Source organism: Pseudomonas mosselii (genome assembly GCF_003205295.1).
Classification (GTDB): domain Bacteria; phylum Pseudomonadota; class Gammaproteobacteria; order Pseudomonadales; family Pseudomonadaceae; genus Aquipseudomonas; species Aquipseudomonas mosselii_B.
Genome location: NZ_QJRP01000006.1, coordinates 1 through 226,371, shown reverse-complemented (window position 1 = coordinate 226,371; position 226,371 = coordinate 1). Strand labels below are relative to the sequence as shown.

At 63.7% G+C, this 226,371-nt stretch carries 213 protein-coding genes and 1 pseudogene (1 of these 214 only partly in view); 95 read left to right on the top strand and 119 right to left on the bottom strand.

The features are described 5' to 3' along the window. From exbD to DMX06_RS08710, 5 genes are all read left to right on the top strand, one after another. Window positions 1–118, top strand: the 3' end of a protein-coding gene (gene exbD, locus DMX06_RS08730) for a TonB system transport protein ExbD (RefSeq protein WP_023632733.1). 311 nt of this gene lie to the left of the window's left edge; 118 of the gene's 429 nt are visible here — the last part of the coding sequence; the start codon falls outside the window, past its left edge; it ends in the stop codon at window positions 116–118. Then, window positions 115–849, top strand: coding sequence for an energy transducer TonB (locus tag DMX06_RS08725; RefSeq protein ID WP_046857596.1), 735 nt, complete (start codon window positions 115–117; stop codon window positions 847–849). Before exbD ends, DMX06_RS08725 begins: the two co-directional genes overlap by 4 nt. Window positions 850–944: 95 nt before the next feature. Next, window positions 945–1,871, top strand: a complete 927-nt coding sequence (locus DMX06_RS08720; RefSeq protein ID WP_050707539.1) for a hydrogen peroxide-inducible genes activator — start codon at window positions 945–947, stop codon at window positions 1,869–1,871. Between the two features lie 4 nt (window positions 1,872–1,875). Then, complete coding sequence (gene recG / locus DMX06_RS08715; RefSeq protein ID WP_110736236.1) at window positions 1,876–3,954, top strand: ATP-dependent DNA helicase RecG; 2,079 nt, start codon at window positions 1,876–1,878, stop codon at window positions 3,952–3,954. 77 nt (window positions 3,955–4,031) lie between these two features. Further along, window positions 4,032–5,441, top strand: coding sequence for an aminoacyl-tRNA deacylase and HDOD domain-containing protein (locus DMX06_RS08710; protein ID WP_110736235.1), 1,410 nt, complete (start codon window positions 4,032–4,034; stop codon window positions 5,439–5,441). Between the two features lie 162 nt (window positions 5,442–5,603). Here DMX06_RS08710 and DMX06_RS08705 read toward each other — a convergent pair whose 3' ends face one another. The 4 genes from DMX06_RS08705 to DMX06_RS08690 form a co-directional block, all read right to left on the bottom strand. Further along, window positions 5,604–5,978: a hypothetical protein gene (locus DMX06_RS08705; protein ID WP_050707542.1), complete on the bottom strand. Its 375-nt coding sequence runs from the start codon at window positions 5,976–5,978 to the stop codon at window positions 5,604–5,606. 134 nt (window positions 5,979–6,112) lie between these two features. Next, window positions 6,113–6,409 carry an HU family DNA-binding protein gene (locus DMX06_RS08700; protein WP_110736233.1) on the bottom strand — a complete coding sequence of 99 codons (297 nt, stop codon included), beginning with the start codon at window positions 6,407–6,409 and terminating at the stop codon, window positions 6,113–6,115. Window positions 6,410–6,597: 188 nt separating this feature from the next. After that, window positions 6,598–7,746 carry an NAD(P)/FAD-dependent oxidoreductase gene (locus DMX06_RS08695; protein ID WP_110736232.1) on the bottom strand — a complete coding sequence of 383 codons (1,149 nt, stop codon included), beginning with the start codon at window positions 7,744–7,746 and terminating at the stop codon, window positions 6,598–6,600. Window positions 7,747–7,779: 33 nt separating this feature from the next. Beyond that, complete coding sequence (locus DMX06_RS08690; protein WP_012312109.1) at window positions 7,780–7,947, bottom strand: rubredoxin; 168 nt, start codon at window positions 7,945–7,947, stop codon at window positions 7,780–7,782. 195 nt (window positions 7,948–8,142) lie between these two features. On the opposite strand from DMX06_RS08690, the gene DMX06_RS08685 reads away from it, so the two are divergent. Both DMX06_RS08685 and ubiA read left to right on the top strand, forming a co-directional pair. Continuing rightward, window positions 8,143–8,700, top strand: a complete 558-nt coding sequence (locus DMX06_RS08685; protein ID WP_110736316.1) for a chorismate--pyruvate lyase family protein — start codon at window positions 8,143–8,145, stop codon at window positions 8,698–8,700. Further along, a complete protein-coding gene (gene ubiA, locus DMX06_RS08680) occupies window positions 8,700–9,590 on the top strand; it encodes a 4-hydroxybenzoate octaprenyltransferase (protein ID WP_110736230.1) in 891 nt (296 codons plus the stop codon). Before DMX06_RS08685 ends, ubiA begins: the two co-directional genes overlap by 1 nt. Window positions 9,591–9,693: 103 nt before the next feature. Here ubiA and DMX06_RS08675 read toward each other — a convergent pair whose 3' ends face one another. Beyond that, complete coding sequence (locus DMX06_RS08675) at window positions 9,694–10,065, bottom strand: COG4315 family predicted lipoprotein (protein ID WP_110736228.1); 372 nt, start codon at window positions 10,063–10,065, stop codon at window positions 9,694–9,696. Window positions 10,066–10,239: 174 nt separating this feature from the next. Here DMX06_RS08675 and phoB point away from each other — a divergent pair, with 174 nt between their 5' ends. From phoB to DMX06_RS08660, 3 genes are all read left to right on the top strand, one after another. Next, window positions 10,240–10,929 (top strand): phosphate regulon transcriptional regulator PhoB, encoded by a 690-nt coding sequence (phoB, locus tag DMX06_RS08670; RefSeq protein WP_003253341.1) that lies wholly within the window; start codon window positions 10,240–10,242, stop codon window positions 10,927–10,929. Window positions 10,930–11,001: 72 nt separating this feature from the next. Continuing rightward, the gene (gene phoR, locus DMX06_RS08665) at window positions 11,002–12,273 is read left to right on the top strand and encodes a phosphate regulon sensor histidine kinase PhoR (protein ID WP_258378816.1); all 1,272 of its coding nucleotides are present in this window, start codon (window positions 11,002–11,004) and stop codon (window positions 12,271–12,273) included. A gap of 184 nt (window positions 12,274–12,457) precedes the next feature. After that, complete coding sequence (locus DMX06_RS08660) at window positions 12,458–13,798, top strand: hemolysin family protein (RefSeq protein ID WP_110736224.1); 1,341 nt, start codon at window positions 12,458–12,460, stop codon at window positions 13,796–13,798. 110 nt (window positions 13,799–13,908) lie between these two features. Here the strand turns inward: DMX06_RS08660 and DMX06_RS08655 are convergent, their stop codons facing one another. The 8 genes from DMX06_RS08655 to DMX06_RS08620 all read right to left on the bottom strand — a co-directional run bounded on the left by DMX06_RS08655 (window position 13,909) and on the right by DMX06_RS08620 (window position 24,545). Then, window positions 13,909–14,808, bottom strand: coding sequence for a peptidoglycan DD-metalloendopeptidase family protein (locus DMX06_RS08655; protein ID WP_110736222.1), 900 nt, complete (start codon window positions 14,806–14,808; stop codon window positions 13,909–13,911). Window positions 14,809–15,022: 214 nt separating this feature from the next. Then, complete coding sequence (locus tag DMX06_RS08650) at window positions 15,023–15,934, bottom strand: response regulator (protein ID WP_038707068.1); 912 nt, start codon at window positions 15,932–15,934, stop codon at window positions 15,023–15,025. A 163-nt stretch (window positions 15,935–16,097) separates the two neighbouring features. After that, entirely contained in the window at window positions 16,098–16,868 is a 771-nt protein-coding gene (gene phoU / locus DMX06_RS08645; protein ID WP_110736220.1) for a phosphate signaling complex protein PhoU, read from the bottom strand. A 194-nt stretch (window positions 16,869–17,062) separates the two neighbouring features. Continuing rightward, window positions 17,063–17,896, bottom strand: coding sequence for a phosphate ABC transporter ATP-binding protein PstB (gene pstB, locus DMX06_RS08640; RefSeq protein WP_110736314.1), 834 nt, complete (start codon window positions 17,894–17,896; stop codon window positions 17,063–17,065). Between the two features lie 72 nt (window positions 17,897–17,968). Continuing rightward, window positions 17,969–19,639: a phosphate ABC transporter permease PstA gene (gene pstA / locus DMX06_RS08635; RefSeq protein WP_110736218.1), complete on the bottom strand. Its 1,671-nt coding sequence runs from the start codon at window positions 19,637–19,639 to the stop codon at window positions 17,969–17,971. Window positions 19,640–19,656: 17 nt separating this feature from the next. Beyond that, window positions 19,657–21,945 (bottom strand): ABC transporter permease subunit, encoded by a 2,289-nt coding sequence (locus tag DMX06_RS08630; protein WP_110736217.1) that lies wholly within the window; start codon window positions 21,943–21,945, stop codon window positions 19,657–19,659. 143 nt (window positions 21,946–22,088) lie between these two features. Then, window positions 22,089–23,087: a phosphate ABC transporter substrate-binding protein PstS gene (locus DMX06_RS08625; RefSeq protein WP_062575623.1), complete on the bottom strand. Its 999-nt coding sequence runs from the start codon at window positions 23,085–23,087 to the stop codon at window positions 22,089–22,091. 168 nt (window positions 23,088–23,255) lie between these two features. Then, entirely contained in the window at window positions 23,256–24,545 is a 1,290-nt protein-coding gene (locus tag DMX06_RS08620; protein ID WP_110736215.1) for an MFS transporter, read from the bottom strand. 362 nt (window positions 24,546–24,907) lie between these two features. Between DMX06_RS08620 and DMX06_RS08615 the strand changes: the two genes are divergently transcribed. Beyond that, window positions 24,908–25,306 carry an acyl-CoA thioesterase gene (locus tag DMX06_RS08615; RefSeq protein ID WP_003253317.1) on the top strand — a complete coding sequence of 133 codons (399 nt, stop codon included), beginning with the start codon at window positions 24,908–24,910 and terminating at the stop codon, window positions 25,304–25,306. Window positions 25,307–25,379: 73 nt separating this feature from the next. Beyond that, window positions 25,380–26,276, top strand: a complete 897-nt coding sequence (locus tag DMX06_RS08610) for a D-hexose-6-phosphate mutarotase (RefSeq protein WP_110736214.1) — start codon at window positions 25,380–25,382, stop codon at window positions 26,274–26,276. Window positions 26,277–26,394: 118 nt separating this feature from the next. Here the strand turns inward: DMX06_RS08610 and DMX06_RS08605 are convergent, their stop codons facing one another. From DMX06_RS08605 to DMX06_RS08585, 5 genes are all read right to left on the bottom strand, one after another. Next, window positions 26,395–26,928, bottom strand: a complete 534-nt coding sequence (locus DMX06_RS08605) for a DUF3299 domain-containing protein (protein ID WP_181427800.1) — start codon at window positions 26,926–26,928, stop codon at window positions 26,395–26,397. A 50-nt stretch (window positions 26,929–26,978) separates the two neighbouring features. After that, window positions 26,979–27,224, bottom strand: a complete 246-nt coding sequence (locus DMX06_RS08600) for a GlsB/YeaQ/YmgE family stress response membrane protein (RefSeq protein ID WP_050707557.1) — start codon at window positions 27,222–27,224, stop codon at window positions 26,979–26,981. A 96-nt stretch (window positions 27,225–27,320) separates the two neighbouring features. Next, window positions 27,321–28,403, bottom strand: a complete 1,083-nt coding sequence (locus tag DMX06_RS08595) for a 5-(carboxyamino)imidazole ribonucleotide synthase (RefSeq protein WP_110736210.1) — start codon at window positions 28,401–28,403, stop codon at window positions 27,321–27,323. A 10-nt stretch (window positions 28,404–28,413) separates the two neighbouring features. Beyond that, entirely contained in the window at window positions 28,414–28,905 is a 492-nt protein-coding gene (purE, locus tag DMX06_RS08590; protein ID WP_050707559.1) for a 5-(carboxyamino)imidazole ribonucleotide mutase, read from the bottom strand. A gap of 171 nt (window positions 28,906–29,076) precedes the next feature. Then, a complete protein-coding gene (locus DMX06_RS08585) occupies window positions 29,077–30,006 on the bottom strand; it encodes a LysR substrate-binding domain-containing protein (RefSeq protein WP_050707560.1) in 930 nt (309 codons plus the stop codon). Between the two features lie 181 nt (window positions 30,007–30,187). On the opposite strand from DMX06_RS08585, the gene aspA reads away from it, so the two are divergent. The 4 genes from aspA to DMX06_RS08565 all read left to right on the top strand — a co-directional run bounded on the left by aspA (window position 30,188) and on the right by DMX06_RS08565 (window position 35,046). Continuing rightward, window positions 30,188–31,612 (top strand): aspartate ammonia-lyase, encoded by a 1,425-nt coding sequence (gene aspA, locus DMX06_RS08580; protein ID WP_110736208.1) that lies wholly within the window; start codon window positions 30,188–30,190, stop codon window positions 31,610–31,612. 167 nt (window positions 31,613–31,779) lie between these two features. After that, window positions 31,780–32,772, top strand: a complete 993-nt coding sequence (locus tag DMX06_RS08575) for an AraC family transcriptional regulator (RefSeq protein WP_110736207.1) — start codon at window positions 31,780–31,782, stop codon at window positions 32,770–32,772. Between the two features lie 127 nt (window positions 32,773–32,899). Then, the gene (locus tag DMX06_RS08570) at window positions 32,900–33,940 is read left to right on the top strand and encodes a histone deacetylase family protein (protein ID WP_110736205.1); all 1,041 of its coding nucleotides are present in this window, start codon (window positions 32,900–32,902) and stop codon (window positions 33,938–33,940) included. A 2-nt stretch (window positions 33,941–33,942) separates the two neighbouring features. Beyond that, complete coding sequence (locus tag DMX06_RS08565; protein WP_110736203.1) at window positions 33,943–35,046, top strand: extracellular solute-binding protein; 1,104 nt, start codon at window positions 33,943–33,945, stop codon at window positions 35,044–35,046. Between the two features lie 89 nt (window positions 35,047–35,135). Here the strand turns inward: DMX06_RS08565 and pdxR are convergent, their stop codons facing one another. Next, on the bottom strand, window positions 35,136–36,662 hold the full coding sequence (pdxR, locus tag DMX06_RS08560; protein WP_110736201.1) for a MocR-like pyridoxine biosynthesis transcription factor PdxR: 1,527 nt from the start codon (window positions 36,660–36,662) through the stop codon (window positions 35,136–35,138). Window positions 36,663–36,752: 90 nt separating this feature from the next. On the opposite strand from pdxR, the gene DMX06_RS08555 reads away from it, so the two are divergent. The 3 genes from DMX06_RS08555 to DMX06_RS08545 are packed head-to-tail and all read left to right on the top strand — an operon-like array spanning window position 36,753 to window position 38,519. Continuing rightward, window positions 36,753–37,382, top strand: coding sequence for an FMN-binding negative transcriptional regulator (locus DMX06_RS08555; RefSeq protein WP_110736200.1), 630 nt, complete (start codon window positions 36,753–36,755; stop codon window positions 37,380–37,382). Between the two features lie 11 nt (window positions 37,383–37,393). Beyond that, the gene (locus DMX06_RS08550; protein WP_110736198.1) at window positions 37,394–37,840 is read left to right on the top strand and encodes a GNAT family N-acetyltransferase; all 447 of its coding nucleotides are present in this window, start codon (window positions 37,394–37,396) and stop codon (window positions 37,838–37,840) included. 7 nt (window positions 37,841–37,847) lie between these two features. Then, window positions 37,848–38,519 carry a GNAT family N-acetyltransferase gene (locus tag DMX06_RS08545; protein WP_110736197.1) on the top strand — a complete coding sequence of 224 codons (672 nt, stop codon included), beginning with the start codon at window positions 37,848–37,850 and terminating at the stop codon, window positions 38,517–38,519. A gap of 166 nt (window positions 38,520–38,685) precedes the next feature. On the opposite strand, the gene oadA is transcribed toward DMX06_RS08545, so the two are convergent. Beyond that, window positions 38,686–40,494 carry a sodium-extruding oxaloacetate decarboxylase subunit alpha gene (oadA, locus tag DMX06_RS08540; protein WP_050707569.1) on the bottom strand — a complete coding sequence of 603 codons (1,809 nt, stop codon included), beginning with the start codon at window positions 40,492–40,494 and terminating at the stop codon, window positions 38,686–38,688. Between the two features lie 11 nt (window positions 40,495–40,505). Then, window positions 40,506–41,921, bottom strand: a complete 1,416-nt coding sequence (locus DMX06_RS08535; protein ID WP_050707570.1) for an acetyl-CoA carboxylase biotin carboxylase subunit — start codon at window positions 41,919–41,921, stop codon at window positions 40,506–40,508. A 204-nt stretch (window positions 41,922–42,125) separates the two neighbouring features. Between DMX06_RS08535 and DMX06_RS08530 the strand changes: the two genes are divergently transcribed. Further along, window positions 42,126–43,073 (top strand): LysR family transcriptional regulator, encoded by a 948-nt coding sequence (locus DMX06_RS08530; RefSeq protein WP_181427799.1) that lies wholly within the window; start codon window positions 42,126–42,128, stop codon window positions 43,071–43,073. On the opposite strand, the gene DMX06_RS08525 is transcribed toward DMX06_RS08530, so the two are convergent. Together DMX06_RS08525 and hexR are read right to left on the bottom strand one after the other, a co-directional pair. Beyond that, complete coding sequence (locus DMX06_RS08525) at window positions 43,015–43,233, bottom strand: PA3496 family putative envelope integrity protein (protein ID WP_110736194.1); 219 nt, start codon at window positions 43,231–43,233, stop codon at window positions 43,015–43,017. The genes DMX06_RS08530 and DMX06_RS08525 overlap by 59 nt on opposite strands. 143 nt (window positions 43,234–43,376) lie before the next feature. Next, on the bottom strand, window positions 43,377–44,243 hold the full coding sequence (gene hexR / locus DMX06_RS08520; protein ID WP_023630201.1) for a transcriptional regulator HexR: 867 nt from the start codon (window positions 44,241–44,243) through the stop codon (window positions 43,377–43,379). A gap of 103 nt (window positions 44,244–44,346) precedes the next feature. Here hexR and zwf point away from each other — a divergent pair, with 103 nt between their 5' ends. Beyond that, the gene (zwf, locus tag DMX06_RS08515; protein WP_110736192.1) at window positions 44,347–45,789 is read left to right on the top strand and encodes a glucose-6-phosphate dehydrogenase; all 1,443 of its coding nucleotides are present in this window, start codon (window positions 44,347–44,349) and stop codon (window positions 45,787–45,789) included. A gap of 89 nt (window positions 45,790–45,878) precedes the next feature. Here zwf and DMX06_RS08510 read toward each other — a convergent pair whose 3' ends face one another. Then, a complete protein-coding gene (locus DMX06_RS08510; RefSeq protein WP_110736191.1) occupies window positions 45,879–48,755 on the bottom strand; it encodes an EAL domain-containing protein in 2,877 nt (958 codons plus the stop codon). Between the two features lie 239 nt (window positions 48,756–48,994). Between DMX06_RS08510 and uvrD the strand changes: the two genes are divergently transcribed. The 3 genes from uvrD to DMX06_RS08490 all read left to right on the top strand — a co-directional run bounded on the left by uvrD (window position 48,995) and on the right by DMX06_RS08490 (window position 52,859). Continuing rightward, entirely contained in the window at window positions 48,995–51,178 is a 2,184-nt protein-coding gene (gene uvrD / locus DMX06_RS08505) for a DNA helicase II (RefSeq protein WP_110736189.1), read from the top strand. A gap of 311 nt (window positions 51,179–51,489) precedes the next feature. Then, window positions 51,490–52,338, top strand: coding sequence for a Tim44 domain-containing protein (locus DMX06_RS08495; RefSeq protein ID WP_110736185.1), 849 nt, complete (start codon window positions 51,490–51,492; stop codon window positions 52,336–52,338). 113 nt (window positions 52,339–52,451) lie between these two features. Then, the gene (locus DMX06_RS08490) at window positions 52,452–52,859 is read left to right on the top strand and encodes an SMI1/KNR4 family protein (protein WP_028689999.1); all 408 of its coding nucleotides are present in this window, start codon (window positions 52,452–52,454) and stop codon (window positions 52,857–52,859) included. Window positions 52,860–53,002: 143 nt separating this feature from the next. Here the strand turns inward: DMX06_RS08490 and DMX06_RS08485 are convergent, their stop codons facing one another. Next, the gene (locus DMX06_RS08485; protein ID WP_110736183.1) at window positions 53,003–54,763 is read right to left on the bottom strand and encodes a cation:proton antiporter; all 1,761 of its coding nucleotides are present in this window, start codon (window positions 54,761–54,763) and stop codon (window positions 53,003–53,005) included. A gap of 326 nt (window positions 54,764–55,089) precedes the next feature. On the opposite strand from DMX06_RS08485, the gene DMX06_RS08480 reads away from it, so the two are divergent. Next, window positions 55,090–55,575: an acyl-CoA thioesterase gene (locus DMX06_RS08480; RefSeq protein ID WP_023629682.1), complete on the top strand. Its 486-nt coding sequence runs from the start codon at window positions 55,090–55,092 to the stop codon at window positions 55,573–55,575. Here DMX06_RS08480 and pdxY read toward each other — a convergent pair. Next, window positions 55,572–56,444, bottom strand: a complete 873-nt coding sequence (gene pdxY / locus DMX06_RS08475; RefSeq protein WP_050707578.1) for a pyridoxal kinase PdxY — start codon at window positions 56,442–56,444, stop codon at window positions 55,572–55,574. The two genes, DMX06_RS08480 and pdxY, sit on opposite strands and share 4 nt — an antisense overlap. A 120-nt stretch (window positions 56,445–56,564) precedes the next feature. Here pdxY and DMX06_RS08470 point away from each other — a divergent pair, with 120 nt between their 5' ends. Next, window positions 56,565–56,957 (top strand): DUF3301 domain-containing protein, encoded by a 393-nt coding sequence (locus tag DMX06_RS08470; RefSeq protein ID WP_023629680.1) that lies wholly within the window; start codon window positions 56,565–56,567, stop codon window positions 56,955–56,957. On the opposite strand, the gene DMX06_RS08465 is transcribed toward DMX06_RS08470, so the two are convergent. The 3 genes from DMX06_RS08465 to zigA are packed head-to-tail and all read right to left on the bottom strand — an operon-like array spanning window position 56,958 to window position 59,804. Beyond that, window positions 56,958–57,932 (bottom strand): CobW family GTP-binding protein, encoded by a 975-nt coding sequence (locus DMX06_RS08465; protein ID WP_110736181.1) that lies wholly within the window; start codon window positions 57,930–57,932, stop codon window positions 56,958–56,960. It lies immediately after the preceding gene. 52 nt (window positions 57,933–57,984) lie between these two features. Beyond that, a complete protein-coding gene (locus DMX06_RS08460; protein ID WP_110736179.1) occupies window positions 57,985–58,599 on the bottom strand; it encodes a DUF1826 domain-containing protein in 615 nt (204 codons plus the stop codon). Next, entirely contained in the window at window positions 58,596–59,804 is a 1,209-nt protein-coding gene (zigA, locus tag DMX06_RS08455; protein WP_110736177.1) for a zinc metallochaperone GTPase ZigA, read from the bottom strand. The genes DMX06_RS08460 and zigA overlap by 4 nt, the downstream gene beginning before the upstream one ends. Before the next feature lie 110 nt (window positions 59,805–59,914). On the opposite strand from zigA, the gene DMX06_RS08450 reads away from it, so the two are divergent. After that, entirely contained in the window at window positions 59,915–60,292 is a 378-nt protein-coding gene (locus DMX06_RS08450) for a glutamine synthetase (protein WP_110736175.1), read from the top strand. A 24-nt stretch (window positions 60,293–60,316) separates the two neighbouring features. Then, entirely contained in the window at window positions 60,317–61,198 is an 882-nt protein-coding gene (gene folE2, locus DMX06_RS08445; protein WP_110736173.1) for a GTP cyclohydrolase FolE2, read from the top strand. A 4-nt stretch (window positions 61,199–61,202) separates the two neighbouring features. On the opposite strand, the gene DMX06_RS08440 is transcribed toward folE2, so the two are convergent. Next, a complete protein-coding gene (locus DMX06_RS08440; RefSeq protein ID WP_050707585.1) occupies window positions 61,203–61,730 on the bottom strand; it encodes a DUF3617 domain-containing protein in 528 nt (175 codons plus the stop codon). Between the two features lie 129 nt (window positions 61,731–61,859). On the opposite strand from DMX06_RS08440, the gene cls reads away from it, so the two are divergent. Next, complete coding sequence (cls, locus tag DMX06_RS08435) at window positions 61,860–63,299, top strand: cardiolipin synthase (RefSeq protein WP_110736171.1); 1,440 nt, start codon at window positions 61,860–61,862, stop codon at window positions 63,297–63,299. A gap of 35 nt (window positions 63,300–63,334) precedes the next feature. On the opposite strand, the gene cfaB is transcribed toward cls, so the two are convergent. Continuing rightward, window positions 63,335–64,519 carry a C17 cyclopropane fatty acid synthase CfaB gene (cfaB, locus tag DMX06_RS08430; RefSeq protein WP_110736169.1) on the bottom strand — a complete coding sequence of 395 codons (1,185 nt, stop codon included), beginning with the start codon at window positions 64,517–64,519 and terminating at the stop codon, window positions 63,335–63,337. Window positions 64,520–64,734: 215 nt separating this feature from the next. On the opposite strand from cfaB, the gene lpdA reads away from it, so the two are divergent. Further along, window positions 64,735–66,135 carry a dihydrolipoyl dehydrogenase gene (lpdA, locus tag DMX06_RS08425; RefSeq protein ID WP_110736167.1) on the top strand — a complete coding sequence of 467 codons (1,401 nt, stop codon included), beginning with the start codon at window positions 64,735–64,737 and terminating at the stop codon, window positions 66,133–66,135. Between the two features lie 244 nt (window positions 66,136–66,379). Here lpdA and hcnC read toward each other — a convergent pair whose 3' ends face one another. From hcnC to mnmG, 25 genes are all read right to left on the bottom strand, one after another. Then, window positions 66,380–67,630: a cyanide-forming glycine dehydrogenase subunit HcnC gene (gene hcnC, locus DMX06_RS08415; protein ID WP_110736164.1), complete on the bottom strand. Its 1,251-nt coding sequence runs from the start codon at window positions 67,628–67,630 to the stop codon at window positions 66,380–66,382. Window positions 67,631–67,632: 2 nt separating this feature from the next. Further along, on the bottom strand, window positions 67,633–69,027 hold the full coding sequence (gene hcnB / locus DMX06_RS08410; protein WP_110736162.1) for a cyanide-forming glycine dehydrogenase subunit HcnB: 1,395 nt from the start codon (window positions 69,025–69,027) through the stop codon (window positions 67,633–67,635). Beyond that, window positions 69,024–69,338, bottom strand: a complete 315-nt coding sequence (gene hcnA, locus DMX06_RS08405; RefSeq protein WP_110736160.1) for a cyanide-forming glycine dehydrogenase subunit HcnA — start codon at window positions 69,336–69,338, stop codon at window positions 69,024–69,026. The genes hcnB and hcnA overlap by 4 nt, the downstream gene beginning before the upstream one ends. Window positions 69,339–69,506: 168 nt before the next feature. After that, window positions 69,507–70,493 carry a guanitoxin biosynthesis L-arginine gamma (S) hydroxylase gene (gntB, locus tag DMX06_RS08400; RefSeq protein WP_110736158.1) on the bottom strand — a complete coding sequence of 329 codons (987 nt, stop codon included), beginning with the start codon at window positions 70,491–70,493 and terminating at the stop codon, window positions 69,507–69,509. Window positions 70,494–70,581: 88 nt separating this feature from the next. Beyond that, on the bottom strand, window positions 70,582–71,697 hold the full coding sequence (locus DMX06_RS08395; RefSeq protein WP_181427798.1) for an aminotransferase class V-fold PLP-dependent enzyme: 1,116 nt from the start codon (window positions 71,695–71,697) through the stop codon (window positions 70,582–70,584). After that, complete coding sequence (locus DMX06_RS08390) at window positions 71,684–72,841, bottom strand: MFS transporter (protein ID WP_258378815.1); 1,158 nt, start codon at window positions 72,839–72,841, stop codon at window positions 71,684–71,686. Before DMX06_RS08390 ends, DMX06_RS08395 begins: the two co-directional genes overlap by 14 nt. Window positions 72,842–72,903: 62 nt before the next feature. Then, the gene (locus DMX06_RS08385; protein ID WP_110736152.1) at window positions 72,904–74,208 is read right to left on the bottom strand and encodes an ATP-grasp domain-containing protein; all 1,305 of its coding nucleotides are present in this window, start codon (window positions 74,206–74,208) and stop codon (window positions 72,904–72,906) included. Next, a complete protein-coding gene (locus DMX06_RS08380) occupies window positions 74,205–75,266 on the bottom strand; it encodes a threonine aldolase family protein (protein WP_110736151.1) in 1,062 nt (353 codons plus the stop codon). The genes DMX06_RS08385 and DMX06_RS08380 overlap by 4 nt, the downstream gene beginning before the upstream one ends. Before the next feature lie 198 nt (window positions 75,267–75,464). Beyond that, window positions 75,465–76,427, bottom strand: coding sequence for a proline dehydrogenase family protein (locus tag DMX06_RS08375; RefSeq protein WP_110736149.1), 963 nt, complete (start codon window positions 76,425–76,427; stop codon window positions 75,465–75,467). A gap of 670 nt (window positions 76,428–77,097) precedes the next feature. After that, window positions 77,098–78,933, bottom strand: a complete 1,836-nt coding sequence (gene glmS / locus DMX06_RS08370) for a glutamine--fructose-6-phosphate transaminase (isomerizing) (RefSeq protein WP_110736147.1) — start codon at window positions 78,931–78,933, stop codon at window positions 77,098–77,100. 12 nt (window positions 78,934–78,945) lie between these two features. Further along, the gene (locus DMX06_RS08365) at window positions 78,946–79,713 is read right to left on the bottom strand and encodes a DeoR/GlpR family DNA-binding transcription regulator (RefSeq protein WP_110736146.1); all 768 of its coding nucleotides are present in this window, start codon (window positions 79,711–79,713) and stop codon (window positions 78,946–78,948) included. A gap of 286 nt (window positions 79,714–79,999) precedes the next feature. Then, a complete protein-coding gene (gene glmU / locus DMX06_RS08360) occupies window positions 80,000–81,367 on the bottom strand; it encodes a bifunctional UDP-N-acetylglucosamine diphosphorylase/glucosamine-1-phosphate N-acetyltransferase GlmU (protein ID WP_110736144.1) in 1,368 nt (455 codons plus the stop codon). 121 nt (window positions 81,368–81,488) lie between these two features. Beyond that, window positions 81,489–81,908 carry a F0F1 ATP synthase subunit epsilon gene (locus DMX06_RS08355; protein ID WP_011536500.1) on the bottom strand — a complete coding sequence of 140 codons (420 nt, stop codon included), beginning with the start codon at window positions 81,906–81,908 and terminating at the stop codon, window positions 81,489–81,491. Window positions 81,909–81,952: 44 nt separating this feature from the next. After that, a complete protein-coding gene (gene atpD / locus DMX06_RS08350) occupies window positions 81,953–83,329 on the bottom strand; it encodes a F0F1 ATP synthase subunit beta (protein ID WP_028690019.1) in 1,377 nt (458 codons plus the stop codon). Window positions 83,330–83,356: 27 nt separating this feature from the next. Then, window positions 83,357–84,217: a F0F1 ATP synthase subunit gamma gene (gene atpG, locus DMX06_RS08345; protein WP_028690020.1), complete on the bottom strand. Its 861-nt coding sequence runs from the start codon at window positions 84,215–84,217 to the stop codon at window positions 83,357–83,359. A 48-nt stretch (window positions 84,218–84,265) separates the two neighbouring features. Further along, window positions 84,266–85,810 carry a F0F1 ATP synthase subunit alpha gene (gene atpA, locus DMX06_RS08340; protein ID WP_038707082.1) on the bottom strand — a complete coding sequence of 515 codons (1,545 nt, stop codon included), beginning with the start codon at window positions 85,808–85,810 and terminating at the stop codon, window positions 84,266–84,268. A 21-nt stretch (window positions 85,811–85,831) separates the two neighbouring features. Further along, a complete protein-coding gene (locus DMX06_RS08335) occupies window positions 85,832–86,368 on the bottom strand; it encodes a F0F1 ATP synthase subunit delta (protein WP_023628561.1) in 537 nt (178 codons plus the stop codon). A gap of 12 nt (window positions 86,369–86,380) precedes the next feature. Then, window positions 86,381–86,851 (bottom strand): F0F1 ATP synthase subunit B, encoded by a 471-nt coding sequence (locus tag DMX06_RS08330; protein WP_023383136.1) that lies wholly within the window; start codon window positions 86,849–86,851, stop codon window positions 86,381–86,383. A 57-nt stretch (window positions 86,852–86,908) separates the two neighbouring features. Further along, on the bottom strand, window positions 86,909–87,166 hold the full coding sequence (gene atpE, locus DMX06_RS08325) for a F0F1 ATP synthase subunit C (RefSeq protein ID WP_003097235.1): 258 nt from the start codon (window positions 87,164–87,166) through the stop codon (window positions 86,909–86,911). 144 nt (window positions 87,167–87,310) lie between these two features. Then, window positions 87,311–88,180 carry a F0F1 ATP synthase subunit A gene (gene atpB / locus DMX06_RS08320; protein ID WP_110736142.1) on the bottom strand — a complete coding sequence of 290 codons (870 nt, stop codon included), beginning with the start codon at window positions 88,178–88,180 and terminating at the stop codon, window positions 87,311–87,313. 16 nt (window positions 88,181–88,196) lie between these two features. After that, entirely contained in the window at window positions 88,197–88,604 is a 408-nt protein-coding gene (locus DMX06_RS08315; RefSeq protein WP_011536507.1) for a F0F1 ATP synthase subunit I, read from the bottom strand. Between the two features lie 149 nt (window positions 88,605–88,753). Beyond that, the gene (locus DMX06_RS08310; protein ID WP_110736140.1) at window positions 88,754–89,626 is read right to left on the bottom strand and encodes a ParB/RepB/Spo0J family partition protein; all 873 of its coding nucleotides are present in this window, start codon (window positions 89,624–89,626) and stop codon (window positions 88,754–88,756) included. Between the two features lie 9 nt (window positions 89,627–89,635). Beyond that, entirely contained in the window at window positions 89,636–90,427 is a 792-nt protein-coding gene (locus tag DMX06_RS08305; protein WP_011536509.1) for a ParA family protein, read from the bottom strand. A gap of 18 nt (window positions 90,428–90,445) precedes the next feature. Further along, entirely contained in the window at window positions 90,446–91,096 is a 651-nt protein-coding gene (gene rsmG, locus DMX06_RS08300) for a 16S rRNA (guanine(527)-N(7))-methyltransferase RsmG (protein WP_110736139.1), read from the bottom strand. After that, a complete protein-coding gene (gene mnmG, locus DMX06_RS08295; RefSeq protein WP_110736137.1) occupies window positions 91,093–92,985 on the bottom strand; it encodes a tRNA uridine-5-carboxymethylaminomethyl(34) synthesis enzyme MnmG in 1,893 nt (630 codons plus the stop codon). The genes rsmG and mnmG overlap by 4 nt, the downstream gene beginning before the upstream one ends. Window positions 92,986–93,087: 102 nt before the next feature. Here mnmG and DMX06_RS26100 point away from each other — a divergent pair, with 102 nt between their 5' ends. Continuing rightward, a complete protein-coding gene (locus DMX06_RS26100) occupies window positions 93,088–93,270 on the top strand; it encodes a hypothetical protein (protein ID WP_146232189.1) in 183 nt (60 codons plus the stop codon). Window positions 93,271–93,551: 281 nt separating this feature from the next. On the opposite strand, the gene mnmE is transcribed toward DMX06_RS26100, so the two are convergent. The 5 genes from mnmE to rpmH all read right to left on the bottom strand — a co-directional run bounded on the left by mnmE (window position 93,552) and on the right by rpmH (window position 97,482). Then, window positions 93,552–94,922 carry a tRNA uridine-5-carboxymethylaminomethyl(34) synthesis GTPase MnmE gene (gene mnmE / locus DMX06_RS08290; protein WP_110736135.1) on the bottom strand — a complete coding sequence of 457 codons (1,371 nt, stop codon included), beginning with the start codon at window positions 94,920–94,922 and terminating at the stop codon, window positions 93,552–93,554. A gap of 87 nt (window positions 94,923–95,009) precedes the next feature. Then, window positions 95,010–96,692 carry a membrane protein insertase YidC gene (gene yidC, locus DMX06_RS08285; protein WP_110736133.1) on the bottom strand — a complete coding sequence of 561 codons (1,683 nt, stop codon included), beginning with the start codon at window positions 96,690–96,692 and terminating at the stop codon, window positions 95,010–95,012. A 2-nt stretch (window positions 96,693–96,694) separates the two neighbouring features. Further along, window positions 96,695–96,940, bottom strand: coding sequence for a membrane protein insertion efficiency factor YidD (yidD, locus tag DMX06_RS08280; RefSeq protein ID WP_011536514.1), 246 nt, complete (start codon window positions 96,938–96,940; stop codon window positions 96,695–96,697). Continuing rightward, entirely contained in the window at window positions 96,933–97,334 is a 402-nt protein-coding gene (gene rnpA, locus DMX06_RS08275) for a ribonuclease P protein component (RefSeq protein WP_110736132.1), read from the bottom strand. The genes yidD and rnpA overlap by 8 nt, the downstream gene beginning before the upstream one ends. A gap of 13 nt (window positions 97,335–97,347) precedes the next feature. Beyond that, complete coding sequence (gene rpmH / locus DMX06_RS08270) at window positions 97,348–97,482, bottom strand: 50S ribosomal protein L34 (protein ID WP_003253163.1); 135 nt, start codon at window positions 97,480–97,482, stop codon at window positions 97,348–97,350. A 576-nt stretch (window positions 97,483–98,058) separates the two neighbouring features. Here rpmH and dnaA point away from each other — a divergent pair. The 4 genes from dnaA to gyrB are packed head-to-tail and all read left to right on the top strand — an operon-like array spanning window position 98,059 to window position 104,273. Next, window positions 98,059–99,585: a chromosomal replication initiator protein DnaA gene (gene dnaA, locus DMX06_RS08265; protein WP_110736130.1), complete on the top strand. Its 1,527-nt coding sequence runs from the start codon at window positions 98,059–98,061 to the stop codon at window positions 99,583–99,585. Between the two features lie 40 nt (window positions 99,586–99,625). After that, on the top strand, window positions 99,626–100,729 hold the full coding sequence (gene dnaN / locus DMX06_RS08260) for a DNA polymerase III subunit beta (RefSeq protein WP_050707605.1): 1,104 nt from the start codon (window positions 99,626–99,628) through the stop codon (window positions 100,727–100,729). A 15-nt stretch (window positions 100,730–100,744) separates the two neighbouring features. After that, a complete protein-coding gene (gene recF, locus DMX06_RS08255; RefSeq protein WP_110736128.1) occupies window positions 100,745–101,848 on the top strand; it encodes a DNA replication/repair protein RecF in 1,104 nt (367 codons plus the stop codon). A gap of 4 nt (window positions 101,849–101,852) precedes the next feature. Continuing rightward, window positions 101,853–104,273 carry a DNA topoisomerase (ATP-hydrolyzing) subunit B gene (gene gyrB / locus DMX06_RS08250; protein WP_110736126.1) on the top strand — a complete coding sequence of 807 codons (2,421 nt, stop codon included), beginning with the start codon at window positions 101,853–101,855 and terminating at the stop codon, window positions 104,271–104,273. A 914-nt stretch (window positions 104,274–105,187) separates the two neighbouring features. Here the strand turns inward: gyrB and DMX06_RS08240 are convergent. Then, complete coding sequence (locus DMX06_RS08240; protein WP_110736123.1) at window positions 105,188–106,483, bottom strand: sigma-54 interaction domain-containing protein; 1,296 nt, start codon at window positions 106,481–106,483, stop codon at window positions 105,188–105,190. 247 nt (window positions 106,484–106,730) lie between these two features. Here DMX06_RS08240 and DMX06_RS08235 point away from each other — a divergent pair, with 247 nt between their 5' ends. Genes DMX06_RS08235 through DMX06_RS08225 form a run of 3 tightly spaced genes read left to right on the top strand, consistent with a single transcriptional unit; the run spans window position 106,731 to window position 109,752 of the window. Then, a complete protein-coding gene (locus DMX06_RS08235) occupies window positions 106,731–107,615 on the top strand; it encodes an MBL fold metallo-hydrolase (RefSeq protein WP_110736122.1) in 885 nt (294 codons plus the stop codon). A gap of 41 nt (window positions 107,616–107,656) precedes the next feature. Further along, window positions 107,657–108,937: an NAD(P)/FAD-dependent oxidoreductase gene (locus DMX06_RS08230; protein ID WP_110736120.1), complete on the top strand. Its 1,281-nt coding sequence runs from the start codon at window positions 107,657–107,659 to the stop codon at window positions 108,935–108,937. Next, window positions 108,934–109,752, top strand: coding sequence for a sulfite exporter TauE/SafE family protein (locus DMX06_RS08225; protein WP_110736118.1), 819 nt, complete (start codon window positions 108,934–108,936; stop codon window positions 109,750–109,752). Before DMX06_RS08230 ends, DMX06_RS08225 begins: the two co-directional genes overlap by 4 nt. Here DMX06_RS08225 and DMX06_RS08220 read toward each other — a convergent pair. Then, window positions 109,741–110,628 (bottom strand): LysR family transcriptional regulator, encoded by an 888-nt coding sequence (locus DMX06_RS08220; RefSeq protein WP_110736116.1) that lies wholly within the window; start codon window positions 110,626–110,628, stop codon window positions 109,741–109,743. The two genes, DMX06_RS08225 and DMX06_RS08220, sit on opposite strands and share 12 nt — an antisense overlap. Window positions 110,629–110,802: 174 nt before the next feature. Between DMX06_RS08220 and DMX06_RS08215 the strand changes: the two genes are divergently transcribed. Both DMX06_RS08215 and DMX06_RS08210 read left to right on the top strand, forming a co-directional pair. Then, window positions 110,803–112,452 carry a GMC family oxidoreductase gene (locus tag DMX06_RS08215; RefSeq protein ID WP_110736114.1) on the top strand — a complete coding sequence of 550 codons (1,650 nt, stop codon included), beginning with the start codon at window positions 110,803–110,805 and terminating at the stop codon, window positions 112,450–112,452. A 97-nt stretch (window positions 112,453–112,549) separates the two neighbouring features. After that, window positions 112,550–114,169, top strand: coding sequence for an MFS transporter (locus tag DMX06_RS08210; RefSeq protein ID WP_110736113.1), 1,620 nt, complete (start codon window positions 112,550–112,552; stop codon window positions 114,167–114,169). A 264-nt stretch (window positions 114,170–114,433) separates the two neighbouring features. Here the strand turns inward: DMX06_RS08210 and DMX06_RS08205 are convergent, their stop codons facing one another. The 4 genes from DMX06_RS08205 to glyQ form a co-directional block, all read right to left on the bottom strand. Further along, window positions 114,434–115,204, bottom strand: coding sequence for a lysophospholipid acyltransferase family protein (locus DMX06_RS08205; protein ID WP_110736111.1), 771 nt, complete (start codon window positions 115,202–115,204; stop codon window positions 114,434–114,436). A gap of 65 nt (window positions 115,205–115,269) precedes the next feature. Further along, window positions 115,270–115,797 (bottom strand): D-glycero-beta-D-manno-heptose 1,7-bisphosphate 7-phosphatase, encoded by a 528-nt coding sequence (gene gmhB / locus DMX06_RS08200; RefSeq protein ID WP_062572332.1) that lies wholly within the window; start codon window positions 115,795–115,797, stop codon window positions 115,270–115,272. 4 nt (window positions 115,798–115,801) lie between these two features. Continuing rightward, window positions 115,802–117,856 carry a glycine--tRNA ligase subunit beta gene (gene glyS / locus DMX06_RS08195; protein ID WP_110736110.1) on the bottom strand — a complete coding sequence of 685 codons (2,055 nt, stop codon included), beginning with the start codon at window positions 117,854–117,856 and terminating at the stop codon, window positions 115,802–115,804. Then, complete coding sequence (glyQ, locus tag DMX06_RS08190) at window positions 117,853–118,800, bottom strand: glycine--tRNA ligase subunit alpha (RefSeq protein WP_011531473.1); 948 nt, start codon at window positions 118,798–118,800, stop codon at window positions 117,853–117,855. Before glyQ ends, glyS begins: the two co-directional genes overlap by 4 nt. Window positions 118,801–118,883: 83 nt before the next feature. Between glyQ and DMX06_RS08185 the strand changes: the two genes are divergently transcribed. Next, entirely contained in the window at window positions 118,884–119,435 is a 552-nt protein-coding gene (locus DMX06_RS08185; protein ID WP_110736108.1) for a DNA-3-methyladenine glycosylase I, read from the top strand. Between the two features lie 41 nt (window positions 119,436–119,476). Continuing rightward, window positions 119,477–120,364, top strand: a complete 888-nt coding sequence (locus DMX06_RS08180) for a lysophospholipid acyltransferase (protein WP_110736106.1) — start codon at window positions 119,477–119,479, stop codon at window positions 120,362–120,364. A gap of 117 nt (window positions 120,365–120,481) precedes the next feature. Here DMX06_RS08180 and DMX06_RS08175 read toward each other — a convergent pair whose 3' ends face one another. The 5 genes from DMX06_RS08175 to def form a co-directional block, all read right to left on the bottom strand. Further along, on the bottom strand, window positions 120,482–120,790 hold the full coding sequence (locus tag DMX06_RS08175; RefSeq protein WP_110736104.1) for a tetratricopeptide repeat protein: 309 nt from the start codon (window positions 120,788–120,790) through the stop codon (window positions 120,482–120,484). Between the two features lie 11 nt (window positions 120,791–120,801). Further along, window positions 120,802–122,175 carry a Trk system potassium transporter TrkA gene (gene trkA / locus DMX06_RS08170; protein ID WP_050707620.1) on the bottom strand — a complete coding sequence of 458 codons (1,374 nt, stop codon included), beginning with the start codon at window positions 122,173–122,175 and terminating at the stop codon, window positions 120,802–120,804. Between the two features lie 27 nt (window positions 122,176–122,202). Next, entirely contained in the window at window positions 122,203–123,513 is a 1,311-nt protein-coding gene (rsmB, locus tag DMX06_RS08165; protein WP_110736103.1) for a 16S rRNA (cytosine(967)-C(5))-methyltransferase RsmB, read from the bottom strand. Continuing rightward, window positions 123,510–124,442, bottom strand: a complete 933-nt coding sequence (fmt, locus tag DMX06_RS08160; RefSeq protein WP_110736101.1) for a methionyl-tRNA formyltransferase — start codon at window positions 124,440–124,442, stop codon at window positions 123,510–123,512. Before fmt ends, rsmB begins: the two co-directional genes overlap by 4 nt. Before the next feature lie 62 nt (window positions 124,443–124,504). Beyond that, window positions 124,505–125,011, bottom strand: a complete 507-nt coding sequence (gene def, locus DMX06_RS08155; RefSeq protein ID WP_110736100.1) for a peptide deformylase — start codon at window positions 125,009–125,011, stop codon at window positions 124,505–124,507. Window positions 125,012–125,219: 208 nt separating this feature from the next. On the opposite strand from def, the gene dprA reads away from it, so the two are divergent. From dprA to DMX06_RS08140, 3 genes are all read left to right on the top strand, one after another. After that, on the top strand, window positions 125,220–126,317 hold the full coding sequence (dprA, locus tag DMX06_RS08150; protein ID WP_110736098.1) for a DNA-processing protein DprA: 1,098 nt from the start codon (window positions 125,220–125,222) through the stop codon (window positions 126,315–126,317). Window positions 126,318–126,356: 39 nt separating this feature from the next. Continuing rightward, the gene (locus tag DMX06_RS08145) at window positions 126,357–126,914 is read left to right on the top strand and encodes an L-threonylcarbamoyladenylate synthase (RefSeq protein ID WP_028690052.1); all 558 of its coding nucleotides are present in this window, start codon (window positions 126,357–126,359) and stop codon (window positions 126,912–126,914) included. Between the two features lie 401 nt (window positions 126,915–127,315). Continuing rightward, entirely contained in the window at window positions 127,316–127,591 is a 276-nt protein-coding gene (locus DMX06_RS08140; protein WP_258378814.1) for a DUF3077 domain-containing protein, read from the top strand. A gap of 115 nt (window positions 127,592–127,706) precedes the next feature. On the opposite strand, the gene DMX06_RS08135 is transcribed toward DMX06_RS08140, so the two are convergent. Beyond that, window positions 127,707–128,684 (bottom strand): NADPH:quinone reductase, encoded by a 978-nt coding sequence (locus DMX06_RS08135; RefSeq protein WP_110736097.1) that lies wholly within the window; start codon window positions 128,682–128,684, stop codon window positions 127,707–127,709. 132 nt (window positions 128,685–128,816) lie between these two features. On the opposite strand from DMX06_RS08135, the gene hemF reads away from it, so the two are divergent. Continuing rightward, complete coding sequence (hemF, locus tag DMX06_RS08130) at window positions 128,817–129,728, top strand: oxygen-dependent coproporphyrinogen oxidase (RefSeq protein WP_110736095.1); 912 nt, start codon at window positions 128,817–128,819, stop codon at window positions 129,726–129,728. Window positions 129,729–129,753: 25 nt separating this feature from the next. Further along, window positions 129,754–130,578, top strand: a complete 825-nt coding sequence (aroE, locus tag DMX06_RS08125; RefSeq protein WP_110736093.1) for a shikimate dehydrogenase — start codon at window positions 129,754–129,756, stop codon at window positions 130,576–130,578. A gap of 124 nt (window positions 130,579–130,702) precedes the next feature. On the opposite strand, the gene DMX06_RS08120 is transcribed toward aroE, so the two are convergent. The 3 genes from DMX06_RS08120 to betC all read right to left on the bottom strand — a co-directional run bounded on the left by DMX06_RS08120 (window position 130,703) and on the right by betC (window position 134,859). Further along, the gene (locus DMX06_RS08120; protein WP_110736091.1) at window positions 130,703–132,268 is read right to left on the bottom strand and encodes a SulP family inorganic anion transporter; all 1,566 of its coding nucleotides are present in this window, start codon (window positions 132,266–132,268) and stop codon (window positions 130,703–130,705) included. 135 nt (window positions 132,269–132,403) lie between these two features. Next, the gene (choX, locus tag DMX06_RS08115; RefSeq protein ID WP_110736089.1) at window positions 132,404–133,327 is read right to left on the bottom strand and encodes a choline ABC transporter substrate-binding protein; all 924 of its coding nucleotides are present in this window, start codon (window positions 133,325–133,327) and stop codon (window positions 132,404–132,406) included. Between the two features lie 14 nt (window positions 133,328–133,341). Beyond that, window positions 133,342–134,859, bottom strand: a complete 1,518-nt coding sequence (betC, locus tag DMX06_RS08110) for a choline-sulfatase (protein ID WP_110736088.1) — start codon at window positions 134,857–134,859, stop codon at window positions 133,342–133,344. Window positions 134,860–134,968: 109 nt separating this feature from the next. Here betC and DMX06_RS08105 point away from each other — a divergent pair, with 109 nt between their 5' ends. After that, on the top strand, window positions 134,969–135,868 hold the full coding sequence (locus DMX06_RS08105; RefSeq protein ID WP_110736086.1) for a choline sulfate utilization transcriptional regulator: 900 nt from the start codon (window positions 134,969–134,971) through the stop codon (window positions 135,866–135,868). A 190-nt stretch (window positions 135,869–136,058) separates the two neighbouring features. Beyond that, window positions 136,059–136,391: a DOPA 4,5-dioxygenase family protein gene (locus tag DMX06_RS08100; protein ID WP_110736085.1), complete on the top strand. Its 333-nt coding sequence runs from the start codon at window positions 136,059–136,061 to the stop codon at window positions 136,389–136,391. 119 nt (window positions 136,392–136,510) lie between these two features. On the opposite strand, the gene trpA is transcribed toward DMX06_RS08100, so the two are convergent. Next, window positions 136,511–137,320 (bottom strand): tryptophan synthase subunit alpha, encoded by an 810-nt coding sequence (gene trpA, locus DMX06_RS08095; RefSeq protein WP_110736083.1) that lies wholly within the window; start codon window positions 137,318–137,320, stop codon window positions 136,511–136,513. Then, window positions 137,317–138,534, bottom strand: a complete 1,218-nt coding sequence (trpB, locus tag DMX06_RS08090) for a tryptophan synthase subunit beta (protein ID WP_110736082.1) — start codon at window positions 138,532–138,534, stop codon at window positions 137,317–137,319. Before trpB ends, trpA begins: the two co-directional genes overlap by 4 nt. Before the next feature lie 110 nt (window positions 138,535–138,644). Between trpB and DMX06_RS08085 the strand changes: the two genes are divergently transcribed. Continuing rightward, window positions 138,645–139,541: a LysR family transcriptional regulator gene (locus DMX06_RS08085; RefSeq protein WP_110736080.1), complete on the top strand. Its 897-nt coding sequence runs from the start codon at window positions 138,645–138,647 to the stop codon at window positions 139,539–139,541. Here the strand turns inward: DMX06_RS08085 and DMX06_RS08080 are convergent. Beyond that, window positions 139,538–139,861 carry a DUF883 family protein gene (locus tag DMX06_RS08080; RefSeq protein WP_110736078.1) on the bottom strand — a complete coding sequence of 108 codons (324 nt, stop codon included), beginning with the start codon at window positions 139,859–139,861 and terminating at the stop codon, window positions 139,538–139,540. The two genes, DMX06_RS08085 and DMX06_RS08080, sit on opposite strands and share 4 nt — an antisense overlap. 151 nt (window positions 139,862–140,012) lie before the next feature. On the opposite strand from DMX06_RS08080, the gene DMX06_RS08075 reads away from it, so the two are divergent. Both DMX06_RS08075 and DMX06_RS08070 read left to right on the top strand, forming a co-directional pair. Then, entirely contained in the window at window positions 140,013–140,228 is a 216-nt protein-coding gene (locus DMX06_RS08075; protein ID WP_011531496.1) for a dodecin, read from the top strand. Window positions 140,229–140,331: 103 nt separating this feature from the next. Next, window positions 140,332–140,553, top strand: coding sequence for a DUF1161 domain-containing protein (locus tag DMX06_RS08070; RefSeq protein WP_110736077.1), 222 nt, complete (start codon window positions 140,332–140,334; stop codon window positions 140,551–140,553). 99 nt (window positions 140,554–140,652) lie between these two features. Here the strand turns inward: DMX06_RS08070 and DMX06_RS08065 are convergent, their stop codons facing one another. Continuing rightward, entirely contained in the window at window positions 140,653–141,657 is a 1,005-nt protein-coding gene (locus tag DMX06_RS08065) for an LLM class flavin-dependent oxidoreductase (protein ID WP_110736075.1), read from the bottom strand. Between the two features lie 152 nt (window positions 141,658–141,809). Here DMX06_RS08065 and DMX06_RS08060 point away from each other — a divergent pair, with 152 nt between their 5' ends. Together DMX06_RS08060 and DMX06_RS08055 are read left to right on the top strand one after the other, a co-directional pair. Further along, window positions 141,810–142,235: an OsmC family protein gene (locus DMX06_RS08060; protein ID WP_110736073.1), complete on the top strand. Its 426-nt coding sequence runs from the start codon at window positions 141,810–141,812 to the stop codon at window positions 142,233–142,235. Between the two features lie 75 nt (window positions 142,236–142,310). Further along, window positions 142,311–142,544: a DUF1161 domain-containing protein gene (locus tag DMX06_RS08055; RefSeq protein ID WP_110736071.1), complete on the top strand. Its 234-nt coding sequence runs from the start codon at window positions 142,311–142,313 to the stop codon at window positions 142,542–142,544. Window positions 142,545–142,584: 40 nt separating this feature from the next. Here DMX06_RS08055 and DMX06_RS08050 read toward each other — a convergent pair whose 3' ends face one another. Beyond that, on the bottom strand, window positions 142,585–142,998 hold the full coding sequence (locus DMX06_RS08050; RefSeq protein WP_028688711.1) for a PA0061/PA0062 family lipoprotein: 414 nt from the start codon (window positions 142,996–142,998) through the stop codon (window positions 142,585–142,587). 55 nt (window positions 142,999–143,053) lie between these two features. Further along, window positions 143,054–143,473 carry a PA0061/PA0062 family lipoprotein gene (locus DMX06_RS08045; protein WP_110736069.1) on the bottom strand — a complete coding sequence of 140 codons (420 nt, stop codon included), beginning with the start codon at window positions 143,471–143,473 and terminating at the stop codon, window positions 143,054–143,056. Window positions 143,474–143,561: 88 nt separating this feature from the next. Here DMX06_RS08045 and DMX06_RS08040 point away from each other — a divergent pair, with 88 nt between their 5' ends. Further along, on the top strand, window positions 143,562–144,632 hold the full coding sequence (locus DMX06_RS08040) for an aminopeptidase (protein ID WP_110736067.1): 1,071 nt from the start codon (window positions 143,562–143,564) through the stop codon (window positions 144,630–144,632). A 33-nt stretch (window positions 144,633–144,665) separates the two neighbouring features. Here the strand turns inward: DMX06_RS08040 and DMX06_RS08035 are convergent, their stop codons facing one another. Further along, a complete protein-coding gene (locus DMX06_RS08035) occupies window positions 144,666–145,316 on the bottom strand; it encodes an HAD family hydrolase (RefSeq protein WP_110736311.1) in 651 nt (216 codons plus the stop codon). Between the two features lie 82 nt (window positions 145,317–145,398). Next, on the bottom strand, window positions 145,399–145,947 hold the full coding sequence (locus DMX06_RS08030; RefSeq protein ID WP_110736065.1) for a gamma carbonic anhydrase family protein: 549 nt from the start codon (window positions 145,945–145,947) through the stop codon (window positions 145,399–145,401). Between the two features lie 102 nt (window positions 145,948–146,049). Between DMX06_RS08030 and prlC the strand changes: the two genes are divergently transcribed. The 3 genes from prlC to DMX06_RS08015 all read left to right on the top strand — a co-directional run bounded on the left by prlC (window position 146,050) and on the right by DMX06_RS08015 (window position 149,594). Continuing rightward, window positions 146,050–148,101, top strand: coding sequence for an oligopeptidase A (gene prlC, locus DMX06_RS08025; protein WP_258378813.1), 2,052 nt, complete (start codon window positions 146,050–146,052; stop codon window positions 148,099–148,101). After that, window positions 148,098–148,376 (top strand): YheV family putative zinc ribbon protein, encoded by a 279-nt coding sequence (locus DMX06_RS08020; RefSeq protein WP_110736062.1) that lies wholly within the window; start codon window positions 148,098–148,100, stop codon window positions 148,374–148,376. Before prlC ends, DMX06_RS08020 begins: the two co-directional genes overlap by 4 nt. Window positions 148,377–148,535: 159 nt before the next feature. Then, window positions 148,536–149,594, top strand: a complete 1,059-nt coding sequence (locus DMX06_RS08015; RefSeq protein ID WP_110736310.1) for a PA0069 family radical SAM protein — start codon at window positions 148,536–148,538, stop codon at window positions 149,592–149,594. Between the two features lie 79 nt (window positions 149,595–149,673). On the opposite strand, the gene DMX06_RS08010 is transcribed toward DMX06_RS08015, so the two are convergent. Beyond that, window positions 149,674–150,249, bottom strand: a complete 576-nt coding sequence (locus DMX06_RS08010) for a hypothetical protein (protein ID WP_110736060.1) — start codon at window positions 150,247–150,249, stop codon at window positions 149,674–149,676. A 622-nt stretch (window positions 150,250–150,871) separates the two neighbouring features. On the opposite strand from DMX06_RS08010, the gene DMX06_RS08000 reads away from it, so the two are divergent. Then, complete coding sequence (locus tag DMX06_RS08000; protein WP_110736058.1) at window positions 150,872–151,591, top strand: carbonic anhydrase; 720 nt, start codon at window positions 150,872–150,874, stop codon at window positions 151,589–151,591. 188 nt (window positions 151,592–151,779) lie between these two features. Beyond that, entirely contained in the window at window positions 151,780–153,315 is a 1,536-nt protein-coding gene (locus DMX06_RS07995; RefSeq protein WP_375538088.1) for a SulP family inorganic anion transporter, read from the top strand. Window positions 153,316–153,451: 136 nt separating this feature from the next. Here the strand turns inward: DMX06_RS07995 and DMX06_RS07990 are convergent, their stop codons facing one another. Continuing rightward, window positions 153,452–154,093 carry a hypothetical protein gene (locus tag DMX06_RS07990; RefSeq protein ID WP_110736057.1) on the bottom strand — a complete coding sequence of 214 codons (642 nt, stop codon included), beginning with the start codon at window positions 154,091–154,093 and terminating at the stop codon, window positions 153,452–153,454. Between the two features lie 381 nt (window positions 154,094–154,474). On the opposite strand from DMX06_RS07990, the gene coxB reads away from it, so the two are divergent. Genes coxB through DMX06_RS07970 form a run of 4 tightly spaced genes read left to right on the top strand, consistent with a single transcriptional unit; the run spans window position 154,475 to window position 158,707 of the window. After that, window positions 154,475–155,602, top strand: coding sequence for a cytochrome c oxidase subunit II (coxB, locus tag DMX06_RS07985; RefSeq protein ID WP_110736055.1), 1,128 nt, complete (start codon window positions 154,475–154,477; stop codon window positions 155,600–155,602). Window positions 155,603–155,645: 43 nt separating this feature from the next. Next, a complete protein-coding gene (gene ctaD / locus DMX06_RS07980) occupies window positions 155,646–157,235 on the top strand; it encodes a cytochrome c oxidase subunit I (protein WP_110736054.1) in 1,590 nt (529 codons plus the stop codon). A 10-nt stretch (window positions 157,236–157,245) separates the two neighbouring features. Further along, a complete protein-coding gene (locus DMX06_RS07975; protein WP_110736052.1) occupies window positions 157,246–157,803 on the top strand; it encodes a cytochrome c oxidase assembly protein in 558 nt (185 codons plus the stop codon). Between the two features lie 16 nt (window positions 157,804–157,819). Beyond that, window positions 157,820–158,707 (top strand): cytochrome c oxidase subunit 3, encoded by an 888-nt coding sequence (locus DMX06_RS07970; protein ID WP_110736051.1) that lies wholly within the window; start codon window positions 157,820–157,822, stop codon window positions 158,705–158,707. 146 nt (window positions 158,708–158,853) lie between these two features. Here the strand turns inward: DMX06_RS07970 and DMX06_RS07965 are convergent, their stop codons facing one another. Then, on the bottom strand, window positions 158,854–159,057 hold the full coding sequence (locus DMX06_RS07965; RefSeq protein ID WP_110736050.1) for a twin transmembrane helix small protein: 204 nt from the start codon (window positions 159,055–159,057) through the stop codon (window positions 158,854–158,856). Window positions 159,058–159,120: 63 nt separating this feature from the next. On the opposite strand from DMX06_RS07965, the gene DMX06_RS07960 reads away from it, so the two are divergent. The 5 genes from DMX06_RS07960 to DMX06_RS07940 are packed head-to-tail and all read left to right on the top strand — an operon-like array spanning window position 159,121 to window position 163,004. Continuing rightward, a complete protein-coding gene (locus DMX06_RS07960) occupies window positions 159,121–159,864 on the top strand; it encodes an SURF1 family protein (protein WP_110736048.1) in 744 nt (247 codons plus the stop codon). After that, entirely contained in the window at window positions 159,830–160,408 is a 579-nt protein-coding gene (locus tag DMX06_RS07955; protein ID WP_110736047.1) for a hypothetical protein, read from the top strand. The genes DMX06_RS07960 and DMX06_RS07955 overlap by 35 nt, the downstream gene beginning before the upstream one ends. A 9-nt stretch (window positions 160,409–160,417) precedes the next feature. Next, window positions 160,418–161,491, top strand: coding sequence for a COX15/CtaA family protein (locus tag DMX06_RS07950; RefSeq protein ID WP_110736045.1), 1,074 nt, complete (start codon window positions 160,418–160,420; stop codon window positions 161,489–161,491). Then, window positions 161,476–162,375: a heme o synthase gene (gene cyoE, locus DMX06_RS07945; protein ID WP_110736043.1), complete on the top strand. Its 900-nt coding sequence runs from the start codon at window positions 161,476–161,478 to the stop codon at window positions 162,373–162,375. Before DMX06_RS07950 ends, cyoE begins: the two co-directional genes overlap by 16 nt. Next, window positions 162,372–163,004 carry an SCO family protein gene (locus DMX06_RS07940; RefSeq protein ID WP_028688687.1) on the top strand — a complete coding sequence of 211 codons (633 nt, stop codon included), beginning with the start codon at window positions 162,372–162,374 and terminating at the stop codon, window positions 163,002–163,004. Before cyoE ends, DMX06_RS07940 begins: the two co-directional genes overlap by 4 nt. A gap of 179 nt (window positions 163,005–163,183) precedes the next feature. On the opposite strand, the gene DMX06_RS07935 is transcribed toward DMX06_RS07940, so the two are convergent. The 3 genes from DMX06_RS07935 to DMX06_RS07925 form a co-directional block, all read right to left on the bottom strand. After that, window positions 163,184–163,954 carry a MetQ/NlpA family ABC transporter substrate-binding protein gene (locus tag DMX06_RS07935; RefSeq protein WP_050703189.1) on the bottom strand — a complete coding sequence of 257 codons (771 nt, stop codon included), beginning with the start codon at window positions 163,952–163,954 and terminating at the stop codon, window positions 163,184–163,186. A gap of 64 nt (window positions 163,955–164,018) precedes the next feature. Further along, complete coding sequence (locus tag DMX06_RS07930; protein WP_050703190.1) at window positions 164,019–164,690, bottom strand: methionine ABC transporter permease; 672 nt, start codon at window positions 164,688–164,690, stop codon at window positions 164,019–164,021. Then, window positions 164,690–165,697: a methionine ABC transporter ATP-binding protein gene (locus DMX06_RS07925; RefSeq protein WP_110736042.1), complete on the bottom strand. Its 1,008-nt coding sequence runs from the start codon at window positions 165,695–165,697 to the stop codon at window positions 164,690–164,692. Before DMX06_RS07925 ends, DMX06_RS07930 begins: the two co-directional genes overlap by 1 nt. Window positions 165,698–165,908: 211 nt before the next feature. Here DMX06_RS07925 and katE point away from each other — a divergent pair, with 211 nt between their 5' ends. After that, window positions 165,909–168,053 (top strand): catalase HPII, encoded by a 2,145-nt coding sequence (gene katE / locus DMX06_RS07920; RefSeq protein ID WP_110736040.1) that lies wholly within the window; start codon window positions 165,909–165,911, stop codon window positions 168,051–168,053. 191 nt (window positions 168,054–168,244) lie between these two features. On the opposite strand, the gene DMX06_RS07910 is transcribed toward katE, so the two are convergent. The 4 genes from DMX06_RS07910 to zur form a co-directional block, all read right to left on the bottom strand. Beyond that, on the bottom strand, window positions 168,245–168,952 hold the full coding sequence (locus DMX06_RS07910) for a PA5502 family lipoprotein (RefSeq protein ID WP_110736036.1): 708 nt from the start codon (window positions 168,950–168,952) through the stop codon (window positions 168,245–168,247). 129 nt (window positions 168,953–169,081) lie between these two features. Continuing rightward, window positions 169,082–169,864, bottom strand: coding sequence for a zinc ABC transporter permease subunit ZnuB (gene znuB, locus DMX06_RS07905; protein ID WP_050703194.1), 783 nt, complete (start codon window positions 169,862–169,864; stop codon window positions 169,082–169,084). Further along, window positions 169,857–170,630: a zinc ABC transporter ATP-binding protein ZnuC gene (gene znuC, locus DMX06_RS07900; protein WP_110736035.1), complete on the bottom strand. Its 774-nt coding sequence runs from the start codon at window positions 170,628–170,630 to the stop codon at window positions 169,857–169,859. The genes znuB and znuC overlap by 8 nt, the downstream gene beginning before the upstream one ends. Beyond that, window positions 170,627–171,112 carry a zinc uptake transcriptional repressor Zur gene (zur, locus tag DMX06_RS07895; RefSeq protein WP_110736034.1) on the bottom strand — a complete coding sequence of 162 codons (486 nt, stop codon included), beginning with the start codon at window positions 171,110–171,112 and terminating at the stop codon, window positions 170,627–170,629. The genes znuC and zur overlap by 4 nt, the downstream gene beginning before the upstream one ends. An 18-nt stretch (window positions 171,113–171,130) precedes the next feature. Here zur and DMX06_RS07890 point away from each other — a divergent pair, with 18 nt between their 5' ends. Continuing rightward, window positions 171,131–172,087, top strand: a complete 957-nt coding sequence (locus DMX06_RS07890) for a zinc ABC transporter substrate-binding protein (protein ID WP_110736032.1) — start codon at window positions 171,131–171,133, stop codon at window positions 172,085–172,087. Between the two features lie 111 nt (window positions 172,088–172,198). Here the strand turns inward: DMX06_RS07890 and DMX06_RS07880 are convergent, their stop codons facing one another. Together DMX06_RS07880 and DMX06_RS07875 are read right to left on the bottom strand one after the other, a co-directional pair. Next, window positions 172,199–173,149, bottom strand: a complete 951-nt coding sequence (locus tag DMX06_RS07880; protein ID WP_110736029.1) for a homoserine kinase — start codon at window positions 173,147–173,149, stop codon at window positions 172,199–172,201. Window positions 173,150–173,220: 71 nt separating this feature from the next. Then, a complete protein-coding gene (locus DMX06_RS07875) occupies window positions 173,221–173,508 on the bottom strand; it encodes a DUF2782 domain-containing protein (protein WP_110736028.1) in 288 nt (95 codons plus the stop codon). A 74-nt stretch (window positions 173,509–173,582) separates the two neighbouring features. On the opposite strand from DMX06_RS07875, the gene polA reads away from it, so the two are divergent. Then, complete coding sequence (gene polA / locus DMX06_RS07870; RefSeq protein ID WP_110736026.1) at window positions 173,583–176,333, top strand: DNA polymerase I; 2,751 nt, start codon at window positions 173,583–173,585, stop codon at window positions 176,331–176,333. Window positions 176,334–176,734: 401 nt separating this feature from the next. Here polA and yihA read toward each other — a convergent pair whose 3' ends face one another. Then, window positions 176,735–177,367 carry a ribosome biogenesis GTP-binding protein YihA/YsxC gene (gene yihA, locus DMX06_RS07865; protein WP_110736025.1) on the bottom strand — a complete coding sequence of 211 codons (633 nt, stop codon included), beginning with the start codon at window positions 177,365–177,367 and terminating at the stop codon, window positions 176,735–176,737. 208 nt (window positions 177,368–177,575) lie between these two features. On the opposite strand from yihA, the gene DMX06_RS07860 reads away from it, so the two are divergent. From DMX06_RS07860 to DMX06_RS07825, 8 genes are all read left to right on the top strand, one after another. Further along, a complete protein-coding gene (locus DMX06_RS07860) occupies window positions 177,576–177,878 on the top strand; it encodes a c-type cytochrome (protein WP_110736023.1) in 303 nt (100 codons plus the stop codon). Between the two features lie 31 nt (window positions 177,879–177,909). After that, window positions 177,910–178,527 carry a c-type cytochrome gene (locus DMX06_RS07855; RefSeq protein ID WP_110736021.1) on the top strand — a complete coding sequence of 206 codons (618 nt, stop codon included), beginning with the start codon at window positions 177,910–177,912 and terminating at the stop codon, window positions 178,525–178,527. Window positions 178,528–178,692: 165 nt separating this feature from the next. Further along, entirely contained in the window at window positions 178,693–179,325 is a 633-nt protein-coding gene (dsbA, locus tag DMX06_RS07850; protein WP_110736020.1) for a thiol:disulfide interchange protein DsbA, read from the top strand. Between the two features lie 12 nt (window positions 179,326–179,337). Next, a complete protein-coding gene (locus DMX06_RS07845) occupies window positions 179,338–180,189 on the top strand; it encodes an endonuclease/exonuclease/phosphatase family protein (protein WP_110736018.1) in 852 nt (283 codons plus the stop codon). Between the two features lie 96 nt (window positions 180,190–180,285). Next, window positions 180,286–182,250, top strand: coding sequence for a GGDEF domain-containing protein (locus tag DMX06_RS07840; RefSeq protein ID WP_110736016.1), 1,965 nt, complete (start codon window positions 180,286–180,288; stop codon window positions 182,248–182,250). A gap of 97 nt (window positions 182,251–182,347) precedes the next feature. Then, on the top strand, window positions 182,348–182,743 hold the full coding sequence (locus tag DMX06_RS07835) for a hypothetical protein (protein WP_110736015.1): 396 nt from the start codon (window positions 182,348–182,350) through the stop codon (window positions 182,741–182,743). A gap of 84 nt (window positions 182,744–182,827) precedes the next feature. After that, entirely contained in the window at window positions 182,828–183,604 is a 777-nt protein-coding gene (locus DMX06_RS07830; protein WP_110736013.1) for an N-acetylmuramoyl-L-alanine amidase, read from the top strand. 285 nt (window positions 183,605–183,889) lie between these two features. Next, window positions 183,890–185,509 (top strand): EAL domain-containing protein, encoded by a 1,620-nt coding sequence (locus tag DMX06_RS07825; protein ID WP_110736011.1) that lies wholly within the window; start codon window positions 183,890–183,892, stop codon window positions 185,507–185,509. A 146-nt stretch (window positions 185,510–185,655) separates the two neighbouring features. Here DMX06_RS07825 and DMX06_RS07820 read toward each other — a convergent pair whose 3' ends face one another. Beyond that, window positions 185,656–187,434 (bottom strand): KinB sensor domain-containing domain, encoded by a 1,779-nt coding sequence (locus DMX06_RS07820; protein WP_110736010.1) that lies wholly within the window; start codon window positions 187,432–187,434, stop codon window positions 185,656–185,658. Then, the gene (gene algB / locus DMX06_RS07815; protein ID WP_110736008.1) at window positions 187,431–188,777 is read right to left on the bottom strand and encodes a sigma-54-dependent response regulator transcription factor AlgB; all 1,347 of its coding nucleotides are present in this window, start codon (window positions 188,775–188,777) and stop codon (window positions 187,431–187,433) included. The genes DMX06_RS07820 and algB overlap by 4 nt, the downstream gene beginning before the upstream one ends. A gap of 210 nt (window positions 188,778–188,987) precedes the next feature. Between algB and DMX06_RS07810 the strand changes: the two genes are divergently transcribed. From DMX06_RS07810 to DMX06_RS07785, 6 genes are all read left to right on the top strand, one after another. Continuing rightward, the gene (locus DMX06_RS07810) at window positions 188,988–189,809 is read left to right on the top strand and encodes a BON domain-containing protein (RefSeq protein WP_110736006.1); all 822 of its coding nucleotides are present in this window, start codon (window positions 188,988–188,990) and stop codon (window positions 189,807–189,809) included. A gap of 175 nt (window positions 189,810–189,984) precedes the next feature. Further along, complete coding sequence (locus DMX06_RS07805) at window positions 189,985–190,269, top strand: hypothetical protein (RefSeq protein WP_110736003.1); 285 nt, start codon at window positions 189,985–189,987, stop codon at window positions 190,267–190,269. A gap of 39 nt (window positions 190,270–190,308) precedes the next feature. Next, entirely contained in the window at window positions 190,309–190,470 is a 162-nt protein-coding gene (locus DMX06_RS07800) for a DUF1328 domain-containing protein (protein ID WP_008092060.1), read from the top strand. A gap of 5 nt (window positions 190,471–190,475) precedes the next feature. After that, window positions 190,476–190,943, top strand: coding sequence for an inhibitor of vertebrate lysozyme family protein (locus tag DMX06_RS07795; protein ID WP_110736307.1), 468 nt, complete (start codon window positions 190,476–190,478; stop codon window positions 190,941–190,943). A 729-nt stretch (window positions 190,944–191,672) separates the two neighbouring features. Next, the gene (gene gltP / locus DMX06_RS07790; RefSeq protein WP_050703212.1) at window positions 191,673–193,007 is read left to right on the top strand and encodes a glutamate/aspartate:proton symporter GltP; all 1,335 of its coding nucleotides are present in this window, start codon (window positions 191,673–191,675) and stop codon (window positions 193,005–193,007) included. 251 nt (window positions 193,008–193,258) lie between these two features. Next, entirely contained in the window at window positions 193,259–194,488 is a 1,230-nt protein-coding gene (locus DMX06_RS07785; protein WP_110736000.1) for a nucleoside recognition domain-containing protein, read from the top strand. Here the strand turns inward: DMX06_RS07785 and DMX06_RS07780 are convergent. The 9 genes from DMX06_RS07780 to DMX06_RS07735 all read right to left on the bottom strand — a co-directional run bounded on the left by DMX06_RS07780 (window position 194,470) and on the right by DMX06_RS07735 (window position 204,689). After that, entirely contained in the window at window positions 194,470–195,084 is a 615-nt protein-coding gene (locus DMX06_RS07780) for an ABC-type transport auxiliary lipoprotein family protein (RefSeq protein WP_110735998.1), read from the bottom strand. The genes DMX06_RS07785 and DMX06_RS07780 overlap by 19 nt on opposite strands. Next, a complete protein-coding gene (locus DMX06_RS07775) occupies window positions 195,081–196,019 on the bottom strand; it encodes an MlaD family protein (protein WP_110735996.1) in 939 nt (312 codons plus the stop codon). Before DMX06_RS07775 ends, DMX06_RS07780 begins: the two co-directional genes overlap by 4 nt. A 3-nt stretch (window positions 196,020–196,022) precedes the next feature. Next, the gene (locus DMX06_RS07770; protein WP_110735994.1) at window positions 196,023–196,808 is read right to left on the bottom strand and encodes an ABC transporter ATP-binding protein; all 786 of its coding nucleotides are present in this window, start codon (window positions 196,806–196,808) and stop codon (window positions 196,023–196,025) included. Continuing rightward, a complete protein-coding gene (locus DMX06_RS07765) occupies window positions 196,805–197,938 on the bottom strand; it encodes an ABC transporter permease (RefSeq protein ID WP_110735991.1) in 1,134 nt (377 codons plus the stop codon). The genes DMX06_RS07770 and DMX06_RS07765 overlap by 4 nt, the downstream gene beginning before the upstream one ends. Before the next feature lie 88 nt (window positions 197,939–198,026). Next, window positions 198,027–199,046, bottom strand: coding sequence for a DUF5924 family protein (locus DMX06_RS07760; RefSeq protein ID WP_110735988.1), 1,020 nt, complete (start codon window positions 199,044–199,046; stop codon window positions 198,027–198,029). A gap of 97 nt (window positions 199,047–199,143) precedes the next feature. Continuing rightward, a complete protein-coding gene (locus DMX06_RS07755; protein ID WP_110735986.1) occupies window positions 199,144–200,550 on the bottom strand; it encodes a M16 family metallopeptidase in 1,407 nt (468 codons plus the stop codon). A 31-nt stretch (window positions 200,551–200,581) separates the two neighbouring features. Beyond that, window positions 200,582–202,240, bottom strand: a complete 1,659-nt coding sequence (locus DMX06_RS07750) for a Na/Pi cotransporter family protein (RefSeq protein ID WP_110735984.1) — start codon at window positions 202,238–202,240, stop codon at window positions 200,582–200,584. Between the two features lie 298 nt (window positions 202,241–202,538). Next, window positions 202,539–203,309, bottom strand: a complete 771-nt coding sequence (locus DMX06_RS07740) for a TerC family protein (protein WP_062572391.1) — start codon at window positions 203,307–203,309, stop codon at window positions 202,539–202,541. 72 nt (window positions 203,310–203,381) lie between these two features. Then, window positions 203,382–204,689 (bottom strand): CitMHS family transporter, encoded by a 1,308-nt coding sequence (locus tag DMX06_RS07735; RefSeq protein ID WP_110735981.1) that lies wholly within the window; start codon window positions 204,687–204,689, stop codon window positions 203,382–203,384. 267 nt (window positions 204,690–204,956) lie between these two features. Between DMX06_RS07735 and DMX06_RS07730 the strand changes: the two genes are divergently transcribed. Then, window positions 204,957–205,358 carry a GFA family protein gene (locus tag DMX06_RS07730; RefSeq protein ID WP_028688651.1) on the top strand — a complete coding sequence of 134 codons (402 nt, stop codon included), beginning with the start codon at window positions 204,957–204,959 and terminating at the stop codon, window positions 205,356–205,358. 173 nt (window positions 205,359–205,531) lie between these two features. Here DMX06_RS07730 and DMX06_RS07725 read toward each other — a convergent pair whose 3' ends face one another. The 6 genes from DMX06_RS07725 to DMX06_RS07700 all read right to left on the bottom strand — a co-directional run bounded on the left by DMX06_RS07725 (window position 205,532) and on the right by DMX06_RS07700 (window position 211,050). After that, the gene (locus tag DMX06_RS07725; protein ID WP_110735980.1) at window positions 205,532–207,490 is read right to left on the bottom strand and encodes a DUF7844 domain-containing protein; all 1,959 of its coding nucleotides are present in this window, start codon (window positions 207,488–207,490) and stop codon (window positions 205,532–205,534) included. Continuing rightward, window positions 207,487–207,807 (bottom strand): DUF2388 domain-containing protein, encoded by a 321-nt coding sequence (locus DMX06_RS07720; protein WP_011531558.1) that lies wholly within the window; start codon window positions 207,805–207,807, stop codon window positions 207,487–207,489. Before DMX06_RS07720 ends, DMX06_RS07725 begins: the two co-directional genes overlap by 4 nt. A 36-nt stretch (window positions 207,808–207,843) precedes the next feature. Then, complete coding sequence (locus tag DMX06_RS07715) at window positions 207,844–208,137, bottom strand: DUF2388 domain-containing protein (RefSeq protein ID WP_110735978.1); 294 nt, start codon at window positions 208,135–208,137, stop codon at window positions 207,844–207,846. A gap of 81 nt (window positions 208,138–208,218) precedes the next feature. Continuing rightward, window positions 208,219–208,536, bottom strand: a complete 318-nt coding sequence (locus DMX06_RS07710) for a DUF2388 domain-containing protein (protein WP_050703225.1) — start codon at window positions 208,534–208,536, stop codon at window positions 208,219–208,221. 296 nt (window positions 208,537–208,832) lie between these two features. Then, a complete protein-coding gene (locus DMX06_RS07705; RefSeq protein ID WP_110735977.1) occupies window positions 208,833–209,045 on the bottom strand; it encodes a DUF1127 domain-containing protein in 213 nt (70 codons plus the stop codon). A gap of 616 nt (window positions 209,046–209,661) precedes the next feature. After that, on the bottom strand, window positions 209,662–211,050 hold the full coding sequence (locus DMX06_RS07700) for a NorM family multidrug efflux MATE transporter (RefSeq protein WP_110735975.1): 1,389 nt from the start codon (window positions 211,048–211,050) through the stop codon (window positions 209,662–209,664). 157 nt (window positions 211,051–211,207) lie between these two features. On the opposite strand from DMX06_RS07700, the gene DMX06_RS07695 reads away from it, so the two are divergent. The 3 genes and pseudogenes from DMX06_RS07695 to DMX06_RS26770 all read left to right on the top strand — a co-directional run bounded on the left by DMX06_RS07695 (window position 211,208) and on the right by DMX06_RS26770 (window position 214,227). Further along, entirely contained in the window at window positions 211,208–212,137 is a 930-nt protein-coding gene (locus DMX06_RS07695) for a LysR substrate-binding domain-containing protein (protein WP_110735973.1), read from the top strand. Window positions 212,138–212,319: 182 nt separating this feature from the next. Then, window positions 212,320–213,360: pseudogene (locus DMX06_RS26775) on the top strand (Cache 3/Cache 2 fusion domain-containing protein); the annotation flags it as partial. Further along, window positions 213,358–214,227: a methyl-accepting chemotaxis protein gene (locus DMX06_RS26770; RefSeq protein ID WP_375538089.1), complete on the top strand. Its 870-nt coding sequence runs from the start codon at window positions 213,358–213,360 to the stop codon at window positions 214,225–214,227. The pseudogene DMX06_RS26775 and the gene DMX06_RS26770, both read left to right, overlap by 3 nt. A gap of 124 nt (window positions 214,228–214,351) precedes the next feature. Here DMX06_RS26770 and hglS read toward each other — a convergent pair whose 3' ends face one another. Both hglS and DMX06_RS07675 read right to left on the bottom strand, forming a co-directional pair. After that, complete coding sequence (gene hglS, locus DMX06_RS07680; protein ID WP_110735967.1) at window positions 214,352–215,737, bottom strand: 2-oxoadipate dioxygenase/decarboxylase HglS; 1,386 nt, start codon at window positions 215,735–215,737, stop codon at window positions 214,352–214,354. Window positions 215,738–215,877: 140 nt separating this feature from the next. Then, window positions 215,878–216,768 (bottom strand): LysR family transcriptional regulator, encoded by an 891-nt coding sequence (locus DMX06_RS07675; protein ID WP_110735965.1) that lies wholly within the window; start codon window positions 216,766–216,768, stop codon window positions 215,878–215,880. A gap of 136 nt (window positions 216,769–216,904) precedes the next feature. Between DMX06_RS07675 and amaB the strand changes: the two genes are divergently transcribed. Both amaB and amaA read left to right on the top strand, forming a co-directional pair. Continuing rightward, window positions 216,905–218,395, top strand: a complete 1,491-nt coding sequence (gene amaB / locus DMX06_RS07670; protein WP_110735963.1) for an L-piperidine-6-carboxylate dehydrogenase — start codon at window positions 216,905–216,907, stop codon at window positions 218,393–218,395. 149 nt (window positions 218,396–218,544) lie between these two features. Beyond that, window positions 218,545–219,831 (top strand): L-pipecolate oxidase, encoded by a 1,287-nt coding sequence (gene amaA, locus DMX06_RS07665; RefSeq protein WP_110735961.1) that lies wholly within the window; start codon window positions 218,545–218,547, stop codon window positions 219,829–219,831. 99 nt (window positions 219,832–219,930) lie between these two features. On the opposite strand, the gene DMX06_RS07660 is transcribed toward amaA, so the two are convergent. Further along, a complete protein-coding gene (locus tag DMX06_RS07660; protein ID WP_110735960.1) occupies window positions 219,931–221,358 on the bottom strand; it encodes a mechanosensitive ion channel family protein in 1,428 nt (475 codons plus the stop codon). Between the two features lie 315 nt (window positions 221,359–221,673). Between DMX06_RS07660 and ycaC the strand changes: the two genes are divergently transcribed. The 3 genes from ycaC (at window position 221,674) to DMX06_RS07645 (ending at window position 225,025) form a co-directional block, all read left to right on the top strand. After that, window positions 221,674–222,303 carry an isochorismate family cysteine hydrolase YcaC gene (gene ycaC / locus DMX06_RS07655; RefSeq protein WP_110735958.1) on the top strand — a complete coding sequence of 210 codons (630 nt, stop codon included), beginning with the start codon at window positions 221,674–221,676 and terminating at the stop codon, window positions 222,301–222,303. Between the two features lie 118 nt (window positions 222,304–222,421). Further along, a complete protein-coding gene (locus DMX06_RS07650; protein WP_110735957.1) occupies window positions 222,422–222,988 on the top strand; it encodes an antibiotic biosynthesis monooxygenase in 567 nt (188 codons plus the stop codon). A gap of 66 nt (window positions 222,989–223,054) precedes the next feature. Then, window positions 223,055–225,025 carry an amidohydrolase gene (locus tag DMX06_RS07645; RefSeq protein WP_110735956.1) on the top strand — a complete coding sequence of 657 codons (1,971 nt, stop codon included), beginning with the start codon at window positions 223,055–223,057 and terminating at the stop codon, window positions 225,023–225,025. 93 nt (window positions 225,026–225,118) lie between these two features. Here the strand turns inward: DMX06_RS07645 and DMX06_RS07640 are convergent, their stop codons facing one another. After that, entirely contained in the window at window positions 225,119–226,030 is a 912-nt protein-coding gene (locus DMX06_RS07640; protein WP_110735954.1) for a LysR substrate-binding domain-containing protein, read from the bottom strand. Between the two features lie 90 nt (window positions 226,031–226,120). Then, window positions 226,121–226,371: DUF6124 family protein (locus DMX06_RS07635; RefSeq protein WP_110735953.1), on the bottom strand; the 251-nt coding region annotated here is incomplete at its 5' end.

Below are 226,371 nucleotides of genomic sequence, written 5' to 3'. Positions count from 1 at the left end.
CTTCCAGGCTGACAAGGGCGTCGATTACGGCGACCTGATGGAAGTGATGAACACCATGCGTGCCGCCGGCTACCTCAAGGTCGGCCTGGTCGGACTCGAGACGGCAGCCAAGAAATGACGAAAACGCGCTCAAACATGGCGCGCTACGGTGGCAGCCTGGCGATCGTGCTGGGTGTGCACGCGGTCGCCGTGCTGCTGACGCTCAACTGGTCGGTGCCCCAGGCCCTCGAGTTGCCGCCGGCAGCGATGATGGTCGAGCTGGCACCGCTGCCCGAGCCCGCGCCGCCGCCACCGCCCAAGGCCGCCCCGAAACCGCCGACGCCGATCGAGGAGCCGCCGCTGCCCAAGCTGGCAGAGGCGCCTAAGCCGAAGATCGCCATTCCCAAGCCGCCCAAGCCCAAGGCCAAGCCACAGCCGCCCAAGCCCGAGAAGAAGCTTGAGCCGCCGAAGGACGAACCACCGGCCAAGGACGACGTCGCGGACACGCCGCCGAGCAACACGCCACCGCAGAAGTCGGCGGCGCCGCAGCCGAGCATCGCGTCCAACAGCAACGCCCTGCCGAGCTGGCAGAGCGACCTGCTGCGCCACCTGGCCAAGTACAAGAAGTACCCCGAGGACGCTCGCCGTCGTGGGCTGCAGGGCATCAACCGCCTGCGCTTCGTGGTCGATGCCGAAGGCAAGGTGGTCTCGTACACGCTGGCCGGCGGTTCAGGCAGCGCTGCGCTGGACCGGGCCACGCTGGAGATGATCCGCCGTGCCGGCACGGTGCCCAAGCCTCCGGCGGAGTTGCTGAACAATGGCACGATCGAAGTCGTCGCGCCGTTCGTCTACTCGCTGGACCGACGCTGACGTTTTTTGTTTCTGTCACAAAACGGCAAGTCTGATAACGTGCGTCTATCGATTGCAGCCGCTATGCTGGGGCCGCAACTTCATGGACGCACGTTATGACCCTCACCGAACTTCGCTACATCGTCACCCTCGCGCAAGAGCAGCACTTCGGCCACGCAGCCGAGCGTTGCCACGTCAGCCAGCCGACCCTGTCGGTGGGCGTGAAGAAGCTCGAGGACGAACTCGGCGTGCTGATCTTCGAGCGCAGTAAGAGCGCGGTGCGTCTCACGCCGGTCGGCGAGAGCATCGTCGCCCAGGCGCAGAAGGTACTGGAGCAGGCCCAGGGCATCCGCGAGCTGGCACAGGCCGGCAAGAACCAGCTGACCGCGCCACTCAAGGTAGGCGCCATCTACACCGTCGGCCCCTACCTGTTCCCGCATCTGATCCCGCAACTGCACCGCGTGGCGCCGCAGATGCCGCTGTACATCGAAGAGAACTTCACCCATGTGCTGCGCGAGAAGCTGCGCAACGGCGAACTGGACGCGGTGATCATCGCCCTGCCGTTCAACGAGGCCGACGTGTTGACCCTGCCGCTGTACGATGAGCCGTTCTGCGCCTTGATGCCGGCCGACCACCCATGGACCGCCAAGGACACCATCGACACCGCCATGCTCAACGACAAGAGCCTGCTGCTGCTTGGCGAGGGCCACTGCTTCCGCGACCAGGTGCTCGAGGCCTGCCCGACACTGAACAAGGGTGGCGAAGGCGCCAAGCACACCACGGTCGAGTCCAGCTCGCTGGAAACCATCCGCCACATGGTCGCCTCGGGCCTGGGCGTCTCGATCCTGCCGCTGTCGGCGGTGCACAGCCACCATTACGCGCCGGGCGTCATCGAAGTCCGTCCGCTGACCGCGCCCGCACCGTTCCGCACCGTGGCCATCGCCTGGCGCGCCAGCTTCCCGCGGCCGAAGGCCATCGAGATCCTCGCCGACTCGATCCGCCTCTGCTCGGTGGCCAAGCCGCCGGTGGAACAACCGGCCTGACCCCATGACCGAGCTGTCGAACGTCCCGGTAACCACGCTCAAGGGTGTTGGTGAAGCCATGGCAGAGAAACTCGCCAAGGTCGGCCTGGAGAACCTGCAGGACCTGCTGTTCCACCTGCCGTTGCGCTACCAGGACCGCACCCGCGTGGTGCCCATCGGCCAGCTGCGTCCAGGCCAGGACGCGGTGATCGAGGGCGTGGTCAGCGGGGCCGACGTGACCATGGGCAAGCGCCGCAGCCTGGTGGTGCGCCTGGGCGACGGCAGTGGCACGCTGAGCCTGCGTTTCTACCATTTCAGCAATGCGCAGAAGGAGGGCCTCAAGCGTGGCACCCACCTGCGTTGCTATGGCGAAGCCCGTCCCGGCGCCTCGGGGCTGGAGATCTACCACCCGGAGTACCGGGCGCTGAACGGCGACGAAGCACCGCCGCCGGTCGAACAGACGCTGACGCCGATCTACCCGACCACCGAAGGCCTGACCCAGCAGCGCCTGCGCCTGCTGTGCCAGCAGAGCCTGGGTCTGCTCGGCCCGCGCAGCCTGCCCGACTGGCTGCCCGACCAGCTGGCCCGCGACTATCAATTGGCGCCGCTCAGCGACGCCATCCGCTACCTGCACAATCCGCCGGCCGACGCCGACCTCGAGGAGCTCGCCGAAGGGCATCACTGGGCCCAGCACCGCCTGGCCTTCGAGGAGCTGCTTACCCACCAGCTCTCGCAGCAACGCCTGCGCGAGAGCCTACGCAGCCTGCGGGCGCCTGTGCTGCCCAAGGCCAGCCGCCTGCCAGCCCAGTATCTGGCCAACCTCGGTTTCAACCCGACTGGCGCCCAGCAGCGCGTCGGCAACGAGATCGCCTACGACCTCAGCCAGGCGGAGCCGATGATGCGCCTGGTGCAGGGCGACGTCGGCGCCGGCAAGACCGTGGTCGCCGCCCTGGCGGCGCTGCAGGCCCTGGAGGCCGGCTACCAGGTAGCGCTGATGGCGCCCACCGAGATCCTCGCCGAACAGCATTTCATCACCTTCAAGCGCTGGCTCGAGCCGCTGGGCATCGAGGTCGCCTGGCTGGCCGGCAAGCTCAAGGGCAAGGCCCGCGCCAGCGCCCTGGAGCAGATCGCCAATGGCGCGCCCATGGTGGTCGGCACCCACGCCCTGTTCCAGGATGAGGTGCAGTTCAAGCACTTGGCCTTGGCGATCATCGACGAACAGCACCGTTTTGGCGTGCAGCAGCGCCTTGCCCTGCGCAAGAAGGGCGTAATGGGCCAGCTGTGCCCGCACCAGCTGATCATGACCGCCACGCCAATCCCGCGTACCCTGGCCATGAGCGCCTATGCCGACCTGGACACCTCGATCCTCGACGAGCTGCCGCCCGGGCGCACCCCGGTGAACACCGTGCTGGTCGCCGACAGCCGTCGCTTCGAGGTGGTCGAGCGGGTCCGCGCCGCCTGCGCCGAAGGCCGCCAGGCCTATTGGGTGTGCACCCTGATCGAAGAGTCCGAGGAACTCACCTGCCAGGCCGCCGAGAGCACCTTCGAGGAGCTGGGCAGCGCCCTGGGCGAGCTGCGCGTGGGCCTGATCCACGGGCGCATGAAGCCCGCGGAAAAGGCCGCGGTGATGGCCGAGTTCAAGGCCGGCGACCTGCAACTGCTGGTGGCCACCACGGTGATCGAGGTCGGCGTCGACGTGCCCAATGCCAGCCTGATGATCATCGAGAACCCCGAGCGCCTGGGCCTGGCCCAGCTGCACCAGTTGCGCGGGCGGGTCGGGCGGGGCAGCGCGGTGAGCCATTGCGTGCTGCTCTACCACCCGCCGCTGTCGCAGATCGGCCGCGAGCGCCTGGGCATCATGCGGGAAACCAACGACGGATTCGTCATAGCAGAGAAGGACCTGGAGTTGCGTGGCCCCGGCGAGATGCTCGGGACCCGCCAGACCGGCCTGCTACAGTTCAAGGTCGCCGACCTGATGCGCGATGCCGACCTGTTGCCGGCCGTGCGTGATGCCGCCCAGGCCCTGCTGGCACGCTGGCCCGACCACGTTAGCCCGCTACTCGACCGCTGGTTGCGCCACGGCCAACAATATGGCCAGGTGTGACGCCCGTCCCATAATGGATCCAGCTTGGCGGCCAGGCTGGTTATACTTCGCGTTTACAGAATGATTGGATACAGGCCATGACTGAAGTTGCCCTGGATACCGCAACCCTACACGCACCGTCTGTCATCCGGCTGTTGCTCGACAAGCTCGGCGTCAGCTTCCGCGAGGTGCCCGAGCACCCGGGGCTGCCGGCCGCCTCGCGGGTGCAGGCCGTGCTGCTCGATGACGAGATCGGTGCCTTGATGGTGCTGTTCCCGCAAAGCCAGTTGCTGGACCTCAAGCGCCTCGAGGAACTGACCGGTCGCAAGCTCAAGGCCGTGCCGCTGGAGCGCCTGAAGCAGATGCTCGACAAGCATCACCTCAAGGCCCTGCCGGCGATTCCCGCCCTGACCAGCTCGCCGTGCCAGTACGAAAAGAGCCTGCTCGACAACGAGACGCTGCTGATCCAGTCCGGCGAAGCCGGCCTGCTCCTGGAAATCGGCAGGACGGCCTTCAAGAAGATGCTGTTCAAGGCCAGCGCCAGCACCTTCGGCCAGCAGATCAGCGATATTCGCCTGAGTTTCGATCAGTTGGATGGCCCTCCCAAGGAAGTCATCCGCGCCGTCCAGGCCTTCACCGCCCGTCGCATCCAGCAACGCCTGGAACAGACCATCGAGATTCCGCCGCTGGCCGACACCGCGCAGAAGATCATCAAGCTGCGCGTCGACCCCAATGCCAGCATCGACGACATCACCGGCGTGGTGGAGACCGACCCAGCCCTGGCCGCGCAGGTGGTCAGCTGGGCTGCCTCCCCGTACTACGCCTCGCCCGGCAAGATTCGCTCGGTGGAGGACGCCATCGTCCGCGTGCTGGGCTTCGACCTGGTGATAAACCTGGCCCTGGGCCTGGCGCTGGGCAAGACCCTGAGCCTGCCCAAGGACCACCCACAACAGGCCACGCCATACTGGCAGCAGTCGATCTACACCGCCGCGGTGATCGAGGGCCTGACCCGGGCCATGCCACGCGCCGAGCGCCCGGAAGCGGGCCTGACCTACCTGGCCGGCCTGCTGCACAACTTCGGCTATCTGCTGCTGGCCCACGTCTTCCCGCCGCACTTCTCGCTGATCTGCCGTCACCTGGAGGTCAACCCGCACCTGTGCCACAGCTATGTGGAACAACACCTGCTGGGGATCAGCCGTGAACAGATCGGTGCCTGGCTGATGAAGCTGTGGGACATGCCCGATGAGCTGTCCACAGCCCTGCGTTTCCAGCACGATCCGGCGTACGACGGCGATTATGCGGCGTTCCCAAACCTGGTGTGCCTGGCGACGCGCCTGCTGCGCGCCCGGGGAATCGGCTCGGGGCCAAGGGACGAGATCCCGGATGCCCTGCTCGAGCGCCTGGGGCTGACCCGGGAGAAGGCCGAAGAGGTGGTGAACAAGGTCCTGGAGGCTGAGGCCCTGCTGCGCGAGCTGGCGTCGCAGTTCCACGCGCCGCATTCGCATTAAGATCACCCTGTAGGAGCGGCCTTGCGTCGCGAAAGGGGCGCGCAGCGGCCCCAGATTCCGAGCCACCATCGAAATTGCTGGGGCTGCTGCGCAGCCCTTTCGCGACGCAAGGCCGCTCCCACAAGGGCACAGCTCCCTGCGGGTATCGCCTGCGCCTGGGGCTCAGGCCTTCTTCTTCGGCTTCAGGTACTTCATCAAGCCCTGGAACCAGATCACCAGCGCCGGATTGCCCTTGATCTGGATATTCTTCTCCTGGATCCCCTGCATGAACGCCAGCTGCTTGTTGCCGGCCTGCAGCGTGGCAAAGCCGTAGGCGGCGTCCTTGAAGGCGATGGCGAATGCCGGCTGCGGGTGCAGGCCGCCCTTGCTGCTGATGCGCAGGTCCTTGACGATGAAGTGCCGGGCGACCTTGCCGTCGAGCGTCTGCATCTGGAAGACCAGGTCCTTGTCCTGCAGCTGCTGCTGGAACGCCGGGTTGTTGCGGCTGGCCTTGGCCATCAGCAAACCCATGGCCCAGAGAAGAAAGCGAAACTTCATCAACACGCCTCGAATGAAAAGTGACTGAGTCGCGCAGTTTATCCGTTTCTCGCCCCGTTGATGCAAGTTCGCCGCATTTGCTTACCAGAAACGCAACGGGCGCCTCCAGGCGCCCGTCTGGTGAGCCTGTTCGGTCACTTTTTCTTGGCAGGTTTGGCCGGGACGTTGACGCTGTCGCGCAGGTTCTTGCCTGGTCTGAAAGCGACGGTGTTGCTGGCCTTGATCTTCACCGGCTCGCCCGTCTGCGGGTTCTTGCCGGTGCGGGCGCCACGGTGGCGTTTTTCGAAGGTGCCGAAACCGACCAGGGTCACGGTGTCCTCGTCGAGCGCACCGGTGATGCTATCGAGAATCGCGTTCAGGACAATATTGGCCTTTTCCTTGGTCAGATCGGCCTTTTCGGCGATGACGGCGGCGAGTTCTGGTTTACGCATAGTGAAGCCTCTTTGACGGGATTTCTTGTTGTTATGCCGTGCTGCCGAAGGGAGCAGCGCTCAAGGCACCGCAGGCTCTAGTCTGCGGCAGACGCCAGTGAGGATGGCACGCCGACCGGGGCCGCGCCAGTATCTGGGCGGCCATTGTCGCGGCAAGAACAGGATAATTCCGACAGAACGCCCGCTATTTACGCCATCAAAGGCGGCAGCTGGCGATTCAGCGCCAGTTTCTCCATGACCGCGCCGCCGGTCAGTGCGTAGCCCAGCAGCTGGCCATCGGCGCCATGGCAGAGCACTTTAAGGTCGGCGCCGCTGCCTTCCACCACCCAGGTGCCTTCGTGACCGGGCGGCACCGGGGACACCACCAACGGGCAGGCCGGGGTCTTCACGGTGACCGGCATCGGGCCGTAGGCCACTGCGGTCGGGTTGCCGGCCAGGGTCTGGGCCAAGGCGCGGGCGCAGGTCATCAGCGGCATGACGTACAGCAGGTTGATGCCATCGACCTCGGCGCAATCGCCCAGGGCGTGGATGTTGGCGTGGGAGGTGCGCAGTTGGCGGTCCACCACCACCCCACGGTTGACCTGCAACCCAGCCGCCGCCGCCAAGTCGGTACGCGGACGCAGGCCGATGGCCGACACCACCAGGTCGCAGGGAATCACGCTGCCATCGGACAAGTGCGCCTCGAGCGCCTCACCTGCCCGTAGCAGGCGGGTCAGCACCGGGCCGAGGTGAAAGCGCACCCCCAGCCCTTCCAGACCTGCCTGCACGGCTGCGGCGGCGGCCGGATGCAGCAAGGTCGGCATCACCTGCTCGCACGGGGCGACGACCTCGCACTGCAGGCCGCCCAGGCTGAGGTCGTTGGCGAATTCGCAGCCGATCAGGCCGGCACCGAGGATCAGCACACGCTGCTTGCCCGCGGCGGCGACGCGAAACCGCGCGTAGTCCTCAAGGTCGTTGATCGGGAAGATCAGCTCGCCCGCATCGCCTTCGACCGGCACCTGCACGGTCTGCGCGCCCCAAGCCAGCACCAGGTCGCGGTACTCCACCGCTTCCTCGCCGATCCACAGGCGCTTGTGGCCCGGGTCGATGCCGCTGATGCGGGTATGGGTGCGAATCTCGGCCTTGAGCTGCTCGGCCATGGCACCCGGTTCGGCCATGCACAGGCCGTCGGCATCCTTCTGCTTGGCGAAGCCGGTTGACAGCATGGGCTTGGAGTAGGAGCGACCGTCGTCGGCGGTGATCAGCAACAGCGGCGTGTCGCCGTCGAGCTTGCGAAACTCTCGCGCCAGGTTGTAGCCGGCAAGGCCGGTTCCGATGATCACTACGGGGGACGTCATGTCGTGCATTCCTTCTTCAAGCCAGGGTTGTGATCAGCCGATGGCGATCATTTCGAAATCACTCTTGCCCACGCCGCAGTCGGGGCACAGCCAGTCTTGCGGTACGTCCTCCCAGCGGGTGCCGGGGGCGATGCCGTCGTCCGGCCAGCCTTGGGCCTCGTCGTAGATCAGGCCGCAGACAATACATTGCCACTTCTTCATTTACTGCTGTTCCTCGGTCAGGCTTTAAGGGTGCGTTGCAGCTGACGGCCTCGGCGCGGAGCAAGCCTGCCCCCGCAAGGAGACCACCGTGCAATCTCTGGTCGGCTTTTGTACTGGCCCTGCTGGCAGTATGCAAGCCACGATGGCAATCATGCTAAGCTCGCCGCCTCTCTGGCCTGTATCAAGCATACCGACGTGCCGTACGAAACCCCGCAAGCAGCCGCTGTCGCGTGGCTGGCGTATCCGCAGCTGGCGAGCACCCTCGACCAGCCGACCCTGGGCTGGCTGTTCGACGAAGGCTCCCTGACCCGTCGCCTGACCCGTCTCTCCCGCGATCACTTCAGTGTCACGCCCCTGTTCGAGGGCTGGCAGCCCCTGCGCGACGACGAATGCGCCGCATTGGGCCTGGCGCCTGGCGCGCAGGGCTGGGTGCGCGAGGTCTACCTGCGCGGCCACGGCCATCCGTGGGTATTCGCCCGCAGCGTGGCCAGCCGCACGGCGCTGGAGCGCGGCGGGCTGGACCTGGAGACCCTGGGCAGCCGCTCGCTGGGCGAACTGCTGTTCTGTGACCAGGCATTCGTCCGCCACCCTATCGAAGTGTGCAGTTATCCACAGGGCTGGCTGCCCGCCGAGGCCGCCAGCGCCGGGTTGTGGGGGCGGCGCTCGCGCTTCGAGCGCGACGGCCTCGACCTGCTGGTGGCCGAAGTATTCCTGCCTGCCCTGTGGCACGTGGCCAAGGAGGAGAACCGCTGATGTACCTGCAACTGCTCAAGTCACTCAACCGCCTGCATCCACGGACCTGGGACTTCATCCAGCTGAGCCGCATGGACCGCCCGATCGGCATCTACCTGCTGCTGTGGCCGACGCTGTCGGCGGTGTGGATCGCCGGCAACGGCTCGCCGACCCTGGCCAACGTGCTGATCTTCGGCCTCGGCGTGGTGCTGATGCGCGCCGCCGGCTGCTGCATCAACGACTTCGCCGACCGCAAGGTGGACGGCCACGTCAAGCGCACCGCCGACCGGCCACTGGCCAGCGGCCGGGTGAAACCCCGCGAAGCGCTGGCGCTGTTCGCCCTGCTGGTGGGAGTGAGCTTCCTGCTGGTGCTGTGCACCAACGCCACCACGGTGTGGCTGTCGTTCGGCGCGGTTGCCCTGGCGTTCTGCTACCCGTTCATGAAGCGCTACACCTACTACCCGCAGGTGGTGCTGGGCGCGGCGTACTCCTGGGGTATCCCCATGGCTTTCACCGCCGCGGGCGGCGAGCTGCCGGCCAGCGCCTGGCTGCTGTACATCGCCAACCTGCTGTGGACGGTGGGCTACGACACCTACTACGCCATGGTGGACCGCGACGACGACCTGAAGATCGGCGTGAAATCCACCGCCATCCTGTTCGGCGAGGCCGACCGGGTAATCATCCTGACCTTGCAGTTGCTGTCGCTGGGCTGCCTGCTGCTGGCGGGCAACCGCTTCGAGCTGGGCGGCTGGTTCCACCTCGGGCTGCTGGCGGCGGCGGTGTGCTTCGCCTGGGAGTTCTGGTCGACGCGCAAGCTGGATCGGGAGTCTTGCTTCAAGGCGTTTCTGCACAACCATTGGGCGGGGTTGCTGATCTTTGGCGGGGTGGTGCTGGATTACGCGTTGCGCTGAACTTCATCGCACCCTGTGGGAGCGGGTTTACCCGCGAATGCGATGGTGCAGCGAAAATCGCATTCGCGGGTAAACCCGCTCCCACAGGGTCAGGTAACAACCTTCAGGGCTTGGCGATATGCCAGACGTCCTTCATGCCATCACCGGTGGTCTCCCCGGCCTGCTTGTCCTTGACGAAGGTGTACAGCGGCTTGCCGTCATAGGCCCACTGCATCGAGCCATCGTCGCGGGTGACGTGGGTCCACTTGTCCTTCGGCGCCTCGTCGTCCTTCTTCACCATCAACGGCGGCCAGTTCTTGGCGCACTCACCGTTGCACATGGACTTGCCGCCGGCATCCTTGTCGAAGGTGTACAGCGTCATGCCGTCATGATCGACCCACATGCCGTCCTTTTCCATGGCGTGATGAGCCGACGCCACCCCCGGCACTGCCAGCGCAGCGCAAAGGGCCATCCAGCTCAGCGTATGTCGTGTCATTGGGATCACCATTGTTTCGGGGGTGGATTGAATGTCCGCACCGCCTTCGCGGCCCCTTGAAGCCTAGTCCAGTCACGCAATGTCGCCAGAATGGCCAACACCCTGTCACACAGCTGCAATAATTCCGTTATCTAATGCGGGCCAAGACACCGTTCCTGGGAGAGGTAATTGAGCATGGTTGGCAGAAACATTCTGATCGTCGACGACGAAGCGCCTATCCGCGAGATGATCGCCGTTGCATTGGAAATGGCCGGCTATGACTGCCTCGAGGCCGAGAACTCGCAACAGGCCCACGCCATCATCGTCGACCGCAAGCCGGACCTGATCCTGCTCGACTGGATGCTGCCGGGCACCTCGGGCATCGAGCTGGCCCGCCGCCTCAAGCGCGACGAACTGACCGGCGACATCCCGATCATCATGCTCACCGCCAAGGGTGAAGAGGACAACAAGATCCAGGGCCTGGAAGTCGGCGCCGACGACTACATCACCAAGCCGTTCTCGCCCCGCGAGCTGGTGGCGCGCCTGAAGGCCGTGCTGCGCCGTACCGGCCCGAGCGACAGCGAGGCGCCGATCGAAGTCGGCGGCCTGCTGCTCGACCCGATCAGCCACCGCGTGACCATCGACGGCAAGCCGGCCGAGATGGGCCCCACCGAATACCGCCTGCTGCAGTTCTTCATGACCCACCAGGAGCGCGCCTACACCCGTGGCCAGCTGCTCGACCAGGTCTGGGGCGGCAACGTCTACGTCGAGGAGCGCACCGTCGACGTGCATATCCGTCGCCTGCGCAAGGCGCTGGGTGAAGCCTATGAAAATCTGGTACAAACCGTCCGCGGCACCGGCTATCGCTTCTCGACCAAGAGCTGATCGAAGCCCAAGCGCCCGCTGTACAAGGACTGTCAATTGAACCAGAACTGGCACGCGACCCTGATTCGCCACATGCTCCTGCTGATCACCGTCTGCCTGATCGGCGGGTTGGTCAGCGGCTACTACGGCTGGAGCCTGGCCATCGGCCTGGCCCTGTACCTGGGCTGGACGTTGAAGCAGCTGCTGCGCCTGCACGACTGGCTGCGCAACCACCAGCCCGACGAAGCGCCCCCCGATGGCTACGGCCTGTGGGGAGAGGTGTTCGACAGCATTTACCACCTGCAACGCCGCGACCAGCGCGTGCGCGGCCGCCTGCAGGCGGTGATCGACCGGGTCCAGGAGTCCACCGCCGCCCTGCGCGACGCGGTGATCATGCTCGACAGCGAAGGCAACCTGGAGTGGTGGAACCGCGCCGCCGAGACCCTGCTGGGCTTCAAGACCCCGCAGGACGGCGGCCAGCCGGTGACCAACCTGGTGCGCCACCCGCGCTTCAAGGAGTACTTCGAGTCGGACAACTATGCCGAGCCGCTGGAGATCCCCTCGCCGATCAACGACCGCCTGCGCGTGCAACTGCACCTGACCCGCTACGGCAACAACGAACACCTGATGCTGGTACGCGATGTGACCCGCATCCACCAGTTGGAACAGATGCGCAAGGACTTCGTCGCCAACGTTTCCCACGAGCTGCGCACGCCGCTGACAGTGATCACCGGCTACCTGGAGACGCTGCTGGACAACGTCGAGGACGTGAACCCACGCTGGAGCCGCGCCCTGCAGCAGATGAGCGCGCAAGGCTCGCGCATGCAGACCCTGCTCAACGACCTGCTGCTGCTGGCCAAGCTGGAGGCCACCGACTACCCCTCCGACAACCAGCCAGTGCTGGTCGACACCCTGCTCGGCGCCATCAAGAACGACGCCCAGGCCCTGTCCGGACCGCGCAACCAGCGCATCAGCCTGGAGGCGGCTCCTGGCATTCGTCTCAAGGGCAGTGAATCGGAGCTGCGCAGCGCGTTCTCCAACCTGGTGTTCAACGCGGTCAAGTACACCCAGGACGAAGGCAATATCCGCATCCGCTGGTGGGCCGACGAACAGGGCGCGCACCTGAGCGTGCAGGATTCGGGAGTGGGGATCGAAGCCAAGCACCTGCCACGCCTGACCGAACGCTTCTACCGGGTCGACTCCAGCCGCGCATCCAATACCGGCGGCACGGGGCTGGGGCTTGCCATCGTCAAGCATGTACTGATGCGCCATCGCGCACGCCTGGAAATCAGCAGCGTGCCGGGGCATGGCAGCACCTTTACCTGCCACTTCGCACCGGCGCAATTGGTGTCAAGCAAAGCCTGAATCATCGCGGGGCAAGCCCGCTCCCACGCGTTACCTCAGCGATCGTGGGAGCGGGCTTACCCCGCGATGGGACGCCTCCCCTTTGCTTTTGCGGCTCCAGCCGCTACATTGGATCCCCCGTGCCAGCCATCGCTGGCACTTTTTTTCTCTTCAATTCAAAGACGGACCCCGTAAAAACTCCATCATGGACCCTTCCCCTGGTATCAGCCTCACCTCGTTATTCGCCGATTTCGGCATGATTCTCTTCGCCCTGTTCCTGGTGCTGCTCAACGGCTTCTTCGTTGCCGCCGAGTTCGCCATGGTCAAGCTGCGTTCCACCCGGGTCGAATCCATCGCCGAGCTGCACGGCTGGCGTGGCAGCATCCTGCGCAAGGTGCACAACCAGCTCGACGCCTACCTGTCGGCCTGCCAACTGGGCATCACCCTCGCCTCCCTGGGCCTGGGCTGGGTCGGCGAGCCGGCGTTCGCCCACCTGCTCGAGCCGCTGCTGGCCGCCGTGGGCGTGGACAGCCCCGAGCTGATCAAGGCGATCTCGTTCTTCGTCGCCTTCTTCGTGATCTCCTACCTGCACATCGTGGTCGGCGAGCTGGCACCGAAGTCGTGGGCGATCCGCAAGCCCGAGCTGCTGTCGCTGTGGACTGCCGTGCCGCTTTACCTGTTCTACTGGGCAATGTACCCGGCCATCTACCTGCTCAACGCCAGCGCCAACACCATCCTGCGCTTCGCAGGCCAAGGTGAGCCCGGGCCGCACCACGAGCACCACTACAGCCGCGAGGAGCTCAAGCTGATCCTGCACTCCAGCCGCGGCCAGGATCCGAGCGACCAGGGCATGCGCGTGCTGGCCTCGGCCGTGGAGATGGGCGAGCTGGAGGTGGTCGACTGGGCCAACTCCCGCGAGGACATGGTCAGCATCGACGCCCATGCGCCCCTGAAGGAAATCCTCGCCCTGCTACGCCGCCACAAGTTCAGCCGCTATCCGCTGTATGACGCCGAGCGCGAGGAGTTCACCGGTCTGCTGCACATCAAGGACCTGCTGCTGGAGCTGGCCGAGCGGGACCACCTGCCCGAGACCATCGACCTTGAAGACCTCGCCCGCCCGCTGGAGCGCGTGTCGCGGCACATGCCGCTGTCCCAGTTGCTGGAGCAGTTCCGCAAGGGCGGCGCGCACTTCGTGCTGGTGGAGGAAGCCGATGGCAAGGTGATCGGCTACCTGACCATGGAAGACGTGCTGGAAGTGCTGGTCGGCGATATCCAGGACGAACACCGCAAGACCGAGCGCGGCATCCTCGCCTACCAGCCGGGCAAGCTGCTGGTACGTGGTGATACGCCGCTGTTCAAGGTCGAGCGCCTGCTGGGCGTCGACCTCGATCACATCGAGGCGGAAACCCTGGCCGGCCTGGTCTACGAGACCCTCAAGCGCGTGCCCGAGGAAGAGGAAGTGCTGGAGGTCGACGGCCTGCGCATCATCATCAAGAAGATGAAAGGGCCGAAGATCGTGCTGGCCAAGGTGCTCAAGCTCGATTGATATCCCTGGGGCTGCTTTGCAGCCCTTTCCGGCCGGTCCGACGCCTCGGCAAGGCCGCTCCTACAGTAGATCGCATTCCCCTGTAGGAGCGGCCTTGTGCCGCGAAAGCCTCAAGGGTTGCCGGCAGTAAAATCCGGCAACCCGCCAATCGGCCGGTCGAACTGATACGGTATCGACTCCAGCGCCAACCCCACATTGCGCTGCACCACGAAATGCAGGTGCGGCCCGCTGCTGTTGCCGGTGTTGCCCGACTTGGCCAGCGCCTGCCCCTGGGCCACCCGCTGCCCCTCGCCCACCACCACCGAACCACGCATCAGGTGCAGGTACACGCCCATGGTGCCGTCCGGGTGCAGGATCCTGACGAAGTTGCCCGCCGGGTTGTTGCCCCGTCCGGTCTGGTTGTTCTCGATCTTCACCACCACCCCACCCCGCGCCGCGATAATCGGTGTGCCTTCGGGCATGGCGATGTCCATGGCGTAGCGCCCCTTGGGCCCGAAGTGGCTGAAACGGCCATTGGGCCCCTGGCTCAGGCGGAACGGCCCGCCCCTCCAGGGGAAGGGGTAGCGATAGCCCTGCGGGCGCTGGCCCGGATCGCCCATGGCATAGCGAAACTTGGTGTCGTACCTGAGGCTGCTCCCCTGGCGGGCCTGGACCACGCTGAGCAGTTGGGTCGAGCGCGGCGGAACCAGGCGTCGGACGATGCGCGGGGCGTTGCCACCCTGGGCGTTGGCCAGGCGCTCCACGCGCAGTTCCACCTCCATCGGCACGAACAGTTCGTTGCGGGCGACAAAGCGCACACCGCCGGCAAAGGGCTCGGTCTTCAGGCGAACCTGGCCATCCAGGCGCTCGACCATGGGCTCACGGAACACGAAGGCCTTGGCCCCCGGGCTCGGGCGGTCGGAATAGGAGACCACGCCGAAGGTGTCGGTGGTCTTGTAGACGGTCATGCCCAGGCTCGACGCCGAGGCCGTGAGCAAGGCACAGAACAGCAGCAGGCGGGCGGGCGGCATGATGGTGGCTTTTTGACAGTTGTGTTCTGTCGAAGCCTAGCAGCCGGAATAAAGACAAGTTGTGACAGCTGGTCGGAAGTTTCAGAGGATCAAGCAGAGAGCATTGATCTCTGTGGGAGCGGGTTCACCCGCGAATGCGTCGGCGACAGCACCATCGTATTCGCGGGTAAACCCGCTCCCACAGGGTTCACGTCCACCTATCCAACCCAGGCCATCAGGCCCCGGGCGTGAAGTGCTTCTGCGCCGTGCCGCGGGCGATCAGCCGCGACAGGTAGTCGAGCTTCTGCGCATCCTGGTCGACGAACTTGAAGGTCAGCTGCAGCCAGTCGCTCTCGGGCTTAGGCTCCAGCGCCGCAATGGCGTGCAGGTAGCCGTTCAGCCGCGCCGTTTCGGCATTCTCGCCTTGCTCCAGGTCCAGCACCGCGCCTTCAAGCACCTGTGGCAGGTTGGTGCCGCGGCGCACCACCAGCAGGGCTTCCTTGAGGCTCAGGGCCTTGATCATGCATGGCTGGGTTCCGCTGGACAGGCGCAGTTGGCCTTGGCCACGGCCTGTCTGGGCCGCCGCAGCGGCAGTCTTGGGCGTGGGGGCGTTGATCAGCGGCTTGGCCGCTGCTGCCACGGGCGCGGCGGCAGGCGCAGTCACCTTGGCAGCGTCCGGACGACCGCCGGTCAGGGCGCTGAGCGAGTCGTTGGCGAACGCCGAGTTGACCCGCGCCGGCGCGCTGGACATCAGGCTGTCGAGCTTGCCGATCTTGGTCAGCGACTTCTTCACCTTGGTCAGCAGCTGTTCGTTGGTGAACGGCTTGCCGACGAAATCGGAAACACCGGCCTGGATGGCCTGGATCACGTTTTCCTTGTCACCACGGCTGGTCACCATGATGAACTGCATGGTCTTCATCTCTTCCTGCTGGCGGCACCAGGTCAGCAGTTCGAGGCCGGACATCTCCGGCATCTCCCAGTCGCACAGGACCAGGTCGAAACGCTCCTTGCTCAGCATGGCCATGGCCTTGCGGCCATTGACCGCGTCCTCGATCACCATGCCGGGGAAGGCATTGCGCAGGCACTTCCTTACCAGGTCGCGGATGAACGGGGCATCGTCCACGACCAGTACATTCACTTTACTCATCGATATTCCTCTTGAATCCCGGCTAGCATACCGCCGACTGATGGCCATTTGCCAAACCACTGGTCACGCCGGGACTTCTCACACGGTTCGCGGGTGCCTGCTGGTGCTCGACCGCAAACGAAAACGCCCGGCGATTGCCGGGCGTTCATGCTCGGGAGCAATCCTATTTATCGTCCGGTTCAGCCGGAACATTAGCGATTTCGCCCTCATCGAAGGCTTCGCCCTGCACCTCGGCCTTCATGCGCTTGAGGCCCATATGGCGCACGTCGGTACCGCGCACCAGATAGATCACCAGTTCAGAGATGTTGCGCGCGTGGTCGCCGATGCGCTCCAGCGAACGCAGGGCCCAGATCACGCTGAGCACACGGGAGATCGAGCGCGGGTCTTCCATCATGTAGGTGACCAGCTCGCGCAGCGCGGTCTTGTACTCACGGTCGATGGTCTTGTCGTACTGGGCCACCGACAACGCCAGCTCGGCGTCGAAACGGGCGAAGGCGTCCAGCGCGTCGCGGACCATGTTGCGCACCTGGTCGCCGATGTGGCGCACCTCGACGTAGCCGCGTGGCGACTCGCCTTCCTCGCACAGCTGGATGGCGCGGCGGGCGATCTTGGTGGACTCGTCGCCGATGCGCTCCAGGTCGATTACCGACTTGGAGATGCTGATGATCAGGCGCAGGTCGGAGGCCGCCGGCTGGCGACGGGCGAGGATGCGCACGCACTCCTCGTCGATGTTGCGCTCCATCTGGTTGATCTGTTCATCGACCTCACGCACCTGCTGGGCCAGGCCCGAGTCGGCCTCGATCAGCGCGGTGACGGCGTCGTTCACCTGCTTCTCGACCAGGCCGCCCATGGCCAGCAGGTGGCTGCGCACCTCCTCGAGCTCGGCGTTGAACTGCTGGGAGATGTGGTGGGTAAGGCTTTCTTTGTTGATCATCGTTTCGCTCCGCGAAGCAGCTGCACGCTTCAAGTGGTTCGTGTCGTTCCTTGGCCTGTGGGAGCGGCCTTGTGTCGCGAATGGGCCGCGAAGCGGCCCCAGGGTTTCAGCCGTGATGCATGAATCGCCGGGGCTGCTCTGCAGCCCTATCGCGACACAAGGCCGCTCCCACACAAGCACCCTGTGGCCGATAGTTAGCCGTAACGACCGGTGATGTAGTCTTCGGTCTGCTTCTTCGCCGGGTTGGTGAACAGGGTGTCGGTGTCACCGAATTCGACCAGTTTGCCCATGTACATGAACGCGGTGTAGTCCGAAACCCGAGCCGCCTGCTGCATGTTGTGGGTGACGATGACGATGGTGTACTTGGATTTCAGTTCGTAGATCAGCTCTTCGACCTTCAGGGTCGAGATCGGGTCCAGTGCCGAGCACGGTTCGTCGAGCAGCAGCACTTCCGGCTCCACGGCGATGGTACGGGCAATCACCAGACGCTGCTGCTGACCGCCGGACAGGCCCAGGGCCGAGTCGTGCAGGCGGTCCTTGACCTCATCCCACAGCGCCGCGCCCTTCAGAGCCCACTCGACGGCTTCGTCGAGCACGCGCTTCTTGTTGATGCCCTGGATGCGCAGGCCGTAGACCACGTTCTCGTAGATGGTCTTGGGGAACGGGTTGGGCTTCTGGAATACCATGCCCACACGGCGGCGCAGTTCGGCCACATCCTCGCCCTTGCGGTAGATGTTGTTGCCGTACAGGTTGATGGCGCCTTCCACGCGGCAGCCGTCGACCAGGTCGTTCATGCGGTTGAAGGTCCGCAGCAGGGTGGACTTGCCGCAGCCGGACGGGCCGATGAAGGCGGTCACGCGCTGCTTGGGGATGTTCAGGCTGACGTCGAACAACGCTTGCTTGTCGCCGTAGAACAGGGACAGCCCGGGTACTTCGATGGCCACGGTCTCTTCGGCCAGGCGCAGGCTCTGCTTGTCGCGGCCCAGGGCCGACATGTCGATGCCGTGGGCGTGGGATTCATGCTGCATGGTCAACTCCATACGCTATCAATTCGTTTCAAAGGGCCGCCCGGCGATCGGGCGGCACGCTTGCAATCAGGATCAGTGATCGAGGGCCTTGTACTTCTCGCGCAGGTGGTTACGGATCCACACCGCCGAGAGGTTGAGGGTGGCGATCACCAGCACCAGCAGCAGCGCGGTGGCGTACACCAGCGGTCGCGCGGCCTCGACGTTGGGGCTCTGGAAGCCGACGTCGTAGATGTGGAAGCCCAGGTGCATGATCTTCTGGTCCAGGTGCAGGTACGGGTAGTTGCCGTCCACCGGCAGCGACGGCGCCAGCTTCACCACACCCACCAGCATCAGCGGTGCCACCTCACCGGCGGCGCGGGCCACGGCGAGGATCATGCCGGTCATCATGGCCGGGCTGGCCATCGGCAGGACGATCTTCCACAGGGTCTCGGCCTTGGTCGCGCCCAGGGCCAGCGAGCCCTCGCGCACGGTGCGCGGAATACGCGCCAGGCCTTCCTCGGTGGCCACGATCACCACCGGCACCGCCAGCAGCGCCAAGGTCAGCGAGGCCCACAGCAGGCCAGGGGTGCCGAGGGTCGGCGCCGGCAGCGACTCGGGGAAGAACAATCGGTCAATCGAGCCGCCCAGCACGTAGACGAAGAAGCCCAGGCCGAACACACCGTAGACGATCGCCGGAACACCGGCCAGGTTGTTCACCGCGATGCGGATCAACCGGGTTACCGGGCCCTGCTTGGCGTATTCACGCAGGTACACTGCAGCCAGTACGCCGAACGGGGTGACGATCACGGCCATGATCAGGGTCATCATCACGGTGCCGAAGATGGCCGGGAAAATACCACCCTCGGTGTTAGCCTCACGCGGGTCGTCGCTGAGGAACTCCCACACCTTGGCGAAGTAGGCACCCATCTTGGTCAGGCCGGACATGGCGTTCGGCTGGATGGCGTGGACCACCTTGCTCAGGTTGATCTCCACTTCGCGGCCGTTGCCGTCGCGGGCCACCAGGCTGTCGCGGGCGAAGGCCTGGTGCAGGCCGGTCAGACGCTCCTCGATAGCCTTGTATCGGTTGTTCAGTTCGGCGCGCTCGGCGTCCATGTCGGCCTGGGCGGCGGCGTCCAGCTTGCCATCCAGTTCCAGCTTGCGGCTGTGCAGGCGCAGGCGCTCGAGGCCATGGTTGATTGCACCGATGTCCTTCTTCTCCAGCTTCACCAGCTGATCGTTCAGCTCGCTGGCGCGCTTGAGGCGGCTCTGCAGCTCGTTCCAGGCCTCGGGGCCCTGGGCGACCACGCGGCCCTCTTCCTTGACGCTGAGCAGGTAACCGTAGAAGTTGCCCCACTCGCGGCGTTCCAGGGCGATCAGCTCGGCAGGCTTGCGCTGATCCACCAGCCACTCGCCCACGACCCAGGTGAAGTCGCTGCCATTGAGGTCGCGGTTACCGACCTTGATCAGCTCGCGGGTCATGAACTCCGGGCCCTGCTCGGGCACCGGCAGGCCGGCACCCTTGAGGCGTTCGCGCGGTACCTCTTCCTTCTGCACCACTTCACCGATGACCACGTGGTCGGCCTGGCCTGGCACCTTGTAGGTGGCCTGGACCAGGTCGGCCGGCCAGAAGTGGCCCAGGCCGCGCACGGCGATCACGGCCAGCAGGCCGACGGTCATGATGACCGCCATGGCGACCGCGCCACCACTGATCCAGACGCCGGGGGCGCCGCTCTTGAACCAGCCTTTGAGGGAATCCTTTTTCACGGATCTCTACCTTTCTATCAAAGCGACGAGTATTTCTTGCGCAGGCGCTGGCGAATCAGCTCGGCCAGGGTGTTCATCACGAAGGTGAACATCAGCAGCACGAGGGCGGCGAGGAACAGCACACGATAGTGGCTGCCGCCGACTTCCGATTCGGGCATTTCCACGGCCACGTTGGCGGCCAGGGTGCGCATGCCCTCGAACAGGTTCATCTCCATCACCGGGGTATTGCCGGTGGCCATCAGCACGATCATGGTCTCGCCCACCGCACGGCCCATGCCGATCATCAGCGCCGAGAAGATACCCGGGCTCGCGGTGAGGATGACCACGCGGGTCAGGGTCTGCCACGGCGTGGCGCCCAGGGCCAGCGAACCCAGGGTCAGGCTGCGCGGCACGCTGAACACGGCGTCTTCGGCGATGGAGTAGATGTTCGGGATGACCGCGAAGCCCATGGCGATACCGACCACCAGGGCGTTGCGCTGGTCGTAGGTGATGCCGAGGTCGTTGCTGATCCACAGGCGCATGTCGCCCTTGAAGAACCAGCTCTCGAGGAACGGGCTCATGTACAGGGCAAACCAGCCGATCACCAGGATCACCGGGATCAGGATCGCCGCTTCCCAGCCATCGGGAATGCGCAGGCGGATCGACTCCGGCAGGCGGCTCCAGCTGAAGCCGGCCAGCAGGATGCCGATCGGCATGATCACGAACAGGCTGAACACGCCCGGCAGGTGGCCTTCCAGGTACGGCGCGAGGAACAGGCCGGCGAAGAAGCCGAGGATCACCGTCGGCATCGCTTCCATCAGCTCGATCACCGGCTTGACCTTGCGGCGCATGCCCGGGGCCATGAAATAGGCGGTGTAGATGGCGGCGGCGATGGCCAGCGGGGCGGCCAGGATCATCGCGTAGAACGCGGCCTTGAGCGTACCGAAGGTCAGCGGCGACAGGCTCAGCTTGGGCTCGAAGTCGGTGTTCGAGGCGGTCGACTGCCAGACGTACTTAGGCTCGTCGTAGTTTTCGTACCAGACCTTGCCCCACAGCGCGCTGAAGGAGATTTCCGGGTGCGGGTTGCGCAGGCTCAGCGGCAGCAGCTTGCCGCCTTCCTCGATGATGATGCGGTTGGCGCGCGGCGACAGGGCCAGCACGCCCGCGCCTTCGGCGACCGACTCGACCAGCAGGGTACGGTGCGCGGTGCTGTGGAACACGCCCAGCTTGCCTTCGCTGTCCAGGGCGATGAAGCCCTTGCGGCGCTCTTCGGCGTCGATCTGCACCACCGGGGCCTTGCCCATCTGGAAGCTGCGGATCAGCTTGAAGCGCGACTCGCCATCCGGATCGCGGGCCATGAACCACTGGCTCAGGCCACCCTTGGAGTCACCGAAGATCAGCGAGATGCCCCCAACCAGCTGGGCGGTCGCGGTGATCTCGGCATTACCGTCCTCGAGCAGCTTGTAGCGGCCATTGAGGCTCTTGTCGCGCAGGCTGAACACATCGGCGGTGGCGCGGCCGTTGACCACGTACAACCACTGCTGGCGCGGGTCGATGAAGATGTTCTTCACTACCTCGGTCATCTGCGGCAGCTCGATGCGGTTCTGCTCGATGGTGACCTCGTCGGTCATCATGTTCTCGGTGCGCGACAGTTCGACCACCTGCAGGTGCGCGCCGGTGGAACCGGCCAGCAACAGGGTGTCGCCATTGACGTTGACGCTCACGTGTTCCAGCGCGCGGCCCTGGTCATCCAGGGTGAACAGGTCCTGACCATAGGGGTAGTCGATACCCGGCTCGATGGTCTTCTTGTTGTCCGGATAGGTGATCTTGTAGGTGTGGTGGAACACCAGCGCCTGGCCGTTGGACAGGCCCAGCACCACCAGCGGGCTGCCGGGCTGGTCGGTACTGATCGAACTGACCTGGGCGCCGGCGGGCAGTGGCAGGTCGACGCGCTTCAGTTCGTTGCCGGTCTTGGTGTCGAAGAACAGGGCCTGGCCCTTGTCGGACACACGCATGCCCACGAGGTTCTGCTCCTCGAGGGCGATCATCAGGGGTTTGCCGGCGTCCTGTTGCAGCCAGGTCGGCTCCAGGGCCTTCTTGCTGGAAAGCGTGGCGCCCTGGAACAGCGGCAGCACCACATAGGCCAGGTAGAAGAAGATCAGCGTGATCGCTGCCAGCACGGCAAGGCCGCCCACTAGGACGTACCAGCGGGTCAGACGGTCCTTGAGGGCGCGCATGCGGCGCTTGCGTTGCAACTCGGGCGTATTGAAATCAATGCGCACCGGAGGAGAATTTTGGGTCATTGTGGAGTTGGCCAGATCATTCATGCGCACACCCTAGCGGTCCCGTATGACAAAAACATGACAGTGCAGTGACGCAAAAAAGCCCGCCGCTCAGGAGCCCTGGCTTCGGACTAAGGAATTCGTGGAGGAGGCCGGGCATAGTTGGCACCGGCCTCGTCCTCAGTTACTTACTTCTTTGCAACGTTACCCGCGTGGGACAGGCCCAGGTCGGCCAGGGTCTTGTCGACCACTTTGGCTGGCAGCGGGATGTAGCCGTCCTTCACGACAACCTGCTGGCCGGCTTGCGACAGCACCAGCTTGACGAACTCGGCTTCCAGCGGGGCCAGAGGCTTGTTCGGCGCCTTGTTGACGTAGACGTAGAGGAAGCGCGACAGCGGGTAGGTGCCGTTCAGGGCGTTGGCTTCGTTGTCTTCGACGAAGGTGCCGCCGTCTTTCTTGGCCAGAGGCACGGTCTTGACGCTGGCGGTCTTGTAGCCGATGCCCGAGTAGCCGATGCCGTTCAGCGAGGAGCTGATCGACTGCACGACCGAGGCCGAGCCAGGCTGTTCGTTGACGTTAGGCTTGAAGTCGCCTTTGCACAGGGCTTCTTCCTTGAAGTAGCCGTAGGTGCCCGATACCGAGTTGCGGCCGAACAGCTGGATTGGCTTGTTGGCCAGGTCGCCGGTCACGCCGACATCACCCCAGGTCTTGATCTCGCTCTTGCCACCGCACAGGCGGGTGGAGGAGAAGATGGCGTCGACCTGAGCCATGGTCAGGCCCTTGATCGGGTTGTCCTTGTGCACGAACACGGCCAGGGCGTCGACGGCGACCGGGATGGCGGTCGGCTTGTAGCCGTACTTCTGCTCGAAGGCCTGCAGCTCGACGTCCTTCATCTTGCGGCTCATCGGGCCCAGGTTGGCGGTGCCTTCGGTCAGCGCGGGCGGCGCAGTGGAAGAGCCGGCGGCCTGGATCTGGATGTTTACGTTCGGATATTCCTTCTTGTAGGCCTCGGCCCACAGGGTCATCAGGTTCGCGAGGGTGTCGGAACCGACGCTGGAGAGGTTGCCCGATACACCGGTGGTCTTGGTGTAGGTCGGGATTGCAGGATCGACAGCGGCGACCGCATTGGCGGCAGCGACGCCAGCGGCGGCAAAGGTCAGGGCCGCCATCAAACGCTTCAGTTTCATGCCTTGCTCCTAGCAGGAATATCGTGGGTTGTGAGATGGAACGGGCCCAAGTATCTGCAGGCCGCATGAACACTCTATGACTCGAATGTGACAATTGGATGAAAGGCCATCACCGGTAACCGGGATGGCCTTTACAGGATGTTGCAGAGGGTGAATTTAGAGCGGGTGTCAGCGTTTGCGCGCGAGCAGGTAGGTGCCCACCAGCAGACCAACGGCACACAGACACGCCACATAATAGGCCGGTGCCATCGGGCTGAACTTCAGCAGCGCGGTCACCACCATCGGCGTCAGCCCGCCAAAAATTGCGTAGGCCAGGTTGTAGGAGAACGACAGGCCACTGAAGCGCACCACTGGCGGGAAGGCCTTGACCATCACGTAGGGCACGGCGCCGACGATACCCACGCACAGGCCGGTCAGGGCATACAGCGGGAACAGCAGGTCCGGACGGGTCGGCAGGCTGTGGTAGAAAGCCCAGGAAGACGCCAGCAGCGCCAGGCTGCCGACGATGAACACGCGCCCGGCGCCGAAACGGTCGGCCAGGCTGCCAGCCCCGATGCAGCCCAGGCTGAGCAGCACGATGGCCAGGCTGTTGGCCTTGAGCGAGTCGGTGGGACTGACGTGATAGAGGCTCTGCAGCAAAGCCGGGGTCATCAGGATGATCACCACGATGCCGGCCGACAGCAGCCAGGTGAGCAGCATCGACAGGATGATCGCACCGCGATGGTCGCGCAGCACCGCGCGCAGCGGCAGTTCCTCGGCCAGCGCCTTGCGCGCCTGCATCTCGGCGAACACCGGGGTCTCATGCAGCCAGCGGCGCAGGTAGACCGCGAAGAAGCCGAACACCCCACCGAGCAGGAACGGGATACGCCAGGCGTAATTCGCCACTTCCTCGGGGGTGTAGAGCGTGTTGATCAGGGTCGCCACCAGCGAGCCAAGCAGGATGCCCGAGGTCAGGCCCGCGGTCAGGGTACCGCAGGCATAACCGGTGTTGCGCGCCGGCACGTGCTCGGAGACGAACACCCAGGCCCCCGGCACCTCGCCGCCGATGGCCGCGCCCTGGATCACCCGCATCAACAGCAGCAGGATCGGCGCCCACAGGCCAATCTGCGCATAGGTGGGCAGCAGGCCCATCACCAGGGTCGGCACGGCCATCAGGAAGATGCTCAGGGTGAACATCTTCTTGCGCCCGAGCAGGTCGCCGAAGTGGGCCATGACGATGCCGCCCAGGGGGCGCGCCAGGTAGCCGGCGGCGAAGATGCCGAAGGTCTGCATCAGGCGCAGCCACTCGGGCATGTCGGCGGGGAAGAACAGCTTGCCGACCACCGTGGCGAAGAACACGAAGATGATGAAGTCGTAGAACTCCAGGGCTCCGCCCAGGGCGGACAGCGAGAGGGTCTTGTAGTCACTGCGGGACAACGGCCGGGACGGCTGCTCGATACTGCTCTGCACGGAGGTCATCGCTGTTCTTTCTCTTGTAGGTCTGCGGACCGCTTGGCATGCGGCTTCTGGATTGGATAGGCAGCGAAGATAGCAAATTGCCGAGCCGCGCTCATAGCGGTACAAAATCCATACAGATATTCATGAATGTGCGGTCGTCGCTGGCTGTGCAGGTATATATACTGCCCGCTCGTAGGAAAAGGTTGCTTCCATTGTGGGAAGTTGTGCGAAAACGTCGGTCATTGTTGTCAGACTGTTTCGCAGAGTTTCCCTTTGGCCGCCTCGCGAAGCGAAATCAGCGTAGTATGCGTGTTGCTGAATCGTTTTTACGGCGTCCTTCATTGCGCCACCAACGAAGCTTCACGGGTCAGAGGCCCCACGGCATGATTGAGCTCGAACAAGAAGATCCTATCCCGCAGGGCGACCTGGCCTTGCAGATCACCGCGCTGCCACGCGAGACCAATGGTTTCGGCGATATCTTCGGCGGCTGGCTGGTCGCCCAGATGGACCTGGCCGGCACCGCCATGGCCAGCCGCGTCGCCGGTGGCAGGGTGGCCACGGTGGCCATCGACCGCATGGCCTTCCTGGTGCCGGTGGCGGTGGGCGCGCAGCTGTCCTTCTATACCCAGACCCTGGAGATCGGTCGCAGCTCGATCCAGATGATGGTCGAAGTGTGGAGCGACGACCCGCTGTCCAGCGAATGGCGCAAGGTCACCGAAGCCGTGTTCGTGTTCGTCGCCATCGACGGCAGCGGTCGCACCCGCTCGGTGCCTCGTCGCTGAGCCGAGCGAGCGGTAAACTCATTGCACGTCACCGGGTCCAACGGCCTGACAGACAATCAATGAGACGAGCGCAATGGCTAACTTCACGGTCGAGACTGAGCTTCACGGCGAACTCAATTGCTGGCGCATCACCAGCGACCACGCCGAACTATTGATCGCCCAGCAGGGCGCGCAGGTCCTCAGCTATCAGCTAATCGGCGAACCGCCGCTGCTGTGGCTGAGCGACCAGGCCATTTTCCGCAGGGGCAAGTCGGTGCGCGCCGGCGCGCCGGTGTGCTGGCCATGGTTCGGCATCTTCGAACGCAACCCGGACTCGGTCAAAGCCATGTTCAAGGGCGAGCAGCCACCGGCCCACGGCCTGGTGCGCGGGCGCGACTGGCAGTTGCTGGGGGCCGAGGAGCACGGCGAAAGCCTGCACATCGAATTCGAACTACCTGAAGCCCAGGGCGACCTGCCGGGCTGGGCCCATGAGGTCCAGCTCAAGCTGCTGGTGGAACTGGGCGACCAGCTGAAGCTGACCCTGACCAGCTACAACCTCGGCAATACCGACGTCACCCTGAGCCAGGCCCTACACAGCTATTTCGCCGTGAGCGATGTGCGTCAGGTGCAGGTGCAAGGCGTGGACGGGTTGGCCTATATCGAAACCCTGGCCAACTGGGAACAGCGCCAGCAGCAGGGCAACCTGGGCTTCGCGGGCGAGACCGACCGCATCTACCTTGACGCCCCCGAGCGCCTGGCCATCATAGACCCGCACTGGAACCGACGCATCACCTTGCAGGCCGGCGGCTCACGCACTGCGGTGATCTGGAACCCCTGGACCGAGCGCGCCCGCGACCTGCCGGACATGGCCGACGATGGCTGGCAGCGCATGCTGTGCATCGAGACGGCGAATGTGATGGATGACGTGGTGATGCTCAAGCCGGGGGCGAGTCATGCGATGAGCGTGGCGATCGGTAGCGAAGTGCTCTGAGGTTTCCGGGACCGCTACGCGGTCCTTTCGCGACACAAGGCCGCTCCCACAAGACTCGCGTGATCCCTGTGGGAGCGGCCTTGTGTCGCGATGGGCTGCAAAGCAGCCCCAGAATGCGTTACAGGTCGGCGTCTTCCACCACCCTCACCTGCCCCGCCTCCAGCGCATACGCCGCATCCGCCAGGTCATTGCTGACCGTCTCCACCTTCAGCACGCCGGTCACCCACAACGGCGTGTAGATGTCATCGATCTTCAACCCCTTGGGATAACGCACCAGCACCAGCTGGTTCGGCGGCGGCGGCGGTACGTGGATGCAGGCGCCCGGATACGGCACCAGGAAGAACAGCGTGCTGTTGCCCTTGGCATCGCTCTCCAGCGGCACCGGATACCCGCCCAGGCGGATCTGCTTGCCGTTCATTGCTGCCACGGTCTTGGTCGAGTACATCACCGCAGGCAAGCCCTTGCTCTGCTTCAGGCCACCCTTGGCGGTGAAGGTCCCTTGAGCTTCCGGGGAGTCGTGGTCGATCTCGGGCATCTGCTCGAGGGCTTTCTGGTCCGACTTGGGCATCAGCTCCAGCCAGTCGGTCTCGGGCAGTTCGGCATGGGCCAGGGCGCTGGCCAGCAACAGGGGAATGAGAAAAAACGCACGCATGGGAATGCTCGGCAACTCAGGATTGAATTGCCGGGCATTCTAGCCTGTGTTCAGTTCTTCTTGATGAAGCCGTAGATCACCAGAAGGATGATCGCGCCGACCAGGGCCCCGAAGAAGCCTGCGGCCTGCCCGGCCTGGTAGATGCCCAGGGCTTGCCCGCCATAGGTGGCGGCCAGGGAGCCGGCGATGCCGAGGAGGATGGTCATGATCCAGCCCATGCTGTCGTCACCTGGTTTCAGGAAACGCGCCAGCAGGCCGACGATCAGGCCGATGAAGATGGTTCCAATGATGCCCATGGCAATCCCTCTGTGGTGAACATGAAACATGCCAAAGCCTAGTCAGCGCTTTGGCATGTTGCCATCTCAGAGCGGCATTGCCCGGCAGAAGTTCGATCAGCCGGCGATCAACGCCTCTACTTCGGCAATCTTGGCCTTCAGGGTGGCCATGTCGGCGCAGCGCAGGGTGGCATGGCCGACCTTGCGTCCGACCTTGAACGCCTTGCCGTAGTGGTGCAGGTGGCAATCGTCGATGGCCACGACCTTGTCCACCGGCGGTACTTCGCCGATGAAGTTGAGCATGGCGCTCTCACCCACCTTGGCGGTCGAACCCAGCGGCAGGCCGGCGACGGCGCGCAGGTGGTTCTCGAACTGGCTGCACTCGCTGCCTTCGATGGTCCAGTGCCCGGAGTTGTGCACGCGCGGGGCGATCTCGTTGGCCTTCAGGCCACCGTCGACTTCGAAGAACTCGAAGGCCATGACGCCGACATAGTCCAGCTTCTGCAGCACGCGACCGACGTAGTCTTCGGCCAGGGCCTGCAGCGGGTGCGCGTCGCTGGCCACCGACAGTTTCAGGATGCCGCTGTCGTGGGTGTTGTGCACCAGCGGGTAGAAGCGGGTTTCGCCATCACGGGCGCGCACGGCCACCAGCGACACTTCGCCGGTGAACGGCACGAAGCCTTCCAGCAGGCACGGCACGCTGCCCAGTTCGGCGAAGGTGCCGACCACGTCCTCAGGCTTGCGCAGGACCTTCTGGCCCTTGCCGTCATAGCCAAGGGTGCGGGTCTTGAGCACGGCCGGCAGGCCGATGCTGGCGACGGCGGCATCCAGGTCCGCTTGCGAGAGGATGTCGGCGAAAGCCGGGGTCGGAATCCCCAGGTCGCGGAACATGCTCTTCTCGAACAGGCGGTCGCGGGCAATGCGCAGGGCCTCGGCGCTCGGGTAGACCGGCACGAACTGCGAAAGGAAGGCGACGGTTTCCGCCGGCACGCTCTCGAACTCGAAGGTCACCAGGTCGACTTCGTCGGCCAGCTGGCGCAGGTGGTCCTGGTCGCCGTAGTCGGCGCGCAGGTGCTCGCCCAGCGGGGCAGCGCAGGCGTCCGGGGCCGGGTCGAGGAAGGCGAAGTTCATGCCCAGCGGGGTGCCCGCCAGGGCCAGCATGCGGCCCAGTTGGCCGCCACCGATTACACCGATCTTCATAGCGTCAACCTCAAGCCTGGCGCGGGTCTGGATTGTCCAGCACGGTGTCGGTCTGCTCGGTGCGGAACTGTTTGAGCGCCGCGTGGAACTGCGGGTACTTGGCGCCCAGTATGCTCGCCGACAGCAGTGCGGCGTTGATCGCGCCGGCCTTGCCGATGGCCAGGGTGGCCACAGGAACACCAGCCGGCATCTGCACGATCGACAGCAGCGAATCAACGCCCGACAGCATCGACGACTGCACCGGCACGCCCAGCACCGGCAGGTGGGTCTTGGCAGCGCACATGCCTGGCAGGTGGGCCGCGCCACCGGCACCGGCGATGATCACCTCGATGCCGCGGCCTTCGGCCTCCTCGGCGTACTGGAACAGCAGGTCCGGGGTACGGTGGGCGGAAACCACCTTCACCTCGTAGGGAATGCCGAGTTTTTCCAGCATATCGGCGGTGTGGCTAAGGGTGGACCAATCGGACTTGGAGCCCATGATCACGCCAACCAGTGCACTCATCGTCGAGCCTCTTCGCTTGTGCGCCCGCAGGCGCGTCAAAAAACAACAAGCCACGCGGGACGACCGGCGTGGCTTGTTTGCTGATCATGACCGGATCTATCCGGTCGAGGGGCCGCGCAGTATAGCGTAACGCGGGGCGATCACGGCACCCCCGGCGACCAACTGTCGCCCTTATTTTTCGGGGGTTTGGCTGACTTTCGGGTCAACTGAGCCGCCCTCCAGCTTGCGCCACAGCAACCGCACGTTGGCCTTGCGCACCAGCGCGCAGCGGTACAGGCGGATTTCCAGCGGCACATGCCACTGGCTGCCGCCACAGATCACCAGTTCGCCGCGCTCCAGCTCGCCACGCATCGACAGCCTCGGTACCCAGGCGATACCCATGCCTTCGAGGGCCATGCTCTTGAGGCTGTCGGCCATCGCGGTTTCATAGACAGTGGTATAGCGCAGGTTGCGCTGACGCAGCAGCAGGTTGACCGAACGGCCGAGGAAGGCGCCGGCGCTGTAGGCCAGCAGCGGCACGCTACCCTCGCCCTCCAGGTCGAACAGCGGCTTGCCGTCCGGGCCCACGGCACACACCGGAAGCATTTCGGTGGTGCCCATGTGCAATGAGGGGAAGATCTCGGCGTCCATCTGCAGGGCAGCGTCCGGGTCATAGAAGGCCAGCATCAGGTCGCAGCCGCCCTCGCGCAATGCATGAACGGCATCACCGACGTTGGTGGCTACCAGGCGCGTGGCGATGTTCAGGCCATCGTTGCGCAACTGCGCCACCCAGCGCGGGAAAAAGCCCGACGCCAGGGAGTGCGCCGCCGACACCTGGATCACCTCGCCCTGCCCGCCTTCGAGGTGATGCAAATGGCGCAGAACTTCGCTCAACTGGTCGACAACGGTACGCGCAGTGACGAGAAACAGCTGCCCTGCCTCGGTCAGTTCGATGGGCGTGCGGGAACGATTCACCAAGGTCAGCCCCAGCGCCGCCTCCAAGCTGCGTATGCGTCGGCTGAAGGCCGGCTGGGTGACGAAACGGCGCTCGGCCGCCTGGGAAAAACTGCGGGTGGAGGCCAAGGCACTGAAGTCTTCCAGCCATTTGCTTTCGAGGTTCATCGACTACTCCGCAACGCGTGCACCAAAATGGAACACGCTCGATTGTCAATCGGCGTCACATCAAACCGTATGCCGTTTGTGCATAGGTTAGCGTGCAACAGCATTGGCCGCAAAATCCGGGCAGCCCTAGCATTGGCGCCATTCCGGCAGGTGCCGGGTCAAAATCGAGATGATATCCATCATGTCCTCCGCTGCATCGTTCCGCGTCGAAAAAGATCTGCTTGGTACCCTTGAAGTCCCTGCCGATGCCTACTACGGCATCCAGACTCTGCGCGCTGCCAACAACTTCCACCTCTCCGGCGTTCCGCTGTCGCACTACCCGAAACTGGTAGTCGGCCTGGCGATGGTCAAGCAGGCTGCTGCTGACGCCAACCGTGAGCTGGGGCACCTGAGCGATGCCAAGCACGCTGCCATCACTGCAGCCTGCGCCCGACTGATCAAGGGTGACTTCCACGATCAGTTCGTCGTGGACATGATTCAAGGCGGTGCCGGCACCTCCACCAACATGAACGCCAACGAAGTCATCGCCAACGTCGCGCTGGAGCACATGGGCCACCAGAAAGGTGAGTACCAGTACCTGCACCCGAACAACGACGTGAACATGGCGCAGTCGACCAACGACGCCTACCCGACCGCGATCCGTCTGGGTCTGCTGCTGGGCCACGACGCCCTGCTGGCCAGCCTCGACAGCCTGATCCAGGCCTTCGCCGCCAAGGGTAAAGAGTTCGATCACGTACTGAAGATGGGCCGTACCCAGCTGCAGGACGCCGTGCCGATGACCTTGGGCCAGGAATTCCGCGCCTTCGCCACCACCATGACCGAAGACCTGCAGCGCCTGCGCTCGCTGGCTCCGGAACTGCTGACCGAAATCAACCTGGGCGGCACCGCCATCGGTACCGGCATCAACGCCGACCCGGGCTACCAGATGCTGGCCGTTCAGCGCCTGGCGATCATCAGCGGCCAGCCGCTGGTCCCGGCCGCCGACCTGATCGAAGCCACCTCCGACATGGGCGCCTTCGTGCTGTTCTCCGGCATGCTCAAGCGTACCGCGGTCAAGCTGTCGAAGATCTGCAACGACCTGCGCCTGCTGTCCAGCGGCCCGCGCACCGGCATCAACGAGATCAACCTGCCAGCGCGTCAGCCAGGCAGCTCGATCATGCCAGGCAAGGTCAACCCGGTGATCCCGGAAGCCGTCAACCAGGTGGCCTTCGCCATCATGGGCAACGACCTGGCCCTGACCGTCGCCGCCGAAGGTGGCCAACTGCAGCTGAACGTGATGGAACCGCTGATCGCCTACAAGATCTTCGACTCGATCCGCCTGCTGCAACGCGCCATGGACATGCTGCGCGAGCACTGCATCGTCGGCATCACCGCCAACGAACAGCGCTGCCGTGAACTGGTCGAGCACTCGATCGGCCTGGTCACCGCCCTGAACCCATACATCGGCTACGAAAACGCCACCCGTATCGCCCGCGTCGCCCTGGAAACCGGCCGCGGCGTGCTGGAGCTGGTGCGCGAAGAGAAGCTGCTGGACGAAGAGATGCTCAACGACATCCTGCGTCCGGAAAACATGATCGCTCCCCGTCTGGTTCCGCTGAAGGCGTAATCCAGGCCGCTGCAAACAGTCTCACCAGGTCGAGGGACTAGACACCTCTCAACCTTTCAAGGGCCCGAGCGCACGCTCCGGGCCCTTTTTTTATGCCTGGGACTCGATGTCCATCGGGCGGCACACAACTTGCTCCATTATCCGCTCAGCCCAATGGGACGCCGAGCATGCTGCACAGCCACCTCACCACCCTCAACGCGGTTTCGCTTATCCTCCAGGTGTTCCAGGAGGCCGGCGTCGACTCGCGGCAGCTGCTCGCCGGCAGCGGCATAGGCCCGGCAGACCTGGGCCACGCCGATGCGCGCATCACCACCCAGCAGGAGCTGCAGGTGTGCGCCAACGCCGTGGCCCGACGCGAGGACATCGGCCTGGAACTGGGCCGGCGCATGCACGTGTCGTGCTACGGCATGCTCGGTTACGCCCTGCTCTCCAGTGCCACTTTGGGTGACGCCCTGCGCCTGGCGCTGAGTTATCCGGCACTGCTGGGAACAGTCTTCCAGCTGCGCCTGGTGGACGATGGCCAGCGGGTCTGGCTCTGCGCCAGCGACCATTACGACGCACCCGGTCTTGCTGCCTTCAACGCCGAGTTCTGCCTGGTGTCGCTGAAAGTGATCTGCGATGACCTGCTCGGCCGCCATCTGCCGCTGCTGGCAGCGCGCTTCGAACACTCGCGCCCCGGCTACCACGCGCTCTACGACGGGGCATTCCAGTGCCCGCTCGGCTTCGGGGCCAGCGACAACGCCTTTGCCTTCGAACGCCGCTGGCTGGACATGCCGCTGCCGCTGGCCGATCCGATCACTCATAAGGCCATGGGCGAACGCTGCCGACGACTGAACCTGGAGTTCACCGGACGCCAGGCCTGGCTCGGACGCATTCGCCAGCTGCTGATCCAGCAGCTGGATGCCGCTCCCGGGCTGGAAGGCCTGGCACGGCAGATGAACTGCTCGTCGCGCACCTTGCGCCGGCACCTACAGGCGCTGGGCAGCAGTTATCAACAGCTGCTCGACGAGTTGCGCTTCGAACGGGCCAAGCAACTGCTGGCCGAAGACCAGATGCCGATCTATCGCATTGCCGAATCGCTGGGGTTCAGCGAGACGGCGAGTTTCAGGCATGCCTTCCAGCGCTGGAGCGGCGTGGCGCCCAGTCATTTCCGCGGGTGACCGCCCCGCGATAGGGCCAGCACAGGTGATGGCCACATCTATCCCCTTTTGGCCATTCATGCCGTTCTCCCTACATCAGGCCAGCCAGCACAATCGGCCCACGCCAGTCATAAACGGAGAACAACACGTGCTGACGATCTATTCCGATGACCACCGCCTGCACCATGGCCGCTGCGAGCTGATCGACGGCCAGCTGATGCCCTGCTTCGAAATGCCTTCCCGCGCCGACCACGTCCTGGAACAGGTGCAAAAACGCAACCTCGGCCCCGTGCAAGGCCCCACCGATTTCGGTCGCGGCCCGCTGCAACGCATCCACAGCGACGCCTACCTGACCTTCTTCGAAGGCGCCTGGGCCCGCTGGGCCGCGCTAGGTCACGACGGCGACCTGCTGCCCTTCACCTGGCCAGCGCGCACCCTGCGCCAGGTCAAGCCTACCGGCCTGCACGGTGAACTCGGCTACTACAGCTTCGACGCCGGTGCACCAATCACCGCCGGCACGTGGCAGGCTGCCTACAGCGCAGCGCAAGTGGCCCTGACCGCCCAGGCCGCGATCCAGCAAGGCGCCCACGCGGCCTTCGCCCTGTGCCGCCCGCCGGGGCACCACGCCGCCGCCGAGGTGATGGGCGGCTACTGCTACCTGAACAACGCCGCCATCGCCGCCCAGGCTTTCCTCGACCAGGGCCGGCGCAAGGTGGCCATCCTCGATGTCGATTACCACCATGGCAACGGCACCCAGGACATCTTCTACACCCGCAACGATGTGTTCTTTGCCTCGATCCACGGCGACCCGCAGGACGAGTTCCCGTTCTTCCTGGGTTATGCAGACGAGGTCGGCGAAGGCGCGGGCGAAGGTTGCAACATCAATTACCCACTGCCCGCCGGCAGTGACTGGACGGCCTGGAGCGCGGCACTGGAAGCCGCCTGCCAGCGCATCGCCGCCTACGACGCCGACGTGCTGGTGATATCCCTCGGCGTGGACACCTTCAAGGACGATCCGATCTCCCAGTTCAAGCTCGACAGCCCAGACTACCTGGAGATGGGCAAGCGCATCGCCCTGCTGGGCAAGCCGACCTTGTTCGTGATGGAGGGCGGCTACGCTGTGGAGGAAATCGGCATCAACGCGGTCAATGTGCTGGATGGCTTCCAGCGCGCCCAGCCAGGAGCCTGAACATGGTCCGACTCAAGCGTCTGCTCGCCTCGCTCATCACCGCCGGCCTGCTCGCCGGCGCGCTCCAGGCCCACGCCGACCAGCGCACCCTGCGGGTCTACAACTGGTTCGACTACATCACCCCGCAGACCCTTGCCGACTTCCAGAAGGACAGCGGGGTGAAGCTGGTCTACGACATCTTCGACACCAACGAGGCGCTGGAGGCCAAGCTGCTGACCGGCAATTCCGGCTACGACGTGGTGGTACCGTCCAACGTGTTCCTCGCCAAGCAGATCGAGGCCGGCGTATTCCAGCCGCTCGATCGCGCCAAGCTGCCCAACTGGCAGCACCTGGACCCGGCACTGATGAAGCTGATCGAGGCCAACGACCCTGGCAACAAGTTCGCCGTGCCCTACATGTACGGCACCGTGCTGATCGGCTTCAACCCGGACAAGGTCAAGGCCGTGCTCGGCGACAACGCTCCGGTGGATAGCTGGGACCTGATCTTCAAGCCCGAGAACATCGCCAAGCTCAAACAGTGCGGCGTGGCGTTGCTCGACTCACCGTCGGAGATCCTGCCACTGGCCCTGTCGTACCTGGGCCTGGACCCCAACAGCGGCAAGCCGGCCGACTACCAGAAAGCCCAGGAGCTGCTGCTGAAGATCCGCCCGCACGTCACCTACTTCCACTCCTCCAAATACATGGCCGACATCGCCAACGGCGACATCTGCGTGGCGGTGGGTTATTCGGGCAGCTTCTCCCAGGCCGCCAACCGCGCCCGCGAGGCGAAGAACGGTGTGGTGGTGGACATGCGTCTGCCCAAGGAAGGGGCGCCGATCTGGTTCGACATGCTGGCGATCCCGAAGAACGCGGCCAACCCGGAGGATGCCCATGCCTTCATCAACTACCTGCTGCGGCCTGAGGTGATCGCGCCGATCAGCGATTTCGTCGGCTATCCGAACCCGAACAAGGATGCGAACGACAAGGTCAGCCCGACGATCCGCAACAACCCGAACCTGTACCCTACGGCGGAGGCGATGGCCAAGCTGTATACCCTCAAGCCGTTGCCGCGGGATGCCGAGCGGGCGCGAACCCGGGCCTGGACCAAGATCAAGTCGGGAACCTGACCTCATCGCTGGGCAAGTCGCAGCGGCGAACCGCCCCCCCCCCACAAGGACCACCCAAGTCTGCGTGGGAGCGGGCTTGCCCGCGATGCCTACCTCCAGGCCTTGCGCAGACGCATCAACGCATCGGCGATCTGCGCCTCCGGCACCGCCGCGAACCCCAGCACCAGCCCTGCCCTTTTATCCACAGGCTCCTCGCTGTCCTCCAGCCAGTAGCTGCTCAGCGGATTGAGCTCCACCCCCACCGCTTCCGCCCGAGCCACCAGCTCCTGTTCCCGCGCGAAGTTATCCACATCCACCTTCACATGCAGCCCCGCCGCCACTACCTGCATGGCCCCCAGCCCCGGCACATCCTGCGGCCAGCCAGCCTGGAGCACATTGCGCCGCGCCAGCGCAGCACGGCGCATGCGGCGGATATGCCGCTGGAAATGCCCCTGGCCCATGAACTGCGCCATCACGCACTGTGTGCCGACCTCCGAATGGCGCACCGCCAGCGCCCGACATCGGCTGAACGCCTGCACCAGGCGCCCAGGGAGCACCAGGTATCCCAGGCGCAGGGCCGGAAAGGCGATCTTGCCGAAGGTCCCCACGTACAACACGCGTCCTTGACGGTCCAGCGCGGCCAATGGCGCCAGCGGCGCACCGCTGTAACGGTACTCGCCGTCGTAGTCGTCCTCTATGATCCAGCCATCCTGGCGCTCGGCCCAGGCCAGCAGCGACAGGCGACGGGCCAGGCTCATGGTGACGCCCGTGGGGTACTGGTGGGCAGGCGTCACGTAGGCCAGCCGGCACTCGGGCATCTCGGCCAGCCTCGCGCAGTCCATGCCCTCGGCATCCACCGACACGCCCCTGAGCGTTGCCCCAGCCATCGCGAAGGCATGCCCGGCAGCACGGTACCCCGGGTTTTCCACAGCCACGCCATCGCCAGGCTGCAGCAGCAGCTGTGCACAAAGGCTGATGGCCTCCTGCGCGCCACTGGTGATCACAATTTGTTCAGCCGTGCAGGACAGCCCCCGTGAACGTCGCAGGTAGGTGGCAATCAGCTCGCGCAGTTGCCACTCACCCGCCGGGTCGCCATAACCCAACATCGCCGGGTCGGGATTTCGCCAGAAACCCGCTTGCAGCTTGGCCCACACCTCGAACGGGAACAGGTCGCACGCCGGCATTCCCACGCGAAAAGCCTTGGGCGTACCACCCCTGGGCAGCGGCAGATGATGATTTTTCAGACGCTGCAGGGGCTCGCTGATGACCGCCTGGCTGGATAAATCCTCAGTATCTGCACCACGAAATGTGGATAAGTCTGTTGATAAACCCAGGGATAACCCTGTTGATAATTGTGTGGATAGTTTCGGTAGCTGGCTCACATAAGTGCCATCGCCAACCCGACTCTCGATGAAGCCTTCGGCATACAGCTGGTCATAGGCCCGCACCACGCTGTTGCGCGACAGCGTCAGCATAGCCGCCAGATCGCGGGTGGCCGGTAACCGCGTACCGCTGCCCAGGCGCCCATCCAGAACCCTGACGCGCAAGGCATGGTAGAGCTGCTGACTCAGCCCGCGGCGGCGGTCAAGGACGATACCCGTGGGGTCGAAAGGCAGAGGATGACAATGTTCGCTCATGGCATTGGACCTATGAAAACAGCCGTGAATGGCTCTTACCCGGAGCCAATAGCCTGCCTAGCATGGAGCTATTCAACAAGGACATCCAGCATGTACAACAACAAGCCCCACCAGGAACACGACCTCGACCGTCTGCACCGGCACATGCTGCACACCCGGCTGGCGCTGCTGGTCAGCCAGGGTGAACAGGGTCTGCTGGCCACCCACCTGCCCGTACTGGTCGAGACCGGCGAAGGCGAGTTCGGCACGGTCTACGCCCACCTGGCACGCGCCAACCGCCAGTGGCAGGACCTGGAGCAAGGTGGCGAGGCGCTGCTGGTATTTCCCGGTGCCGATGCCTACGTCAGCCCGAGCTACTACCCGAGCAAGGCGGACAACCCCAAGGTGGTGCCGACCTGGAACTACCTGGCCGTCCATGCCTACGGCTCGGTGGAAGTTATCCACAACGCCCAGTCGTTGCTGGACATCGTCACTCGCCTCACCGAACGCCATGAACAACACCGCGACGAGCCCTGGAAAGTGTCTGACGCCCCAAGCGACTACCTCGACGGCATGCTCCGTGCCATCGTTGGCATCCGCCTGCCCATCAGCCGCCTGCAAGGTGCGCGCAAGTTGAGCCAGAACCGTTCGGCGCAGGACATTGCCGGCGTGCGCGAAGGCCTCGGCGCCAGCAGTGACCATCTGGACAACCAACTCGCGGCGCACATGCGCCAGCTCTGAAGGAAAAGCCCATGACCCATGTCACCCTGCGTCCGGTGGACGCCAGCGACCACGCCGCGTGGCTGCCCTTGTGGCAGGCCTACCTGCGCTTCTACCAGACCGAACTGGCCGAGGACGTCAGCCTCAGCACCTGGCAGCGTCTGCTCGATTCCAACGAGCCCACCCACTCGACCCTGGCCTGGGTCGATGGCAAGGCAGTGGGAATGGTCAACTACATCTACCATCGTTCCAACTGGAGCATCGAGAACTCCTGCTACCTGCAGGACCTCTACGTGGACAGCGAGACGCGTGGCCTGGGCATAGGCCGCCAGTTGATCGAACATGTGTACGCCACAGCCAGGACCGCCGGCTGCATCAAGGTGCACTGGCTGACCCATGAGACCAACGCCACCGCCATCAGCCTGTACGAGCAGGTCGCCGAGCGGCCGGGCTTCATTCAATTTCGCAAAGCACTGTAGGCCGAACATGAACGACGCATTGAGCTGGAAGCCCGCCGGCACACCCAAGGCCGACCCTATCGAAGGCCGCTTCATCCGCCTGGAAAAGCTCGACCCGGCGCGCCATGGCGACGACCTCTGGGAAGTACTGCAAGGGCCGGGCTCGGACCCGGTGCTGTGGGACTACCTGCCCTACGGCCCGTTTGCCGAGCGCGCCGGCTTCGACCGTTGGCTGCAAGGCAACGCCGCCAGCCGCGACCCGCTGTTCTACAGCGTGATCGACTGTGCCAACGGCCAGGTCCAGGGCATCCTCAGCTACATGTCGATCGTCCCGGAACAGGGCCGCTTCGAGATCGGCCACATCGCCTTCGGCGCCGCCATGCAGCGCACGCCGAAAGGCACCGAGGCGGTGTACCTGCTTGGCAAGCTGGGCTTCGAGCTGGGCAACCGCCGGCTGGAATGGAAATGCAACGACGCCAATGCCCGTTCCAAGCGCGCGGCGGAGCGCTTCGGCTTCGTCTTCGAGGGCGTGTTCCGTCAGCACATGGTGGTCAAGGATCGCAATCGGGATACGGCGTGGTATTCGATTACCGACGGCGAATGGCCGGCAGTGGCGGCAGGGTTCGAGCGCTGGTTGAGTGTGGATAACCAGCAACCTGAAGGTCAGGTGCGAACCTTGGAGACATGCCGTCAAGGCTGAGTCTTGCTCAAACCTCACCGGCCTCTTCGCGGGTAAACCCGCTCCCACAGGTTGGGCGCCGACTCTGTGGGAGCGGGTTTACCCGCGAAGGGGCCGGGAAACCCAGCACAAAAAAAGGGGAGCATTCGCTCCCCAGAGGTTAACCGCTTGCAGATGAAGGCTTCTGTCAGCCTTCGATCTCGATCAGGATCTCGCCCGGGGTTACCCGGTCGCCCTTGGCCACGTGGATGGCCACGACCTTGCCGGCGATGGCCGCCTGGACTTCGGTCTCCATCTTCATCGCCTCGGTGATCAGCACTGCCTGGCCGGCCTTGACCACATCGCCTTCCTTGACCAGCACATCGACGATGTTGCCCGGCATGCTGGTGCTGACATGGCCCGGTTCGCTGGCCTGCTTGCGCTTGCTGCCGCCACCGCCGACGAACTCGTTGAGCGGCTCGAACACCACTTCTTCCGGCATGCCGTCGATGGACAGGTAGAAGTGGCGCTTGCCTTCGGCCTTGACGCCCACGCCGGTAATGTCGACGCGGTAGGTCTCGCCGTGCACGTCGATGACGAACTCGGTCGGCACGCCCTCACCGCCCACCGAGCCCACCGCGCCGGCTTCCGGAATCGGCAGCAGGGCTTCGGGCTTGAGGGTGCCGGCTTCGCGCTCCTCGAGGAACTTGCGGCCGATGTCGGGGAACATGGCGAAAGTCAGCACGTCTTCCTCGGAGTGCGCCAGGCTGCCGATATCGGCACGCAGCTTGGCCATCTCCGGCTTGAGCAGATCGGCCGGGCGCACGTCGATCACTTCCTCGCTGCCGATGGCCTGGCGGCGCAGCTGCTCGTTGACCACACCCGGGGCCTTGCCGTAACCGCCCTGCAGGTACAGCTTCACCTCGTTGGTGATGGTCTTGTAGCGCTCGCCGGCCAGCACGTTGAAGAACGCCTGGGTACCGACGATCTGCGAGGTCGGCGTCACCAGCGGCGGGAAGCCGAGGTCCTCGCGCACCCGCGGGATCTCCGCCAGCACTTCGTTCATGCGGTTGAGCGCGCCCTGCTCCTTGAGCTGGTTGGCCAGGTTGGAAATCATCCCGCCCGGCACCTGGTTGACCTGCACGCGGGTGTCCACGGCGGTGAACTCGCTCTCGAACTGGTGGTACTTCTTGCGCACGGCGTAGAAGTACAGGCCGATCTCCTGCAGCAGCTCCAGGTCCAGGCCGGTGTCGAACTCACTGCCCTTGAGCGCGGCGACCATCGACTCGGTGCCCGGGTGGCTAGTGCCCCAGGCGAAGCTGGAGATCGCGGTATCGATATGGTCGGCACCGTTTTCCACCGCCTTGAGCTGGCACATCGCGGCCAGGCCGGCGGTGTCGTGGGAGTGGATGAACACCGGCAGCGACTGCTCGGCCTTCAGCGCCTTGACCAGTTCGCCGGTGGCGAACGGGGTCAGCAGGCCGGCCATGTCCTTGATCGCCACCGAGTCGCAACCCATGGCCTCCATCTGCTTGGCCTGCTGCACGAAGGCGTCGATGGTGTGCACGGGGCTGGTGGTGTAGGCGATGGTGCCCTGGGCGTGCTTGCCGGCGGCCTTCACCGCCTCGATGGCCACGCGCAGGTTACGCACGTCGTTCATAGCGTCGAAGATGCGGAACACATCGATGCCGTTGACCGCCGCCTTGGCGACGAAGGCCTTGACCACGTCGTCGCTGTAGTGGCGGTAGCCCAGCAGGTTCTGGCCGCGCAGGAGCATCTGCAGGCGGGTGTTGGGCAATGCGGCGCGCAGCTTGCGCAGGCGCTCCCACGGGTCTTCCTTGAGGAAGCGCACGCAGGCGTCGAAGGTGGCGCCGCCCCAGACTTCCAGCGACCAGTAGCCGACCTTGTCGAGCTTGTCGCAGATCGGCAGCATGTCTTCGGTGCGCATGCGGGTGGCCAGCAGGGACTGGTGGGCGTCGCGCAGGATCGTGTCGGTGACAAAGATTTTCTTGGACATTGTTCGGTTCCTCACAGGCCTGCGTGCGCGGCGATGGCGGCGGCGATGGCCAGGGCCAGCTCTTCGGGTTTGCGCTTGATCGAGTAGTTGGTCAGTTCAGGGTGGCTTTCGACGAAGCTGGTGTTGAACTGGCCGCTGCGGAATTCCGGGTTGCGCAGGATTTCCTGGTAGTACGCGGCGGTGGTCTTCACCCCCTGCACGCGCATGTCGTCCAAGGCTCGCAGGCCACGGTCCATGGCTTCTTCCCAGGTCAGCGCCCAGACCACCAGTTTCAGGCACATGGAGTCGTAGAACGGCGGAATGGTGTAGCCGGTGTAGATCGCCGTGTCGGTGCGTACTCCGGGGCCGCCGGGGGCGTAGTAGCGGGTGATCTTGCCGAAGCTGGGCAGGAAGTTGTTCTTCGGGTCTTCGGCGTTGATACGGAACTGCAACGCAAAGCCGCGGTGCTGGATGTCTTCCTGCTTGATCGACAGCGGCAGGCCGGAAGCGATGCGGATCTGCTCGCGGACGATGTCGATGCCGGTGATTTCCTCGGTGATGGTGTGTTCCACCTGCACCCGGGTGTTCATCTCCATGAAGTAAACCTCGCCATCGGCGAGCAGGAACTCCACGGTACCGGCGTTCTCGTAGTCCACCGCCTTGGCCGCGCGTACCGCCAGGTCGCCGATGTAGGCGCGTTGTTCGGGGGTGAGCTGCGGGCTCGGGGCGATCTCGATGAGCTTCTGGTTGCGGCGCTGGATCGAGCAGTCGCGCTCGAACAGGTGCACCACGTTGCCAAAGCTGTCACCGAGGATCTGCGCCTCGATGTGCTTGGGGTTGACGATGCATTTTTCCAGGAACACTTCCGCCGAGCCGAAGGCCTTGGTGGCCTCGGAGATGACACGGGGGAAGTTCTGCTCCAGCTCTTCACGGCTGTTGCAGCGGCGGATGCCACGCCCGCCGCCACCGGAGGTGGCCTTGAGCATCACCGGGTAACCGATGCGGTCGCCTTCGCGCAGGGCTTCATGGATATCGGCGACGTTGCCTTCGGTGCCAGGGGTGACCGGGACACCGGCCGCGATCATGGTGCGGCGTGCCTCGGTCTTGTCGCCCATGCGGCGAATGACATCGGCGGCCGGGCCGATGAACTTGATCCCGCGTTCGGCGCAGATCTCCGCAAGCTCGGCGTTTTCCGACAGGAAACCGTAGCCTGGATGCAGGGCATCGCAGCCGGTCTCGACAGCAAGGTTCACCAGCTTGCGCGGGTTCAGGTAGCCGGCCAGGGGCTCGGCACCGATGCTGTAGGCCTCGTCGGCGCGCTTGACGTGCAGGGCGTGACGGTCGGCGTCGGCATAGATCGCGACGGAGCGAATGCCCATCTCGGCGCACGCACGCACGATCCGAACTGCGATCTCACCCCGGTTGGCGATCAGGATTTTTGTTATCACTGGAGTCTTCCCAAAGCCGTAGGAACAGACGATCCGGTTTTACCGGTCGGCGCGTGACCAGACGTCGCTGGCCAGTCGCATATTTACCCTAGCGCTGAAGGTCGATAAACAAAAATCAATATTTGTTAGGGGTAGTATTAGCAAAAGCTTATAGTGAGGTAACAAGGTTTTGCCGGAGCCCCGGAGAAAATGCGTAAGTCCTTGATGCGTATGACTTTGCGTCAACTGCAAGTGTTCAACGAGGTGTGTGATCTGCGCTCCTACAGCCGGGCGGCCGAGGAGATGGCGCTGACACAACCCGCCGTTAGTCTACAGATCCGCCAGCTCGAGGAACTGGTCGGCCAGCCGCTGTTCGAGTACGTCGGCAAGAAGCTCTACCTGACCGAGGCGGCAGAGGCGCTGCAACGCGCCAGCCGGGATATCTTCGGGCGCCTGGAGAACCTCGACATGCAGCTGTCGGACCTGCAGGGCTCATTGCAGGGGCAGCTGAAACTGGCGATCGAATCCAGCGCCAAGTACTTCGTGCCACACCTGTTCGCCGCCTTCAAGCAGCGCCACCCGGAGGTCAACCTCACCCTCACGGTGGTCAACCGGGCCCAGGCAATCCGGCGTCTGTCGGACAACCGCGACGACCTGACCATCATGTCCATGGTGCCCCAGGACATGGGCCTGGAATTCCTGCCCTTCCTCAACAACCCGATCGTCGCCGTGGCACCGCCGGACCATCCGCTGTGCAAGCTCGGACAGCTGCGCCTGCAGGATCTCGAGCCTCATGCCCTGCTGGTCCGCGAACAAGGGTCGGGCACGCGCAAAGCCTGCGAGGAGTTCTTCAAGGACAAGCGCGTGCATTTCACCCAGACCGTCGAGGTGGCCTCCACCGATGCCCAGCGCGAATGCGTGGTGGCCGGCCTGGGCATCGCCCTGCTGACCCGCCACGCAGTCAACCTGGAGCTGGCCACCGGCGTACTCAGGGAACTGCCGGTAGAGGAATTGCCGCTGTACCGCAGCTGGTGCCTGGTGCAATCCAAAAACAAGCGCCAGTCGCCGGTCGCCTTGGCCTTCCAGGCGTTCATCCGCAGCGAACGTGCGCAAATCAGCGGGCTTGTTGAGCGTTTCTCGGGGAAGTTGCCGCCGATACCTGCCACACCGTGATGTCCTGCAGGTCGGGGTAGTCGGCCAGCTCGCGCAGCAGCTGGCGCTGGTCGCAGTAGCTTTCGATCGCGCGGCGGAACTCCATGCGGCGCTGGTCCTTTTCCTGCTGCTTGCGAGCCTTGGCGTTGGGTTGGTACACACCTGCGTGATCATGTGCCATTGCCTGTCTCCCAGATAGGATGCGGGGAGTTTCAGACTGGCCTCGGGGGTTTACGGTTTGGCGGTGGAATGGTGACGAAATGATGAAATCTACCTGTGGGTGATCGCGGGGCAATCCCGCTCCCACAGGTCAGGAAACATCGATCAGTCGTCGGTGGCCTTGATCGACTTCGGCGACAAACGCAGGCTGCGCAAGCTGCGCTTGACGCTCTTGAGGTGGTTGACCAGGCTCGGCCCGCGGGCCATGGCCACGCCCATGGCCAGCACGTCGATCACCACCAGGTGGGCGATACGCGAGGTCAGCGGGGTGTAGATCTCGGTGTCTTCATGCACGTCGATGGCCAGGTTGACCGTCGACAGCTCCGCCAACGGTGTCTGGCTCGGGCACAGGGTGATCAGGTTGGCGCCGCTTTCACGCACCAGGTTGGCGGTGATCAGCAGGTCCTTGGAACGCCCCGACTGCGAGATGCACACCGCCACATCACCCGGCTTCAGGGTGACCGCCGACATCGCCTGCATGTGCGGGTCGGAATAGGCCGCGGCGCTGAGCAGCAGGCGGAAGAACTTGTGCTGGGCATCGGCCGCTACCGCGCCGGAAGCGCCAAAGCCGTAGAACTCCACGCGCTGGGCCTGGGCCATGGCGGTCACCGCCTGCTGCAGCGCCTGCGGGTCGAGGTGCTCGCGCACTTCCATCAGCGTGTGCAGGGTGGTGTCGAAGATCTTCAGGCTATAGTCGGCGACCGAGTCGTCTTCATGGATGGCGAACTGGCCGAAACTGGCGCCGGCGGCCAGGCTCTGCGCCAGCTTGAGCTTGAGGTCCTGGAAGCCAGAGCAGCCGATCGCCCGGCAAAAGCGCACGATGGTTGGCTCGCTTATCCCCACGCTGTGCGCCAGGTCGGCCATCGAGCTGTGCATGACGGCAGCCGGGTCGAGCAGCACATGGTCGGCCACTTTGAGTTCCGATTTGCGCAGCAGGTGCCGCGATTGGTCGATATGTTGCAACAGATTCACGGGCTGGACTCGGTTATGATCGGCGTGCCGGGATGTAGCTTTCTTGTAGTTATACTACATGCTTGCCAACCCGCCCAGCTAAACGAACGTGGAGAGTGGTGGCTTGACGATTCCTTGCGACATCCTGGTCTTCGGCGGCACGGGCGACCTGGCCCTGCACAAACTGCTCCCGGCGCTCTATCACCTGTATCGCGAGGCCCGCCTGCACAACGCCGTGCGGATCATCGCCCTGGCCCGGCGTCACCTTTCGCGCAACGACTACCTCAAGCTCGCCGAACGCCATTGCCGGGCACAGATCGCCCGCCAGGACTTCGACGAGGACGTCTGGCAGCGCTTCTGCGCACGTCTGGACTACTTCCCCATGGACGCCGCGCAGAGCGCCGACTTCGGTCGCCTCGCCCGCTACCTGGGCGAGCCCGGCGGGCTCACGCGCATCTTCTACCTGGCCACCGCGCCCAAGCTGTTCGTGCCCATCGCCAACCACCTGCGCATCGCCGGCCTTGCCGACGGCGAGGCGCGCATCGTGCTGGAGAAGCCCATCGGCCATTCGCTGGAGTCGGCCACCGCGATCAACGAGGCCATCGGCGCGGTGTTCAGCGAACCGCAGGTTTTCCGCATCGACCACTACCTGGGCAAGGAAACCGTGCAGAACCTCATGGCCCTGCGCTTCGCCAATGCCTTGCTGGAGCCGGTGTGGCGCAACGGCCAGGTCGACCATGTGCAGATAAGCGTCTGCGAGACCCTCGGCGTGGAGAACCGCGGCGCCTACTACGACCGTGCCGGCGCCACCCGCGACATGCTGCAGAACCACCTGCTGCAATTGCTCTGCCTGGTGGCCATGGAGCCTCCGGCGCAGTTCGAGGCCGAAGCGGTACGTGACGAGAAGGTGAAGATTCTCCGCGCGCTCAAGCCCATCACCGGCCAGGACGTGCAGGACAAGACCGTGCGCGGCCAGTACGGCGCCGGCAAGATCGGCGGCCAGGAAGTGCCGGCCTACTACTTCGAGAAGGACGTGGACAACGACAGCGACACCGAGACCTTCGTCGCGGTGCAGGCGCACATCGACAACTGGCGCTGGGCCGGCGTGCCCTTCTACCTGCGCACCGGCAAGCGCATGGCGCGGCGCTCGTCGCAGATCGTCATCCAGTTCAAGCCGGTGCCCCACGAACTGTTCAGCGGCGGTCAGGTCAACCAGTTGCTGATCCAGCTACAGCCGGACGAGCACATCAGCCTGCGCATGATGACCAAGAGCCCGGGCAAGGGCATGCGCCTGGCACCGGTCGAACTGGACCTGAACCTCGCCCAGGCCTTCGCCCAGACCCGCCGCTGGGACGCCTACGAGCGGCTGCTGCTGGATGTGCTGGAAGGCGACTCGACACTGTTCATGCGCCGCGACGAGGTCGAGGCCGCCTGGGCCTGGATCGACCCGATCCTGCAGGGCTGGGAGGAGCACTTCCAGGCGCCACGTCCCTACCCCGCCGGCAGCAATGGCCCGGAACAGGCCAACAGCCTGTTGGCCCGCCAAGGCCAGGCCTGGCACCTGTAGGAGCGGCCTCGTGCCGCGAAACGGCTGCAAAGCAGCCCCGGCAACTCCAAGCCGGGCGCCTATTATCAACGCCTTGAAAAGGCCGACCTTCAGCGCAACAGGTCGGCCGTCGAGCGATCAAGCAGCGCGCGGAACGAGGTCGCATCCACCGGCCGGCTGATCAGGTAGCCCTGCACCTCGTCACAGCCATGCTCGCGCAGGAACTGAAGCTGCTCGCGGGTTTCCACCCCTTCGGCCACTACCTTCAGTCGCAGGCTCTTGGCCATGGCGATGATCGCCCGGGTGATGGCCGCGTCCTGAGTCCCTTCGAGCAGGCCGCGAATGAACGCCTGGTCAATCTTCACGTAGTCGACCGGGAACCGTTTGAGGTAGCTCAGCGACGAGTAGCCGGTGCCGAAATCGTCGATGGCCAGCTTCACCCCCAACGCGTGCAGCTGTTCGAAGGTGGTGATGATGTGCTCGACGCTGTCCAGCAACTGGCTTTCGGTCAGCTCCAACTCCAGCAGGTGCGGCGCCAGGCCGGACTCCTGCAGGACCTGGCGCACCAGACTGACCAGCTTGCCCTGGCGCAGCTGGTACACCGAAAGGTTGACCGAAACACGTACCTCCAGGCCCTGGCGCAACCATTCGCACGCCTGCCAGCAAGCCTGGCGCAGCACGAACTCACCCATGGGCGCGATCAGTCCGGTCTCTTCAGCCAGGCCGATGAACTCACTGGGCGGCACCATGCCCCACTCGGGGTGCTGCCAGCGCACCAGCGCCTCGGCCGCGTGCAACTGGCCGGTGCGCAGGCACAGCTTGGGCTGGTAGTAGACCAGCAACTGGCGCTCGTCGATGGCCTTGCGCAGCTGGTTCTCCAGTTGCAGGCGTTCCAGGGTGCTGGCCCGCAGACTCTCGGTGTAGAACTGGAAGCTGTCGCCGCCCAGGTGCTTGGCGTGCTGCTTGGCCATGTCGGCCTGGCTGACCAGGGCATTGAGGTCGAGGGTGGCGTCGGACAACAGGCTGATGCCCACCGACGCGCTGATCACCACCTCGTGCCCGCCGATGCGCTGGGGCACGCGCAGCTTGTCGAGCAGCCGGGTGGTGACGCGCACCAGGCTCGACAGGTTGGTATAGCCGTCGAACAGCACGGCGAACTCGTCGCCGGACAGGCGCGCCACGGTATCGGCTTCCGGCACCGCGTTGGCCAGGCGCTGGGCCATCTTCTTGAGCAACTGGTCCGCCAGTTCGTGGCCCAGGCTCTCGTTAAGCAGCTTGAAGCGATCCAGGTCCACATGCAGCAGCGCCAGGCTACGGCCGTTGAGCCGCATGCGCTGCGCCGCCTCATGCAGGCGCAAGCGGAACAGCGCCCGGTTGGCCAGCCCGGTGAGGTCATCGTAATGCGCCAGGTAGCGCAGGCGCTCCTCGGATTCACGGCGTGCAGACAGGTCGGTGAAGAAGCCGACGATATTGACGATCCGTCCCCGTGTGTCATTCACACTGTTCAGTTGCAGCCACTGCGGGTAGAGCTCGCCGTTCTTGCGCGCCTCGACCAGCTCGCCCTGCCAGCGGCCCTGCTGCTCCAGGGCCTGGTCGATGGCCTGGCTGTGGCGCCGGGCATCGCGGCTGCAGGGCAGTTCCAGGGCGTTGCGGGCGATCAGCTCGGCCCGGCCGTAGCCAGTGACGTCGCAGAAGGCCTGGTTCACCGCCAGCAGCTGGAAGTCCGCGTCGAGAATGGCGATCCCTTCGCTGGCCGCCTCGAACACCGTCGCGGCCAAGCGCTGCTGCTCCTCCTGTTCCTTTTGTGCAGTGATATCGCGGCGGGTGCCAAGCATGCGCAGGACCTTGCCCTGGGCATCGGACTCCACCGCCCGCCCCCGGTCCTCGATCCAGCACCAGTGGCCTTGGGCATGGCGTATCCGGTATTCAACCCGGTAGTCCTCGGTGCGCCCCTTGAGGTGCTCGACCAGCGTACGGCGCAGCACGGGCAGGTCGTCGGGGTGCAACCGAGGCTTGAGGTCGGCGCGCACCGAGCGGACCTGCTCCGGATCCAGGCCGAACAGCGTATGCAACTGGGTGTGGTGGACCTCGTCGGTTTCCAGGTTCCAGTCCCACAGCCCGAGTTCGCTGGCCTGCAAGGCCAGGGCCAGGCGCTGCTCGCTCTTGCTCAGGGCCTGGTTGGCCAGGTCCAGCTCATGACTGCGTTGGGCCACGCGCTGCTCGAGGCCGGCATGGGCCTTGCGCAGGTCATCCTCGGCCCGGCGTCGTTGGGCGATCTCTGTGCTGAGCTGGCGGTTGAGGCCTTCGCCATGACGCTGGGCGTTCTGCAGGTGCTCGATCAGCGCCTGGTTCTGGAAGCGGCGCAGCAGGCCGCGCTCGATCAGGCGATTGACCTGCCAGGCCACCACCATCAGCGCCACCAGCAGGATCAGCCCCAGCCAGCCCCAGCCGCGCTGGTGCCCGGCGTCGTAGACGAACAGAAACGCGATCGGCGGCAGCAGGCACGGCAGGGCGAAGCTGAGAAACGCCGGCAGGCTCACCGCGTAGGCGACACTGGCCGACAGCGCCGCCGCGCCGAGCAGGCCGAAGACCCAGGCCTGCTGCACGAAGTTGTCCGCCGGCGCCAGGGCGATTACCGCGCTGGCCAAGGTCAGGCCGCTGAACGCCGAGCCGAGCAGGAACATGCGCCGCCAGGTCGGCTTGGCCTGGCGCGCCGGCGTCGCCGCGTCGAAGGCCGCCACCTGGATCACCCGCAGCGCCACCAGCGCCAGCAACCAGGCCAGCCACACCCCGACCAGCAGATAGCGCGCAGGGCTCCACAGCAGCCAGGCGCAGAGCAGGCCGTTGAGCAGCATGAACAAGGTGGGCAACAACGAGCCCTGGTACAGCAGGCGAGTACGCTCGATCGACAGCTGGGTGGCGAATTGCCTGCGAACGCTCCTTGTCGTCTCCGGCGATGCTCCGATCGCCCCGCAATCCTGGGTCATATTGGCTGGTTTCTTTTGTGTTCTTGTTATGGCTGACCGCAAATGTGCAGGGAGCATACACAAGCACCGCGTCGGACCAAACTGCTCTGCGTCATGATTTCGAAAATGTCTGCTGCGTCCAGGTCTGACCGCTCAACCACGGGTGCCAGGCGAGGCCGCCGATGAACGGTCGAGCGCCCGCCCGGCGATTTGCACCCGGGGCGTTTGCCCCTGCCTTCGCGCGGCCATAGAATGCCCGGATGCATAATGACGACCTCTCCCTCCTGCTGAACTCCCTCAACGACGCTCAACGCCAGGCCGTGGCGGCCTCGGTGGGGCGCCAACTGGTGCTGGCCGGCGCCGGCTCGGGCAAGACCCGCGTGCTGGTGCACCGCATCGCCTGGCTGATCCAGGTCGAGCAGGCCTCGCCGCACTCGATCCTGTCGGTGACCTTCACCAACAAGGCCGCGGCGGAAATGCGCCAGCGAATAGAGCAACTGCTGGGCATCAACCCGGCCGGCATGTGGGTCGGCACCTTCCACGGCCTGGCCCACCGCCTGCTGCGGGCGCACTGGCAGGAGGCGGGGCTGGCGCAGAACTTCCAGATCCTCGACAGCGACGACCAGCAGCGCCTGATCAAGCGGGTGATCCGCGAGATGGGCCTGGACGAGCAGAAATGGCCGGCGCGCCAGGTCCAGTGGTTCATCAACGGGCAGAAGGACGAAGGCCTGCGCCCACGCCATATCCAGGCCAGCGGCGACCTGTTCCTGGCCACCATGCGTGACATCTATGTGGCCTACGAGCAGGCCTGCGACCGCGCCGGGGTCATCGACTTCTCCGAGCTGCTGCTGCGCGCCCTCGACCTGTGGCGCGACCACCCGGACCTGCTCAGGCACTACCAGCGCCGCTTCCGCCACTTGCTGGTGGACGAGTTCCAGGACACCAACGCCGTGCAGTACGCCTGGTTGCGCCTGCTGGCCTCCGGTGGCGACAGCCTGATGGCGGTGGGCGACGACGACCAGTCGATCTACGGCTGGCGCGGCGCCAAGATCGAGAACATCCACCAGTACACCGCCGACTTCCCGGACGCCGAGCTGATCCGCCTGGAGCAGAACTACCGCTCCACCGGCGGCATCCTCAAGGCCGCCAATGCCCTGATCGCCAACAACAGCGGGCGCCTGGGCAAGGAACTGTGGACCGACATGGGCGAGGGCGAACCGCTCACGCTCTATGCCGCGTACAACGAGCACGACGAAGCGCGCTACGTGGTCGAGACCATCGAAAGCCTGGTCAAGCAGGGCAACGCGCGCAGCGAGATCGCCATTCTCTACCGCTCCAACGCCCAGTCGCGGGTGCTGGAAGAGGCCCTTCTGCGCGAACGCATTCCGTACCGCATCTATGGCGGCCAGCGCTTCTTCGAGCGCGCCGAGATCAAGAACGCCATGGCCTACCTGCGCCTGCTCGAAGGTCGCGGCAATGACGCGGCGCTGGAACGGGTGATCAACGTGCCGCCACGGGGCATCGGCGAAAAGACCGTCGAGGCCATCCGCGACCACGCCCGCCACAGCCAACTGTCGATGTGGGAAGCCATGTGCCAGCTGCTCGCCGCCAAGGCCCTCAAGGGCCGCGCCGCCAGCGCTCTGGGGGCGTTCATCGAACTGCTCGAGAACCTCGCAGCCAAGGTGCTGGACATGCCGCTGCACCTGATGACCCAGACGGTCATCGAGCAGTCCGGGCTGATCGTCTACCACCAGGAAGAAAAGGGCGAGAAAGGCCAGGCCCGGGTGGAAAACCTTGAGGAACTGGTCAGCGCGGCGCGCAACTTCGAGACCAGCGACGAAGACGCCGACCTCTCGCCGTTGTCGGCGTTCCTCGGCCACGCCTCGCTGGAGGCCGGCGACACCCAGGCCGACGAGCACGAGGACAGCATCCAGCTGATGACCCTGCACAGTGCCAAGGGCCTGGAGTTCCCGTACGTGTTCCTGGTGGGCATGGAGGAAGGCCTGTTCCCGCACAAGATGAGCCTGGAAGAGCCCGGTCGTCTTGAAGAGGAGCGCCGCCTGGCCTACGTGGGCGTCACCCGGGCCATGCGCCAGCTGGTCATGACCTACGCCGAGACCCGCCGCCTGTATGGCAGCGAGACCTATAACAAGGTGTCGCGCTTCGTCCGGGAGATCCCCGCCGGGCTGGTGCAGGAGGTACGCCTGTCGAACACCGTCAGCCGTCCGTTCGGTGGCGCGAAGACGCCGGCCAGCAGCCTGTTCGCCAACGCCAGCATCCCGCAGACCGCCTTCAGCCTCGGCCAGCGGGTGCAACATGCGGTATTCGGTGAAGGCGTAATCCTCAACTTCGAGGGCTCCGGCGCCCAGGCACGGGTGCAGGTGAACTTCTCCGAGGGCAGCAAGTGGCTGATGCTGGGCTACGCCAAGCTGGAAGCCATCTGACTGCCGCTCCCACAGGTACAACGCCAACCTGTAGGAGCGGCCTTGTGTCGCGAAAGGGCTGCGCAGCAGCCCCGGGATTTCAGCGTTGTTGCAAAGATCGCCGGGGCCGCTTTGCGGCCCTTTCGCGACGCAAGGCCGCTCCTACAGAGATCACGCCAGTTAAGAAATCTCAGCAAGACAGTTGCTCCCACACGGCCCCTACCATCCCTACGATCAAGCAAAAGCTCGAAACATCTTGTCGCTGGCTATGTCTGCCAGTTCATGTGCACCATGACGCGCGTGCAATCCACACAAACGGGAATCCCCATCTTATGCAACGTTTTCTTAGCATCGCTCTGGCGCTCTGCGTCGGCCTGACGCTGAGCCTCGACGCCAACGCCAAGCGCTTCGGTGGTGGCAAGAGCTCGGGCTCCGCGCCTATCCACCAGACCCGCCAGGCCACCCCGACCACGCCTGCCGCCGCCCCGACCGCCCCTGGCCGCGCACCTGCCGCCGCCAGCGGTGCCTCGCGCTGGCTGGGCCCACTCGCCGGCCTCGCCGCCGGTGGCCTGCTGGCCTCCATGTTCATGGGCGACGGCTTCGATGGCATGCAGATCCTCGATTTCCTGATCATGGGCCTGATCGCCTTCCTGGTCTTCCGCTTCATTGCCGCGCGCCGTCGCCAGCAGCAGCCGCAACACGCTGCCGCCGGCCACGCCCCGTACCAGCGCGAAGCCCAGCCGCAGGCCGCCCCGCAGTCGATCTTCGGCGGCTCCGCCGCACCGGTCGCCTCGCCTGTGATCAACGCCCCGGCCTGGTTCAACGAAGCCAGCTTCCTGTCCGCCGCCCGTTCGCACTTCCAGTCGCTGCAACAGCACTGGGACGCCAACGAGATGGACAAGATCGCCGAGTTCGTCACCCCGCAGATGCTCGAGTTCCTCAAGCGCGAGCGCGCTGACCAGGGTGAAGGCTTCCAGTCCACCTACATCGACGACCTCGATGTGCAACTGGACGGCGTCGACGAGCGCGCCGACCAGACTGACGCCACCCTGACCTTCCGTGGCGTGTCGAAGACCTCGCGCTTCGACCAGGGCGAAGCGTTCAGCGAAAGCTGGCACATGGTTCGCGCCCATGGCGAAAACCAGCCTTGGCTGCTGGCCGGTATCCGCCAAAACGGTTAACCGTCGCACGTTGCAGAAAAAACCCCGGGCCTGTCCCGGGGTTTTTGCTTTTGCCAGAGCGGCCTACTAGGGTATAACGCGCAGCGTTGTCATAAGGTCAGAGGATGTGAACCGTGGAAGAAGTGATCGAACAACTCCGTGAAGCCAACGAGCCGGTACCGGTGCCGCTGGAGCTGCCGGACGAGGATCAGCTGGTCGAGATCGAGGAAGAGCTGTTCATCAACATCCCGTTCGTGTTCAAGGAATACCTGCTGACCGTCAGCGACGTGGTGTACGGTAGCCTCGAGCCGGTGACCGTGACCGATCCGCAATCCCACACCTACCTGCCGGAAGTGGCGGCCAACGCCTGGGACGCCGGTGTGCCCCGCGATCTCATTCCCATCTGCCAGGACGGAGACGACTACTACTGCGTCGAAGAGGACGGCACCGTGGTGCTGTGGTCCGGCGAAGAAGAAATCGTCACCGAGGAAAGCTGGGAATCGGTCTGGCACTGGGCACGGGATGTCTGGCTGGAAAGCTGAATGAGAAATACCCGCACAAAGTGATGGCTTATAGCTACCAATCACTCGTAGAATCGCCAGGCTCTCTGCGCCTGGCGACACTGCTACCGCTCCATCCCCTCGGACGACGGTGAAATCTTGCGCAGAAAGCGTTAACCGCCCGCTCAGTGCGAATGATCGCGGCTGTTCTCCAGCGTCTCCAGCAACGCCACCTGCATCCGCGTATGCACCCGGATCAACCAGCGCCACAGCAGCGCCACCACCACCGCCGCCACCACCACGATGACCAGCAGCAGTTCGCTGGTCGGCAGGATACTTGCCGACAAGGCCGACAGCAGCAGGAAGATCACCAGCAGTGACAGCAGCGGAATCACCTCGGCGATCACCCGCCGTACCCGCTGGGTATGCCGCCCGGCCATCTCGGGCTTGACGCCCATCTCCGCCAACAGCATCGACAACGCCTTGAGCTTGCGGTACGCCGCAATCAGGAACGGCAGCGACAGCAGCAATGCCGCGCCCCAGATCATCGCCTTCTGCTGGCCGGCATCCGCCACCCACTCGCTCAACCAGATGCCAATGCGCCCGGCGAAGTAACCGCCACTGAAGAAGATCGCGATCACCAGCGCCAGGTTGACCCCGACCTGCAGCAGAATGCGCCGGATCATCGCCGCCAGCATGGCTCCCTCACCCTGTGGCTGGATGCTGCGTAGCCACTCGCCGTACAGCGACAGCACCCGTGCCACGCGGCTCGGTACTACCTTGCCCAACCTTATCGACAGCGGGTCAGCAGCCCGGATCAGGTACGGCGTCAGCAAGGTCGTAATGGCCGACACCGCCACAGCGACCGGATAGAGAAAGTCACTGGTGACCTGCAAGGTCACCCCCAGGGCGGCGATGATGAAGGAGAATTCGCCGATCTGCGAAAGCCCCATCCCCACGCGCAACGAGGTGCGCCCGTCGTTGCCGGCGATGAACGCGCCCATGCCGCAGGAGAGCATCTTGCCCAGCACCACCGCCAGGGTGATGACCACGATAGGCCAGGCGTACTCGACCAGGATCGACGGGTCGATCATCAGACCGATGGCGACGAAGAAGATGGCGCTGAACAGGTCGCGAACCGGCTCGATCAGCCGTTCGATTTTCAGCAACTGGCGCGACTCGGCCATGATCGCGCCGATCAGGAAGGCACCGAGCACCATGCTGTACTCGAGCTTGACCACCAGCAGGCAGAAGCCGAAACACAGGCCCAGCACGGTGATCAGCAGCATCTCGTTGCTTTCGAATTTCGCCACGTAAGCCAGCAGCCGCGGCACCAGCAGGATGCCGATGACCAGCGCGACGATCATGAACAGCGACAGCTTGCCCACGGTGGAGAACACTTCGCCGGAGCTCACCGAGCCGCTGACGGCGATCCCCGACAGCAGCGCGATGATGCCGATGCCGAGGATGTCCTCGACGATCAGCACGCCGAAGATCAGCTGGGCGAAACGCTCGTTTTTCATCTTCAGGTCGTTGAGCGCCTTGACGATGATGGTGGTCGAGGAGATCGCCAGGATCGCCCCGAGGAACAGCGAATCCATGGTGTTCCAGCCGAACCAGCGACCGATCTCGAAACCGATCCAGATCATCAGGACGATTTCCAGGAACGCGGCGATGAAAGCCGTGGCGCCGACCTTGAACAGCTTGCGCAGGCTGAACTCCAGGCCCAGGCAGAACATCAGGAAGATCACCCCAAGTTCGGCCAGGGTCTTGATGGTGTCTTCGTCGTGGATCAGGCCGAACGGCGGCGTGTGTGGACCGATGATGAAGCCGGCGACGATGTAGCCCAGCACCACCGGCTGCTTGAGGCGATGAAAAAGGATGGTGACCACCCCGGCAACCAGCATGATCACCGCCAGGTCCTGGATGAAGCTGATGGCATGCATGGCGTGATACTCCTTGTTTTCGGTACTCGGGGCGAACCGCTCCTCTGCCGGACGATCCTTCGGCGCGGAGCAGGCACATACTGTTGTGATAGACGCAAAATCCCACGTTGCATGGGCGTCGTCAGGTTAACATCGCGCCTTGCCACAAATTGCCGATGCAATATGTAGAAACAGATCGGCCGATTCGACACCGCCGATGGCAAGATTGGCGTGACGATGGAGCGTCAGCCGACGTCCCGTACCAGGATGGGAAACCTCTACGAGGGGAAACAGAAGTGTCTGCAGATACCCGCCCCGAATCCGTGCAAATTCACCGTGAGCTCTCTATGGAACCTGGAAACGCCCAGCTGACCATGACCGTCCTGATGACACCGGACATGGCCAACTTCTCTGGCAACGTACACGGCGGCACCCTGCTCAAGTACCTCGACGAAGTCGCCTATGCCTGCGCCAGCCGCTATGCCGGCACCTATGTGGTGACCTTGTCGGTGGATCAGGTGATCTTCCGCGAACCGGTACATGTCGGCGAACTGGTGACCTTCCTGGCCTCGGTCAACTACACCGGCAACACCTCGATGGAGGTGGGCATCAAGGTGGTCACCGAGAACATCCGCGAGCGTTCGGTGCGCCACTCCAACAGTTGCTTCTTCACCATGGTCGCGGTGGACGACGACCGCCGCCCGGTGAAGGTGCCACCGCGCCAGCCGCAGAGCAGCGAGGAGAAACGCCGCTTCCTGCAAGGCCAGCAACGCCGCCAGATCCGCCAGGAGCTGGAGCAGCGCTACCAGAACCTCAAGACCGATTCGATCTAGTAGAGCAAACGCTGCGCCTCGAAGCGTACACGTGGATGGGCGATGCGATCCTGGGCCCGTACCAGCTGCAGTTCATAGCTGGTACAAGCCTGGGTTTCCAGCAGCACCTCATGCACGGCGGCGGCGGTGAATTCGAAGGCCTGCAACCAGTCGTCGCCCAGCAGCACGCGGGCGAGGAACAGCCCGGAGGTCAGGTCGCCCACGCCCACCGGCTGGCGTGGGAAGGCCAGCAAGGGCCGGCGCAGGTGCCAGCTGGCATCGCGGGTCACCAGCAGCATCTCGAAGGCGTCGTCCGCCCGCTGTGGATAATTCAGGTGCTTGACCAGCACCACCTGCGGCCCGCGCTCCAGCAACCCGCGCGCCATGCCCACGCAATCTTCCAGCGACTGCGCGCGACGGCCACAGAAACTGTCCAGCTCGAGCTGGTTCGGGCACAGGATATCGGCCTTGGCGACCGCCTCCTCGAGCAGGAACTCGCTGACCTCTGCCGGTACGATGCAGCCCTTCTCGGCATGCCCCATGACCGGGTCGCACAGGTACAGGGCCTTGGGATTGACCGCCTTGATCCGCTCGACGCCGGCCAGGATCGCCCGCCCCTGCTCGGCACTGCCCAGGTAGCCCGACAACACCGCATCGCAATGGCCCAGCTCACCGATATTGGAAATGCCTTCCACCAACGCGGGAATTTGCGCTGGGGCAAGCACTTCCCCAGCCCACTGTCCATACTGAGTATGGTTGGAGAACTGTACGGTGTTGAGCGGCCAGACGTTGACCCCGACCCGCTGCATGGGAAACACCGCGGCGCTGTTGCCGGCGTGTCCAAAGACCACGTGGGACTGAATGGCGAGCAGGTGCGGCGTACGTTTCATGCGGGACGATTCCGAAACTGTGTGAATAAGTGTGCGGCCCGCAGTATGAACCCGATTGCCATCTGTACGACAGGCCAGAGACGCAGTTAAGCTGGATCGACCTGTCTGGAGCTTACGCAAATGCTGACCCTGGAAAACCTCTTCGTCCTGATGCTGGTGGCGACCGCAGGCGCCTGGCTGTGGCACAACCACGGGCTGCGCGAAAAGGCCCTGGCACGGGTCAAGCAGCATTGCGCCAAGCTCGACCTGGAGTTGCTCGACGACGCCGTGGCGCTCAAGCGCATCGCCTTTGTGCGCGACGCCAATGGCAGGAAGCGCCTGGCGCGCATCTACAACTTCGAGTTCACCGTCACCGGTGAACAGCGCCACCCCGGTACCGTCACCCAGTTCGGCGCCCACACCATGCAGATCGAACTCGCGCCCTATCCGTTCGAGATCAAGACCCCGCCGCGTACCGACAACGTCATCGAGATGCAGCAGTGGCGCCAGGAACACAACCGCTGGCGCAATTGATCAACGGATCAGCGGGCAGTCGCCGATGGCTGCTTGCAGGGCCTGCAAGGGTTGCGGTCGATCGAAGATCAGCTCGATGCGCGAGTCCTTGCGCCATTCGCTGGAACGCCACTCCAGCGTCCCGCCTTCCAGGCCGTTGAACGACTGCCAGCCTTCGGTGCTGTGGATAACACCCTTCGCCCGGCGCCATGGCCATTGCTCGAGAACACCGCGTAGCACGGCCTCGTCGAAGCACTGGTCGGGATGCCAGCGCCAGCCGACGCTCCAACCTCCCTCCCCCTGCTGAAACTGGCAAATCGGCTGTCGCGGATCGCTCCACAGGGTGGGCAACGGCACTGCGCCGTTATCCACAGGCAGGCTGCCATAGTCAACAGTGCCCGATGCCACGGGAGCTGAAACAGGCAATGCAGCAAGCGGCAGTACCCCGTGATTCGTCCAGTGCGCTGGTATTGCGGGTAGTGATGCAGTTATCAACAAGCGTTCGGCTTCATCCACAACGTTCGCCTTGTTGAACACCAGCAACCCCGCCTTCACCAGTGCCTGGCGCTGAGCCTCGGGCAGGACGTCCCCCCGGGCCAGGGCCGCGGCATCCAGCACCATCAGCAGTGGCTGGACCGACAGTACGCCAGTCCAGGGTGCACGCCCCAGCTGCTCCAGCAACTCGACCGGGTGACCGAGGCCGGACGGCTCGATGAACAGGCGGTCCGGGCGCGCCTTGCGCAGCAAGCGGCCAAGCCCCACCTGGAACGGTGCGCCATTGACGCAGCACAGGCAGCCTCCCGCCACTTCACCGATGGCGATGCCCGCCTCGTCGCGGCTGAGCAAGGCGGCATCGAGGCCGACCTGGCCGAACTCGTTGACCAGCACGGCCCAGCGCTCGCCAGCCGGACGCTGGTCCAGCAGGTGGCGGATCAGGCTGGTCTTGCCGGCGCCAAGGGGGCCGGCGATCACATGGGTGGGAATGTTCTGCAGCATGGCTCGGTATCGGGGTGGCTTGGTGGCAGTCTATACCGCCGGGCCCCGCAGTTCATGCCAACCAGTCCAGGCTCAACAACAATCGGCGCTCCCCGGCAGGCGTCAGCGGTGACCGGTGGACCAATCCTGCCCCCTCGTTGCCCAGCCACTTCTCCCCCTTGAACAGGGCCACCTCTCCTGCCGCCAGGCGCCGAACGTTATCCACAGGCGGCGACTGCTGCAAGCACAAACGATCGATCGCACCTTCTGCCAGCCATTCGCTGCCCGCTCCAGCATAGGTACTGAGCAGGCGCACCGGCACATGGTCCACATGCATGCGCGGACACATCGCCCCGTCCAGTACCCGCACGCGCACACCGAGACGACGGGCTCCCAGCAGGCAGGTATAGGCGGCCACCAGCCAGGCCACATCCGCGACGAAACCGTCATACCCGTGCAGATCGGCGGCCTCCCTGAGCAAACCGGGCAAGGCTGGCGGGTGGCGTTCATCCACCTCGATCACCCGCTCATCGGCCAGGGACTGGCCAAGGCTGAGCACCAGGTTGGCGAAGTCCTCCACCTGGGCCGGCAGGCGGCGCTGCCAGACCGCCAAGTTGACACCATCCTGAAGAATGTCGGTCATCACCTGGGGCGATTCACCGAACACCTGGCGGATATCCACAGTCATGCCACCGCGTCCTCATGCCAGTCACCGAATGGATCGGGCAGGCGCAACCAGGCCATCGGCCCCGGTTCCATCTCATCGTCCGTGAGCAGGCAGGCCTCCAGCTCTGTGGATAACCGCTCGAAGTCGATGTTCTGTCCGATGAACACCAGTTCCTGACGGCAATCGCCGCTTTCCACCGACCACTGCTTGAGGATCGCCGCGGTGTTCTCTTCATCCTGCGGCCATTGCTCGCATGGCACGAAGCGCCACCAGCGCCCCGCCAGGCCGTGACGCATCATGCCACCGGCCTGGGACCAGCTCCCGGCCTCCTGGTATTTGCTGGCCAGCCAGAAGAAGCCCTTGGAACGCAGCAACCGGCCGTTGCTCCAGGGCGTGTGGATAAAATCGAAGAAGCGCTGCGGGTGGAACGGCCGACGAGCCTGCCAGGTGCTGGCGGCGATGCCGTATTCCTCGGTTTCGGGTACATGCTCGCCCCGCAGTTCGCGCAGCCACCCCGGCGCCTGGGCTGCCTGGTCGAAATCGAACAGGCCGGTATCGAGGATGCGCGACAACGCCACCTGGCCCATCACCATCGGCACGATCTGCGCCCGGGCATTGAGGCTGCGCAGGATGGCCACCAGCTCCTCGCGGTCAGACTGGCTGATCAGGTCGATCTTGCTCAGCAACAGCACGTCGGCGAATTCGACCTGCTCGATCAACAGGTCACTGATCGAGCGCTCGTCCTGTTCACCCAAGGTCTCGCCACGGCTGGCCAGACTCTCGGCGGCCTGGTAGTCACGCAGGAAGTTCAGCCCGTCGACCACGGTGACCATGGTGTCCAGGCGCGCCATGTCGGAGAGGCTGCGCCCCTGTTCGTCGCGAAAAGTGAAGGTCTCGGCGACCGGTAGCGGCTCGGATATTCCCGTCGACTCGATCAGCAGGTAATCGAAGCGGCCTTCACCCGCCAGCCGCGCCACCTCTTCCAGCAGGTCCTCGCGCAGGGTGCAGCAGATGCAGCCGTTGCTCATCTCCACCAGTTTTTCTTCGGCCCGGTTCAGGCTGACGTTGCGCTGGACCTCGCTGGCATCGATGTTGATTTCACTCATGTCGTTGACGATCACGGCGACGCGCAGGTTGTCGCGGTTGCGCAGGACATGGTTGAGCAGCGTGCTCTTGCCGGCGCCGAGGAAGCCGGACAGCACGGTGACAGGGAGACGGTTGGGCATGACTAACCTCATCGGGCAGGCGCATTCGAATCGATGCATTGCACAATGTTATATTATAACAATACAATTTCGCCAAGCCGTGTCGACCGAACGGTTGTCTGGAGAGCGTCATGAAATCATCCGGCCTCGCTGCCTTGCTGCTGCTCGCAGTATCCACGCAGCTCTTCGCCATGCCCCACACCGAGCTCGCTCTGTGCACCCGCAGCGCGACCTTGCTCGCCTGCCAGGATGGCCAGGGCAACTACTACAGCGTGCGTACCGAAGGCAGCACCTTCTACCTGCGTGGCTACGAAGTGGCAGGCAAACGCCTGTGGGCTCAGACCAACAGCCGCTACGGCACGCTGACCTTCTTCACCGGGCTGGCCAGCGACGGTGAAGCCTGGGTGGGTTACAGCCGCCGCATCGGCTGGACCACCCTCAACCGTGTCTCCAGCTCCAGTGGTCAACGCTTCAACCTGCACTGCAGCCTTGTCGGCGGTTGCCGCTGACTGCCATCACTTCAGGATCCTTTCATGTCTAGCCTCGCCCTTCCCGACATCGCCGCACAGAGCAGCCAGCAGGCACTGCCGCTGGACTGGGTCGGCATGTGCGGTATCGCCCTGCCACTGCTGGTCGACGGACGCAGCCTCGGCGCACACGCCGATGCCGGCGTGAGCCTGGATGACGGCGCAGCCCGGGGCATCCACATGTCACGGTTGTACCTGGCGCTGGAAGCGCTGGAGCAGCAAGCCTTGAGTCCACGGCTGATTCGCCGGACGCTCGAGCATTTTCTCGCCAGCCACGAAGGCCTTTCGAACACCGCCTACCTGCGCCTGGCGTTCGATCACCTGCTCAAGCGCCCGGCGCTGGTCAGCCCACTGGCAGGCTGGAAACGCTACCCGGTGAGCATCGATGCCCAGCTGAAAGATGAAATGTTCCACGTGGAACTATCGGTACACATTGCCTACTCCTCGACCTGCCCATGCTCGGCGGCGCTGGCCAGGCAGTTGATCCAGGTGCAGTTCGACCGGGACTTCGCTGGCCAGTCGCTGGAGCGGGAGCGTGTTCGCCAATGGCTTGGCAGCAGCGACGGCATCGTTGCGACACCCCACAGCCAGAGGAGCTTGGCCAAGCTGCAAGTCCGCCTGGACGGCGACGAGTTCAGGCTGACCGAGTTGATCGAGACTGCGGAGGCAGCTTTGGGCACGGCCGTACAGACGGCAGTAAAGCGCGCCGACGAGCAGGCCTTTGCCCTGGCCAACGGACAGAACCTGATGTTCTGCGAGGATGCCGCCCGCCGCCTGCATGCGGCCTTGCGAACGCTAACGGGCGTGAGCGGCTTCAGCGTGCGCGTGGAACATGCAGAGAGCCTGCATGCCCACGACGCAGTGGCGGTCAGTCGTTATCGCTGGTGACAGATCAGGTACGCGGCTTGACGGTTCCACAGTCATTCCCAAGCCACACCGCCCGGGTGTCCATGCTGCCCTGCTGCTGGACCCCGGAGGCATTGAAGGTGCCGTTGACCTTGGTCAGGAACTCCCGGTCGCTGAGGAAGGTGGCCTGGCCGTTGCCCTGGGCCTTGGGGCAACTGAACTGGAACTTCCAGACATTGCCATTGCGCTCGGTGATCTTCTGCGTGCACCCCGACTGCGGATCCTGCAGCGGAATGTCATTGGTCTTGACCTGCTCCGCAGTCAGGCACGAACGCACCCCCTTGCCCCCCACCGTGATGCCCTGCTTGGCCAGGGCACCCTCCATCATCGCCCGTTGCTCGGGCGGCAGGTTCTTCAACTGACCGAGCATGAACTCCATGTCCGGCAACGGTTTGCCATCGACCTGCATGTTGCTGGTGGTCAGTTCCCATAGACCGGGTTGCAGCATCTGCGCATGAACCAGCGGGCTGCCCAGCCCCAGTACCAGGGCGAGCAGTGGCAGACGAATCTTCATGGATGAAAGCTCCTCGAAATACCGGCTCTGGCCGGACTGAGCCGTTAGACGTCAAAATCGCCTGCGGGTTGCAGGCCACCCCTCGAACGTGGTCTGTTAGCAGCAGTGCTCTCGGCAAGCAGGATGCGTATGGATTTCCACAACCCCTACTTCTTCGGTTACTTGCTCGGCCTGATTCATCTGCTCGGCCTCATCGCCGCGCTGCATGCGGTATTCACCGTGCGCACTGCCCAGGGCGCGATCGCCTGGGCCATGTCGCTGCTGTTCATCCCCTACCTCACCCTCATCCCCTACCTGGTGTTCGGCGCCCGTTCCTTCTACGCCTATATCCAGGCGCGGCGCCAGGCCAACCAGGAAATGCACGTGGCCATGGCCAATCTGAACTGGCGGCCCTGGGTGGAGGAAGCGTTGACCGCCCGCGAGTCCGGCAGCTACGCCGCCCTGCGCGCCATGCCCAAGCTGGGGCGCATGCCGTGTCTGGCCAACAACGAGGTGAAGCTGCTGATCGATGGCGCCGCCACCTTCGAGGCGATCTTCTCGGCCATCCGCACCGCGCGCGACACCGTGCTGGTGCAGTTCTTCATCATCCATGACGACGCCCTCGGCCGGGAGTTGCAGCAACTGCTGCTGCGCAAGGCCGCCGAGGGCGTGCGGGTGTTCGTGCTGTACGACCGCGTCGGCAGCCATGCCCTGCCAGCCAGCTACAGCCAGGTACTGCGCGACGGCGGCGTACAGATCGAAGCGTTCGCCACCCGGCGCGGCTGGTTCAACCGCTTCCAGGTCAACTTTCGCAACCATCGCAAGATCGTCGTGGTCGATGGCCTGCTCGGGTTTCTCGGCGGCCATAACGTAGGGGACGAGTACCTCGGGGCGCACCCCAAGCTGTCACCGTGGCGCGACACCCATGTACAGATCGGCGGCCCGGTGCTGGCCTGCCTGCAGGAGTCTTTCGCCGAGGACTGGTACTGGGCTACGCGCCAGCTGCCGCCGCTGATCCTGCCCGACGTCTACCCGGAGAACGGCGTGCTGTGCCAGGCCTTGGCCAGCGGCCCGGCCGACCCGCAGGAAACCTGTGCGCTGTTCTTCCTCGAGGCGATTCACTCGGCCACCCGACGGGTATGGATCACCAGTCCCTATTTCATTCCCGACGAAGCCATCTTCGCCGCTCTGCGCCTGGCGGTGCTGCGGGGTGTCGACGTGCGCATCCTGATTCCGTCGCGCCCCGACCACCGCATCGTCTACGCCGCCTCCAGCCTGTTCGCCTTCGAGGCGGTGCGCGCCGGGGTGCGCATGTTCCGCTACCTGCCGGGCTTTTTGCACCAGAAGGTGGTGCTGGTGGACGATGAGGTCAGCGCCATCGGCAGCGCCAACCTCGACAACCGCTCGTTCCGGCTGAACTTCGAGATCACCCTGCTCACCGTGGACCGCGCTTTCGCCGACCAGGTCGAACGGATGCTGGAGAATGACTTCGAGCAGGCCCGGGAGATCACGGCGGAGGACAGCCGCGACACCCACCGCCTGCAACAGCTGGGGATGCGTATCGCACGGCTGATTTCACCGATCCTGTAACCCGGCGAGCCTTGTCGGCACGCCGGGCTAGCCGATCAGCGATAGAGGTCCTCACGGGTCCACGGCAGGTCGTGGTGGCCGTCGGCGTAGGGCTTCACCGCGAGAATCTGGTGCAGGTTGATCCAGCCCTTGGTGAAGGCGTAGGCGCAACCGGCCAGGTACAGGCGCCAGATACGCAAGGTCTTCTCCGGCACCAGCGCGGCGGCGCGGTGCAGCTGGTTCTCCAGGTTCTCGCTCCAGTGGTTGAGGGTCTTGGCGTAATGCAGGCGCAGGCTCTCGATATCGACCACCTCCAGGCCCGCCTCGCAGATCCGCGCCGTGATCATCGAGATATGCGGCAGCTCGCCGTGGGGGAACACATAACGGTCGATGAAGTCCCCCGCGCCACGGCCAACCGGACGACCATCGACGTGCTTGGCGGTGATGCCATGGTTCATCACCAGGCCACCTTCACGCACCGCGCCGAACAGCCGCTGGCAATACAGCTCGAGGTTGGCATGCCCGACGTGTTCGAACATGCCGACGCTGACCGCCTTGTCGAAGCGACCATCCTGGGGCAGGTCGCGGTAGTCGAGGATCCGCAGGTCGACCTTGTCGGCCAGGCCCTCCTCCTTGACCCGTTGGCGACCGAGCTTCAGCTGCTCCTTGCTCAGGGTGATGCCAAACACCTTGGCGCCGTACTCGCGGGCGGCGAATCGCGCCAGCCCGCCCCAACCGCAACCGACATCCAGCAGGTAGTCGCCGGCCTGCAGGCGCAGCTTGCGGCACAGGTGATCGAACTTGTCCTGCTGGGCCTGGGCCAGGGTGTTGTCCGGCTCCTTGAAGTAGGCGCAGGAATAGACCATGTCCGGGTCGAGCCATAGTTGGTAGAAATCGTTGGACAGGTCGTAGTGGTAGGAAATGGCTTCGGCGTCGGTGCGCTTGTCATGCGAGGTGCGCTCCGGCAAGAACTCGTCTTCATCCTTGAGCAAGGCTTCGCTGAGCTCGTCGCAGACCCGAATCACTTCGCCGATATCGCCTTCCAGCTCCAGCTTGCCCTCGACGAAGGCAGAGCCAAGCTCTTCCAGGTTCGGGTGGGTGAGCTGGGCGATCAGCTGGGGTTCCTTGACCAGGATGGTGACCTGCGGGCTTGGCCCCAGATCGAACTGGTTGCCGTCCCACAGCTTGACGCGCAAAGGTAAGTGCAGGCTCTGCAATGCGGGTGGAAGTTGCGCAAGCATTCATGACCCTCCCTTTCATTGATACGGGACGTCAGGCCTCAAGGTGTCGGACGTCACGGAATCAGGGTAGTTCATTCGTGCGAAGTTTCCGTTAATCGCGACCATAGTCTAGAACTATCTGGTTCGAGGCAGCGAACAGATTGTATACAATCTTCGTCGCTCAGACTAACCTTGTGGCCCTCTCGTTTCCTCACACTCTCGGAGTAACGAAACCCATGAAATCCTATGACGTGGTGATCATCGGCGGCGGCCCCGGCGGCTACAACGCAGCGATCCGTGCCGGCCAGCTGGGCCTGAGCGTGGCCTGTGTCGAGGGCCGCCCGACCCTGGGCGGCACCTGCCTGAACGTCGGCTGCATGCCGTCCAAGGCGCTGCTGCATGCGTCCGAGCTGTACGAGGCGGCCAGCGGCGAGGAATTTGCCCACCTGGGGATCGAGGTCAAGCCGACCCTCAACCTGGGCCAGATGATGAAGCAGAAAGACGAAAGTGTGACCGGCCTGACCAAGGGCATCGAGTACCTGTTCCGCAAGAACAAGGTCGACTGGGTCAAGGGCTGGGGCCGCCTGGACGGCGCCGGCAAGGTGCTGGTCAAGGCCGAGGACGGCAGCGAAACCACCCTGCAGGCCAAAGACATCGTCATCGCCACCGGTTCCGAACCCACGCCGCTGCCAGGCGTGACCATCGACAACCAGCGCATCATCGATTCCACCGGCGCCCTGTCGCTGCCCCAGGTACCCAAGCACCTGATCGTGATCGGCGCCGGGGTGATCGGCCTGGAGCTGGGTTCGGTATGGCGCCGCCTGGGTGCCGAAGTGACGGTGATCGAGTATCTGGACCGCATCTGCCCGGGCACCGACGAGGAAACCGCCAAGACCCTGCAGAAGGCCCTGGCCAAGCAAGGCATGACCTTCAAGCTTGGCAGCAAGGTGACCCAGGCCACATCCAGCGCCGACGGTGTCAGCCTGACCCTGGAGCCCGCCGCCGGTGGCAACGCCGAAACCCTGCAGGCCGACTACGTGCTGGTGGCCATCGGTCGCCGTCCTTATACCAAGGGCCTGAACCTGGAAAGCGTGGGGCTGGAAACCGACAAACGCGGCATGCTCGCCAACGACCATCACCGCAGCACGGTCCCGGGTATCTGGGTGATCGGCGACGTCACCTCCGGCCCGATGTTGGCGCACAAGGCCGAGGACGAAGCGGTGTCGTGCATCGAACGCATCGCCGGCAAGCCCCACGAGGTCAACTACAACCTGATCCCCGGCGTCATCTATACCCGCCCGGAACTGGCCAGTGTCGGCAAGACCGAGGAGCAGCTCAAGGCCGAAGGCCGTGCCTACAAGGTCGGCAAGTTTCCCTTCACCGCCAACAGCCGGGCCAAGATCAACCATGAGACCGAAGGCTTCGCCAAGGTTATCGCCGACGCCGTCACCGACGAGGTGCTGGGCGTGCATCTGGTTGGCCCGAGCGTGAGCGAGATGATTGGCGAGTTCTGCGTGGCCATGGAATTCTCGGCCTCGGCCGAGGACATCGCCCTCACCTGCCACCCACACCCGACCCGCTCCGAGGCCCTGCGCCAGGCGGCGATGAATGTGGATGGGAAAGCGATGCAGATCTGACGCAAAGCCTTGCGTTGAATCGTGTGGGCTTTAGCCGCGAGGCAAGCGACTCGGTGGATGGCACCGGCTTCGCCGGTGTTCGCGGCTAAAGCCGCTCCTACAGGTACTACGCCAACCTGTAGGAGCGGCCTTGTGTCGCGAAAGGGCCGCAAAGCGGCCCCGGCGATCTTTGCAACAACGCTGAGATCCCGGGGCTGCTTTGCAGCCCTTTCGCGACACAAGGCCGCTCCTACAAGTGCGCGACTTAGCCGTGGGCCAGTTGTTTATCCACACCCCCATGGAAGCGCGACGCCAGGAATGGCGTGATATCCAGCGGCAACGCCTCATTGTGGACAACCTTGTCCAGCAACACACCGGTAATCGCCGACGTGAGGATACCGGTACGGAAATGTCCACAGGCATTGAAATAGCCCTGCACATTATCCACAGGCCCTAGAATCGGCAATTCGTCCGGTGATCCCGGGCGCAGGCCGGCCCAGGTGCGCTTGAGGTTCACCTGCGCCAGCTGCGGCACGCAACGGATCGCGCCCTGCACCAGGCCGCTGATTTCCGGGAAGGTATTGCTGACATCAAAGCCCTTCTCTTCCGTGGTACTGCCGATCAGGATTTCGCCATTGTCCTTCTGCGCCATGTAGCAATCGCTGGTGGTGATGCAGCCGTCGAGCAGCTTGGGCAGGCGCTCGGTCAGCACGATCTGGCCCTTCACCGGCTTGACCGGAATGCTCTCCCCGGTCGCCCACTCGCTCAGTTCCGCGGCCCAGGCGCCAGCGGCATTGATCAAGGTGGCGCAATGGAACTCGCCGGCCTCAGCGGTGCGCACGCCCTTGATCCGCGAGCCTTCATGCAGCACGCCGGTGATGTTCACGTTCGGGTACAGGTCGACGCCGTTCTGCCGCGCCGCCTCCATGTAGGCATCGCCCAGGCGGAACGGGCTGACCTGATGATCGCAGAGAAACTCCAGCGCGCCATTGGCCTTGAGCGTCACCGCCGGCTCCGAAGCCCGCAGCGCGTCGCGGTCGAGCCAGCGTACCTGGTCGGCCAGGTGCGGGATCTGCTTGACGATGTGCTCGGCGTACAGCTGGTCTTCTTCATCCTGGATGATGTACTTGAGCCCGGTGCGTTCGAACTTGAAGTCCATGCCGTGGCGCTCGATCAGCTCCTGGTGCAGCTGTGGATAAAGCGCGTTGGACTGCAGGGCGAAGTCGAAGAAGCACTCCGGCAAGATGTGCGGGGTGCTCGAGTCGACCACCACCGCCGCGCCGTTGGCCTCACGCTTGTTGCGCGAGGACATCATGCGAAAGAAGATCACCCCGCAGCCCAACCCCACCGACTCGCCGATGGCCCACAGGCCGCCAGCCGAGGCGCGGGTGGCGTTGCCCGGGCGCTTGCAGTCGATCAGGGCGATCTTCAGGTTGTGCCGCTTGGACAGCTGGTAGGCACAGGAAGCGCCAATCACGCCGCCACCGGCAATGATGATGTCGTAATGCTTGTTCATGCTCAGGCCTCCGTGCCGAGTTGTTCGAATGCGGAAAACGGGATCGGGTCCACCGGGAAGCGCGGGCGCAGCCAGCCCACGTCCGGACGTCCGGTGGCGCTGCGCAGACGGTCGCTGCAGTAGCCGACGCACATGCGCCCCTGGCAGTCGCCCATACTTACCCGGGTGCGCATCTTCAGGCTGGCCATATCCTCGACGCCCTGCTCCAGGGCCAGGTCGATCTGGTCGCGGGTGACGTTTTCGCAACGACAGATGACCGTGTCGGCCTGAGGTAGCTGGATCTGCGCCGCGCCGCGCGCGGTGTAGCGTTCCACCCCGGAGCGGAAACGCTTGATCGCCGCCAGCTTGCCCAGGAAACGCTCACGGCGCTCGATCGCCTGCTCGGCATCGAGCTTGCCCATCTGCTGCAGCATCGACACCGCGGCGATACGCCCGGTGAGCATCGCCGCCTCGCCACCGCGAATACCGGCCATGTCGCCGGCCAGGTGGATGTTCGGCTGGCTGCTCTGCTGCCACACGTTGCACTCGGCGCGCAGGTAGCCGTCCTCGCTGAAACCATGGGCCAGGCCCAGTTGCTGGCTGAGCTGGGTCCGCGGAATGAAGCCGTAGCCAACCGCCAGGGTGCGCACCTGCTCGCGCTGGATGCGGGTCATGTCCGGCTGCCAGTCCTGGGTGTAGGGGGCGACCTGGACCTCCTGCAACTCGCCATCACCCGTGGCGCCCACCACGCCCCAGCCGTAATGCATGGGGATGCCGTTGAGCTTCATGTAGGCCAGCATGCTCAGGCCGTCGAGGAATAGCTGCGGCTTGTTCATCAACGCCAGGCTTTCCTTGGCGATACGGTTGAACGAGCAGGCCTCGTACACGCCGGCCACCTTGGCGCCGGCGGCGTGCAGCTGGCAGGCGACCAGCGGCAGCAACGGCCCGGTACCGGCAATCAGCGTGCTGCCCAGTGGCTTGACCACGCCACTCTTGATCTGCAGCTGCAAGCCGCCGAGCAGGATCACACCGGGCAAAGTCCAGCCGGGGAACGGCACGTTGCGCTCGTGGCATCCGGCGGCCAGCAGCAGGTGCGAGTAGTCGATCTCGTGCAGTTGCTCGTCACTGTCGAGCACCATCAACCGTTGATCGTCTCCGCCCACAACGCGATGGTTCAGACGCAGGTCGATGCGCTCGGCGCAGGCGGCGAAATCTTCATGCAGCCGGGTCAGGGCCTTGGTGTAGCGCGGCCCCAGGTAACCCAGGTCGACACCCGCGCGCAGCGGGCCGCGATAGACCACGCCGCCGGGGCGCGAGGCCTCGTCGAACAGCAGGCAATCCACGCCATGTTCAGCCAGCTCGATGGCGGCGCCCATGCCGGCCGAACCGCCACCGACGATCACAGGACGAAGGCTCATGGGTGGGCCTCCTCTTGCACGCGATTGACCTCGGTCTCGATACTCATGCCCGGCTTGACGATGGTCTGGCAGGCGCGACGCTTGGGACGACCATCGATCTGCACCAGGCAGCAGTGGCAGACGCCCATGCCGCAGAAGGCACCGCTGAGCTGGCCATGATCGTTGCGGGCAACCTGGCGCAGCCCGACGGCGTTCAAGACGGTCAGCACGGTCTCCCCTGGTGCGACAACCACTGGAAGACCGTTCAGATGAATCGTCAGGTCTTCACCCGACAGTGGCTGAATATCGAGTTTCCTTTCCAGCATCAGCATTACCTCGTCGTCCTTGTTGTTTAAACAGGATCGAGAAGGTAAGGCAGATTCCGACAGCAAAATATGACCTATGCCATGACAACCACACCACAGGTCTTGTCATTTGATGGACGGAGAGTCACGCAGATGGCTAATGCGCCATTTCTGGAACGAATTAGCCATGAAAAGTCACTCCGCGGTCATCACTGCGCTGATCTTACCGCTACGGTAAGCTTCGAAAATCTGCGCAAGGCTCGACCTCGCATCGCCCTTCGCAGTGAAGATTCCCCCACAACCGAGATTGGCCTCGGCGTAGTCGGGGTCGTCCATCAACACCCTGTGTGCCTTGGCAAGGTTCCAGAAAGGCACTCCGGCAAACAGATGGTGTGTCAGGTGATAGTTGTCGCCGTGCATACCGATGAACAGCCGTTCCAAGAGGTTCGGAAAACGGTTGCGCGTCAGCTTCACTTCATCCTTGTATACCCCGAACATGCCGAAGTGCTCGGAGATTTCGGAGAACCAGCCGATAACTTGAAACGCGGTGAAGTACGGCACGAGCCAGAACAACAGATAGCCCCACGGTCCGACCGAATACCAGTACACCGCCAGTATCACCGCGTGCACCAGAAGCAACTTGAGGCCTTGCACCGGCTTGGCCACGACATCGCCCGCGCGATTCTTCACCAGATAGACGAAGTACTGCGATGTGTTGGTCAGCGTGATGCTCCTGAGCAGATGGCGCAGGAGAAAATCCAGTCGGTCACTGGCGGCATACAGACCAGAGTCGATGTAGTACCTGTGATCGGGATCCGTGTGCTGGTCCCCCAGGTGATGGTGATGCATCTGCACGTGAGAACGGCGATACGCCTCATAGTTCTGGAAGATCGGGTAGGCAAGCAGATACTCACCGATGACCCGGCAGAGCACCTTGTTGTTCATCAAGGTCATATGCGCCGCTTCATGCAACAAGGAGGCGAGCGCCCGTTGACGTGAGCCGATCAGGAGTACGGTCAGGAGGTAGAAGTAGGGACTCTGCTGGCTCAGGTATACCGCAAGTCCGATCACTGCCAGATCGAGCGAAAGCGCAAGCGCCCAGTGCCAATTGTCCTTCTTGTACAAAGGACGCAAGCGCTCCTTGATCTCGGTCGACGGTTTGAATCTGTTCACATCGTTCATCGAAAGTCCCTGTTCGTAAGTCGAGGCGATGGAAGGCCTCCAGCACTTGGCGCAGGTCTGGCCAAGGTGCCGTCGTGGCCGCTTGGGTCTAATGCATGTTTCGCAGCAGGCGCATGAACTGTTCGGCTTGTGAAACGGTGCTGCCGTGTCCCAGCGAGACCCGCACAAACCGCTCACCCCGGCCGTTCATGAAGTAGGGCGTATGTGAGGCGTGGCCTGCCCAACAGTTGATGCCATTGGCGCGAAGCCTGGCGACGGCTTCCGCTGCGGGCATTGCGTCATGGAAGAACGAAACGATTGCGCGTTGCCGCACGCCTGGAAGGATCAATTGCAGATGCGCATCACCCTTGAGTTCCTCCACCAGGAATCGGTAAGCCGCACAATCATCGACATAACCGCCCCTCAGGCGATCCTGCACAGCGATGTTCAGGCCCATGAGCGCGGCACTGTTTCGCTCTGCGTACTCAAAGCAACGGGCATCTTCCTGATCCAGGCGCACACCATCGGCCATGGTGAAGGTCGCCCGGTGCAAATCGGTGAATCTCGGCGCGGCAACGGCACGGAATGCTTTGGACAAATAGGCAAATCCGGTGCCTCTGGGGCCACAGAGAAACTTGCGCCCGGCCGCCGTCAGCACATCGCAACCGATGCTTTTGACATCGATCGGCAACATACCCACCGATTGACAGGCGTCGAGGAAAAACACACATGGGTGCCCCTGCAACAGCGTGCCTATGCTCTCCACGTCATTGACGATGCCGCAGCAGGAAGGTACATGAACGATCGAGACAAGCTTGACGTCTTCTCGTAGATGTTCAGCCAGCCACGTCAGGTCGAGATCGCCATTTCCCAGCAACGGAATGACTTCGACCACCACACCATGGCGCTGGCGCAATCGATCCAGTGCGATCAGGTTGCCCGCATACTCATAAGGCGTCACCAGCACACGGTCGCCGCCTTTCCAATCCAGGGCATCGAGCGCCGTCACCCAGGCCTTGGTCGCACTGTCGAACAGGGCGATGTCCGCCGGTCGTGCCCCGATGAGGCGTGCGACGTTGGCGTAGATCTGGTGCTCCAGCACTGCCGAACCGGCCAGTTCGGCCTCATAGGCGCCATGCTCACGCTCACTTTGCAGGAAGGTCTGCATCACCTCCAATGCCTGCGCCGACATCACACCCGCGCCAGCGGTATTAAAGTGAATCATCTTTACCGTCCTTGGCCTTGCAACCCATGTAGTAGAACCCTGTGGCCAGCACCACGCACAGGCACAACACATAGAACATGACCTGTGGCTGATACATCGAAAGTGCCAACCCACAAAGCATCGGCCCCAAGGCCGCGCCGAGGTTCGACAGGTTCTGTGCGCCGTAGTAGATGCCTCGCAGATGTGCGGGTGCGATGAAGTCGATGAACAGGTACTCGGTGGGAATGATGATGATTTCACCAATGGTGAACACGATCATCGCGATGACCCAGAACGGCACCTGGCCTGCCTGGCTGAAGCCGATCAGCCCCACCAGGAAGAACAGCATGCCCAGGCACAGCATGCGGAACAGGTTGTTCTGGTTGATCCGCGACCCCACCAGGTACTGCAGACCAATGACCACGCAGGCGTTGGTGGTTACCAGATAGTTGATGGTCTGGTAGGTGTGCTCCGGCGTACTGATCACCAGCAGGTACTGGGACAGATAAGCTGAGAACTGGCCGAATACGACGACGCTGAGCAGCCCGCCCAAGGTAAAGCACACCAGCCGACAGTCCTTGAGCAGATACCCCATTACCTCGAGGAATCCTGTCTGTGGTGGAGCATCGCAAGCCGCTTTGTCCACCTTGGTTCCGAACAAGGCATACAGCAGAACGAAACCCGCCCCGACCCAACCCGCAGCCGCGAATGGCAATCCAGGCCCCGCCTTGGCCAGTAGAACCCCCAGGAATGGCCCCGCGGCAAATCCGATGTTGGTAAGTGTGTACTTGACCGAGAACACCGCTCCCCTTCTTTGCACGGCAACCAACGTGCCGATGCCCGCCTTGATAGCGATATCAATGACCGCATAGGCAAGGTTGACCACCACGATTGCCAGAATGAACAGCGCTAGCGAGTGGGTATGGAAGGCGGCGCCAAACGCCAGGGCAAACAGACTTCCGGCTACCACCAGGACCCGATGGTTGGAAAATCGGTCGACCAGGAACCCTCCATATAGGCTGAGCACGGAGCTCGCCATCAGTGCCCCGCCCAACGCCAGTCCGACATCGGCGACGCCAAGACCGAACCGCTGCGCGCAGTAGATCACCAGATAGGGCAGCGTCATTGCCCGCGCAAGTGTCAGGATGAAAGTGGCCGACAACATGACCATTACCGGTCTGGTGTACACCCTGCCCTCAGCCAGCCTGAGTTCGGCCGTCCCCGGTTTCATGCCAGCATGCCCTGGTAGATCGCCGACTCGGCCTCGCGCAACAACTGGATGCTGTCCTGAATGGAAGAACGATCCTTGTCCAGAATGAACACATGCCCGGGAGAGTTCTCCAACGAGTTGGTCTCGCTGAGCACGCCCTCATGCTGGATCTTGATGCTGTGCAACCCAGGAATGTGCTTCCACACGGCGACATCGGGATGTCGCTTGATGCCTCCACCGGTACGTGCAATGAGGAAAACGCAACTGGAATGGAAGAACAGCTTCTTTCGGGGCTTGGCCCGGTAGTCCAGAAAACCTTGTGGATTGACCAGCGACTCCACCCACAGATTGAGCTGATTATGTCCCAAAGCCCGGGTATAGGCTGAAAGGTCGATCCCTCCGGGCATCCGGGCGGCGGTCTCGAGCAGTACCGGCTGATCATTGACGATCATCAGTTCGCTGTGTCCGACCCCTTGCTTGATACCCAAGGCATCCAGGACCGAAAAGACATACTCGGACAACCGGCTGTACACATCATGATTGTCCACGGGACACATCAATTGGTTGTAGTCATGCACCGGCGCGGCACCGATACGGGTGCGGTAGACCCGAATGATTTCACTGACGAAGTGCTGACCGTCCACACTGACGGTGTTGACACAATATTCGATATCAACATCGCGCCCCTTGTCCGCCTTCAGCTCTGAATGAAAATCGGCGTTATCCAGGTATTGCTGGACCAGGACCTGCTCATTCTGCGCGAGAAAAATGTTGCGACTGCCCTTGATGGTTGCGAAGGCATGTTCAACCTCGGCGGCATCGGTACAGATATGGATGTTATCGGAGCCCGCACTGCTGATTGGCTTCAAGACGACCGGGAAAAGATCCTGCTCATCGATCCATGTCTGGATTTCGCCCAGGTCCGCCGAGCGAAAATGCTTGATCGAACGAACGCCCGCGCGTTTCAGCGCCTCGTGCATTTCATATTTGTTTCGCCAGCGTACAGCGTGTGCCGGGTCGTTGTGACGTGCGACATTTAAATGCGCGGCCAGGTGAGCCGCCAGTTCAACGCCGAACTCGCAACCGGCCAGGACAAATTGAACGGTGTACTGACTCAGCGCCTCTTCGAGTGACGCGTCGCCGTGATAATGCAAGTCAGCGATAAAATCAGCCGGTCGAAACCACGACTCGTAGAACGCATTGACATTGTCCGTCGAGCGAACATGAATGCATTCGTAACCTCGGGAGAGGAAAGCCGGTGCAATCAGGCTACCGATAGAGTACGCATCCACCACCAGGACCACATTCTTCTTGTAGATCATTTGACGGCCTCCGTGGCATGGGCAAGATCACGCACCAATGATTTGATCAGCTGCGCAGCCTTGATGACCTGCGCACGATCGATATTGATATGCGGGACAAGACGAATCTCTTTGTCGTTGTAGGGAAGCCCGCCCACACCTTGCTCCCTGAGCCGTTCGGCAAATTGCATCGGTGTAACGCCAAGACGGGAAATATCCAGGGTCACCATGTTGGTGCCTTTGTAGCCGGAGCGCGCCTCCTCCATGGTACTGAGCTGTTCATGCAGCAGCGCCGCGTGCTCATGGTCCTCGGCCAGGCGCTCGATGTTGTTGCGCATGGCATACAGTCCCGCGGCCGCCATCATGCCGGCCTGGTGCTGGTCACCACCAAACCATTTGCGGTACTTCCTGACTTGCTGGATGAGCTCGCGCGATCCCATCATGATCGAGCCGACCGGCGCTCCAAGCCCCTTGGACAGACACATGGACAGCAGGTCGGCGTTGTCGGTGTAGGACGTCACGTCGATACCAGTCGCAATGGAGGCATGCAGAATGCGTGCGCCATCCAGGTAGCGGTAGGCTTCGATTTGCTTGGCATAGGAGAACACGCGATTCATCTGTTCAAGCGGAAATACAGCGCCCCCCTTGCAACCCAACGTATTTTCCACAACAACGACTCGCGGCATTGCATAGTTCTGGTTCCAACGGCACTTGGATGCGTACAGGCGCTCCAGATCGGCAACGTCGAACAGGCCATCGTCATGACGGGTCAGGGAAAAGTTCACACCTGAAAATGCCGACGTCGAAGCCGCTTCATAAAAATTAATATGGTAGGAGGCGTCCAGGAAAATTTCATCGCCTGGCCGGGTCATGGCCTTGATTGCCAGTTGGTTGCTCAACGTGCCCCCGGTGGTGAACAGCGCGGCTTCCTTCTGGAAATAGTGCGCACAATATTCTTCCAGGGCACGGACACTTGGATCTTCGCCGAAACAATCGTCACCGACCTCGGCCTCGTAAATTGCCTTACGCATGCCCTCCGTGGGCTTTGTCACAGTATCACTTCTGAGGTCAATGAACATGTCGACTTCCTTTTTATCATGTGCAAGGCATGCTTTTCACACGGTAAACCGCGTGATGCATTCACGTGTATTAATAGAGACTTAGCCAATTACCGAAAATGACAGAATGAGGTATGAGCAATTATCGATACCTCTCACTTTCAATGCATTCGGCTATCAAGACAGATCATTCGTTTGATCAACAAATGACAAGGTCGATTAGTATCCAGCCCCAAATACAACACGGGATGGATCGCTGAAATCGGCCAGCGCCCCCAGCATTTCCTGAGGCGATTCCGCCAGGCGATGCAGGAAGTGCAAATACCAGCTACCACCGTACACGGCATAGATGCGACAAGGCAGACCCGCCTCCTTGGCCTGGCGCATCAAGGCTGGTTGCACGCCATGCAGCATTTCCAGTTCCAGACTCGCAGAACCACGAGGCTCTGCCAGGATACGGGGAATCAAGGCTGGATCCTGGGTCGCGCAACTAACAGGTACACCCGCGTCAAGTATCGTGCGCAACATCTGCAAATAACGTTGATCAAGCGCCTCGCCACGTGGCAATGCGACTTCTTGGGGTTCGTTGTAAACTCCCTTGACCAACCTGACCTTGCGCCCATGGCCAAGAACCTTCGGCAGGTCATCGAGCGTGCGATGCAGGTAGGCCTGGAGGGTCACGCCAACGTTTGCGTATTCAGGCGCCAGTTCCCCGTAGACCTCGAGGATCCGGTCCACAGAGGCGGCATGCTCCATGCTGATCATGACGGGAATGTCATGCTCGGCGGCAGCGGAAATGATCGTGGCAGCGTTCCTGTAGGCGGTATCCTGTGACAAGGCCAGGCCGACAGCGCTCAGGTCGAAGCTCAGTTGGGGCTTGAGACCGGCCCCGACGAATGGCTTGATGGAGGCCAGATACTCATCGACGAAGCGCTGGACGACAACAGGGTCGGCGTTCTCCTCTCCCACGTATTCAACGCTCAACGCATAGCCTTTGCCCGCGAGTAGCTGAAGTTTTGGAAGCAGTTCTTCGCGATCGGCGCCGAGGAAGTAACGCTTGGCGGCAGGCTCGAACAATTTGAAGAACAAGGAGTTTTCATTGAAAGCCTCCCTGCACACCTTATTCATCGCAAGTTTCTTGAGGGCAGCGGCGGCTAGCGTACACGTTTCCTGGGAAACCATCAGTCTCTCTCCTTGAGCAGCGCAACGGCGTACGTCTCTGTACAGCCTCTGGACAATATCCGAAAACGGACAAGGCAATCAGCGGCCAAATCCTAAGTAGCCTTTGTTTATTTTGTCCAGCATGGGTACGCAAAGGCAGATCACCGTCAAACCGTACAAATAGATGTTTACCGTTTTACGACACGGTAGCACCCACTTGTCGGTTAGCGACAGCAGAGCACAGGCAATCGAATGTACTTGTCAATGCACAGGCTATCAAAGCGCCATCAAACACCTAAAAAGCAGGACCAGGTAAAAAATCAAACTATTTCAGAACGTTATGATTTTTGCAGAACCTGCAGTGGAAAGTACTAAATACGCCGAGCGTGGCACGAGGCGCAGGGTAGCCATCGTTTGAGGGGTCGTTTTCTTCACATTATGTATCGCCGTCGCACCCGGAACACGCGTTTAAACTATTCAAACGAGTGTTATAAATGTGCTCGAATCTGTCAGGATCGCCATCTATTTAATTAAATTGGCAATATTGAAAATTGAGGTTTGAACAGCGCATGAACGCGCTCGGGAGGAAGGAAGGCCTGGCATGAACGCTCACCAGGCCTTTACATCAACAGCTCAACTATAAATATTGCGGCGTGAGCTATATTGCGTCAGGTCAAGCCCACCACAAGCGTCATTCCACAGTGACGGATTTGGCGAGGTTACGTGGTTGATCGACATCCGTACCCTTGAGTACCGCCACGTAGTAAGACAATAGCTGCAGCGGGACGGTGTAGAGGATCGGCGCCAGCGCATCATTGATGTGCGGCACGTTGATCACATGAATGCCTTCACCATTACTCATGCCCACCTGCTCGTCGGCAAACACCACCAGTTCCCCACCACGGGCGCGGACTTCCTGCAGGTTCGACTTGAGCTTCTCCAGCAGTTCGTTGTTCGGCGCCACGGTCACAACCGGCATGTCGCTGTCCACCAGCGCCAGCGGGCCATGCTTGAGTTCACCGGCCGGGTAGGCTTCGGCGTGGATGTAGGAGATTTCCTTGAGCTTGAGCGCACCTTCCATCGCCACCGGGTACTGGGCACCGCGGCCGAGGAACAGGGTGTGGTGCTTGTCGGCGAACAGCTCGGCGATCTTCTCGACCACGCCATCCATTGCCAGCGCCTCGCTCAGGCGGGCCGGCAGTCGGCGCAGTTCGTCTACCAGCTCGGCTTCGACACCAGCCTCCAAGGTACCGCGCACCTGGCCAAGGGCCAGGGTCAGCAGCATCAGCGATACCAACTGGGTGGTGAAGGCCTTGGTCGAGGCGACGCCAATCTCCGGCCCGGCCAGGGTCAGCAGGGTCAGGTCGGATTCACGCACCAGCGAGCTGATGCCCTTGTTGCAGATCGCCAGGCTGCCGAGGAAACCCAGCTCCTTGGCATTGCGCAGGGCCGCCAGGGTGTCGGCGGTCTCGCCGGACTGCGAGATGGAGACGAACAGGGTGTCGGGCTGCACCACCACCTTGCGGTAGCGGAACTCGCTGGCCACTTCCACCTGGCAAGGGATGCCGGCCAGGCTTTCCAGCCAGTAGCGGGCGACCATGCCGGCGTGGTAGCTGGTGCCGCAGGCGACGATCTGCACGTTGCGCACCTTGGCAAACAGTTCGCCAGCCTGTGGGCCGAACGCCTGGACCATTACGTGGTCCTTGCCCAGGCGCCCTTCCAGGGTACGCTGCACCACGGTGGGCTGCTCGTGAATTTCCTTTAGCATGAAGTGGCGGTAGTTACCCTTCTCGGCGGCTTCGGCGCCTTCGTGGTACTGCACCGTCTCGCGCTGCACCGGATGACCGGCCTGATCCCAGATCTGAACCTGGTCACGGCGGATCTCGGCAATGTCGCCTTCCTCCAGGTACATGAAGCGGTCGGTAACTTGGCGCAGGGCCAGTTGGTCCGAGGCCAGGAAGTTCTCGCCATGGCCCAGGCCGATCACCAGCGGGCTGCCGCTGCGTGCAGCGACCAGCCGGTCCGGCTGGCTGGCGCTGATCACCGCCAGGCCGTAAGCGCCGTGCAGCCGCTTGACCGCAGCCTTGAGCGCCTCGGTCAGGTCGGGAATGTCCTTGAGCAGGTGGTGGATAAGATGGACGATCACTTCGGTGTCAGTCTGCGAGACGAAGACATAGCCAATGCCCTTTAGCTCTTCACGCAGCTCTTCATGGTTCTCGATGATGCCGTTGTGAACCACCGCCACTTCATGGCCGGAAAAGTGCGGGTGAGCATTATGCTCGGTTGGCGCACCATGGGTCGCCCAGCGGGTATGGGCAATGCCCAGCTGCCCAGCCAGGGGATCGGCGGCAACCGCCGTCTCCAGCTCGCTGACCTTACCGATGCGACGGCGACGCTGCAGCTCGCCCTGCTGGGTGAAGACCGCAAGGCCGGCGCTGTCATAACCACGGTATTCCAGGCGCTTGAGGCCCTCGATGAGGATGGCTGTGATATTGCGCTCGGCAACGGCACCAACGATTCCACACATAAGATGTTGCTCCTAGCTGATAGCGGCGCAGATAAGGGTGATGCCGCGGGCTTGAATCCGGTCGCGTGCCTCGGCGGGCAGGCGATCATCAGTAATCAGGGTGTTGACGCTGCCCCAGGGCAGCTCGAGGTTGGGGATCTTGCGGCCGACCTTGTCCGACTCGACCATGACGATCACCTCGCGTGCCACCTCGGCCATGACCCGGCTCAACCCCAGCAGCTCATTGAAGGTGGTGGTACCACGCTCCAGGTCGATGCCGTCGGCACCGATGAACAGCTGGTCGAAGTCGTATGAGCGTAGTACCTGCTCGGCCACCTGGCCCTGGAAGGACTCAGAGTGTGGGTCCCAGGTGCCACCGGTCATCAGTAGCACAGGCTCATGCTCCTGCTCGCTGATGGCGCGGGCCACGTTGAGCGAGTTGGTCATCACCACCAGGCCTGGCTGGCGCCCGAGCTGCGGGATCATCGCCGCCGTGGTGCTACCGCTGTCGATGATGATGCGCGCATGCTCGCGGATGCGTCCGACCGCCGCCCGGGCGATGGCCTGCTTGTACAGGGACACCGGCTGGACTGTGTCGCCCAGCAGTTCCTGGGGCATGGTCACCGCGCCACCGTAACGGCGAAGCAGCAAGCCGTTGGCCTCCAGGGCGGCGAGGTCCTTGCGGATGGTCACTTCGGAGGTTTCGAAACGCTTGGCCAGGGCGTCGACGCTCACCTCGCCTTGCTCGTTGAGCAGAGTCAGGATGTTGTGGCGGCGCTGGGGGGTGTTTCGTTTCGACATGTCAGTTTAAGTTTCGATTCGAAAGATAAGTGTTGCAATCAAAACCTAAGATGGAGGATTCGTCAAGTTTCTCTCTGCACTGGCGCGGTCCCTGTAGGAGCGGCCTTGTGTCGCGAAAGGGCCGCATAGCGGCCCCGGCAATATCAGCTTGATGCGCAGATCTGGGGGCGCTTCGCACCCCTTTCGCGACACAAGGCCGCTCCTACAGGGGACCGCGATACGGCACCCAATAAAAAGCCGGCTTATTCACATAAGCCGGCTTTCGATCGAAACTGCTGTGGATAACTCAGCTCTTCTTGATCTTCTCCGGCCGCTTCCAGCCTTCGATGTTGCGCTGGCGTGCACGGGCCACGCCCAACTGCCCGGCTTCAACCGTCTGGGTGATGGTCGAGCCCGCCGCAGTAGTGGCCCCCGCCTGGATTTCCACTGGTGCCACCAACGAATTGTTGGAGCCGATGAACACGTCCTCACCCATCACGGTGCGGAACTTGTTGGCGCCGTCGTAGTTGCAGGTGATGGTGCCGGCACCGATATTGGTACGAGCACCGATCTCGGCATCGCCCAGGTAGGTCAGGTGACCAGCCTTGGCGCCCTCGCCCAGATGCGCGTTCTTCAGCTCGACGAAGTTACCCACATGGGCGCGGGCTTCCAGGACGCTACCCGGACGCAGACGAGCGAACGGACCGGCATCGCTGCCCTCGCCCAGCACCGCGCCTTCAAGATGGCTGTTGGCCTTGACCACCACGCCCTTGCGCAGGGTGCTGTCCTTGATCACGCAGTTGGGGCCGATCTGCACGTCGTCCTCGATCACCACCTTGCCTTCGAGAATGACGTTGATGTCGATCAGCACGTCGCGACCGACCGTCACCTCGCCACGCACATCGAAGCGCGCCGGATCACGCAGCGTGACGCCCTGGGCCATCAGGCGGCGACCTTCACGCAGTTGGTAGTGACGCTCGAGCTCCGCCAGCTGGCGACGGTCGTTGGCGCCCTGCACTTCCATGGGGTCATGGGGCTGCTCGGTGGCGACCACCAGGCCATCGGCCACGGCCATGGCGATCACGTCGGTGAGATAGTACTCCCCCTGGACGTTATTGTTGGACAGCCGGCCCATCCAGTCGGCCAGGCGTGCGGCAGGCATGGCGAGGATGCCAGTGTTGCCTTCCTTGATTGTCTTCTGCGCTTCGCTGGCGTCCTTGTGCTCGACGATCGCGGTCACATTGTCCGCCGCGTCACGCACGATGCGACCGTAGCCAGTCGGGTCCTGCAAGGTCACGGTGAGCAGCCCCAGTTGCTGCTCGCTGACTTTGGCCAGCAGGCGCTGCAAGGTTTCCACCTCGATCAGCGGCACATCACCGTAAAGCACCAACACGGTGTCGGCAGTGATCGCCGGCAACGCCTGGGCTACCGCATGGCCGGTACCCAGTTGCCTGTCCTGCATGACGAAATTGAGATCGTCGGCGGCCAGGCGCTCACGCACCAGCTCCGCGCCATGGCCGATAACCACATGAATGCCTTTGGGCTGCAACTGGCGTGCGCTGTGGATAACGTGGCCGAGCATGGAGTTTCCGGCGACCGGGTGCAGGACCTTCGGCAGCGCGGAACGCATGCGGGTACCTTGGCCTGCGGCAAGAATGACGATATCGAGAGACATTGACTGGCTACCAATCCTGGGCGGTCTGGGACATGACCAAAGGGAATTTCAGAAAAAGAAAAAGGGTAGCCGAGGCTACCCTTTAACTCAATCGCAACGGCAGTAAGCGGCCAAGGCCGGATTACTTACCTTTGCGCAATTGCTGGACAGTACGCAGCTGAGCTGCAGCCTCGGCCAGACGTGCGGCAGCAGCACCGTAGTCGAAGTCCGAGCTTTTCGCGTTCAGCGCGTTCTCAGCAGCCTTGAGGGCTTCCTGAGCCTGAGCTTCGTCCAGGTCGGCAGCGCGCTGCACGGTGTCGGCAAGAACCTTGACCATGTTCGGCTGCACTTCGAGGAAGCCACCGGAGATGTAGAACACCTCACGATCGCCACCTTGCTTGGTCAGCGTGATCGGACCAGGCTTGAGATTGGTGATCAGCGGCGCGTGGCCCGGAGCGATACCAAGATCACCCAGGTTACCGTGCGCGACTACCATCTCGACCAGGCCGGAGAAGATCTCTCCTTCCGCGCTGACGATATCGCAATGGACTGTCATAGCCATCTGCTTGCCTCAACCTGATTAGCGCCCCTTGCGGGGCGCCGGGATTACAGTTTCTTGGCTTTCTCGATCGCTTCGTCGATGCTGCCGACCATGTAGAACGCTTGTTCTGGCAGGTGGTCGTAGTCACCTTTGAGGATGCCGCTGAAGCCAGCGATGGTGTCCTTGAGCGAAACGTACTTGCCTGGCGAGCCGGTGAAGACTTCGGCCACGAAGAACGGCTGCGACAGGAAGCGCTGGATCTTACGAGCGCGGGCAACCAGTTGCTTGTCGGCTTCGGACAGTTCGTCCATACCCAGGATCGCGATGATGTCCTTCAGCTCTTTGTAGCGCTGCAGAACATACTGAACGCCACGAGCGGTCTCGTAGTGCTCGGTGCCGATCACGTTCGGGTCCAGCTGGCGCGAAGTCGAGTCCAGTGGGTCGACCGCTGGGTAGATACCCAGGGAAGCGATGTCACGGGACAGAACGACGGTGGCGTCCAAGTGGGCGAAGGTGGTCGCTGGCGACGGGTCGGTCAGGTCGTCCGCAGGTACGTATACGGCCTGTACGGAGGTGATCGAACCTTCCTTGGTCGAAGTGATACGCTCTTGCAGAACGCCCATCTCTTCGGCCAGGGTCGGCTGGTAACCTACTGCCGAAGGCATACGGCCCAGCAGTGCGGATACTTCGGTACCGGCCAGGGTGTAACGATAGATGTTGTCGACGAACAGCAGAACGTCGTTACCTTCGTCACGGAACTTCTCAGCCATGGTCAGGCCGGTCAGCGCTACGCGCAGACGGTTTCCTGGTGGCTCGTTCATCTGACCGTAGACCAGCGCTACCTTGTCGAGAACGTTGGAGTCCTTCATCTCGTGGTAGAAGTCGTTACCCTCACGAGTACGCTCACCCACACCAGCGAACACGGAGTAACCGCTGTGTTCCATGGCGATGTTACGGATCAGTTCCATCATGTTAACGGTCTTGCCGACGCCGGCACCACCGAACAGACCAACCTTACCGCCCTTGGCGAACGGGCAGACCAGGTCGATAACCTTGATGCCGGTTTCCAGCAGGTCGTTGCCGCCCGCCTGGTCAGAGAACGAAGGCGCTGGCTGGTGGATACCGCGACGCTCTTCTTCGCCGATTGGACCGGCTTCGTCGATCGGGTTGCCCAGGACGTCCATGATACGGCCCAGGGTTGCCTTGCCGACAGGTACCGAGATGGCAGCCTTGGTGTCGACGACATCCAGACCGCGCTTCAGACCTTCGGTCGAGCCCATCGCAATGGTACGAACCACGCCGTCGCCCAGCTGCTGCTGAACTTCCAGGGTGGTTTCCGCGCCTTGTACTTTCAGCGCGTTGTAAACACTCGGCACGGCATCACGTGGGAATTCCACGTCGATGACGGCGCCGATGATTTGAACGATACGTCCGCTACTCATAGCTGGATCCTCTGAATTTTTGAACCGTTAAACCGCGGCAGCGCCGCCGACGATTTCCGAGATCTCCTGGGTGATCGCAGCCTGACGCGCCTTGTTGTAGATCAACTGAAGCTCTTTGATCAAATCACCGGCGTTGTCTGTGGCGTTCTTCATGGCGATCATCCGGGCCGCTTGTTCAGCAGCGTTGTTCTCGACCACCGCCTGGTAGACCTGCGACTCCACGTAACGCACCATCAAGCCGTCCAGCAGCTCTTTTGCGTCGGGTTCGTACAGGTAGTCCCAGTGGTGCTTGAGTTCCTGATCCGGGGTTGCCACCAACGGTACCAACTGCTCTACCGTCGGTTTTTGGGTCATGGTGTTGATGAACTTGTTCGAAACCACCGAGAGGCGATCAATGCGGCCGTCCAGGTAGGCGTCCAGCATCACCTTGACGGAGCCGATCAGATCATTGATCGATGGCTCTTCGCCCAGGTGGCTGATCGCAGCTACGACGTTGCCGCCAAAGATGCGGAAGAAAGTCGCACCCTTGCTGCCGATCACGCACAGGTCGATTTCAACGCCCTGTTCGCGGTTTTCGTTCATGTCCTTGACCAGGGCCTTGAACAGGTTGGTATTCAAGCCACCGCACAGACCACGGTCACTGCTCACCACGATATAACCAGCGCGCTTTACTGGGCGCTCGATCATGAACGGGTGACGGTATTCCGGGTTGGCGTTGGCCAGATGACCGATCACCTGGCGGATACGCTCCGCGTAAGGACGGCTAGCAGCCATGCGCATTTGTGCCTTGCGCATCTTGCTGACCGCCACTTTCTCCATGGCGCTGGTAATTTTTTGCGTGCTTTTGATGCTCGCAATCTTACTGCGAATCTCTTTTGCGCCTGCCATGTATCACCTATCAGGTTAGCAAGCGGGGGCCGGAGCCCCCGCTGCGGCTTACCAGGTCTGGGTGGCCTTGAACTTCTCGATACCGGCTTTCATGCCAGCGTCGATTTCGTCGTTGAAGTCACCCTTCACGTTGATCTTCGCCATCAGTTCGGCGTGATCACGGTTGAAGTAGGCGATCAGCGCTTGCTCGAAGCTGCCAACCTTGGAGACTTCTACGTCGGTCAGGAAACCACGCTCAGCGGCGTACAGCGACAGGGCCATGTCGGCGATCGACATTGGCGCGTACTGCTTCTGCTTCATCAGCTCGGTAACGCGCTGACCATGCTCCAGCTGCTTGCGGGTAGCCTCGTCCAGGTCCGAAGCGAACTGGGCGAAGGCCGCCAGTTCACGGTACTGGGCCAGGGCGGTACGAATACCACCGGACAGCTTCTTGATGATCTTGGTCTGGGCGGCACCACCAACACGGGATACCGACACACCGGCGTTAACGGCAGGACGGATGCCTGCGTTGAACATGGCCGATTCCAGGAAGATCTGACCGTCGGTGATCGAGATCACGTTGGTCGGAACGAACGCGGAAACGTCGCCAGCCTGGGTTTCGATGATCGGCAGAGCGGTCAGCGAGCCAGTCTTGCCGGTTACGGCACCGTTGGTGAACTTCTCGACGTACTCTTCAGAAACGCGCGATGCACGCTCCAGCAGACGGGAGTGGAGATAGAACACGTCGCCTGGGTACGCTTCACGTCCTGGTGGACGGCGCAGCAGCAGGGAGATCTGACGGTAGGCAACGGCCTGCTTGGACAGGTCATCGTAAACGATCAGGGCGTCTTCACCGCGGTCACGGAAGAACTCGCCCATGGTGCAGCCGGCGTAAGGCGCCAGGAACTGCAGTGCGGCGGATTCCGAGGCGCTGGCAACGACCACGATGGTGTTGGCCAGGGCGCCAGCTTCTTCCAGCTTGCGAACGATGTTGGCAACGGTGGAACGCTTCTGGCCGACTGCAACATAAACACAGAAAATACCGGAGTCTTTCTGGTTGATGATGGCGTCGATGGCCATGGCGGTCTTGCCGATCTGACGGTCACCGATGATCAGCTCGCGCTGGCCACGGCCGACAGGGATCATGGCGTCGACGGACTTGTAGCCAGTCTGTACAGGCTGGTCTACCGACTTACGCCAGATCACGCCTGGAGCTACTTTCTCGACCGCGTCGGTCTGGGTGTTGCCCAGAGGACCTTTGCCGTCGATCGGGTTACCCAGTGCGTCGACGACGCGACCCAGCAGTTCCTTACCAACCGGAACTTCCAGGATGCGGCCGGTGCACTTGGCGCTCATGCCTTCGGCGAGGGTGTCATAGGCACCCAGGATCACTGCACCTACGGAGTCTTGCTCCAGGTTCAGGGCCATGCCGAATACGCTGCCAGGGAACTCGATCATTTCGCCGTACATGACGTCGGCCAGACCGTGGATCCGCACGATGCCGTCGGAAACCGAAACGACGGTACCTTCGTTACGGGCTTGGGAGCCGACATCGAGGTTGTCGATGCGGCCCTTGATGATTTCACTAATTTCGGAAGGATTGAGTTGCTGCATTGCTCTGCTGCCCCTTCAAACTCAAGATTTCAAGGCTTCGGCCAGTTTCGCGATTTTCCCGCGAACCGAACCGTCGATTACCAGGTCGCCAGCGCGGATGACGACGCCGCCGATCAGGCTGGCATCCTCCGACGCGTGCAGGCGCACTTCCTGGCCTAACCGTGCACTGAGAACCTTGGCGAGTTTGTCTTGCTGTTCTTGGTTCAACGCAAAAGCACTGGTGACTTCCACGTCCACGGACTTCTCTTGCTCGGCCTTGTACAGGTCGAACAGAGTCGAAATCTCCGGCAGAAGCAGGAGACGTTCGTTTTCCGCGGCAACATGAATGAAATTCTGTGCCTTGGCGTCAAACTTGTCACCGCACACTTCAATGAATGCGGCGGCCTTTTCTGCGCTAGTCAGTTGCGGGGCCTTGAGCAGGCGCTGCATGGTGTCGTCTTGCGACACCGCAGCAGCCAGGCCGAGCATGGCTGACCAATTGGCCAGTTGCTGATGGGCCTGGGCATGCTCGAAGGCAGCCTTAGCGTAAGGTCGGGCCAACGTGGTCAGTTCTGCCATGATCGCCCTCGCTTAAATTTCAGCGGCCAGTTTGTTAACCAGCTCCGCATGCGCGTTTTGATCGATTGTGGCGCCAAGGATCTTTTCAGCACCGCCAACGGCCAGGGCACCCACTTGGGCACGCAGGGCGTCTTTGACGCTGTTCAGTTCCTGTTCGATCTCGGCTTGAGCCTGAGCCTTCACACGGTCAGCTTCGACGCGAGCCTGTTCACGGGCTTCCTCGACAAGCTGAGCAGCGCGTTTCTTGCTTTGCTCAATGATTTCGGCTGCCTGTGCCTTCGCTTCACGCAGTTGCTGACCCGCTTTCTCTTGGGCCAGCTCCAGGTCGCGAGCTGCGCGGTTGGCAGCGTCCAAGCCGTCGGCAATCTTCTTTTGGCGCTCTTGCAGGGCAGTGATGACCGGAGGCCATACGTACTTCATGCAGAAGAGTACAAAAATCAGAAAAGCAACGGATTGGCCAATCAGGGTTGCATTAATGTTCACGCCAACACCTCGCTCGGTCTTTGTCCATCACACCAATCAACTCGTAAGAACGAGTGATTAGCCGGCGATCTGACCAACGAAGGGGTTCGCGAAGGTGAAGAACAGAGCAATACCAACACCGATCATGGTTACGGCGTCGAGCAGACCGGCAACGATGAACATTTTGACCTGCAGCATCGGAACCATTTCTGGCTGGCGAGCAGCGCCTTCCAGGAACTTGCCGCCCAGCAGGCCGAAACCAATGGCGGTACCCAGAGCACCCAGGCCGATCAGCAGAGCAACAGCGATAGCGGTCAGACCAACTACAGTTTCCATCTTTCCTCCCGACTTTTACGTCGTATTGGTTAGGTTTTTAGTTTGAAGCGGTAAAACAAATCGTTTGGTACAGCATGCCCTTGCGGACTTTTTAAGCCCTCCCCCCAAACGGGCGGGGAAGGCTATCAGACACGCCAGGCGGTCTTAATGGTTATCTTCGTGAGCCATCGACAGATAGACGATGGTCAGCATCATGAAGATGAAAGCTTGCAGGGTGATGATCAGGATGTGGAACACGGCCCACGCCCACTGCAGCACCACACCCAGGCCGCTGAGCCAGAGGATGCCGGCGCCGAACATCACCGCGATCAGGATGAACACCAGCTCGCCGGCGTACATGTTGCCGAACAGACGCAGGGCCAACGAGATCGGCTTGGCGATCAGGGTGACGAATTCGAGCAGGAAGTTCACCGGGATCAGCAGGATCTGCATGAAGATGTTCTTGCTGCCGAACGGGTGCAGGGTCAGCTCGCCGAGGAAGCCACCCAGGCCCTTGACCTTGATGCTGTAGAAAATGATCAGGGCGAACACGCAGAAGGCCATTGCCAGGGTCGCGTTCGGGTCGGTGGTCGACACCGCGCGGAACGGAATGTGCGGATCACCGGAGATCAGGATGGCCAGCTGAGGAATCCAGTCGACCGGCACCAGGTCGATGGCGTTCATCAGGAAGACCCAGACGAAGATGGTCAGCGCCAGCGGGGCAATCACCGGGCTACGGCCGTGGAAAGAGTCCTTCACGCTGCCGTTGACGAAGTCCACCAGCACTTCCACGAAGTTCTGCAGACCGCTCGGTTGGCCGGAAGTCGCCTTCTTGGCCGCCATGCGGAAAATGAACAGGAAGATCAGACCCAGCGCAACGGACCAGCCGAGAGTGTCCACGTGGAACGCCCAGAAGCCCATTGCCTTGGCTTCTGCAGCCGAATGGGCGAAGCCCCAGCTGCCGTCTGGTAGTTGACCGTAGGTCAGGTTCTGCAAGTGGTGCTGGATATAGCCCGAAGCGGTTTCTGCTGCCATGGTTGCCTCAAACGCCCTAAGGTCTCGAAAGTCTTTTATTCATCAGCAGGGGCGCGAACCAGCTGACCAAAAGGGTCAGCACGAAGACGCCGAATACTGCCAACGGCGCCAATGGCTTCACTCCTGCGAAGGTCAGTGCAAACAGCACTGCCGTCAAAATCATCTTGCCTGCCTCGCCCGCGTAGAACGACTTGACGATGGCCTGCGCCGCCCGGGCTCCGCTGAAGCGAAAAGCCTTCCAGGCGAAATACACATTGGGCAGCCAGGCAATCAGCCCTCCGCAGAGACCTGAATATCCACTGACCACCCCTTTCCACTGCCACAACACCAACGTTGCCAGCAGCAGCACGACAAACTGAGCCAGCAGTACCGGAAAAACCGCCCAGCGATGGAAAGGCAGGCGGTTTGGCGTGCGGATTTCCATCACAACTGCTCCTCGAAAGTCGACCGCCTAGTCAGCAATGACTTGGCATAATTTGTGCCGACAAAATGCGCGCAGAGTATAGGGGTGGATTAACCCCTATTCAACTCTTCGGTAGTGATTTCCGACTGCGCGCTACAACAGGAATTGTTTCAGCGGATGTGAGCAAGCACGCCTTGCAACTCGTCGAGCGAGTTATAGCGGATAACCAATTGGCCCTTGCCCTTGTTGCCATGGCGGATTTGTACCGCCGAGCCCAGGCGCTCTGCCAGCCGCTGTTCAAGACGGGCGATATCCGGATCAGGTTTGCTCGCCTCGACCGGCTCAGGTTTGCCGTTGAGCCACTGACGCACCAGTGCCTCGGTCTGGCGCACCGTGAGTCCGCGTGCGACAACGTGACGCGCCCCTTCCTCCTGGCGATCTTCCTCAAGACCGAGCAAGGCGCGGGCGTGCCCCATCTCCAGGTCGCCATGGGCGAGCATGGTCTTGATCGCCTCGGGCAGCGAGATCAGGCGCAACAGGTTGGCCACGGTCACCCGCGACTTGCCGACGGCGTCCGCTACCTGCTGCTGGGTCAGCTCGAACTCCTGCTGCAGACGCTGCAGGGCGAGCGCCTCTTCCAGTGGGTTGAGGTCCTCGCGCTGGATGTTCTCGATCAACGCCATGGCGATGGCGGCTTCGTCGGGCACTTCGCGGACCATGGCCGGAACGGTGTCCAGGCCGGCCTGCTGGGTGGCGCGCCAGCGGCGCTCACCGGCGATGATCTCGTAGCGGTTGTCGCCGATCGGGCGTACCACGATCGGTTGCATGACGCCATGGGTGCGAATCGAGTGCGCCAGTTCCTCAAGCGCCTCGGGATCCATGTCGCGGCGCGGCTGGTACTTGCCGCGCTGGATCAGCTCGACCGGCAGGTGTTGCAGTTCCTTCTGGTCGATCTTGACAGCCTGCGCCTCGAGCGCGCTGACGGAAGGACCACTGAGCAGTGCATCCAACCCACGTCCGAGACCGCGTTTCTTGATGGCCATGCGGATTCCTTAAGTTGTCTGTGCAATGCGTGATGGACGGCGCTGACGGCGGACCAGTTCCCCGGCCAGCGCCAGATAGGCGAGCGCGCCACGGGATTGCTTGTCGTAGGCCAGGGCCGGCATGCCGAAGCTCGGCGCCTCGGCCAGGCGAATGTTGCGCGGGATTACCGTGTCGTACAGCTGGTCGCCGAAGTGTTCCTTGAGCTGCGCCGAAACATCGTTGTTCAGGCTCAGTCGCGGGTCGTACATGGTCCGCAGCAGGCCTTCGATCTTCAGCTCCGGGTTCAACCGGGCGGCGATGCGCTTGATGTTATCCACAAGGTCGCTGAGACCTTCCAGCGCGTAGTACTCGCACTGCATGGGGATGATCACGCCATCGGAGGCGACCAGGGCGTTGAGCGTCAGCATCGACAGCGACGGCGGGCAGTCGATGAGGATGTAGTCGTAGTTCTCGCGGATCGGCGCCAGCGCATTGCGCAGGCGGCTCTCCTTCATCTGCATTTCCAGCAGGACCACCTCGGCGGCGGTCAGGTCGCGGTTGGCCGGCAACAGCTGGTAACCGCCGTGCTCGGAGTAGTGCATGGCCTGGGCCAGGTCGCATTCCCCGATCAGCAGGTCGTACACCGAGTGCTCGAGCTCGTGTTTATCCACACCGCTGCCCATGGTGGCGTTGCCCTGTGGATCGAGGTCGATCAGCAGCACGCGACGCTTGGTCGCGGCCAGCGATGCGGCGAGATTGATGCAGGTGGTGGTCTTGCCCACACCACCCTTCTGGTTCGCGATTGCGAATACCTTAGCCATTGTTGCGTGTGTTCCCAGTCATGCCTTGCGGCGCAGTATCAGCAGATGGCGCTGGCCCTGGCAACCTGGAACGGTCAGGGCCTGCTCGCTTTCCACTGTGAAGTCTGCGGGCAATGCTACCAGTTCGTCGGCAGGATGCAGCCCCTTCATTGCAAGCCATTGCGTGCGGGCGTCACCCAGGTGGCGGGTCCAGTTGGTGAAATTCTCCATGCTGCTGAACGCTCGGGAAACGATCCCGCAGAACGGCTGCTCGGGCTGGACCTCTTCCACCCGGCTGTGGATAACCGTGAGGTTGTCCAGTTTCAGTTCCATCTTCACCTGGGTGAGGAAACGGGTCTTCTTGCCGTTGCTGTCCAGCACTGTCACCTGTTTGTGCGGATGCAGGATGGCCAGCGGAATGCCCGGCATGCCGCCGCCGCTGCCGACATCCAGCCAGCGCTGGGTGTCATTGTGGATAAACGGCATGACACTCAGGCTGTCGAGCAGGTGGCGCGAGACCATCTCGTCCGGGTCGCGGACCGCGGTCAGGTTGTAGGCCTTGTTCCATTTGATCAACAGGGCCAGGTAGCCCAGCAGCAGCTCGTGCTGCTGCGCACTCAGCTCGACACCGAGCTGGCGCGCACCTGTGGACAACTCTTCGGCGTGTTGCGGGGTGACCTGAGAACTCAAGCGCTTTGCTCCAATTCGCGGCCTGCGCCGCGTTTTTTCAAGTGAATCAGCAACAGGGAAATCGCCGCCGGGGTGACACCCGGAATGCGTGACGCCTGGCCCAGGGTCTCGGGACGGGTCTGTCCGAGCTTGCCTTGGATCTCCTTGGACAGGCCGGAAATCGTGGTGTAGTCGATATCCACAGGCAGGCGCGTGTCTTCGCTGGCGCGCAGACGGGCGATCTCTTCCTGTTGGCGGTCGATGTAGCCGGCGTACTTGGTCTTGATTTCGACCTGTTCGGCAACCTGTGGATCGATCACTTCACCGCCGGTCGCCTCGATCAAGCCAGCGTAGTCGACTTCCGGACGGGCGAGCAGGTTGAGCAGGCTGTATTCGTGGGCCAGCGGGGTGCCGAACTTATCCACAATGGCCTGGCCCTGCGGCGTGCCCGGGCGAACCCAGGTGCTCTTCAGGCGTTGTTCCTCACGCTCGATGCCTTCGCGCTTGGCGCAGAACGCGGCCCAGCGCTGGTCGTCGACCAAGCCCAGCTCCCGACCTTTCTCGGTCAGGCGCAGGTCGGCGTTGTCTTCACGCAGGATCAGCCGGTACTCGGCACGCGAGGTGAACATGCGGTACGGCTCCTGGGTCCCCAGGGTGATCAGGTCGTCGACCAGCACGCCGATGTAGGCCTCGTCGCGGCGCGGGCACCAGCTTTCACGGCCCTGGGCACGCAGCGCGGCGTTGGTCCCGGCCAGCAGGCCCTGGGCGCCGGCCTCTTCGTAACCAGTGGTGCCGTTGATCTGGCCGGCGAAGAACAGGCCGCCGATGACCTTGGTCTCGAGGCTGTACTTCAGGTCGCGTGGGTCGAAGTAGTCGTACTCGATGGCATAGCCCGGACGGACGATGTGGGCGTTTTCCATGCCGCGGATCGAGCGGACGATCTCCAGCTGCACGTCGAACGGCAGCGAAGTGGAAATACCGTTGGGGTACAGCTCGTGGGTGGTCAGGCCTTCCGGCTCGATGAACACCTGGTGGCTTTCCTTGTCGGCGAAGCGATGGATCTTGTCCTCGATCGACGGGCAGTAGCGCGGGCCGATGCCTTCGATCACGCCGGAGTACATCGGCGAACGGTCGAGGTTCGAGGCGATGATCTCGTGGGTGCGGGCGTTGGTGTGGGTAATCCAGCAGCTCACCTGGCGCGGATGCATTTCGGCATTGCCCATGAACGACATCACCGGGATCGGCGTGTCGCCCGGTTGTTCGGTCATCACCGAGAAGTCCACGGAACGGCCATCGATGCGCGGCGGCGTGCCGGTCTTCAGCCGGCCGACGCGCAGCGGCAGTTCACGCATGCGCTGGGCCAGGGCGTTGGCGGGTGGATCGCCGGCGCGACCACCGGAGTAGTTCTGCAGACCAATGTGGATAAGTCCGCCGAGGAAGGTCCCGCTGGTCAGGACCACGGAGTCGGCGAAGAAGCGCAGACCCATTTGCGTGACCACGCCCTTGACCTGCTCCTGCTCGACGATCAGGTCATCGCAGGACTGCTGGAATATCCACAGGTTCGGCTGGTTTTCCAGGATTTCGCGCACCACCGCCTTGTAGATGGCGCGGTCGGCCTGCGCACGGGTGGCGCGTACGGCCGGGCCCTTGCGGTTGTTCAGGATGCGGAACTGGATGCCGCTCTTGTCGGTGGCCAGCGCCATGGCGCCGCCGAGCGCATCGATTTCCTTGACCAGGTGGCTCTTGCCGATGCCGCCGATGGCCGGGTTGCAACTCATGTGACCGAGGGTTTCCACGTTGTGGGTCAGCAGCAGGGTTTTCACACCCATGCGTGCGGACGCAAGCGCAGCCTCGGTACCGGCATGGCCGCCGCCGATGACGATCACTTCAAAACGGGAAGGGAAATCCACCACGCACCTCGTGCCTGTTTTTGCGAATAGAGAAGGTAAGCGGACAAGTATAGGGACTTACCGCCCTTCAAAGAAACCTTCTGAGCAAAAAATGAGCAGGCTGTGGATGAATGGCAGGCAAAAGAAAACAAAGAGGAAAAATTTAAAAAAGCTTTGTTTTTATGTTTATGTTTAGGGCCCATCCTGTCTGTGCATAAGTATTTCAAGGCCACAGAATACGGCATGTACAGAGAATCAAAACCCTGTGTCGAAACAGGCCTGTGGGCTCTGGATAGCGCTGTTTAACCTGTGGATGAATGTGCCTGTTACCCACAGGGCGGGTTGTCCTCAGAAAAAAAGCCCGGTTATCAACGGAGCTGAGGCCGAGTTTTCCACAGAGCTCCCGAGTCAGTACTTCTGTCTGTGGATGAAGTAGTGGTAGCGAGCTTGCCTCGCGAAGCAGGCTTACAGATATGGCACCGGCTGCACCGGTGTTTACGGTTCAAGCCCGCTCCTGCAATCCCCGAATCACAGGCAAAAAAAAGCCGCTCCAAGCAGGAGCGGCTTCGGTATCACGCGGCTGTGGACTACTTGCCGATGCAGAAGCTCGAGAAAATCCTGCCAAGCAGGTCATCCGAACTGAACGCCCCGGTAATTTCCCCCAGCGCCTGTTGTGCCTGGCGCAGATCCTCCGCCAGCAGCTCTCCCGCCCCAGCCAGGGTCAGCTGCGCCCGACCATGCTCCAGGTGCTCACTGGCCTGGCGCAGCGCTTCCAGGTGCCGGCGACGGGCGCTGAAGCTGCTCTCTGCGGTCTGTTCATATCCCATGCATGCCTTGAGGTGGTCACGCAGCAAGTCCAGGCCCATGTCGTTCTCGCGGGCGCTCAGGGTGATGGTCACGTGGCCGTCGTCGCTCTGTTCCATGCCCACGGCTTCACCACTCAGATCGGCCTTGTTGCGGATCAGGGTAACCTTGGCCACATCCGGACGCTGATCGAGGAATTCCGGCCACAGGGCAAAGGGATCACTGGCTTCCGGTGCAGTCGAGTCGACAACCAGCAGTACCCGGTCGGCCTCGCTAATGGCCTTGAGCGCCCTTTCTACACCGATCTTTTCCACATGGTCATCGGTATCGCGCAGGCCGGCGGTGTCGACCACATGCAACGGCATGCCATCTATGTGGATATGTTCGCGCAGGATGTCCCGGGTGGTGCCGGCGATATCGGTGACGATCGCCGCCTCTCGTCCGGCCAGCTGGTTGAGCAGGCTCGATTTTCCGGCGTTCGGCCGGCCGGCAATGACCACGGTCATGCCGTCGCGCAACAAGGCGCCCTGCCCGGCTTCGCGCTGCACTGTGGACAACTCGCTGCGCACGTCATCGAGCATGCGCAACACATGGCCATCGGCGAGGAAGTCGATTTCTTCTTCTGGGAAGTCGATAGCCGCCTCGACGTAGATGCGCAAGGCAATTAGCGCCTCGGTCAGCCCATGCACGCGCTTGGAGAACGCCCCCTGCAGGGAACGCAGGGCATTACGGGCAGCTTGCGTGGAGCTGGCTTCGATCAGGTCAGCGATGGCTTCGGCCTGGGCCAGGTCGAGCTTGTCGTTGAGGAAGGCACGCTCGCTGAACTCGCCCGGACGTGCCAATCGGCAGCCCAGCTGCAGGCAGCGCTGCAGCAGCATGTCCATGACTACCGGCCCCCCATGGCCCTGCAGCTCCAGGACGTCTTCGCCGGTGAACGAGTTCGGCCCGGGGAAGAACAGCGCGATGCCTTCGTCCAGGACCAGGTCATCGGCATCACGAAACGGGCCGTAGTGGGCATGGCGCGGGGTCAGCGTGCGGCCGGTGATGGCCTGCCCGGCCTGGTTGGCCAGCGGCCCGGACAAGCGGACGATACCGACCCCGCCTCGGCCCTGGGCGGTGGCGATGGCGGCGATGGTTTCACGCACAGTATTCATGCTCGAAAGCCTCTACAACGAATTCGTCAGATAGCAAAAACGCCCCACTAGGGGGCGTTTTTATTCACAGGCAAACAAGCTTGCCCGTCAAGCGGCAGCTTTTTTGGTCGCTGCCTCGATGCTGCGGGTGATGTACCACTGCTGTGCGATCGACAGGCAGTTGTTCACAACCCAGTACAGCACCAGGCCGGCCGGGAACCACAGGAAGAAGAAGGTGAAGATGATCGGCATCATTTTCATCACCTTGGCCTGCATCGGATCCGGCGGGGTCGGGTTCAGACGCTGCTGGATGAACATGGTGGCGCCCATGATGATCGGCAGGATGAAGAACGGATCCTTGATCGACAGGTCGGTGATCCACAGCATCCACGGGGCCTGGCGCATCTCTACGCTTTCCAGCAGTACCCAGTACAGGGCCAGGAACACCGGCATCTGCACCAGGATCGGCAGGCAGCCGCCCAGCGGGTTGATCTTCTCTTTCTTGTACAGCTCCATCATCGCCTGGGACATCTTCTGGCGATCGTCACCGAAGCGTTCCTTGAGCTGGGCCAGTTTCGGCGCCACGGCACGCATACGCGCCATCGAGCGGTAGCTGGCGGCCGACAGCGGGAAGAACAGGCCCTTGATCAGCATGGTCAGGACGATGATCGACCAGCCCCAGTTGCCGAGCAGGCTGTGGATATGTTGCAGCAGCCAGAAGATCGGCTGGGCGATGAACCACAGGAAGCCGTAGTCGACGGTCAGTTCCAGGCCTGGGGACAGTTCCTTGAGCTTGGACTGGATCTTGGGACCTGCATACAGCATGGCGCTGGTTTCGACCTTGCCGCCGGCAGGAACGTTAAGCGCAGGGCCGGTGTAGCCGATGATGTAGTTGCCCTGGCTGTCCTTGCGGGTCTGGACAGCGTTGTTGTCCGATTTGCTCGGGATCCAGGCGGTCACGAAGTAGTGCTGCAGCCAGGCGACCCAGCCACCGGTCACATTTTCTTTCAAACTGCCTTTGTCGATGTCTTTCATCGACACTTTCTTGTACGGCTCGGAAGCTGTCCACAGGGCGGCGCCCAGGTAGGTGGCCGTGCCGGTGGCGGTGCTCGACGACGGGTCGGAGCTGGCGTCGCGCTTGAGCTGGGCAAACATGTTGCCGCTCCAGGCCTGGCTGCTCTGGTTGTCGATCAGGTAGCTGACGGTCAGGTCGTACTCACCGCGCTTGAAGCTGAAGCGCTTGATGTAGTTGACACCGTTCTCGCTGAACTTCAGGTCCACGACCATCTGGTCCTGGCCGTCGGCAAGCTGGAAGCTTTTCTGCTCTGCGGCGTACAGCGGGCGACCAGTGGCGCGGGCGTCTGGGCCGTTGGTACCGGTCAGGCCGCTCTGGGCCAGGTACACACGCTCGCCGCCATTGTCGAACAGCTGGAACGGAATGTCCGGATGGTCCTGGCGACGTGGGTACTTCGGCAGGTTCAGCTGGACGATGTCACCACCGACCGGGTCGATAGCCAGGTCCAGGACATCGGTCTTGATCCGGATCAGGTCCTTGCTGACCGCGACTGGCGCAAGTTCAGCAGGGCTGGATTCAGCATTGGCGCTCGGCACATCGGCGCTTGCACCGGAGTTGCCGGCCGGCACGGTGTCCGGCAGGGCCGGGGCAGCATTGCTGGCAGCAGCATTCTGAGTCGGCAGGGCAGCCTGGCCATAGTCCTGGTTCCACTTGAGGACCATGACATAGGACACGATTGCCAGGGCGACGATCAGGATCGTGCGTTTAATATCCATGATTACTCGGCTATCGAAGAAGTTCGGGAGGAAGGAGCAGGTGGAACGGGATCGAAACCGCCGTCGTTCCACGGATGACAACGCCCCAGGCGACGAACGGCCAGCCACCCACCACGCAAGAGGCCATGATTTTCGATGGCTTCATAGGCGTAACAGGAACAGCTGGGATAGAAACGACAGTGACTGGCCATCAGTGGACTGATGGCGTAACGGTAGAACTGGATCGGAACGAGGGCCAGTTTACGCATTGTGACTGTCTACCCCTGCGGAATCGGCGACCGCTGGAGAGGGCCGACTGCGGACCAGTCGCTTCCAGAGCTTGCCAAAGTGTTGGTGCAATTCTGGGTTTTCCACTTCGCCCAACCCCTTGCGTGCGACGATCACGATATCCAGCCCAGCCAGCATCTGCTGGTTCAGGCGGAACGAATCGCGCATCAGGCGTTTCAGGCGATTGCGTTGAACGGCGAGCTTGACGCTCTTCTTGCCGATCACCAGGCCGAGGCGTGGATGATCGAGGCCGTTCTCGCGGGCAAGGATAAGCAGGTTTTTCCCTGGAACCTTGCCGGTTGGGGAGTCGAAGACCGCTTTGAAATGCCGGGGTGTAAGCAGTCGCTTTTCCCGACTGAAGTCCTGACTCACCACCTGTGCCGAAAAATCAAATGGCCAGACGCTTACGGCCTTTGGCACGGCGACGCGACAGAACAGCACGGCCGTTCTTGGTAGCCATACGGGCACGGAAACCGTGAGTGCGGGCGCGCTTGATGGTGCTTGGTTGGAAAGTACGTTTCATGGCGTGTTACCTGGGTTGGTCGACAACGGGCCGGAAGGGCCCCCTTTTTAAGAGATCGGCGATTCTAGAGAAAGCAAGCCGATAGGTCAATTTCCAACCAGCCTTTCCTTATGGAAGGTCGAGGTCGATGGGCATCATGTCGACTGGCTAACCTGAAAGCGGGCAAATCAAAAAAACAAAAGAGGCATATAAAAAGCTTTTCTGAAGAACTTATAGATCTTAGGTGGATAACCTTCTGTGGATAACATCCTCTAGGCCATGATTTACGTACTGTACAGAAAATCACAACCTTGTCGGTAAGGGGTGTTCTGTCTGTGTCCCGCATGAGGAAAACCTGTGCAGGAATAGGCACTTTATCCACAGATGATTTATCCACAGATCAGAACCCAGGGTTGTGCATAGCCCACAGGTGCTGTTATCCACAGGGCTTATCAACAGCGCCCGAAGGGTGTTCAAGTCGTTTTTTGGCGGATTTACCCTGATAGTGGGTGGCGTCACGTGTGGATAACTGACCGCCCGCCCGGTACAATGGCGGTTTGTTTTTGCCTCATCCGGCTTTCAACTCAGGGGATATCCGTGTCAGTGGAACTTTGGCAGCAGTGCGTGGAGCTTCTGCGCGATGAGCTGCCTGCCCAGCAATTCAACACCTGGATCCGTCCGCTACAGGTCGAAGCCGAAGGCGACGAGTTGCGCGTCTATGCGCCCAACCGCTTCGTGCTCGACTGGGTCAATGAAAAGTACCTTGGCCGCCTGCTCGAACTGCTGGGTGAACAGGGCAGCGGTATCGCACCCGCCCTTTCCTTATTAATAGGCAGCCGTCGCAGTTCCGCAGCCCGTGCCGCACCCAACGCCCCTGTCAGTGCCGCCGTTGCGGCAACCCTTGCGCAACAGGCGCAGGTGCAGCAGCCAGCGCCCGTACTCGAGCCTGTCAGCGCACTCGTGGTAGAGCCGGCACAGGTTGCCGAAGTCGAGGAGCCCTCTTCACGCAACAGCTTCGACAGCATGGCCGAGATCACGACCGCTCCGGTTGCCAGCGGTCGCACCGAACAGCGTACGGTGCAGGTCGAGGGTGCCCTGAAGCACACCAGCTACCTGAACCGCACCTTCACCTTTGAAACCTTCGTCGAAGGCAAGTCGAACCAACTGGCCCGGGCTGCGGCCTGGCAGGTTGCCGACAACCCGAAGCACGGCTACAACCCACTGTTCCTTTATGGTGGCGTCGGCTTGGGTAAGACGCACTTGATGCACGCCGTGGGTAACCATCTGCTGAAGAAAAACCCGAACGCCAAGGTGGTCTACCTGCATTCGGAGCGCTTCGTCGCTGACATGGTCAAGGCGCTGCAGTTGAACGCGATCAACGAGTTCAAGCGCTTCTACCGTTCGGTCGATGCGTTGCTCATCGATGACATCCAGTTCTTCGCCCGCAAGGAGCGTTCCCAGGAAGAGTTTTTCCACACCTTCAACGCCTTGCTCGAGGGCGGCCAGCAGGTGATCCTCACCAGCGACCGCTACCCGAAGGAAATCGAAGGCCTGGAAGAGCGCCTGAAGTCTCGCTTCGGCTGGGGCCTGACGGTAGCCGTCGAGCCGCCGGAGCTGGAAACCCGCGTGGCGATCCTGATGAAGAAGGCCGACCAGGCCAAGGTCGAGCTGCCGCACGATGCCGCATTCTTCATCGCCCAGCGTATCCGCTCCAACGTGCGTGAGCTCGAAGGTGCCCTGAAGCGGGTGATTGCCCACTCGCACTTCATGGGCCGCGACATCACCATCGAGCTGATCCGAGAGTCGCTCAAGGATCTGCTGGCGCTGCAGGACAAGCTGGTCAGTGTGGATAACATCCAGCGCACCGTGGCCGAGTACTACAAGATCAAGATCTCCGATCTGCTGTCCAAGCGACGGTCGCGCTCCGTGGCGCGTCCACGCCAGGTGGCCATGGCGTTGTCGAAAGAGCTGACCAACCATAGTCTGCCGGAGATCGGCGACATGTTTGGCGGCCGCGACCACACCACCGTGCTGCACGCCTGCCGCAAGATCAACGAATTGAAGGAATCCGACGCGGACATCCGCGAGGACTACAAGAACCTGCTGCGCACGCTGACGACCTGATGGCCGTCTGCGCAGCTAATTGAAGGCAAGGGACTAGACCATGCATTTCACCATTCAACGCGAAGCCCTGTTGAAACCCCTGCAACTGGTCGCAGGCGTCGTCGAGCGCCGCCAGACCTTGCCGGTCCTGTCCAACGTCCTGCTGGTCGTGCAAGGCCAGCAGCTGTCGTTGACCGGTACCGACCTGGAAGTCGAACTGGTTGGCCGCGTCCAGCTGGAAGAGCCTGCGGAGCCGGGCGAGATCACCGTCCCTGCGCGCAAGCTGATGGACATCTGCAAGAGCCTGCCCAGCGACGTGCTGATCGACATCAAGGTCGACGAGCAGAAGCTGCTGGTCAAGGCCGGCCGCAGCCGTTTCACCCTGTCCACCCTGCCGGCCAATGACTTCCCGACCGTGGAAGAAGGCCCGGGCTCGCTGACCTGCAACCTGGAGCAGAGCAAGCTGCGCCGCCTGATCGAGCGCACCAGCTTTGCCATGGCCCAGCAGGATGTGCGCTACTACCTAAACGGCATGCTACTGGAAGTGTCCACCGACACCCTGCGCGCCGTCGCCACCGATGGCCACCGTCTGGCACTGTGTGCCATGCAGGCGCCCATTGGCCAGGCTGAACGCCACCAGGTCATCGTGCCACGCAAGGGTATCCTCGAGCTGGCGCGTCTGCTCACCGACCCGGAAGGCATGGTCAGTATCGTCCTGGGCCAGCATCACATTCGCGCCACCACCGGTGAGTTCACCTTCACCTCCAAGCTGGTCGATGGCAAGTTCCCGGACTACGAGCGTGTCCTGCCCAAAGGCGGCGACAAGTTGGTAATCGGTGATCGTCAGGCACTGCGCGAGGCATTCAGCCGTACCGCGATCCTGTCCAACGAAAAGTACCGCGGCATCCGTCTGCAACTGGCCGCCGGTCAACTGAAGATCCAGGCAAACAACCCAGAGCAGGAAGAAGCGGAAGAAGAGATCAGCGTCGACTACAACGGCAGCTCGTTGGAGATTGGTTTCAACGTCAGCTACCTGCTGGACGTGCTGGGTGTCATGACAACTGAACAGGTTCGCCTGATCCTGTCGGACTCCAACAGCAGCGCCCTGCTGCAGGAAGCTGGCAATGACGACTCGTCCTACGTTGTCATGCCGATGCGTCTGTAACCCATAGCAGGCGACATGTCCCTTCGACGTCTTTCGGTCACCGCGGTGCGCAACCTGCACCCGGTGACCCTCTCACCCTCCCCCCGCATCAACATCCTTTACGGCGCCAATGGCAGCGGCAAGACTAGCGTGCTCGAAGCCGTGCATCTGCTTGGCCTGGCGCGCTCTTTCCGCAGCACACGGCTGAACCCGGTGATCCAATACGATCAGCCGACCTGTACGGTGTTTGGTCAGGTCGAACTGGCTGAAGGCGGCATGAGTAACCTGGGCGTTTCGAGGGAACGTCAGGGGGACTTCACCATTCGTATCGATGGCCAGAATGCGCGTAGCGCCGCGCAACTGGCCGAGATGCTGCCGCTGCAATTGATCAACCCGGACAGTTTCCGGCTGCTCGAAGGTGCGCCCAAAGTGCGCCGTCAATTTCTCGACTGGGGTGTGTTCCACGTGGAACCACGCTTCATGGCGACTTGGCAGCGCCTGCAGAAGGCCCTGCGGCAGCGGAACTCATGGCTGCGGCATGGTACACTTGATGCCGTTTCGCAAGCCGCCTGGGATCGGGAGTTATGTCTCGCCAGTGCGGAAATAGATGAATACCGTCGCAACTACATCAAGGCCTTGAAGCCTGTCTTCGAGCGTACCCTGAGCGAGCTGGTCGAACTGGACGGGCTGACCCTGAGCTACTACCGAGGTTGGGACAAGGACCGGGAACTGAACGAAGTCCTCGCAACCTCTCTCCTTCGCGATCAGCAGATGGGCCATACCCAGGCCGGGCCACAACGTGCCGATCTGCGCCTGCGATTGGGTGCGAACAACGCGGCCGACATCCTCTCGCGAGGGCAGCAGAAGCTGGTGGTCTGTGCCTTGCGCATCGCCCAGGGACATCTGGTCAGCCAGGTTCGTCGCGGCCAGTGTATTTATCTGGTGGATGACCTGCCGTCCGAGTTGGACGAGCAGCATCGCCGCGCCCTGTGCCGCTTGCTTGAAGAATTGAACTGCCAGGTGTTCATCACCTGTGTAGACCACGAATTTCTGAGGGAAGGCTGGCAGACGGAAACGCCAGTCGCCTTGTTCCACGTGGAACAGGGCCGTATCACCCAGACCCACGACCATCGGGAGTGAAGGCATGAGCGAAAATCAAACGTACGACTCCTCCAGCATCAAGGTGCTGAAAGGGCTGGATGCCGTACGCAAGCGTCCCGGCATGTACATTGGCGACACCGATGACGGCAGCGGCCTGCACCACATGGTGTTCGAGGTGGTCGACAACTCGATCGACGAAGCCCTGGCCGGGCACTGCGATGACATCACCGTCATCATTCACCCGGACGAATCCATCAGCGTCCGTGACAACGGCCGTGGTATTCCGGTCGACGTGCATAAAGAAGAAGGCGTTTCCGCGGCCGAGGTCATCATGACCGTGCTGCACGCCGGCGGTAAGTTCGACGACAACTCCTATAAGGTATCCGGCGGTCTGCACGGCGTAGGTGTTTCGGTAGTAAACGCCCTGTCCGAGCAGCTGGTGCTCACCGTTCGTCGTAGCGGCAAGATCTGGGAACAGACCTACGTCCATGGTGTACCCCAGGCGCCGATGGCGGTCGTCGGTGAAAGCGAAACCACCGGTACCCACATCCACTTCAAGCCGTCGGCTGAAACCTTCAAGAACATCCACTTCAGCTGGGACATTCTTGCCAAGCGTATCCGCGAGCTGTCGTTCCTGAACTCGGGCGTTGGCATCCTGCTGAAAGACGAGCGCAGCGGCAAGGAAGAGTTCTTCAAGTACGAAGGCGGCCTGCGCGCATTCGTTGAGTACCTGAACACCAACAAGACCCCGGTCAACTCCCAGGTCTTCCACTTCAACGTTCAGCGTGACGATGGCGTGGGTGTCGAAGTCGCCCTGCAGTGGAACGACAGCTTCAACGAAAACCTGCTGTGCTTCACCAACAACATTCCCCAGCGTGACGGTGGTACCCACCTGGTCGGCTTCCGTTCCTCGCTGACCCGTAGCCTGAACAGCTACATCGAGCAGGAAGGCCTGGCGAAGAAGAACAAGGTCGCCACCACCGGTGACGACGCCCGTGAAGGCCTGACCGCGATCATTTCGGTCAAGGTGCCGGATCCGAAGTTCAGCTCGCAGACCAAGGACAAGCTGGTTTCCTCGGAGGTTAAGACCGCCGTGGAACAGGAAATGAACAAGTACTTCGCCGACTTCCTGTTGGAGAACCCCAACGAAGCCAAGGCCGTGGTCGGCAAGATGATCGACGCTGCCCGTGCCCGTGAAGCGGCGCGTAAAGCTCGTGAAATGACTCGTCGCAAAGGCGCGCTGGACATCGCTGGCCTGCCGGGCAAACTGGCTGACTGCCAGGAGAAGGACCCTGCCCTTTCCGAACTGTACCTGGTGGAGGGTGACTCCGCGGGTGGTTCGGCCAAGCAAGGCCGCAACCGTCGCACCCAGGCGATCCTGCCGCTCAAGGGCAAGATCCTCAACGTCGAGAAAGCGCGCTTCGACAAGATGATCTCTTCCCAGGAGGTCGGCACGCTGATCACCGCACTGGGTTGTGGTATCGGCCGCGAAGAGTACAACATCGACAAGCTGCGTTATCACAACATCATCATCATGACCGATGCTGACGTTGACGGTTCGCACATCCGTACCCTGCTGCTGACCTTCTTCTTCCGTCAGCTGCCGGAGCTGGTCGAGCGGGGCTACATCTATATCGCCCAGCCGCCACTATACAAAGTGAAGAAAGGCAAGCAGGAGCAGTACATCAAGGACGACGAGGCCATGGAAGAATACATGACCCAATCGGCCCTGGAAGATGCCAGCCTGCACCTGGACGAGTCCGCGCCAGCCGTATCCGGCGTTCAGCTCGAAGCGCTGGTCAACGAGTTCCGCGCCGTGATGAAGACCCTCAAGCGTCTGTCGCGCCTGTACCCGGAAGAGCTGACCGAGCACTTCATCTACCTGCCAAAGGTTTCCCTTGAGCAACTGGCTGACAAGGCGCAGATGGATGTTTGGCTGAAGGCGTTCCAGCAGCGTCTGGATAACAGCCAGCGTTCTGGCCTGGCTTACAAAGCCGACTTGCACGAGGACAAGGAGCGTAATCTCTGGCTGCCTGTCGTTGAAACAACCTCCCATGGTTTGGCCAGCTATGTCACGTTCAACCGTGACTTCTTCGGCAGCAATGACTACAAGACTGTCGTCGCGCTGGGCGAAAAGCTGGGCACATTGCTGGGCGACGGCGCTTATGTTCAGCGTGGCGAACGTCGCAAGGCGGTCACCGAGTTCAAGGAAGCCCTCGACTGGCTGATGAACGAGAGCACCAAACGCCACACCATCCAGCGATACAAAGGGCTGGGTGAGATGAACCCGGACCAGCTGTGGGAAACCACCATGGACCCAACCGTTCGCCGCATGCTCAAGGTGACCATCGAGGACGCCATTGCCGCCGACCAGCTGTTCAACACCCTGATGGGTGATGCGGTCGAGCCGCGTCGCGACTTCATCGAAAGCAACGCGTTGTCGGTGTCCAACCTGGATTTCTGATTGGTCGATCGGAATAAATCTTGAGGAGCGCTTTCGGGCGGCTCCTCAGCTATTTAAAATCGGGTAAAAATAAAGCCGCTTCATCCTTTCGATGAAGCGGCTTTATTTTTTCTTCTGGTTAGCGATTGGGCAAGCTACGGCAGTGTCTACAGACGAATTCGAGCCGTCCACGGCGCATACGAGTGTAGGCGCAAACATGCACAGGACGAACAATTGGGCATGTGATAGACATGTCATCAATTCTCGCAAACGATCGGCAGTTATGGACTCGCTAATACCCATCTGCTATCGTTTCAGCGCCAACGTCGACGAAAGCAGTAAGGTATTTGCGAGGTAAGCACGTCGCAAACCTTCACGCGCTGTACTCGGCTATTCTCTGGCGGCTTGAAAACCGAGCCGCCAGAGAATTCCTAAATCTTCAACTTCTATTCCTACCTGTCTAGCTCAATTCGATTCATTGCGACCGAGAAGTTCCTCGATTGAGTGAATGTCAGTCTGCACCTCCTGAGATCGATGCGGATGTTAAACACGCCCCTGTGTGGAACGAAATCGCATTCGATATCCCGCTCTGCGCAAATCTGATGGCATTCAGATAGAAAGTGATCTGTTATCCGTTGCCTTTGCAGATCCTGCTTGTCGATCAGGTAGTCGTGAACCATCACTCCCGTGAGCGCAGCTTTCTGGATGCTGACGTCAATGAAATAGTTCAAGACGCTATCAAAATCAGGCATTCAGTGATCTCATTCAGGGGGGCATACAACTGGTTCTCTGGGGTCAATCTAGCAATAAGCTATCGGTCGCGCAATAGGGGTGCAAAAATAATTTAAAGGCACCCCTTACTCATTCCTAACGAAGACTTAACGGGGTTGCTAGCTACTGAACCTTTTTGTGTTCCACGTGGAACGTTCGATAGTTCACACTCCGAGCATCTTGAGGCGACGGTAAAGGGTTCGCTCACTCATACCAAGATGCTCAGCCAGTTCGCTACGAGATCCGCTGAAGGTCTCCAGCGCGTACGCCAGGTTATGCATCTCATTCCCTGGTCGTCTGCGTGGTTTTTCCCGCACAGTCAGATGAAGGTCCTCAGGTAGGTGCTGGGGGTGGATAAGCCCGTCTTCAGAAAATAGTCTGGCTCGTTCAAGGATGTTGCGCAGTTCACGGATGTTACCTGGGAAGTGATGCAGGGTTAACTGAGCCAGCGTTTCCTCCATGAGCTTCGGCGGTTGCTTGCCCGCCATGCGCTGAAGCAGCGTTTCGCACAATAGCGGAAGATCCTCAATCCTTTCTCGCAAGGCGGGAAGTCTGATTGGGAACCCGCTGATGCGGTAATACAGGTCTTCGCGGAACGTCCCTTCGGCGGCCATCTCTTTCAATGGCTTGTGCGTGGCCGAGACCAGACGAAAGTCCGAATGGACCGTGCGCGTGCTGCCGACCGGGCGGAAGCTGCCGGACTCGATCAGGCGCAGCAGTTTCACCTGCATGGCCAGCGGCACTTCACCAATCTCGTCAAGGAACAGGGTCCCGCCATGCGCTGCTTCGGCCAGGCCTATCTTGCGTTGAGTTGCGCCGGTGAAGGCGCCCTTCTCATAGCCGAACAGCTCACTCTCGAACAACGACTCGGTCAACCCGGTGCAGTCCACTACCACCAGGGGGCCATTGGCTCGGGGGCTGCCCAAGTGCAAGGCGCGGGCGAACAGCTCCTTGCCCGTACCCGACTCACCCTGGAGCAGTACCGGAATCTGCGCAGGGGCTGCACGTTGCAAACTGGCCACGGCGGTCTTGAAGGCTGGCGCCCGGCCGACCAGCCCTTGTTGTTGAGGTTGTGCCGATGCCAGGGTGACGCTGGTCAGGCGTTCGACGAAGGCCACCACCCTACCCTCGTCATCGAGGATCGGGCGCAGCTCCACATCCACATGTTCCGGCCCTCGCGGGGTGTGATGGATGTGGAGCACGCGCTCGGGCACCTTGCTGTCCAGCGATTTGCGCAACGGGCAATGTTCCCCGGCCTGGTCGCAAGGCACGGCATAGTGGTGCGAGACCCGGTGGCATTTTTCGCCGATCGGCGCGTGCTCTTCGTTGCCGAACTGGCGACGGTACGCCGCGTTGGCAGCCAGGATGTTGTAGTCGGTGTCCAGCACGATGCTGGGCAGCACATCGTGTTCGAGGTAGGACACCAGCGCGAGGATCGCGGGATGGGAAGCGGCTAGCATGACAACACCAGATGAAGGACCTGGCGAGGGTACCAAGGACTGCCAAACACTGCCATCGGCTGACAGTCGACTGCCAGGAACTGTCACCATCGGGCTGCTCGAATTGGGGCTGCTGCGCAGCCCATCGCGGCACGAGGCCGCTCCTACAGGGGAAGGCGTCCTATCTGAAAGGCTGGCATGTATCTTGATAAAGCCCCCTTCACTGCCTATGCCTTCAAGGAGGCCCGGTGGATAACTGGAGAGTGCAATGATCATCGGCAACAACCTTCACGTCGAAGCATTCTTCGACAAGGCGACCTGGACCATCAGCTACCTGGTCATGGATGGCGAGACCCGCCAATGTGCGCTGATCGACAGCGTGCTGGACTACGACCCCAAGTCCGGGCGCACCTGCACCGATTCGGCGGACAAGCTGATTGCTCGCGTCGAGGCGCTGGATGCCAAGGTGCAATGGATCCTGGATACCCATGTGCACGCAGACCATCTGTCCGCCGCGGCCTACCTCAAGGAGCGGCTTGGCGGCAGCATCGCAATCGGTGCGCAGATCACCCAGGTGCAGAAAGTCTTCGGCACCCTGTTCAACGCCGAGCCGGGTTTTGCCCGCGACGGCAGCCAGTTCGACGTCCTGTTCGAAGATGAAGAAGGATTTCGCATCGGCAACCTGCATGCCCGTGCCCTGCACACCCCTGGGCATACCCCGGCGTGCATGAGCTACATGGTCGAGGACGCGGGCGAGACCGCTGTGTTCGTCGGCGACACCTTGTTCACTCCCGACTACGGCACTGCCCGTTGCGACTTTCCGGGCGCCAGCGCGCGAACCTTGTACCAGTCGATCCGGCGCCTGCTCGCGTTCCCCGACCAGACCCGGCTGTTCATGTGCCACGACTACCTGCCCGGTGGTCGTGAGCTGCGCTTTGTCACCACCGTGGCCGAGCAACGCGCCGACAACATCCATATCCATGAAGGCGTTAGCGAGGACAGTTTCGTGCAGATGCGCGAAGCCCGTGACAAGACCCTCGACATGCCCGTGCTAATCCTGCCGTCGGTGCAGATCAACATGCGCAGCGGGCAATTCCCCGAACCTGAAGCGAACGGTGTGAGCTACCTGAAGATCCCGCTGAACAAGCTGTAAGCCACGCCGCACCTATAACTAGATTTCCAAGGAACACTGCCATGCCTGCCTTGCTGTCCCCTGCCGATTCCTCCCGTGCCGACCACCACAAGGTGGTGATCGTCGGCGCCGGTGCCGCCGGCATCGCCACCGCCTCCAGCCTGATCGCCCGTGACCCGTCGCTGGATATCGCCCTGATCGACCCCGCCGAGGTGCACTACTATCAACCCGGCTGGACCATGGTCGGTGCCGGGGTGTTCAAGGCGCCGAGCACTGCCCAGACCATGGCCGCCACCCTGCCCCGTGGCGTGCGCTGGATCAAGGCGCGGGTGGAGAGTTTCGACCCTCAGGCGCAACTGGTGATGCTCGAGGACGGCGGTGCTGTCAGCTATGAACAGCTGGTGGTCTGCCCTGGATTGAAACTCGATTGGAACGCCATCGACGGCTTGAACGAGACCCTCGGGCGCAACGGCGTCACCTCCAACTACCGCTACGACCTGGCGCCCTACACCTGGCAGCTGGTGCAGAACCTCAAGCAGGGGCGCGCCCTCTTCACCCAGCCGCCGATGCCGATCAAATGTGCTGGGGCGCCGCAGAAGGCGCTGTACCTGTCCTGCGATCACTGGTTGCGCAACGGGCACCTGGGCAATGTCAGGGCCAGCTTCTTCAATGCCGGGGCGGTGTTGTTCGGTGTGCCGGACTATGTGCCGGCGCTGATGAGCTACATCGACAAGTACGGCGTGGACCTTAACTACCAGCATCGCCTGACGGCGGTGGATGGTCCGAACAAGCGCGCCACGTTTATCCGTACCCTCCCCGACGGCAGCACCGAGACCCGGGTCGAGGCTTTCGACATGCTGCATGTGGTGCCGCCTCAGGTGGCGCCTGACTTCATCCGCCAGAGCCCGCTGGCCGATGCGGCGGGCTGGGTGGATGTCGACCCGCATACCCTGCGTCATCGCCAGTTCGGCAATGTCCACGCGCTGGGTGACGTGGCCAATACCAGCAACGCCAAGACCGCCGCTGCCGCCCGCAAGCAGGCACCGGTGGTGGCCAACAATGTGCTGGTGGCACTCGGTCGCCTGTCGACCCTGGCCCAGTACGATGGCTACGGCTCCTGCCCGTTGACGGTCGAGCGCGGCAAGATCGTCCTGGCCGAGTTCACCTATGGCGGCAAGGTCGCGCCGAGTTTCCCGCGTTGGCTGCTCGATGGCCGCAAGCCTACCCGCCTGGCCTGGTTGCTCAAGGCGCAGATCCTGCCGCCGCTGTACTGGAAGGCCATGCTCAAGGGCCGCGAGTGGCTGGCCCGGCCGCAGCCTCTGGTGGTCGAGGCGCAGCAGTGATCGAACACCAACTGCTAGGCGCCGGGCTCGGCGCGATCATTGGCGCGGTGCTGGCCCTGACCGGCGCTGGCGGCGGTATCCTGGCGGTGCCGCTGCTGGTGTTCGGCCTGGGGTTGAGCATGGTCGAGGCTGCACCGATCGGCCTGCTGGCCGTTGGCCTGGCGGCGGCGGTGGGCGCCCTGCTCGGCTTGCGTGAGGGGTTGGTACGTTATCGCGCCGCCCTGTTCATCGCCCTGATCGGCATCGCCGCCGCACCCTTTGGCCTGATGCTCGCCCATCAATTGCCCAATACACCCTTGGCCCTGGTATTCGCCGGGGTGCTGGTTTACGCCTGCCTGCGCATCTGGCGCAAGGCGGCCAGGCAACTGCGCGGCGAAGCCAATGACGCCCATCGTTTCATCGAGCCCTGCGTGCTCAACCCCTTGCAGGGCCGCTTGCGCTGGACCCTACCTTGCGCCAGGGCCCTGGCTTTTACCGGCTTGATGTCGGGGTTGATGTCCGGCCTGCTGGGCGTGGGCGGTGGTTTCGTGATCATCCCGGCATTGAACCGCTACACCAACCTGCGCATGACCAGCATCGTCGCCACCTCGCTGGCCGTGATCGCCCTGGTGTCCACCGGTAGCGTGGTGAGCGCCAGCGTGGCCGGTGTGATGCACTGGCAGGTGGGTGTGCCCTTCGCCATCGGTGCGGTCATCGGCCTGCTGCTGGCACGGCCGCTCGCCGCCCGCATCGCCGGCCCGCGCCTGCAGCAGCTTTTCGCCGTGGCGGGCTGGGCGGCCGCGCTGCTGCTGGCCGGCAAGGTGCTACTCGGCTAGCAGCTCATCCTGCTCGGCGGCGCACAGCGCCAGCAGGTAATCCCACACCACCCGCAGGCGCACCGACTTGTGCAACTCGCGGCGGGTGCAGATCCAGTAGCTGCGCTGGATGGTCTCGCTGGGTAGCACACGCACCAGCTTGGGGTCGTGGCGGGCCATGTAGTTGGGTAGCACGGCGATGCCCAGCCCGGCCTGCGCGGCTTGCTGCTGGGCGATCACGCTGGTGCTGCGGAACACCACGTTGGGCGCCCGGCAGAAGCTGTTGAGGAACAGCAGCTCCTGGCTGAACAGCAGGTCGTCGACATAGCCGATCCAGCTGTGCCGGGCCAGGTCTTCACGGCTGTGCAGCGGCGGCGCGCGGTCCAGGTAGCCCTGGCTGGCGTACAGGGCCAGGCGGTAGTCGGTGAGCTTGCGGGTGATCAGCAGGTCGGCGTTGGGGCGTTCCAGGTGGATGCTGATCTCGGCTTCACGGTTGAGGATGCTGACGAAACGCGGCACTGCCACCAGTTCCACTTCGAGCCCCGGGTAGCGCTGGAACAAGGCTTTCATGCGTGGAGTGAAGAACATGATGCCGATGCCCTCGGTCACCCCCAGGCGGATCTTGCCCAGTGGCGTGATGGCCTGGGTGATTTCTTCCTGCGCCAGCAGGGCAACGTTCTCCATGGCTTCGGCGTGCTTGAGCAGGGCCTGGCCGGAAGGCGTGAGTTCGTAGCCCTGGGCGTGCTGGACGAACAGCGCGGTACCCAGGTGCTTTTCGATGCTCTCGATATGCCGGGCCACGGTGCTGTGGGTGGTGTTGAGGCGCTTTGCGGCGGTAAGCAGGCGGCCGCTGCGCTGCAACTCGAGGAAAAACCGCAGATCGTTCCAGTCGAACATGGGCGTCCTTGGATGTGCTGGCTGTTGAAGCCATCGCGGGGCAAGCCCGCTCCCACAATCGGATAGTCGCTGTGCTAAAACGCACAACGGCTGCGCGAAATCTCGTGTTTCCTCGGCGAAATTAATCAATAAGATGGATCGGGACAAGAATAATAATCAGGCGCGAGGTTGCACATGCCATCAGCCGATCCTGTCTACGACTATGTGGTCGTGGGTGCCGGTCCCGCCGGTTGCCTGCTGGCCAACCGCTTGTCCGCCGACCCTTCGTGCCGCGTATTGCTGCTCGAGGCGGGTGGCCGCGACAATTATCCCTGGATTCACATTCCCGTCGGTTACCTCTACTGCATCGGCAATCCACGCACCGACTGGTGCCTCAAGACCGAATCCCAGCCCGGCCTGAACGGTCGCAGCCTGGGTTATCCACGGGGCAAGGTGCTGGGAGGCTGCTCGTCGATCAACGGGATGATCTACATGCGTGGCCAGGCCGCCGACTATGACCGCTGGGCCGAGCAAGGCAACGACGGCTGGGCGTGGAAGGATGTGCTGCCCTTGTTCAAGGCCAGCGAGAACCACTTCGCCGGCGCCAGCGACAGCCACGGCGTCGAGGGGGAATGGCGGGTCGAGCAGCAGCGCTACAGCTGGCCGATCCTCGACGCGTTCCGCGATGCCGCCGAGCAGAGCGGCATTGCCAAGGTCGATGACTTCAACACCGGCGACAACGCCGGTTGTGGATACTTCCAGGTCAATCAGCGCAGCGGTGTGCGCTGGAACTCGGCCAAGGCGTTTCTCAGGCCCATCCTCAAGCGCCCCAACCTGACAGTGTTGACTGGCGTTCAAGTCGACCAGGTGCTGCTCGACAACACCCGAGCCCGGGCGGTGAAGGCCTTGTGGCAAGGTGCCTGGCATGAGTTCGCCGCCCGTCGCGAGATCATCCTGTGCGCGGGCTCCGTGGGCTCGCCCGGCATTCTGCAACGCTCCGGCATCGGCCCACGCAAACTGCTCGAAGACCTGGGTATCGGTGTACGCCACGATATGCCCGGGGTTGGCGGCAACCTTCAGGACCATCTGCAGTTGCGGTTGATCTACCAGATCCGCAACACCCGTACCCTCAACCAGATGGCCAACAGCCTGTGGGGCAAGCTGGGCATGGGCCTGCGCTACGCCTATGACCGCAGCGGCCCGTTGGCCATGGCGCCGAGCCAGCTGGGCGCCTTCGCCCGTTCAGGCCCCGAGCAGGCAACCGCCAACCTGCAATACCACGTGCAGCCGTTGTCGCTGGACCGTTTCGGCGAACCGCTGCATCGCTTCCCGGCCTTTACCGCCTCGGTGTGCAACCTGCGCCCGGCAAGCCGCGGGCGGATCGATATCCTCTCGGCGGACATGAACGCCGCGCCCTTGATCGACCCCAACTACCTGAGTGACCCCGAGGACCTGCGCGTCGCCGCCGAGGCCATCCGCCTCACCCGGCGCATCGTCCAGGCCCCTGCCCTGGCGGCCTTCGATCCTCGCGAGTACTTGCCAGGCCCTGCCCTGCAGAGCGACGAAGATCTGCACCAGGCCGCCGCTCAGATCGGCACCACCATCTTCCACCCGGTGGGCACCTGCCGCATGGGCAGCGGCACGCTCGACGTTGTGGATAACCAGCTGCGCGTGCATGGCATCCCAGGCCTGCGCGTGGCCGACGCTTCGATCATGCCGAAGATCGTCTCTGGCAATACCTGTTCACCCACGTTGATGATTGCCGAAAAGGCGGCACAACTGATCCTCAAGGGGGCCAATACCCAGACCAACCTCAGCGACGCCAGCGCGATACCGACGCCCTGACCCGGGTGTTTGCAACAGCGGCGGCTTGTGGTCGCAAGTCGTCGGCAGTGGAACAACAAGAATAATCACTGTGGCCCGCGGGCCGAGGACAGCAACGATGTCGGATTACATCCAGGAACAGGGGGCGGCGGCGAGCAGCCCAAGCCGTCGTGAAGAGCGCAAGATCATTTTCGCGTCATCCCTCGGGACGGTATTCGAGTGGTATGACTTTTTTCTCTATGGCGCGCTGGCCGCGGTCATCAGCAAGCAGTTCTTCGCGGGGGTCAACGACACCACCGCCTTTATCTTCGCCCTGATGGCCTTCGCCGCCGGCTTCCTGGTGCGCCCGTTCGGCGCGCTGGTGTTTGGCCGGCTGGGCGACATGATCGGGCGCAAGTACACCTTCCTGGTGACCATCGTGCTGATGGGCCTGTCTACCTTCGCCGTGGGCCTGTTGCCGACCTACGCCAGCATAGGCATTGCCGCGCCGATCATCCTGGTCGTGCTGCGCATGCTCCAGGGGTTGGCGCTGGGCGGTGAGTACGGTGGTGCGGCCACCTATGTCGCCGAGCACGCGCCTCATGGCAAACGTGGCTTCCATACCGGCTTCATCCAATCCACTGCCACACTGGGCCTGCTGTTGTCGCTGACCGTCGTCCTGGCCAGCCGCTACATCAGTGGCGACCAGTTCGAAACCTGGGGCTGGCGCCTGCCGTTCCTGCTGTCGATCGTGCTGCTGGCGATTTCCACCTGGATCCGCATGAGCATGCACGAGTCGCCGGCCTTCGTGAAAATGAAGGCCCAGGGCAAGGTGAGCAAGTCGCCGATCCGTGAGTCGTTCACCTCGTGGCCCAACCTCAAGGTGGTGCTCACCGCGCTGTTCAGCATCAACGCCGGGCAGGCGGTGACCTTCTACACCGCGCAGTTCTACGTGCTGTTCTTCATGACCCAGATGCTCAAGATGGACCCGGCCCAGGCCAACACCCTGCTGATCATCAGCGTGGTGATCGGTGCGCCGTTCTTCGTGTTCTTCGGCTGGCTGTCGGACCGGGTCGGGCGCAAGCCGATCCTGATGATCGGGCTGTTGTTGGCCACGGTGTGCTACTTCCCGATGTTCAAGGCCCTGAGCCACTACGCCAATCCACAGATCGACGCCGCCAGCCGCCAGGCGCCAATCGTCGTCACTGCCGACCCCAAGGGCTGCACCTTCCAGTTCGACCCGGTGGGCAAGGCACGCTTCGACAGCCCGTGCGACAAGGTCAAGACGTTCCTGGTCAAGCAGGGCCTGCCCTACAGCTCGGTGAGTGTCACGGGCAGCGAGGTGATCGTCAGCGTCGGCGACAAGACCATCAATGGTTTCGACGAGACGGCCATGCGTAGCGCCATCGATAGCGCTGGCTACCCGGCCAAGGCAGATCCCGCGCACGTGAACCAGGTAATGGTGGTCGTGCTGATCGTCGCCATGATCCTCATCGCCACCATGACCTACGGGCCACTGGCGGCGGTGATGGTCGAGCTGTTCCCGACGCGTATCCGCTATACCTCGATGTCCCTGCCCTACCACATCGGCAACGGCTGGTTCGGTGGCTTCCTGCCGACGGTGTCGTTCGCGTTGGTGGTGTACACCGGGGATATCTTCTATGGGCTGTGGTACCCGGTGCTGATCACCGGGGTGAGCCTGGTGGTGGGGATCTTCTGCCTGAAAGAGACCCGGGATGTGGATATCGACAAGGTCTGAGATTTTCGCTGGGGCCTTCGCGGGTAAACCCGCTCCCACAGGTTTGCGCAATACCCTGTGGGAGCGGGTTTACCCGCGAAGAAGCCAGCAGCGATTTCAGCCCACAAAAAAACCGGCGTAAAAGCCGGTTTTTTTATCGCTGGAAAAAACTTATGCACGATTATCGAAAAAACGTCATACATGGAAATAAATAGCAAATTCAGACACTTAGCTATGTATTAAGACGCTTAATCCAAAAATTGCTAACACGTTATCCACAGATCGTCAGGCAGGCTGCTGCTCAGGTTTTTCCGCCGCTGGCGGCAGCGAACCCATGGCGCGCTGGGCCGCCTCGTTCCACGCCTGGGCACGGTCGTTGAGCTCGGCGATGGCACGCGGGCCAGTCCCCTCCGGGTACATCGGCTCGCCAATGACCACCTCGATGGTGCCCGGGCGCTTGCCCCAGCCTTCACGTGGCCAGAACTTGCCGGCGTTGTGGGCGATCGGCAGCACCGGCAGGCCAGCGTTCACCGCCAATGCGGTACCACCGCGGGAGAACTTGCCGATCTGTCCATGCGGCACGCGGGTGCCTTCGGGGAAGATCAACACCCAGGTGCCCTGCTTGAGCAGCTCGTCGCCCTGGCTGGCAACCTGGCGCAGGGCCTCCTTCGGGTTCTTCCGGTCGATGGCGATCGGCCGCAGCATGGCCATGGCCCAGCCGAAGAACGGCACGTACAGCAGCTCGCGCTTGAGCACCTGGCTCAGCGGCGAGAAGTACGCCGACAGGAAGAACGTCTCCCAGGTGCTCTGGTGGTTGGACAGGATCACGCAAGGTACCTCAGGCACGTTCTCGGCGCCGGTGATCTTGTAGTCGATCCGCAGGACCGTCCGTACCAGGAACAGCGCGCAGCGGCACCAGTACACGTTGATGAACCGGTAGCGCTTGGGGAACGGCAGGAAAGGCGCGACAAAGAAGCTCAGCGAGCACCACAGCAGCGAACTGGTGCCCAACAGCAGGTAAAAAAGAAAGATTCTGATCGCCTGCAGGATCGACATAGTGGCATGTACCGTTGCGGGGCGTGCCCGCCTAATGAAAAGTGCGCCGTTCCTGGCGCACTCATTTAAATAAGTTCTCTGGCGATGGCTGCCAGATCGTCGAAAATCAGTGTAGTTTGCGGGACACCTTTTTCCAGGGTCCTTTCGCCCTTGCCGGTTTTTACCAACACGGGTTGTGCATCGACGGCCAGGGCCGCCTCCAGGTCACCTTTGCTGTCACCGACGAACCATACGCCGGCCAGCGGCACCTGGTAGTGCTCGGCAATGGTCCGCAGCATGCCGGGCTTGGGCTTGCGGCAGTCGCAGCCCTCATCCGGGCCGTGCGGGCAATGCACGATCAAGCCGACCTCGCCGCCCTGCTCGGCCACCAGCGCGCGCAGGCGCGCATGCATGGCCTCGAGGGTTTCCAGCGGGTAGTAGCCGCGGGCAATGCCGGACTGGTTGGTGGCCACCGCCACCGTCCAGCCCGCCTTGCTCAACTGCGCGATGGCCTCGATCGAGCCGGGAATGGGGATCCACTCCTCCAGCGACTTGATGTAGGCGTCGGAGTCGTGGTTGATCACTCCGTCTCGATCAAGAATCAGCAGTTTCAACGACTCACCCCAGCAGCGAGATATCGGCCACGCCCAGGAACAGACCGCGTAGGCGGCTGAGCAGGGCATAACGGTTGGCGCGCACCTTGGCATCCTCGGCGTTGACCATCACCGCCTCGAAGAAGGCGTCGACCGGGTCACGCAGGGCAGCCAGGCGGGCCAGGGCCTCGCTGTACTGACGCGCGGCCGCCATCGGTTGCACGGCCTGGTCGGCCTGCTGGATGGCCGAGTACAGGGAGAACTCGTTGGCATTGTCGAAGTACTTCGGCTCGACCTGGTCGGCGATGGCGCCTTCGGCCTTGCCCAGCAGGTTCGACACGCGCTTGTTCGCCGCGGCCAGGGCTTCGGCTTCCGGCAGCTTGCGGAAGGCCTGCACGGCCTGCACGCGCTGGTCGAAGTCCAGCGCCGAGCCCGGCTTCAGGGCACGCACCGACAGGTAGGTGGAGACGTCGATGCCTTCGTCCTCGTAGCGCGCGCGCAGGCGGTCGAAGACGAACTCCAGCACCTGCTCGGACAGGCCGGCGGCCTTGACCTTGGCACCGAACTGCTTGACCGCGAACTCGACCGCGACGGCCAGGTCCAGGTCCAGCTGCTTCTCGATCAGGATGCGCAGCACGCCCAGGGCGGCACGACGCAGGGCGTACGGGTCCTTGCTGCCGGTGGGCAGCATGCCGATGCCGAAGATGCCGACCAGGGTGTCGAGCTTGTCGGCGATGGCTACGGCGGCACCGGTGAGGGTCTGCGGCAGCTCGGCGCCAGCGCCACGCGGCATGTACTGCTCGTTCAGCGCCAGGGCGACGTCTTGCGGCTCGCCATCGTTGAGGGCGTAGTAGTAGCCGGCGATGCCCTGCATTTCAGGGAATTCGCCGACCATTTCCGAGGCCAGGTCGCACTTGGACAGCAGGCCGGCACGGCCGGCGTTGGCGGCGCTGCCGCCGATGTAAGGGGCAATGAAGGCAGCCAGCTTGGAAACGCGTTCGGCCTTGTCGAACACGGTGCCCAGCTGAGCCTGGAACACCACGTTCTTCAGGCGCTCGTTGAAGCTTTCCAGCGGCTGCTTCTTGTCCTGCTTGAAGAAGAACTCGGCGTCGGTCAGGCGTGGGCGCACGACCTTTTCGTTGCCTTCGACGATCTGCTTCGGATCGCGGCTCTCGACGTTGGCCACGGTGATGAAGCGCGGCAGCAGCTTGCCTTCGCTGTCCAGCAGGCAGAAGTACTTCTGGTTGTCCTGCATGGTGGTGATCAGGGCTTCCTGCGGCACCTCGAGGAAACGCTCCTCGAACGAGCACACCAGTGGCACTGGCCACTCGACCAGGGCGGTCACTTCGTCCAGCAGCGCCGGTGGCACGATGGCCGTGCCTTCCTGCTGCATGGCCAGCTCCGCGGTGCGCTTGCTGATCAGCTCGCGACGCTCGGCGAAGTCGGCCAGCACGTGGGCCTTGCGCAGGTCCTCGACGTAGTTGGCCGGGGTGGTAATGAGCACGTTTTCCGGGTGGTGGAAGCGGTGGCCACGGGATTCACGGCCGGCCTTCTGGGCCAGGATGGTGCAGTCGACCACCTGATTGCCCAGCAGCATCACCAGCCACTGGGTCGGGCGCACGAACTCTTCACGGCTGGCGCCCCAGTGCATGCGCTTGGGGATCGGCAGGTCGTTGAGCGAATCCTCGACGATGGTCGGCAGCAGGCTGGCGGTGGCCTTGCCCGGAATGTGCTGGGAGAAGCGCAGCTTGGGGCCGCTCTGGTCGATGTCCGACAGCTCCACGCCGCACTTCTTGGCGAAGCCCAGGGCGGCCTGGGTCGGCTGGCCTTCGGCATTGAACGCGGCCTGCACGGGCGGGCCGTCGATGTTGATGCTGCGGTCCGGCTGTTGCACGTCCAGCTGGCGGATCAGTACGGCCAGGCGGCGCGGTGCGGCATAGACCTGTTTGCCGGTGTAGTTCAGGCCGGCGGCCTGCAGGCCTTTCTCGATGCCGGCGAGGAAGGCGTCACCGAGGGTGGCGAGGGCCTTCGGTGGCAGCTCTTCGGTGCCCAGTTCAACCAGGAAATCTTGAGCACTCATTGTGCAGCCTCCAGCTTAGCCAACACTTCATCACGCAGTTCGGGAGAGGCCATCGGGAAGCCCAGGCGTGCACGGGCTTGCAGATAGCTTTGCGCCACGTCCCGGGCCAGGGTACGCACGCGCAGGATGTAACGCTGGCGCTCGGTCACCGAGATGGCGCGGCGGGCGTCCAGCAAGTTGAAGGTGTGCGAGGCCTTCAGGACCATTTCGTAGGTCGGCAGCGGCAGGTCCAGCTTGATCAGGCGGTTCGCTTCGCTTTCGTAGAAGTCGAACAGCTCGAACAGTTTCTCGACGTTGGCGTGCTCGAAGTTGTAGGTCGACTGCTCCACTTCGTTCTGGTGGAACACGTCGCCGTAGGTGACCTTGCCGAACGGCCCGTCGGCCCACACCAGGTCGTAGACCGAGTCCACGCCCTGCAGGTACATGGCCAGTCGCTCCAGGCCGTAGGTGATTTCACCGGTGACCGGATAGCACTCGATGCCGCCGACCTGCTGGAAGTAGGTGAACTGGGTCACCTCCATGCCGTTCAGCCAGATTTCCCAACCCAGGCCCCAGGCGCCCAGGGTCGGCGATTCCCAGTTGTCTTCGACGAAGCGGATGTCGTGAACCAGCGGGTCCAGGCCGATGGCTTTCAGCGAGCCGAGGTACAGCTCCTGGAAGTTGGCCGGGTTCGGCTTGAGCACCACCTGGAACTGGTAGTAGTGCTGCAGGCGGTTGGGGTTTTCGCCATACCGCCCGTCGGCAGGACGACGGCTGGGCTGCACGTAGGCGGCGTTCCAGGTCTCCGGGCCGACGGCGCGCAGGAAGGTAGCGGTGTGGAAAGTGCCGGCGCCTACTTCCATATCGTAGGGCTGAAGTACCACACAACCTTGCTCGGCCCAGTAGTTCTGCAGGGCGAGGATCAGGTCTTGGAAGGTACGCACGGCTGGCGTAGGCTGGCTCACGAAATTCACCTGTATCTGGGGATGCGGATGTAAAGAGCGGGAGTATACCCGATTCGCCTCGCCCTCTACGTTATTGGAGCCTTATGCCACGCTGCTTTTGGTGTTCCGACGATCCGTTGTATCAGGCCTATCACGACCACGAGTGGGGAACGCCGCAGCGCGATCCGGCGTTGCTCTTCGAGATGCTTTTGCTCGAAGGGTTCCAGGCGGGGTTGTCGTGGATCACGGTATTGAAGAAACGTGAACGCTATCGCCAGGTGCTGGATGGTTTCGACCCGGTGAAACTGGCGCGCCTGAGCGACGAACGCATCGAGGAGCTGATGCTTGATCCCGGCATCATCCGCAACCGCCTCAAGCTCAAGGCCGTGCGCCGCAACGCCCAGGCCTGGCTGGCTGTGGATAACCCGGCAGAGTGGTTGTGGTCGTTCGTCGGCGGCGCGCCGAAGATCAATCATTTCCAGGGGCGCGGCGACGTGCCGGCGGTCACCGACGAAGCCAAGGCCATGAGCAAGGCCCTGCAGAAGGCCGGCTTCACCTTTGTCGGGCCGACCATCTGCTACGCCTTCATGCAGGCCACCGGCATGGTCATGGACCACACCACCGACTGCGATCGCTACGCCGCGCTGGTGCGCTGACGGGGTACAATGCGCGCCTTGCTGAAATAAGGAATTCGCCTGTGGAAAAGTTCAAGGGCGCCCTGATGGTCGGGGTGCTGCGCCTGTTTGCCAAGCTGCCCTGGAGCGCTGTGCAGCGCGTCGGTGCCGGTATCGGCTGGCTGATGTGGAAAATCCCCAATGGCTCGCGCAATGTCGTGCGCATCAACCTGGCCAAGTGTTTCCCGGAGATGGACCCGGTCGAGCGCGAGCAGCTGGTTGGCCGCGCGTTGAAGGACATCGGCAAGTCGTTCGTCGAGAGCGCCTGTGCCTGGATCTGGCCGCCGCAGCGCTCGCTGGATCTGGTCAAGGAAGTGCACGGCCTGGAAGTGCTGGAGCAGGCCCTGGCCTCGGGCAAGGGCGTGGTGGGCATCACCAGCCACCTGGGCAACTGGGAAGTGCTCAACCACTTCTATTGCAACCAGTGCAAACCGATCATCTTCTACCGCCCGCCGAAGCTGAAGGCGGTGGATGACCTGTTGCGTGAACAGCGCGTACAGATGGGCAACCGCGTGGCGCCTTCGACCAAGGAAGGCATTCTCAGCGTGATCAAGGAAGTGCGTCGGGGTGGCCAGGTGGGGATTCCGGCCGACCCGGAGCCGGCCGAGTCGGCGGGTGTGTTCGTGCCGTTCCTCGGCACCCAGGCGCTGACCAGCAAGTTCGTGCCGAACATGCTGGCTGGCGGCAAGGCGGTGGGTGTTTTCCTGCATGCGCTGCGGTTGCCGGATGGGTCGGGCTTCAAGGTATTCCTGGAAGCGGCGCCGGAAGCGATGTACAGCACCGATGTGACTGAATCGGCGGCGGCCATGAGCAAGGTGGTCGAGCGTTATGTACGCGAGTATCCGAGCCAGTACATGTGGAGCATGAAGCGCTTCAAGAAGCGCCCGGCGGGTGAGGCGCGCTGGTATTGAGATTGTTGGGGGCGCTTTGCGCCCCTTTCGCGACGCAAGGCCGCTCCTACAGGCGACCGCAATCCCCTGTAGGAGCGGCCTTGTGTCGCGATGGGCTGCAAAGCAGCCCCGGCGATTTCAAGCCTTGTTCAGCTTCTTGAGAAAAACGGTCATCTCTTTCTCGGCCTGCTTGTCGCCATGGGCCTGCGCCGCGACGATCCCCTCTTCCCAGGCCTTGCGCGCGCCGTCCAGATCCCCGCTCAACTGATACGCCTTCCCCAGCAGCTTCCACGCCGCCGAGTACTTCGGATCCTGCTTCACACAGGCAGCCAGGTGTACCACCGCTTCAGCCCCATTGCCCTCGTCCAGCCAGGCCTTGCCCAGCCCGAACCTCAGCAGCGGGTTATCCACACCCTTGGCCAGCATCTTTTCCAGCGATTCGCGCATGCCCTTCCCTCCTAGAAGAAACTCAGGCCCACGTGGAACAGCTTCTCCACGTCCCGAATATGCTTTTTATCCACAACGAACAGGATCACATGGTCGCCCGACTCGATCACCGTGTCGTCATGGGCGATCAGCACCTCCTCGTCGCGGATGATCGCGCCGATGGTGGTGCCCGGCGGCAACGAGATGTCCTCGATGGCCTTGCCCACCACTTTGCTCGACTTCGAGTCGCCATGGGCCACCGCCTCGATGGCCTCGGCCGCGCCGCGGCGCAGCGAGTGCACGCTGACGATATCGCCGCGGCGCACGTGGGCCAGCAGGGTGCCGATGGTGGCCAGCTGCGGGCTGATGGCGATGTCGATCTCGCCGCCCTGCACCAGGTCGACGTAGGCCGGGTTGTTGATGATGGTCATCACCTTGCGCGAGCCCAGGCGCTTGGCCAGCAGCGACGACATGATGTTGGCCTCGTCGTCGTTGGTCAGCGCCAGGAAGATGTCGGCGTCGGCGATGTTCTCTTCGAGCATCAGGTCGCGGTCGGAGGCGCTGCCCTGCAGCACCACGGTGCTTTCGAGGGTGTCGGAGAGGTAGCGGCAGCGCGCCGGGTTCATCTCGATGATCTTCACCTGGTAGCGGCTCTCGATGGCCTCGGCCAGGCGCTCGCCGATCTGTCCGCCGCCGGCGATGACCACGCGTTTGTTGGTCTCGTCGATACGGCGCAGCTCGCCCATCACCGCACGGATGTCTTTTTTCGCGGCGATGAAGAACACCTCGTCGTCGGCCTCGATCACCGTGTCGCCCTGGGGCGTGATCGGCCGGTCGCGACGGAAGATCGCCGCCACGCGGGTGTCGACATTGGGCATGTGGGCGCGGATCTGGCGCAGTTGCTGGCCCACCAGCGGGCCGCCGTAGTAGGCCCTGACCGCCACCAGTTGGGCCTTGCCCTCGGCGAAGTCGATCACCTGCAACGAACCCGGGTGCTCGATCAGGCGTTTGATGTAGTTGGTTACCACCTGCTCGGGGCTGATCAGCACATCCACCGGAATATGGTCGTTGTCGAACAGCTCCTCGCGGGTCAGGTAGGCCGACTCGCGCACCCGGGCGATCTTGGTCGGGGTGTGGAACAGCGAGTAGGCCACCTGGCAGGCGACCATGTTGGTCTCGTCGCTGTTGGTCACCGCCACCAGCATGTCGGCGTCGTCGGCGCCGGCCTGGCGCAGCACCGTCGGCAGCGAGGCGCGGCCCTGCACGGTGCGGATGTCCAGGCGATCGCCCAGGTCGCGCAGGCGCTCGCTGTCGGTATCGACCACGGTGATGTCGTTGGCTTCGCTGGCCAGGTGCTCTGCCAGGGTACCGCCGACCTGGCCTGCGCCGAGGATGATGATCTTCATCCGCTACTCCCTACCCTTTTTTGTTCTTTACCCGCGCGAGGCGGCGATCTTGATCAGCTTGGCATAGTAGAACCCGTCGTGACCGCCTTCCTGGGCCAGCAGCTGGCGGCCGTGGGGCTGGCGCAGGCCGGCCTCGGTGGCCAGGTCCAGCTCGCGGGCACCGGGGGTGCGGGCGAGGAAGGCGTCGATCACTTCGGTGTTCTCGGTTGGCAGGCTCGAGCAGGTGGCGTAGAGCAGCATGCCGCCTACTTCCAGGGTCGGCCACAGGGCATCGAGCAGCTCGCCTTGCAGCGCGGCCAGTGCCGGGATGTCCTCGGCCTGGCGGGTCAGCTTGATGTCCGGGTGGCGGCGGATCACGCCGGTGGCCGAGCAGGGCGCATCGAGCAGGATGCGCTGGAACGGTTTGCCGTCCCACCAGCTGGCGGTTTCACGGGCGTCGCAGGCGATCAGCTCGGCGTCGAGCTTGAGGCGGTCGAGGTTCTCGCGCACGCGGGCCAGGCGTTTGGCTTCCAGGTCGATGGCGACCATGTGGGCCAGGCCAGGTTCGGCTTCCAGCAGGTGGCAGGTCTTGCCGCCCGGGGCGCAGCAGGCGTCGAGCACGCGCTGGCCGGGGGCCAGTTCGAGCAGGTCGGCGGACAGTTGCGCGGCTTCGTCCTGCACGCTCACCCAGCCGTCGGCGAAGCCCGGCAAACCACGTACGTTGCAGGCTTCGGCCAGGACGATACCGTCGCGGCTGAACTGGCAGGCGCTGGCCTGGATGCCGGCCTCGGCCAGCAGCACCAGGTAGGCGTCGCGGGTGTGGTGGCGGCGGTTGATCCGCAGGATCATCGGCGGGTGGGCGTTGTTGGCGGCGCAGATGGCTTCCCATTGCTCCGGCCAGAACGTTTTCAGCGCCTTCTGCAGCCAGCGCGGGTGTGCGGTGCGTACCACGGGGTCGCGTTCCATGCCGGCGAGCAGCTCCTCGCCTTCACGCTGGGCGCGGCGCAGCACGGCGTTGAGCAGCCCCTTTGCCCACGGCTTCTTGAGCTTGTCGGCGCAGCCGACCGTTTCACCAATGGCGGCGTGGGCCGGGATGCGCGTGTAGAACAGCTGGTACAGGCCGACCAGCAGCAGCGCCTGCACATCGGCATCGGCGGCCTTGAACGGCTTCTGCAGCAGTTGCGCGGCCAGCAGGTCGAGGCGTGGCTGCCAACGGGCGGTACCGAAGGCAAGGTCTTGAGTCAGGCCACGGTCGCGCTCTTCGACCTTGTCCAGTTGCGCCGGCAACGAGCTGTTCAGCGAGGCCTTGCCGCTGAGCACGGCGGCAAGGGCACGGGCGGCGGCCAGGCGAGGGTTCATTGGCCAAGCACCTTGCCGCTGGCGAACTTCTCGCGGCGGCTGTTGAACAGGTCGCTGAAGGCCAGGGCCTTGCCGCCGGGCAGTTGCAGGCGGGTCAGGCTCAGGGCGCCGTCACCGCAGGCGACGACCAAGCCGTCCTTGCTGGCAGAGAGGATTTCGCCGGGGGCACCCTTGCCTGTGGACAAGTTGGCGGCCAGCACCTTCACGCTTTCGCCGTCGAGGGTGCTGTGGCACACCGGCCAGGGGTTGAAGGCACGGATCAGGCGCTCCAGCTCGACGGCAGGGCGGCTCCAGTCGATGCGCGCCTCGTCCTTGTTCAGCTTGTGTGCATAAGTGGCCAGGGCATCGTCCTGGACTTCACCTTGCAGGCTGCCATCGGCCAGGCCGGCAATGGCCTGCACCACGGCGCCCGGGCCCATGGTGGCGAGGCGGTCGTGCAGGGTGCCGCCGGTATCCTCGGCGCTGATCGGGGTGACCACCTTGAGCAGCATCGGGCCGGTATCCAGGCCTGCTTCCATGCGCATCACGGTCACGCCGCTCTCGGCGTCGCCGGCTTCCACGGCGCGCTGGATCGGTGCCGCACCGCGCCAGCGTGGCAGCAGGGAGGCGTGGCTGTTGATGCAGCCCAGGCGCGGGATATCCAGCACTACTTGCGGCAGGATCAGGCCGTAGGCGACCACCACCATCAGGTCTGGCCTCAGTGCGGCGAGTTCAGCTTGTGCATCGGCATTGCGCAGGGTCTGCGGTTGGTACACCGGGATGTCATGGGCCACGGCCAGCGCCTTGACCGCGCTCGGCATGAGCTTCTGGCCACGGCCGGCCGGGCGGTCGGGCTGGGTGTAGACGGCCACGATCTCGTACGGGCTGTCGAGCAGGGCCTTGAGGTGTTCGGCGGCAAACTCTGGAGTGCCTGCGAAGACGATGCGCATGGAGTTCTCGCTTCTTCAAAAAGAAAAAGGCTTGCCGGAGCAAGCCTTCTGGAAGGTGGGGATCAGGCTTGCTGGCGGTGCTGCTTTTCCAGCTTCTTCTTGATCCGGTCGCGTTTGAGCTGGGACAGGTAGTCGACGAACAGCTTGCCGTTGAGGTGATCGAACTCGTGCTGCACGCACACGGCCAGCAGGCCTTCGGCCTCCAGCTCGTAGGGTTTGCCGTCGCGGTCCTGGGCCTTGACCCGCACGCGCAACGGGCGGTCGACGTTCTCGTAGAAGCCGGGCACCGACAGGCAGCCTTCCTGGTACTGGCCCATGTCGTGGGTCAGTTCCTCGACCGTGGGGTTGATGAACACCCGCGGCTCGCTGCGGTCTTCGCTCAGGTCCATCACCACGACCTGCTTGTGTACGTTGACCTGGGTGGCGGCCAGGCCGATGCCGGGCGCCTCGTACATGGTCTCGAACATGTCGTCGATCAGCTGGCTCAGGGCGTCGTCGAACTCCGTCACCGGTTTGGCGATGGTGCGCAGGCGCGGATCGGGGAATTCGAGAATGTTCAAAATGGCCATGGCGGTCAGGCAGTCACTGTGCGGTCGGTTGAAAACTGAGCACACATAATAAAGGGAAATGGGGCGTTCGGCACCTGTGAAGCTTGGCTAGGGTCTCTATGGGCTTGATAGCTGCCATTTCATGGACAGCTTTTCAAAGTGTTACTCACAAAGTTATCCACAGGTTGTGCCACGTATCTGGCCCCCTGTCGATCAAGGATGATCCACCATGAACCCATCCCGTTCGTCGCCTTGTCCGCCTGCGGAACTGGAGGCGCGGCTGCGTCTTCATAGCCTTCCGGATATTGGCTTGCGTCGTTTCCATACCCTCATCGAAGCGTTCGGCAGTGCCTCGTCGGCCCTCAGCGCGCCGGCCAGCGCCTGGCATGCATTGGGACTTAAGGCTGCCAGTATAGACGCCCGCCGCAGCCCGCAAGTGCGCGATGGCGCATTGGCTGCAATGCGCTGGCTAGAGCGTCCTGGCCAGCATTTACTGATGTGGGACGGGCTTGGCTACCCGGCACTGCTGGCCGAGATAGACGATCCGCCGCCGCTGTTGTTCGTCGCGGGCGACCCCGCTTTGCTCGAACAACCGCAACTGGCGATCGTGGGCAGCAGGCGTGCTTCACCTCCCGCATTGGATACCGCAGGTGCGTTTTCCCGATACCTGTCCCAGGCCGGTTTCACCATCACTAGCGGGCTGGCGCTCGGCGTTGACGGTGCCGCTCATCGGGCCGCTTTGAAGGCCGGCGGGCACACTATCGGGGTGCTCGGCACGGGCTTGCAAAAACTTTATCCACAGCGCCACCGTGACCTGGCACGGGCAATGCTCGACAGTGGCAGCGCCCTGGTTTCCGAGTACCCGTTGGACGCCGGGCCGCTGGCCGGCAACTTCCCGCGCCGTAACCGGATCATCAGCGGCTTGTCGCTAGGTGTGCTGGTGGTCGAGGCCAGCCTGGCCAGTGGCTCGTTGATCACCGCACGGCTTGCCGCCGAACAGGGGCGGGAGGTGTATGCGATTCCTGGGTCCATTCATCACCCCGGCGCCAAGGGCTGCCATCAGTTGATCCGCGATGGTGCGCTGCTGGTGGAAAGCGTGGAGCAGATCCTCGACAGCCTGCGCGGTTGGCAGAACCTGCCGCCTGCAGTTGTGGATAAACCCGCCCATCCCCTGCTCGCCCTGCTCCACGCTGCCCCCCACACCAGCGAGGGCCTGGCCCAGAGCAGCGGCCTGCCACTGGCACAGGTGCTCGCCAGTCTCACCGAGCTGGAGCTCGAAGGCCGGGTGAGCAATGAAGCCGGGCGTTGGTTTGCCCGTGCCGGCTAAGTACACTGCGCGCACGGCGTTTATGCGGAGAGACGGAAAATGGTGAGCAGTTGGCGTGTGCAACAAGCCGCGCGCGAGGTGAAGGCGGGTGCGGTGATTGCCTATCCGACGGAAGCGGTCTGGGGCCTGGGCTGCGACCCATGGAACGAGGACGCAGTGTATCGCCTGCTGGCGCTCAAGTCGCGGCCTGTGGATAAAGGGCTGATTTTGGTCGCCGACAACATTCGCCAGTTCGACTTTCTGTTCGAGGATTTCCCCCAGGACTGGATCGACCGCATGAGCGCCACTTGGCCTGGGCCTAACACCTGGCTGGTGCCGCACCAGGGCCTGCTGCCCGAGTGGGTGACCGGGCAGCACGACACCGTGGCGCTGCGAGTCAGCGATCATCCACAGGTGCGGGAGCTGTGCGCGTTGGTGGGGCCGTTGATCTCCACCTCCTGCAACCCGGCCGGGCGGCCGGCGGCCAAGAGCCGGTTGCGGGTGGAGCAGTATTTCCACAACGAGCTGGACATGGTGCTGGGTGGGGCGTTGGGTGGGCGGAAGAACCCGAGCCTGATTCGCGACCTGGCGACCGGCGAGGTCGTGCGTCCGGGTTGATACCGCTGGCGAGGGCTTCGCCCTCGTTTCGCGACACAAGGCCGCTCCCACAGGTAAAGCGCAGCTCTCAGGCTTGGCGCTGTAACCTGTGGGAGCGGCCTTGCCGAGGCGTCGGACCGGTCGGAAAGGGCCGCAAAGCGGCCCCAGAATTTCCGCCGATTTTTCTGATTTGCACCCAGATGGCTGCCCATTCTGAATTCAGAGAAATATCCTACGCAGTCTGTCGACTGCCATTACCTTCTCAGTGGGAACGCTTGCCTCTAGGCTCCAGACCGTCGCCGAATAGCTTGGCGATCGGGTGTGGTAACCCGAGCAGGGAGAGATCTTGGCAGTCAATGGCGGCTGCATGCGGGAGGCTTTTTGCCTGCCGGGATTTGAGATCTCTCCCGGTTTACCACCCCGTGTGCAGCTGCCACCCCTTCGGCCGCTGCGACGCCGGCCACCCGCCGCTTTTCACCGTAAATCCCAACATCGAAGCCCACGACGCCCTGGTACACGTAGCGCTCTACCTGCGCTGCGCCTACGACACCGGCATCAAGGCACTCGACCACCTGCGCGACGAGGGGCGTGGCATGTACTGGTCAAGCCTGCATTCGCTGGAAATGGCGGAGGGGTTGGTGGAGGCGATGCTCGATGGCATCGAGTCAGCACCTGTGATCAAGAGGCCCGCTGGCTGAGCTGACGCATTCGCGGGTAAACCCGCTCCCACAGGTTAGGTGGCAGCCTTGAGATCTGCGCGGTCCCTGTGGGAGCGGGTTTACCCGCGAAGGGCCGCAAAGCGGCCCCAGGGCCTCAAGGCAGAAGCACAGTCGAGCCAACGGTCCGCCGCGCCGACAACTCCGCCTGCGCCCTGGCCGCCTCGCTCAACGGATACCGCTGCTGGATATCCACAACCAGCTTGCCACTGGCGATCATCGCGAACAGGTCATCGGCCATGGCCTGGGTGTTCTCGGCGTTGTTGGCGTAGCTCCCCAGCGTCGGCCGGGTGACATACAACGACCCCTTCTGCGACAGGATCCCCAAGTTGACCCCGGTTACCGCGCCGGAGGCATTGCCAAAGCTGACCATCAAACCTCGCGGCCTCAAGCAATCCAGCGAGGTCAGCCAGGTATCGGCGCCCACGCCGTCATACACCACCGCGCACTTCTGACCGTCTGTCAGCTCCAGCACACGCTTGGCCACGTCTTCATGGCTGTAGTCGATGGTCGCCCAGGCGCCGAGGGCCTTGGCCCGTTCGGCTTTCTCAGCAGAGCTGACGGTGCCGATCAGCTTCGCGCCCAGTGCCTTGGCCCACTGGCAAGCCAGCGACCCCACACCGCCGGCGGCGGCATGGAACAGCACGAAGTCCCCCGGCTGCACGGCATAGGTCTGCTTGAGCAAATACTGCGTGGTCAGCCCCTTGAGCATCACCGCCGCCGCCTGTTCGAAGCTGATCGCCTCAGGCAGCTTCACCAGGTTGGCCTCCGGCAGCGTATGCACCTCGCTGTAGGCCCCCAGCGGCCCACCGGCGTACGCCACGCGGTCGCCGACCTTGATGCGACTGACGCCCTCGCCCACCGCCTCGACCACACCGGCCGCTTCGGTGCCCAGCCCGGAAGGCAGCGCAGGAGGTGCATACAGCCCGCTGCGGAAATAGGTGTCGATGAAATTCAAGCCGATCGCATGGTTGCGCACCCGCACCTGCTGCGGGCCGGGCGGTACCGGGTCGAACTCCACCAGTTGCAGGACTTCCGGGCCGCCATGCTGGCTGAACTGGATACGCTTGGCCATCACACACTCCTGTCGTCGAGGGTCGCAAAGGCCTTCTATCGGACGCCTTTGCTTGACCGCCGTCAACTGCGACGCGGCGTCGGCCGGTGGTATGCTACCCGGCGAATTTTCCCGCTCCTTCCAGGTGACCCGATGACCAGCCGCACCGAGGCCGTAAAAGCCTACCTGCTCGACCTGCAAGACCGCATCTGCTCTGCCCTCGAAACCGAAGACGGCGGCGCCCGCTTCGTCGAGGATGCCTGGGTGCGCGATGCCGGCGGCGGCGGTCGCACACGGGTGATCGGCGAGGGCAAGGTGATCGAGAAAGGCGGCGTGAACTTCTCCCACGTGTTTGGCGCCGGCCTACCGCCGTCGGCCAGTGCCCACCGGCCGGAGCTGGCGGGCCGTGGTTTCGAGGCCTTGGGCGTGTCGCTGGTGATCCACCCGCACAATCCGCATGTGCCGACTTCCCACGCCAACGTGCGGTTCTTCATCGCTGAAAAAGAAGGCGAAGAGGCGGTGTGGTGGTTCGGTGGCGGTTTCGACCTGACCCCGTACTACGGCAACGAGGAAGACTGCGTGCACTGGCACCGCGTCGCCGAGCAGGCCTGCGCGCCGTTCGGCGCCGACGTCTACCCGCGCTACAAGGCCTGGTGCGACCGCTACTTCCACCTCAAGCACCGTGGCGAGCCACGCGGCATTGGCGGCCTGTTCTTCGACGACCTGAACGAGTGGGACTTCGACACCTGCTTCGCCTTCATGCGCGCCATCGGCGATGCCTATGTCGATGCCTACCTGCCGATCATCCAGCGCCGCAAGGACATGCCGTATACCGCCAAGCAGCGCGAATTCCAGGAGTACCGCCGTGGCCGCTATGTCGAGTTCAACCTGGTCTACGACCGTGGCACGCTGTTCGGTTTGCAGTCCGGTGGTCGCACCGAGTCGATCCTGATGTCGCTGCCGCCGCAGGTACGCTGGGGCTACGATTGGAAAGCGGAGCCGGGCAGCGAGGAAGCGCGCCTGACCGACTACTTCCTGCAGGACCGCGACTGGCTCGCCCAGTAAGCCTGTGGATAACCGAGGAGCCCTCATGGACCAGTACGTCGTATTCGGCAACCCCATCGGCCACAGCAAGTCGCCGCTGATCCACCGCCTGTTCGCCGACCAGACCGGCCAGGACCTGGAGTACGCCACCCTGCTGGCGCCGCTGGACGAGTTCAGCGACTGCGCCACAGGCTTCTTCAAGCAAGGCAGCGGTGCCAATGTCACCGTGCCGTTCAAGGAAGAGGCCTATCGCCTGTGCGACAGCCTCACCCCGCGTGCCCAGCGCGCCGGCGCGGTGAACACCTTGACCAAGCTGGCCGATGGTACGTTGCAGGGCGACAACACCGACGGCGCAGGGCTGGTGCGGGACCTGACAGTGAATGCCGGGGTAACCCTGGCTGGCAAGCGCATCCTTATCCTTGGCGCTGGCGGTGCTGTTCGGGGTGTGCTGGAGCCTATCTTGGCGCACAAGCCGCAATCGCTGGTGATTGCCAACCGCACCGTGGAAAAGGCCGAGCAGCTGGCGCGCGAATTCGATGAGTTGGGCCCGGTGGTGGCCAGTGGTTTCAGCTGGTTGCAGGAGCCGGTGGACGTGATCATCAATGCCACCTCGGCGAGCTTGTCCGGCGAGCTGCCGCCGATTGCCGACAGCCTGGTCGAAGCGGGGCGCACCGTTTGCTACGACATGATGTATGGGAAGGAGCCGACGCCGTTCTGCCAGTGGGCCAGCAGGCTGGGTGCGGCCAAGGCGCTGGATGGGCTGGGGATGCTGGCCGAGCAGGCGGCTGAGGCGTTCTTTATCTGGCGGGGGGTTCGGCCGGAGACTGGGCCGGTGCTGGATGAGCTGCGTAGGCAGTTGGCTCGGGCCTGATATCGCCGGGGCCGCTTTGCGGCCCTTTCGCGGCACAAGGCCGCTCCTACAAGAGTGCGCGGTCCCCTGTAGGAGCGGCCTTGTACCGCGAAAGGGCTGCAAAGCAGCCCCAGGATCTAAAAGGTCAATCATCGAACCGGATCGGACACTGCTCCACTCCCTCCAGCTTCTGTAGCTCCTCGACCACCTGTGGCCTTGCTCGCTGCAACGTCAGGCTCCCGCCAACTCTAATTAACCGCCGCGCCTCGCGGTGCAACATATCCACACCCGAATAATCGATGAAGTTCACCTGCCGCGCATCGATCACCACATGCGGCCCCTGGCAGCGCTGCAAGCGCACCTGCAGGTAATGCGTCGCGCCAAAGAAGATCGAACCTCCCACCCGTAACACGTCCGCCTCCCCTTCCCGGCTCTGCTGTACCCGTGGCCGCGAAGTGCGTTTGAGGTAGAAGAACAGCGACGCCAGTACCCCGGCGTAGATCGCCGTCTGCAGCTCCAGCAGCAACGTCGCGGCGGCAGTCAGCGCCATGACCAGGAATTCCGAGCGGCTGACCCGGAACAGCGCACGGATGCCGCGATGGTCTACCAGCCCCCAGCAGATCAGCAGGATGCTGCCCGCCATGGCCGGGATCGGCAGATGGGCGATCAGCCTGGCCCCCACCACCGCGAACAGCGCCACCCACAGCGCCGAGAACACCCCGGCCAACGGTGAGCGAGCACCCGCGTCGTAACTGAGCCCGGAGCGGGTGAAGGAGCCAGAGGACAGGTAGCCGGAGAAGAATGCCCCCACGATGTTCGACAGGCCCTGGGCACGGATGTCCTGGTTGGCGTCGATCAGTTGCTCGGAACGTGCCGACAGTGAACGAGCGATGGACAGGCTGGTGACCAGCCCAAGCATGCCGATGGCCACGGCGCTGGGCAGCAGGCGCAGCATCAGTTCCACATCGAGTAACGGCAGTGGGCTGAGCGGTGGCAACTGGCCGATGAAAGCGGGCACGCGCGGCACATGGTCGAACATACCGGGCAACAGCCAGGCCACCAGGCTCACCAGCAGCAGACTTATCAACAGGCTCGGCCAGCGTGGACGCCAAAGCTTCAGCACCCCGCCAATCACCAGGGTGCCCAGTCCCAGGACCAGCGAAGGCATGTCCACCTCGCCCATATGGCCAGCCAGTTCCTGCACGGTCTTCAGAGCCGTGGCCTGGCTTGGCAGGTCCAGGCCCAGCAGGTTGGGCAGTTGTCCCAAGGCGATGACGACGGCGGCACCGAGGGTGAAGCCCAGCACCACCGAATGGGAGACGAAGTTGACCAGTGCGCCGAAGCGCAGCAGCCCCAGCAAGAGTTGGAAGACGCCGCCGAGGAAGGTCAGCAGCAGCACCAGGGTCACGTAGTCGGCGCTGCCGGCCACGGCCAGTGGGCTGATGCTGGCGTAGAGGACAATGGAGATGGCGGCGGTAGGGCCGCAGATCAGGTGCCAGGACGAGCCCCACAGGCAGGCCACCAGCACCGGCACGATGGCGGCGTACAGGCCGTATTCGGCGGGCAGGCCGGCAATCAGGGCGTAGGCGATTGATTGCGGCAGGGCGAGGATGGCGCCGCTCAGGCCCACCAGCAGGTCCTGGCACAGGCTTCGGCCCGATTGGCGGGGGAGCCAGGAGAGGAAGGGCAGCAGGTGGTGGAGACGAGGCATGCGTCATTCCTGTTCAATATCGCTGGCGAGGGCTTTGCCCTCGTTTCGCGACACAGAAGAGCGCGAATCCCTGTGGGAGCGGCCTTGTGTCGCGAAAGGGCCGCAAAGCGGCCCCAGCAGCCTAACAGACAAAAATCACAGTTTGGCTTTGACCATTTCTGCTGCATCCCCACCAGCTTTGGTGGTCACCCCTGCGAGCCAGGCATTCAGCACATGTGGATGGGCCTTCACCCAGCCCCTGGCTGCCTCATCAAAGCTCACCTTCTTGTCCACAACCTCGGCCATGATGCTGTTCTCCATATCCAGCGTGAACGTCAGGTTGCCCAGCAACTTCGCCGCATTCGGACAAGCCTGTGGATATCCCTTGCGGGTCAGCGTGTACACATCGCCTTTGCTGCCAAACCATTTTTCGCCACCCGTGAGGTAATGCATCTTCAACTTCACGTTCATCGGGTGCGGCGTCCAGCCGAGGAAGGTGATGAACTGCTGTTTCTTCACCGCCCGGTCCACCTGGGCCAGCATCGCCTGCTCGCTGGACTCGACCAGTTTCCACTGGCCGAGCTCGAAGTCGTTCTTGTCGATGATCTCCTTCAGCGACAGGTTGGCCGGCGCTCCGGAGCCGATGCCGTAGAGCTTCTTGTCGAACTTGTCGGCGTACTTGTGCAGGTCGGCGAAGTCCTTCACGCCGGCCTCCCACACATAATCGGGCACCGCCAGGGTGAACTCGGTGCCCTCCAGGTTGCGCGCCAGCTGCTGCACGTCGCCATTGGCGATGAACTTGTCATGAAAACCCTGCTGCGCCGGCATCCAGTTGCCGAGGAAGGCATCCACCCGACCATCCTTGAGGCCGCCGTAGATGATCGGCACGGCCAGGCTGTCGATCTTCACCTGGTAACCCAGGCTTTCCAGGAGCAGGCGGGCGATGGCGTTGGTGCTGGCGATATCGCTCCAGCCGGGGTCGGCCAGTTTCACGGTGTTGCATTGCGCGTCGCCGTCGGCGGCGTGGGCCGTGCCCAGGCCCAGGGCCAGGGCGAGCACGGCGGTGGAGAACTTCTGCATGGCGGCCTCTCTTCTCAATCCAGGGGTGCGGGCTGTGGATAACGTGCCTTGCGCTCGAGGTCGTCGAGATCGATGTGGTTGCGCATGTACTGTTGGCTGGCATCCACCAATGGTTGGTGGTCCCAGCTTTTCAGCGTGCCGATGGCCAGCGCCTCGGCCACCAGGCGGCGGCGGCGCTGGCTGGCCAGCACCTGCTGGCGCAGGCTGGGGATATCCCAGCGCTGGCGTGCTTCATCGACAAATGCCTGCAGCAGCGCCTGATGCTCCGGGCTGCCGGTGAGGTTCTCCCGCTCGTGCGGGTCGCGGCTCAGGTCGTAGAGTAAACAGGGGTCGTCCTCGCTGTACACGAACTTGTATGCGCCGCGACGGATCATCATCAACGGGCCGACGGTGCCTTCGGCCATGTACTCGCCGATCACCTCATCATGGCCCCCCTGCCCTTGCAGGTGGCCGAGCAGCGAGCGGCCGTCCAGGTGCAGGTCTTTATCCACAGCACCGCCGGCCAACTCGACCAGGGTCGGTAGCAAGTCGCAGGTGGAGACGCTGGCGCTGATTCGCGCTGGAGCGAAGTGCTTGGGTGCGTGGATCAATAACGGCACCCGCGCCGACATCTCGAACCAGTGCATCTTGTACCAGAGTCCCCGCTCGCCAAGCATGTCGCCATGGTCGCCGGAGAACACGATCAGGGTGTTGTCTGCGAGGTCGCAGTCTTCCAGTGTCTGCAGGAGCTGACCGATGTTGTCGTCGATGTAGCTGCAAGCGCCGAAGTAGGCGCGGCGGGCATCGCGGACCTTGGCCACAGGCAGCGGCTTGTCCCAAAGGTCGTAGACCTTGAGCAGGCGTTGCGAGTGAGGGTCTTGCTGGCCCTGGGCAATCTCGTCGCGTGGCAGCGGGACATCCACAGCCTCGTAGAGATCCCAGTAGCGTTTGGGGATGGTGTACGGGTCGTGCGGGTGGGTCATCGATACGGTCAGGCAGAACGGCCTGCCATCATCTTCGCGCACATGGTCGTAGAGGTACTGGCGCGCCTTGAATACCACTTCCTCGTCGAAATCCAGCTGATTGGTGCGCACGCAGGGGCCAGCCTGCAACACCGATGACATGTTGTGGTACCAGCTCGGGCGTTCGTCGGGGGCATCCCAGTTCACCGCCCAGCCGTAATCGGCCGGGTAGATGTCGCTGGTCAGTCTTTGCTCATAGCCATGCAGTTGATCCGGGCCGCAGAAGTGCATCTTGCCCGACAGTGCGGTGCGGTAGCCGAGGCGGCGCAGGTAATGGGCGTAGGTCGGAATATCGGCGGGGAAGTCGGCGGCGTTGTCGTATGCGCCGATGCGGCTGGGCAACTGGCCGCTGACCAGGGTGAAGCGCGACGGGGCGCACAACGGGCTGTTGCAATAGGCGGAGTCGAACACCACGGCCTGCTCGGCGAGGCGCGCGAGATTGGGCATCCTGATCGGCGACGGGTTGTAGATTGGCAGCAGCGGCGCGGCCATCTGGTCGGCCATGATGAACAGGATGTTGGGTTGCTTCATGGTGCCCTTCCATCGTCTGGAGTTATGGTGAACGCTTGCAATCCAGCATGGTGCTGTGGATAACGTGGGTAAAGCCCATGCCGGGCAATGACTGGGATTAGCCAAGCTTATGTTTGAGCACCTTGCCGACCTGTCCCTCGACGCCTTGCGGGTGTTCGAGTCCGCCGCGCGCCTACGCGGTTTCACGGCTGCGGCCCTGGAGCTGGGCACCACGCAGCCGGCAGTAAGCCAGCAGGTCAAGCGCCTGGAGGCGCAGCTGGGGACGCGGTTGTTCGATCGTATCTACCGGGGCATTGAGCTGACCGAGGCGGGCCAGTTGCTGTTCGAACAGGTGCATCAAGGGCTTCTGGCCATGGACGATGGCGTTGCCTTGGCCAGCGGACGTGGTCAACGTGAGGTGTTGCAGGTGGCCACCGACTTCGCGTTTGCCGCGTTCTGGCTGATGCCGCGTCTGCAGCGCTTCCACCAGGCTTATCCACAGGTGGATGTGAGCCTGGTGACCGGCGAGCGCAGCCAGGGGATGCTGCGCCCGGACATCGATGTGGCGGTGCTGTTTGGTGATGGTCGCTTTCACCAGGGCGAGAGCCGCTGGTTGTTCGATGAAGAGGTCTTCCCGGTTTGCAGCCCGCGGCTGACTGATAGCAAACCCTTGTCAGTCGTGGCTTTGCAACGATTGCCTTTGCTGCATCTGAAGGGTGAGCAGGCCAGCCGCTGGTTTGATTGGGCGGGAGTGTTTCGCGGTCTGGGCCTGGACAGCCCACCTCCGTCCGGGCAGCTGCGATTCGATAACTACACGCTGCTGATTCAGGCCGCGATTGCCGGGCAAGGGGTGGCCATCGGCTGGGCACACCTGGTTGATGGGCTGGTCGAGCAAGGGTTGTTGTGTCGGCCTATGGAAGGCAGTCTGCGGTCGGAGCGCGGGTATTACGTGGTGCTGCCGCCGCGCAAACGGCGCGGAGTATTAATCCAGCGGTTTGTGGATTGGCTGGAGCAGGAGCGTGGTCGATGAACGGCGCTGTCTGTAGGAGCGGCCTTGTGTCGCGAAAGGGCTGCGCAGCAGCCCCGGCGATCGTGATCATCACGCAAATTCTGGGGCCGCTTCGCGCCCCTTTCCGACCGGTCCGACGCCTCGGCAAGGCCGCTCCTACAGGGATGGCGTAGACTTCAAGATGTTCGCATTACTGCTATCAGGAGCCACCGTGCAAAGGATCAAGGGCTATCACGCCCACGTGTACTACGACGCATCGACCATGGAACAGGCCCGCGCGCTGTGCGAGGAGGCGACTCGGCTGTTCCCCGTGACCATGGGGCGCATGCACCAGAAGCCGGTCGGGCCGCACCCGGACTGGAGCTGCCAGCTGGCCTTCGGGCCGGAGGTGGTTGGCGTGGTGCTGCCGTGGCTGGCGCTGTATCGCAAGGGGCTGGTGGTGTTCCTGCACCCGGAAACCGGGGATGAGCTGGCCGATCACCGCGATCATGCGATCTGGATGGGGGCGATCAGGCCGTTGGATCTGTCGATTTTCAAAGAGTAGATCGTTGTTGCCTGTGCGGGCCTCTTCGCGGGTAAACCCGCTCCCACAGGTCAGGTGAAACTCTCAGGATCACACCATTACTGTGGGAGCGGGTTTACCCGCGAAGCAGGCGACGCGGATCAGGCCCGGGCGGCGCGCACGCCTTCGGCCAACGCCGAGCACAGGCTCAGCACATCCTTCACTGCCTGGCCGGCATCCTTGGCCTGGGCGATCTTGTCGACCAGCGCCGAACCGACCACCACACCATCGGCCAGGCGGGCAATGGCTGCGGCCTGCTCTGGCGTGCGAATACCAAAGCCAACGCTGATCGGCAGATCGGTATGCCGGCGCAGGCGCGCAATGGCCTCGGTGACATGCTCTGTGGTCGCCGACCCCGCACCGGTCACACCCGCCACCGACACGTAGTAGACGAACCCGGAGCTGCGCTCCAGCACGCGCGGCAGGCGTGCGTCGTCGGTAGTCGGGGTGGTCAGGCGGATGAAGTCGATGCCTGCGGCCTGGGCCGGGGTGGCCAGTTCGGCGTCGTGCTCCGGTGGCAGGTCGACGATGATCAGGCCATCGACGCCGGCTTCCTTCGCCTCGGCGACGAACTGCGCAACGCCGAAACGGTGGATCGGGTTGTAGTAACCCATCAGCACGATCGGGGTGGTCTGGTTGCCGGTGCGGAACTCGCGAACCATCTGCAGGGTTTTCGCCAGGGTCTGGCCGGCTTCCAGGGCGCGCAGGGTGGCGAGCTGGATGGCCACGCCGTCGGCCATGGGGTCGGTGAACGGCATCCCCAGTTCGATCACGTCGGCACCGGCCGCCGGCAGGCCCTTGAGGATCTGCAACGAGGCGTCGTAGCCCGGGTCGCCGGCGGTGACGAAGGTGACCAGTGCCGAGCGGCCTTCGGCCTTGAGTTCGGCGAAGCGTTGTTCGAGACGGCTCATGCCTGTTTCTCCTGGGCGGCCATGTGGTTCATCACGGTTTGCATGTCCTTGTCGCCGCGACCGGACAGGCAGATCACCATCAGGTGGTCCTTGGGCAGCTTCGGCGCGCGCTTGATCGCCTCGGCCAGGGCGTGGGAGCTTTCCAGCGCCGGGATGATGCCTTCCAGGCGGCAGGTGGCGTGGAAGGCGTCGAGGGCCTCGTCGTCGGTGATGCTGACGTACTCCACGCGCTTCACTTCGTGCAGGTAGGCATGCTCCGGGCCGATGCCGGGGTAGTCCAGGCCTGCGGAGATCGAGTGGGCGTCGGTGATCTGGCCGTCGTCGTCCTGCAGCAGGTAGGTACGGTTGCCGTGCAGCACGCCCGGCACGCCGCCGTTGAGGCTGGCCGCGTGTTTGTCGGTGTGCACGCCGTGGCCGCCGGCTTCGACGCCGATGATCTGCACGCTGGCGTCATCGAGGAAGTCGTGGAACAGACCCATGGCGTTGGAGCCGCCACCGACGCAGGCGATCAGGCTGTCGGGCAGGCGCCCTTCCTTCTCCTGCAACTGGGCGCGGGTTTCCTTGCCGATGATCGACTGGAAGTCGCGGACCATCGCCGGGTACGGGTGAGGGCCTGCCACGGTGCCGATCAGGTAGAAGGTGTCGTCGACGTTGGTGACCCAGTCGCGCAGGGCCTCGTTCATGGCGTCCTTGAGCGTGCCGGTACCGGCGGTGACCGGGACGATCTCGGCGCCCAGCAGCTTCATGCGGAACACGTTCGCCTGCTGGCGCTCGATGTCGGTGGCGCCCATGTAGATCACGCAGGGCAGGCCGAAGCGCGCGGCGACGGTGGCGGTGGCCACGCCGTGCATGCCGGCGCCGGTCTCGGCGATCAGGCGCTTCTTGCCCATGCGCTTGGCCAGCAGCACCTGGCCGATGCAGTTGTTCACCTTGTGCGCGCCGGTGTGGTTGAGCTCTTCACGCTTGAAGAAGATCTTCGCGCCGCCGCAGTGCTCGGTCAGGCGCTCGGCGAAGTACAGCGGGTTGGGGCGGCCGATGTAGTCGCGCTGGAAGTAGGCCAGTTCTTCGAGGAACTTGGGGTCGGCCTTGGCGGCTTCGTATTCGCGGGCCAGGTCCAGCACCAGGGGCATCAGGGTTTCGGCCACGTAGCGGCCGCCGAACGAGCCGAACAGGCCGTTGGCATCGGGGCCGGCGCGGTATTGGGTCTGGGTCATGGGGCGCTCCAGGGCGTAGTGGATGAGTGATGGGCTTTACTCTAACCACGACGCGGTCGGCTGAAAACCGATAAGATTGCGCAAACCTGTCAGGAAAACTCACAAGTAAAATGGCCCAGGACCTTCCCCCCCTCAACGCCCTGCGAGCCTTCGAGGCGACCGCCCGACTCAATAGCGTCAGCCAGGCGGCCGAAGCGCTTCACGTCACCCATGGCGCCGTCAGCCGACAGATCAAGGTGCTCGAGGAGCATCTGGGCGTGGCCCTGTTCGTCAAGGACGGGCGCGGCGTCAAACTCACAGATGCCGGGGTGCGTCTGCGCGATGCCAGCTTCGAGGCATTCGACCGCTTGCGCAGCGTCTGCGCCGAGCTTTCCCGCGATGCCAACGAAGCGCCCTTTGTGCTCGGCTGCTCTGGCAGCTTGCTGGCGCGCTGGTTCATTCCCCGTCTCGGGCGTCTGAAAGCCGACCTGCCGGAGTTGCGCCTGCACCTGTCAGCCGGCGAAGGCGATCTCGATCCACGACGCCCGGGGCTGGATGCCCTGCTGGTCTATGCCGAGCCACCTTGGCCGGCGGACATGCAGGTGCATGTGCTCGCCGAAGAGCGGATCGGCCCGGTGATGAGCCCGCACTTCGAAGGCTTCGATCGTTTGAAAGCCGCGCCGGCCGTGGCTTTGCTACGAGAGGCGGTACTCCATACGACCTCCAGGCCTCAGGCCTGGCCGACCTGGGCGCAACAACATGGTATCGAGTCCGACGCGCTGAGTTACGGCCAGGCATTCGAGCATTTGTACTACCTGCTGGAAGCGGCGGTGGCCGGCCTTGGCGTTGCCATCGCGCCACAGCCGCTGGTGGCGGACGACCTGAAAGCCGGACGACTGGCTGCACCGTGGGGCTTTTCTCCGACCCACGCCGCGTTGGCCCTGTGGGTGCCCCGGCGCGCCGCGGACGGGCGCGCCGAGCAGCTGGCGCAATGGCTGCGCCGGGAGCTGCAACAGCAGGCCGGCTAGCTGCGCCGGCACATCAGGTAGGCTGCCAGCAGGCCGAGGGCGCCGACTGCTACACCGGCGGTGGTCCAGGGGTGTTCCTGGGCATAGTCGCGGGTGGCGACACCGGTCTGGCGGGTGCGGGTCTTCATTTCCTCGTAGGCGTCACCGAGCAGGCTGCGTGAATGCTTGAGGGCGTTCTCGGCATTGCCGCGCAGCGCCTTCATGGTCTTGTGCGACTCCTCCGAGGCATCGTGCTTGAGGTGCTCCAGCGTCTTGAGCAGGCTTTCGATCTCGGCTTCCATGCTTTCCAGCGACGCTTTGCGCAGCGAGTTGTGGGCCATGGTGACTCTCCTTCGCAGTGATGGGCTGTAAGGAATGCGACTGTGCGCGATGGTGAAAGTGCGATCGAACTTTGCCCTGCGGCGATCGCTCGCAGGTAAACCGGGCCTGCGCTGCTAGGCTCAACGGACTACCCAACCAAGGAGAGCACTCATGTCGGATCATCACACCTACAAGAAGATCGAGCTGGTCGGATCCTCACCCACCAGCATCGAAGAAGCGATCAACAATGCCCTGGCCGAGGCCGGCAAGAGCATCAAGCACCTGGAGTGGTTCGAGGTGGTCGATACCCGCGGGCATATCCGCGACAACAAGGCCGCGCACTTCCAGGTGACGCTGAAGGTGGGCTTTCGCATCGCCAACAGCTGAAACGAAGCTGGGCTAGGCTTGCCCGGCCTGATCGGGTAATGAAGGTTGCAGGGCGCGAGCTTCGCGCCCTTTTCGTCTTTGATCTGTACAAGGAAAGCGATCGATGAAGAAGTTGATTCTGGCCGTGGGGCTGATGGCATTGGCCGGCGGCGCGCTGGCGGCGGGCAAGCCGTGCGAGGAGCTCAAGGCGGAGATTGCGGCGAAGCTCGATGCCAAGGGGGTGAAGGGCTATACGCTGGAGATCGTCAACAAGGGCGATCCGGCGGGCAAGGTGGTCGGCACCTGCGAGGGCGGGACCAAGGAGATTGTCTACCGCCGTGGCTGATGCGCTGGATTCTTCGCGGGCAAGCCCGCTCCCACAGGTATTCCACTGTTATCAAGGTCAGTGAGGTACCTGTGGGAGCGGGTTTACCCGCGAAGAAGATCACTCGGTCTTGAGGGCCTGCGCCATCAGCTCATAGGACCTGATCCGGTCGGCATGCTCATAAAGATCACTGGTAAAGATCAGCTCATCCGCCCCGGTCTGTTCCAGCAGCACTTCCACCTTCGCCCGCACCTTCTGCGGGCTGCCGATCATCGCCAGGCCCAGGAAACTGCTCACCGCATCGCGTTCATGGGGCAGCCACAGTTCATTCATGCTTTCGACAGGCGGGCGCTGCATCAGGCTCTGGCCACGGATCAGCGCGAGGATACGCTGGTACACCGACGTCGCCAGGTACTCGGCCTTTTCGTCGGTCTCGGCCACCACCATCGGGATGCCGAGCATCACGTAAGGCTTGTCCAGCGTGGTGGACGGCTTGAAATGGTCACGGTAGATGCGGATTGCCTCGTGCATGTAGCGCGGCGCGAAATGCGAGGCGAAGGCATAGGGCATGCCGCGCATGCCGGCCAGCTGGGCGCTGAACAGGCTGGAGCCGAGCAGCCACATCGGCACCTCGGTGTCATGGCCGGGCACGGCGATCACTTTTTGATCATCTGTACGCGGCCCGAGGTAGCGCGACAGTTCCTCGACATCGTCGGGGAAGTCGTCGGCGCTGCCGGAGCGTTCGCGACGCAGGGCGTGGGCGGTGATCTGGTCGGAACCCGGAGCGCGCCCTAGGCCCAGGTCGATACGACCAGGGTACAGGCTGGCCAGGGTGCCGAACTGCTCGGCGATCACCAGCGGCGCATGGTTGGGCAGCATCACCCCGCCGGAACCGATGCGGATGGTCGAGGTGCCACCGGCCAGGTAGCCGATCAGCACGGCGGTGGCCGAGCTGGCGATGCCGTCCATGTTGTGGTGTTCGGCGACCCAGAAGCGGTTGTAGCCAAAGCGTTCGGCGTGCCGGGCCAGGTCCAGCGAGTTGTGCAGCGATTGCGCCGGGCTGCCATCGGCGCGCACGGGCACCAGGTCGAGGGTGGATATCTTCAGGTCTCGCAGGTGCGTCATTGGAGCCTCCGCTTCAGGTGATTGGCCAAAGGCCTTGCGAACTCTGTATGGGCATATTCGGCGGATTCAATGCCTGCCTGCAGATTGATCTGAACTTGGCGCAAGCCCAGTCCTCAGAACTGTACATACCCAACCCATGTCCGGGAGGCAGCATGAAAAAGACAGCATCGGCGGTCTGGCAAGGTGGTCTGAAGGAAGGCAAAGGCCTGATTTCCACTGAAAGCGGCGCGCTCAAGCAGGCGCCCTACGGCTTCAACACCCGCTTCGAGGGCAGCCCCGGGACCAACCCGGAGGAACTGATCGGCGCCGCCCATGCCGGGTGCTTCTCGATGGCGCTGTCGATGATGCTGGGCGAGGCGGGCTTCACCGCGGAACGTATTGATACCGTTGCCGAAGTGAGTCTCGACAAGCAGGCCGACGGCTTTGCCATTACCGCCGTGCACCTCACGCTCAAGGCAACAGTGCCGGGTGCCAGCGAAGCGCAATTCAAGGAGATCGCCAACAAGGCCAAGGCGGGTTGCCCGGTCTCCAAGGTACTGAACGCGACCATCAGCCTGGACGCCACCCTGCTTTCCTAGGCGGCGCAACGGCGGCGGTTTCCTGTAGTCTAAACAGCGTTGGCAGCTTGTCTGCCCTGTCTCAGGAGCCGTTCCATGATCCGCGTAGCAATTGGTGTGCTGGCTTCCCTGCTCGCCACGGCCGCACTGGCCGCGCCCAAGCCGTGCGAGGAGCTAAAGGCCGAGATCGAAGCGAAGATCCAGGCGCGCGGGGTAACCTCCTACACGTTGGAAATCGTGCCCAACAGCGAAGTCCGGGACCAGAACATGGTCGTCGGCAGCTGCGATGGCGGCACGAAGAAGATCATCTACCAGAAGAACGACAGGTAAGTCTCGATAGGTGGGGCCGCCAAGCGGCCCCATACTCCGCTCAAGGAATACAGGTCACGTTGCTCGGCTCGTTCACCACCACCTTGCGGTTGGCGTCGTACAGTAGCACCTGTGGTTGCATCGCCGGGGCCCGCGCCTCCAGTCGATAACGCTGGCCGGCCTTGAAGTCGTTGTAGCGCACGGTGAGGTAGCAGGTTCGCTCGGTGGGGTCGGTGCTGAAGCCGCCGGAATAAATCTCGTAGTCGAAGCGCACCACCAGTTCGTGCTTGCCGGGCGTCACCTGGAAGTAGCGGCCGTCGTCCAGGCGCTGGCCGTCCAGACGGTCGGCCATGATGGTTCTGCCGGGGGTGATGGTGTAGAGATCGACCCAGGCCTTGCCTGGGTCTACGGGGGGCAAGGGGCTGGCGCACGCCCCCAGGGCACTGAGGGCCATCAGCATCATGGGCTGGCGCATGGTGAAACTCCCGCTCGCGGTTCACAGGTTACAAGCATAGCGCCGTTCGCGGGGTTCAGGTGCGCTGGCAACCTGCCGGCTCGCCCTGGCCGATCAGTTTCTGCTGCTGGTCGTAGAGCTTGACCCAGGGGCGGAACCCGATGCTGCCGGCCTGCATCTGGTAGCGCTGCCCGGCGGTGAAGTCCTTGTAGGTGAGATTGAGTTGGCAGTCGCGCCACAGCGGTTCGCCCACCGGGCCGATGTTGCTGGGCGTCACGGTGAACTGGTAGCGCACGGTCAGCTCGTGATTGCCTGGCTGCACCTGGAAATAGCGGGTGTCGGCCCAGTCGCGCTCATCGACCTGCAGGGCGTGCAGCGAGTCGTTGTCACCTGGGGCCAGGTCGATCCAGGCCTGGTTCGGGTCGGCGCGGGGCAGGAAGGAGGCACAACCGGACAACAGCACGAGCGTGCCGGCGGCAAACAGCAGAGTACGCATGGCGAAGCTTCCCCTTGGCGAGATAGTCTTGGTCGCATTCGGCCGACGAGCGAGATAGACAGCCTCGATGTTTGGACTTTTTCTTTTCATGCGCTGCAGCCGTCGGGGTCTGGACCGCGTTTTCACCCGGTTGGTTCCCGTGGCGCTGGGTGTCCTGCTGAGCGGTTGCTCCAGCGTGAGCTATTACGGCCAGCTGGCAGAGGGGCAGTGGCAGCTGTTGCAGGCGCGCCAGCCGCTGGACCGGGTGATCGAGGATCCGGCCACCAGCCCGGTGCTGCGCCAGCGCCTGTTGTTCGCCGAAAAGGCCCGGGCGTTCGCCAGTGCGCAGCTGAAGTTGCCGGATAACGGCAGTTACCGGGTCTACGCCGACCTGGGGCGACCGTATGTGGTGTGGAATGTGTTCGCCACCCCTGAGCTGTCCTTGCAACCGGTGACCCATTGCTTCCCCATCGCCGGCTGCGTGGCCTATCGCGGGTATTACCGACAGGGCGCGGCCCGCGGCGCGGCGGCATTGATGCGCCAGGAAGGCCTGGATGTCTACGTGGGAGGCGTGGAGGCTTACTCCACCCTGGGCTGGTTCGATGACCCGATTCTTTCGACCATGGCCGGCTGGGGCGATGAGCGCTTGGCCACGGTGATCTTCCATGAGCTGGCACACCAGCGCTTCTACGTGCAGGACGATACCGAGTTCAACGAGTCGTTTGCCTCGTTTGTCGAGCAGGAGGGAACACGGCAATGGCGCGCGGCACGTGGGTTGGCTGCCATCGAGGAGGTCGGGGCCCGGCAGCGCGAGCAGTTCACCCGGCTGGTGCTGGCCAGCCGCGAGCGCTTGCAGGCGATCTATGTCGGGCCGCTGGATGAGGCGGGCAAGCGGGCGGCCAAGCAGGCTGAGTTCGAGCGGTTGCGGCGGGAGTACCGCGAGGTACGGGACCGCGACTGGGGTGGTGATCGACGTTTCGATGCCTGGATCTTTGCTCCATTGAACAATGCCAAGCTGCTGCCGTTTGGGCTTTATGACCAGTGGGTTCCGGCGTTTTCGAAGCTGTTCGATGAGGTTGGAGGGGACTGGGGACTGTTTTATGAGCGGGTCGAGGCGCTGGGGCGGATGCCAATCGAACAGCGCAAGGCGGTGCTTGGACGGTTGATGGCAATGCCTTGAGATAAAGGGGCTGCTTTGCAGCCCCGATACATATCAGCCTCTGATGAATGCCTGATGCAGCTCGGCCAGCGTCTCGAAATGAAACGCCGGCGCCTCGGCCTCGAGTTCCTCTCGACTGCCGAACCCATAGCCCACCGCCACGGCCTGCAAGCCATTGCTGCGCGCACCGATCAGGTCATGCTTGCGGTCGCCGATCATCAGGGTCTGTGCCGGGTCCAGCCCTTCTTCGTCCAGCAAGTGGCGAATCAGCTCGACCTTGTTGGTGCGGGTGCCGTCCAGCTCGCTGCCGTATATCACCTTGAAGTGGTGGTCGAACTCGAAATGCCGGGCGATCTCGCGGGCATACATCCACGGTTTGGAAGTGGCGATATACAGGGTGCGGCCCTGGTCGTTGAGCGCCTGCAGCAGTTGCGGCACACCGTCGAACACCAGGTTCTCGTACAGCCCGGTGACCTTGAAGCGCTCACGGTAGAAGTTCAGCGCGTCCCAGGCCTTGGTTTCGTCGAAGCCATAGAACTGCATGAAGGCCTGCAACAGGGGTGGGCCGATGAATTGCTCGAGGCGGGTCAGGTCCGGCTCGTCGATGCCCAGCTTGGCCAAGGCGTACTGGATCGAGCGGGTGATCCCCGAGCGTGGGTCGGTCAGGGTGCCGTCGAGGTCGAAAAGGATGTTCTGCTGGTGCATGGAGCTGTCCACTCTGGTATTCATCTGGACGCCATCGCGGGGCATGCGAAGGTCGTGGGAGCGGGCTTGCCCCGCGAGGGCGTCATTCCGGTTGGTCGTAGCCTTCGGCCAGGTGCTGGTCCTTGAGCTTCACGTAGTTGCCGGCGCTGTAGGGGAAGAACGCGTGTTCCTGCTCGCTCAGCAGGCGCACCTGCTTCACCGGGCTGCCCATGTACAGGTAGCCGCTGACCAGACGCTTGCCCGGCGGCACCAGGCTGCCGGCGCCAATGATCACCTCGTCCTCGACGATGGCGCCGTCCATGATGGTGCTGCCCATGCCAACCAGGATGCGGTTGCCCAGGGTACAGCCATGCAGCATGACTTTGTGACCGATGGTCACCTCGTCGCCGATGATCAGCGGAAAACCGTCGGGGTTGAACGGCCCGGCGTGGGTGATGTGCAGCACGCTGCCGTCCTGCACGCTGGTGCGTGCGCCGATGCGGATGCGGTGCATGTCGCCGCGTACCACGGTCAGCGGCCAGATCGAGCTGTCCTCGCCGATCTCGACGTCGCCGATGACCACCGCCGAGCGGTCGACGAAGGCCCGTGCTCCCACTTTCGGCGTGTGTTGCTGGAAGGTCCGGAGGGCCATGATAGTGTTCCTCTGCAATGCCGATAGGCAGGCTGCCTGCTGCGGTCGGCGTCGATTGTAATTAAGATGGTCCCGTGTTTCTCCTGCCAAGGTACCCGAACCGTGAGTACGAACAACCCGCTGCTGCAGCCCCATGATCTGCCGCCCTTCTCGGCAATCCGCGCCGAGCATGTGCTGCCGGCGATCGAGCAGATACTCGCCGACAACCGCAAGGCCATCGCCGAGATCCTCGAAAAGCAGGGCAAGAACCCGACCTGGGCCGGCCTGGTGCTGGCCATGGACGAACTCGACGACCGCCTGAGCGCCGCCTGGAGCCCGGTCCGCCACCTCAATGCGGTGTGCAACAGCCAGGAACTGCGCGAGGCCTACGAGTCGTGCCTGCCGGCCCTGAGCGCCTATTCCACCGAACTGGGCCAGAACCGTGCCCTGTTCGAAGCCTATGAAGCCCTGGCCGCCAGCCCCGAGGCCGGCGGTTTCGACGTGGCACAGAAGACCATCATCGACCACGCCCTGCGCGATTTTCGCCTGTCGGGCATCGACCTGCCGGCCGACCAGCAGCAGCGCTACGCCGAAGTGCAGAGCAAGCTCAGTGAACTGGGCAGCCGCTTCTCCAACCAGTTGCTCGACGCCACCCAGGCCTGGACCAAGCACGTCACCGACGAGGCCGCCCTCGCCGGCCTGACCGATTCGGCCAAGGCGCAGATGGCCGCCGCCGCCCAGGCCAAGGGCCTCGACGGCTGGCTGATCACCCTGGAATTCCCCAGCTACTACGCGGTGATGACCTACGCCGACGACCGCGCCCTGCGCGAAGAGCTGTACGCCGCCTACTGCACCCGCGCCTCCGACCAGGGCCCGAACGCCGGCCAGTTCGACAACGGCCCGGTGATGGAAGAGATTCTCGACCTGCGCCAGGAGCTGGCCAAGCTGCTGGGCTATCCGAACTTCGCCGAGCTGAGCCTGGCCACCAAGATGGCCGAGTCCAGCGACCAGGTGCTGAGCTTCCTGCGTGACCTGGCCAAGCGTTCCAAGCCGTTCGCCGCCCAGGACCTGGAGCAGCTCAAGGCTTACGCCGCCGAGCAGGGCACCGCTGAGCTGGCCAGCTGGGACGCCGGCTACTTCGGCGAGAAGCTGCGCGAACAGCGCTACAGCGTGTCGCAGGAAGCCCTGCGCGCCTACTTCCCGATCGACAAGGTGCTGTCCGGCCTGTTCGCCATCGTCCAGCGCCTGTACGGCATCGAGATCGCCGAACTCAAGGGCTTCGACAGCTGGCACCCGGACGTGCGCCTGTTCGAGATCAAGGAAAACGGCCAGCACGTCGGCCGTTTCTTCTTCGACCTCTATGCTCGCGCCAACAAGCGTGGCGGCGCCTGGATGGACGGCGCCCGAGACCACCGCCGCACCGCCGCAGGCGCGCTGCAGAGCCCGGTGGCCAACCTGGTGTGCAACTTCACCCCGGCTACGCCCGGCAAGCCTGCGCTGCTGACCCACGATGAAGTCACCACCCTGTTCCACGAGTTCGGCCACGGCCTGCACCACTTGCTGACCCGCATCGAGCATGCCGGCGTGTCCGGCATCAACGGCGTGGCCTGGGACGCGGTGGAGCTGCCGAGCCAGTTCATGGAAAACTGGTGCTGGGAGCCCGAGGGCCTGGCGCTGATTTCCGGCCACTACGAGACCGGCGAACCGCTGCCCCAGGACCTGCTGGACAAGATGCTGGCGGCGAAGAACTTCCAGTCCGGCATGATGATGGTGCGCCAGCTGGAGTTCTCGCTGTTCGACTTCGAGCTGCACGCCACCCACGGCGACGGCCGCAGCGTGCTGCAGGTGCTCGAAGGCGTGCGCGACGAGGTCTCGGTGATGCGTCCGCCGGCGTACAACCGCTTCCCCAACAGCTTCGCACACATCTTCGCCGGCGGTTACGCGGCGGGTTACTACAGTTACAAGTGGGCCGAAGTGCTGTCGGCCGACGCCTTCTCGCGCTTTGAGGAAGAAGGTGTGCTGAACGCCGAGACCGGCCATGCCTTCCGCGAAGCCATCCTGGCCCGTGGCGGTTCCCGCGAGCCGATGGTGCTGTTCGTCGACTTCCGGGGCCGTGAGCCTTCCATCGATGCATTGCTGCGCCACAGTGGCCTCACCGAGGACGCGGCGGCATGAGCGAGGTAGCCGTGAGCAAGAGCAAGCGACGTTTCATCGCCGGGGCGGTATGCCCGGCGTGCAGTGAGATGGACAAGCTGATGATGTGGAACGAGGACGGCGTGCCGCACCGCGAGTGCGTGGCCTGCGGGTTCACCGATACCCTGAATGAGCAGGGCCTGTCGGTACCCTCGGAGCTGGGCACCCGGGTCAACCACCTGGCGCCCAAGGCGGCGCCGGCCAAGGTGCAGACCGTGCAGTTCTTCCCCAATCCGAAGCTGAAGAAGCCGGAGTAACCGGGTTTCGCAATTCCTTGCGCCCATTCGCGGGTAAACCCGCTCCCACAGGAGTATCACAGGCCTGTGGGAGCGGGTTTACCCGCGAATGGGCCAGGCGGTACTGGCATCACTTCGAAAACCGGATTACTGTGTTTATGTACAGTAATCCGGTCTTCCATCATGAAACCAGCCCCCATTCGCGGCCGTGGCACCGCCGGCAACCCCCACAACCGCTTCGCCCTGAGCGTTTCAGTGGTCGAGGATGATGGCTGGTACCAGGAAGTCCCACTCACCCAGGGCACCGAGGTGCGGATCGAGACGGCCAAGACCATCATCGCCCGCAACACCTCCCCCGACCTGCCCTTCGACCGCTCAATCAACCCCTACCGCGGTTGCGAGCACGGCTGCATCTACTGTTACGCCCGTCCCAGCCATGCCTACTGGGACCTCTCCCCCGGCCTCGATTTCGAAACCAAGCTGATTGCCAAGACCAATGCCGCCGAGGTACTTGAACAGCAATTGAGCAAGCCCGGTTACGTCTGTGCGCCAATCAACCTGGGTTCAAACACCGACCCCTACCAGCCCATCGAGCGCGAGCATCAGCTCACCCGACGCTTGCTCGACGTGCTACTGCGCTACCGCCATCCGGTGACCATCGTCACCAAGGGCTCGCTGATACTGCGCGACCTTGATCTGATCAGCGAACTGGCCAGCCAGCGCCTGGTGCGGGTAATGATCAGCCTCACCACTCTCGACGATGAGCTCAAGCGCACCCTCGAACCCCGCGCAGCCGCCCCCAAGGCTCGTTTGCGAGCGATCCGAGTGCTGCGCGAGGCCGGCGTTTCGGTGGGCGTGCTGTGTTCGCCGATGATCCCGATGATCAATGACAGCGAGCTGGAGCACCTGCTGGAGGCGGCGAAGGAGGCCGGCGCGCAGAGCGCGGCGTACATGATGCTGCGCCTGCCGTTGGAGGTCGCACCGTTGTTTGAGCAGTGGCTGCACGATCATTACCCGCAGCGGGCCGCGCATGTGCTGAGCCTGATTCGTCAGAGCCGGGGTGGCGAGCTCTACGACAGCCGATTTGGCGCGCGAATGCGCGGTGAAGGCGTGTTCGCTGAGCTGCTGGCCCAGCGCTTTCGCAAGGCGGCGAGGCGCTTGGGGTTCGAGGGGCGGGAGGAGCTGGCGCTGGATTGCACGGCATTCTGCCCGCCGGGCGGGCAGATGGCGTTGTTTTGAACGCGGACAAGGCACGATCTATTGATCTTGCAGGTACCGTGGGGCTGGCTTCAGATACAACCGAAAGTTGTAGCTTTCGCTATTGGATCAGGCTCGTGCGGTTAAGCAGTTGAACCGCGGCCCCCGGATTTCGGGAGGTGGCTGCCTTAAGTGCCTGAGTCACCATCTCAACCAAAATTGGTTTGGATGACGACTGTATATGCCTACCAATCCTGGCCTGGTGGGCTTTGACCTTGCCTACGTATTCAGAAGTGCTCCCTTCAGATGCCAGGGAAGACAGTTCCTCCTGAGTGAAGAACACTTCGTACGCCAGCGCGATCTTTTCGTTCCATTGGGGCTGGTACAGAGGAAGCAGCCTGTTGATTTCCTCAGATATCACGTCCTCCGCCTCAGCATGGCCAAGCTCGGCAGCGATAGCCTTGAAGGACACTGTTTGCCTGGCGACCCAAAGAGCCATGACCGGCAGGTTCTCCCCGATTTTTGCTTGATCTACGAACGCTAACGCGTGTCGATGTGCGCTTGACCCCGCACCCTGCTCCACCGCATGTGGGTAGACCTCCAGCAGTTCGGCGCGTTTCGGGTCGGCGAGCAGTGCGGTGCACACACTCAGGCAGCCTAAAAAGATGGCGTGAGGCAAGGAGCGGCGAAGATGCATGACGGTCCGTGTCTAGCAGTGACGAGGGATGCGCATCCTATGCTGGCGAAATGCTTTTTTAAATCGGAAGAGCGACATTAATGTTGTCAGAAGGCTCGTAGTAGAGCGGTTTTTTTGCCTTGAGATGGCGTGGGAAACGACCAGCATGAACGTCGTGCAGGTACTTTTCGTGCTGGCTTGGGGGCAGGTGCGCCGCCGGTGTATGAATGTCGCTAGGACAACCCGGCAATAAATGCCTGTGGGAGCGGCGTTAGCCGCGAACACCGGCGTAGTCGGTGCATGGTACCGTGTCGCTTGCTTCGCGGCTGAACCCGCTCTCACAGGCCAGGTGCTTGCCACGAGACAGTTATCCCCAGTGTGGCTAATGCAAGGTACTAAAATCAGTCGTGGCTATTGGCAAATGATGCTTTTTTGCTATTATTCAGATCCCGCCTAAAGTCCCTGGAACGCCCGTTCTAGAGCTGTCCAAATTAAGTTTCAGTTAAGTTTCCTACGCTAGCGTGAGTCATGAGTCAGCAGTGACTGTGATTATTTACCCGTGCGCGTCATCTAAATCCCCGCGTCACTCCAATCTTTCCCCGGTAACATGGAATTCACTTTCAAACCGTCAAGAGGATGAATCATGCCCGTCAAGGACCCATCCAAGGTTGTCCCGGCCGCACCCGCCGAAAGCGCCGATGCCGCCCTCAAGCATATCGTCGACGGCTTCCTGCGGTTCCACACCGAAGTCTTCCCCGAGCAGCAAGAGCTGTTCAAGAAACTGGCCACCGCGCAGAAGCCGCGCGCCATGTTCATCACCTGCGCCGACTCGCGCATCGTGCCTGAACTGATCACCCAGAGCTCGCCGGGCGACCTGTTCGTCACCCGTAACGTCGGCAACGTCGTGCCGCCGTATGGCCAGATGAACGGCGGTGTGTCGAGCGCCATCGAATACGCGGTGTTGGCGCTGGGCGTGCACCACATCATCGTCTGCGGCCACTCCGACTGCGGCGCCATGCGCGCGGTGCTCAACCCGCACTCGCTGGACAAGATGCCGACTGTCGCGGCCTGGCTGCGCCACGCCGAGGTGGCGCGTACCGTGGTCGAAGACAATTGCTCCTGCGGCACCCCGCACGAAAGCATGCAGCTGGTGACCAAGGAAAACGTCATCGCCCAGTTGCACCACCTGCGCACCCACCCATCGGTGGCCTCGCGCCTGGCCGCGGGCCAGTTGCATATCCATGGCTGGCTGTATGACATCGAGACCAGCCAGATCGAAGCCTACGACGCCGCCAGCGATCGCTTCCTGCCGCTGACCGCAGGTCAGCCGATCCCCTCTGCCACACCGAGAGGCCGCTACTAAGCGACCCGAACACGCTGAAAAAGCCTTGATTGCCGGCTGCACCCGATGGGTGCGGCGCGGCCTTCGCCTGCCTTGAATCTCCCTGAATGCCTTGCCGGCAGACCCGCTGGCGGCCTGCGCCTGCGCGTCATTCAGGGTTCCCCGTGCTAGCGGCCAGCGGAATGGCCGTGAATTTAGAAAGGAGCTACATGGTGAACATGACACAGATAAAGGCGGCCCTGCCGCGCGAGTTGCTGGCTTCGGTGGTGGTCTTCCTGGTCGCCCTGCCGTTGTGCATGGGCATTGCCATTGCCTCGGGCATGCCGCCGGCCAAAGGACTGATCACCGGCATCATCGGCGGTATCGTGGTGGGCTTTCTCGCCGGCTCGCCGTTGCAGGTCAGCGGCCCGGCGGCGGGGCTGGCGGTGCTGGTGTTCGAGCTGGTGCGCCAGCATGGCGTGGCGATGCTCGGGCCGATCCTGCTGCTGGCCGGCTTGTTGCAATTGCTGGCTGGACGCCTGCGCCTGGGCTGTTGGTTCCGGGTCACGGCGCCGGCGGTGGTGTATGGCATGCTCGCCGGGATCGGCGTGCTGATCGTGCTGTCCCAGGTGCATGTGATGTTCGACACGGCGCCACAGCCCTCGGGTGTGGACAACCTTCTGGGCTTCCCGGCGACGCTGGCTTCGGCCCTGCCGCTGGAAAGCACGGGCAATGGCTGGCAGGCCGGCGCGCTTGGGCTGGGCACGATCGCCATCATGTGGGGCTGGGAGCGCCTGCGCCCGCAACGCCTGCGCTTCATTCCCGGAGCCCTGCTCGGGGTGGCGGCGATGACCGCCGTCAGCCTGTGGCTGGCGCTGCCGGTCAACCGCGTTCAGGTGCCGGCCGATTTATCCGAAGCCATCGACTGGTTGCGCCCGGATGACCTGCTCAAGTTGGCCGACCCGACCCTGCTGGTGGCGGCCTTCGCCCTGGCCTTCATCGCCAGCGCCGAGACCTTGCTGTCCGCCGCCGCCGTCGACCGCATGCACAGCGGCCAGCGTTCGGACTTCGACCGTGAGCTGTCGGCGCAGGGCATCGGCAACATGCTCTGCGGGGTGCTTGGTGCGCTGCCGATGACCGGGGTGATCGTGCGCAGCTCGGCCAACGTCCAGGCCGGCGCCCGTACACGGGCCTCGGCGATCTTCCATGGGCTCTGGCTGCTGGCCTTCGTGGTGGCGCTGAGCAGCGTGCTGCAGCAGATCCCTGTGGCCAGCCTGGCCGGGGTGTTGGTCTATACCGGGGTCAAGTTGGTGGACTTCAAGGCGTTCCGTGGGCTGGGCCGTTATGGGCGGATGCCGATGTTCACCTATGCGACGACTGCATTGGCGATCATCTTCACCGACCTGTTGACCGGCGTATTGCTGGGCTTTGCCCTGACCCTGCTGAAGCTGGCGCTGAAGGCGGCGCGGCTGAAGATCAACCTGGTGGCATTGGGTACGCCGGGGCACATGGAACTGCGCCTGAGCGGCGCGGCGACCTTTCTCAAGGTGCCGGCGCTGACCCAGGTGATGGATACGGTGCCGGAGGGGACCACCTTGCATGTACCGCTGGGCAACCTGAGCTATATCGACCATTCCTGCCTGGAGTTGCTCGAGGACTGGGGGCGCAGTGGCGCGGCCAAGGGTTCGCGGCTGGTGCTGGAGCAGCGGCGCTTGAAGCGGCGGGTCGAGGGACGGTTGCGGACTACGGCGGGGGTTGGGGTTTAGCCTGGGAGATCGCTGGGGCCGCTTTGCGGCCCTTTCGCGACACAAGGCCGCTCCTACACGAGATCGCGTTCCCTTGTCGGAGCGGCCTTGTGCCGCGAAAGGGCTGCGCAGCAACCCTGGCGATTTCGAACGTTGCTCAGGCCGACTGCCCCAACTCCACGCCAAGCTGGCGCGACAGGCACGGCCAGCGCTTCCACGCAGCGCCAGTTGCCGGGCTCGACAGCTTGTCGCGGTAAGCCTCCACCGACTCGGCTGCAAAGCTTTCGTCATCAAGCATCTCATCCACCGAATGGTGCACCACCTCATCCAGCTGGTTGGCAAACGTCTCGCCGATCAGCTGATGGGCGATCAGGTTGGCGACCGTGGTATCCACCGGAATCAGCGGTTGCTGGAAATGGCGGATATACAGGTCGTTGACCTCCTCGACCAGGCGATGCGCCAGGTAGGCCTCGTCCAGCAGGCAATCCAGCCCGACCTGCCCCGCCATCACGCTCGGAGGCTGCAGGAAATAGGCCTCGGCAATCTTCAGTACCGGTTTGATCTGCGTCTCGATGCCTGCTTCGAGCGCTACGTTGTGCGCGGCCTCGAGCAGTTCCGGAACCTCGTTGATATAGGCGCCGACAAAGCGCGCCAAGGTACCCTGGGCATCCTGCTGGGGTAGTTGGATCGATGGATGCAGGTGTGGCAGTTGCAGTTCGAGGCGGGCTTTCAGTTGGCCTGTGCGGCTCTCATGTTGATGGGCATTTTCGATCTGCTCGCGTACAGCAGCGATGTTCATGACAACTCCAGGGACATGGCGTTACAAACGGAAGACACTAAGTTAGCTTGCTTACGAGAATCGCTAAGACGCATTTGTTATATCGCTGAGATACGTGTAGGAAATTGGCTATATCAAAGTGCCATTATTGTGCCCCGGGCCAGTATTCATGCGGCTTTCAGCGCAAACGTTTGGTTACGTGAAGATCATTTCAAGCCCTGCGTTGCGCACCATTGGTCGGTGTCTATACTCCGGGTGAAACGTGATTCGTTGATGAGGCCCGACTGCCTTAAGCAGGGGGCTCGGTCGTCGAAGCCAGGCAGTCTTGGCCACCGTTCCCCCCTTTGTCGTAGCAGGTCGTCCACGCCTCCGGGACTACAAGAACGATAAGGGGAACCCGCAATGATGCGACATCCACATGTCTGGATGGGCCTGTTGCTGTGGTCGATTTTCGGTCAGGCACAGGCAGCATGGACGGTGAACATGGCGCCCGGGGCGACGGAAGTCTCCCACGCAGTGTTCGACCTGCACATGACCATCTTCTGGATCTGCGTGATCATCGGCATCGTGGTGTTCGGCGCGATGTTCTGGTCGATGGTCATCCACCGCCGCTCGACCGGGCAGCAGGCCGCGCACTTCCACGAGCACACCTGGGTCGAGATCCTCTGGACGGTGGTTCCCTTCCTGATCCTGGTAGTCATGGCCATCCCGGCCACCAAGACCCTGATCGACATCTACGACGCCAGCGACTCGGATATCGACATCCAGGTCACCGGCTACCAGTGGAAGTGGCACTACAAGTACCTGGGCCAGGACGTCGAGTTCTTCAGCAACCTGGCCACCCCCGCCGAGCAGATCCACAACAAGTCGCCGAAGGACGAGCACTACCTGCTCGAGGTCGACCAGCCGCTGGTGCTGCCGGTGGGCGCCAAGGTGCGCTTCCTGGTGACCGCCGCCGACGTCATCCATTCCTGGTGGGTGCCGGCCTTCGCGGTCAAGCGCGACGCCATCCCCGGCTTCGTCAACGAGGCCTGGACCCGGGTCGAGAAGCCGGGCATCTACCGTGGCCAGTGCACCGAGCTGTGCGGCAAGGACCACGGCTTCATGCCGGTGGTGGTCGAGGTTAAGTCCAAGGCCGACTACGACACCTGGCTTGGCGAGCGCAAGGCCGAGGCGGCCAAGCTCAAGGAGCTGACCAGCAAGGAATGGACCCTCGAAGAGCTGGTCGCCCGCGGCGACAAGGTCTACCACACCACCTGCGTGGCCTGTCACCAGGCCGAAGGCCAGGGCCTGCCGCCGATGTTCCCGGCGCTCAAGGGCTCGAAGATCGCCACCGGGCCCAAGGAAGCTCACCTGGGCATCGTCTTCCACGGCAAGCCCGGCACCGCCATGGCGGCGTTCGGCAAGCAGCTTTCGGAAGTCGATATCGCCGCCGTGGTCACCTACGAGCGCAATGCCTGGGGCAACAACAAGGGCGACATGGTCACGCCGAAGGACGTGCTGGCGCTCAAGCAGGCCGAAGCGCAATGAGCCGGGCTAGCCGCGGCAGTCAGTGGATTGCAGGAGACAGGACATGAGTGCAGTGATCGACGACCACGCCCACGGTCATGAACACGCCCACGGCCCGGCCAAGGGCCTGATGCGCTGGGTGCTGACCACCAACCACAAGGACATCGGCACGATGTACCTGTGGTTCGCCTTCAGCATGTTCCTGCTCGGTGGCTCGTTCGCCATGGTGATCCGCGCCGAGCTGTTCCAGCCCGGCCTGCAGATCGTGGAGCCGGCGTTCTTCAACCAGATGACCACCATGCACGGGCTGATCATGGTGTTCGGCGCGGTGATGCCGGCCTTCGTCGGCCTGGCCAACTGGATGATCCCGCTGATGATCGGCGCGCCGGACATGGCCCTGCCGCGGATGAACAACTTCAGCTTCTGGCTGTTGCCGGCGGCGTTCCTGCTGCTGGTCTCGACCCTGTTCAGCCCCGGCGGCGGGCCGAACTTCGGCTGGACCTTCTACGCCCCGCTGTCGACCACCTACGCTCCGGCCAGCGTGACCTTCTTCATCTTCGCCATCCACCTGATGGGCATCAGCTCGATCATGGGCGCGATCAACGTGATCGCCACCATCCTCAACCTGCGCGCCCCGGGCATGACCCTGATGAAGATGCCGCTGTTCGTCTGGACCTGGCTGATCACCGCGTTCCTGCTGATCGCGGTGATGCCGGTGCTGGCCGGCGTGGTGACCATGATGCTGATGGACATTCATTTCGGCACCAGCTTCTTCAGCGCCGCTGGCGGTGGCGACCCGGTGCTGTTCCAGCACGTGTTCTGGTTCTTCGGCCACCCCGAGGTGTACATCATGATCCTGCCGGCCTTCGGCGCGGTCAGCTCGATCATCCCGGCGTTCTCGCGCAAGCCGCTGTTCGGCTACACCTCGATGGTCTACGCCACCGGGGCGATCGCCTTCCTGTCGTTCATCGTCTGGGCCCACCACATGTTCGTGGTCGGCATCCCGGTGGTGGGCGAGCTGTTCTTCATGTACGCGACCATGCTGATCGCCGTGCCCACCGGGGTGAAGGTGTTCAACTGGGTCAGCACCATGTGGGAAGGCTCGCTGACCTTCGAGACACCGATGCTGTTCGCCATCGCCTTCGTCATCCTGTTCACCATCGGCGGCTTCTCCGGGTTGATGCTGGCCATTGCGCCTGCGGACTTCCAGTACCACGACACCTACTTTGTGGTCGCCCACTTCCACTACGTGCTGGTGCCCGGGGCGATCTTCGGCATCTTCGCCTCGGCCTACTACTGGCTGCCAAAGTGGACCGGCCACATGTACGACGAAACCCTCGGCAAGCTGCACTTCTGGCTGTCGTTCGTCGGCATGAACCTGGCCTTCTTCCCCATGCACTTCGTCGGCCTGGCCGGCATGCCGCGGCGGATCCCGGACTACAACCTGCAGTTCGCCGACTTCAACATGGTCTCGTCGATCGGCGCCTTCATGTTTGGCGCCACGCAGATCTTCTTCCTGTTCATCGTCATCAAGTGCATCCGTGGCGGGGTGCCGGCACCGGCCAAACCGTGGGATGGCGCCGAAGGGCTGGAGTGGTCGATCCCGTCGCCGGCGCCCTACCACACCTTCCAGACCCCGCCGGAAGTGAAGTAGGAGCCTGCCCATGGACGGCCTGTCGCTCAAACGCCTGGTCACCCGCCTGCTGATGCTGACCGTGGTGATGTTCGCCTTCGGCTTCGCCCTGGTGCCGATCTATGACGTGATGTGCAAGGCCTTTGGCATCAACGGCAAGACCGGCGGGCAGTACGCGGGCACCCAGGTAAGCGACCCGTCACGCTCGGTGCGGGTGCAGTTCATGTCCACCAACGCCGGTGACATGAGCTGGGAGTTCCACTCCACCGCCGACCAGATCGAGGTCAACCCGGGGGCGGTGAACCAGATGATCTTCATCGCCCGTAACCCGACCAACCAGCCGATGAGCGCCCAGGCCATCCCCAGCATCACCCCGGCCGAGGCCGCGGCGTACTTCCACAAGACCGAGTGCTTCTGCTTCACCCAGCAGGTGCTACAGCCGGGGGAGCGCATCGAGATGCCGGTGCGCTTCATCGTCGACCGTGACCTGCCGGAGTCGGTGAAGCACCTGACACTGGCCTACACCCTGTTCGACATCACCGCTCGTCACCCCCCGGTCGCCCAAGCCGCGCCCGAGGGTGCCCGTTGAGGGAAGGAGATACGCCATGGCAAGCCACGAGCACTACTACGTTCCGGCGCAGAGCAAGTGGCCGATCATTGCCACGATCGGCATGTTCATCACCGTGTTCGGCCTGGGTACCTGGTTCAACGACCTCAAGGCCGGCCACCCGGAATCCCACGGGCCGCTGATCTTCTTCGTCGGTGGGTTGTTCCTGGCGTACATGCTGTTCGGCTGGTTCGGCGCGGTGATCAAGGAGAGCCACGCAGGGCTTTACAGCGCGCAGATGGACCGCTCGTTCCGCTGGGGCATGAGCTGGTTCATCTTCTCCGAGGTGATGTTTTTCCTGGCCTTCTTCGGCGCGCTGTTCTACGTGCGCGTGCTGGCCGGGCCATGGCTGGGGGGCGAGGGGGACAAGGGCGTGGCGCACATGCTGTGGCCCAACTTCGAGTTCGTCTGGCCGCTGCTGCACACGCCGGACCCGAAACTGTTCCCGCCGCCGAGGGAAGTGATCGACCCGTGGCACCTGCCGCTGATCAACACCATCCTGCTGGTGAGCTCCAGCGTGACCGTGACCATCGCCCACCATGCCTTGCGCAAGGGCCATCGCGGCACGCTGAAGCTATGGCTTGGGCTGACTATCCTGCTGGGGCTGGGGTTCCTTGCGCTGCAGGCCTACGAGTACCACGAAGCCTACAACAAACTGGGGTTGACCCTGGGCTCGGGCATCTACGGCGCGACGTTCTTCATGCTTACGGGCTTCCACGGCGCCCACGTGACGCTGGGGACGCTGATCCTGTTCGTGATGTTCTGCCGGGTGATGCGCGGGCATTTCGAGCCGGACAAGCACTTCGGTTTCGAGGCGGCGAGCTGGTACTGGCACTTCGTGGATGTGGTGTGGGTGGGGTTGTTCATCTTTGTGTATGTGCTCTGAAGGGCGGCACGGTCCCCTGTAGGAGCGGCCTTGTGTCGCGAAAGGGCTGCGAAGCAGCCCCGGCGATTCTGCATGATGCCGAGATCCTGGGGCCGCTGCGCAGCCCTTTCGCGACACAAGGCCGCTCCTACAGGGACCGAGACAATTCAGAAGGGCGCGTGGGACACCAGTTGCCCACTGATGAAGCCCCAGGCCACCAGCCCGATGGTCAGGGTGGCGAGGGCGACTCGCACGGTAAGGGCCTTGAGCAGGCGGGTCGACTGGTCGTCGTCCTTGACCAGGAACACCAGGCCACTGAACAGGCTGGCGATGGTGGCCAGCAGCATCAGGACTATCGCGGCCTTGAGCATGGCGTAACTCCAGGGGGATGCGGTGATGGATACAAGTATAGCGCTCGACCTTACGAGGCCCAGGTGAAGCCGTTTCGCCCGGGCCTGCTCCCCACCCTGGTGGTGCTCGCGCTGCTGCCGGGCCTGATCGCGCTCGGCTGCTGGCAGCTGCGCCGCGCCGACGAAAAGCGCGACCTGCTCGCCGCCTACACCGAGCGCCAGATCGAGGCGCCGGTCGCTGTCGAACAGCTGCGCCAGCTTCCGGACCCGGCGTTCTACCCTGTGCACTTGTATGGCCGCTTCGACGCCGGGCACAGCCTGTTGCTGGACAACCAGATGCGCGACGGCAAGGCCGGCGTCGAGCTGCTGCAGCCTTTCCTCGACCAGGCCAGCGGGCTGTGGTTGCTGGTCAACCGCGGCTGGCTGCCCTGGCCCGATCGCCGGGTACCGGTGCGTTTCGACACACCGAGCCAGGCCTTGGCGCTGGATGCCACGGTCTACGTGGCGCCGGGCAAGACATTCCAGCTGCACCCGGACAACCCGGACGGCCAATGGCCGCAACTGTTGACGGCAATCGACCCGGCCGGGCTCTGGCAGCAGCTTGGCCGCGAAGGTTTCACCCATGAGCTGCGCCTGCAGCCCGGCCCGGCCGCCTACCGCCTGGACTGGCCGGTGGTCGCCATGGGCCCGGAAAAGCACCAGGGCTATGCCGTGCAGTGGTTCGCCCTGGCTACCACGCTGGTGCTGCTCTACCTGTATTTCGGCTGGCATCACAACGACAAGGAGAACCGCCATGGCCGCCGCCACGAGTCCACTGGACGCGCCTGATCGCCGCAAGCCGAGGGGGCGTCTGCAACTGTTGTTGATCCTGTTCGTCGTGCTCGGGCCGATGATCCTCGCCACCTTCATGTACAAGCTCAAGTTCTGGGTGCCGGAGGGGCGCAGCTATCACGGCGTGATGATCGGCAATGGCGAGGCCCGCGCGGACATCGGCATCGATGCCCGGGACGAGCGCTGGCAGCTGCTGGTCAGCTCCCCCGAGGCCTGCGCCGAGGAGTGCCGGCAACTGGTGTACCTGGCCCGGCAGATCCAGGTTGGCCTGGGCCGCGACGCCAGCCGCGCCAGCCATGCCCTGGCGTCGGCCCAGCCGCTGGCCGCCGACTACCAGGCACTGCTGGGCCGCGAATACCCGCAGTTGCAGCGCTACCCGCTGGACGCTCAGCGCTATGTCCAGAAGGTCGGCGAAGTGGGCCCGCAGCTGTGGATCGTCGACCCTCACGGTAACCTGGTGCTGCGCTACGACGCCAAGGTCAACGGCAAGCATGTGCTGGACGACCTGCGCCACCTGCTCAAGCTGTCCAACATCGGCTAGGAGGTCGCCATGGCCAGACCCGGATTCCGTCTCGCTGTGTTCGCCACCCTGCTGGCGTTGCTGGTCGTACTGCTCGGCGCCTATACCCGGCTGACCCATGCCGGCCTCGGCTGCCCCGACTGGCCGGGGTGCTACGGCTTCATCAGCGTGCCCAAGACCGACGCCCAGCTGGCCCATGCCGAGCTGCATTTCCCCGAGCACCCGGTGGAAGAAGCCAAGGGCTGGGCCGAGATGGTCCATCGCTATTTCGCCGGCACCCTGGCGCTGGTGATCGCCCTGCTCGCCTTCCAGGCCGTGCGCCGGCATGCCCGTGACGGACAGCCCTACCGCCTGCCGGTGTTGCTGCTGGGCGTGGTGCTGGCCCAGGCGGCGTTCGGCATGTGGACCGTGACACTGAAACTGTGGCCCCAGGTGGTGACTGCGCACCTGCTCGGCGGGTTTACTACGGTGAGCCTGCTTTTCCTGCTGTCCCTGCGTCTATCCCGGGCCTTTGCGCCATTGCCGAAACTGCCGTTGAGCCTGCGCCGGATCGCCGCGCTGGCGTTGCTGGTGGTCATCGGCCAGATCGCCCTGGGGGGCTGGGTCAGCGCCAACTACGCGGCGGTGGCCTGCATCGACCTGCCCACCTGCCACGGCCAGTGGTGGCCGGCGGCGGACTTCAGCAACGGCTTCCACCTGACCCAGCACGTCGGCCCCAATTACCTCGGCGGGCAGCTGGACAGTGATGCGCGCACCGCGATCCATATCAGCCATCGCCTGGGCGCGTTGCTGGTCATGCTGGTGCTGCTGACCCTGAGCTGGAAGCTGCACCGCCATGGCCTGGGCGGCCTGGCCCGCCTGGTGTTGCTGGCGCTGGCGCTGCAACTGGGCCTGGGCATCAGCAACGTGCTGTTGCACCTGCCCCTGGGCGTGGCCGTCGCGCACAACGCTGGCGGCGCCCTGCTGCTGCTGTGCATGGTGCTGGTCAACTACCGCATCCGCGTGGTCGACAAGGTCCGTGTGGGCCACGGCTGGCGTCTGACGCCGGTGACCGGCGTGCACCTTTCCCATCACATGAGGAACGATTCGTGGCGACGCTTCTGAGCACGGAACGCCAGCGCGCCGGATGGCGCGACTACATGGAACTGACCAAGCCGAAGGTGGTGGTGCTGATGCTGATCACCTCGCTGGTGGGCATGTTTCTCGCCACCCGCGCGGGGGTGGCCTGGAGCGTCCTGCTGTTCGGCAACCTGGGGATAGGCTTGTGCGCGGGGGCCGCGGCGGCGGTCAACCACGTGGTCGACCGCCGCGTCGATGCGCTCATGGCCCGCACCCACAAGCGCCCGCTGGCCCAGGGTCGGGTGGCGCCCGTGCCGGCACTGCTATTTGCCTTGCTGCTGGCCGTTGCGGGGATGGCCCTGCTGCTGGCGTTCACCAACCCCCTCACCGCCTGGCTTACCCTGGCCTCGCTGCTGGGTTATGCGGTGCTCTACACCGGCTTTCTCAAGCGCGCCACGCCGCAGAACATCGTGATCGGCGGCCTGGCCGGGGCAGCCCCGCCGTTGCTGGGCTGGGTGGCGGTCAGTGGGCACCTGGGCGCCGAACCGCTGCTGCTGGTGCTGATCATCTTCGCCTGGACGCCGCCGCACTTCTGGGCCTTGGCGATTCATCGCAAGGAGGAGTACGCAAAAGCTGATATTCCCATGCTCCCCGTTACCCACGGCGAGCGCTACACGGCCCTGCATATCCTGCTCTACACCTTGATATTGCTGGCGGTGAGCCTGTTGCCCTATGCCATCCACATGAGCGGACCGCTGTACCTGGCCTGTGCCCTGGGGCTGGGCCTGCGCTTCCTGCACTGGGCCTGGGTGTTGTACCGTGGCACCCGGCCGCACGCGGCGATCAAGACGTTCAAGTACTCTATCGGCTACCTGTTCGCCCTGTTCATCGCGTTGCTCGTAGACCATTACCTGTTGCTGAACCTATGACCCGAACCCAGAAAACCGTCTTCATCCTCGTTGCCCTGGTCGCGCTGATCATGGGCCTGACCGTCAACAAGGTGCTCAACGACCGTGGTCAGTTGAACCCCACCGAACTGATCGACGCCGGCATCATCCTGCTGCCGCAGAGCCGTACCGTGCCGGACGTGACCATGACCGACCAGAACGGCCAGCCGCTGGTGCTGGACCAGCTCAAGGGCAAGTGGTCGTTGCTGTTCTTCGGCTATACCTATTGCCCGGACATCTGCCCGACCACCCTGGCCCAGCTGCGCCAGGTGAAGAGCGAGCTGCCCAAGGAGGCGCTGGAGCGTTTGCAGGTGGTGCTGGTGAGCGTCGACCCGAACCGCGACACGCCGAACCAGCTCAAGCAGTACCTGGGCTACTTCGACAAGGATTTCGTCGGGGTGGCGGGGTCGATCGAGGACACCCAGAAGCTGGCCAATGCCTTGAGCATTCCGTTCATTCCGGCCGATACCAGCAAGCCGGGCTACACCGTGGACCACAGCGGCAACCTGGCGGTGGTCGGCCCGGACGGGCGTCAGCGCGGGTTCATCCGTGCGCCGTTCAACAACCAGAAGCTGGTGGCGCAGTTGCCGGGGCTGGTCAAGCGCGACTGACCGCTGAAATGAATCGCGGGGCATTCGATCCTTGGGCCTGCTGCGCAGGCCATCGCGACACAAGGCCGCTCCCACAGGTACAGCGCCAGGGTTGAGCTGGCACCGAACCTGTGGGAGCGGCCTTGCCGAGGCGTCGGACCGGTCGGAAAGGGCCGCAACGCGGCCCCGGGGATGTCAGCTTAGAACGCCGGAATCACCGCGCCCTTGTACTTCTCGGTGATGAACTGCTTCACCTCAGGCGAGTGCAGGGCCGCGGCCAGCTTCTTCATGGCATCGGCGTCCTTGTTGTCCGGACGCGCCACCAGGATGTTCACGTAAGGCGAGTCGCTGCCTTCGATCACCAGGGCGTCCTTCTCCGGATTCAGCTTGGCTTCCAGCGCATAGTTGGTGTTGATCAGCGCCAGGTCGACCTGGGTCAGCACACGTGGGATGGTGGCCGCTTCCAGCTCGCGGAATTTCAGCTTCTTGTCGTTGCCGGTGATGTCTTTCACGGTCGACAGGATGTTCTTGCTGTCCTTGAGCTTGATCACGCCAGCCTTGTCCAGCAGCAGCAGGGCACGGCCGCCGTTGGTGGCGTCGTTGGGGATGACCACGGTGGCGCCGGATGGCAGTTCGTCGAGCTTCTTGTACTTGCTCGAGTAGGCGCCCAGCGGCTCCAGGTGCACGCCGGCAACGCTGACCAGCTGGGTGCCCTTGGCCTTGTTGAACTCATCCAGGTACGGCTGGTGCTGGAAGAAGTTGGCGTCCAGGCGTTTTTCGGCCACCTGCACGTTCGGCTGGATGTAGTCGGTGAACTCCTTGACCTTCAGCTCCACGCCCTCCTTCGCCAGCTGCGGCTGGACGAACTTGAGGATCTCGGCGTGCGGCACCGGGGTGGCGGCGACGGTCAGGGTCTCGGCGTGGGCCGAGAAGGCCGCGACGGCGGCGACAACAGCAAGCAGCTTCTTCATTGATCACTCCTTGTGAGGGCCGCGACGGCCCCCGAACGGGTCGGCCAGGCCGACCCCATTGGGGTTATTTACGGGAAAAATGCACGACCAGCTTGTCACCGACGCTCTGCAGCACCTGCACCAGGATCAGCAGCAGGACCACGGTGACCACCATCACGTCGGTCTGGAAACGCTGGTAGCCGAAGCGGATGGCCAGGTCACCCAGGCCGCCCGCGCCCACCACACCGGCCATGGCGGTGTACGAGACCAGGGTGATGGCGGTGACGGTGATCGCCGCGAAGATGCCCGGACGGGCCTCAGGCAGCAAGGCGTTGGTGATGATCTGGCGGGTGGTGGCGCCCATCGACTGGGTGGCTTCGATGATGCCGCGATCCACCTCGCGCAGGGCGGTTTCCACCAGGCGCGCGAAGAACGGCGTGGCCCCCACCACCAGCGGAGGAATCGCCCCCGCAACACCCAGCGAGGTGCCGGTGATCAGCACGGTGATCGGGATCATCACGATCAGCAGGATGATGAACGGCAGCGAGCGCAGGATGTTCACCACCAGCGACAGCAGCGCGTAGACGCCCTTCTGCTCGAACATCTGCCGCGGCCCGCAGAGGAACAGCAGCACGCCCAGCGGCAGGCCCAGCAGCACGGTGAAGAACAGCGAGCCGAACAGCATGATCATGGTGTCGATGCTGGCCAGCCAGATTTCGGCCCAGTCGACGTTGGCGAAGAAATTCAGGGCGTCCATCAACGCAGTACCTCCATATGTACGTCAGCTGCAGTGAAGCGGGCGAATGCCGCGTCCATGTCTCCGCCGATCAGGGCGAGGGTCAGCTGGCCATAGGGAATGTCCTTGATGCGGTCGATGCGTCCGGCCAGGATGCTGTAGTCGACACCAGTCTCGCGGGCCACGGTGCCCAGCAGCGGCGCGTAGGTGGCGCAACCCTGGAACGTCAGGCGCACGATGCGGCCCGGCACATGGGCGAAGTCGTCGCGTTGCTCGTTCTCGTCGACCTGCTCGTCCTCCTGGACGAAGCGCCGGGTGGTGGCGTGCTGCGGGTGCAGGAACACGTCGGCCACCGGGCCGGCCTCGACGATCTGCCCGGCGTCCATCACCGCCACGCGGTCGCAGACCCGGCGGATCACATCCATCTCGTGGGTGATCAGCACGATGGTCAGCTTCAGCTCGCGGTTGATCTCGGCCAGCAGTTGCAGCACCGAGGCGGTGGTCTGCGGGTCGAGGGCGCTGGTGGCCTCGTCGCACAGCAGGATCTTCGGGTTGGTGGACAAGGCGCGGGCGATGCCGACGCGCTGCTTCTGCCCGCCCGACAGCTGCGCCGGGTACTTCTTTGCGTGCTCGGACAGGCCGACACGGGCCAGCAGCTCGGTGACGCGCTTGTCGATCTCGCCACGCGACAGCTCGCCGGCCAGCACCAGTGGCAGGGCGACGTTGTCGGCGACGGTCTTGGACGCCAGCAGGTTGAAGTGCTGGAAGATCATCCCGACCTGCTGGCGGAAGCGGCGCAGCTGGTTGGCGTCGAAGGCGGTGACGTCCTCGCCGTCGACCACGATCTTGCCGCCGGACGGCTCCTCGAGGCGGTTGATCAGACGCAGCATGGTGCTCTTGCCGGCACCGGAGTGGCCGATCAGGCCGAACACCTGGCCATCTTCGATGGTCAGGCTGGTCGGGTTCAGGGCCGGGATATCCCTACCGGCGACGCGGTAGGTCTTGTGGACATTTTGAAACTCGATCACTGAGCGAACCTTGTGGGGCGCATGGAATTTGGGTCAGCGGTTAGCCGGGGTCGCGCATTTTAGCCTTTTCCCCTGCCTGTTCTTAGCATTAATTTCGCAATGCTCCAATCCAATCGGCATATCGCGACGGTCGGCAATCCGATTGAACGCATTCGACGGCCTTCCAGTCATCTACTTGAACAAGCCCGAGTACTGATGAGGAGAGCCGAAGATGCCCAGCAAGAAGCCCCAGGCGCCGCAGCCGAGCCCGGTCGCGGGCACCGAAACCCCTGACAAGGCCAACACCAACGCCAAGTTGCAGAGCCTGGAAGCCTTTCGCAGCGACGCCAGCGGCCAGGCGCTGCGCACCAACCAGGGCGTGAGAATCGCCGACAACCAGAACAGCCTCAAGGCCGGCGCCCGTGGGCCTTCGCTGCTCGAAGACTTCATCATGCGTGAGAAGATCACCCACTTCGACCATGAGCGCATACCGGAACGCATCGTCCACGCACGGGGCTGTGGCGCCCACGGCTATTTCCAGAGCTACGGCTGCCATGGCGAACTGACCAAGGCCGGTTTCCTGCAGGATCCCGAGAAGATCACTCCGGTGTTCGTGCGTTTTTCCACCGTGCAGGGGCCACGCGGCTCGGGCGACACGGTGCGTGACGTGCGGGGCTTCGCGGTGAAGTTCTACACCGACGAGGGCAACTTCGACCTGGTCGGCAACAACATGCCGGTGTTCTTCATCCAGGACGCGATCAAGTTTCCCGACTTCGTCCACGCGGTGAAACCCGAGCCGCACAACGAGATGCCCACCGGCGGCTCGGCCCACGACACCTTCTGGGACTTCGTCTCGCTGGTGCCGGAGTCGGCGCACATGGTCATGTGGGCCATGTCCGACCGCGCCATCCCGCGCAGCCTGCGGATGATGGAAGGCTTTGGCGTGCATACCTTCCGCCTGGTCAACGCCGAGGGCGTGGCCAGCTTCGTCAAGTTCCACTGGAAGCCGCGCCAGGGGGTGCACTCGGTGTTGTGGGACGAGGCGCAGAAGCTGGCGGGCAAGGATACCGACTACCACCGCCGCGACCTGTGGGAGGCCATCGAGACCGGGCATTACCCGGAATGGGAGCTGGGCGTGCAGATCGTCCCCGAAGCCGATGAGCACACGTTCGACTTCGACCTGCTCGACCCGACCAAGCTCATCCCCGAAGAGCTGGTACCGGTGACACCGCTGGGCAGGATGGTGCTCGACCGCAACCCCGACAATTTCTTTGCCGAGGTCGAACAGATCGCCTTTTGCCCAGGGCATATCGTGCCGGGCATCGACTTCAGCAACGACCCGCTGCTGCAGGGCCGGCTGTTCTCCTACACCGACACCCAGATCAGCCGCCTGGGTGGGCCGAACTTCCATGAGATTCCGATCAACCGCCCCATCGCCCCCAACCACAGCAGCCAGCGTGATGCCATGCACCGCATGACCCTCGACAAGGGGCGCGCCGCCTACGAGCCCAACTCGATCGATGGCGGCTGGCCGCAGGAGACGCCGCCCGCCGCGCGGGACGGTGGCTTCGAGAGCTATGGGGAGCGTATCGATGCCCACAAGATCCGCCAGCGCAGCGCGTCGTTCGGCGATCATTTTTCCCAGGCCCGATTGTTCTTCCAGAGCATGAGCCCGACGGAGCAGCAGCACATCATCAAGGCTTACAGCTTCGAGCTGGGCAAGGTGGAGCGTGAGGCGATTCGCGCCCGGGAAGTGAACGAGATCCTTGCCAACATCGACCTCAAGCTGGCGGCGGCGGTGGCGGCCAACCTCGGGTTGCCGGCGCCGAAGGCCGGCACGGTCAAGGTGAAAGGCAGCAAGCCCTCGCAGTCAAAGGCCTTGAGCCAGATGAGCCATCCCGGTGGGATCGGCATCAGTGGGCGCAAGGTCGCCATTCTGGTTGCCGATGGCGTGGATGCTGGCAGCGTCGACAAGGTTGTGAAGGCGCTGGAGGCCAAGAGCGCCCGCCCCGTGCTGTTGGGCCCGACCTCGGCACCGGTCAAGGCTGCCGATGGCACGCCACTGCCGGTGGATGCCTCCATGGAAGGCATGCCGTCGGTGATGTTCGATGGCGTGTGGGTGCCGGCGGGCAAGGTGTCGGTGGAGGCGCTGGAGAAAAGCGGCGTGGCCAGGCACTTCCTGCTGGAGGCCTACAAGCACCTCAAGCCGATTGGGGTCGCCAGTGAGGGCAAGCTGCTGCTGAACAAGCTGGGGCTGAAGGAGGATGTGGGGCTGTTGCTGGGGGATGGGCAGAAGGCGTTCGATGGGTTCTTCAAGGCGCTAGAGGGGCATCGGGTGTGGGCGCGGGAGGCGGCTGCCGAGGCGATACCAGCGTAAGATTCAGCCCTTTCAGTGTCGATAATTGGTGCTCGGCATTGGAAATGCCGGGGTCGCTTTGCGACCCTTTCGCGACACAAGGCCGCTCCTACAGGAGTTATGCGATCCCTGTAGGAGCGGCCTTGTGTCGCGAAAGGGCTGCAAAGCAGCCCCGGCAATCTTGAATTGGAGCGGGCTTGCCCCGCGATTGATCACTGCTGATGAGGGATCAATACCACCTGCGCCGGCAACGAGCGCTGGATCTCGTGCTTCTGCTCAAGCTTGAAGCCACTGTCGAGCTTGCGCACCCGCTTCTCCAGCAGGGTCTTGAGCCACGGCGCGTCCTGGGTGCGCGGCACCTGGAACACCACCTCGCACTGGTAATTCACCACATCGGCGGCGATGTCATCCAATTGGCGGCGCATCGCTCGGCCGTCGGTGGTCTTCAGCGCCACGACGGTCGTTGGCGCGGTCGGGTCGATCACCCGGGCCTTGGGCTTGGACTCGGCCGCCTTCAGCGCCGCCTCGGCCTTTTCCAGCTCGGCCTTGCGCGCCTGGGCCATGGCATCGCCACCGGTCAGGGCCGGTGCCTGGGGCATCAGCGCCCGGGCGCGGGCCAGCGCGGTGGCGGCGGCATTCACGTCGCCTTTTTGCAGGACGATCCGGCTGCGTTGCAGGTAGGCCTCGGCCAGCTGGCGCTGGTGCGGCTCGAGACGCGCATCACCCGGCGTCTGGGCCTGCAGCGCGGCCAGCTGGTCCTCGGCGGTGGCCAGCTCGTTGCTGGCGATGCTTTGTTCCAGCTGCTGCCAGGCGTCGGGCTGGGCAGGCGCGACCGGCTGCTCGGCCGGCTTGCTGGAGCAGGCGGCCAGGAACAGGGAAAACGCGGCAACAAGCAGATAACGTGAGGCGAACGGCTTCATTCCTGCGACTCTCTATTTGCGCAAAAAGCGAGCAAGTCTACACCCAGGTGCGCACGCTCGAAAACTGGTCTTATGTGACCTGCAAGCGATGAAAAGGTTGCAGGGCGCGTCTGCGCGCACCCTGGAATCTCAGCGTTTCGGCAACGCCAGGCTCAGCAAGAATAGCACTGCCGCACAGACCACGATCGAAGGACCGGCCGGGGTATCCTTGAACCAGGACAGCGCCAGGCCCCCGCAGACCGCGGTAACCCCCAGCAAGCTGGCGCCCACGGCCATCTGCTCCGGCGAGCGGGCGTGACGCTGTGCCGCGGCGGCCGGGATGATCAGCAGCGAGGTGATCAGCAGCACGCCGACGATCTTCATTGCCACCGCGATCACCACGGCGATCAGTAGCATCAGCGCCAGGCGCAGGCCGGCCACCGGCAGGCCCTCGACCATCGCCAGTTCTTCGTGCACGGTCACCGCCAGCAGCGGCCGCCAGAACATCGCCAGCAGCACCAGCACCAAGGCGCTGCCGCCGAGGATCCAGGCCAGGTCGGTGGTGCTGATCGCCAGCAGGTCGCCGAACAGGTAGGCCATCAGGTCGATGCGCACATCGTGCATGAAGCTCAGCACCACCAGGCCCAGCGACAGGGTACTGGGCGCGAGGATGCCGAGCAGGGTGTCCGAGGCCAGTGGCTGGCGTTGTTGCAGGGTCACCAGCAGGATCGCCAGCAACAGGCAGCCGACAGTCACCGCCAGTGCCGGGCTGACGTCCAGGGCGAAGCCCAGGGCTACGCCGAGCAGCGCGGCGTGGGACAGAGTGTCGCCGAAATAGGCCATGCGCCGCCACACCACGAACGAGCCAAGCGGGCCGGCGACGAGTGCCAGCGACAGGCCGGCAAGCAGGGCGTAGAGAAGAAAATCAGCCATGCTTGCAGTGCTCTCCGTGGACATGGGCGCCGGGGGCGATCACCGAACCATGCAGGTCGTGGCTGTGATCGTGATGGTGGTGGTAGATGGCCAGGCTCGGCGCGTTCTGGCCGAACAGCTCGACGAAGGCCGGGTCGTTGCTGACCTGCTCCGGGTGGCCCGAGCAGCACACGTGACGGTTGAGGCAGACCACCTGGTCGGTGGCGCTCATCACCAGGTGCAGGTCGTGGGAGACCATCAATACGCCGCAGCCATGGCGGTCGCGCAGGCGGGTGATCAGGTTGTACAGCTCGGTCTGGCCGACCACGTCGACGCCCTGCACCGGTTCGTCCAGCACCAGCAGCTGCGGCTCGCGCAACAGCGCGCGGGCCAGCAGCACCCGCTGCATCTCGCCACCGGAAATGGTCTGGATCGGGTTGTCGATAACCTGTTCGGCGCCGACCTCCTGCAGTGCCGACAAGGCTGTCGCGCGGTCTACCCCGGGTACCAGGCGCAGGAAGCGCAGCACCGACAACGGCAGCGTGGCGTCCACCTGGATCTTCTGCGGCATGTAGCCGATGCGTAGCTTCGGCTTGCGCCATACCTTGCCCCGATGAGGCTTGAGCAGGCCGAGCACGGCGCGCACCAAGGTGGTTTTGCCGGCACCGTTGGGACCGATCAGGGTGACGATCTGGCCGGGCGCGACCGACAGGTCGATGCTGTCGAGCACCGCTTCACCGGCAAAGCTGACCCCGACCTGCTCGAGGCGGATCAGTGCGTCGCTCATGCCTTGCCCCGGCAATTGCCGCATAGGCCGACCACTTCCACGGTCTGCGTTTCGACGGCGAAGCCGACGGCCTTGGCACTGTCGACGATGGCGCCGCTGATGCTGTCCTGCTCCAGCTCGATGGCCACGTGACACTCACGGCAGATCAGGAACTGGCCCTGGTGCGCATGCTCGGGGTGGCTGCAGCCGATGAAGGCGTTGAGCGAGGCGATGCGGTGTACCAGGCCGTTCTCCAGCAGGAAGTCCAGCGCCCGATAGACGGTAGGCGGCGCGGCACGGCGGCCGTCCTGTTCGCTGAGCACGGCAAGGATGTCATAGGCACCCAGCGGCTTGTGGCTCTGCCACACCAGCTCCAGCACGCGGCGGCGCAGGGCGGTCAGGCGCAGGCCCTGACGGTTGCACAGCGCATCGGCCTCGGCCAGCGCACTGTGGACGCAGTGGGAGTGATCGTGGGGACGGTGGGCCAGCGGCGTGATGGACATGGGCAGCGACGGTTCAGGATGGAGACGTTATTATGTTACCTGTTTCTGACGACCCGAGTATCCACCGTGTCCCGATTCCTTGCCCTGTTTGTCGCTTTCATCGCTTTTTCGGCCCACGCCGATGTGCGCGTGCTGACCAGCATCAAGCCCCTGCAACAAATCGCCGCCGCTGTTCAGGACGGCGTCGGCAGCCCCGACGTTCTGTTGCCGCCGGGCGCCTCCCCGCACAACTACGCGCTGCGCCCCTCCGACGTGCGCAAGGTCGCCGATGCCGACCTGTTGTACTGGATCGGCCCGGACATGGAAGGCTTCCTGCCCCGCGTGCTGAAGAGCCGCGCCAAGCCGACCGTGGCCGTGCAGTCGCTGTCGGGCCTGCAACTGCGTCACTTCGGCGAGGACAGCCACTCCCATGACGAGGAAGACCACGACGATCATGACCATGACCACCGTCCGGGCAGCCTCGATGCGCACCTGTGGCTGTCGTCGGTGAATGCCCGGGTGATCGCGACGAAGATGGCCGGCGACCTGGCGACAGCGGATCCGGCCAATGCGCCGCGCTATCAGGCCAACCTCAAGCTGTTCATCGAGCGCATGGATGCCCTGGATGGGCGGATCAAGCAGCGGGTGGCGGGGATCGCCGGCAAGCCGTACTTCGTGTTCCACGAGGCCTTCGACTATTTCGAGGCCGCCTATGGCCTGAAGCACGCCGGCGTGTTCAGTGTCGCCTCCGAGGTGCAGCCGGGCGCGCAGCACGTCGCCGCCATGCGCAAGCGCCTGCAGGCGGTGGGCAAGACCTGTGTGTTCAGCGAGCCGCCGCTGCGCCCGCGCCTGGCCGAGACGCTGACGGCCGGGTTGCCGGTGCGCCTGGCGGAGCTGGATGCGCTGGGTGGCAGCGATGCGGTGGATGCCAGGGGCTATGAGCGCTTGCTGGAGAAGCTGGGCAGCGACCTGACCGGCTGCCTGGAACAGTTCTAACGCCTGGGCTGGCCCTTTCGCGGGTAAACCCGCTCCCACAGGCTTCGCGCCGAAGTTGAAGTCAGCGGGGTCCCTGTGGGAGCGGGTTTACCCGCGAAGAAGCGGACGCGGTTACAAGGCGAACGGCAGGCGCAATGCCACCTGCTGGCGCTGCGCCAGGCGCACTTCGAACTCGCTCGGGTCATGGATCATCACGTCCATCCCGGCGAACGCCTGCGCCGCGATCAGGCGCGACAACCAGAAGCGCACGCACGCCACCCGCAGCATCACCGGCCACAGCTCGGCCTCGGCGGCGGTGAACGGCCGCAGCGCCGCATAGGCACCCAGCAGGGCCTGGGCGCGCGGCAGGTCGATACCGCCCTGCTCGTCCAGGCACCAGTCGTTCACGGTGATGGCGATGTCATACAGCATCGGCCCGGAGCAGGCGTTGTAGAAGTCGATCAGCCCGGTCAGGTGAGTGCCTTCGAACATCACGTTGTCGCGGAACAGGTCGGCGTGCAGGTTGGCCTTGGGCAGGGCGAGGATCTGCGCCTTGTGCGCGGTGATTTCCGTCAGCGCCGGCTGCAGCAGCACGGCCTGGTCCTGGTTCAGGCCCGGCAGCAGCTCGGCGCCCGATTCCAGCATCCAGTCCAGGCCACGGTCGGTGCGGCGCTCGATGATGTGCTCGCGGGTGGCCAGGTGGATATGCGCCAACAGCTCGCCGACCTGGGCGCAATGCTGGTTGTTCGGAGCCTTGATGTGGTTGCCGGACAGCCGTGGCTGCAGCAGCGCCGGCTTGCCGCACAGCTCGCGCAGGCCGTTGCCGTCGCGGTCGCGCACGGCGTAGGGCACCGGCATGTCGGCAGCGTGCAGTACATCGAGCAGTTCGATGAAGAACGGCATGTCTTCAGCCGGCCCGCGCTCGATCAGTGTGAGGACGAACTCCCCTTTTTCCAGGCTGACGAAGAAATTGCTGTTCTCGGTACCGGCGGCGATGCCCTGGAAGTCGAGCAGGCGGCCCAGCTCGTACGGCGCCAGAAAGGTTTCCAGCTCAGGCCGGGACACAGGGGTGAAGACTGACATGTTGAAGAATTGCCCATGCGGGCACTTCGCCCGGAAGTGCCTGGTTGATAAGAACGATACGCGTTACTAGCTTACCACTCGAAGATCTTCCAGGACGGAATCAGCATGTCCGGCTGGTCGGAACGAATGAAATTGCCTTCGGAGCCATCGGCGCGTACCAGGAAATAAGGTTTTCCACCTTTCGGCGTGACCTTGATCGCATACAGGAAGCCGTTTTGACGGTATTCCTGGATGGTCTTGTCGCCTTCCGTGCGAATGGTTACATCGGGATCGGCCGATGGGGCTTCGTCCGCCGCCAGGGTGACGACCGGCATGGTGGCCAGCAGACCGAGCAGTAACAGGCGAATGGGTGTGCGCATGATAACCTAGTCCTTTTGTCGTCATTGATCCGGCTATTCTAGCGCCGGACCCGTCGAAAAGGTTGATTCTCCTCATGAGCCAAGCGCCCCTCGTCCTGGTGGACGGTTCGTCCTACCTCTACCGCGCCTTTCACGCGCTGCCGCCGCTGACCACCTCCAAGGGCATGCCCACCGGCGCGGTCAAGGGCGTGCTGAACATGCTCAAGAGCCTGCGCAAGCAGTACCCGGACAGCCTGTTCGCGGTGGTTTTCGACGCCAAGGGCGGGACCTTCCGCGACGCCATGTTCGCCGAGTACAAGGCTAACCGCCCGAGCATGCCCGACGACCTGCGGGTGCAGGTCGAGCCGCTGCACGCCAGCGTCCGCGCCCTCGGCTACCCGCTGCTGTGCGTCGAAGGCGTGGAGGCCGACGACGTCATCGGCACCCTGGCGCGCAGCAGCGCCGCCGCCGGCCGCCCGGTGATCATCTCGACCGGCGACAAGGACATGGCCCAGCTGGTGGACGGCCACGTCACCCTGGTCAACACCATGACCGGCAGCGTGCTGGACATCGCCGGCGTGCACGAGAAGTTCGGCGTAGGTCCCGAGCACATCATCGACTTCCTCGCCCTGATGGGCGACAAGGTCGACAACATCCCCGGCGTGCCGGGCGTTGGCGAGAAGACCGCGGTCGGCCTGCTGACCGGAATCGGCGGCGGCCTGCGCGACCTGTACGACAACCTCGACAAGGTGCCGGCCCTGGCCATCCGTGGCGCCAAGACCCTGCCGGCCAAGCTCGAGGAACACCGCGACGCGGCCTTCCTGTCCTACGAACTGGCGACCATCAAGTGCGATGTGGCGCTGGATGTCGAAGTGGACGCCCTGGTCTGTGGCGAACCGGACCGAGAGGCGCTGCTGGCGCTTTACACCGAGATGGAGTTCAAGAGCTGGGTTGCCGATGTCCAGCGCAGCGCGCCCCAGGCCGGTGGCAGCGTCGTCGCCGACGCGGAGCCGGTGGCCGAGAAGGTCGAGCCGAAGTACGAGACCATCCTTGACCAGGCGCGTTTTGACGCCTGGCTGGAGAAGCTGCGCCAGGCGCCGCTGTTCGCCTTCGACACCGAGACCACCGGCCTCGACGCCCAGCAGGCGCAACTGGTTGGCCTGTCGTTCGCCGTCGAGCCCCACGAGGCCGCCTACGTGCCGCTGGCCCATGATTACGAAGGCGCCCCCGTCCAGCTGGACCGCGACGCGGTGCTGCTGGCCCTGAAGCCCCTGCTGGAAGACCCGACCAAGGGCAAGATCGGCCAGAACGCCAAGTACGACATCAACATCCTGGCCAACGGCAGCCCGGCCATCCTGATGCGCGGCGTGGCCTACGACACCATGCTCGAGTCCTACGTGTTCAACTCCACCGCCACTCGCCACGACATGGACAGCCTGGCGCAGAAGTACCTGGACCACTCCACCATCGCCTTCGAGGATATCGCCGGCAAGGGCGCCAAACAGCTGACCTTCAACCAGATTCATCTGGACAAGGCCGGCCCCTATGCCGCCGAGGACGCCGACATCACCCTGCGCCTGCACCACGCGTTGCAGGCGCGCCTGGCCGAGACACCCAGCGTGCAGCCAGTGCTGATGGACATCGAGATGCCGCTGGTACCGGTGCTGGCCCGCATCGAGCGCCAGGGCGCACTGGTGGATGCCGCGCTGCTCAAGGTGCAGAGCGGCGAGCTGGGAACAAAGATGGTCGAGCTGGAACGCGAGGCGTTCGAGCTGGCGGGCGAGACGTTCAACCTGGGCTCGCCCAAGCAGCTGGGGGGGATCCTCTACGACAAACTGGGCATGCCGGTGCTGAGCAAGACCGCCAAGGGCCAGCCGTCCACCGCCGAGGCAGTGCTCGATGAGCTGGCCGAGCAAGGCTACCCGCTGCCCAAGGTGCTGATGCAGTATCGCAGCCTGAGCAAGCTCAAGAACACCTACACCGACAAGCTGCCCGAGCAGATCAACCCGCGCACCGGACGCATCCACACCTCCTACCAGCAGGCCGTGGCCGCCACCGGGCGCCTGTCGTCCAACGACCCGAACCTGCAGAACATCCCGATCCGCACCGCCGAAGGTCGACGCATACGCCAGGCCTTCGTCGCCAGCCCCGGCTACCGCCTGCTGGCGGCGGACTACTCGCAGATCGAGCTGCGCATCATGGCCCACCTGGCCAAGGACGAAGGCTTGCTGCATGCCTTCCGCAATGACCTGGATGTGCACCGCGCCACCGCCGCCGAAGTGTTCGGCGTCGCCCTCGAGAATGTCACCAACGACCAGCGCCGCAGCGCCAAGGCGATCAACTTCGGCCTGATCTACGGCATGAGCGCGTTCGGCCTGGCCAAGCAGATCGGCGTCGACCGCAAGCAGTCCCAGGACTACATCGACCGCTACTTCGCCCGTTACCCCGGCGTGCTGGCCTACATGGAGCGCACCCGCGCCCAGGCCGCCGAGCAGGGCTTCGTCGAAACCCTGTTCGGCCGCCGCCTGTACCTGCCGGATATCAACGCCAAGAACCCGGCCCTGCGCAAAGGTGCCGAGCGCACCGCGATCAACGCCCCGATGCAGGGGACCGCGGCGGACATCATCAAGCGCGCCATGGTGGCTGTGGACAACTGGCTGACCGAGAGCAAGCTGGATGCGCGCGTGATCCTGCAGGTGCACGACGAACTGGTGCTCGAGGTGCGCGAGGACCTGGTCGAACGGGTGAAAGATGAAATCCGTGTCCACATGAGTGGCGCGGCGCAGCTGGATGTACCGCTGCTGGTGGAAGTGGGTGTTGGCGCGAATTGGGACGAAGCTCACTAAACGCCGCGTGAAAGCTGTGTAGGATCTGCGGCGTAGTGTCGCGGATCCGGTGCTGGCCTCGGGCCTTAGATCGGGAGTTTCATGAAACTATCGCAAATAGTTTCGAGGGGCTCGGAACTAAACCGGTGAACCGCCACTCAGAGGTACTGAATGGCTGGTGAAGCCTTTCGATGCTCCTATGTTGTGTTAAGTGTTGGCAGATATCTGGACCCCGCCCTAGCGGTCCGGACTTGGACCCCGAACTTCCCCCTCCCCATACGAAGTCCGGGGTTTTTTTTGCCCGGAATTCGGCGTTTTGGCTGGATGCAGACCCTGTGGAAGCGGGTTTACCCGCGAATGCGGCGGTGAACCCAGCATCGCATTCGCGGGTAAACCCGCTCCCACAGAAGTTGTACCAGCCTTCAAGCCACCGGCTTGTCTTCCAGCTCCATCCAGTCAGCCAGCACCCGGTAGGCCTCCTCCAGCCCCTGGCGCTTGGGCGCCGAGAACAGCTGGATGGTCGCCGCATCGCCCCAGCCCTTGCGGATTTCCGCCTGCACCTTGAGCAGGGTGTTCTTGCCGGCGCCATGGGTCAGCTTGTCGGCCTTGGTCAGCAGGATGTGCATGGGCATGCCGCTGGCCTTGGCCCAGTCGAGCATCATCTTGTCGAAGTCAGTCATCGGGTGGCGGGTGTCCATCATCAGGATCACCCCGCGCAGGCACTCGCGGCTGCCCAGGTAGGCCTCCAGGTGTTTCTGCCAGTGCTGCTTGAGCGGGATCGGCACTTTTGCATAACCGTAGCCCGGCAGGTCGACCAAACGCCGTTCATCGTCCAGACTGAAGAAATTCAGCAGCTGGGTGCGCCCGGGGGTCTTCGAGGTGCGCGCCAGGCTGGCGTGGGTCAGGGTGTTGAGGGCGCTGGATTTACCGGCGTTGGAACGGCCGGCGAAAGCCACCTCGTAACCCTGGTCTTCGGGGCATTGTTCGACCTTGGCGGCGCTGAGGGCGAATTTGGCTTTCTGGCAGAGGCCGAGGATGGGGTTCTTGACTTGCATGGGATTTCCGATGTGGGTGTTGCCCAGCGCTGGAGGCGTAGGACCAGGCCTGGCAAGCGGTGTCGTTTCCGTTTGGCTGGCGGAAGTATATAATGCCCCAGTTTTTGTGTGCTCATTCGCCCAGCGAAGGCAATTGAGCATGGGGTGTCGAACAATAGCTCGCGCAACAGAACGCAGCGCGGCCCCCAACCCTGTCAGGTCGTTTCGCATGGCGAAATGGCTGTTTGCTGTCGGTATGTTCCTGCCGTTTTTCAGCGCACAGGCTACACAGGATCCCGAGGCGTTGTACAACCGCACGTGCGCGGCCTGTCACGCCGGACAACTGCCCCAGGCACCCAAAAGCGGTGACCGGGCGGCTTGGGAGCCAAGGCTGGCGCGAGGCATGGAGCAACTGGTGGCACATGTTACACAGGGTTTCAAGGCTATGCCGCCGCGTGGATTGTGCATGGACTGCAGTGCCGAGGACTACCGTTTGGTCATCCTTTGGATGAGCGGCAGTCCCGATACATAACATTTCACCCTTAGCCGTGTTGGATTAGCTGATGAACAAACTATTCGTGAGTCTGCTGTTGACCATGGGGGTCGCAGGTGCGGCAACTGCTGCAGGCCCCATCAAAGGCGATGCTGCTGCCGGTCAGGCCAAAACAGCTGTCTGTGGGGCCTGCCACAACCCTGACGGCAACAGCCTGGCACCGAACTTCCCGAAACTCGCCGGCCAAGGTGAGCCCTACCTGAACAAGCAGCTGCATGACATCAAGGACGGCAAGCGTACCGTGCTGGAGATGACCGGCATGCTGGCCAACTTCAACGACCAGGACCTGGCCGATATCGCCGCCTATTTCGCCAGCCAGAAAGGCAGCGTTGGCGCCGCCGACCCGAAACTGGTCGAGCGCGGCAAAGCCCTGTTCAATGGCGGCAACCTCGAGAAAGGCATGCCCGCCTGCACCGGTTGCCACTCCCCCAACGGCGCGGGCATCGCCCTGGCGAAATTCCCGCACCTGAGCGGCCAGCACGCACAGTACGTCAGCAAGCAGCTGACCGACTTCCGCGAAGGCAACCGCACCAACGACGGCGACGCAATGACCATGCGCACCATCGCCGGCAAGCTGAGTAACAAGGACATCGAAGCGCTGTCCAGCTACATCCAGGGCCTGCACTGAAATACGCGTTAACACTCGGTTAATGCATCAGCGCTAAAGATGAAAAGGGCAGCCCAGGCTGCCCTTTTTTCTATCCGTAGCCGTTACACTACAGAACTCGAGCCCTTCCCGACCTGTCCTACACAGGTCGCGTCGAGGCGACCAAAGACTGCTCAGGAGTAAAGCATGCGTAAACTGATTCTCAGCGCTGCGCTGGTCGCCGCCAGCGTATTCGGTATGGCCGCCGTACAGGCAGCGGAGCCTGTGGCCGGCAAGGAATATATCGAGCTGAGCAACCCCGTGCCGGTGTCGGTGCCAGGCAAGATCGAGGTCGTCGAGCTGTTCTGGTATGGCTGCCCGCACTGCTACCACTTCGAACCGACCATCAACCCTTGGGTCGAGAAGCTGCCCAAGGACGTCAACTTCAAGCGTGTGCCGGCCATGTTCGGTGGCCCCTGGGATGCCCACGGCCAGATGTTCCTCACCCTCGAAGCCATGGGTGTTGAGCACAACGTCCACAACGCGGTGTTCGATGCCATCCAGAACAAGCGCATGCGCCTGACCAAACCTGAGGAGATGGCTGACTTCCTGGCCACCCAGGGCGTGGACAAGGACAAGTTCCTCGCCACCTTCAACTCCTTCGCCATCAAGGGGCAGGTCAACCAGGCCAGAGAGCTGGCCAAGAAGTACGAAATCACCGGCGTCCCGAGCTTGGTCGTCAACGGCAAGTACCGCTTCGACCTGGGTACCGCCGGTGGTCCGGAAGGCGTGCTGAACGTCGCCGACCAGCTGATCGCCAAGGAGCGCGCCGCTAAGTAAGCGGCGACTGCCATGCGCTTGCGTGCCACGCGAGGCATCGGCCTGCCCCAGCCGCAGGTCAACGAGCATCACCTGCGGGCCACCGGCCTGCCGGAAGATGGTCGCCTGCGGCTGCTCAGTTTCAATATCCAGGTCGGCATCAGTACCGAGCGTTATCGGCACTATGTCACCCGCAGCTGGCAGCACCTGCTGCCGCACAACGGGCGCGCCGGCAACCTGCAGAAGATCGGCGACCTGCTCGGCGACTTCGACCTGGTGGCCCTGCAGGAAGCCGACGGCGGCAGCCTGCGCTCCGGCTTCGTCAACCAGGTCGAGCACCTTGCCCAGTTGGGCGCCTTCCCTTACTGGTACCAACAGCTCAACCGCAACCTCGGGCGTTTCGCCCAGCACAGCAACGGCGTGCTCAGCCGCCTCAAGCCCCAGCACCTAGAAGACCACCCCTTGCCTGGCCCGTCCGGCCGCGGGGCGATCCTGGTGCGCTTCGGCGAGGGCGAGGATGCGCTGATCGTGGTGATGATGCACCTGGCCCTTGGCGCCAAGACCCGCGCCCGCCAGCTGGCCTACATCCGCGAGCTGATCGGTGGCTATCGCCACCAGATCCTCATGGGTGACATGAACACTCACGCCAACGACCTGATCGAGCACTCGCCACTGCGTGACCTGGGCCTGATCGCGCCCCAGGTCGAGGCCACCTTCCCCAGCTGGCGCCCTCAGCGCTGCCTGGACCATATCCTGCTCAGCCCGAGCCTGACGCTCGAGCGAGTCGAGGTATTGGCGCAACCCATTTCCGACCACCTCCCGGTTGCCGTCGAGATCCGATTGCCTGATGCCCTGACTGTGGATACGCTGCCGGTCCTGAGTTAGTCCTGCCTGGGCGAATCCAGCACTCAAGTGTTGGGCTTTTCCGCCGAAATCCAGTGATTGCAGGATTAGATGCCACTACCCGTTGCGGATCCAGGCATGACCGAAGAAGCCGAGCGCTGGAAAGAAAAATACCTCAAGAGCATCGAGCAGCAGGAAAAGCTCGAGCGGCGCTGGGAAGCCCGCCTCGACCTGCTGCGTCGTGGCCTGGTGCGCAGCACCCTGGCGGCTGAAGGTAGCGACAAGACCGTTGACCAGTGCATGAAGGAAATGCGCGAGGTCATCCGCAGCGACAACATGGACGCCGGCCTCGCCGGGCTGATTCCCCGCCTGGAAAAAGCCGTGCTCGACTCTGAGCAGCGCCGTGAGACCCGCATGAACCAAGTCAGCGAGGCGCTGACTGCACTGGTCACTCAGTTGCAGACCCTGCCGCTGCCGGGCGAGCTGTCGCGGCCGCTGAAGAAACTGGCGAAGAAGCTCGACGGTGGGGTCAGCCAGTCCCGCGAACTGCCGCCCTTGCTGGGTGAGCTCAGCGGCTTGCAGGGGCGTGCCCTGAGCGCGGTGCAAAAGCCCGAGGATGAGGCCCGCCCTGGGTTCCTGCAGCGTCTGTTCGGTGGCCGTGACGAGCCTCAGGATGAGCTGGTGCCTGCGCCTGTGGCCGTCGAGACACCTGTGTCTGCGCCGCAGGAGGCTCCCGTCATCGCGCCTGAGGCGCAGCCAAGGGATGCCGACGAGCTGCATGCCCTGGCACCCGCGCCGCATGTCACGCCTGAGCCTGCTGCATTGCCCGAGCCTGAACTCGAGTTGCCCGGTCCCGCACTGGTTGAAACCACGCCTGTGCCTGTCGCCGAGCCGCAGCCTGAACCACAAGCAGAGGCGCAGCCGGTAGAAGCAAACGCTCCTGAACCCGAGGCCCTTGTCGAGGATGTGCAAGCCGCATCGGATGAGCCGGAACCCGCGACAGAGGAAATCCTCGGCGAAGACGGTCCCTATGCCCTCCCCGATGCCGTCGAGCCGCCGTACAGCCAGGTCGCTGCCCATATCGAGCAGACCCTGATCGGACTGCTCGACGACCTTAGCCTGCCGGAGCGCCACAAGGCACAGGCCCTGGAGATGCGCGAGCGAGTTTCACGGGGGCTGAACTGGTACGAGCTGATCCCGGTCCTGGATGACCTGGCCGTGCTCATGCTAGCGATCACCGACAGTGGCCAGCATGAGTTCGAAGCCTACCTGCAACAGCTCAACGAGCGCCTGGAGACCTTCCAGAGCCATCTGCATGAAGCCAGCGCCGGTCACGCCGACAACAGCTCCGCCGCCCGCGAGCTGGACAGCCAGCTGCGCGAGCAGGTCGATGGTCTGCAAAGCAGCGTGCAGGGCGCCGTCGATGTCGACAGCCTCAAGCATATCCTGGAGAACCGCCTCGAAGGCCTGTTGGTTACCATGGATGATCACCAGCACGAGCGCGATCGTCGCGAGCACGAGCTGGCCAGCCGCCTGCAAGGGTTGGCCGAGCGCGTGGCAAGCATGGAGCAGGAGGCCCTCGGTTACCGCGAACACCTCGAGGAGCAGCGCCAGAAAGCCATGATCGATCCGCTGACCGGCCTGCCCAACCGTGCGGCCTGGGGCGAGCAAGTCGAGCGTGAGGTGCTCGACTGGCAGGAAAACGGTGGCCACCTGGCCATGGCCATCCTCGACCTCGACCATTTCAAGCGTATCAACGACGGCTATGGTCACCTGGCGGGCGACAAAGTGCTGAAGATCGTTGCCGACCAGCTGCGCAAGCGCCTGCGCGGGCGCGACTTCATCGCCCGTTTCGGCGGCGAGGAATTTGTCCTGCTGTTGCCGCAGACTTCGCCGCCGGCAGCGGTGCAGGTGGCCGAAGCACTGCGTGCGGCCATCGAGGCCTGCCCGTTCCACTTCAAGGGCGAGCGGGTAGTCATCACCACTTCCATCGGCATCAGCGCCTTCCGCTCCGGTGAGCGCGGCGACCAGGTGCTCAAACGCGCTGACGAGGCGTTGTACCGGGCCAAGGACAATGGCCGCAACCGCGTCGAGCAGGCATAAACAAGTACCGCTTCTCTGGCTCCGAGACCGTTGAGACTAAGGGTGAGCGCTGGCTATTCAGCGCCTCGCCTACAGATCGACGACAGGAGTTTGAAGAATGAAAATGACCCGATTGATCATGCCGCTGCTGTTGGGCCTGGTTTTCCAGGCAAGTGCAATGGCCAAGGATCAGTTCTTTACCGCACGTGTGGGTGCCGACGGCACGGTCCTGCACCAGTGGCCCCAGTGGATCAGTGAGGTGGAGCGCCAGGCGCAGGCCAATTACTTCACTCAATACAAGCTCAAGTTCAATCCACGCATCGTGCAGCAAGACCCGGGGTTCTGTTCGGTGTCGCCAATCGATGCCAGCAGCTATGACCGACAACTGCATGGCCAAGCCAAGGTGATTGGCAACCCGCAGGTCACGCATGCCACGGTCATGACGCAGCTGGTGGACATGAAAGGCGCCAGCGGCGACAACTCACTGGAGTTTCTGGTCATGTGTATTCGCTGAGCGGATGCAACGCGCTCTGACGCCAAGCGGTCAGCACGTTATACTATAGCGCTGTTGCCGCTTACCTAATGACGTATTCCCGCAATGAAAAGACTCTTCACTGCCCTGCTCCTGCTGGCCCTGGCAGGTTGTTCCAGTGGTCTGCGCATCGACCGCAGCCATCCTTCGGCCAACCAGGACAGCCGCATACAGTTCGTCGTGCTGCATTACACCAATGCCTCGCTGGAGCGTTCCCTCGCCCTGCTGACCCATGGCGAAGTCAGCAGTCATTACCTGATCGGTGACGGCCCGGCCACGGTCTATCAGCTGGTGGACGAGAATCGCCGTGCCTGGCACGCCGGGGACAGCCAGTGGCAAGGCCGCACCTGGCTCAATTCCAGCTCCATCGGCATCGAGATCGTCAACGAGGGGTACACCGACACGCCGACCGGGCGGGTCTGGCATCCCTACAGCGAAGCGCAGGTGCAGGCGCTGATCGCGTTGCTCAAGGATATCGTCCAGCGCAACAACATCGACCCGCGCCACATCATCGGCCACAGCGACATCGCGCCGTTGCGCAAGCTCGATCCGGGCCCGCTGTTCCCCTGGAAGCGCCTGGCCGACGCCGGCCTGGGCATCTGGCCGGATGCCGCCTCGGTAGCACGGCAACAGGCCTATTTCGAGGTCAATCCGCCGAGCATCACCTGGTACCAGCAGCAGCTGGCGCGCTTTGGCTACGCCATCGACCAGACTGGTGAGCTGGATGTGTCGACCCGCCATGTGATCGCCGCGTTCCAGATGCGCTTCCGTGCGCAACGCTTCGACGGTATGCCGGATGCGCAGACCGCCGCGATGTTGCAGGTGCTCAACCGCAAGCGCTGAGTCTCAGTGTCTTGGCCCTGTAGGAGATTGCCCCGCCTTTTGGGGCTGCGCTGTCGCTCAGGGAACTGTCCCCTGTGGGAGCGGCCTTGCGTCGCGAAAGGGGCGCGCAGCGGCCCCAGGTTCTGAAGCCACCATCAAAACTGCCGGGGCTGCTGCGCAGCCCTTTCGCGACGCAAGGCCGCTCCTACACAGGGGACGGAACAATCCTGAACATCCACACGCCCAGCGGCTACGCCAAGCTTCGATTCAGTTGCTATACCTTTGGTATTCAACTGGATGCCACGCATGTTTGACCTCCTCGCTTCGGTGCGTCAATTTTTCCACCGACCCTGGCTGTTGGCCGCGCTCGCGGCGTTGGCCAGTGCCGTGCTGTTGCTGGCGATCAGCGTCAATGTGGCCTTGCAGCAGATGAAGCAGAGCGAAAGCGCGCAGATGAACGCCCAGGGCGAGCGTTTCCTGGAGCGCCTGGAACAGGTGTTCGGTCAGTTGCGCGAGGGCGTGGACCAGCTTCAGGCGCAACCTCTGCGTGGCTGTGACCCGCAGATGCTGGCGCAACTGCAGCAGGTGGCGCTGAAGTCGCGGTTCATCTACGAAGCGTCCTACGTGGACGGCTCACGGGCCTGTTCGAACCGCGGCGGCGAGCGGCTCATCGAGCCCTTGCGCAGCCCGGACATCCAGGGCCCGACCTACAGCTACTGGCTCAACACCACCACCGAACCCAACGAGAACCTCGCGGCGCTGATGCTGGGCCGGGGCCGCTTCGTGGTGTCCACCTCCCGTGGCCATCTCACGGACGTGGTCGACCTGCCCCCGGGCGGCAGCCTGCTGGTGGTGCTGGACCGGGGCACGCGGGCCATCCCGGTGCTGGGGCCGGCGCAACCCTGGCCACCGATCGCCGATTGGCCGCCGCCGCAGGGCAAGTCGCTGATCGAACTGCCCGACCGCCTGGTCTATCGCATGTCCACCAAGTCGCCGGACTACCAGCTGGTGTTGATCGCCCCTCGTGCCAGCTTGCCCCTGAAGCTCAACGGCCTGCTCTGGTTGCTGTTCCCCGGCAGCCTGGTGCTGGCGGCGTGCATCGGCTGGCTGGTGCTGCAACTGATCCTGCAGCGCCGCTCGATGAGCTCGGAGCTGCAGCAGGCCTTGCGCCGGGGCGAACTGCAGGTGCTGTACCAGCCGATCTTCGAGCTGGACAGCCGCCGCTGCGTCGGGGCCGAGGCGCTGGTGCGCTGGCGCCGCCCGGACGGCAGCCTGACCAGTCCGGAGTTGTTCATTCCCCTGGCGGAGAATACCGGGCAGATTCGCCAGATCACCGACTTTGTCCTGCAGCGGGTGCTCGAGCAACTGGGGCAGTTGCTGCGGGCCAACCGCCAGCTGTACATCTCGGTGAACCTGGCGGCCTGCGATGTCATGGTGCCGCGTATCGGCCGGGTAGCGGCGCGGCTACTGGCCCATCATCGGGTGGCGCCCCGGCAGATCGCCTTCGAGGTGACCGAACGCGGGCTGATCGATGTGGTGGTCGCGCGGGACAACCTGCAGGCCCTGCGCGCCGTGGGCCACCAGGTGTTGATCGATGACTTCGGCACCGGCTATTGCAGCCTGGCCTACTTGCAGACATTGCCCGTGGACTGCCTGAAGATCGACAAGTCGTTCATCGACGCCCTGGGCCATGACGCCGCCAGCAGCGGCGTGGCGCCACATATCATCCGCATGGCTCACGATCTGCACCTGCGGGTGATCGCCGAAGGGATCGAGTCCGAGGACCAGGCGGTGCTGCTCAACAGCGAGGGGGTCAACTATGGCCAGGGCTGGTTGTTCGCCCATCCGTTGAACGCGCGTCAGTTTGCCGAGCTGATTACCCGGGGGCGGCGGGTGGCGGGGCGGCGGATCGATGATGAGCCTTGAGGATGGATTGCCTGTGCCGGCCTCATCGCGGGGAAAACTTAGCGAGTCCCTGTGGGAGCGGGTTTACCCGCGAAGCAGGCGCCGCGGTGTGTGGCACCGGCTTCGCCGGTGTTCGCGGGCAAGCCCGCTCCCACCGAAAACAACTGTCAGACCGGTAAGGCCATGTAGAACTGCGTACCCTGCCCAGGCCGCGAGAATACACCCATCCGCCCGCCATGCAGCTGGACTATCTCCTTGCACAGCGCCAGGCCCAGGCCGGCCCCGCCCTTCTTGCGCCCGACCTGCACGAACGGCTCGAAGATCCGTCCTTGCTGGCCGTAGGCGATACCTTCGCCATTGTCCTCGACGCTGATGATCACTCGTTCGGCATGGCGCCGCGCGTGCAGGCGAATGCGCCCGCCGCTGCCGGTGTGCCGGATGGCGTTGTGCAGCAGGTTGTCGAGCACTCGTTCGAGCTGCGCGACGTCGGCCTGGATGCGTGGCAGCGGTGGCTCCAGCTCGCGTATCAGCTCGATCTGCTTGTCCGAGGCCTGTTCGGCAAAGCGCGCCTGGGCCCGTTCGAACAGTTCGTCGAGGGCGCACGGGGCGAGCTCCAGCTTTTGCAGGCCGCTTTGATAACGGGAGAAATTGAGCAGGTCGTTGATCAGCTGGGTGAGGCGCTGCATCTCCTCGGCGATGGTTTCGAGCAGGTCGTTTTCCCGCGCCTCGGGCGGGAAGCTGACACGCTCGCGCAGCAGGCCGAAGGCCATGTGCATGCCGGTGACCGGCGTGCGCAGTTCGTGGGAGGCGCGCAGCACGAACTCGCTGCGTACCCGCTCGAAGGCGCGTTGCTCGGTGACGTCGTGCAGCACCATCACCGCACCGAGGATCGGCCCCTCGGGGTGGCTGACCGGGGTCAGGCTGTAGGTCAGCAGGCGGGTTTCCTCGTCCACCTCCAGGCTCAGGTCGTCGGGTGGGCGGTCCAGGCTGCCGCCGCGCAGCACCTGGCGCAACTGCTGTTCCAGCTCGGGGCGTTGCAGGGCTTCGGCGAGCCCCACGCCCAGGCGACTAGGGTCCCAGCCGAGCTGGCGCTGGGCTACCGGATTGAGGTGCTCCAGGCGGCCCTGGCGGTCGATGATCAGCAGGCCGTCGTCGATGCTGTCGAGTACCGCCTGCAAGCGCTGCTGGCCGGCCTGCAGTTCATCGACGTTGGTCGCCTGGTGCTTGCGCAGGGCATCGGCCATCAGGCCGAAGCGGCGAGTCAGCTGGTTGAGCTCGGTGGCCTGGGTCACCGGCAGGGTAACATCGAAGTTGCCCTGGCCGACCTGGTCGGCGGCCTTGGCCAGCGCCTCGATCGGCTGGCCGAAACGGCGGGCGATGTTGTGTGCGGTGATGAAACCCAGTATCAGTACGGTGAGGCCCATCAGCCCCAGCAGACCGCTGATCAGCAGGGCGTGGTCGCGTGACTTTTCCTCGCTGCGGCTGATGTGTTCCAGGGCTTGGCGGTGGGAGTCCAGCAGGTCGGCGCGGACCTGGTTGAAGGCGGCGCCGAGCGGTTGGTCCACGCCCATGCTGCGGGCGGGCGTCGGGCTTTGCCGGTAGGCCTGGACGAACGCCTGGTAGTTGCTGGCGGCCTTGCTGAAGCCGGTGCGCTCGCCGCCTTGCTCCAGCCCTTGCTTGAGAAGCGCCTGGAACTGGTCCTGCAGGGTGACGAGGGTATTTGCAGTGGTGTCCTCGTCGAGAATCAGGTTCAGCTGTTCGCCCAGGTTCTGCCGCAGCTTCAGGCCCAGTTCGAGGGTGTTGGTGGTGTCTTGCACCACGCGCTGCTGCAGGGTTGCCATCTGCAGCACGCTGAATAGCCCCAGCATCAGCCCCAGCAGGGCTACCGTGACCAGGGCCGAGATGCTGAGAAACAGCCGCGTGCGCAGCTTCATCGGCCATTTCATAGGTTGTACTGCTTGCGCTTGCGATACAGGGTGGAGGCATCGATGCCGAGGGTCTTGGCCGCCTGGTCGAGGGTGTCGCTGGAGGCCAGCACCGCGCCGATATGGGCGCGCTCCAGTTCGTCCAGGCTCAGTGCCGCGCCGACCCTTGGCGCGTTGCTGACGGGCTGCTCGGCCATGCCCAGGTGGCTGATCTCCACCCATTCCTGTGGGCAGATGATGCTGGCGCGTTCGATCACGTTGCGCAGTTCGCGGATGTTGCCCGGCCAGCGATAGTTGAGCAGTGCGGCGCGGGCTTCGTCGCTGAAGCCTCGGGCCGGGCGCGAGTATTCCTTGACGAAGCGGGCCAGGAAGCGGTCAGCCAGGGTCAGGATGTCATCGCTGCGTTCGCGCAGCGGCGGCAGGTGCAGGGTGATGACGTTCAACCGGTACAGCAGGTCTTCACGGAAGCGGTTTTCGCGGACCATCTCGTCGAGGTTGAGGTTGGTGGCCGCGAGGATCCGCACGTCTGCCCGGCGGGTGACCGGGTCGCCGACTCGCTCGTACTCCTTGTCCTGGATGAAACGCAGCAGTTTTGGTTGCAGCGTGAGGGGAAAATCGCCGATCTCGTCGAGAAAAAGTGTGCCGCCATCGGCCTGGCTGACTCGCCCCAGGGTGCTTTCGCTGGCGCCGGTGAAGGCGCCGCGGGTATGTCCGAACAGCTCGCTTTCCATCAGCTCGGCATTCAGCGAGGGACAGTTGATGGTCACGCAGGCCTTGCGCGCACGCTTGCTCCAGCCGTGGATGGCGCGGGCCAGCTCACCCTTGCCGGTACCCGACTCACCCAGGATGAGGATGTTGGCGTCGGTGGTCGCCACCTGGCGGGCAGTTTCCAGCACCGCCATCATCGCCGGGCTGTGGGAGTCCAGACCATCCTTGGGTTTGCGCACTTCGCCCTCGAGGGCCTCCAGCCGTGCCGACAGCTGACGCACCTCCAGCTGCTTGGCGGTGGCCAGGCGCAGCTGGTCGGGGCTGCAGGGCTTGACCAGGTAGTCGGCGGCGCCGGCCTGGATGGCATCCACCGCGGTGTCGATGGCCGAGTGGGCGGTGACGATCACCACCCGCATCCAGGGCGCCTGGATGCGCATCTGCGCCAGCACGTCCAGGCCATTATCCTCGCCCAGGCGCAGGTCCAGGAAGCACAGGTCGAACACCTGGCGCTGCAACAGGGTCTCAGCCTGGGCGGCGCTGTTGGCGGTCGCCACGCTGTAGCCCTCGTCCTCGAGGCAATAGCGGAAGGTACGCAGGATGGCGGACTCGTCGTCCACCAGCAGAATGCGGCCTTGGTTGTCCTGGGCTGATTCCATTTCCTGCGCTCCTTTAGGATTGATCTCAATTAGTGTCGGAAAAATCGGGCAAGTTGCATGGTCGATTCTGATTGATTCCGCTCCATGCATGCTAGCCGTACGCCTTCATGATGGCTAAGTGGCTGAAAAATCTGAAGTTGATTGTTGGCAACAGGCTGGCATGAGGGTTGCGGGAGTCTCAGGTTGAGGTATGCGAAAGGAGGTTCCGTGATGTCGATATACCCTCGAGCGGCCGTGCTGACGGCCTGTGCACTGGCGATGATCGCCCCGGCCCTGGCCGACCCGGTCCAGGATGCGCGCCTTGAAGGCGCCCTGCAGACGGCCCTGTCCCTCAACCCCATGCTCAACGCCTTCCCTATAAAGGTAGAGGTCGATGACCAGCACGCGCGACTTTCAGGTGAAGTGGAAAACCCCGTCGAACGGACCTTGGCCGAGCAGGTAGCGCTGGCTACCCGTGGGATCGAGCAGGTGGACAACCAGCTGCGGGTCGAGCCGAGCCTGGTGAACAAGCCCCTGGAGCTGCGCGCCTATGCCCAGCGCCTGGAGGACGCCACCCTGGCCGCGGTGGTCCGCGCCCGCCTGCTGTGGAGCCGGGTCACCGAGAAAGCCGCCATCGAGGTGCAAAGCCGCGAAGGCGTGGTGACCTTGCGCGGCAAGGTCGACAGCCCCGAGGCCAAGGATCTTGCCGGGGTGCTGGCGCGCACCACGCAGGGGGTGTATCTGGTCAACAACCTGGTCAGCCTGGACAGCACAGCCCTGGCCCAGGCCCGGGCAAAACCGCTCGATGCCCCTGCAGGCCCGCAGCCCGGCGACAGCTGGATCGTCGACAAGATCCAGGCCAGCTACCGCTTCAGCCGCAACCTCGACGGTCTGAATATCAAGGTGGCCAGTGACGGGGGGCTGGTCAGGCTGTCCGGTGAGGTAGTCAGCAGCGAACAGAAGGCCATCGCCGTGGAAGTCGCCAGGCAGATCGTTGGCGTGCGTGGTGTGGATGCCGACCTGTTGAAGGTCGCGACCAAGGTGGAGGGTTGAATCGTGCAAATCGCACGACCCGTTTTCGGGATATCGTGCAGTATACGTTCCGCTCCATTGTGAGTTATTTATATAAGCAATTGATTTAAAAGGATTTTATTGCTGAATCAAGGCTGGCATGCAGGCTGCACTGACTTATCCAGAGCGGATAACAAGTACAGCAGGAGGAGCCGGCATGAATCGCCCCCAAGACAATCGCACGCAGAGCGCTGTAGTACCCCTGCACCAGCTGCTGTTCCTCGGCATGGCCCTGCTGCTCACCTTGGCGGCAGGCCTCTTCTACCACAGCTGGCAGACCGCCCGGCTGGCCGAGCAGGTGGCGATGCAGACCGCGCTGTTGACGCAAATGCGGGCAACCCATGCCACCACCCTGGTCAAGGCTGCCGAGCCGCTGCCCAGTGCCGACAACGCCCCTGCTGTTCTCGAGCGTGTAGCGCCCGAGGAACGTTGGGTGTTCTGACGCCATCGACCGATTTCGCACAAGAAAAGGAGAAACATCATGCTGAGTTGGGCTATTACCTTCCTGATCATCGCCATTATCGCCGCAGTCCTGGGCTTTGGTGGTATCGCTGGCGCCGCGACCGGTATCGCGAAGATCCTGTTCATCGTCTTCCTGGTGCTGTTCGTCGCCTCCTTCTTCTTCGGCCGCGGCAGAGGTTGATGACCATGAGCAGGATGCTCCCCAAAGCCCTGGTCGTCGCGCTGCTGCTGGGCAGCGGCGCGGCGCTGGCGGCCAATGACGGTCAGGTCCGGGCCAACCAGTTGCTCGGATCGGACCCCGAATACCAAGAAACCTGGCAGAAGACCCTCAAGAACGAGGAGCGCCTGCCCGAGTGGGTGATCAACCTGAGCGGCAGCTCGGCGCAGCAGATGTCGGCGGTGACCGAGGACGGCGACAAGTACCTGGTCGGCCCGTTGTGCGAGTCCGAAGGCAACTGCACCTACAAGCGCCTGATCGTGGCCTTCAGCTGGGACAAGGACGAAGCCTACGGCATGCTCGTGGAGGTGCCCGAAGGCCTGCCCGCCGACAAGTCGCCCACTCGCCATGCCGACTACCGCTGGCTGGGCAAGCCGGACGATGGCATGAAAGCCTTGCTGCAGGAACAGCTCAAGCGCGACCCGAACTGGTACTGACCAGCGGTCGCGCACTGTAACGAGATAGAAGCTGAACCTTTTTATCTTTCAGGCTTCTATGATGCGCCGCCCCGAGGAGGGGCGGCGCATGACCAGGGGGCCGGGCCGTTCTGACTGTTGCAGGGTCGGAGTGGCCTAGGGGTACAGGGAGTGCCTCCGTCATGGGCCGGGTCAGGAGAGGGTGGCATCGGAAGTTGCAGGTCGGTTGTGTCCGAACAGGACGATGTGACCGATCTGGCTTCCGAAGCGCCTGTAGGGTTCTTTCCTTTAATACGAGCGACTTTTTACTTCAGACACATTTTGTCGCTACCGTATATCGAAATTTTTTTAGTTGTCCGACAGGTCAGTTCGCGTGGCATTTCAGCCATTCGGATTGTCGAACACGCCACTTCACACCTTTCTGTCACTCCGTCAAATCGGCCTAAAAATGGCACTTTGGTCTTGTTCGGAAATCCGAACGTTGAAAATCAAGGGCTTGGCGATGCCCGATTTTGGCTTCTGGTCTCATGCCGATTCGGCATAGGGTAGTCGTTTCCGGCATTAGACTGCCCCTCCCCACGTCGCAATAGTTGCCGCCTTTTTCCTCGGCCCGAGCGCCAGCAATGTTCGCTCGCGGTGTCCTTACAGTGGGACGCCGGACTGACCAGGTGCAACCGGAATGGCTCTAAGCCGCTCTGGAATGCGCCTTTTTGGCCGGTGCCCGTGACCACTACAACAAAGGGTAATGACATGAAGAAGGCAAAACTGAGCCTCGCCTGGCAGATCGTCATCGGTCTGTTGCTGGGCGTTGCAGTCGGCGCGCTGCTGAATCATTTCAGTGCAGAAAAGGCATGGTGGATCAGCAACGTCCTCCAGCCGGCCGGCGACATCTTCATTCGCCTGATCAAGATGATCGTCGTCCCGATCGTGATTTCGTCGCTGATCGTGGGCATCGCCGGGGTTGGCGACGCGAAGAAACTGGGCAGCATCGGCCTGAAGACCATCATCTACTTCGAGGTGGTGACCACCATCGCCATCGTCGTCGGCCTGGTCCTGGCCAACGTGTTCCACCCGGGCGCCGGCATCGACATGAGCACCCTGGGCACCGTCGACATCTCCAAGTACCAGGCCACCGCGGCCGAGGTGCAGCATGAGCACGCGTTCATCGAGACCCTGCTCAACCTGATCCCGTCGAATATCTTCGCGGCGCTGATGCGTGGCGAGATGCTGCCGATCATCTTCTTCTCGGTGATGTTCGGCATGGGCCTGTCGAGCCTCAACGCCGACCTGCGCGAGCCGCTGGTGCGTACCTTCCAGGGCGTGTCGGAGACCATGTTCAAGGTCACCCACATGATCATGAACTACGCCCCGATCGGCGTATTCGCCCTGATCGCCGCCACCGTCGCCAACTTCGGCTTCGCCTCCCTGCTGCCGCTGGCCAAGCTGGTGCTGCTGGTGTACTTCGCCATCGCCTTCTTCGCCTTCATGGTGCTGGGCCTGGTGGCGCGCGTGTTCGGCTTCTCGATCATCAAGATCATGCGCATCATGAAGGACGAGCTGATCCTCGCCTACTCCACCTCCAGCTCCGAGACCGTGCTGCCGCGCGTGATCGAGAAGATGGAGAAGTACGGCGCGCCGAAGTCGATCTGCTCGTTCGTGGTGCCGACCGGCTACTCGTTCAACCTCGACGGTTCGACCCTGTACCAGAGCATCGCGGCGATCTTCATCGCCCAGCTGTACGGTATCGATCTGTCCTGGAGCCAGCAGCTGCTGCTGGTGCTGACCCTGATGGTCACTTCCAAAGGTATCGCCGGCGTACCGGGCGTGTCCTTCGTGGTGCTGCTGGCCACCCTGGGCAGCGTGGGCATTCCGCTGGAAGGCCTGGCCTTCATCGCCGGTGTCGACCGCATCATGGACATGGCCCGTACCGCGCTGAACGTCGTGGGCAACGCCCTGGCCGCAGTGGTCATCGCCAAGTGGCAGGGCATGTACGACGCCGAGAAAGGCGCGGCGTACTACCAGTCGCTGGTGCTGGAAAAAGGCAAGAAAGAGGCTGTGGTGGCGGGCAAGACCGTCAACCAGTAAGCCGCTGAGCTGAACGAAGAGCCCCGACTTGTCGGGGCTTTTTGTTTTGTAGGCGACCACTCCCCCTGTAGGAGCGGCCTTGTGTCGCGAAAGGGCCGCAAAGCGGCCCCAGCTATTTCTGCCTTGGCGCTGAGATCCTGGGGCCGCTACGCGCCCCATCGCGACACAAGGCCGCTCCTACAGGTACGCGGCCTCCAGCCAGGCACCGGCATGCGCTATTATTCGGGCATTTTTCACGGGGGAACACACGGATGCTCAACGGCCTCTGGCTCGGCTTTTTCCTGGTGGCGGCCATCTCCGCCCTGGCCCAATGGCTGGTGGGCGGCAACGCCGGCATCTTCGCCGCGATGGTCGAGAGCATCTTTGCCATGGCCAAGCTGTCAGTGGAGGTCATGGTCCTGTTGTTCGGTACCCTGACCCTGTGGCTGGGCTTTCTGAAGATCGCCGAGAAGGCCGGCATCGTCGAATGGCTGGCCAAGGTCCTCGGCCCGCTGTTCGCCCGGCTGATGCCGGAAGTGCCGCCCGGCCACCCTGCCCTGGGCCTGATCACCATGAACTTCGCCGCCAACGGCCTGGGCCTGGACAACGCCGCCACGCCCATCGGCCTGAAGGCCATGCGCTCGCTGCAGGAGCTCAACCCCAGCAGCACCACGGCGAGCAACGCGCAGATCCTGTTCCTGGTGCTCAACGCCTCGTCGCTGACCCTGCTGCCGGTGACCATCTTCATGTACCGCGCCCAGCAAGGTGCGCCCGATCCGACCATGGTGTTCCTGCCGATCCTGCTGGCCACCAGCTGCTCGACCCTGGTCGGCCTGCTGTCGGTGGCGGTGATGCAGCGCCTGCGCCTGTGGGACCCGGTGGTGCTCGCCTACCTGATCCCCGGCGCCCTGCTGCTGGGCGGTTTCATGGCCTTCCTCGGCACACTGTCGGCGGCCGCGTTGGCCAGCCTGTCGTCGATCCTCGGCAACCTGACGCTGTTCGGCGTGATCATGCTGTTTTTGGTGATCGGCGCATTAAGGCGGGTACAGGTGTACGAGGCCTTCGTCGAGGGCGCCAAGGAGGGCTTCGACGTGGCCAAGAGCCTGCTGCCCTACCTGGTGGCGATGCTGGTGGCGGTCGGCGTGCTGCGTGCCTCGGGCGCCCTGGAGCTGGCGCTGGACGGCATCCGTCACGCGGTGACCTGGATGGGCCTGGACACCCGCTTCGTCGAGGGCCTGCCCACTGCGCTGGTCAAGCCGTTCTCCGGCAGCGCAGCGCGGGCCATGCTGATCGAAACCATGCAGACACAGGGTGTCGACAGCTTCCCGGCGCTGGTGGCGGCGACCATCCAGGGCAGCACCGAGACCACCTTCTACGTGCTGGCGGTGTACTTCGGCGCCGTGGGCATCCAGCGCGTGCGCCACGCCGTCGGTTGTGCCCTGCTGGCCGAGCTGGCCGGGGTGATCGCGGCGATCTTCGTCTGCTACTGGTTCTTCGCCTGAGCCTGGCTGACGGTCCAGTCGATCACCTGGCGCGCCAGCTGGTCGCTGGCCGCGCCGAAGCCGGCGACCACCGCCGGCACCTGCTGCTCGCCCAGTGCCTGGTGCACCTCGAAGCGTTTGCTGGCGAGGATGCGTTGGCTGCGGCCCTGCACCAGTCGCGCATCGTAGCGGATCACCACTTCCACTGCCCCGCCCGGGCGATATTCGCTCTGGAAGGCCTGTAGCTCGCCACCCAGCTCGTAGTCGGCCTGCAGGTTACTGTCATCGGCGCTCAGGCGCTGCACCCGGCCATCGCGCTGGAAACCGTCGAGCAGGCGGTTGCGTACCAGCATGGGTACCGGGTCGCTCCAGCGTGCGCCCTTGTAGCTGCTGATCACGTCACCCTGGGGAACCACCGCGATGCGCGGCCCGGCCAGGGCTTCGCTGGCCAGCGGCTTGTTCAGGCGCAGCGACCAGTCCAGCGGCGCGGCGGCACGAGCCGACTGGTTCACCGGCAGGCGGTAGATATCCACAGGCTCGCTCTGCGGCAGGATCGAACAGGCCGAGGCCAGGCTCAGCGTGGCGACGGCGAAGGCCAGGCGCAGCGACGGGATCATGGCTGGAACTCCTTGTTGTTGTCGCGGCCCAGCAGGTAGCCGCTGGGGTCGGCTTCCAGGCGCCGGGAGATGCCCTTGAGCGAGTTGAGGGTCTCACGCAGTTCGCGGATCGCCGGGGCGATCTGGTTCAGTCCCTGGGCCCCGTCGTCCAGGGACTGACGGTTGTCCTGCAGCAGGCTGTTGATGGTGGCGGTGCTTTCGGCCAGCGACTGCATGGCCTGCTCGGCGCTGCCGATGGCCTGCTTGCCCTGGGTGCCGAGCAGGCCGTTGGCATTGCGCATCAACGCCTGGGTTTCGGCCAGGGTGGCGTTGGCCTGCTTGCCGACCTGGGCCAGTTGCTCGATGGCGTCGGTGATACCGCCCTTCTGGCTGGCGAAGGCGCCGGTGGTCTGCTCTAAGTTGGCCAGGGTGTTGCTCAGGCGCTCGATGTTGCTTTCAGAGAACATCAGGTTGGCGTTGTGCAGCAACAGGTTGATGTTGGTCACCAGGTCGCTGCTGTCGTTGAGCAGGCGCGAGATCGGCGAGGGCGAGGCGACGATCACCGGCAGCTTGCCGTCCTTGCCCTTGAGCTCAGGGCTCTGCGGGGTGCCGCCGCTGAGCTGGATGAAGGAGTTGCCGGTCACCCCAGCCAGGGTCAGCTTGGCCTGGGTGTCCTCCTTGACTGGCGTGTCGCCGCTCAGGCGCACTCGGGCCAGCACCCGGCGCGGGTCCTTCGGGTCCAGGCGCAGGCTGCTGACGTCGCCGACCTTGATGCCGTTGTACTGCACCGGGCTGCCGCGGGACAGGCCCGAGACCGCCTCGTTGAACACCACTTCGTAGTCCTTGAAGGCGTCGTCGACGCTGGACTTGGTCAGCCACAGGCCGAACAGCATGGCGCCGGCCACCACCAACACGGTGACCAGGCCGATCAGGACATGATGAGCTCGGGTTTCCATCGTTCAGCGCTCCTGGCGGGCGCGCAGGGCGGCGTCTTCGGCCGCCCGGCCACGCGGGCCGTGAAAGTATTCGTGAATCCAGGGGTCGTCAGTCTGCTCGACCTCGGCCAGGGGCCCTGCCACCAGCACCTTTTTCTGCGACAGCACCGCCACCCGGTCGGTGATGGTGTAGAGGGTGTCCAGGTCGTGGGTGATGAGGAACACCGACAGCCCCAGGGCGTCGCGCAGGGTCAGGATCAGCTGGTCGAAGGCGGCGGCGCCGATCGGGTCGAGGCCAGCGGTGGGCTCGTCGAGGAACAGGATATCCGGGTCCAGGGCCAGGGCGCGGGCCAGGGCGGCGCGCTTGATCATGCCGCCGGACAGCGATGCCGGGTACTTGTCGGCGGCGCTGATCGGCAGCCCGGCCAGGGCCAGCTTGACCCCGGCCAGGTGCTCGGCGTCGGCCCGCGACAGCCCGGCATGCTCGATCAGCGGCAGGGCGACGTTCTCGGTGACGGTCAGCGAGGAGAACAGCGCGCCCTTCTGGAACAGCACGCCGAAGCGGCGTTCGACCAGCGAGCGCTGGGTTTCGTCGAGGGTGGCCAGGTCCTGGCCGAACACTTTGACCGTGCCTTCGTTGGGCCGGCGCAGGCCGACGATGCTGCGCAACAGCACCGACTTGCCGCTGCCCGAGCCACCGACCACGGCGAGGATCTCGCCGCGGTACAGGTCCAGGTCGAGGTTTTCGTGCACGCTCTGGCTGCCGAAGCGGTTGCACAGGCCCCGGGCTTCGATCACGGCTTCAGTCACCAGCCCATCTCCATGAAGAACAGCGCGGCCACCGCATCCAGCACGATCACCACGAAGATCGATTGCACCACGGCCGAGGTGGTGTGGGCGCCGACCGATTCGGCGCTGCCACTGACCTTGAAGCCCTCCAGGCAGCCGATGGCGGCAATCAGGAAAGCGAAGAACGGCGCCTTGGCCAGGCCTACCAGGAAGTGCTGCACGCCGATGTCGCTCTGCAGCAGCGAGAGGAACATGGCTGGCGAGATGTCCAGGGTCAGGGCGCAGACCACCGCGCCGCCGATCATGCCGCAGAGCATGGCGACGAAGGTCAGCAGCGGCAGCGCGATCAGCAGCGCCAGTACCCTTGGCACCACCAGCAGTTCGATGGGGTTCAGGCCCAGGGTGCGGATGGCGTCGATCTCTTCGTTGGCCTTCATCGAGCCGATTTGCGCGGTGAACGCGCTGGCGGTGCGGCCGGCCATGAGGATGGCGGTCAGCAGCACGGCGAATTCACGCAGGAAGGAGAACGCCACCAGGTCGACGGTGAAGATGGTCGCACCGAAGTCGGCCAGCACCGTGGCGCCGAGGAAGGCCACCACCGCGCCCACCAGGAAGGTCAGCAAGGCGACGATGGGTGCGGCGTCCAGGCCGGTCTGCTCGAGGTGCGCGACCACCGGCGTGACGCGCCAGCGGTGCGGCTGGAACAGGCGCAGGAACAGGGTCTGCAGGATCAGGCCGATGAAGCCCAGCACCTGGTTGGTGTCCTGCCACAGCTGGTCGACGGCGCGGCCGATGCGCGCCAGCAGCAGGAGCAGCACCGGTTGCTCAGGCTCCTTGACCGGGATGCAGTAGTCCTGCACCGAGCAATAGACGTTCTTCAGCAGCGCGCGGCTGGCGTCGGGGAGTTCGTCGGTGCAGCGCGACAGGCGTTCGGAACCCAGCAGCTCGGCCAGCAGCGAGGCGCCGGCGGTGTCCAGGCGGCCCAGCTGGGTGAGGTCGACCTGGGTGTCATCGTTGTACTGGCTACCCAGACGCTCGCACTCGCGCTTGAGGCTGGCGTAGTGGGCCAGGGTCCAGTCGCCGACGATGCGCAGGCGCGAGGGCTGCTCGGTGGTGTCCAGGGTGGCGCTCGGGACGGTCATAGGCTCCATGCGTCTGACTGAGGGCATAGAGGCTGATCATAGCGCAGCGGGACGCATTCCTGTAGGAGCGGCACAAGGCCGCTCCTACAGGGTTTTTTCAGCGGGCGGTGTCGTCGACCACCTTGAACCGCAACACCCCGATCACCTGCCCGTCCTCGGTCAACACCCTCACCTGCCACTTGCCCACCGGATTGGCCGGGAAGTTCTGCTTGTGGGTCCAGGCCCGGTAGCCTTCCTTGCGCCCGCCGTGGATATCCAGGGCGATACGGTCGACCTCTTTGCCGTCCAGCTGCCACACATGGTAGATGCGCTCGTTCAGGCCACGGGGTGCGTTGATGGCGGTATAGGCGTACAGCCCGCCGCTGCGGATGCGGCTGGCGGCTACTTCGTCCAGCGAGGCGCCCGGCTGGCGGTTGAGCACTTCGGTGCTGATCGCCACGTCGGTCATCCACAGCGTGGCCGGCGGCACCCAGGAGCGCAGCAGCCAGCCGCCGCCGCCGACCGCCAGGGTCACCAGCACCAGGGCCACGCCGCGGCGCCAGTTGTTGATCGGGAAGCTGCTGGCCAGGCTTGGGAACGACAGCACCATGGCGGCGATCAGCGCCAGCTTGAAGCTTTGCGCGGTGGTCAGGTGCAGGATGATCGGCAGCGCCGTGAGCATCGCGGCGAACAGCGTCAGGGTGTGCAGCGCCAGGAACAGCCAGCGCCGCGGCGCCAGCCACTTGTGGTACAGCGGGTCGACGATCGAGATCAGCCCGGCGGCGCCGAGCAGGCCGGTGAAGATCAGCTGTCCGCTGTTCCAGGTGGTGGTGATGAAGAAGAACGGCAGGACGAAGAACAGGCTTTCCTGGTGGATCATCTGCGTCGCGAAGCGCAGCAGCGGCTGCGGGATCTCACGCTTGAAGGTGCGGGCGAACAGCTCGGTGAGGGTGTTCTCCAGCATCAGCCAGATCCAGCTGACCAGCATGACGATGGCGATCCAGCTGGCCAGCCCGGCTTGGCGGTCGACCAGGATGAAGCTGCCGATCCCGGAGAGGAAACCGTAGAGCGCGATGATGCCGGGGTAGCGTTTGAGCAGCTCGATGATGCGCAGGATGAAGCTGGGGATCGGGGGCATTAGGCAAGCAACAGGGAGCGGTGGATGGCTGTGCCGGCCTTATCGCGGGCTTGTCCCGCGATAAGCGCTAGCGAAAGGCTTACAGGATACCGCCGAATCACTGTTCCCGTGTAGCACCGCTGGGCTTGGTCGCCGGCTGGCGGCGACGGCGCACCAGGCCGACTGCCAGGACCAGCCCCAGCATCAGCGCAACGAGTCCATACAGCTCGTCATAGCCCAGCAACGGCTTCTCGATGCGCAGGTACCCCTGCTCCTTCAGCAGTTCGCGCAATGCAGCGTCGGCCTGCTTGAGGCTGACCTGGCGCAGCTGCCGCACCGGATCGGTGAAACGCCCGTCCTCGTAGGCGTTCAGCGCCCCCCAGTAATAGTCGGCGAGCGCCGCGTTGCCCTGGGTGGTCCAGCTTTCCCGGGCAATCGCCGCCTCCTTGATCCGGGCGAAGGTGTCCGGGTCAAGGCCGTGCTTGCGCAGGTGGTCGAACAGCTCCCCGAGCACCTTCAGCGCCTCGTCGAGGTCCTGGCGCTCGAGGTCGGCATTGAGGCTGAGCATCCCACTGTCGCCGAAGCTCTCGCGTTGCACCGACGGGCCATAGGACAGACCGTGGCGCAGGCGCAGCTGGTCATACAGCGCCCAGTCCAGGTAACGCGAAAGCAGCTCGAGGGTCTGGTCGTGGCCCTCCTCCAGCGTCGGCTCGATGAATAGCCAGTGCAGCTTGATGTTGTCGCCCAGCCAGCCGCGGGTCAGGTCGCGGCGCTGCTCGGCCTGCTGGCTGATGCTCTCCAGGTTGCGGCGCTCCCCGGGTTCGGTGGCTGGCAGTTCGCCGAAGGTGCGTTCCAGGTAGGCCGGCAGCAGGCGGTCGAGGCCGCCGACGACGATCAGCGACATGTTGTTGGCCACGTACCAGTACTCGCGCAGTTGCCGCACCTGCTCCAGGGTCATGTCGTCGAGGCTGGAGCGCTCGGGGCACTTCAGGCCCAGCTCGGTGGCCAGCTGGTCGCTGGCCGGGTGGCCGATGTCCTGGCGGTCGAGCCAGCGTTGCAGGCGGCCGTAGTGGCCGCCATCTTCGCGTTCGATGATCTTCTTCGCCGTGGCCAGCGCCTTTTCGTCGATGCGGGTGTCGCGGATGATCGCCAGCAGCAGGTCGAGCACCTTGCGCTGGTTGCGTGCCGGGGCCTCGATAACGAAGGTGGTGTCGGCGCTGCTGGTGAAGGCGTTCCACTCCCCGCCCAGGGCCTGCATGCGCTCTTCCAGGCCGCCCTCGCCCGTCTCGTCGATCCCGCTGAACAGCAGGTGCTCGAGCAGGTGCGGCAGCTCGCGCTGGTCGCAGTCGAAGTCGTCCAGGCCCACGCCGACCACCAGGCGGATCGACACATGGTCGCGCTCGTAGCCGGACTTGAGGATCACCTGCAGGCCGTTGGGCAGCAGGTAGCCCTCGACCCGTGAGCGGTCGAGGGCGAGCGTGGGCAGGCTGAGGATCAGCAGGCAGGCGAACAACAGGCAACGCATAGGCGAGCTTCGGTCTCCGGGGTGTCTGGGCTCAAGGCTGGCGGGCTTCGTCCGGCACGCTGTCGAGCATCAGCCCGCCGGTGTCGGTGCCGCCCAGTACCACATAGGCACTGCTGCAGAACAAAGAGTTCAAACGCTTCATGTCGGCAATGAGCTCCAAGTGTAGCGAACTGGTCTCGATACTCTGCACCACTTTACGTTGCAGGCGGCTGACATGGGCATGGGCCAGGCGCCGCTCCTGGGCGCGGAAGCGGCGTTTTTCGCGCAGCAACTGGTGCGCGCTCTGCGGGTCGGCGCTGAGAAACACCGTCAGGCCCAGGCGCAGGTTGGCCAGCAGTTGCTCCTGCAAGCCGGTCAGTTCCTCCAGGCCGACCTGGGAAAACTCCCGGCGCTGCGAGGTCTTCTGCTGCTGGACCTTGCGCAGCATGCGCTCGATCAGGTCGCTGGCCAGCTTGAGGTTGATCGCCAGCTCGATGATTTCCGCCCAGCGCCGGTTGTCCTGCTCGCCAAGATCCTCGCGGGGCATCTGCGCCAGGTACAGCTTGATGGCGTTGTACAGGGCCTCGGCGTCCTCGCCCAGGGCCCGCACCTGCTGCGGCATGGCGGTCTGGGTGCCGCGCAGGGCGCCGAGCATGGCTTCGAGCAGGCTGTCGACGATATCGCCCAGGCGCAGGGTTTCGCGCACGGCGTTGGCCAGTGCCAGGCTGGGGGTGTTCAGCGCGGTCGGGTCGAGGTGGCGTGGCTGGTGGTGGCCGTTGCCGTTGTCGCGCTCGGGCAGCAGGTAGCTGCACACACGGCCCATGGGTTTGACCGTCGGCAGCATCAGCAGGCAGCGCAAGGTGTTGTAGAGCAGGTGGAAGCCGATCACCAGTTCCTGCGGGCTGAAGCTCAGGCTGTCCATCCACGCCACCAGCGGGTGCAGCACCGGGATGATCAGCAGCAGGCCGACGATCTTGTACAGCAGGCTGCCCAGCGCCACCCGGCGCCCGGCGCTGTTCTGCAGGCTGGTGGTGAGGAAGGCGAGCAGGCCGCTGCCGATGTTGGCGCCGATTACCAGGCCGATGGCCACCGGCAGGCTGATCACCTCGGCGCCGGCCAGGGTGGCGGTGAGCAGCACGGCGGCCAGGCTGGAGTAGGAAATCATGGCGAACAGCGCGCCGATCAGCGCGTCGAGCAGGATATCCCCGGTCAGCGAGGCGAACAGCACCTTGACCCCCTGGGCATGGGTGATCGGCGCGGCAGCGTGGACGATCAGCTGCAGCGCCAGGATGATCAGGCCCAGGCCGATGCCCACCCGGCCCAGCTGGCCGGCTCGGGTCTGCTTGCGCGAGAGGAAGAAGATCACGCCAAGGAAGATCAGCAGCGGCGACAGCCAGGACAGGTCGAAGGTCAGCACCCGCGCCATCAGCGCGGTGCCCACGTCGGCGCCGAGCATGATCGCCAGGGCCGGGGTCATGGCCATCAGGCCCTGGCCGACGAACGAGGTGACCAGCATGGCGGTGGCGTTGCTGCTCTGCACCATGGCGGTGACCAGGATCCCGGCAATGAACGCCAGCGGACGCTTGTTCATGTTCTGGCCGAGCACTCGGCGCAGGTTCGAGCCATAGACCCGCAGGATGCCGGTACGCACGATATGGGTGCCCCACACCAGCAGTGCCACGGCGGAGAGCAGGTTGAGCAGGGTCAGCATGGTCGGGCCCCCTTTTCTTCTATGCCCCTGGGCGGGGCCAATGGGTGCGGCGGTGAGCCTGGCCCGGGGGTGGGCTGGTTTTTTCAGTGCTCACTGAAGCTTTAGTTGTTTTGCGCGATGGGTGCCAGCTTGGCATGACTGAAATCTATTTGAAACCTGCCACGATCCTGGGTTTACCCGCGAACACCGGCAAAGCCGGTGCCATCCATCGTGGTGTCTGTTTCGCGGGTAAACCCGCTCCCACAGGATCGCAAAAAAGGGCCCCGAAGGGCCCTTTGTCTTTCTGCGCTTCCAGGTCTTACTGACCCGGAATGTCCTTGCGCAGTTTCACCGGATCGTGCTCCTTGCCCTTCTTGCGTGCCAGCGCCGTGCGCATGCGGATATTGATCGCCTCCACCGCCAGCGAGAAGGCCATGGCGAAGTAGACGTAGCCCTTCGGTACGTGCACATCGAAAGATTCGGCGATCAGCACGGTACCAACGACGATCAGGAACGAAAGCGCGAGCATCTTCAGCGACGGGTGTTTGTCGATGAAGTCGCTGATGGTGCCGGCGCAGAGCATCATCACCAGCACCGCGACGATGATCGCGGCGATCATCACCGGTACGTGGGAGACCATGCCCACGGCGGTGATCACCGAATCCAGTGAGAACACGATGTCGATGATGGCGATCTGGATGATGGTGTAGAAGAACTTGCCGCCCGCGCCTTTCGGCTCGTCCGCGCTTTCGTCCTCGCCTTCCAGGCCGTGGTAGATCTCCTGGGAGCTCTTCCACAGCAGGAACAGGCCGCCGAAGAACAGGATCAGGTCGCGCCCGGAGATGCCCTGGCCGAGCACATGGAACAGGTCGTCGGTCAGGCGCATGACCCAGGTGATCGACAGCAGCAGCATGATCCGCGTGACCATGGCCAGGGCCAGGCCGAAGATCCGCGTGCGCGGCTGCATGTGCTTGGGCATGCGGCTGACCAGGATCGAGATCATGATGATGTTGTCGATCCCGAGCACGATCTCAAGCGCGGTGAGGGTGAAAAAGGCAACCCAGATTTCCGGGCTGGTCAGCCATTCCATGTGTATTCCTTCGAGCAGTAAAGGCAAAGCGCCCAAATGGTGGGCGCTTTGCGGTTGGATGATGCGCTTGTGTTACAGACTGCTGAACAGCGGGAAAGTCCCCAGGGCCAGCGCGCCGAACATTATGCACAGGCACACCAGCACTGCCCACTTGAGGGTGAAGCGCTGGTGATCGCCGAACTCGATGCCGGCCAGGGCCACCAGCAGGTAGGTCGAGGGTACCAGCGGGCTGAGCAGGTGTACCGGCTGTCCGACGATCGACGCGCGGGCCATTTCAACCGGGGTGACGCCGTAGTGGCTGGCGAACTCCGACAGCACCGGCAGCACGCCGTAGTAGAAGGCGTCGTTGGACATGAAGAAGGTGAACGGCATGCTGACGATCGCGGTGATCACCGCCATGTATGGGCCGAACGCCTCTGGGATCACCGCCAGCAGGCTCTTGGACATGGCGTCGACCATGCCGGTGCCCGACAGGATGCCGGTGAAGATGCCGGCGGCGAAGATCAGCCCGCTCACGGCCAGCACGCTGGAGGCGTGGGCGGCGATGCGGTCCTTCTGCTGCTGCAGGCACGGGTAGTTGACGATCATGGCGATGCTGAAGGCGATCATGAACAGCACCGGCAGCGGCAGCACGCCGGCGATCAGCGCGACCATCAGCGCGGCGGTCAGGGCGCCGTTGAACCAGATCAGTTTCGGACGACGGGCCTCCGGGAACTGCGACACGCTGATTTCACTGTGGTCGATGTCGTCGGTCGGCAGGTGCAGCTCGCCCAGGCGGGCACGCTCGCGCTTGCCGTACCAGTAGGCGATCGCCAGGATCGCCGCCACGCCGAAGGCCATGGCCGGGATCATCGGCACGAAGATGTCCGACGGGTCCACATGCAGGGCACTGGCGGCTCGGGCCGTGGGGCCGCCCCACGGGGTCATGTTCATCACCCCGCCGGCGAGGATGATCAGGCCGGCCATGATCCGCGGGCTCATGCCCAGGCGGCTGTACAGCGGCAGCATGGCGGCGCAGCAGATCATGTAGGTGGTGGCGCCGTCACCGTCGAGGGACACCACCAGGGCCAGCACCGCGGTGCCGACCGAGACTTTCAGCGGGTCGCCCTTGACCAGCTTGAGGATCTTGCGCACGGCCGGGTCGAACAGGCCGGAGTCGATCATCAGGGCAAAATAGAGAATGGCGAACATCAGCATCACGCCGGTGGGCGCGAGCTTGCTGATGCCTTCGAGCATCATCGGGCCGATCTTGGCGGAAAACCCACCGAACAGGGCGAACAGGATCGGTACCAGGATCAAGGCGATCAAGGCCGACAGGCGCTTGGTCATGATCAGGTACATGAACGTGATGACCATGGCGAAGCCGAGGAAGGTCAGCATGGCGGTACTCCAGGCGTGGCGCGGCGAAAGGAAGGACGATTCGGGCGGATCAGCGCGTCAGGCGCTGCGCGAGGAGCAGGCGAAGGGGTACTGCGAAAAGGCGGGCACAGGAAAACATCAGAATCACCATTGTTGTTGTTGATTGGGCCGGGCGCGGAAGTTTCCGGGTGCCCTGGCTGACCGGTCTGCTGCCGGTGGTGGCGCTATCCTATGTGGGCAAGCTTTCAGCCAGCTTTCGCCTGCGCTCAGGCGACGGGAGGTCGTTCGATGGTGGATGTCGTGGAAGGCGGGTGTCATTGCGGGGCGTTGCGCTACCGGCTGCAGGCCGATCTGGGCGATGTCGCCCATTGTCATTGCTCGATCTGCCGGCGGGTCAGCGGCGGCACCCTGGTGACCTGGGTCACCCTGCCCCTTGCGGGTTTCCAGTGGCTGGCAGGCTCGCCCCAGCGCTACATGGCGCCGCAGAGTTGCAGCCGGTATTTCTGTGGCAACTGCGGGGCGCATGTGGCGTTGGTGACGGCGCATAGCCCTGAAACCATCGATGTGACGGTAGCGACGCTGGATCACCCGGAGCGGGTGCCGGCCAATCGGCATATCTGGGTGGGGAGTCGGCTGCCGTGGTTGCAGGTGGATCAGGGGTTGCCGGAGGAGGACGAGGAAAGCCTTTGAGGTTTGGTGCTGGCTGTCGGGCTGCGAGACTTTCTGTAGGAGCGGCCTTGTGCCGCGAATGGGCTGCAGAGCAGCCCCGGCGATTTTTGCGTCAACACTGAAATCCTGGGGCTGCTACGCAGCCCATTCGCGGCACAAGGCCGCTCCTACAGCGATGATGGTGGACCCATACCTCAGGGCAGTTGCAATCCCCCGGCCGCCTTGTGCAACGCCCGCAGGTGCTCGCCCACCTGCTTGATATTGGCCTCCACGGCCTTGATCTCCCTGCCCCGCTCCGGCCCCAGCAGCGCCCTCACCTGCTGGTCCAGGTCGGTGCTCAGCCGCAGCAGCTGCGCCTGGCGCTCGCTGCTCACCTGCTCCAGCTGCTTGCGTTCGGCAGGCTGCGGCAGGCCGTAGCCCCCTGCCCCCAGCAACTCCGCCGGGCGGCTGAGGAAGCCGCTGTTGGCCAGCATCGCCTGCAAGGTCTCGTTGGCCTTGTCAAAGCTGCCGTCCTTTAGCGCCCGACCGTTCAGGTAACGTTGCTTGACCTCATCTTGGGCCAGCAACAGCTGGCGGCGCAGGCCGGCCTGCTCGAGCAGCAGCAAGGCCGCGCTGGTGCGCAGGTCGGCGCGGTCGAACCACTGGCGGCGCTGCTCGGCGTCCAGCGCCAGCCAGTCTTCCACGCTCGCCTGCCTGATCGGCAACTGCTTGCGCAGCACCTCGAACATCGCCTGGTAGCGGTCGCGGTAGGAGTCGAAGCGATAACCCAGGCGCAGGGCCTCGTGCGGGTCGTCGAGCACGTGGGTATCGGCCAGTCCCCTGCCCTTGAGCACCTCCAGCAAACCGTTGGGCATGATGCTGTCGAGGTCGTTCAAGCGCGGGTTGCCGGTGCCGCTGCGCAGCAGCTTGAGCGATTCCACGGCGCAGTTGTTGGACAGGAAGTAGTAGTTGCCGTCGTAGCTCCAGTGCATCTCGGCGGCCTGGCGCACCAGGTTCTCGATCTCGCCACGGCTGAGCTTGAGCGGCACCGAGGCCAGGCTGCGCAGCTCGGTCTTGGTGTATTCGTCGATCACCTGCCCCAGCGGTAGCACGAACAGCCGCGAGGGATAGGCGCCGGTCAGGCCGTCCCAGCTGGACAGCTGCACGTCGTTGACGAAGGCGCGGTACGACAGCACCAGGCTCTGGTCCAGGTCCAGGCGGCAGGCCGGCCCGCGCGGGCGGCCCGGGGCGCAGATCACCAGGCGCAGCATGCTGTGGCCCCAGCGGCTGACCCAGTTCTGATTGGCTTCGGCGAGCAGGTAGTCCACCTCGTAGACCCGCTCCGGGTCGATCTCGCCCAACGGCTGGCGGGCGAAGTCGTTGCCGGCGTTGAGGAACGGCAGGCCCTTGGCGCAGGCGTCCTGTTGCGGCGCCCAGTCGAAGTGCTCGCGCAGGTACTGGTTGAGTGCCGGGCGACGGCAGCCGTAGCTCGGGTCGAGGAGGAAGTACTCCATGTTGACCGCGACGAACTCCTTCGGGCTGCTCAGTTCGTAGGCGTCCGGGCTGCGCACCAGTTGGCCGTTGTGCTGCTCGCGCTCGCCGCGCCGGCCGACGTACTGCGGCCAGCCGGCCAGGTCCAGCAGGCGCGGGTCGTCGCTCAGGGTGAAGCGGCGTTCGGCCTGGCCACGGCAGTCCTGCGGCAGCCCGACCTTGCCCAGGGCGCCCTGCTGGCGCTTGCAGCGGCTGATCAGTTGGCGCTCGGCGTCCGGCCACAGGCGTGCGCGGTCATAGATATGGGTGAGCTCGTGGAGCACAGTGGCCAAGAGTTCCTCGCGGACCGTGCCGTGGGGGCGATTGGTCTTCTCGCGGGCGGCGCTGCCGTCGACCAGGCCCGGCAGCAGGCGCCGGTTGAGGTCCAGGCTGGCCACCAGAGAGGCCTGGCCGTAGGCGTCCTCGGGCATGCGCTCGGTCCAGCCGACGAGGATCTGCCGGTCCAGTTGCTGCTTGAAGCGCGGTGGCAGCTTGGCCATGGCTTCGTCGAGCAACGTCTGGGTCGCCTGCTGTTGCGCAGGGTCGAGGCCGTCGCGCTGCAGTACCAGCTGCAGGTCGGCCAGGGCGGGCGTGCCGAGCAGCGTCAGGGCGCAGCCCAGCAGCCAGGCACGCACGCGCTTCACAGGGCGAGGATGGCTTCGGCCAGCACCTGATCGCTGGCGTCACGGGCCTCGGGGACGCGGGCGCGCAGGGTGTCGAAGGCGGCTTCGAGCTGGGCGCCGCGGATGTCGCCGTTGCTGGCGACGAAGCTGGCGGCGTCGTCGTGGGCTTCACGCACCACTTTCGAGTCGCGGATCGAGGTGGTGGTGTCGGAAGTGAAATCGATCGAACGGCCAAAGGCGCGGACGATGATGTTGCTGGTGGCCACCAGGGTGTGCGCCTGGGCCAGGTCGGCGAGCAGCAGCATGCCGAGGGTGGCGGCGATCAGCGGTTTACGCATGGAGCATCTCCGGAAATACAGGGGAGTCGAATGTAGTTATTGGACGAGAATCGCTTCGGCCAGTTCACGGTCGCCGACAGAGTGCCGGGCAACATCCTGGTGCAGCATGTCCAGCGCCGCCTGCAGGCGCGCGCCACGGATCAGGCCGTCGCTGGCGACGAACGCGGCGGCGTCGTCACGGGCGGCGGCGACCAGCTTGCGGTCGAACGGCGCGGCGGTGACCTGGCTGGTGACGTAGCCGCTGATGACCAGGCTCTGGGTGGTGGTATCCATGGCCTGGGCGCTGCTCATGCAGGCCAGGGCGAACAGTGAAGGCAACAGGTAACGCATGGGCGGTCTGGCGATGATCTCGGGCTGCGAAGGCTACCCCGGATCCACTGGCCGGGCCAGTGGATCCGGGCGATGCGGGGCTCAGATGGCGAGGATGGCGCGGGCCAGCTGCGCGTCGCTGGCCTGCAGGTCCGGCAGTTGCTGGCGAATGTGCACGAATGCGCTCTCCAGCTTGGCGCCGCGGATGGCGCCGTCGCTGCCGACGAAGCTGGCGGCATCGTCACGGGCGGCCTTGACGATCTTGTCGTCGCGGAACGACGAGGAGATGTCGGAGGTGGCGTCGGTGGAGGCGGCTACTGCGCCCACCACGGCGTCGGTGGTGACGACGAAGCTGGTGGCATTGGCTGCGCCGGCGAGCGACAGCAGCAAGGCGGCGCCAAACAGGTGATAACGGGACATGGTCGGGGACTCCTGCACAGGGTCTGGATGGTTCTGCTTATCGGACGCTCGCTTGGCTCGTCACGGTACTTTTCTCTGCCAGGCGCGTAAGACAAGCGTAACACGCGCTGGTTCGGGCGTTTGGCTCGAGAAAGAATCACAAATCGTAACTGTACCTGTCGATTTGCGATTTATTAAAACTGTTGTGTTCTGTTGTGCAGCCGCTCTAGCCCGGGCCTAAAACAAAAAACCCGTCGCAGTTTCCTGCAACGGGTTCTTGTGAATTCGCGGTGCCGGCCTGGGCCGGCGGCCGGCGCTTAGCGCCAGAAAGGCTTGCTCAGCTCTTCGTAGCGCTGCGACTCGCTGATGCCGGCGTCGGCCAGCAGGCGGGAGTCCAGGCGCGCCAGCTGGCGGCGGCTGGCCATGCGGCGCTGCCACAGTACCAGGGTGGACAGGACGCGCAGCGGCAGGGCGGCGTTGGAAGCTTGGGCGTTTTCGAAAACCAGACCGGAACTGAGGGTACGTTCCATGATGTGTCATCCTTCCGCTTGTGGCGGCATTAGGGAGTGATTTAACTGGTGCCCATCTTCCTCTTCTCTCGTCCAGAACAGTAGGTACAGTTCAGGTGTATTGTGAGGGGGCAGTTAACTGTTGGAAGGGACTGTTGCACTGGTTATTGGCGAAACTGTACTGGTGTGCGCTTTTTTGGTGCGGTTTTGTGGTGTTGGTAGGGGAATGGTAAGCAGGAAGTGATGTTTAAGGCGGTACAGTAGTACAGTTTTAGATATATTTTGGCTTGAAAGTGTTCGACGACAGAGTTGCAGCGCCTAGGAGATCGAGCGCCGCCCGCGCGGCGCATCGCGACGCAAGGCCGCTCCCACATCTGTTTCGGGCCAGTCTATCCTGTGCCATTACCTAGTCCGCCTTGTTGGCCCGACGAAATTTCAGCATGGGCACCACTGCCGCCCCGCACGACTTGAGGCATGCACCAAGGCGGGCGCCGCCTCACTCACAGGAATAATTGGCCCGAAACAGATGTGGGAGCGGCCTTGCGTCGCGATGCGCCGCGCGGGCGGCGCTCGGTCTCAAGGGCGCTGCAAGACCATCGCCAGGCACCTGTCCGCCATCACGCGATCCCCAAGCCCCTCAAGCCGACACCGCCGCCCCCCGCGCCCGCTCAGCCTTGCCCAGCAACCGCTTCATCCGCCACTCAAAGCCAAACGTCAGCGCCACCGCCGCGCAGGCCAGGCCCAGCGCCAGCCCCCACCAGATCCCCTGCGCGCCACCGCCGAGGTTGAAGGCAAACAGCCACGCGCTCGGCGCGCCCACCAGCCAGTAGCACACCAGGCCGATCAGGAACGTGGTCTTGGCGTCCTTCAAACCACGGATAGAACCCATGGCGATGGTCTGCACGCCGTCGAACAGCTCGAACCACGCCGCCACCATCACCAACTGTACCGCCAGCATGAAGATCGCCGCGAAGGCCGGGTCGTTACGGTCGATGAACAACCCGACCAAGGCGTCCGGCAGTAACCAGAACAGGGCGGCGAAGGCGAACATCAGCGAGGCGCCGAAACTGATCCCCACGCGCCCGGCACTGCGGGCCGCCAACAGGTTGCCGGCACCATAGTAGAGGCCGACGCGCATGGTCACCGCATAAGAAAGGCCGGTCGGTACCATGAATGCGGTCGAGACGATCTGCAGGGCGATCTGGTGCGCCGCCAGTTCCGTGCTGCCCAGCACGCCCATGCACAGGGCGGCGAAGGCGAACAGGCCCACTTCGACCATGTAGGTGCCGCCGATCGGCAGCCCCAGCCGCCACAACTCGCGCAGCGCCGGCAGGGAAGGGCGCGACAGCCCCTTGCGCAGCGGGTAGGCGGCATAGGCCTTGTGCCAGCGAATATAAAGCGCGAGGGCGATGGCCATGCCCAGGGTTACCACCGCGGTGACCATGCCGATGCCCATCAGCCCCAGCTTGGGCAGGCCGAACATGCCCTCGATCAGCGCATGGTTGAACAGGTAGTTGACCACCGTGCCCACCAGGCTGATGACCATCACCGGGGTCGAGTGGCCCAGGGCGCTGGTGAAGCCGCGCAGGGCCATGAAAGTCATGTAGCCGGGGAGGGCGAGCGGCAGCAGGGTGAGCAGTTGCATCGCGGAGTCGACGTTTTCCGGCTTCTGGCCGAACAGCAGCAGCACCGGCTTGAGGTTCCACATTACCAGCGCCGAGACCAGTGCCAGGCCCCAGGCCAGCCACAGGCCGCTCTGGGCCAGGCGGGTGACGCCCTCGGTGTCGTTGGCGCCCTTGCGGATGGCCACCAGCGTGCCGACCGCGGCGATCACGCCAAGGCAGAAGATCGACACGAACGAATAGCTCGCCGCGCCCAGGCCGCCACCGGCCAGGGCCTGCGGGCTGATGCGGGCCATCATCAGGGTGTCGGTGAGCACCATCAGCATGTGCGCCAACTGCGAGGCGATCAGCGGCCCAGCCAGGCGCAGCAAAGCCTTGAGTTCAGTGGTGGGCGCGACATGCATGGGAGCGATCCTTCTGGATGATTCGGGGAAGCGAGCCGTCGATTCTGAGGCCTCGGTCAGCTTTGCACAAAAGGATAAATGCGATCACTGACATGAGTCTGACTCATGCCTGTATGATCCTTTGCATCCGACCTACGCCCCGCATGACAGGTGCGCCATGACCCGCCAACTGCCTCCGCTCTATGCGCTGCGCGCATTCGAAGCCGCCGCCCGGCTGAGCTCCTTTACCCGTGCTGGGGAAGAACTGTCGATCACCCAGAGCGCGGTCAGCCGGCATATCCGCACCCTCGAGGAGCATTTCGCCTGCCGCCTGTTCGTGCGCAGCGGGCGCAGCCTGCAACTGACCGAGGCCGCACGCATGCTGCTGCCGGGAGTGCGCGACGGCTTCGCCTCGTTGGAGCGGGCCTGCGATGCCTTGCGCGGCGAGGACGACATCCTGCGCATGAAGGCGCCCTCGACCCTGACCATGCGCTGGCTGCTGGCACGCCTGAGCCGTTTCCGCCATTTGCAGCCGGGCAACGAGGTGCAGTTGACCAGTGCCTGGATGGATGTCGACCATGTCGACTTCAACCAGGAACCGTTCGATTGCGCGGTGCTGCTAAGCGATGGCAGCTTCCCGGTGGACTGGGAGGTGCGCCGGTTGTTTTCCGAGTTGCTGATCCCGGTGGGCGCGCCGGACCTGCTCGACGACGCGCCTTGGGACGAGCGGCGCCTGGCGGGTATCGAACTGCTGCACCCCACGCCGGACAAGCGCGACTGGCGTGCCTGGCTGGCGCGCATGGGGCTGACCGACAAAGTCTCGCTCAAGGGCGGGCAGGTGTTCGACACCCTGGAACTGGGCATGATCGCCGCAGCGCGGGGCTACGGGATCTCCATGGGCGACCTGTTGATGGTGGCCGAGGACGTGGCCCAGCGGCGGCTGAGCCTGCCATGGCCGACTGCGGTGGCCAGTGGCATGGACTACTACCTGGTGTGGCCACGGACCCGGCCAGGCGGGGAGCGGCTGCGCAGGTTGAGCGTGTTCTTGCAGGAGGAGGCGGCGGCGATGGACCTGCCAGCTGTGCAGGTGCTGTCGGCGCAAGGCTGACGATCATTGCGGGGCCATTGAAAGAAAACGTTTGCGAATATCCGGGCCCTGCACTCAAGTATTTCCTACAGACGCCGATCAACTTGCACCAGCGTCCCGGAAGAGGACGCGATTCCCCGTTGATAGGAAGCGGGCGGTCAGCGTGATCAGGACGATCCCGGCCTCTTGCCAGGAGCCTTGCCATGTCTCAACCGCGTGCCCGAATCGCCTCGCAGCTCGGGATCGCCCTCGCCATCGTGCTGGCGCTGGTGATCACCGGCAGTACCCTGTTCGCCCTGCGTTCGCTGGACGACGCCAACCTCACCACCCGCCAGGCGCACCTGGCCAGCGAGGCGCGGCTGCTGGCCGACCAGCTCGACACCTTCCACGGCTCGCTCAAGGACAACACCCAGCGCCTGAGCGGCCTGTTCGAGCGCCGATTCGCCTCGGGGCTGGCGCTGCACGCCGGGGAGACCGTCAACGTCGCCGGTGCCGCGACACCGGCGCTGTACCTGGGCGACCATCTGCTGAATAACGATTTCCGCCAGGTCGACGAGTTCCAGCAGATGACCGCCGGGGTCGCGACCCTGTTCGTGCGCAGCGGCGACGATTTCGTGCGCATCAGCACCAGCCTGACCAAGCAGGACGGCAGCCGCGCCATCGGCACCCAGCTCGACCGCCAGCATCCGGCCTACGCCAAGCTGATGGCCGGGCAGACCTACGTCGGCCGCGCCGTGCTGTTCGAGCGCAACTACATGACCCGCTATGTGCCGGTGCGTGACGGCGGTGGTCGGGTGATCGCGGTGCTGTTCGTCGGCTTCGACTACACCGACGCGCAGAACGCCCAGTTCGCCAACCTCAAGCGCTTTCGCATCGGCCAGACCGGTTCGCTGGCCATTCGGGACGACCAGGGCCAATGGCTGGTACCCCCGGCCAATGCCGACCAGGACTTGTTCAGTGTCAGCGCGCCGTTCGCCGAAGGCCCGTGGACCGTGGTGGCGAGCATGCCCAAGGCGGAAATCCGCGAAGTGACCTGGAGCGTCGGCCTGCGCCTGGCCATCGGCAGCTTGCTGGCGATGCTGCTGGCCGTGGCCGCCACCCTCTGGCTGCTGCGCCGTAAACTGCGCCCGCTGGGGGACCTGGTGCGCCAGGCCGAAGCGCTCGGCGCCGGCGACCTGAATGCCCGCCTGAGCGTCACCAGCCAGGATGAAATCGGCCAGCTGGCCCGCAGTTTCAACCAGATGGGCGAGGCGCTGGCGACCATGGTCGAGCATATTCGCGCCGCCTCCGACCAGGTCAGTGGCCGTGCCCGCTCGCTGTCGGGCCTGTCGTCCGGTGCCTGCGAGGGCATGGACCAGCAGTCCGGCGAGATCACCAGCATGGCTGGCGCGGTGGAGGAGTTCAGCGCCACCTCGATGAACATCGCCGACAACATGGCCGGCACCGAGCGTATGGCCCGCGACAATGCCCAGCAGACCCGTATCGGCCGCAGCGCCATGGACGAAGCCTCGATTTCCCTGCGGCAGATCGCCGAGGCCTTGGGCGGTACCGCCAGTGTGATGGATACCCTGGGCGCCCGCTCGCAGGAGATCGGCGGTATTGTCGGGGTGATCACCTCGATCGCCGAGCAGACCAACCTGCTGGCGCTGAACGCTGCCATCGAGGCGGCGCGTGCCGGCGAGCAGGGCCGTGGATTCGCCGTGGTCGCCGACGAGGTCCGCGGCCTGGCCGCGCGCACCCGCCAGGCCACCGACGAGATTTCCGGCATGATCGCCAGCATCCAGCAGCAGACCGGCCATGCCATCAGCACCCTGGAGCAGGGCAACCAGCTGATGCAGGAAGGCCTGGCACGCAACGACAAGGTCGCCGAGGCCCTGGCCCGGATCGACGAGCAGAGCAGGGTGGCGGGCGAGCAGTTCGCCGTGATCAGCACCGCGACCCAGGAGCAGAGCAGCACCGCGACGGTGCTCAGCCGCAACCTGCAGAGCATCGCCCAGGCCAACAGCGAACAGCGCGATGTGGCCAATGAACTGGCCATGACGGCCCGCGAGCTGGAAGGGCTGGCGGGGCAGTTGCGTCAGGAAGTGGATCGGTTCCGCACCCACCGATAGTGCACAGGGGCTGCCTTGCAGCCCGTTCGCGGCACAAGGCCGCTCCTACAGGCGAGCGCATTTCCATGTAGGAGCGGCCTTGTGTCGCGAAAGGGCCGCAACGCGGCCCCGGCAGTTTCAAGCCTTACAGAGTCCCCAGACCCAACGCCTGAGCACACGCCTGCAACGACCTACGCTCGCTCTGCGCATACAGCGCCAGCTCATCCTGCACCTTCAACCCCAGCGCCTGCTCGAAGGCCTCGCGGTTGGCATTGCTGCCGTAGTCGGCCTGCCCCTCATCCCCCAGGTTGGACTGGAAGATCCCCGCCGCGCTCACCGGCAGGAAATCCTCGTACACCAGCGCCTCGAAATGCACGTGCCCGGCATCGATCAGCCCTTGCAAGGTATCGGGACGTTCCGGTTGCCCGCGTGCCGCCAGCCCCTTGTCGGTGGCGAAGTAGCGAAAGTACGCCAGCCCCTGCTCGCGCATCTGCGCCAGGTCATCCGGAAACGCGGCGAAGTGCTCCGCAAGCAGCGCCATGTAGCGCTCGGCGTTGGCCTCCGCCGGCGCGCCGCCCAGGGCCGCGCGGGTCGCATCCAGCAGACGGTCGTACAGCTGGCGGCCCTTGGGCGTCAGCGCCGCGCCGCGCTGTTCGATCTCGCCGAAGCGCGCGGTGTGGCTGCCCTGGGCATCGCTGAAGGCGACCTTTTCCTGCAGGGCCTTGAAGCTGGTCTGGCGCAGCAGGATCGGCTGGCGCCGGGTGGGCGGCCCTTCGATCACGGCTTTGGGCGGGATGCCCTTGGCCGGCATGCCTAGCTGGATCGCGTCGATGTCCAGGGTACGCGGGGTCAGGTGGTTGATATGCGGGCCTTTGAAGGCCACCACATCGGCGATCAGCCGGTGCTGGTCATGCAGTTGCTGGTACTGCTCGGCGGTGACCGTGGCGTCCTGGTGCCAGCGGAAGGTGTGCAGCGCCTCCTGGACGAAGGTCTCGGCATCGCTCGCGCCCAGGCCGCCGTCTCGTTCGCATTGGGCGATCAGCTCAAGCACACGGGGAGTGAAGATCTGCCGCTTCTCCAGGATGCCCTGGGCCAGTGCGCGCAGTTGCGGGTTGTCGATCAGCTCCAGGCGCAGCAGCGAAGTGAATACGCGGAACGGGCTGATATGCAGCGACTGTTCGTGCACGGCGCGAAACGCGGTGGAGTGCACCGGCACGCCGGCTGAGCTCAGGTCGTAGTAGCCGACCGGTGCCATGCCCATCACCGCGAACAGGCGGGCGATGGTGGCCAGTTCCTCGGCGGTGCCGACGCGGATGGCGCCGTGGCGCTCCTGGTCGAGGCGTTCGATCTCGCCGGTCCAGCGCAAGGTCTCGGCCACCTTGGGCTGTGCGGCCATGACTTGTTGGTTGGTCTCACTCACCAGCTCGAGCAGCGTGCCGTACAGGGGGACTTCCTGCTTGTACATGAGCGACATGGCGGCAGAGAACTGCGCGCGGATGCTGTCGGGGCTGACGAAATCATGGGCGGGCATCGCAAGCTTCCTGGGTGAGTGGAGGACACTTACATGAAAACTGGGAATGGAGCTGCCGTTCAAGCGAAAAAAAGTGCGGGTTTCATTCCTTTTTTGATCGACCTTGAGGGCCATGGGGCCGCAAAGCGGCCCCGGCGATCTCAAGCCTGCAACTGTTCGCGAACCCACTCCACCAACGCCCGCACCTTCGGCACTTCCGCCGCATGCTCGGCATACGCCAGGTAATGCGCGCCATTGCTCTTCATCGCATGGTCCCAGGCCAGCACCAGGCTGCCCTCGGCCAGCTCCCGGGCCACCAAATAACGCGGCACCAGCGCCACCCCACACCCAGCCTGCGCCGCGCTCAAGGCCATGTAGAAGGTGTCGAAGCGCGGCCCGTGGTAGCTGTTGTCGGTGTGCAGCCCTTGCTCCAGGAACCACGCGTGCCAGGCCTCCGGGCGCGAGGTGCTCTGCAGCAGCACCAGCTCCGCCACCGCGCCCGCGTCAGGCAGCGTGCGCCCTTGCAACAGCTCCGGCGCGCACACCGGTACCACTTCTTCGCCGAACAGTTCGATGCAGGTCGCCCCGGGCCAGGTGCCCTGGCCATAGAAGAACACCACGTCGGCCGACCCCTGCAACAGGGCGAACGGCTCCATCTCGTTGCGGATATCCAGGTGGATGTTCGGGTAGCGCTTGCCGAAGCCCTTGAGGTGCGGAATCAGCCAGCGCACGCCGAAACTCGGTTGAGTGGCTACCTTCAATACTTCGGTCTGCGAGCCATAGCTCAGGACATAGCGGCTGGACATGTCCACCTGGGTGAGGATCTTGTTCACCTCGGCCAGGTACAGGCTGCCGGCGGGGGTCAGTTGCAGGCGTCGGCGGATGCGCAGGAACAAGTGGTGGCGCAGCATCTCCTCGAGCTGCGCCACCTGCTTGCTCACCGCGCTCTGGGTCAGGTGCAGCTCCTCGGCGGCACGGGTGAAGCTCAGGTGGCGGGCTGCGGCCTCGAAGCACTGCAGGGCGGTCATGGACGGAACCAGGCGTTTGGACATAAGCGGTCTCGGCGGCTGAAATCATTACCTGGCGGAATGATATGCGGAATAAAGGTCGTTTGTTGCACCTGTGTAATCGGATTAATACTGACCCACATCCTTTTCCACCCCTTCACCCGATGAAAGGAGAAGCACAATGGTTGCTGCACTGCTCGAGCGTCTTGGCGTTGCCGCCGCGGCTCACACCCAGGGTGACTACCCTGTTCACACCCCGATCGACGGTAGCCGCATCGCCTCGGTGAAACTGCTCGGCAAGGCCGACACCATTGCCCGCATCGACCAGGCGCAACAGGCCTTCGAAACCTGGCGCAGCGTGCCGGCCCCGCGTCGTGGCGAGCTGGTGCGCCTGTTTGGCGAGGTGCTTCGCGAGCACAAGGCCGACCTCGGCGAGCTGGTCTCCATCGAAGCCGGCAAGATCACCCAGGAAGGCCTGGGCGAAGTGCAGGAAATGATCGACATCTGCGACTTCGCCGTCGGCCTGTCGCGCCAGCTGTACGGCCTGACCATCGCCTCCGAGCGCCCGGGCCACCACATGCGTGAAACCTGGCACCCGCTGGGTGTAGTGGGGGTGATCAGCGCCTTCAACTTCCCGGTGGCGGTATGGGCGTGGAACACCGCGCTGGCGCTGGTGGCCGGTAACGCCGTGGTGTGGAAACCGTCCGAGAAGACTCCGCTGACCGCCCTGGCCTGCCAGGCACTGTTCGACAAGGCCGTGAAAGCCTTCGGCGATGCGCCGGCTGGCCTGGCGCAACTGGTGATCGGTGGCCGCGAAGCCGGCGAGGCCCTGGTCGACGACCCACGTGTGCCGCTGGTCAGCGCCACCGGCAGCACCCGCATGGGCCGTGAAGTCGGCCCGCGGGTCGCCGCGCGATTCGGGCGCAGCATCCTCGAGCTGGGCGGCAACAACGCCATGATCCTGGCCCCGAGCGCCGACCTCGACCTGGCCGTGCGCGGCATCCTGTTCTCGGCGGTCGGCACCGCCGGCCAGCGCTGCACCACCCTGCGCCGCCTGATCGTCCACCGTTCAATCAAGGACGAAGTGGTCGCCCGGGTCAAAGCCGCCTACGCCAAGGTGCGCATCGGCGACCCGCGCAAGGACAACCTGGTCGGCCCGCTGATCGACAAGCAGTCGTTTGATGCCATGCAGGGCGCGCTGGCCAAGGCCCGCGACGAGGGCGGCCAGGTGTTCGGTGGCGAGCGCCAGCTGGCCGAGCAGTATCCGAACGCCTACTACGTGTCGCCGGCCATTGCCGAGATGCCGGCCCAGAGCGACGTGGTTCGCCACGAGACCTTCGCGCCGATCCTCTACGTGCTGGCCTACGACGACTTCGAAGAGGCCCTGCGCCTGAACAACGAAGTGCCGCAAGGTCTGTCGTCGTGCATCTTCACCACCGACATCCGCGAGGCCGAGCGCTTCCAGAGCGCCTCGGGCAGCGATTGCGGCATCGCCAACGTCAACATCGGCACCAGCGGCGCGGAGATCGGCGGGGCGTTCGGGGGCGAGAAGGAGACCGGGGGCGGGCGTGAGTCCGGGTCGGATGCGTGGAAGGGTTATATGCGTCGGCAGACCAATACCGTGAACTACTCGCGGGAACTGCCGCTGGCGCAAGGCATCGTGTTCGACTGATGATCGTGGGCGGGGGCTGACGCCCCCGAATCGCGACGCAAGGCCGCTCCCACAGGACTCGGCGCGATTCCTGTGGGAGCGGCCTTGTGTCGCGAAAGGGCCGCGAAGCGGCCCCAGAGGCAAATAAGAACAATCGCTGGAGCCGGGCCATGTCCGAACTGCGTCAAGAATGTCTGTGGGAACACGTCACCCAGCCGACCGTCGCCGCCCAGGCCCTGGCCGGCGAGCACAAGGCCGATGTCTGCGTGATCGGCGGCGGCATCACCGGCCTGTCCGCGGCGATCCACCTGCTGGAGCAGGGCAAGTCGGTGATCCTGCTGGAGGCCTGGAAGATCGGCCATGGCGGCTCCGGGCGCAACGTCGGTCTGGTCAACGCCGGCACCTGGATCCGCCCCGACGACGTCGAGGCCACCCTCGGCCACAAGCAGGGCAGCCGCCTGAACAAGGTGCTCGGCGAGGCCCCGGGTGAAGTGTTCGCCATGATCGAACGGCTGGGCATCGACTGCCAGGCCCGGCACCAGGGCACCTTGCACATGGCGCACAACGCCACCGGCATCGCCGACCTCGAGGCCCGCCACCAGCAATGGACACGCCGCGGCGCCGACGTCGAGTTGCTGACCGGAGCGCAATGCCAGGAATACTGCGGCACCGACAAGATTTCTGCCGCGCTGCTCGACCGCCGCGCCGGCACCATCAACCCCATGGGCTATACACAAGGCCTGGCCGCCACCGTGAGCCGGCTGGGCGGCAAGCTGTTCCAGCAGTCCTCGGTCGAGGGGCTGGAGCGCGACGGCGATGCCTGGCGAGTGAAGACTGCACGCGGCGTGGTGCGCGCCGACAAGGTGGTGATTTCTACTGGCGCCTACACCGAAGGCGACTGGAGCAACCTGCAGAAGCAGTTCTTCCGCGGTTATTACTACCAGGTCGCCTCCAAGCCCCTGCACGGCGCCGCCGCCGACAAGGTCCTGCCCCATGGCCAGGGCTCGTGGGACACCCGCACTGTGCTCAGCAGCATCCGCCGCGACGACCAGGGCCGCCTGCTGCTCGGCAGCCTCGGCCGGGTCGACAACAAGCCGGCGTGGTTCGTGCGCAGTTGGGCCGACCGTATCCAGAGCCACTACTACCCGGAGCTGGGCAAGGTCGAGTGGCAGATGCACTGGACCGGCTGCATCGACTTCACCCCGGACCACCTGATGCGCCTGTTCGAACCGGCGCCGGGGTTGGTGGCGGTGACCGGCTACAACGGGCGCGGCAACACCACCGGCACGGTGATCGGCCGGGCGTTTGCCGAGTTTCTGCTCAAGGATGATCCGGACAGCCTGCCGATTCCATTCTCGCCGATGAGACCGGTGAGCGCGCCGTCGTTGCGCACGGCGTTCTACGAGTCGGGTTTTTCGCTGTATCACGCGGGGCAGTGTCTGCGGGTGGTGCTGTAATGGCGCCGCCTTCTTCGCGGGTAAACCCGCTCCCACAGGGGACGTGCAAAACCTGTGGGAGCGGGTTTACCCGCGAAGAAGGCGGCGCAGAGGGTCAGGTCATTTATGCAGCCAGCTCAGGAACCCACCTTTCTTCACTGCCGCCGGTTTCTGCAGCAGCAGTGACTCTCGCTTCTGCCGGCGGAACCGCTGCAGCTTGGTCAGCGCCGACTTCACATCCCCGCTCTCGGTCAGGCAACCGCGTACCTGTTCCTTGTCGATGCGATAGAGCATGCAGCTGCTCAGGGCGCGGAACTCGACCGGCGATGCCTCGTCATCCACCAGCCCTTCCAGCCCCAGCACCTCCCCAGGTCCCATGCGCCCGCCTTCGATCAGCCGCTCGCCGTCGCGCACCGAGGCCAGCACCACGCCACGGCTGATCAGCAGCACATGCTCCGAGCGCTCGCCGATGCCGAGGATGACCTGGTCGGCCAGGTACTCCACCGTGGTCATGCGCTGGCTCAGGGCATCGCGCTCTTCGTTGCTCAGTGAGCGGAACACCCGCACTTCGTCCAGCAGTTCACGCTGGCGGCTGCGCACCGGGGCGCCGAGCTCGGTGTTCCAGGTCACGCCGCTGGCCTCCAGGTGGCGGTGGGCCAGGTCGAACAGCTGGTTGCGCACCTCGGTCTTGCGCGACATCTCGGCGATGAAGCCGCTGGCCTCGTACTCCACCGACTCCAGGCTCGAAGCCTTCACCGTCACCTTGGGCGCCGGCTTGTCGAGCAGGATGCTGGTGCCTTGCAGAGACTTCTCCAGTGCATCGAACACCCGCTGCGGACGCACCTTGGCCGGCACCACCACGCTGATCGACACCCCATGGACCTCGGCCGGGCGGCTGAAATTGAGGATCTTGGCCTTGGCCGCCACCGAATTGGGGATCACCGCCAGGCTGCTGTTGCCGGTGATCAGCCGGGTGGCGCGCCAGTCGATGTCGACCACCTTGCCCTCGGTGCCGTCGATCGAGATCGAGTCACCGATCTGGTAGGGCCGCGTGGTGTTCAGCACGATGCCGGAGAACACATCGGCCAGAGTGCTCTGCAACGCCAGGCCGATGACGATGGCCATCACCCCGGAGGTCGCCAGCAGGCCCTTGACCGGCAACTGCATCACATAGGCCGCCGCCGCCACCGCCGCGACCAGGAAGATCAGCGCCCCGACCACATCCTGCAGCAGGCGCCCGCCGTGGCTGCCGCGTGCCACCAGCAACAGGCCGAACACCACCGTCACCGTGCGTGCGCCGAACAGCCACCAGCCGATCGCCAGCACCGTGGCCATCAGGTTGCGCGGCACATCGTCGGCCCAGGGCGGCGGTTGCAGCGGGCTCATGCCCGCCGTCAGCAGCACCGCGCTGAACAGCAGGAAGAACACCAGCCGCGTGGCGATACGCCAGGCCCGGTGGTGCAGCGGGATCAACTGCCAGAGCAGCAGGTCGAGCAGGATCAGCAAGGTGCCGAGCAACAGCGGGTATGACTGGATGAACGCCAGCATGGTGATCTCGGTGCGGGGGAGGGCTGTGGGTAGTAATAGAGCAGGTTGCGGTGGCAGGCAATGGGGCGGCGATGGTGCTGATGGCCTCTTCGCGGGTAAACCCGCTCCCACAGGTTCTTTACCGCCTTCAGGGCCTGCGCAATCCCTGTGGGAGCGGGTTTACCCGCGAAAAAGCCAACATGATTTATCGTTCGTCAAATAGAACGCTACAGCCAAATTTCACTATCTACCGCCACAAAGGTCCAGGTTTTAATCTTCTCCCATCAACGCGAAACACCCAACCCACTGAAGATCGAAACCCAAGGAGCACCGGCAATGAACAACTTCAAATACAACCGCCTGAACAAAGACGACGCCGCCGTACTGCTGGTCGACCACCAGGCCGGCCTGCTGTCCCTGGTCCGCGACATCGAGCCGGACCGCTTCAAGAACAACGTGCTGGCCCTGGCGGACCTGGCCAAGTACTTCAACCTGCCGACCATCCTCACCACCAGCTTCGAGCAAGGCCCCAACGGCCCGCTGGTGCCGGAACTCAAAGAACTGTTCCCGGATGCCCCGTACATCGCCCGCCCCGGCCAGATCAACGCCTGGGACAACGAAGACTTCGTCAAGGCGGTGAAGGCCACCGGCAAGAAGCAACTGATCATCGCCGGCGTGGTGACCGAAGTGTGCGTGGCCTTCCCGGCGCTGGCGGCCCTGGAAGAAGAGTTCGAGGTGTTCGTGGTCACCGATGCTTCCGGCACCTTCAACGAAATGACCCGCGATGCTGCTCACGACCGCATGAGCCAGGCTGGCGCGCAACTGATGACCTGGTTCGGCGTGGCTTGTGAACTGCACCGCGACTGGCGCAACGATGTCGAAGGGCTGGCGGCGCTGTTCTCCAACCACATCCCGGACTACCGCAACCTGATCACCAGCTACAACGCCCTGACCGCTGGCAAGTAAGCCGCCGACAGCCTGGCACCCGCGAGGTGCCAGGCAAGGCAGCACATCCATCCAATCCAGCGCTCGTCTGCCGTTGCACAGTGGATGCAGGCCAGCTCATCTCCAGGGAATGTCAGCGATGAACACCGCAACCGAAGGCAACCGCAGCGTCGTCACGCTGGTGATCCAGCACAAGGTCCGTGCCCAGGCGCTGGCGCACTACGAAACCTGGCTCAAGCGCGCCGTGACTACCGCTCGCCAGCAGCCCGGTCATCTGGACGTCAATGTCATCCGCCCGGACGATGGCGGCCGCCACTTCACCACCGTGGTGCGCTTCGCCGACGCCGGCCTGCTGCAGGCCTGGGTCAACTCTGCCGAGCGCCAGGCGTTGATCAGTGAAGTGCTGCCACTGTTGGAAGACGGCGACCAGACCCAGGTGCACGATGACCCGGAGTTCTGGTTCACCCCGCCCAGCGTCGGCGCCGCGCAACCACCGCGCTGGAAGCAGGCCTTGCTGACCTACCTGGTGATCTGCCCGATGACCCTGGTCATTCCCCAGCTGCTGGTGCCGTTGTTTGCCCGCTATCCGCTACTGGGTGGCCAGCTCACCGGCAATTTGATCACCAACCTGTTCGTCATCCTGCCCGTGGTGTTCTACATCATGCCCTGGGTGACCCGCCGCTGCGCCGGCTGGTTGCGCCGCTGAGCGCCCGCCGTGATCCATTGCTAGCCTTCAACCGCCTGCCGATCACCCACCCGGACGGAGAGCACCATGAGCCAGGACCCTACCGACCAGAGCCGCCGCAAGTTTCTCGCCACCAGCACCGTGCTCGGTGCCGCCGGCGCGCTGTGGAGCGCATTGCCGTTCACCGATTCCGCCCATGCCGCCCTTTCAGGAGATCCCATGACCGCCGACCTCATCTTGTTCAATGGCAAGTTGCACACCGTTGACCGCGAGAAGCCCACCGCCAGCGCCGTCGCCATCAAGGACGGCAAGTTCCTAGCCGTGGGCAGCGACGCCGAAGCCATGGCCCACAAGGGGACCGCCACGCAGATCATCGACCTCAAGCAGCGCACGGTGATTCCCGGCCTCAACGACTCTCACCTGCACCTGATCCGCGGTGGCCTGAACTACAACCTCGAACTGCGCTGGGAAGGCGTGCCTTCGCTGGCCGACGCCCTGCGCATGCTCAAGGACCAGGCCGAGCGCACGCCGACCCCGCAGTGGGTGCGCGTGGTCGGCGGCTGGAACGAGTTCCAGTTCGCCGAGAAACGCATGCCCACACTGGAAGAGATCAACCAGGCCGCGCCGGACACCCCGGTGTTCCTGCTGCACCTCTACGACCGTGCGCTGCTCAACCGCGCCGCGCTCAGGGCGGTGGGCTACACCAAGGACACGCCCAACCCACCGGGTGGCGAGATCCAGCGCGACAAGTTCGGCAATCCCACCGGCATGCTCATCGCCCGGCCCAACGCCACCATTCTCTACGCCACCCTGGCCAAGGGGCCGAAGCTGCCGCTGGAGTACCAGGTCAACTCCACCCGCCAGTTCATGCGCGAGCTCAACCGCCTGGGGCTGACCAGCGCCATCGATGCCGGCGGCGGCTACCAGAACTACCCGGACGACTACCAGGTGATCCAGGAGCTGGCCAACAACGACCAGCTGACCGTGCGCATTGCCTACAACCTGTTCACCCAGAAGCCCAAGGAAGAACTGGCCGACTTCAAGAACTGGACGCAGAAGGTCAAGCCGGGCGACGGCAGCGACTTCTTCCGCCACAACGGCGCCGGCGAGATGCTGGTGTTCTCCGCCGCCGACTTCGAGGACTTCCTCGAACCGCGCCCTGACCTGCCGCAAACCATGGAGCAGGAGCTGGAGCCGGTGGTGCGTCACCTGGTCGAGCAGCGCTGGCCGTTCCGCCTGCACGCCACCTACGACGAGTCGATCTCGCGCATGCTCGATGTGTTCGAGAAGGTCAACCGCGACATCCCGTTCAATGGCCTGCCATGGTTCTTCGACCATGCCGAAACCATCACCCCGCAGAACATCGAGCGGGTGAGGGCACTGGGCGGTGGCATCGCCATCCAGGACCGCATGGCTTTCCAGGGTGAGTATTTCGTCGACCGCTATGGCGCCAAGGCCGCCGAACACACCCCGCCGATCAAGCGCATGCTCGACATGGGCGTGCCGGTCGGGGCGGGGACCGATGCTACCCGGGTGTCCAGCTACAACCCCTGGACTTCGCTGTACTGGATGGTCAGCGGCAAGACCGTCGGCGGGCTGGAGCTGTATCCGGAGGGTCTGAGCCGCGAGACCGCGCTGCAGCTGTTCACCCATGGCAGCGCCTGGTTCTCCAGCGAGCAGGGCAAGAAGGGGCAGATCAAGGTCGGTCAACTGGCGGACCTGGCGGCGCTGTCGCTGGACTTCTTCAGCGTCGATGAAGAGGCGATCAAGGGCATCGAGTCGGTGCTGACCGTTGTCGACGGCAAGGTGGTGTACGGCGCCGCCGAGTTCGACAAGCTGGGCCCTGCGCAGGTGCCAGTGTTGCCAGAGTGGTCACCGGTGGCCAAGGTGCCGGGGCACTGGCGCGCCGGTGCCCCGATGGCGGCGGCGCTGCACCAGTGTGTCGGGCCGTGCGGGGTGCATGCCCACAGCCATGAGAAGGCGCGGCATTCCAGTGTGCCGGTGAGTGATTATCAGGGCTTCTGGGGCGCGCTGGGCTGTTCCTGCTTTGCCTTCTGATGGCCTGATCGCGGGGCAAGCCCGCTCCCACCGAGACCACAAGGCTTCGTGGGAGCGGCGATGCGGCGGCCCGACTTGCCCCGCGATGGCGTGCTACGCCATGTCGCTGATGGCGAATTCCTCCGCCAGATGATCGATCAACGACCGCACCGACGGCAGCAACCCGCGTCGCGACGGGAAGATCGCATGCACGATGCCGCAACGCGGATGCCAGCCTGGCAGCATCTCCACCAGCCGCCCCGCCGCCAGGTCCTCGCGCACCGCCACCCTGGGCAGGTGCGCGATCCCCACGCCCGCCACCACGAAATGCCGCAGCGCGAACAGGTCGTCGGTGACCATCCGTGGTTTGTGCGGGATCACCAGGCTGCGGCTCATGTCCTCACCCTGGAACAGCTCCCACTGGTATTCACGCTGGGCGCCGCCCCAATGGACGCTGGGTAGCTCGCTGAGCTGCTGCGGATCAAAGCCTTTCGCAAGCTGTTCGAGAAACGACGGGTGGCCGACCAGGCACTGGGTGCTGTTGCTCAGCACCTTCATCACCATGTCGGTGTTCTCCAACGGCGGGAAGCGCACCCGCAGCGCCACGTCAAAGCCCTCATGCAGCAGATCGACGCGGCGGTTGGTGCTCTCGATGAACAGCTCCACCTGCGGGTACTTGAGCATGTAGCGGGTCAGCATCGGCCCGACCCAGGAGTTGAGCAGGGTGGTCGGACAGCTGATGCGCACCAGCCCGCGTGGCTCGCTGCGGTTGCGCTCGATGATCTCGGCGGCGCCCTCGGCCTCCACGCGCATGGCCAGGCAGCGGTTGTAGTAGGCCTGGCCGATCTCGGTCAACGAGCAGTGCCGGCTGGTACGGTGCAGCAGGCGCACGCCGAGGCGCTCCTCCAGGTCGGCGATGCGCCGGCTGAGCTTGGACTTGGGCATGTCCAGCGCCCGCCCGGCCGGGGCAAAGCCACCGTGCTCGACCACCTGGGTGAAGTAGTAGAGGGAGTTGAGGTCTTCCAAGGGGCGATCTCCGCAGCGCGCCGGGAACAGTGGCTCGCAGTCTACCGGGCGATGGTGGCCTTCATCCAACTCCCTTCAAGCCAATGTCGCTCAGGACGACTCGATTCCCTCCAGCATCGCTTCCGTCAGGCCTTCGGCCATCTCGATGCCATGCAGGCTGGCCCACAACAGGCTCCTGCCGGTTTCATCCATATGCTCCAGCGCCTTGTAGCCGACGTTGTAGGCACTGCGCAGGTACTCGGCGACATGCACCAGGGCGTCGTGGGCGTTGATATTGGGGTTGACCGCGAACAGCGGTGGGTGGCCGGCGTCGCATTTGCCGAAGGGGTGGTGGCGGGTGT

Excerpts from the sequence above, each read along its gene's own strand:
- DMX06_RS08725 (WP_046857596.1), top strand. The coding sequence starts at position 115 with ATGACGAAAACGCGCTCAAACATGGCGCGCTACGGTGGCAGCCTGGCG.
- DMX06_RS08720 (WP_050707539.1), top strand. The coding sequence starts at position 945 with ATGACCCTCACCGAACTTCGCTACATCGTCACCCTCGCGCAAGAGCAG.
- recG (WP_110736236.1), top strand. The coding sequence starts at position 1,876 with ATGACCGAGCTGTCGAACGTCCCGGTAACCACGCTCAAGGGTGTTGGT.
- DMX06_RS08710 (WP_110736235.1), top strand. The coding sequence starts at position 4,032 with ATGACTGAAGTTGCCCTGGATACCGCAACCCTACACGCACCGTCTGTC.
- DMX06_RS08705 (WP_050707542.1), bottom strand. The coding sequence starts at position 5,978 with ATGAAGTTTCGCTTTCTTCTCTGGGCCATGGGTTTGCTGATGGCCAAG.
- DMX06_RS08700 (WP_110736233.1), bottom strand. The coding sequence starts at position 6,409 with ATGCGTAAACCAGAACTCGCCGCCGTCATCGCCGAAAAGGCCGATCTG.
- DMX06_RS08695 (WP_110736232.1), bottom strand. The coding sequence starts at position 7,746 with ATGACGTCCCCCGTAGTGATCATCGGAACCGGCCTTGCCGGCTACAAC.
- DMX06_RS08690 (WP_012312109.1), bottom strand. The coding sequence starts at position 7,947 with ATGAAGAAGTGGCAATGTATTGTCTGCGGCCTGATCTACGACGAGGCC.
- ubiA (WP_110736230.1), top strand. The coding sequence starts at position 8,700 with ATGTACCTGCAACTGCTCAAGTCACTCAACCGCCTGCATCCACGGACC.
- DMX06_RS08675 (WP_110736228.1), bottom strand. The coding sequence starts at position 10,065 with ATGACACGACATACGCTGAGCTGGATGGCCCTTTGCGCTGCGCTGGCA.
- phoB (WP_003253341.1), top strand. The coding sequence starts at position 10,240 with ATGGTTGGCAGAAACATTCTGATCGTCGACGACGAAGCGCCTATCCGC.
- phoR (WP_258378816.1), top strand. The coding sequence starts at position 11,002 with ATGCTCCTGCTGATCACCGTCTGCCTGATCGGCGGGTTGGTCAGCGGC.
- DMX06_RS08660 (WP_110736224.1), top strand. The coding sequence starts at position 12,458 with ATGGACCCTTCCCCTGGTATCAGCCTCACCTCGTTATTCGCCGATTTC.
- DMX06_RS08655 (WP_110736222.1), bottom strand. The coding sequence starts at position 14,808 with ATGCCGCCCGCCCGCCTGCTGCTGTTCTGTGCCTTGCTCACGGCCTCG.
- DMX06_RS08650 (WP_038707068.1), bottom strand. The coding sequence starts at position 15,934 with ATGAGTAAAGTGAATGTACTGGTCGTGGACGATGCCCCGTTCATCCGC.
- phoU (WP_110736220.1), bottom strand. The coding sequence starts at position 16,868 with ATGATCAACAAAGAAAGCCTTACCCACCACATCTCCCAGCAGTTCAAC.
- pstB (WP_110736314.1), bottom strand. The coding sequence starts at position 17,896 with ATGCAGCATGAATCCCACGCCCACGGCATCGACATGTCGGCCCTGGGC.
- DMX06_RS08630 (WP_110736217.1), bottom strand. The coding sequence starts at position 21,945 with ATGAATGATCTGGCCAACTCCACAATGACCCAAAATTCTCCTCCGGTG.
- DMX06_RS08625 (WP_062575623.1), bottom strand. The coding sequence starts at position 23,087 with ATGAAACTGAAGCGTTTGATGGCGGCCCTGACCTTTGCCGCCGCTGGC.
- DMX06_RS08620 (WP_110736215.1), bottom strand. The coding sequence starts at position 24,545 with ATGACCTCCGTGCAGAGCAGTATCGAGCAGCCGTCCCGGCCGTTGTCC.
- DMX06_RS08615 (WP_003253317.1), top strand. The coding sequence starts at position 24,908 with ATGATTGAGCTCGAACAAGAAGATCCTATCCCGCAGGGCGACCTGGCC.
- DMX06_RS08610 (WP_110736214.1), top strand. The coding sequence starts at position 25,380 with ATGGCTAACTTCACGGTCGAGACTGAGCTTCACGGCGAACTCAATTGC.
- DMX06_RS08605 (WP_181427800.1), bottom strand. The coding sequence starts at position 26,928 with ATGCGTGCGTTTTTTCTCATTCCCCTGTTGCTGGCCAGCGCCCTGGCC.
- DMX06_RS08600 (WP_050707557.1), bottom strand. The coding sequence starts at position 27,224 with ATGGGCATCATTGGAACCATCTTCATCGGCCTGATCGTCGGCCTGCTG.
- DMX06_RS08595 (WP_110736210.1), bottom strand. The coding sequence starts at position 28,403 with ATGAAGATCGGTGTAATCGGTGGCGGCCAACTGGGCCGCATGCTGGCC.
- purE (WP_050707559.1), bottom strand. The coding sequence starts at position 28,905 with ATGAGTGCACTGGTTGGCGTGATCATGGGCTCCAAGTCCGATTGGTCC.
- DMX06_RS08585 (WP_050707560.1), bottom strand. The coding sequence starts at position 30,006 with ATGAACCTCGAAAGCAAATGGCTGGAAGACTTCAGTGCCTTGGCCTCC.
- aspA (WP_110736208.1), top strand. The coding sequence starts at position 30,188 with ATGTCCTCCGCTGCATCGTTCCGCGTCGAAAAAGATCTGCTTGGTACC.
- DMX06_RS08575 (WP_110736207.1), top strand. The coding sequence starts at position 31,780 with ATGCTGCACAGCCACCTCACCACCCTCAACGCGGTTTCGCTTATCCTC.
- DMX06_RS08565 (WP_110736203.1), top strand. The coding sequence starts at position 33,943 with ATGGTCCGACTCAAGCGTCTGCTCGCCTCGCTCATCACCGCCGGCCTG.
- pdxR (WP_110736201.1), bottom strand. The coding sequence starts at position 36,662 with ATGAGCGAACATTGTCATCCTCTGCCTTTCGACCCCACGGGTATCGTC.
- DMX06_RS08555 (WP_110736200.1), top strand. The coding sequence starts at position 36,753 with ATGTACAACAACAAGCCCCACCAGGAACACGACCTCGACCGTCTGCAC.
- DMX06_RS08550 (WP_110736198.1), top strand. The coding sequence starts at position 37,394 with ATGACCCATGTCACCCTGCGTCCGGTGGACGCCAGCGACCACGCCGCG.
- DMX06_RS08545 (WP_110736197.1), top strand. The coding sequence starts at position 37,848 with ATGAACGACGCATTGAGCTGGAAGCCCGCCGGCACACCCAAGGCCGAC.
- oadA (WP_050707569.1), bottom strand. The coding sequence starts at position 40,494 with ATGTCCAAGAAAATCTTTGTCACCGACACGATCCTGCGCGACGCCCAC.
- DMX06_RS08530 (WP_181427799.1), top strand. The coding sequence starts at position 42,126 with ATGCGTATGACTTTGCGTCAACTGCAAGTGTTCAACGAGGTGTGTGAT.
- DMX06_RS08525 (WP_110736194.1), bottom strand. The coding sequence starts at position 43,233 with ATGGCACATGATCACGCAGGTGTGTACCAACCCAACGCCAAGGCTCGC.
- DMX06_RS08510 (WP_110736191.1), bottom strand. The coding sequence starts at position 48,755 with ATGACCCAGGATTGCGGGGCGATCGGAGCATCGCCGGAGACGACAAGG.
- uvrD (WP_110736189.1), top strand. The coding sequence starts at position 48,995 with ATGCATAATGACGACCTCTCCCTCCTGCTGAACTCCCTCAACGACGCT.
- DMX06_RS08495 (WP_110736185.1), top strand. The coding sequence starts at position 51,490 with ATGCAACGTTTTCTTAGCATCGCTCTGGCGCTCTGCGTCGGCCTGACG.
- DMX06_RS08485 (WP_110736183.1), bottom strand. The coding sequence starts at position 54,763 with ATGCATGCCATCAGCTTCATCCAGGACCTGGCGGTGATCATGCTGGTT.
- DMX06_RS08480 (WP_023629682.1), top strand. The coding sequence starts at position 55,090 with ATGGAACCTGGAAACGCCCAGCTGACCATGACCGTCCTGATGACACCG.
- pdxY (WP_050707578.1), bottom strand. The coding sequence starts at position 56,444 with ATGAAACGTACGCCGCACCTGCTCGCCATTCAGTCCCACGTGGTCTTT.
- DMX06_RS08470 (WP_023629680.1), top strand. The coding sequence starts at position 56,565 with ATGCTGACCCTGGAAAACCTCTTCGTCCTGATGCTGGTGGCGACCGCA.
- DMX06_RS08465 (WP_110736181.1), bottom strand. The coding sequence starts at position 57,932 with ATGCTGCAGAACATTCCCACCCATGTGATCGCCGGCCCCCTTGGCGCC.
- DMX06_RS08460 (WP_110736179.1), bottom strand. The coding sequence starts at position 58,599 with ATGACTGTGGATATCCGCCAGGTGTTCGGTGAATCGCCCCAGGTGATG.
- zigA (WP_110736177.1), bottom strand. The coding sequence starts at position 59,804 with ATGCCCAACCGTCTCCCTGTCACCGTGCTGTCCGGCTTCCTCGGCGCC.
- DMX06_RS08450 (WP_110736175.1), top strand. The coding sequence starts at position 59,915 with ATGAAATCATCCGGCCTCGCTGCCTTGCTGCTGCTCGCAGTATCCACG.
- folE2 (WP_110736173.1), top strand. The coding sequence starts at position 60,317 with ATGTCTAGCCTCGCCCTTCCCGACATCGCCGCACAGAGCAGCCAGCAG.
- DMX06_RS08440 (WP_050707585.1), bottom strand. The coding sequence starts at position 61,730 with ATGAAGATTCGTCTGCCACTGCTCGCCCTGGTACTGGGGCTGGGCAGC.
- cls (WP_110736171.1), top strand. The coding sequence starts at position 61,860 with ATGGATTTCCACAACCCCTACTTCTTCGGTTACTTGCTCGGCCTGATT.
- cfaB (WP_110736169.1), bottom strand. The coding sequence starts at position 64,519 with ATGCTTGCGCAACTTCCACCCGCATTGCAGAGCCTGCACTTACCTTTG.
- lpdA (WP_110736167.1), top strand. The coding sequence starts at position 64,735 with ATGAAATCCTATGACGTGGTGATCATCGGCGGCGGCCCCGGCGGCTAC.
- hcnC (WP_110736164.1), bottom strand. The coding sequence starts at position 67,630 with ATGAACAAGCATTACGACATCATCATTGCCGGTGGCGGCGTGATTGGC.
- hcnB (WP_110736162.1), bottom strand. The coding sequence starts at position 69,027 with ATGAGCCTTCGTCCTGTGATCGTCGGTGGCGGTTCGGCCGGCATGGGC.
- hcnA (WP_110736160.1), bottom strand. The coding sequence starts at position 69,338 with ATGCTGATGCTGGAAAGGAAACTCGATATTCAGCCACTGTCGGGTGAA.
- gntB (WP_110736158.1), bottom strand. The coding sequence starts at position 70,493 with ATGAACGATGTGAACAGATTCAAACCGTCGACCGAGATCAAGGAGCGC.
- DMX06_RS08395 (WP_181427798.1), bottom strand. The coding sequence starts at position 71,697 with ATGATTCACTTTAATACCGCTGGCGCGGGTGTGATGTCGGCGCAGGCA.
- DMX06_RS08390 (WP_258378815.1), bottom strand. The coding sequence starts at position 72,841 with ATGTTGTCGGCCACTTTCATCCTGACACTTGCGCGGGCAATGACGCTG.
- DMX06_RS08385 (WP_110736152.1), bottom strand. The coding sequence starts at position 74,208 with ATGATCTACAAGAAGAATGTGGTCCTGGTGGTGGATGCGTACTCTATC.
- DMX06_RS08380 (WP_110736151.1), bottom strand. The coding sequence starts at position 75,266 with ATGTTCATTGACCTCAGAAGTGATACTGTGACAAAGCCCACGGAGGGC.
- DMX06_RS08375 (WP_110736149.1), bottom strand. The coding sequence starts at position 76,427 with ATGGTTTCCCAGGAAACGTGTACGCTAGCCGCCGCTGCCCTCAAGAAA.
- glmS (WP_110736147.1), bottom strand. The coding sequence starts at position 78,933 with ATGTGTGGAATCGTTGGTGCCGTTGCCGAGCGCAATATCACAGCCATC.
- DMX06_RS08365 (WP_110736146.1), bottom strand. The coding sequence starts at position 79,713 with ATGTCGAAACGAAACACCCCCCAGCGCCGCCACAACATCCTGACTCTG.
- glmU (WP_110736144.1), bottom strand. The coding sequence starts at position 81,367 with ATGTCTCTCGATATCGTCATTCTTGCCGCAGGCCAAGGTACCCGCATG.
- DMX06_RS08355 (WP_011536500.1), bottom strand. The coding sequence starts at position 81,908 with ATGGCTATGACAGTCCATTGCGATATCGTCAGCGCGGAAGGAGAGATC.
- atpD (WP_028690019.1), bottom strand. The coding sequence starts at position 83,329 with ATGAGTAGCGGACGTATCGTTCAAATCATCGGCGCCGTCATCGACGTG.
- atpG (WP_028690020.1), bottom strand. The coding sequence starts at position 84,217 with ATGGCAGGCGCAAAAGAGATTCGCAGTAAGATTGCGAGCATCAAAAGC.
- atpA (WP_038707082.1), bottom strand. The coding sequence starts at position 85,810 with ATGCAGCAACTCAATCCTTCCGAAATTAGTGAAATCATCAAGGGCCGC.
- DMX06_RS08335 (WP_023628561.1), bottom strand. The coding sequence starts at position 86,368 with ATGGCAGAACTGACCACGTTGGCCCGACCTTACGCTAAGGCTGCCTTC.
- atpE (WP_003097235.1), bottom strand. The coding sequence starts at position 87,166 with ATGGAAACTGTAGTTGGTCTGACCGCTATCGCTGTTGCTCTGCTGATC.
- atpB (WP_110736142.1), bottom strand. The coding sequence starts at position 88,180 with ATGGCAGCAGAAACCGCTTCGGGCTATATCCAGCACCACTTGCAGAAC.
- DMX06_RS08315 (WP_011536507.1), bottom strand. The coding sequence starts at position 88,604 with ATGGAAATCCGCACGCCAAACCGCCTGCCTTTCCATCGCTGGGCGGTT.
- DMX06_RS08310 (WP_110736140.1), bottom strand. The coding sequence starts at position 89,626 with ATGGCCATCAAGAAACGCGGTCTCGGACGTGGGTTGGATGCACTGCTC.
- DMX06_RS08305 (WP_011536509.1), bottom strand. The coding sequence starts at position 90,427 with ATGGCTAAGGTATTCGCAATCGCGAACCAGAAGGGTGGTGTGGGCAAG.
- mnmE (WP_110736135.1), bottom strand. The coding sequence starts at position 94,922 with ATGAATACTGTGCGTGAAACCATCGCCGCCATCGCCACCGCCCAGGGC.
- yidC (WP_110736133.1), bottom strand. The coding sequence starts at position 96,692 with ATGGATATTAAACGCACGATCCTGATCGTCGCCCTGGCAATCGTGTCC.
- yidD (WP_011536514.1), bottom strand. The coding sequence starts at position 96,940 with ATGCGTAAACTGGCCCTCGTTCCGATCCAGTTCTACCGTTACGCCATC.
- rpmH (WP_003253163.1), bottom strand. The coding sequence starts at position 97,482 with ATGAAACGTACTTTCCAACCAAGCACCATCAAGCGCGCCCGCACTCAC.
- dnaN (WP_050707605.1), top strand. The coding sequence starts at position 99,626 with ATGCATTTCACCATTCAACGCGAAGCCCTGTTGAAACCCCTGCAACTG.
- recF (WP_110736128.1), top strand. The coding sequence starts at position 100,745 with ATGTCCCTTCGACGTCTTTCGGTCACCGCGGTGCGCAACCTGCACCCG.
- gyrB (WP_110736126.1), top strand. The coding sequence starts at position 101,853 with ATGAGCGAAAATCAAACGTACGACTCCTCCAGCATCAAGGTGCTGAAA.
- DMX06_RS08240 (WP_110736123.1), bottom strand. The coding sequence starts at position 106,483 with ATGCTAGCCGCTTCCCATCCCGCGATCCTCGCGCTGGTGTCCTACCTC.
- DMX06_RS08235 (WP_110736122.1), top strand. The coding sequence starts at position 106,731 with ATGATCATCGGCAACAACCTTCACGTCGAAGCATTCTTCGACAAGGCG.
- DMX06_RS08230 (WP_110736120.1), top strand. The coding sequence starts at position 107,657 with ATGCCTGCCTTGCTGTCCCCTGCCGATTCCTCCCGTGCCGACCACCAC.
- DMX06_RS08220 (WP_110736116.1), bottom strand. The coding sequence starts at position 110,628 with ATGTTCGACTGGAACGATCTGCGGTTTTTCCTCGAGTTGCAGCGCAGC.
- DMX06_RS08215 (WP_110736114.1), top strand. The coding sequence starts at position 110,803 with ATGCCATCAGCCGATCCTGTCTACGACTATGTGGTCGTGGGTGCCGGT.
- DMX06_RS08210 (WP_110736113.1), top strand. The coding sequence starts at position 112,550 with ATGTCGGATTACATCCAGGAACAGGGGGCGGCGGCGAGCAGCCCAAGC.
- DMX06_RS08205 (WP_110736111.1), bottom strand. The coding sequence starts at position 115,204 with ATGTCGATCCTGCAGGCGATCAGAATCTTTCTTTTTTACCTGCTGTTG.
- glyS (WP_110736110.1), bottom strand. The coding sequence starts at position 117,856 with ATGAGTGCTCAAGATTTCCTGGTTGAACTGGGCACCGAAGAGCTGCCA.
- DMX06_RS08185 (WP_110736108.1), top strand. The coding sequence starts at position 118,884 with ATGCCACGCTGCTTTTGGTGTTCCGACGATCCGTTGTATCAGGCCTAT.
- DMX06_RS08175 (WP_110736104.1), bottom strand. The coding sequence starts at position 120,790 with ATGCGCGAATCGCTGGAAAAGATGCTGGCCAAGGGTGTGGATAACCCG.
- trkA (WP_050707620.1), bottom strand. The coding sequence starts at position 122,175 with ATGAAGATCATCATCCTCGGCGCAGGCCAGGTCGGCGGTACCCTGGCA.
- rsmB (WP_110736103.1), bottom strand. The coding sequence starts at position 123,513 with ATGAACCCTCGCCTGGCCGCCGCCCGTGCCCTTGCCGCCGTGCTCAGC.
- fmt (WP_110736101.1), bottom strand. The coding sequence starts at position 124,442 with ATGCGCATCGTCTTCGCAGGCACTCCAGAGTTTGCCGCCGAACACCTC.
- def (WP_110736100.1), bottom strand. The coding sequence starts at position 125,011 with ATGGCCATTTTGAACATTCTCGAATTCCCCGATCCGCGCCTGCGCACC.
- dprA (WP_110736098.1), top strand. The coding sequence starts at position 125,220 with ATGAACCCATCCCGTTCGTCGCCTTGTCCGCCTGCGGAACTGGAGGCG.
- DMX06_RS08145 (WP_028690052.1), top strand. The coding sequence starts at position 126,357 with ATGGTGAGCAGTTGGCGTGTGCAACAAGCCGCGCGCGAGGTGAAGGCG.
- DMX06_RS08135 (WP_110736097.1), bottom strand. The coding sequence starts at position 128,684 with ATGGCCAAGCGTATCCAGTTCAGCCAGCATGGCGGCCCGGAAGTCCTG.
- hemF (WP_110736095.1), top strand. The coding sequence starts at position 128,817 with ATGACCAGCCGCACCGAGGCCGTAAAAGCCTACCTGCTCGACCTGCAA.
- aroE (WP_110736093.1), top strand. The coding sequence starts at position 129,754 with ATGGACCAGTACGTCGTATTCGGCAACCCCATCGGCCACAGCAAGTCG.
- DMX06_RS08120 (WP_110736091.1), bottom strand. The coding sequence starts at position 132,268 with ATGCCTCGTCTCCACCACCTGCTGCCCTTCCTCTCCTGGCTCCCCCGC.
- choX (WP_110736089.1), bottom strand. The coding sequence starts at position 133,327 with ATGCAGAAGTTCTCCACCGCCGTGCTCGCCCTGGCCCTGGGCCTGGGC.
- betC (WP_110736088.1), bottom strand. The coding sequence starts at position 134,859 with ATGAAGCAACCCAACATCCTGTTCATCATGGCCGACCAGATGGCCGCG.
- DMX06_RS08105 (WP_110736086.1), top strand. The coding sequence starts at position 134,969 with ATGTTTGAGCACCTTGCCGACCTGTCCCTCGACGCCTTGCGGGTGTTC.
- trpA (WP_110736083.1), bottom strand. The coding sequence starts at position 137,320 with ATGAGCCGTCTCGAACAACGCTTCGCCGAACTCAAGGCCGAAGGCCGC.
- trpB (WP_110736082.1), bottom strand. The coding sequence starts at position 138,534 with ATGACCCAGACCCAATACCGCGCCGGCCCCGATGCCAACGGCCTGTTC.
- DMX06_RS08085 (WP_110736080.1), top strand. The coding sequence starts at position 138,645 with ATGGCCCAGGACCTTCCCCCCCTCAACGCCCTGCGAGCCTTCGAGGCG.
- DMX06_RS08080 (WP_110736078.1), bottom strand. The coding sequence starts at position 139,861 with ATGGCCCACAACTCGCTGCGCAAAGCGTCGCTGGAAAGCATGGAAGCC.
- DMX06_RS08075 (WP_011531496.1), top strand. The coding sequence starts at position 140,013 with ATGTCGGATCATCACACCTACAAGAAGATCGAGCTGGTCGGATCCTCA.
- DMX06_RS08070 (WP_110736077.1), top strand. The coding sequence starts at position 140,332 with ATGAAGAAGTTGATTCTGGCCGTGGGGCTGATGGCATTGGCCGGCGGC.
- DMX06_RS08065 (WP_110736075.1), bottom strand. The coding sequence starts at position 141,657 with ATGACGCACCTGCGAGACCTGAAGATATCCACCCTCGACCTGGTGCCC.
- DMX06_RS08060 (WP_110736073.1), top strand. The coding sequence starts at position 141,810 with ATGAAAAAGACAGCATCGGCGGTCTGGCAAGGTGGTCTGAAGGAAGGC.
- DMX06_RS08055 (WP_110736071.1), top strand. The coding sequence starts at position 142,311 with ATGATCCGCGTAGCAATTGGTGTGCTGGCTTCCCTGCTCGCCACGGCC.
- DMX06_RS08050 (WP_028688711.1), bottom strand. The coding sequence starts at position 142,998 with ATGCGCCAGCCCATGATGCTGATGGCCCTCAGTGCCCTGGGGGCGTGC.
- DMX06_RS08045 (WP_110736069.1), bottom strand. The coding sequence starts at position 143,473 with ATGCGTACTCTGCTGTTTGCCGCCGGCACGCTCGTGCTGTTGTCCGGT.
- DMX06_RS08040 (WP_110736067.1), top strand. The coding sequence starts at position 143,562 with ATGCGCTGCAGCCGTCGGGGTCTGGACCGCGTTTTCACCCGGTTGGTT.
- DMX06_RS08035 (WP_110736311.1), bottom strand. The coding sequence starts at position 145,316 with ATGCACCAGCAGAACATCCTTTTCGACCTCGACGGCACCCTGACCGAC.
- DMX06_RS08030 (WP_110736065.1), bottom strand. The coding sequence starts at position 145,947 with ATGGCCCTCCGGACCTTCCAGCAACACACGCCGAAAGTGGGAGCACGG.
- DMX06_RS08020 (WP_110736062.1), top strand. The coding sequence starts at position 148,098 with ATGAGCGAGGTAGCCGTGAGCAAGAGCAAGCGACGTTTCATCGCCGGG.
- DMX06_RS08010 (WP_110736060.1), bottom strand. The coding sequence starts at position 150,249 with ATGCATCTTCGCCGCTCCTTGCCTCACGCCATCTTTTTAGGCTGCCTG.
- DMX06_RS08000 (WP_110736058.1), top strand. The coding sequence starts at position 150,872 with ATGCCCGTCAAGGACCCATCCAAGGTTGTCCCGGCCGCACCCGCCGAA.
- DMX06_RS07995 (WP_375538088.1), top strand. The coding sequence starts at position 151,780 with ATGGTGAACATGACACAGATAAAGGCGGCCCTGCCGCGCGAGTTGCTG.
- DMX06_RS07990 (WP_110736057.1), bottom strand. The coding sequence starts at position 154,093 with ATGAACATCGCTGCTGTACGCGAGCAGATCGAAAATGCCCATCAACAT.
- coxB (WP_110736055.1), top strand. The coding sequence starts at position 154,475 with ATGATGCGACATCCACATGTCTGGATGGGCCTGTTGCTGTGGTCGATT.
- ctaD (WP_110736054.1), top strand. The coding sequence starts at position 155,646 with ATGAGTGCAGTGATCGACGACCACGCCCACGGTCATGAACACGCCCAC.
- DMX06_RS07975 (WP_110736052.1), top strand. The coding sequence starts at position 157,246 with ATGGACGGCCTGTCGCTCAAACGCCTGGTCACCCGCCTGCTGATGCTG.
- DMX06_RS07970 (WP_110736051.1), top strand. The coding sequence starts at position 157,820 with ATGGCAAGCCACGAGCACTACTACGTTCCGGCGCAGAGCAAGTGGCCG.
- DMX06_RS07965 (WP_110736050.1), bottom strand. The coding sequence starts at position 159,057 with ATGCTCAAGGCCGCGATAGTCCTGATGCTGCTGGCCACCATCGCCAGC.
- DMX06_RS07955 (WP_110736047.1), top strand. The coding sequence starts at position 159,830 with ATGGCCGCCGCCACGAGTCCACTGGACGCGCCTGATCGCCGCAAGCCG.
- DMX06_RS07950 (WP_110736045.1), top strand. The coding sequence starts at position 160,418 with ATGGCCAGACCCGGATTCCGTCTCGCTGTGTTCGCCACCCTGCTGGCG.
- DMX06_RS07940 (WP_028688687.1), top strand. The coding sequence starts at position 162,372 with ATGACCCGAACCCAGAAAACCGTCTTCATCCTCGTTGCCCTGGTCGCG.
- DMX06_RS07935 (WP_050703189.1), bottom strand. The coding sequence starts at position 163,954 with ATGAAGAAGCTGCTTGCTGTTGTCGCCGCCGTCGCGGCCTTCTCGGCC.
- DMX06_RS07930 (WP_050703190.1), bottom strand. The coding sequence starts at position 164,690 with ATGGACGCCCTGAATTTCTTCGCCAACGTCGACTGGGCCGAAATCTGG.
- katE (WP_110736040.1), top strand. The coding sequence starts at position 165,909 with ATGCCCAGCAAGAAGCCCCAGGCGCCGCAGCCGAGCCCGGTCGCGGGC.
- DMX06_RS07910 (WP_110736036.1), bottom strand. The coding sequence starts at position 168,952 with ATGAAGCCGTTCGCCTCACGTTATCTGCTTGTTGCCGCGTTTTCCCTG.
- znuB (WP_050703194.1), bottom strand. The coding sequence starts at position 169,864 with ATGGCTGATTTTCTTCTCTACGCCCTGCTTGCCGGCCTGTCGCTGGCA.
- znuC (WP_110736035.1), bottom strand. The coding sequence starts at position 170,630 with ATGAGCGACGCACTGATCCGCCTCGAGCAGGTCGGGGTCAGCTTTGCC.
- zur (WP_110736034.1), bottom strand. The coding sequence starts at position 171,112 with ATGTCCATCACGCCGCTGGCCCACCGTCCCCACGATCACTCCCACTGC.
- DMX06_RS07890 (WP_110736032.1), top strand. The coding sequence starts at position 171,131 with ATGGAGACGTTATTATGTTACCTGTTTCTGACGACCCGAGTATCCACC.
- DMX06_RS07880 (WP_110736029.1), bottom strand. The coding sequence starts at position 173,149 with ATGTCAGTCTTCACCCCTGTGTCCCGGCCTGAGCTGGAAACCTTTCTG.
- DMX06_RS07875 (WP_110736028.1), bottom strand. The coding sequence starts at position 173,508 with ATGCGCACACCCATTCGCCTGTTACTGCTCGGTCTGCTGGCCACCATG.
- polA (WP_110736026.1), top strand. The coding sequence starts at position 173,583 with ATGAGCCAAGCGCCCCTCGTCCTGGTGGACGGTTCGTCCTACCTCTAC.
- yihA (WP_110736025.1), bottom strand. The coding sequence starts at position 177,367 with ATGCAAGTCAAGAACCCCATCCTCGGCCTCTGCCAGAAAGCCAAATTC.
- DMX06_RS07860 (WP_110736023.1), top strand. The coding sequence starts at position 177,576 with ATGGCGAAATGGCTGTTTGCTGTCGGTATGTTCCTGCCGTTTTTCAGC.
- DMX06_RS07855 (WP_110736021.1), top strand. The coding sequence starts at position 177,910 with ATGAACAAACTATTCGTGAGTCTGCTGTTGACCATGGGGGTCGCAGGT.
- dsbA (WP_110736020.1), top strand. The coding sequence starts at position 178,693 with ATGCGTAAACTGATTCTCAGCGCTGCGCTGGTCGCCGCCAGCGTATTC.
- DMX06_RS07845 (WP_110736018.1), top strand. The coding sequence starts at position 179,338 with ATGCGCTTGCGTGCCACGCGAGGCATCGGCCTGCCCCAGCCGCAGGTC.
- DMX06_RS07840 (WP_110736016.1), top strand. The coding sequence starts at position 180,286 with ATGACCGAAGAAGCCGAGCGCTGGAAAGAAAAATACCTCAAGAGCATC.
- DMX06_RS07835 (WP_110736015.1), top strand. The coding sequence starts at position 182,348 with ATGAAAATGACCCGATTGATCATGCCGCTGCTGTTGGGCCTGGTTTTC.
- DMX06_RS07830 (WP_110736013.1), top strand. The coding sequence starts at position 182,828 with ATGAAAAGACTCTTCACTGCCCTGCTCCTGCTGGCCCTGGCAGGTTGT.
- DMX06_RS07825 (WP_110736011.1), top strand. The coding sequence starts at position 183,890 with ATGTTTGACCTCCTCGCTTCGGTGCGTCAATTTTTCCACCGACCCTGG.
- DMX06_RS07820 (WP_110736010.1), bottom strand. The coding sequence starts at position 187,434 with ATGAAATGGCCGATGAAGCTGCGCACGCGGCTGTTTCTCAGCATCTCG.
- algB (WP_110736008.1), bottom strand. The coding sequence starts at position 188,777 with ATGGAATCAGCCCAGGACAACCAAGGCCGCATTCTGCTGGTGGACGAC.
- DMX06_RS07810 (WP_110736006.1), top strand. The coding sequence starts at position 188,988 with ATGTCGATATACCCTCGAGCGGCCGTGCTGACGGCCTGTGCACTGGCG.
- DMX06_RS07805 (WP_110736003.1), top strand. The coding sequence starts at position 189,985 with ATGAATCGCCCCCAAGACAATCGCACGCAGAGCGCTGTAGTACCCCTG.
- DMX06_RS07800 (WP_008092060.1), top strand. The coding sequence starts at position 190,309 with ATGCTGAGTTGGGCTATTACCTTCCTGATCATCGCCATTATCGCCGCA.
- DMX06_RS07795 (WP_110736307.1), top strand. The coding sequence starts at position 190,476 with ATGAGCAGGATGCTCCCCAAAGCCCTGGTCGTCGCGCTGCTGCTGGGC.
- gltP (WP_050703212.1), top strand. The coding sequence starts at position 191,673 with ATGAAGAAGGCAAAACTGAGCCTCGCCTGGCAGATCGTCATCGGTCTG.
- DMX06_RS07785 (WP_110736000.1), top strand. The coding sequence starts at position 193,259 with ATGCTCAACGGCCTCTGGCTCGGCTTTTTCCTGGTGGCGGCCATCTCC.
- DMX06_RS07780 (WP_110735998.1), bottom strand. The coding sequence starts at position 195,084 with ATGATCCCGTCGCTGCGCCTGGCCTTCGCCGTCGCCACGCTGAGCCTG.
- DMX06_RS07775 (WP_110735996.1), bottom strand. The coding sequence starts at position 196,019 with ATGGAAACCCGAGCTCATCATGTCCTGATCGGCCTGGTCACCGTGTTG.
- DMX06_RS07765 (WP_110735991.1), bottom strand. The coding sequence starts at position 197,938 with ATGGAGCCTATGACCGTCCCGAGCGCCACCCTGGACACCACCGAGCAG.
- DMX06_RS07760 (WP_110735988.1), bottom strand. The coding sequence starts at position 199,046 with ATGCCCCCGATCCCCAGCTTCATCCTGCGCATCATCGAGCTGCTCAAA.
- DMX06_RS07755 (WP_110735986.1), bottom strand. The coding sequence starts at position 200,550 with ATGCGTTGCCTGTTGTTCGCCTGCCTGCTGATCCTCAGCCTGCCCACG.
- DMX06_RS07750 (WP_110735984.1), bottom strand. The coding sequence starts at position 202,240 with ATGCTGACCCTGCTCAACCTGCTCTCCGCCGTGGCACTGCTGGTGTGG.
- DMX06_RS07740 (WP_062572391.1), bottom strand. The coding sequence starts at position 203,309 with ATGGAATGGCTGACCAGCCCGGAAATCTGGGTTGCCTTTTTCACCCTC.
- DMX06_RS07735 (WP_110735981.1), bottom strand. The coding sequence starts at position 204,689 with ATGCTGACCTTCCTCGGCTTCGCCATGGTCATCACGTTCATGTACCTG.
- DMX06_RS07730 (WP_028688651.1), top strand. The coding sequence starts at position 204,957 with ATGGTGGATGTCGTGGAAGGCGGGTGTCATTGCGGGGCGTTGCGCTAC.
- DMX06_RS07720 (WP_011531558.1), bottom strand. The coding sequence starts at position 207,807 with ATGCGTAAACCGCTGATCGCCGCCACCCTCGGCATGCTGCTGCTCGCC.
- DMX06_RS07715 (WP_110735978.1), bottom strand. The coding sequence starts at position 208,137 with ATGCGTTACCTGTTGCCTTCACTGTTCGCCCTGGCCTGCATGAGCAGC.
- DMX06_RS07710 (WP_050703225.1), bottom strand. The coding sequence starts at position 208,536 with ATGTCCCGTTATCACCTGTTTGGCGCCGCCTTGCTGCTGTCGCTCGCC.
- DMX06_RS07705 (WP_110735977.1), bottom strand. The coding sequence starts at position 209,045 with ATGGAACGTACCCTCAGTTCCGGTCTGGTTTTCGAAAACGCCCAAGCT.
- DMX06_RS07700 (WP_110735975.1), bottom strand. The coding sequence starts at position 211,050 with ATGCATGTCGCGCCCACCACTGAACTCAAGGCTTTGCTGCGCCTGGCT.
- DMX06_RS07695 (WP_110735973.1), top strand. The coding sequence starts at position 211,208 with ATGACCCGCCAACTGCCTCCGCTCTATGCGCTGCGCGCATTCGAAGCC.
- DMX06_RS26770 (WP_375538089.1), top strand. The coding sequence starts at position 213,358 with ATGGGCGAGGCGCTGGCGACCATGGTCGAGCATATTCGCGCCGCCTCC.
- hglS (WP_110735967.1), bottom strand. The coding sequence starts at position 215,737 with ATGCCCGCCCATGATTTCGTCAGCCCCGACAGCATCCGCGCGCAGTTC.
- DMX06_RS07675 (WP_110735965.1), bottom strand. The coding sequence starts at position 216,768 with ATGTCCAAACGCCTGGTTCCGTCCATGACCGCCCTGCAGTGCTTCGAG.
- amaB (WP_110735963.1), top strand. The coding sequence starts at position 216,905 with ATGGTTGCTGCACTGCTCGAGCGTCTTGGCGTTGCCGCCGCGGCTCAC.
- amaA (WP_110735961.1), top strand. The coding sequence starts at position 218,545 with ATGTCCGAACTGCGTCAAGAATGTCTGTGGGAACACGTCACCCAGCCG.
- DMX06_RS07660 (WP_110735960.1), bottom strand. The coding sequence starts at position 221,358 with ATGCTGGCGTTCATCCAGTCATACCCGCTGTTGCTCGGCACCTTGCTG.
- ycaC (WP_110735958.1), top strand. The coding sequence starts at position 221,674 with ATGAACAACTTCAAATACAACCGCCTGAACAAAGACGACGCCGCCGTA.
- DMX06_RS07650 (WP_110735957.1), top strand. The coding sequence starts at position 222,422 with ATGAACACCGCAACCGAAGGCAACCGCAGCGTCGTCACGCTGGTGATC.
- DMX06_RS07645 (WP_110735956.1), top strand. The coding sequence starts at position 223,055 with ATGAGCCAGGACCCTACCGACCAGAGCCGCCGCAAGTTTCTCGCCACC.